Source organism: Oceanisphaera sp. IT1-181, from assembly GCF_033807535.1.
GTDB lineage: Bacteria > Pseudomonadota > Gammaproteobacteria > Enterobacterales > Aeromonadaceae > Oceanimonas.
Window position 1 is genome coordinate 1,190,523 of record NZ_CP136856.1, and the last position, 230,686, is coordinate 1,421,208.

The 230,686-nt window shown below is 49.7% G+C and carries 190 protein-coding genes, 3 tRNA genes, 1 pseudogene, 1 CRISPR repeat array and 1 riboswitch (1 of these 196 running past the window's edge); of the genes and pseudogenes, 98 read left to right on the forward strand and 96 right to left on the reverse strand.

Annotated elements, in window-relative coordinates; genetic code table 11:
• The 5 genes from R0134_RS05505 to R0134_RS05525 all read right to left on the reverse strand — a co-directional run.
• On the reverse strand, positions 1 to 386 hold the 5' end (the start) of the coding sequence (locus R0134_RS05505; RefSeq protein WP_319783822.1) for a L,D-transpeptidase family protein. Its footprint begins 520 nt before the window's first position; only the first 386 of its 906 coding nucleotides appear in the window; the start codon lies at positions 384 to 386; the stop codon falls past the left edge of the window.
• Between the two features lie 154 nt (positions 387 to 540).
• Entirely contained in the window at positions 541 to 1,068 is a 528-nt protein-coding gene (gene fldA / locus R0134_RS05510; RefSeq protein ID WP_319783823.1) for a flavodoxin FldA, read from the reverse strand.
• Positions 1,069 to 1,114: 46 nt separating this feature from the next.
• Positions 1,115 to 1,399: a LexA regulated protein gene (gene ybfE / locus R0134_RS05515; RefSeq protein ID WP_319783824.1), complete on the reverse strand. Its 285-nt coding sequence runs from the start codon at positions 1,397 to 1,399 to the stop codon at positions 1,115 to 1,117.
• Positions 1,400 to 1,401: 2 nt separating this feature from the next.
• On the reverse strand, positions 1,402 to 1,623 hold the full coding sequence (locus R0134_RS05520) for a DUF2788 domain-containing protein (RefSeq protein ID WP_087034600.1): 222 nt from the start codon (positions 1,621 to 1,623) through the stop codon (positions 1,402 to 1,404).
• A 56-nt stretch (positions 1,624 to 1,679) separates the two neighbouring features.
• On the reverse strand, positions 1,680 to 2,462 hold the full coding sequence (locus R0134_RS05525) for an alpha/beta fold hydrolase (protein WP_319783825.1): 783 nt from the start codon (positions 2,460 to 2,462) through the stop codon (positions 1,680 to 1,682).
• A 133-nt stretch (positions 2,463 to 2,595) separates the two neighbouring features.
• On the opposite strand from R0134_RS05525, the gene seqA reads away from it, so the two are divergent.
• The 4 genes from seqA (at position 2,596) to R0134_RS05545 (ending at position 7,341) form a co-directional block, all read left to right on the forward strand.
• On the forward strand, positions 2,596 to 3,135 hold the full coding sequence (gene seqA / locus R0134_RS05530; RefSeq protein WP_319784308.1) for a replication initiation negative regulator SeqA: 540 nt from the start codon (positions 2,596 to 2,598) through the stop codon (positions 3,133 to 3,135).
• A gap of 69 nt (positions 3,136 to 3,204) precedes the next feature.
• On the forward strand, positions 3,205 to 4,848 hold the full coding sequence (gene pgm / locus R0134_RS05535) for a phosphoglucomutase (alpha-D-glucose-1,6-bisphosphate-dependent) (protein WP_319783826.1): 1,644 nt from the start codon (positions 3,205 to 3,207) through the stop codon (positions 4,846 to 4,848).
• 273 nt (positions 4,849 to 5,121) lie between these two features.
• Complete coding sequence (locus R0134_RS05540) at positions 5,122 to 6,252, forward strand: succinylglutamate desuccinylase (RefSeq protein ID WP_319783827.1); 1,131 nt, start codon at positions 5,122 to 5,124, stop codon at positions 6,250 to 6,252.
• A gap of 225 nt (positions 6,253 to 6,477) precedes the next feature.
• The gene (locus tag R0134_RS05545) at positions 6,478 to 7,341 is read left to right on the forward strand and encodes a hypothetical protein (protein WP_319783828.1); all 864 of its coding nucleotides are present in this window, start codon (positions 6,478 to 6,480) and stop codon (positions 7,339 to 7,341) included.
• Between the two features lie 334 nt (positions 7,342 to 7,675).
• Here the strand turns inward: R0134_RS05545 and R0134_RS05550 are convergent, their stop codons facing one another.
• Positions 7,676 to 8,260 (reverse strand): HPP family protein, encoded by a 585-nt coding sequence (locus R0134_RS05550; RefSeq protein ID WP_319783829.1) that lies wholly within the window; start codon positions 8,258 to 8,260, stop codon positions 7,676 to 7,678.
• A gap of 386 nt (positions 8,261 to 8,646) precedes the next feature.
• Here R0134_RS05550 and R0134_RS05555 point away from each other — a divergent pair.
• Positions 8,647 to 8,737, forward strand: a tRNA-Ser gene (locus tag R0134_RS05555).
• A gap of 245 nt (positions 8,738 to 8,982) precedes the next feature.
• On the opposite strand, the gene R0134_RS05560 is transcribed toward R0134_RS05555, so the two are convergent.
• From R0134_RS05560 to R0134_RS05570, 3 genes are all read right to left on the reverse strand, one after another.
• A complete protein-coding gene (locus tag R0134_RS05560; RefSeq protein ID WP_319784309.1) occupies positions 8,983 to 10,119 on the reverse strand; it encodes a MalY/PatB family protein in 1,137 nt (378 codons plus the stop codon).
• Positions 10,120 to 10,337: 218 nt separating this feature from the next.
• The gene (locus tag R0134_RS05565; RefSeq protein WP_319783830.1) at positions 10,338 to 11,216 is read right to left on the reverse strand and encodes a LysR family transcriptional regulator; all 879 of its coding nucleotides are present in this window, start codon (positions 11,214 to 11,216) and stop codon (positions 10,338 to 10,340) included.
• 73 nt (positions 11,217 to 11,289) lie between these two features.
• On the reverse strand, positions 11,290 to 12,051 hold the full coding sequence (locus R0134_RS05570; protein WP_319783831.1) for a YciK family oxidoreductase: 762 nt from the start codon (positions 12,049 to 12,051) through the stop codon (positions 11,290 to 11,292).
• A gap of 206 nt (positions 12,052 to 12,257) precedes the next feature.
• Here R0134_RS05570 and sohB point away from each other — a divergent pair, with 206 nt between their 5' ends.
• Positions 12,258 to 13,280, forward strand: coding sequence for a protease SohB (sohB, locus tag R0134_RS05575; RefSeq protein WP_319783832.1), 1,023 nt, complete (start codon positions 12,258 to 12,260; stop codon positions 13,278 to 13,280).
• Between the two features lie 127 nt (positions 13,281 to 13,407).
• Here the strand turns inward: sohB and astB are convergent, their stop codons facing one another.
• On the reverse strand, positions 13,408 to 14,805 hold the full coding sequence (gene astB / locus R0134_RS05580) for an N-succinylarginine dihydrolase (protein WP_319783833.1): 1,398 nt from the start codon (positions 14,803 to 14,805) through the stop codon (positions 13,408 to 13,410).
• 438 nt (positions 14,806 to 15,243) lie between these two features.
• Here astB and topA point away from each other — a divergent pair, with 438 nt between their 5' ends.
• A complete protein-coding gene (topA, locus tag R0134_RS05585) occupies positions 15,244 to 17,874 on the forward strand; it encodes a type I DNA topoisomerase (protein WP_319783834.1) in 2,631 nt (876 codons plus the stop codon).
• A gap of 135 nt (positions 17,875 to 18,009) precedes the next feature.
• A complete protein-coding gene (locus R0134_RS05590) occupies positions 18,010 to 18,186 on the forward strand; it encodes a hypothetical protein (protein WP_319783835.1) in 177 nt (58 codons plus the stop codon).
• A gap of 96 nt (positions 18,187 to 18,282) precedes the next feature.
• Here R0134_RS05590 and lysC read toward each other — a convergent pair whose 3' ends face one another.
• Together lysC and argA are read right to left on the reverse strand one after the other, a co-directional pair.
• Positions 18,283 to 19,620 carry a lysine-sensitive aspartokinase 3 gene (lysC, locus tag R0134_RS05595; protein ID WP_319783836.1) on the reverse strand — a complete coding sequence of 446 codons (1,338 nt, stop codon included), beginning with the start codon at positions 19,618 to 19,620 and terminating at the stop codon, positions 18,283 to 18,285.
• A gap of 63 nt (positions 19,621 to 19,683) precedes the next feature.
• A riboswitch (Lysine riboswitch) is annotated at positions 19,684 to 19,859 on the reverse strand.
• 77 nt (positions 19,860 to 19,936) lie between these two features.
• Positions 19,937 to 21,265, reverse strand: a complete 1,329-nt coding sequence (gene argA, locus R0134_RS05600; RefSeq protein ID WP_319783837.1) for an amino-acid N-acetyltransferase — start codon at positions 21,263 to 21,265, stop codon at positions 19,937 to 19,939.
• Positions 21,266 to 21,611: 346 nt separating this feature from the next.
• Here argA and nhaD point away from each other — a divergent pair, with 346 nt between their 5' ends.
• On the forward strand, positions 21,612 to 23,057 hold the full coding sequence (gene nhaD, locus R0134_RS05605) for a sodium:proton antiporter NhaD (RefSeq protein WP_413641427.1): 1,446 nt from the start codon (positions 21,612 to 21,614) through the stop codon (positions 23,055 to 23,057).
• A gap of 329 nt (positions 23,058 to 23,386) precedes the next feature.
• Here the strand turns inward: nhaD and R0134_RS05610 are convergent, their stop codons facing one another.
• The 3 genes from R0134_RS05610 to R0134_RS05620 form a co-directional block, all read right to left on the reverse strand.
• Positions 23,387 to 25,972: a TRAP transporter permease gene (locus R0134_RS05610; protein ID WP_319783838.1), complete on the reverse strand. Its 2,586-nt coding sequence runs from the start codon at positions 25,970 to 25,972 to the stop codon at positions 23,387 to 23,389.
• Positions 25,973 to 26,146: 174 nt separating this feature from the next.
• The gene (locus R0134_RS05615; protein ID WP_087034584.1) at positions 26,147 to 27,115 is read right to left on the reverse strand and encodes a TAXI family TRAP transporter solute-binding subunit; all 969 of its coding nucleotides are present in this window, start codon (positions 27,113 to 27,115) and stop codon (positions 26,147 to 26,149) included.
• Positions 27,116 to 27,275: 160 nt separating this feature from the next.
• Positions 27,276 to 28,541, reverse strand: a complete 1,266-nt coding sequence (locus R0134_RS05620; RefSeq protein WP_319783839.1) for a D-amino acid dehydrogenase — start codon at positions 28,539 to 28,541, stop codon at positions 27,276 to 27,278.
• Positions 28,542 to 28,683: 142 nt separating this feature from the next.
• Between R0134_RS05620 and R0134_RS05625 the strand changes: the two genes are divergently transcribed.
• Positions 28,684 to 29,598 (forward strand): LysR substrate-binding domain-containing protein, encoded by a 915-nt coding sequence (locus R0134_RS05625; protein WP_319783840.1) that lies wholly within the window; start codon positions 28,684 to 28,686, stop codon positions 29,596 to 29,598.
• A 34-nt stretch (positions 29,599 to 29,632) separates the two neighbouring features.
• Here the strand turns inward: R0134_RS05625 and R0134_RS05630 are convergent, their stop codons facing one another.
• The 4 genes from R0134_RS05630 to R0134_RS05645 form a co-directional block, all read right to left on the reverse strand.
• Entirely contained in the window at positions 29,633 to 29,950 is a 318-nt protein-coding gene (locus tag R0134_RS05630) for a translation initiation factor (RefSeq protein WP_087034581.1), read from the reverse strand.
• A gap of 10 nt (positions 29,951 to 29,960) precedes the next feature.
• Positions 29,961 to 31,139 (reverse strand): N-acetylglucosamine-6-phosphate deacetylase, encoded by a 1,179-nt coding sequence (gene nagA, locus R0134_RS05635; protein ID WP_319783841.1) that lies wholly within the window; start codon positions 31,137 to 31,139, stop codon positions 29,961 to 29,963.
• A gap of 14 nt (positions 31,140 to 31,153) precedes the next feature.
• On the reverse strand, positions 31,154 to 31,960 hold the full coding sequence (gene nagB / locus R0134_RS05640; RefSeq protein ID WP_319783842.1) for a glucosamine-6-phosphate deaminase: 807 nt from the start codon (positions 31,958 to 31,960) through the stop codon (positions 31,154 to 31,156).
• 601 nt (positions 31,961 to 32,561) lie between these two features.
• Positions 32,562 to 32,637, reverse strand: a tRNA-Asn gene (locus R0134_RS05645).
• A 155-nt stretch (positions 32,638 to 32,792) separates the two neighbouring features.
• On the opposite strand from R0134_RS05645, the gene uvrB reads away from it, so the two are divergent.
• Positions 32,793 to 34,793, forward strand: a complete 2,001-nt coding sequence (gene uvrB / locus R0134_RS05650) for an excinuclease ABC subunit UvrB (RefSeq protein WP_319783843.1) — start codon at positions 32,793 to 32,795, stop codon at positions 34,791 to 34,793.
• A gap of 531 nt (positions 34,794 to 35,324) precedes the next feature.
• Here the strand turns inward: uvrB and R0134_RS05655 are convergent.
• From R0134_RS05655 to corA, 3 genes are all read right to left on the reverse strand, one after another.
• Entirely contained in the window at positions 35,325 to 35,924 is a 600-nt protein-coding gene (locus R0134_RS05655) for a pentapeptide repeat-containing protein (RefSeq protein ID WP_319783844.1), read from the reverse strand.
• 301 nt (positions 35,925 to 36,225) lie between these two features.
• On the reverse strand, positions 36,226 to 36,690 hold the full coding sequence (locus R0134_RS05660) for a CreA family protein (RefSeq protein WP_319783845.1): 465 nt from the start codon (positions 36,688 to 36,690) through the stop codon (positions 36,226 to 36,228).
• 44 nt (positions 36,691 to 36,734) lie between these two features.
• Positions 36,735 to 37,682, reverse strand: coding sequence for a magnesium/cobalt transporter CorA (gene corA / locus R0134_RS05665; protein WP_319783846.1), 948 nt, complete (start codon positions 37,680 to 37,682; stop codon positions 36,735 to 36,737).
• Between the two features lie 208 nt (positions 37,683 to 37,890).
• Between corA and R0134_RS05670 the strand changes: the two genes are divergently transcribed.
• Positions 37,891 to 38,394 carry a DUF922 domain-containing protein gene (locus R0134_RS05670; protein ID WP_319783847.1) on the forward strand — a complete coding sequence of 168 codons (504 nt, stop codon included), beginning with the start codon at positions 37,891 to 37,893 and terminating at the stop codon, positions 38,392 to 38,394.
• 374 nt (positions 38,395 to 38,768) lie between these two features.
• On the opposite strand, the gene mnmC is transcribed toward R0134_RS05670, so the two are convergent.
• Positions 38,769 to 40,760 carry a bifunctional tRNA (5-methylaminomethyl-2-thiouridine)(34)-methyltransferase MnmD/FAD-dependent 5-carboxymethylaminomethyl-2-thiouridine(34) oxidoreductase MnmC gene (mnmC, locus tag R0134_RS05675; RefSeq protein WP_319783848.1) on the reverse strand — a complete coding sequence of 664 codons (1,992 nt, stop codon included), beginning with the start codon at positions 40,758 to 40,760 and terminating at the stop codon, positions 38,769 to 38,771.
• Positions 40,761 to 40,865: 105 nt separating this feature from the next.
• Here mnmC and fabB point away from each other — a divergent pair, with 105 nt between their 5' ends.
• Complete coding sequence (fabB, locus tag R0134_RS05680; protein WP_319783849.1) at positions 40,866 to 42,080, forward strand: beta-ketoacyl-ACP synthase I; 1,215 nt, start codon at positions 40,866 to 40,868, stop codon at positions 42,078 to 42,080.
• 283 nt (positions 42,081 to 42,363) lie between these two features.
• Here the strand turns inward: fabB and mobA are convergent, their stop codons facing one another.
• The gene (gene mobA / locus R0134_RS05685) at positions 42,364 to 43,017 is read right to left on the reverse strand and encodes a molybdenum cofactor guanylyltransferase MobA (RefSeq protein ID WP_319783850.1); all 654 of its coding nucleotides are present in this window, start codon (positions 43,015 to 43,017) and stop codon (positions 42,364 to 42,366) included.
• A 229-nt stretch (positions 43,018 to 43,246) separates the two neighbouring features.
• Here mobA and R0134_RS05690 point away from each other — a divergent pair, with 229 nt between their 5' ends.
• The 3 genes from R0134_RS05690 to R0134_RS05700 all read left to right on the forward strand — a co-directional run bounded on the left by R0134_RS05690 (position 43,247) and on the right by R0134_RS05700 (position 46,480).
• Entirely contained in the window at positions 43,247 to 44,455 is a 1,209-nt protein-coding gene (locus tag R0134_RS05690; protein ID WP_319783851.1) for an MFS transporter, read from the forward strand.
• A 147-nt stretch (positions 44,456 to 44,602) separates the two neighbouring features.
• Positions 44,603 to 45,442 carry a DNA ligase gene (locus R0134_RS05695; RefSeq protein ID WP_319783852.1) on the forward strand — a complete coding sequence of 280 codons (840 nt, stop codon included), beginning with the start codon at positions 44,603 to 44,605 and terminating at the stop codon, positions 45,440 to 45,442.
• Between the two features lie 264 nt (positions 45,443 to 45,706).
• Positions 45,707 to 46,480, forward strand: a complete 774-nt coding sequence (locus R0134_RS05700) for an NRDE family protein (RefSeq protein WP_319783853.1) — start codon at positions 45,707 to 45,709, stop codon at positions 46,478 to 46,480.
• 89 nt (positions 46,481 to 46,569) lie between these two features.
• Here R0134_RS05700 and R0134_RS05705 read toward each other — a convergent pair whose 3' ends face one another.
• Together R0134_RS05705 and R0134_RS05710 are read right to left on the reverse strand one after the other, a co-directional pair.
• Entirely contained in the window at positions 46,570 to 46,701 is a 132-nt protein-coding gene (locus R0134_RS05705; RefSeq protein ID WP_319783854.1) for a putative transporter small subunit, read from the reverse strand.
• Between the two features lie 19 nt (positions 46,702 to 46,720).
• Positions 46,721 to 48,430, reverse strand: coding sequence for a sodium:solute symporter family protein (locus R0134_RS05710; RefSeq protein ID WP_319783855.1), 1,710 nt, complete (start codon positions 48,428 to 48,430; stop codon positions 46,721 to 46,723).
• Between the two features lie 494 nt (positions 48,431 to 48,924).
• Here R0134_RS05710 and purE point away from each other — a divergent pair, with 494 nt between their 5' ends.
• Together purE and purK are read left to right on the forward strand one after the other, a co-directional pair.
• Positions 48,925 to 49,419, forward strand: coding sequence for a 5-(carboxyamino)imidazole ribonucleotide mutase (purE, locus tag R0134_RS05715; protein ID WP_319783856.1), 495 nt, complete (start codon positions 48,925 to 48,927; stop codon positions 49,417 to 49,419).
• Positions 49,416 to 50,483, forward strand: a complete 1,068-nt coding sequence (purK, locus tag R0134_RS05720) for a 5-(carboxyamino)imidazole ribonucleotide synthase (protein ID WP_319783857.1) — start codon at positions 49,416 to 49,418, stop codon at positions 50,481 to 50,483. Before purE ends, purK begins: the two co-directional genes overlap by 4 nt.
• Before the next feature lie 302 nt (positions 50,484 to 50,785).
• Here the strand turns inward: purK and R0134_RS05725 are convergent, their stop codons facing one another.
• The 3 genes from R0134_RS05725 to dctP all read right to left on the reverse strand — a co-directional run bounded on the left by R0134_RS05725 (position 50,786) and on the right by dctP (position 53,824).
• Positions 50,786 to 52,066, reverse strand: a complete 1,281-nt coding sequence (locus tag R0134_RS05725; protein WP_319783858.1) for a TRAP transporter large permease — start codon at positions 52,064 to 52,066, stop codon at positions 50,786 to 50,788.
• Positions 52,063 to 52,728 (reverse strand): TRAP transporter small permease, encoded by a 666-nt coding sequence (locus R0134_RS05730; RefSeq protein WP_319783859.1) that lies wholly within the window; start codon positions 52,726 to 52,728, stop codon positions 52,063 to 52,065. Before R0134_RS05730 ends, R0134_RS05725 begins: the two co-directional genes overlap by 4 nt.
• 73 nt (positions 52,729 to 52,801) lie before the next feature.
• A complete protein-coding gene (dctP, locus tag R0134_RS05735; protein WP_319783860.1) occupies positions 52,802 to 53,824 on the reverse strand; it encodes a TRAP transporter substrate-binding protein DctP in 1,023 nt (340 codons plus the stop codon).
• Positions 53,825 to 53,997: 173 nt separating this feature from the next.
• Here dctP and R0134_RS05740 point away from each other — a divergent pair, with 173 nt between their 5' ends.
• Positions 53,998 to 54,918, forward strand: coding sequence for a LysR family transcriptional regulator (locus tag R0134_RS05740; protein WP_319783861.1), 921 nt, complete (start codon positions 53,998 to 54,000; stop codon positions 54,916 to 54,918).
• A gap of 327 nt (positions 54,919 to 55,245) precedes the next feature.
• Positions 55,246 to 56,097: an agmatinase gene (locus R0134_RS05745; RefSeq protein WP_319784311.1), complete on the forward strand. Its 852-nt coding sequence runs from the start codon at positions 55,246 to 55,248 to the stop codon at positions 56,095 to 56,097.
• A 130-nt stretch (positions 56,098 to 56,227) separates the two neighbouring features.
• Here the strand turns inward: R0134_RS05745 and R0134_RS05750 are convergent, their stop codons facing one another.
• From R0134_RS05750 to R0134_RS05765, 4 genes are all read right to left on the reverse strand, one after another.
• Entirely contained in the window at positions 56,228 to 56,449 is a 222-nt protein-coding gene (locus R0134_RS05750) for a hypothetical protein (protein ID WP_319783862.1), read from the reverse strand.
• Positions 56,450 to 56,624: 175 nt separating this feature from the next.
• The gene (locus R0134_RS05755; RefSeq protein ID WP_319783863.1) at positions 56,625 to 57,665 is read right to left on the reverse strand and encodes a PLP-dependent cysteine synthase family protein; all 1,041 of its coding nucleotides are present in this window, start codon (positions 57,663 to 57,665) and stop codon (positions 56,625 to 56,627) included.
• A 378-nt stretch (positions 57,666 to 58,043) separates the two neighbouring features.
• A complete protein-coding gene (locus R0134_RS05760; protein WP_319783864.1) occupies positions 58,044 to 59,897 on the reverse strand; it encodes an amidohydrolase in 1,854 nt (617 codons plus the stop codon).
• Between the two features lie 200 nt (positions 59,898 to 60,097).
• Positions 60,098 to 60,895 carry a helix-turn-helix transcriptional regulator gene (locus R0134_RS05765; protein WP_319783865.1) on the reverse strand — a complete coding sequence of 266 codons (798 nt, stop codon included), beginning with the start codon at positions 60,893 to 60,895 and terminating at the stop codon, positions 60,098 to 60,100.
• A 640-nt stretch (positions 60,896 to 61,535) separates the two neighbouring features.
• Between R0134_RS05765 and R0134_RS05770 the strand changes: the two genes are divergently transcribed.
• The gene (locus R0134_RS05770; RefSeq protein ID WP_319784312.1) at positions 61,536 to 62,507 is read left to right on the forward strand and encodes a bile acid:sodium symporter family protein; all 972 of its coding nucleotides are present in this window, start codon (positions 61,536 to 61,538) and stop codon (positions 62,505 to 62,507) included.
• Here R0134_RS05770 and R0134_RS05775 read toward each other — a convergent pair.
• A complete protein-coding gene (locus R0134_RS05775) occupies positions 62,491 to 63,654 on the reverse strand; it encodes a Na/Pi symporter (RefSeq protein ID WP_319784313.1) in 1,164 nt (387 codons plus the stop codon). The genes R0134_RS05770 and R0134_RS05775 overlap by 17 nt on opposite strands.
• Before the next feature lie 934 nt (positions 63,655 to 64,588).
• Between R0134_RS05775 and osmY the strand changes: the two genes are divergently transcribed.
• From osmY to cobO, 4 genes are all read left to right on the forward strand, one after another.
• Positions 64,589 to 65,260, forward strand: coding sequence for a molecular chaperone OsmY (gene osmY, locus R0134_RS05780; protein ID WP_319783866.1), 672 nt, complete (start codon positions 64,589 to 64,591; stop codon positions 65,258 to 65,260).
• A 169-nt stretch (positions 65,261 to 65,429) separates the two neighbouring features.
• Positions 65,430 to 65,594, forward strand: coding sequence for a DUF1328 domain-containing protein (locus tag R0134_RS05785; protein WP_319783867.1), 165 nt, complete (start codon positions 65,430 to 65,432; stop codon positions 65,592 to 65,594).
• A 116-nt stretch (positions 65,595 to 65,710) separates the two neighbouring features.
• Positions 65,711 to 66,529 carry a CLCA_X family protein gene (locus R0134_RS05790; protein WP_319783868.1) on the forward strand — a complete coding sequence of 273 codons (819 nt, stop codon included), beginning with the start codon at positions 65,711 to 65,713 and terminating at the stop codon, positions 66,527 to 66,529.
• Positions 66,530 to 66,560: 31 nt separating this feature from the next.
• Positions 66,561 to 67,184, forward strand: a complete 624-nt coding sequence (gene cobO / locus R0134_RS05795) for a cob(I)yrinic acid a,c-diamide adenosyltransferase (protein WP_319783869.1) — start codon at positions 66,561 to 66,563, stop codon at positions 67,182 to 67,184.
• Between the two features lie 127 nt (positions 67,185 to 67,311).
• On the opposite strand, the gene R0134_RS05800 is transcribed toward cobO, so the two are convergent.
• Positions 67,312 to 67,575 (reverse strand): hypothetical protein, encoded by a 264-nt coding sequence (locus R0134_RS05800; protein ID WP_319783870.1) that lies wholly within the window; start codon positions 67,573 to 67,575, stop codon positions 67,312 to 67,314.
• 147 nt (positions 67,576 to 67,722) lie between these two features.
• On the opposite strand from R0134_RS05800, the gene R0134_RS05805 reads away from it, so the two are divergent.
• Positions 67,723 to 70,050, forward strand: a complete 2,328-nt coding sequence (locus R0134_RS05805; protein ID WP_319783871.1) for an AI-2E family transporter — start codon at positions 67,723 to 67,725, stop codon at positions 70,048 to 70,050.
• Between the two features lie 455 nt (positions 70,051 to 70,505).
• On the opposite strand, the gene R0134_RS05810 is transcribed toward R0134_RS05805, so the two are convergent.
• The 6 genes from R0134_RS05810 to R0134_RS05835 form a co-directional block, all read right to left on the reverse strand.
• Positions 70,506 to 71,369: a hypothetical protein gene (locus R0134_RS05810; RefSeq protein WP_319783872.1), complete on the reverse strand. Its 864-nt coding sequence runs from the start codon at positions 71,367 to 71,369 to the stop codon at positions 70,506 to 70,508.
• An 84-nt stretch (positions 71,370 to 71,453) separates the two neighbouring features.
• On the reverse strand, positions 71,454 to 71,855 hold the full coding sequence (locus R0134_RS05815) for a VOC family protein (RefSeq protein WP_319783873.1): 402 nt from the start codon (positions 71,853 to 71,855) through the stop codon (positions 71,454 to 71,456).
• 159 nt (positions 71,856 to 72,014) lie between these two features.
• Positions 72,015 to 72,956 carry a hypothetical protein gene (locus R0134_RS05820; protein ID WP_319783874.1) on the reverse strand — a complete coding sequence of 314 codons (942 nt, stop codon included), beginning with the start codon at positions 72,954 to 72,956 and terminating at the stop codon, positions 72,015 to 72,017.
• A 131-nt stretch (positions 72,957 to 73,087) separates the two neighbouring features.
• Positions 73,088 to 73,435, reverse strand: coding sequence for a hypothetical protein (locus R0134_RS05825; protein ID WP_319783875.1), 348 nt, complete (start codon positions 73,433 to 73,435; stop codon positions 73,088 to 73,090).
• 1,120 nt (positions 73,436 to 74,555) lie between these two features.
• Positions 74,556 to 75,230, reverse strand: a complete 675-nt coding sequence (locus R0134_RS05830) for a cytosine permease (protein ID WP_319783876.1) — start codon at positions 75,228 to 75,230, stop codon at positions 74,556 to 74,558.
• On the reverse strand, positions 75,211 to 75,453 hold the full coding sequence (locus R0134_RS05835) for an aspartate/glutamate racemase family protein (RefSeq protein WP_319783877.1): 243 nt from the start codon (positions 75,451 to 75,453) through the stop codon (positions 75,211 to 75,213). The genes R0134_RS05830 and R0134_RS05835 overlap by 20 nt, the downstream gene beginning before the upstream one ends.
• A 553-nt stretch (positions 75,454 to 76,006) precedes the next feature.
• Here R0134_RS05835 and R0134_RS05840 point away from each other — a divergent pair.
• On the forward strand, positions 76,007 to 76,357 hold the full coding sequence (locus R0134_RS05840) for a RidA family protein (protein ID WP_319783878.1): 351 nt from the start codon (positions 76,007 to 76,009) through the stop codon (positions 76,355 to 76,357).
• A gap of 280 nt (positions 76,358 to 76,637) precedes the next feature.
• Here the strand turns inward: R0134_RS05840 and R0134_RS05845 are convergent, their stop codons facing one another.
• Both R0134_RS05845 and R0134_RS05850 read right to left on the reverse strand, forming a co-directional pair.
• Positions 76,638 to 77,072, reverse strand: a complete 435-nt coding sequence (locus tag R0134_RS05845; RefSeq protein ID WP_319783879.1) for an IS1096 element passenger TnpR family protein — start codon at positions 77,070 to 77,072, stop codon at positions 76,638 to 76,640.
• A 97-nt stretch (positions 77,073 to 77,169) separates the two neighbouring features.
• Positions 77,170 to 77,736, reverse strand: a complete 567-nt coding sequence (locus R0134_RS05850; protein ID WP_319783880.1) for a hypothetical protein — start codon at positions 77,734 to 77,736, stop codon at positions 77,170 to 77,172.
• A gap of 257 nt (positions 77,737 to 77,993) precedes the next feature.
• On the opposite strand from R0134_RS05850, the gene R0134_RS05855 reads away from it, so the two are divergent.
• A complete protein-coding gene (locus R0134_RS05855) occupies positions 77,994 to 79,376 on the forward strand; it encodes an FAD-binding oxidoreductase (RefSeq protein WP_319783881.1) in 1,383 nt (460 codons plus the stop codon).
• An 83-nt stretch (positions 79,377 to 79,459) separates the two neighbouring features.
• On the opposite strand, the gene R0134_RS05860 is transcribed toward R0134_RS05855, so the two are convergent.
• Entirely contained in the window at positions 79,460 to 80,965 is a 1,506-nt protein-coding gene (locus tag R0134_RS05860; protein ID WP_319783882.1) for a Na+/H+ antiporter NhaC family protein, read from the reverse strand.
• On the opposite strand from R0134_RS05860, the gene R0134_RS05865 reads away from it, so the two are divergent.
• Both R0134_RS05865 and R0134_RS05870 read left to right on the forward strand, forming a co-directional pair.
• Entirely contained in the window at positions 80,964 to 81,092 is a 129-nt protein-coding gene (locus R0134_RS05865; protein ID WP_319783883.1) for a hypothetical protein, read from the forward strand. The genes R0134_RS05860 and R0134_RS05865 overlap by 2 nt on opposite strands.
• A 300-nt stretch (positions 81,093 to 81,392) precedes the next feature.
• Positions 81,393 to 83,120 carry a potassium/proton antiporter gene (locus tag R0134_RS05870; RefSeq protein ID WP_319783884.1) on the forward strand — a complete coding sequence of 576 codons (1,728 nt, stop codon included), beginning with the start codon at positions 81,393 to 81,395 and terminating at the stop codon, positions 83,118 to 83,120.
• 420 nt (positions 83,121 to 83,540) lie between these two features.
• Here the strand turns inward: R0134_RS05870 and R0134_RS05875 are convergent, their stop codons facing one another.
• The 4 genes from R0134_RS05875 to R0134_RS05890 all read right to left on the reverse strand — a co-directional run bounded on the left by R0134_RS05875 (position 83,541) and on the right by R0134_RS05890 (position 86,586).
• Positions 83,541 to 84,065, reverse strand: a complete 525-nt coding sequence (locus tag R0134_RS05875; protein WP_319783885.1) for a rhodanese-like domain-containing protein — start codon at positions 84,063 to 84,065, stop codon at positions 83,541 to 83,543.
• Between the two features lie 211 nt (positions 84,066 to 84,276).
• Entirely contained in the window at positions 84,277 to 84,726 is a 450-nt protein-coding gene (locus tag R0134_RS05880) for a YtoQ family protein (RefSeq protein WP_319783886.1), read from the reverse strand.
• A 378-nt stretch (positions 84,727 to 85,104) separates the two neighbouring features.
• On the reverse strand, positions 85,105 to 86,202 hold the full coding sequence (locus tag R0134_RS05885; protein ID WP_319783887.1) for a PQQ-dependent sugar dehydrogenase: 1,098 nt from the start codon (positions 86,200 to 86,202) through the stop codon (positions 85,105 to 85,107).
• Between the two features lie 69 nt (positions 86,203 to 86,271).
• Positions 86,272 to 86,586, reverse strand: coding sequence for a pyrimidine/purine nucleoside phosphorylase (locus tag R0134_RS05890; RefSeq protein WP_319783888.1), 315 nt, complete (start codon positions 86,584 to 86,586; stop codon positions 86,272 to 86,274).
• Between the two features lie 287 nt (positions 86,587 to 86,873).
• Between R0134_RS05890 and ovoA the strand changes: the two genes are divergently transcribed.
• On the forward strand, positions 86,874 to 88,988 hold the full coding sequence (gene ovoA, locus R0134_RS05895) for a 5-histidylcysteine sulfoxide synthase (RefSeq protein WP_319783889.1): 2,115 nt from the start codon (positions 86,874 to 86,876) through the stop codon (positions 88,986 to 88,988).
• 108 nt (positions 88,989 to 89,096) lie between these two features.
• Here ovoA and R0134_RS05900 read toward each other — a convergent pair whose 3' ends face one another.
• A complete protein-coding gene (locus R0134_RS05900; RefSeq protein WP_319783890.1) occupies positions 89,097 to 89,843 on the reverse strand; it encodes a DUF6969 family protein in 747 nt (248 codons plus the stop codon).
• A gap of 161 nt (positions 89,844 to 90,004) precedes the next feature.
• A complete protein-coding gene (locus R0134_RS05905) occupies positions 90,005 to 90,949 on the reverse strand; it encodes a c-type cytochrome (protein WP_319783891.1) in 945 nt (314 codons plus the stop codon).
• 261 nt (positions 90,950 to 91,210) lie between these two features.
• On the opposite strand from R0134_RS05905, the gene R0134_RS05910 reads away from it, so the two are divergent.
• Positions 91,211 to 93,361, forward strand: a complete 2,151-nt coding sequence (locus R0134_RS05910; protein WP_319783892.1) for an FAD-dependent oxidoreductase — start codon at positions 91,211 to 91,213, stop codon at positions 93,359 to 93,361.
• Between the two features lie 304 nt (positions 93,362 to 93,665).
• Here the strand turns inward: R0134_RS05910 and mtnK are convergent, their stop codons facing one another.
• Positions 93,666 to 94,838 carry an S-methyl-5-thioribose kinase gene (gene mtnK, locus R0134_RS05915; RefSeq protein WP_319783893.1) on the reverse strand — a complete coding sequence of 391 codons (1,173 nt, stop codon included), beginning with the start codon at positions 94,836 to 94,838 and terminating at the stop codon, positions 93,666 to 93,668.
• Positions 94,839 to 95,061: 223 nt separating this feature from the next.
• Here mtnK and R0134_RS05920 point away from each other — a divergent pair, with 223 nt between their 5' ends.
• Genes R0134_RS05920 through R0134_RS05945 form a run of 6 tightly spaced genes read left to right on the forward strand, consistent with a single transcriptional unit; the run spans position 95,062 to position 99,074 of the window.
• Positions 95,062 to 95,652 (forward strand): sigma-70 family RNA polymerase sigma factor, encoded by a 591-nt coding sequence (locus R0134_RS05920; protein ID WP_319783894.1) that lies wholly within the window; start codon positions 95,062 to 95,064, stop codon positions 95,650 to 95,652.
• Entirely contained in the window at positions 95,646 to 95,876 is a 231-nt protein-coding gene (locus R0134_RS05925; protein ID WP_319783895.1) for a zf-HC2 domain-containing protein, read from the forward strand. The genes R0134_RS05920 and R0134_RS05925 overlap by 7 nt, the downstream gene beginning before the upstream one ends.
• Before the next feature lie 46 nt (positions 95,877 to 95,922).
• On the forward strand, positions 95,923 to 96,927 hold the full coding sequence (gene arsS / locus R0134_RS05930; protein ID WP_319783896.1) for an arsenosugar biosynthesis radical SAM (seleno)protein ArsS: 1,005 nt from the start codon (positions 95,923 to 95,925) through the stop codon (positions 96,925 to 96,927).
• Entirely contained in the window at positions 96,927 to 97,589 is a 663-nt protein-coding gene (locus tag R0134_RS05935) for a TIGR04283 family arsenosugar biosynthesis glycosyltransferase (protein WP_319783897.1), read from the forward strand. The genes arsS and R0134_RS05935 overlap by 1 nt, the downstream gene beginning before the upstream one ends.
• The gene (locus R0134_RS05940) at positions 97,586 to 98,290 is read left to right on the forward strand and encodes a TIGR04282 family arsenosugar biosynthesis glycosyltransferase (protein ID WP_319783898.1); all 705 of its coding nucleotides are present in this window, start codon (positions 97,586 to 97,588) and stop codon (positions 98,288 to 98,290) included. Before R0134_RS05935 ends, R0134_RS05940 begins: the two co-directional genes overlap by 4 nt.
• Positions 98,283 to 99,074: a sterol desaturase family protein gene (locus tag R0134_RS05945; RefSeq protein ID WP_319783899.1), complete on the forward strand. Its 792-nt coding sequence runs from the start codon at positions 98,283 to 98,285 to the stop codon at positions 99,072 to 99,074. The genes R0134_RS05940 and R0134_RS05945 overlap by 8 nt, the downstream gene beginning before the upstream one ends.
• 348 nt (positions 99,075 to 99,422) lie before the next feature.
• Here R0134_RS05945 and R0134_RS05950 read toward each other — a convergent pair whose 3' ends face one another.
• A complete protein-coding gene (locus tag R0134_RS05950; protein ID WP_319783900.1) occupies positions 99,423 to 100,847 on the reverse strand; it encodes a nucleobase:cation symporter-2 family protein in 1,425 nt (474 codons plus the stop codon).
• A 349-nt stretch (positions 100,848 to 101,196) separates the two neighbouring features.
• The gene (locus tag R0134_RS05955; RefSeq protein ID WP_319783901.1) at positions 101,197 to 102,009 is read right to left on the reverse strand and encodes a pyruvate, water dikinase regulatory protein; all 813 of its coding nucleotides are present in this window, start codon (positions 102,007 to 102,009) and stop codon (positions 101,197 to 101,199) included.
• Between the two features lie 270 nt (positions 102,010 to 102,279).
• Here R0134_RS05955 and ppsA point away from each other — a divergent pair, with 270 nt between their 5' ends.
• The 4 genes from ppsA to queE all read left to right on the forward strand — a co-directional run bounded on the left by ppsA (position 102,280) and on the right by queE (position 106,688).
• Complete coding sequence (gene ppsA, locus R0134_RS05960; protein WP_413641451.1) at positions 102,280 to 104,619, forward strand: phosphoenolpyruvate synthase; 2,340 nt, start codon at positions 102,280 to 102,282, stop codon at positions 104,617 to 104,619.
• A gap of 184 nt (positions 104,620 to 104,803) precedes the next feature.
• Complete coding sequence (gene queC, locus R0134_RS05965) at positions 104,804 to 105,526, forward strand: 7-cyano-7-deazaguanine synthase QueC (protein WP_319783903.1); 723 nt, start codon at positions 104,804 to 104,806, stop codon at positions 105,524 to 105,526.
• Entirely contained in the window at positions 105,526 to 105,882 is a 357-nt protein-coding gene (gene queD / locus R0134_RS05970) for a 6-carboxytetrahydropterin synthase QueD (RefSeq protein WP_319783904.1), read from the forward strand. The genes queC and queD overlap by 1 nt, the downstream gene beginning before the upstream one ends.
• A complete protein-coding gene (gene queE / locus R0134_RS05975) occupies positions 105,879 to 106,688 on the forward strand; it encodes a 7-carboxy-7-deazaguanine synthase QueE (RefSeq protein ID WP_319783905.1) in 810 nt (269 codons plus the stop codon). The genes queD and queE overlap by 4 nt, the downstream gene beginning before the upstream one ends.
• A gap of 480 nt (positions 106,689 to 107,168) precedes the next feature.
• On the opposite strand, the gene glp is transcribed toward queE, so the two are convergent.
• Positions 107,169 to 108,410 carry a gephyrin-like molybdotransferase Glp gene (gene glp / locus R0134_RS05980; RefSeq protein ID WP_319783906.1) on the reverse strand — a complete coding sequence of 414 codons (1,242 nt, stop codon included), beginning with the start codon at positions 108,408 to 108,410 and terminating at the stop codon, positions 107,169 to 107,171.
• Between the two features lie 257 nt (positions 108,411 to 108,667).
• Between glp and folE the strand changes: the two genes are divergently transcribed.
• From folE to speA, 3 genes are all read left to right on the forward strand, one after another.
• On the forward strand, positions 108,668 to 109,324 hold the full coding sequence (gene folE / locus R0134_RS05985; RefSeq protein WP_319783907.1) for a GTP cyclohydrolase I FolE: 657 nt from the start codon (positions 108,668 to 108,670) through the stop codon (positions 109,322 to 109,324).
• 149 nt (positions 109,325 to 109,473) lie between these two features.
• On the forward strand, positions 109,474 to 109,752 hold the full coding sequence (locus tag R0134_RS05990) for a SelT/SelW/SelH family protein (RefSeq protein WP_319783908.1): 279 nt from the start codon (positions 109,474 to 109,476) through the stop codon (positions 109,750 to 109,752).
• Positions 109,753 to 110,124: 372 nt separating this feature from the next.
• Positions 110,125 to 112,029, forward strand: a complete 1,905-nt coding sequence (speA, locus tag R0134_RS05995) for a biosynthetic arginine decarboxylase (RefSeq protein ID WP_319783909.1) — start codon at positions 110,125 to 110,127, stop codon at positions 112,027 to 112,029.
• A 193-nt stretch (positions 112,030 to 112,222) separates the two neighbouring features.
• Here the strand turns inward: speA and R0134_RS06000 are convergent, their stop codons facing one another.
• The gene (locus R0134_RS06000) at positions 112,223 to 112,381 is read right to left on the reverse strand and encodes a DUF2496 domain-containing protein (protein WP_319783910.1); all 159 of its coding nucleotides are present in this window, start codon (positions 112,379 to 112,381) and stop codon (positions 112,223 to 112,225) included.
• A 301-nt stretch (positions 112,382 to 112,682) separates the two neighbouring features.
• Between R0134_RS06000 and R0134_RS06005 the strand changes: the two genes are divergently transcribed.
• Both R0134_RS06005 and R0134_RS06010 read left to right on the forward strand, forming a co-directional pair.
• A complete protein-coding gene (locus tag R0134_RS06005; protein ID WP_319783911.1) occupies positions 112,683 to 113,315 on the forward strand; it encodes a TetR/AcrR family transcriptional regulator in 633 nt (210 codons plus the stop codon).
• Positions 113,316 to 113,449: 134 nt separating this feature from the next.
• Positions 113,450 to 115,684 carry an acyl-CoA dehydrogenase gene (locus R0134_RS06010; protein ID WP_319783912.1) on the forward strand — a complete coding sequence of 745 codons (2,235 nt, stop codon included), beginning with the start codon at positions 113,450 to 113,452 and terminating at the stop codon, positions 115,682 to 115,684.
• 335 nt (positions 115,685 to 116,019) lie between these two features.
• On the opposite strand, the gene pyk is transcribed toward R0134_RS06010, so the two are convergent.
• Together pyk and sodB are read right to left on the reverse strand one after the other, a co-directional pair.
• Positions 116,020 to 117,459 carry a pyruvate kinase gene (gene pyk / locus R0134_RS06015; RefSeq protein WP_319783914.1) on the reverse strand — a complete coding sequence of 480 codons (1,440 nt, stop codon included), beginning with the start codon at positions 117,457 to 117,459 and terminating at the stop codon, positions 116,020 to 116,022.
• A 657-nt stretch (positions 117,460 to 118,116) separates the two neighbouring features.
• Positions 118,117 to 118,698 carry a superoxide dismutase [Fe] gene (sodB, locus tag R0134_RS06020; protein WP_087034524.1) on the reverse strand — a complete coding sequence of 194 codons (582 nt, stop codon included), beginning with the start codon at positions 118,696 to 118,698 and terminating at the stop codon, positions 118,117 to 118,119.
• A 370-nt stretch (positions 118,699 to 119,068) separates the two neighbouring features.
• On the opposite strand from sodB, the gene R0134_RS06025 reads away from it, so the two are divergent.
• Entirely contained in the window at positions 119,069 to 119,413 is a 345-nt protein-coding gene (locus R0134_RS06025) for a Grx4 family monothiol glutaredoxin (protein ID WP_319783915.1), read from the forward strand.
• Between the two features lie 78 nt (positions 119,414 to 119,491).
• Here R0134_RS06025 and R0134_RS06030 read toward each other — a convergent pair whose 3' ends face one another.
• From R0134_RS06030 to R0134_RS06040, 3 genes are all read right to left on the reverse strand, one after another.
• The gene (locus tag R0134_RS06030) at positions 119,492 to 119,821 is read right to left on the reverse strand and encodes a TusE/DsrC/DsvC family sulfur relay protein (RefSeq protein WP_087034522.1); all 330 of its coding nucleotides are present in this window, start codon (positions 119,819 to 119,821) and stop codon (positions 119,492 to 119,494) included.
• 64 nt (positions 119,822 to 119,885) lie between these two features.
• Positions 119,886 to 122,120 (reverse strand): YccS family putative transporter, encoded by a 2,235-nt coding sequence (gene yccS / locus R0134_RS06035; protein WP_319783916.1) that lies wholly within the window; start codon positions 122,118 to 122,120, stop codon positions 119,886 to 119,888.
• Between the two features lie 479 nt (positions 122,121 to 122,599).
• On the reverse strand, positions 122,600 to 123,259 hold the full coding sequence (locus tag R0134_RS06040) for a Bax inhibitor-1/YccA family protein (RefSeq protein ID WP_319783917.1): 660 nt from the start codon (positions 123,257 to 123,259) through the stop codon (positions 122,600 to 122,602).
• A gap of 298 nt (positions 123,260 to 123,557) precedes the next feature.
• On the opposite strand from R0134_RS06040, the gene R0134_RS06045 reads away from it, so the two are divergent.
• From R0134_RS06045 to R0134_RS06055, 3 genes are all read left to right on the forward strand, one after another.
• Positions 123,558 to 123,648: transfer RNA gene (locus tag R0134_RS06045), tRNA-Ser, on the forward strand.
• Positions 123,649 to 123,747: 99 nt separating this feature from the next.
• Positions 123,748 to 124,467 (forward strand): TIGR01621 family pseudouridine synthase, encoded by a 720-nt coding sequence (locus R0134_RS06050; protein WP_319783918.1) that lies wholly within the window; start codon positions 123,748 to 123,750, stop codon positions 124,465 to 124,467.
• An 89-nt stretch (positions 124,468 to 124,556) separates the two neighbouring features.
• Entirely contained in the window at positions 124,557 to 125,261 is a 705-nt protein-coding gene (locus R0134_RS06055; protein WP_319783919.1) for an SDR family NAD(P)-dependent oxidoreductase, read from the forward strand.
• A gap of 673 nt (positions 125,262 to 125,934) precedes the next feature.
• Here R0134_RS06055 and ribA read toward each other — a convergent pair.
• Positions 125,935 to 126,528 carry a GTP cyclohydrolase II gene (ribA, locus tag R0134_RS06060; protein ID WP_087034517.1) on the reverse strand — a complete coding sequence of 198 codons (594 nt, stop codon included), beginning with the start codon at positions 126,526 to 126,528 and terminating at the stop codon, positions 125,935 to 125,937.
• A gap of 239 nt (positions 126,529 to 126,767) precedes the next feature.
• On the opposite strand from ribA, the gene cmk reads away from it, so the two are divergent.
• From cmk to R0134_RS06095, 7 genes are all read left to right on the forward strand, one after another.
• Positions 126,768 to 127,463: a (d)CMP kinase gene (gene cmk / locus R0134_RS06065; protein WP_319783920.1), complete on the forward strand. Its 696-nt coding sequence runs from the start codon at positions 126,768 to 126,770 to the stop codon at positions 127,461 to 127,463.
• Positions 127,464 to 127,625: 162 nt separating this feature from the next.
• Complete coding sequence (rpsA, locus tag R0134_RS06070) at positions 127,626 to 129,296, forward strand: 30S ribosomal protein S1 (protein WP_087034516.1); 1,671 nt, start codon at positions 127,626 to 127,628, stop codon at positions 129,294 to 129,296.
• A gap of 68 nt (positions 129,297 to 129,364) precedes the next feature.
• Positions 129,365 to 129,646: an integration host factor subunit beta gene (gene ihfB, locus R0134_RS06075; protein ID WP_087034515.1), complete on the forward strand. Its 282-nt coding sequence runs from the start codon at positions 129,365 to 129,367 to the stop codon at positions 129,644 to 129,646.
• Between the two features lie 178 nt (positions 129,647 to 129,824).
• Positions 129,825 to 130,112 (forward strand): LapA family protein, encoded by a 288-nt coding sequence (locus R0134_RS06080; protein WP_087034514.1) that lies wholly within the window; start codon positions 129,825 to 129,827, stop codon positions 130,110 to 130,112.
• A gap of 8 nt (positions 130,113 to 130,120) precedes the next feature.
• Positions 130,121 to 131,290, forward strand: a complete 1,170-nt coding sequence (gene lapB / locus R0134_RS06085) for a lipopolysaccharide assembly protein LapB (RefSeq protein WP_319783921.1) — start codon at positions 130,121 to 130,123, stop codon at positions 131,288 to 131,290.
• Positions 131,291 to 131,526: 236 nt separating this feature from the next.
• Positions 131,527 to 132,252 (forward strand): orotidine-5'-phosphate decarboxylase, encoded by a 726-nt coding sequence (gene pyrF / locus R0134_RS06090; RefSeq protein WP_319783922.1) that lies wholly within the window; start codon positions 131,527 to 131,529, stop codon positions 132,250 to 132,252.
• 88 nt (positions 132,253 to 132,340) lie between these two features.
• Positions 132,341 to 132,562 (forward strand): putative quorum-sensing-regulated virulence factor, encoded by a 222-nt coding sequence (locus R0134_RS06095; RefSeq protein ID WP_227875089.1) that lies wholly within the window; start codon positions 132,341 to 132,343, stop codon positions 132,560 to 132,562.
• Between the two features lie 681 nt (positions 132,563 to 133,243).
• On the opposite strand, the gene R0134_RS06100 is transcribed toward R0134_RS06095, so the two are convergent.
• Positions 133,244 to 133,654: an H-NS family nucleoid-associated regulatory protein gene (locus R0134_RS06100; RefSeq protein ID WP_319783923.1), complete on the reverse strand. Its 411-nt coding sequence runs from the start codon at positions 133,652 to 133,654 to the stop codon at positions 133,244 to 133,246.
• A gap of 744 nt (positions 133,655 to 134,398) precedes the next feature.
• Between R0134_RS06100 and R0134_RS06105 the strand changes: the two genes are divergently transcribed.
• On the forward strand, positions 134,399 to 135,955 hold the full coding sequence (locus tag R0134_RS06105) for a Na+/H+ antiporter NhaC family protein (RefSeq protein WP_319783924.1): 1,557 nt from the start codon (positions 134,399 to 134,401) through the stop codon (positions 135,953 to 135,955).
• A gap of 108 nt (positions 135,956 to 136,063) precedes the next feature.
• On the opposite strand, the gene R0134_RS06110 is transcribed toward R0134_RS06105, so the two are convergent.
• The 5 genes from R0134_RS06110 to R0134_RS06130 all read right to left on the reverse strand — a co-directional run bounded on the left by R0134_RS06110 (position 136,064) and on the right by R0134_RS06130 (position 142,502).
• Positions 136,064 to 137,275: an EAL and HDOD domain-containing protein gene (locus R0134_RS06110; protein WP_319783925.1), complete on the reverse strand. Its 1,212-nt coding sequence runs from the start codon at positions 137,273 to 137,275 to the stop codon at positions 136,064 to 136,066.
• 204 nt (positions 137,276 to 137,479) lie between these two features.
• Entirely contained in the window at positions 137,480 to 138,817 is a 1,338-nt protein-coding gene (locus R0134_RS06115) for an outer membrane protein transport protein (RefSeq protein ID WP_319783926.1), read from the reverse strand.
• Positions 138,818 to 139,045: 228 nt separating this feature from the next.
• On the reverse strand, positions 139,046 to 140,518 hold the full coding sequence (gene putP / locus R0134_RS06120) for a sodium/proline symporter PutP (RefSeq protein ID WP_319783927.1): 1,473 nt from the start codon (positions 140,516 to 140,518) through the stop codon (positions 139,046 to 139,048).
• 579 nt (positions 140,519 to 141,097) lie between these two features.
• Complete coding sequence (locus R0134_RS06125) at positions 141,098 to 141,940, reverse strand: DUF3379 family protein (RefSeq protein WP_319783928.1); 843 nt, start codon at positions 141,938 to 141,940, stop codon at positions 141,098 to 141,100.
• Positions 141,933 to 142,502: a sigma-70 family RNA polymerase sigma factor gene (locus R0134_RS06130; protein ID WP_319783929.1), complete on the reverse strand. Its 570-nt coding sequence runs from the start codon at positions 142,500 to 142,502 to the stop codon at positions 141,933 to 141,935. The genes R0134_RS06125 and R0134_RS06130 overlap by 8 nt, the downstream gene beginning before the upstream one ends.
• 441 nt (positions 142,503 to 142,943) lie before the next feature.
• Between R0134_RS06130 and fadI the strand changes: the two genes are divergently transcribed.
• The 5 genes from fadI to hemH all read left to right on the forward strand — a co-directional run bounded on the left by fadI (position 142,944) and on the right by hemH (position 151,585).
• Positions 142,944 to 144,257, forward strand: coding sequence for an acetyl-CoA C-acyltransferase FadI (gene fadI / locus R0134_RS06135; RefSeq protein ID WP_319783930.1), 1,314 nt, complete (start codon positions 142,944 to 142,946; stop codon positions 144,255 to 144,257).
• A gap of 8 nt (positions 144,258 to 144,265) precedes the next feature.
• The gene (gene fadJ, locus R0134_RS06140) at positions 144,266 to 146,500 is read left to right on the forward strand and encodes a fatty acid oxidation complex subunit alpha FadJ (protein ID WP_319783931.1); all 2,235 of its coding nucleotides are present in this window, start codon (positions 144,266 to 144,268) and stop codon (positions 146,498 to 146,500) included.
• A 269-nt stretch (positions 146,501 to 146,769) separates the two neighbouring features.
• Positions 146,770 to 148,686, forward strand: a complete 1,917-nt coding sequence (htpG, locus tag R0134_RS06145; protein WP_319783932.1) for a molecular chaperone HtpG — start codon at positions 146,770 to 146,772, stop codon at positions 148,684 to 148,686.
• 858 nt (positions 148,687 to 149,544) lie between these two features.
• The gene (gene adk, locus R0134_RS06150) at positions 149,545 to 150,189 is read left to right on the forward strand and encodes an adenylate kinase (protein WP_319783933.1); all 645 of its coding nucleotides are present in this window, start codon (positions 149,545 to 149,547) and stop codon (positions 150,187 to 150,189) included.
• A 427-nt stretch (positions 150,190 to 150,616) separates the two neighbouring features.
• A complete protein-coding gene (gene hemH, locus R0134_RS06155; RefSeq protein ID WP_413641429.1) occupies positions 150,617 to 151,585 on the forward strand; it encodes a ferrochelatase in 969 nt (322 codons plus the stop codon).
• A 131-nt stretch (positions 151,586 to 151,716) separates the two neighbouring features.
• Here hemH and R0134_RS06160 read toward each other — a convergent pair whose 3' ends face one another.
• Complete coding sequence (locus tag R0134_RS06160) at positions 151,717 to 152,067, reverse strand: hypothetical protein (protein WP_319783935.1); 351 nt, start codon at positions 152,065 to 152,067, stop codon at positions 151,717 to 151,719.
• A 301-nt stretch (positions 152,068 to 152,368) separates the two neighbouring features.
• On the opposite strand from R0134_RS06160, the gene R0134_RS06165 reads away from it, so the two are divergent.
• The 4 genes from R0134_RS06165 to R0134_RS06180 all read left to right on the forward strand — a co-directional run bounded on the left by R0134_RS06165 (position 152,369) and on the right by R0134_RS06180 (position 155,944).
• The gene (locus R0134_RS06165) at positions 152,369 to 152,566 is read left to right on the forward strand and encodes a DUF4250 domain-containing protein (protein ID WP_319783936.1); all 198 of its coding nucleotides are present in this window, start codon (positions 152,369 to 152,371) and stop codon (positions 152,564 to 152,566) included.
• A gap of 77 nt (positions 152,567 to 152,643) precedes the next feature.
• Positions 152,644 to 153,327, forward strand: coding sequence for a thiopurine S-methyltransferase (locus R0134_RS06170; protein WP_319783937.1), 684 nt, complete (start codon positions 152,644 to 152,646; stop codon positions 153,325 to 153,327).
• A gap of 412 nt (positions 153,328 to 153,739) precedes the next feature.
• The gene (locus tag R0134_RS06175) at positions 153,740 to 155,107 is read left to right on the forward strand and encodes a YjiH family protein (protein ID WP_319783938.1); all 1,368 of its coding nucleotides are present in this window, start codon (positions 153,740 to 153,742) and stop codon (positions 155,105 to 155,107) included.
• Positions 155,108 to 155,371: 264 nt separating this feature from the next.
• On the forward strand, positions 155,372 to 155,944 hold the full coding sequence (locus R0134_RS06180) for a DUF924 family protein (RefSeq protein ID WP_319783939.1): 573 nt from the start codon (positions 155,372 to 155,374) through the stop codon (positions 155,942 to 155,944).
• Positions 155,945 to 156,054: 110 nt separating this feature from the next.
• Here the strand turns inward: R0134_RS06180 and R0134_RS06185 are convergent, their stop codons facing one another.
• The 3 genes from R0134_RS06185 to R0134_RS06195 form a co-directional block, all read right to left on the reverse strand.
• Positions 156,055 to 156,687, reverse strand: coding sequence for a DUF2057 domain-containing protein (locus tag R0134_RS06185; RefSeq protein ID WP_319783940.1), 633 nt, complete (start codon positions 156,685 to 156,687; stop codon positions 156,055 to 156,057).
• A gap of 239 nt (positions 156,688 to 156,926) precedes the next feature.
• Positions 156,927 to 157,880 carry an IS110 family transposase gene (locus R0134_RS06190; RefSeq protein ID WP_319782129.1) on the reverse strand — a complete coding sequence of 318 codons (954 nt, stop codon included), beginning with the start codon at positions 157,878 to 157,880 and terminating at the stop codon, positions 156,927 to 156,929.
• 351 nt (positions 157,881 to 158,231) lie between these two features.
• The gene (locus tag R0134_RS06195; protein ID WP_319783941.1) at positions 158,232 to 159,521 is read right to left on the reverse strand and encodes a lytic murein transglycosylase; all 1,290 of its coding nucleotides are present in this window, start codon (positions 159,519 to 159,521) and stop codon (positions 158,232 to 158,234) included.
• Positions 159,522 to 160,023: 502 nt separating this feature from the next.
• Here R0134_RS06195 and R0134_RS06200 point away from each other — a divergent pair.
• From R0134_RS06200 to R0134_RS06235, 8 genes are all read left to right on the forward strand, one after another.
• The gene (locus R0134_RS06200; RefSeq protein WP_319783942.1) at positions 160,024 to 160,494 is read left to right on the forward strand and encodes a GNAT family N-acetyltransferase; all 471 of its coding nucleotides are present in this window, start codon (positions 160,024 to 160,026) and stop codon (positions 160,492 to 160,494) included.
• A 91-nt stretch (positions 160,495 to 160,585) separates the two neighbouring features.
• Positions 160,586 to 161,455: a formyltetrahydrofolate deformylase gene (purU, locus tag R0134_RS06205; protein ID WP_319783943.1), complete on the forward strand. Its 870-nt coding sequence runs from the start codon at positions 160,586 to 160,588 to the stop codon at positions 161,453 to 161,455.
• Between the two features lie 67 nt (positions 161,456 to 161,522).
• Entirely contained in the window at positions 161,523 to 163,466 is a 1,944-nt protein-coding gene (locus tag R0134_RS06210) for a bifunctional metallophosphatase/5'-nucleotidase (RefSeq protein ID WP_319783944.1), read from the forward strand.
• A gap of 180 nt (positions 163,467 to 163,646) precedes the next feature.
• Positions 163,647 to 164,216, forward strand: a complete 570-nt coding sequence (locus tag R0134_RS06215) for a hypothetical protein (RefSeq protein WP_319783945.1) — start codon at positions 163,647 to 163,649, stop codon at positions 164,214 to 164,216.
• Positions 164,217 to 166,124 carry a bifunctional diguanylate cyclase/phosphodiesterase gene (locus tag R0134_RS06220; protein ID WP_319783946.1) on the forward strand — a complete coding sequence of 636 codons (1,908 nt, stop codon included), beginning with the start codon at positions 164,217 to 164,219 and terminating at the stop codon, positions 166,122 to 166,124.
• A 941-nt stretch (positions 166,125 to 167,065) separates the two neighbouring features.
• Positions 167,066 to 167,971, forward strand: coding sequence for a methylisocitrate lyase (gene prpB, locus R0134_RS06225; RefSeq protein ID WP_319784314.1), 906 nt, complete (start codon positions 167,066 to 167,068; stop codon positions 167,969 to 167,971).
• The gene (gene prpC / locus R0134_RS06230) at positions 167,964 to 169,076 is read left to right on the forward strand and encodes a 2-methylcitrate synthase (RefSeq protein WP_319783947.1); all 1,113 of its coding nucleotides are present in this window, start codon (positions 167,964 to 167,966) and stop codon (positions 169,074 to 169,076) included. Before prpB ends, prpC begins: the two co-directional genes overlap by 8 nt.
• Before the next feature lie 183 nt (positions 169,077 to 169,259).
• Positions 169,260 to 170,711, forward strand: a complete 1,452-nt coding sequence (locus R0134_RS06235) for a bifunctional 2-methylcitrate dehydratase/aconitate hydratase (RefSeq protein ID WP_319783948.1) — start codon at positions 169,260 to 169,262, stop codon at positions 170,709 to 170,711.
• Positions 170,712 to 170,842: 131 nt separating this feature from the next.
• Here the strand turns inward: R0134_RS06235 and torD are convergent, their stop codons facing one another.
• The 4 genes from torD to napE all read right to left on the reverse strand — a co-directional run bounded on the left by torD (position 170,843) and on the right by napE (position 175,542).
• Complete coding sequence (gene torD, locus R0134_RS06240; protein ID WP_319783949.1) at positions 170,843 to 171,508, reverse strand: molecular chaperone TorD; 666 nt, start codon at positions 171,506 to 171,508, stop codon at positions 170,843 to 170,845.
• A gap of 132 nt (positions 171,509 to 171,640) precedes the next feature.
• The gene (gene torA, locus R0134_RS06245; protein ID WP_319783950.1) at positions 171,641 to 174,124 is read right to left on the reverse strand and encodes a trimethylamine-N-oxide reductase TorA; all 2,484 of its coding nucleotides are present in this window, start codon (positions 174,122 to 174,124) and stop codon (positions 171,641 to 171,643) included.
• Between the two features lie 23 nt (positions 174,125 to 174,147).
• Positions 174,148 to 175,323, reverse strand: coding sequence for a pentaheme c-type cytochrome TorC (torC, locus tag R0134_RS06250; RefSeq protein WP_319783951.1), 1,176 nt, complete (start codon positions 175,321 to 175,323; stop codon positions 174,148 to 174,150).
• 57 nt (positions 175,324 to 175,380) lie between these two features.
• On the reverse strand, positions 175,381 to 175,542 hold the full coding sequence (napE, locus tag R0134_RS06255; protein WP_319783952.1) for a periplasmic nitrate reductase, NapE protein: 162 nt from the start codon (positions 175,540 to 175,542) through the stop codon (positions 175,381 to 175,383).
• 337 nt (positions 175,543 to 175,879) lie between these two features.
• Between napE and R0134_RS06260 the strand changes: the two genes are divergently transcribed.
• Entirely contained in the window at positions 175,880 to 177,172 is a 1,293-nt protein-coding gene (locus tag R0134_RS06260; RefSeq protein ID WP_319783953.1) for an NCS2 family permease, read from the forward strand.
• 234 nt (positions 177,173 to 177,406) lie between these two features.
• On the opposite strand, the gene asnS is transcribed toward R0134_RS06260, so the two are convergent.
• A complete protein-coding gene (gene asnS / locus R0134_RS06265) occupies positions 177,407 to 178,807 on the reverse strand; it encodes an asparagine--tRNA ligase (protein WP_319783954.1) in 1,401 nt (466 codons plus the stop codon).
• A gap of 121 nt (positions 178,808 to 178,928) precedes the next feature.
• Between asnS and R0134_RS06270 the strand changes: the two genes are divergently transcribed.
• The 3 genes from R0134_RS06270 to R0134_RS06280 all read left to right on the forward strand — a co-directional run bounded on the left by R0134_RS06270 (position 178,929) and on the right by R0134_RS06280 (position 182,878).
• Positions 178,929 to 179,273, forward strand: coding sequence for a hypothetical protein (locus R0134_RS06270; RefSeq protein WP_319783955.1), 345 nt, complete (start codon positions 178,929 to 178,931; stop codon positions 179,271 to 179,273).
• 208 nt (positions 179,274 to 179,481) lie between these two features.
• A complete protein-coding gene (locus R0134_RS06275) occupies positions 179,482 to 181,446 on the forward strand; it encodes a diguanylate cyclase (RefSeq protein WP_319783956.1) in 1,965 nt (654 codons plus the stop codon).
• A 388-nt stretch (positions 181,447 to 181,834) separates the two neighbouring features.
• Positions 181,835 to 182,878, forward strand: a complete 1,044-nt coding sequence (locus R0134_RS06280) for an IS110 family transposase (RefSeq protein WP_319782097.1) — start codon at positions 181,835 to 181,837, stop codon at positions 182,876 to 182,878.
• A gap of 611 nt (positions 182,879 to 183,489) precedes the next feature.
• Here the strand turns inward: R0134_RS06280 and bioA are convergent.
• Positions 183,490 to 184,770, reverse strand: coding sequence for an adenosylmethionine--8-amino-7-oxononanoate transaminase (gene bioA / locus R0134_RS06285; RefSeq protein ID WP_319784315.1), 1,281 nt, complete (start codon positions 184,768 to 184,770; stop codon positions 183,490 to 183,492).
• A 217-nt stretch (positions 184,771 to 184,987) separates the two neighbouring features.
• Here bioA and bioB point away from each other — a divergent pair, with 217 nt between their 5' ends.
• The 5 genes from bioB (at position 184,988) to htpX (ending at position 190,346) form a co-directional block, all read left to right on the forward strand.
• Entirely contained in the window at positions 184,988 to 186,040 is a 1,053-nt protein-coding gene (bioB, locus tag R0134_RS06290) for a biotin synthase BioB (protein ID WP_319783957.1), read from the forward strand.
• 170 nt (positions 186,041 to 186,210) lie between these two features.
• Complete coding sequence (gene bioF, locus R0134_RS06295; protein ID WP_319783958.1) at positions 186,211 to 187,374, forward strand: 8-amino-7-oxononanoate synthase; 1,164 nt, start codon at positions 186,211 to 186,213, stop codon at positions 187,372 to 187,374.
• Positions 187,375 to 187,800: 426 nt separating this feature from the next.
• On the forward strand, positions 187,801 to 188,595 hold the full coding sequence (gene bioC / locus R0134_RS06300) for a malonyl-ACP O-methyltransferase BioC (RefSeq protein ID WP_319783959.1): 795 nt from the start codon (positions 187,801 to 187,803) through the stop codon (positions 188,593 to 188,595).
• Positions 188,588 to 189,271, forward strand: a complete 684-nt coding sequence (gene bioD, locus R0134_RS06305; protein WP_319783960.1) for a dethiobiotin synthase — start codon at positions 188,588 to 188,590, stop codon at positions 189,269 to 189,271. The genes bioC and bioD overlap by 8 nt, the downstream gene beginning before the upstream one ends.
• 202 nt (positions 189,272 to 189,473) lie before the next feature.
• Complete coding sequence (gene htpX / locus R0134_RS06310) at positions 189,474 to 190,346, forward strand: protease HtpX (protein ID WP_319783961.1); 873 nt, start codon at positions 189,474 to 189,476, stop codon at positions 190,344 to 190,346.
• 255 nt (positions 190,347 to 190,601) lie between these two features.
• Here the strand turns inward: htpX and R0134_RS06315 are convergent, their stop codons facing one another.
• The 6 genes from R0134_RS06315 to hutC all read right to left on the reverse strand — a co-directional run bounded on the left by R0134_RS06315 (position 190,602) and on the right by hutC (position 198,572).
• The gene (locus tag R0134_RS06315) at positions 190,602 to 192,053 is read right to left on the reverse strand and encodes a Na+/H+ antiporter family protein (protein WP_319783962.1); all 1,452 of its coding nucleotides are present in this window, start codon (positions 192,051 to 192,053) and stop codon (positions 190,602 to 190,604) included.
• A gap of 140 nt (positions 192,054 to 192,193) precedes the next feature.
• A complete protein-coding gene (hutH, locus tag R0134_RS06320; RefSeq protein WP_319783963.1) occupies positions 192,194 to 193,726 on the reverse strand; it encodes a histidine ammonia-lyase in 1,533 nt (510 codons plus the stop codon).
• Positions 193,726 to 195,417 (reverse strand): urocanate hydratase, encoded by a 1,692-nt coding sequence (gene hutU / locus R0134_RS06325; protein ID WP_319783964.1) that lies wholly within the window; start codon positions 195,415 to 195,417, stop codon positions 193,726 to 193,728. Before hutU ends, hutH begins: the two co-directional genes overlap by 1 nt.
• 42 nt (positions 195,418 to 195,459) lie before the next feature.
• The gene (hutG, locus tag R0134_RS06330) at positions 195,460 to 196,401 is read right to left on the reverse strand and encodes a formimidoylglutamase (RefSeq protein WP_319783965.1); all 942 of its coding nucleotides are present in this window, start codon (positions 196,399 to 196,401) and stop codon (positions 195,460 to 195,462) included.
• The gene (gene hutI, locus R0134_RS06335) at positions 196,391 to 197,608 is read right to left on the reverse strand and encodes an imidazolonepropionase (RefSeq protein WP_319783966.1); all 1,218 of its coding nucleotides are present in this window, start codon (positions 197,606 to 197,608) and stop codon (positions 196,391 to 196,393) included. Before hutI ends, hutG begins: the two co-directional genes overlap by 11 nt.
• Before the next feature lie 250 nt (positions 197,609 to 197,858).
• Positions 197,859 to 198,572: a histidine utilization repressor gene (gene hutC, locus R0134_RS06340; protein WP_319783967.1), complete on the reverse strand. Its 714-nt coding sequence runs from the start codon at positions 198,570 to 198,572 to the stop codon at positions 197,859 to 197,861.
• 358 nt (positions 198,573 to 198,930) lie between these two features.
• Here hutC and R0134_RS06345 point away from each other — a divergent pair.
• Positions 198,931 to 199,119 (forward strand): annotated as a pseudogene (locus tag R0134_RS06345) (transposase); the annotation flags it as partial.
• Here R0134_RS06345 and R0134_RS06350 read toward each other — a convergent pair.
• Together R0134_RS06350 and R0134_RS06355 are read right to left on the reverse strand one after the other, a co-directional pair.
• Positions 199,107 to 199,256, reverse strand: coding sequence for an alpha/beta hydrolase-fold protein (locus tag R0134_RS06350; protein ID WP_413641430.1), 150 nt, complete (start codon positions 199,254 to 199,256; stop codon positions 199,107 to 199,109). The pseudogene R0134_RS06345 and the gene R0134_RS06350 sit on opposite strands and share 13 nt — an antisense overlap.
• 199 nt (positions 199,257 to 199,455) lie before the next feature.
• On the reverse strand, positions 199,456 to 200,289 hold the full coding sequence (locus tag R0134_RS06355; RefSeq protein ID WP_319783968.1) for a hypothetical protein: 834 nt from the start codon (positions 200,287 to 200,289) through the stop codon (positions 199,456 to 199,458).
• A 1,034-nt stretch (positions 200,290 to 201,323) separates the two neighbouring features.
• Between R0134_RS06355 and R0134_RS06360 the strand changes: the two genes are divergently transcribed.
• From R0134_RS06360 to R0134_RS06405, 10 genes are all read left to right on the forward strand, one after another.
• The gene (locus tag R0134_RS06360) at positions 201,324 to 202,163 is read left to right on the forward strand and encodes a WYL domain-containing protein (protein ID WP_319783969.1); all 840 of its coding nucleotides are present in this window, start codon (positions 201,324 to 201,326) and stop codon (positions 202,161 to 202,163) included.
• Positions 202,164 to 202,267: 104 nt separating this feature from the next.
• Positions 202,268 to 204,988, forward strand: coding sequence for a CRISPR-associated helicase Cas3' (gene cas3, locus R0134_RS06365; RefSeq protein ID WP_319783970.1), 2,721 nt, complete (start codon positions 202,268 to 202,270; stop codon positions 204,986 to 204,988).
• 354 nt (positions 204,989 to 205,342) lie between these two features.
• Positions 205,343 to 206,962: a type I-E CRISPR-associated protein Cse1/CasA gene (gene casA / locus R0134_RS06370; protein ID WP_319783971.1), complete on the forward strand. Its 1,620-nt coding sequence runs from the start codon at positions 205,343 to 205,345 to the stop codon at positions 206,960 to 206,962.
• A gap of 17 nt (positions 206,963 to 206,979) precedes the next feature.
• Positions 206,980 to 207,585, forward strand: coding sequence for a type I-E CRISPR-associated protein Cse2/CasB (gene casB / locus R0134_RS06375; protein WP_319783972.1), 606 nt, complete (start codon positions 206,980 to 206,982; stop codon positions 207,583 to 207,585).
• Between the two features lie 15 nt (positions 207,586 to 207,600).
• Complete coding sequence (gene cas7e / locus R0134_RS06380) at positions 207,601 to 208,635, forward strand: type I-E CRISPR-associated protein Cas7/Cse4/CasC (RefSeq protein WP_319783973.1); 1,035 nt, start codon at positions 207,601 to 207,603, stop codon at positions 208,633 to 208,635.
• A 9-nt stretch (positions 208,636 to 208,644) separates the two neighbouring features.
• Positions 208,645 to 209,379, forward strand: coding sequence for a type I-E CRISPR-associated protein Cas5/CasD (cas5e, locus tag R0134_RS06385; protein ID WP_319783974.1), 735 nt, complete (start codon positions 208,645 to 208,647; stop codon positions 209,377 to 209,379).
• Position 209,380: 1 nt separating this feature from the next.
• Entirely contained in the window at positions 209,381 to 210,208 is an 828-nt protein-coding gene (cas6e, locus tag R0134_RS06390) for a type I-E CRISPR-associated protein Cas6/Cse3/CasE (RefSeq protein ID WP_319783975.1), read from the forward strand.
• Between the two features lie 26 nt (positions 210,209 to 210,234).
• Entirely contained in the window at positions 210,235 to 211,152 is a 918-nt protein-coding gene (cas1e, locus tag R0134_RS06395) for a type I-E CRISPR-associated endonuclease Cas1e (protein WP_319783976.1), read from the forward strand.
• Positions 211,153 to 211,154: 2 nt separating this feature from the next.
• Positions 211,155 to 211,439, forward strand: a complete 285-nt coding sequence (cas2e, locus tag R0134_RS06400; RefSeq protein WP_319783977.1) for a type I-E CRISPR-associated endoribonuclease Cas2e — start codon at positions 211,155 to 211,157, stop codon at positions 211,437 to 211,439.
• Between the two features lie 93 nt (positions 211,440 to 211,532).
• A CRISPR array of direct repeats spans positions 211,533 to 215,540; the repeat unit is 29 nt; unit sequence GTGTTCCCCGTGCCCACGGGGATGAACCG.
• A 177-nt stretch (positions 215,541 to 215,717) separates the two neighbouring features.
• Positions 215,718 to 216,350 (forward strand): hypothetical protein, encoded by a 633-nt coding sequence (locus R0134_RS06405; RefSeq protein ID WP_319783978.1) that lies wholly within the window; start codon positions 215,718 to 215,720, stop codon positions 216,348 to 216,350.
• A 409-nt stretch (positions 216,351 to 216,759) separates the two neighbouring features.
• Here the strand turns inward: R0134_RS06405 and R0134_RS06410 are convergent, their stop codons facing one another.
• Positions 216,760 to 217,656, reverse strand: coding sequence for an aldo/keto reductase (locus R0134_RS06410; protein ID WP_319783979.1), 897 nt, complete (start codon positions 217,654 to 217,656; stop codon positions 216,760 to 216,762).
• A gap of 295 nt (positions 217,657 to 217,951) precedes the next feature.
• Positions 217,952 to 219,367, reverse strand: a complete 1,416-nt coding sequence (gene tnpC, locus R0134_RS06415; protein WP_319783980.1) for an IS66 family transposase — start codon at positions 219,365 to 219,367, stop codon at positions 217,952 to 217,954.
• Positions 219,368 to 219,717: 350 nt separating this feature from the next.
• Here tnpC and R0134_RS06420 point away from each other — a divergent pair, with 350 nt between their 5' ends.
• Together R0134_RS06420 and R0134_RS06425 are read left to right on the forward strand one after the other, a co-directional pair.
• The gene (locus tag R0134_RS06420) at positions 219,718 to 219,795 is read left to right on the forward strand and encodes a hypothetical protein (protein ID WP_319784316.1); all 78 of its coding nucleotides are present in this window, start codon (positions 219,718 to 219,720) and stop codon (positions 219,793 to 219,795) included.
• A 52-nt stretch (positions 219,796 to 219,847) separates the two neighbouring features.
• Positions 219,848 to 220,816 carry an IS1595 family transposase gene (locus R0134_RS06425; protein WP_319781742.1) on the forward strand — a complete coding sequence of 323 codons (969 nt, stop codon included), beginning with the start codon at positions 219,848 to 219,850 and terminating at the stop codon, positions 220,814 to 220,816.
• A gap of 326 nt (positions 220,817 to 221,142) precedes the next feature.
• Here R0134_RS06425 and R0134_RS06430 read toward each other — a convergent pair whose 3' ends face one another.
• The 9 genes from R0134_RS06430 to R0134_RS06470 form a co-directional block, all read right to left on the reverse strand.
• A complete protein-coding gene (locus R0134_RS06430) occupies positions 221,143 to 222,108 on the reverse strand; it encodes a hypothetical protein (protein ID WP_319783981.1) in 966 nt (321 codons plus the stop codon).
• A gap of 317 nt (positions 222,109 to 222,425) precedes the next feature.
• Positions 222,426 to 223,400 (reverse strand): hypothetical protein, encoded by a 975-nt coding sequence (locus R0134_RS06435; RefSeq protein WP_319783982.1) that lies wholly within the window; start codon positions 223,398 to 223,400, stop codon positions 222,426 to 222,428.
• 144 nt (positions 223,401 to 223,544) lie between these two features.
• Complete coding sequence (locus R0134_RS06440) at positions 223,545 to 224,462, reverse strand: DUF2971 domain-containing protein (RefSeq protein ID WP_319783983.1); 918 nt, start codon at positions 224,460 to 224,462, stop codon at positions 223,545 to 223,547.
• 94 nt (positions 224,463 to 224,556) lie between these two features.
• Positions 224,557 to 225,333, reverse strand: coding sequence for a hypothetical protein (locus R0134_RS06445; RefSeq protein ID WP_319783984.1), 777 nt, complete (start codon positions 225,331 to 225,333; stop codon positions 224,557 to 224,559).
• 80 nt (positions 225,334 to 225,413) lie between these two features.
• Positions 225,414 to 226,736: a hypothetical protein gene (locus R0134_RS06450; RefSeq protein ID WP_319783985.1), complete on the reverse strand. Its 1,323-nt coding sequence runs from the start codon at positions 226,734 to 226,736 to the stop codon at positions 225,414 to 225,416.
• A gap of 113 nt (positions 226,737 to 226,849) precedes the next feature.
• Positions 226,850 to 227,818: a PIN domain-containing protein gene (locus R0134_RS06455; RefSeq protein ID WP_319783986.1), complete on the reverse strand. Its 969-nt coding sequence runs from the start codon at positions 227,816 to 227,818 to the stop codon at positions 226,850 to 226,852.
• A 106-nt stretch (positions 227,819 to 227,924) separates the two neighbouring features.
• A complete protein-coding gene (locus R0134_RS06460; protein ID WP_319783987.1) occupies positions 227,925 to 228,341 on the reverse strand; it encodes a GFA family protein in 417 nt (138 codons plus the stop codon).
• Between the two features lie 770 nt (positions 228,342 to 229,111).
• Positions 229,112 to 229,531 (reverse strand): hypothetical protein, encoded by a 420-nt coding sequence (locus R0134_RS06465; protein WP_319783988.1) that lies wholly within the window; start codon positions 229,529 to 229,531, stop codon positions 229,112 to 229,114.
• Between the two features lie 56 nt (positions 229,532 to 229,587).
• Positions 229,588 to 230,622, reverse strand: coding sequence for a hypothetical protein (locus R0134_RS06470; RefSeq protein ID WP_319783989.1), 1,035 nt, complete (start codon positions 230,620 to 230,622; stop codon positions 229,588 to 229,590).
• Positions 230,623 to 230,686: the final 64 nt, after the last annotated feature.

Below are 230,686 nucleotides of genomic sequence, written 5' to 3' on the forward strand. Positions count from 1 at the left end.
GCACGTCCCACGCGGCCAATACCGATTGGGAACACATACACGGCTTGTTCATCTTCTGGGTAATAGTAGAGTCTTAGCTCGGCCAAGTTAATGACGATACCTTTGGTTGAGGCCTTAGGCAGCAGCATTTGGTTGGGGATCACCACTTGTTGGCCGGGTTTAATCAGTAACAAGTCTTGATCGGGGTTAGCCGCAATCATCAAAATAGGGCTAACACCATAATAGCGAGCCAAGCTTGTTAAAGTATCTTCTTCTTGGGCGGTGTGCAGTAGTAGCTGCCCAATAGGTTGGCCTTTATCTGCGGGTAAAGGCAAAGGGGTAATATTGGCCCACACCGAGGTGCAGGGCAGTAGCAATAGTAGCAGTGATATCGTTAACTTTTTCATATCTGGCTCTCAAATGCATCAATTGGGGGTTGTGGGTCTTTGTGGGTGCTAACTTACGTTTCAAATAGGTTTATTACAACAAGCTAGCACCTAACTAACACTTACTATAAAAAAGGGACGCGTCTTGCATCCCTATTAGACCGTGGCTGGTGAATTAAGCTTCCAGCTCTTTTAAGCACATTTCTTCATATATCTGCTTACACCAAGCTTTCACTCGGGCCTGCGTTTGCTCAGGCTGGCGGTCTTCGTCTATGCCTAAGCCGATAAAGTGCGCATCGTCGACTAAGGCACGAGAGGCTTCAAACTCATAGCCTTCGGTAGGCCAATGGCCAATGATAATGGCGCCTTTAGGCTCGATAATCTCACGCAACGTGCCCATGGCATCGAGAAAGTACTCGGCATAATCTTCTTGGTCGCCGCAACCAAATAAGGCCACTAGCTTATCGTTGAAGTCGATATCTTCCAGCTCAGGAAAGAAATCATCCCAATCCGCCTGAGACTCACCGTAGTACCAAGTTGGTATGCCTAGCAGCAGCAAATCAAAGCCTGCGATATCTTCTTTGGTGCTTTTTGCAATATCGTGTACTGCAATCAGACTCTTGCCCAGCTCTTTCTGGATCATCTTGGCGATAGCTTCGGTGTTACCGGTATCACTGCCAAAAAACAGACCTACACTTGCCATAATAATGTTGTACCTGTCGTAAATGTGAGTGGTTAGGCCGGTCGGCCTACTGACTGTCGTGCAGCTCGAGCTGTTGTGACAGTAAAGTTTGGATCAAATCGGCTCGGCTTAGCTGAAGCTCGGCGGCCAATACATTTAATTTATGTAGCATTGCCTGATCGACTTTTAGCTCGATACGGCTTAAACCCCGTGCTCGGTCGCGCTTAAGCTGATTACGCTTATTGAACTTGAGCTGAGCTTCGCGAGGCAGAGGATTGGTCTTGGGTCTACCCGGTCTGCGCTCATCGGCAAATAAGTCCAGCGTGGTTCTGTCAGCATCCTGTTTTGCCATGGCTAACCTACACCAGCCCCTTCCCAGAAGGCTTCGATGATGCCTTTGGCAATAAAGCCGGAACAGCCCAAAAACAGCACGGCCCAAACAATATAACGACCAAACTTAGGCACATTGCCGCGTTTGAGTACATCTTGAATTGCCAGGCCAATCAAGAGAAAGATGGCGATAAAGAAAAACTTGAGACCCCAAGTTTCCAAAAGCTCTATTTGTTCTAATGACATCATGCTGCCCGATCTTTTTAAATTGTCGGCACTATACCATAAAGCAAATGGCGCTGTTAACCGACCTTGCCTAAGAAATCCATCACCAAACGGTTAAACAATTGGGGCTGTTCCGCATGTAACCAATGGCCAGTATCTGGGATCACTTTCGCTGTTGCCCGTGGAAATTGCGCGACGACCTCTGCTTGATACTCAGGCAGTAAGTAATCGGACTCGCCACCCTTAATAAAGAGCACGGGCCCAAGATAGGCCGGCTCAACCCCAGGCCAGCTCATAACATGCGGATACTGCTCAAGCAGGGCGGGGACATTAAAGCGCCAGCTGCCTGATTCACCGGCATCTGTGGTCTTGGGCACAAATGATTTCAGCAAAAATTGCCGCACGCCCGGCAGCTGTATGTGTTGGGCTAATATTACATCCGCCTCTTTTCGATTGGCGCAATCTGCTGCTGCCACCGCCGTTAAACCGGCGAATACCTCGGTGTGGCGGGCTTGGGTATAAGCCACCGGCGCCATATCAGCAACCACAATGCCGGCGATCAGATCTGGGGCTAGGCCTGCGGTCATCATGGCTATTTTTCCGCCCATAGAATGACCGACAAGCCAAGGCTTGCTGAGTTCAAGTTGCTCAATTAACGCCAATATATCTTGGGCCATCACCTGATAATTCATCTGTGCACTGCGCGGCGAGAGTCCGTGATTACGTACATCGACGCTCACCACGTCATAGTGCTCAGCCAAGGCTTTGGCGAGGCCATTTAAGTTATCCAAGTTGCCAAATAAACCGTGGATAAGGATTACTGTTTGGCCTTGCCCTTGGCGACGAAAATTCAGTTGCATAAGAATATCCCAGTCAAAAATCAAGGCCGACATTGTTGCTTGCTCGCGCAAGCGGTGCAACCTACTTGGGCACTTAGCTCGCACCATGTATAATCAAAATCCGTCATTGGGAGTGGACATGCCAAAAAATATGATGAAAACCATAGAGGTAGATGAAGAGCTTTATCGTTACATTGCCAGTAATACACGCCATATTGGTGAAAGTGCTTCGGATATATTACGGCGCTTACTGAAAATAGAGCCGGTGGTGGCCCATCACCTGTTACCAACAGCTCAGCCACAAATAGGTGAGCCGCAAAAAGAGGTGGTTAAAGCCGAGCCTGAGCTCTTGCTGGGGCAGGGCATAGAGCAAATGTTAAAGGGTGAAGAGCTGAAGTCTCAAGAGTCGGCCATTGATCGCTTTATGCACATCTTATCGGTCTTGTATCAAGAAAACCCGACCGCGTTTGCACAGGCGAATGACATTAAAGGGCGCAAGCGAATTTATTTTGCCGACGACGAAGCGGCCTTGCTGGCCAGTGGCAATACCACCAAGCCTAAAGCCATCGCCGGTAGCCCTTATTGGGTGATCACTAACACCAATACCGGACGCAAGCGCAATATAGTGGCGCAGCTGATGGCGGCCATGGGGTATGCACACGGCTTAATTGAGCGGGTATCGCACAGTATTTAACTTGAATTTTTTAAATACGACAGTGCAAACACGCATGTGTAAACATGGATTTGTAAAATAAGGAAAGCAATGAGCACACACCCCAGAGCGGGCCTGCGCGCCAATCCGGACGAACTTATTAATGTGCCGCGCTTAATGGCGGCGTATTACCAATTAACGCCCGATGTCAGTCTTGCGGAGCAAAAGGTCGCCTTCGGCACCTCTGGTCATAGAGGCTGTGCGCTGGATGTGAGCTTTAACGAAGCCCATATTCACGCCATTTGCCAAGCCATCAGTGAGTATCGCCATTTACAAAAGCTGACTGGGCCCTTGTATTTAGGCATGGACACCCATGCTTTGTCTGAGGCCGCGTGGGGTTCGGCGCTGGAGGTGCTTACTGCTCATGGCATAGAGGTGAGAATTCAAACGGAGCGCGGCTATACGCCGACGCCGGTGATCTCCCACGCCATTTTAAATCATAATCGCGCCCATCCTCACGCCTTGGCCGACGGTATCGTGATCACGCCCTCGCATAATCCGCCCCGCGATGGTGGCATTAAATACAACGGTGCCGATGGCGGTCCTGCCTCCAGCGAGGCCACCGGTTGGATCCAAGACCGCGCTAACCAGCTGATTGCCGCCAAAGGCGAGGGCATTCGCCGCCAATCAATAAGCCAAGCTTTATCCCAAGCGGTGGAGTTTGATTATATCGAGCATTACGTGGCCGAATTAGGCGACGTTATCGATATGGCGGCCATCAAAAAAGCCGGCATTCGTATCGGTATCGATCCTTTAGGTGGCGCAGGCTTGGCCTATTGGCCGCATATCGCCGCGCGTTATGGGCTCGATATTACCGTGGTGAACCCCAGCCAAGATCCGACTTTTTCTTTTATGACCCTTGATCATGACGGTAAAATTCGCATGGATTGCTCAAGCCCTTATAGCATGGCTAATCTGTTGGCACTCAAAGATGACTTTGATATCAGTTGTGGCAATGACCCGGATTATGACCGTCACGGTATCGTTGATAGCCAAGGCTTAATGAACCCCAACCATTATTTGGCGGTGTGCATTCATTATTTGTTTACCCATAGATCTGAGTGGCCAGTAAGCCTGGCCGTGGGTAAGACGCTGGTTTCGTCTTCCATGATTGACAGAGTCGCCGCACAACTGGGCCGACGCTTAATGGAAGTGCCGGTGGGCTTTAAATGGTATGTGCAAGATTTACTGGCCGGCAAGCTAGGCTTTGTCGGTGAAGAAAGCGCCGGTGCTTCATTTTTGCGTAAAAATGGTGAAGTGTGGAGCACCGATAAAGACGGTTTTATTCCCTCTTTATTGGCCGCTGAGATCTTAGCCGTGACCGGTCTTACGCCTCATGCTTATTACGCCAACTTAGTTGAGCAATTAGGCGAGCCAGTATATAAGCGGGTTGACGCGCCTGCCAGCTTGGCGCAAAAGCAGGTCTTGGCCACGCTCAATCCGAACGTGATTGAGGCACAAACTTTAGCCGGCGACGCTATTATCGCGCGCTTAACCACGGCGCCGGGTAATGGAGCCTCCATTGGCGGTTTAAAAGTGGTGACCGAGCAAGGCTGGTTTGCCGCTCGTCCCAGTGGTACCGAGCAAGTATATAAAATTTACGCCGAAAGTTTTCGCGGTGCCGAGCATTTAGACTTGTTGATCGCCGAAGCCCAAGCGCTGGTTAATGCCGCCTTTGCCAAGGCCGGTGTGTAGTTAAATGCCGTGAGGGGAAAGGCGCAGAGAGTGAGGCGTAAGGGATAAGAAACACTTGTCCCCTCTATCTTTTCACTACGCCTTACGCTGTGCGCCGTACGTTAAAGATAAACACCGTCTTGTTATATACTGCGCACAGCTGACGACTTTCCGTTGGACTGAGATTTCGTGTTTTGGTCTGTTTAGCCTTTCCTCATTCATTCCCTAATCTTCGCTCCTTCTATATCTGTGTATTTCTTAGCGAGAGCACTTTTCTCTGCATACGGAGGCCTCATGACTACCAGCCCGCTTAATAATTTTTTAACACTTAGTCGCGCTAATCCCGATGGTTTAGCGCCGTTTAGCGTACCGCTCGCCAGTGGTGGGCGCATTGAAGTGTGGGACAGCGGCGTGCTCTGTGTGGAGCCCGCATCTGCAGTTAAGAAGGATGAGGCTAAGAATGATACGGCGAATAAAGATATCGTTATCTCTTGTGGCATTCACGGCAATGAAACCGCGCCTATCGAAATGTGCGAACGGCTGTTGGCCGAGATTGTCAGTGGCCGATTAGTCAGCGCGCAGCGCTTATTACTTATTTTTGGCAATTTAGAGGCCATGAATTTAGCGGTGCGGGAAGTGGAAGACAATCTCAATCGCCTTTTTTGTGGTCAGCATGGCCAAAAAATCGAGGTTGACGGGGCTGATATAAATAGAGCTGTCGTAAATAAATCGGTAGCAAATAAAGCTGTCATAAACAAACCAGCGGCGAATAAAGAACGAGAGCGAGCGGCCAAGCTCGAACATTATATGGCGCGTTTTTATCATGCCCGCAGCGGCGCTAAGCGGCTGCATTATGACTTACACACCGCGATCCGCCCTTCAAAGTATGAGCAGTTTGCTGTGTATCCTTATATGGCATCTCACACCTATTCCCGTGACTTGTTGGCTTTTCTAGCTGCGGCTGACATTAACACCTTATTACTGTCAAATGCGCCGGCGCCTACGTTCAGCTGCTTTAGTGCGCAGCAGTTTGGTGCGCAGTCCTTAACGATAGAGCTAGGCAAAGTGATGCCCTTTGGTCAGAACGAGGTGGGGCGCTTAGACAGATTGCAGCAATGCTTGAGCGCAGAGCTCAGTGAGCCCAGCTGGCAGCCACCTCTCTTAGCTTTGACAGATCTTCGCGTGTTTCAAGTGTGTCAAGAAATCACTAAGCACAGTACACAATTTTGTTTTCATTTTTCCGACGATGTAGCCAACTTTAGCCCTTTTTCGCCCGATACTTTGCTAGCGACCGACGGAGATCGGCAGTGGCGGGTGGCGGAACAAGATGAAGCAGTCGTCTTTCCCAATGCGCAGGTGGCACTCGGCCATAGAGCAGCGTTAATGGCAGTAGCCACTGAATTAACTGATAAAATGCTGTGTTAACGTATGATGAAATCAACTGAAAAATAGTTTGAAAAAGCTTGCTCTGGATCACGCTCTGCAGCTTTGTTGTCATTAGCATCAGGTTATTGTGAACAAAATGTAGCTTTTTGGTGTCGCTTTGTGGCATCATTTTTGTGTCTCAAGTTATAACTGAATGCACACTGCTGACGCCGTTTAAATATAAAAATCAGGACGTCGCACTTTGACTATGTAAGGGAATCACGAATGAAGCAAATTAGTAAGCGCATTTTAACCGTTTCTGCTCTGGCCATGGCCGTAGCTGCCCCTCATGTTAGCGCCGCTAACTGGTCTGATACTTTTGTTGGTTACCGCTACGGTACTGAATTTACCGAGCCTACAATCGATTCAAAAGTTAAAAAACATATTCTAAGCCTGACTCATGCTAGTGGTTATGACTATGGCCAAAACTTCTTCAACGTAGATTTGCTGCAGTCTAACAGCGCTGATCCTGCGAACGATACAACAGGGGGCAATGCTTTTGCTCCTAACGATAATAAAGGTGCGTTTGAAGCTTACGTGACTTATCGTCATCAGCTGCACTTGGGGAAAGTGTTTAATCAAGACTTTAGCTTTGGTCCAGTTAAAGAAGTAGCCGTAACGGCTGGCTTTGATGCCAATACCAAGAACACTCAGTTTGCTCCTCGCAAGCAAATGATCGTAGTGGGTCCTACTTTGAAGTTTGATGTGCCAAAAGGTTTCTTGGACTTCTCAGTACTTTACGCTCATGAGCGTAACCATAATGGCTTTAAGCCAGTTGGCCAAAGAGACATTACTTTCAACGATTACACCATCTATAATCTGACTTGGGGCCTGCCATTCGAACTAGGCGTAGTACCGATGAAGTTTCAAGGCTTTGGTAACTGGGCAACAGCTAAAGGTCAGGGCACTACTGATGAGCAGCTAGTACGTACTTCGTTGATGGTTGATGCCGGTAAACTGGCCTTTAACAAAGACAACACCGTTTGGGTGGGTGTGGGTTATGAATACTGGCGTAACAAGTTCGGCAACCAAGATGGCATTGGTACCGACACAGACGCAGCCACTGTTAACTTAGAATGGCATTTCTAAGCTAATAGGCTGAACAACTGTTAACCGTAATTAACGGTTAGTTTAAAAAGAGCGCTTAGGCGCTCTTTTTGCGTCTGCGCTCTAACGGATAAGGGCGTAACCTTAACTACCGAGCTCGTTCGTCGCATCGCTAATTGTTGTCGTTGTCATAATGATTTACGCCTGCGGCGTAGCGAGAACAAGTGTTCGCCTACACGTGGCTTAAAGGCAGGTAGGAAAGTTAAGCTAGTTGACAGTAAGTGCTTAAGAGTTAAGGGCGAGAGCAAAAGAAGGATGAGGCAAACGCCTCATCCTTCTCAAATTTAATGCTTGGTCGACTCATTAACCACAGAGCTTAATAAGAATCTTTAATGCGGCTTTCTGCTCTAGGGTCAACCGAGCTTGCGTTTGCAGTACTCGGCTCAGACGGACTTGCTGCTTCTTCTACCTTGCTGGCTTTGGGCACTTTGGAGCCAAAAGGGTAGCGTCTATGTGTAAAAATGTAATGGTAGACACTGGCAAAGCCGACCATAAATAAGGTGCCGAATAAGGTAGGCAAGATAAAGTCCAACGGCACTAAGTCAGGATCCGCTAAGTAAATCAAAATAGGGTTGGCACCAGCGGGCGGATGCAGGGTGTCAGTTAGCACCATTAAGGTAAAACTTAAGCCAAAGCAAACGGCTAAACCAATCATGGGATCGGGAATAAATTTTAAGCCAATCACAGACAACACTGTGGTTAACAGATGCCCTAAAATCACGTGTTTAGGTCGAGAAAGCGGCGCTGACGGCAGTAACAACAACAGTACTAAGGTGGCACCCAGGGGGGCACTGAGCACCATAAAGTGTGTCCAGTTTTTCAGATAGCTCAGCACGATTACGGCGGTGAACGCGGCGAGTCCGGCGAGCGTTGCATCGCGCAGTCGATGTTTAAAGTGCATAGAACCTCAATAAAAGAGTGATGCGGTAAGTGGATACAGCTAGGGTTAAAATTGTATTCAAAATGCAACTAAAATAAAAGCCGCGCCTACAACTCTATAGGCATAACTTAGTGCTGCCCCCGATACGGCCAATTTGCGCGAGTTTGAGCAGCGAGTCGAGCGTTAGCCATGCCAAGCCATAGTTAGCCATAAAGATCTTAAGGCGAAGGGTGCGGTTTTGGGAGGGTCTACTCTTTAATAAGAGACTTAACTAGGACTATATTCTAACAGAAAGTCTGTTTTTTGAGCGTTAAAACTTAAAAAGCCTCAAAACTGCTGTATTAGTCAGCAGTTAAACATTTAGCTATTTACAGTGCTCCTCGCTATCAGTATTATTCGTCTCGTTCGGAGGGGTGGCAGAGTGGTTGAATGCACCGGTCTTGAAAACCGGCATGGGTTTATAGCCCATCCAGGGTTCAAATCCCTGCTCCTCCGCCAAAAAAACGAAAAAGGCCTTGCTGCAAAGCAAGGTCTTTTTTGTGTCTGTTTTTTAAGTACCGGTAAGTACTGTGAGGGGCGAGGTGTAAAGGGTGAAGTAGACGAGATGAGCCAAACCAAACACACCCACCCTAAATCTTTAATGTTTCTGGCCGGCTCATCTAGATGCAAAACGCCGCTTAAGCTTTGTCTGTGACAGAGGTTAAGCGGCGTAGTTTATAAGCTAGTTTCAGCGCCGGTGCTACTTAGCGAGTTTCTATGGCGCTAATCATGCGATCCAAGGCTTCTTCTAACATGGCGCGGGTGCAGCCAAAGTTAAGGCGAATAAAGTCACTGCCACCAAATTGTCCGCCTGATGAAACGCCCACTCCCGCTTGTTCAAAAAAGCCAATCGGATCTTCAAGATCTAGACCACTGATATCAATCCACGCCAAGTAAGTGGCTTCTGGTGAGAGCACTTTAACACCTGGCACCTGATTAAGGCGCTCTACCAGCAGGTCGCGGTTTTGGCGTAAATATACTAACTGGGCGGCCAGCCAGTCGTCACCGTCTTGATAGGCGGCTTCGGCGGCCACAAATCCTAATAAGTTCACATCTGCCATAATGCCGCGCGCCGCGCGAGTGAAACGATTACGCAATTCAGGATTAGGGATAATGGCAAATGAGCAGCACAGTCCGGCAATGTTAAAAGTCTTGCTTGGTGCCATTAAAATCACACTGCGATTAGCCGCATCATCATTTAAGGCGGCATACGGAATATGCGGCTTACCTTCGTCGAGCAATAAGTCACAGTGAATTTCATCAGAGCACACAATCACATTGTGACGCGCGGCAATCTCATTGATGGCCAGTAATTCCGCTTCGCTATAAATAGTGCCGCCCGGATTATGGGGGTTACACAGCAGAAATAAGTCGCTGTGTTTGGCTTGCTCTTCTAACTGCGCTAAATCCAGCAACCAACGGCCATCAACCTCTACCATGTCTACATAAGCGGCTTTGCGCCCATGAAAGCCCGGCGCGTGTAAAAACGGATAGTAAATCGGCTTAACGGTAATGATATTACTGTTGGGCGCTGTAAAGGTTTCACACGCCAGATTCAGAGCTGGCACCACTCCTGGCATATAGACCAGCCAGTCAGCTTCAATTTTCCAGTTATAGCGATCGCTCATGCGCTGGATAATAAGCTCAGTTAATTGTGGGCTAGGGCGGCTATAACCAAAGATGCCATGCTCAACGCGCTTAGCGAGGGCTTCTATGACCGCCGGTGGTGCTTTAAATTCTGTATCCGCAACCCACATGGGCAAAATGTCTGTGCCTTCGTATTTAAGCCATTTTAAGGCGCGCGTTGGGCGACGGTCTATCTGCTGATCAAAATCAAACACTTGGGTTTTACACTCCGGACTGTTAAGCATGGGGGTTCCTTGGGCTAAAGTAGGAGCTTCAGCATAAGGAAGCCATTGGCCGCTGGCAAGACTATGCCTGAGCTGAGGCTTAGCTAGGAGGCAAGGTTAGGCTCAGGTTAGGGGGCCGTTAGGCTTAAAAGCTGGATAAGTTTGGGCAGAGATATAAGAGGCACTAGACTTTAATGTGGACCACCAGTTTAGGCGGCGGTGTAGTGCTGGCGGATCAAAGTTAGCAATAAGCTGGCTGCAGGACCAGGTGGGGTGGCGTGCGGTAAAATAAGGTGGGTAAAGCGCTTGCGCAACGCTTGGTTCGCCATCGGTAACCGCACCAGCAACCGAGCTTCCAATAACGGCGTGATCACTTCCAACGGTAGCCAAGCAAAGCCCACACCTCGACGTAATAAAGACAGCGTATCGTGTAAGTGATTGATCACCCAGCGCTGTTTAGCGCGCTCCCAGCCTTGTTCTGCCTCTTTGCCTTCGGCCAGTACTAGCTCCAGTTCCGAGTCTAGATCGTAGGCGGTAACCTCATTAAGCCCAGTCAGCGGGTGCTCAGGCGCACAGACCGGCACGTAAACCGTGGTCAATAAGGGTAAACAGGTCACGCCGGCATAAGTCTGGCTGGCAAATACCATGTCGGCGGCTTGCTTGGTGATCACCGCCTGACAACCAGCGGGTTGAGCTTCAATTAAATGAATACGACAACCGCGCGAGCGCTGGGAGAAGTCACTCAAGGCTTGATACAAAGGTTGGCGCGGCAGTGAGGCTTCCACCACTATGCGCAGCAAAGACTCCCAGCCGCTGGCTAGCACATCCGCAAGCAGCTCTAACTCTTCTATGCCTTGTGTTAATTGGCGTGAGCGGCGTAAAAACACCTCACCTTCTGGAGTGAGGTAGGCTTTACGCCCTTTTACTTCGAGCAGGGCAATGCCTAAGCCTTGTTGCAGCTTGGCCACCGCATGATTGAGCGAAGACTGGCTTTTGTTCAGTATCTCGGCGGCTTGGGCATAGCCGCCATGATCGACCACGGCTTGAAAAATGCGCCACTGCTCTAGCGTACTCTTAGGACGATACATACACTTTCCTTGTGTTATCAACATCCGCTCTCGCATCGGTAAGTAAATTTAAGACCTAGATCCTATGCCGATCTTAGACTTTACGTTGTACTTTATCAGGTTGGGCATCGAGGGATTGGCCGTTGACGGTCACGCTGTCTTTGCCCATCAAATACAAGTACAGCGGCATAATCTCAGCGGCGGTGCGCAAGCTCATCGGATCTTCACCTGGATAAGCACGAGATCGCATATCGGTACGGGTGGCGCCGGGGTTAATGCAGTTGGCGCGCACTGAGCTGTTGCTTAGCTCATCGGCCAGCACTTGCATCATGCCTTCGGTGGCAAATTTTGAAATTGCATAACTGCCCCAATAAGCACGGCCTTGTTTACCCACGCCTGAGCTGGTGTAAACAATGGATGAGTCGGGGGTGGCTTTTAACAAGGGCAATAACGCTTGAGTCAGTAAAAACTGTGACTTTAGGTTAACCTGCATCACCTGATCCCACTCATCTTCACCGATCATTTCAAACGGGCCCAATACGCTCAGATGACTGGCATTAAATAATACCCCATCTAAGCGGCCAAATTGCTGCTTTAGGGTTTCTGCCAAGTCTTGATAATGATTTTTAGTAGCGCCATTTAAATCCAGCGGAATAATGGCTGGCTCTGGGCTACCTTGAGCGAGCAGTTCATCGTAAACCGCTTCCAATTTTTTCACGGTTTTGCCGAGTAATATTACGGTGGCACCGTGGGCTCCATATTGGAGTGCGGCTTGGCGACCAATGCCATCGCCTGCGCCAGTAATCAAAATGACTTTATTTGCGAGTAAATCCGGGGCTGCGTGATAATCGAGCATCTGAGCTGAGTTCTCTTAATAACAGGTGATAGTGGGATCAAACCAGACTCTGGGCTGGGATGCTAGTGCTAACGAGCAAAAATGACGAGTCAATACTGCCTTATCAGCCGCTTAAGAGGCTGATAAGTAAAATGACCGTTGGTGTTCTGGGCCAAGGCTTTTACAATGAGCCTCATTAGGCTTTATGTCTGTCTCAAGGAAACCTCATGTTAGATTTTTTTTACCATTATGGCCTGTTTGCCGCTAAAACCCTGACCTTAGTACTGGCCATAGGGTTTGTTATAGCCCTAATTACTAATGCCGCGACCAAACAAAAGCGCGGCGCTAATCGGCTGGTGTTAGAGGATGTAAGTAGCGATTTACGTCAACAAAGCCAACAACTACAACTGGCTTGTGCGCTTAATGATCATGAGCGCAAGCAGTTAAAACAACAATTTAAAGCCGTGGCTAAGGCCGACAAAAAAGCCAGTGATGATAAAGCACGTCTTTATGTGTTGGATTTTAATGGCAGCATGGACGCTCATGAAGTGAGTGGCTTAAGCCGAGAGATCACCGGCTTATTGCAATTGGCTAAGGCGGGCGATGACGTACTGGTGCGTTTGGAGTCTGGCGGCGGCGTGGTGCACGGTTATGGCTTAGGCGCAGCCGAGCTGGCTCGCATTAAGGCACACGGTCTGCACTTAACGGTAGCGGTAGATAAAGTGGCCGCCAGTGGTGGTTATATGATGGCCTGTGTGGCCGAACGCATTATTGCCGCTCCTTTTGCTATCGTCGGCTCCATTGGCGTGGTGGCCCAAATGCCTAACTTTAATAAATTTTTGAAAAATAAAGACATAGACGTAGAGCTGCACACGGCGGGCGCCTACAAGCGTACCCTGACGTTATTTGGTGAAAATGACGATGCGGGTCGCGCTAAGTTTCAAGAAGAGCTGGAAGTGATCCATCATAGATTTAAAGACTTTATCGCCGCGAATCGCCCCGCACTGGCACTGGAAAAAGTCGCCACCGGCGAGCACTGGTTGGGCACAGATGCCCTTGAGTTAGGTTTGGTGGATGAATTGTCGACCAGCAGTGAGTATTTGTTAAGCCAAAGCGCCAATAAACGGGTGATCCGCCTGCATTATCAGCCGAAGAAAAACCTCAAAGAAAAGCTCACCCAAGCGGTAGAGCTCGGCATCAGCCGTGCGGTACTTAAATTCATCTCCGCCGCCCAACGCCCGTTTAGCTAAGCCCTTCGGGCCGCGATACGCTTTAAGCCTTATGCCGTCAGCTAACAACAGCTCCAAACCCTGTAGGCCAGCGCGCTCGCCGTTGGCCTTAACTTACAGCGCGTAGCATATGGCTTATAGCGTTCAGTTAGCGCTGAAACTCATACACACTGCCCAAGTTTAGAATTTGGCTGAGCTCATCCAGTGCGCTGCGTGATTCCTGCAACAAGTTGGGGTCGCGCAAATCACTCAGGCTTAACCGGTCGCGATAATGTGTCTCAACCCAGCGGTTGAGCCGCGTAAAGAGCGTCTCGTCCAGTAAGCAGGCGGGGTTAGTGGCCGCCAACTCTGCTTGATTTAACGCTACCCGCAAGCGCAAGCAAGCGGGGCCACCGCCATTGCGCATACTTTGTTTTACATCCATAAAGTACACGTCTTTAATGGGCGTATTAAGGCTGAGCAGCTTATCCAGATAAGCGCTGACGCTGGGCGTATGGGCGCATTCCAAAGGCGCAATAATCACCATGTGACCGGGGCTTATCGTTACAATTTGAGTGTTGAATAAATAGCTGCTGATGGCATCGGCCAGTGGCACATCTGCTTCACTGACTTCAATAAAGTAGAGTTCATTGTTTGCTAACTCAGTGTTCTTTACCCCAGAGCTTGGCAACTTGGCTTGAATGGCGGCCAGCGTAGCTTTACTGTCTAAAAACGCCGACTCATGAAAAAACAGCACATTTTGGTTGCCCACCGCAATCACATCATTATGAAATACCCCTTGGTCGATAATGGCCGGGTTTTGGGCAATAAATAGCGTGTTATGTTCACTTAAACCGTGCAATCGAGCTACGGCTCGCGAGGCCTCTAGCGTTTGGCGTGCCGGATAGCGCTGAGGCGCAGGTAAGTGTGGATTAAAGGCGCTGCGCCCGTATACAAATAGCTCAAGTCCAGGTGCGTGATAATCAGTACACAGCCGTGTGTGATTAGCCGCACCTTCGTCGCCAAATGCGTCTTGGCTGGGTAGCGCAGGATGATGACAAAAAAACTCATCATTATTAAATACCTGACTCAAGATACGACCGGTAACGGGATGTTCGATGGCGCGATGAAACTTATTATTAAGATTCGCGGGCGTAAAGTGCACCCGATTATCTTGAGTGTCGGCGCTGGGGGATACGGTGGCCGCATTAGCGGTCCACATGCTGGAGGCGGAGCTACAAGCGGCCAATAATGCTGGGTTTTCGCGATAGGCCTTGTCTAGCACTTGAGCGTCAGTGCCGCTAAAACCGAGCTGGCGCAGGGTATGCACATCGGGGCGTTCTTGAGGCGCTAATACCCCTTGAATTAAGCCTAAATCGCTTAAGCTCTTCATCTTTTGTAAGCCTTGTAGCGCGGCTTGTTTTGGATTTGAGCTCGCTTGTGCGCTACCTTGTGAGGCAATATTGCCGTAAGACAGGCCCGCGTAGTTGTGAGTGGGGCCCACTAGGCCATCAAAATTGGCTTCGAATGAGGTTGCTCTACCCCGATTATGCGCCGGCAAAGTCATTGGCTGGCTCCTTAGGTCTGTATGCAGGTTAAGTGTTTGCAGTGAGGGCTTATGTTAGGGCTTACCTTTTATAGAACGAAAATTATCGTGCGAGAATATCGTGCGAAAAAGTAGTACTAAAATGGCGGCTTTGAGCCTTTGCGCCATTATAGGTGGCTTTCTATATGAGTTGTAACTTAACATTAACAGCATAGGCTTGGCTTTTGGAGGCATCCGCAAAGCTCAAGCCACATAATGCATAAAAAGCGGACGAACAGTCAGCGTAACTAAAAAACCGGTTGATTCCTGTTGGTATCAAGGTGTTAATAAGTACATATAAATTCAATTCATTTTTTCCGGGCAAGTTTGCATTTCACGGCATTTTCACTTATACAGCCGTTATCACCTTGCCGCCGGACCCCATTTTGGGGCCAGACCTGAAGGATAGAAACGCGCTTTATGAGTAAATCGCTGGTAATAGTGGAATCGCCTGCTAAGGCAAAAACCATCAACAAATATCTGGGCAAAGACTTTATCGTTAAGTCCAGTGTCGGCCACGTGCGTGACTTGCCAACCTCTGGCTCGGCGCTGGCTAAAAAAGCGCCGGCTAAAAAAGTTGATACTAAATCTCTGAGCCCTGAGCAGAAAGCCAAGCTGAAAGCGCAAAAAGACCAAAAGGCCTTGATTGCGCGCATGGGCATAGACCCGAACAACGGCTGGCAGGCAAATTATCAAATTTTGCCGGGTAAAGAGAAGGTGGTCACCGAATTACAAGCATTGGCTGAAAAAGCCGACATCATCTATCTCGCAACGGATTTGGACCGCGAAGGGGAAGCCATTGCTTGGCACCTCAAAGAGCTGATCGGGGGGGACGATTCGCGCTTTAAGCGGGTAGTATTTAACGAGATCACCAAGTCTGCTATTCAAGAAGCTTTTAGCCAGCCCTCTGAGCTCAATCAATTTCGCGTGGACGCCCAGCAAGCACGCCGCTTTTTAGATCGCGTAGTTGGCTACATGGTGTCGCCACTGTTGTGGAAGAAAGTGGCCCGTGGCTTATCCGCAGGCCGCGTACAATCGGTAGCGGTGCGCTTACTCGTGGAAAAAGAGCGCGAGATTAAAGCGTTCGTCCCCGAAGAATATTGGGATATTCAAGCCCAGCTTAGCAACACCGAACAATTAGCGCTGTCGATGGCCGTAGCGAAATTTAAAGGTAAAGAATTTAAGCCCGATAATGAAACCGACGCCATGGCGGCGGTCGCCTCGCTTACAGCCAGCAGCTTTGAAGTGGTGTCGCGTGATGATAAGCCTACCCAAAGCAAACCGTCGGCGCCTTTTATTACCTCGACCTTGCAACAGGCAGCCAGCACCCGCTTAAGCTTTGGCGTAAAACGCACCATGATGTTGGCCCAGCGCCTGTATGAAGCCGGCTACATTACCTATATGCGTACCGACTCCACCAACTTAAGCCAAGAGGCGGTGGCCAGCGCTCGGGAATTTATCGAGCAGCAATACGGCACCGATTACCTGCCAGAAAATCCTGTTGTTTACAGTGCCAAGGCCAATGCTCAAGAAGCGCACGAAGCGATCCGCCCGTCCGATGTGACCTTAAGTGCCGAAGATCTCAATGGCATGGAAGCGGACGCCAAGCGTTTGTACGATTTAATTTTGCGCCAATTCTTGGCCTGCCAGATGACGCCGGCTTTGTATGACAGCACCACCATTACCGTGCGCGCCGGTGATTACGATTTAAAAGCCCGTGGTCGCATCTTACGCTTTGCCGGTTGGACCAAGGTTCAAGAAGCCGCTAAAGGCCGAAAAGGTGAAGATACGGTGCTGCCAGCGGTGCAAGCAGGCGAGACGCTTAAGCTTGAGCAGTTGGATCCTAAGCAGCACTTTACCAAGCCACCCGCACGTTTTAGTGAGGCGGCACTGGTGCGCGAGCTCGAGAAACGTGGCATCGGTCGTCCCTCGACTTACGCGGCTATTATTTCCACCATTCAAGACCGTGGCTATGTGAAGGTGGAAAGCCGCCGTTTCTATGCCGAAAAAATGGGCGAGATAGTCGCCGATCGTCTGCAAGAAAGTTTTGCCGAGCTGATGAACTATGACTTCACCGCGCAAATGGAAAGTAAGCTCGATGAAATCGCTCATGGCGAGCTGAACTGGACCACAGTTCTGGACGCCTTTTACGCGGAATTTACCGAAGAGTTAGCCAAAGCTGAGCGCCCCGCAGAAGAGGGCGGCATGCGTGCCAATGAAATGGTGATCACCGATATCAAGTGCCCCACTTGTGACCGAGATATGGGCATTCGTACCGCCAGCACCGGCGTGTTTTTGGGTTGCTCAGGCTATGCCTTACCGCCGAAAGAGCGCTGTAAGCAAACCATTAACTTGGTGCCCGGTGATGAGTTTGTACTGGCGAACGACGAAGAAGCCGAAACCGATGCGCTGCGTGCCAAGCACCGCTGTGAAAAGTGTGGCACCGCCATGGATGCCTACTTTATCGATGATAAGCGCAAGCTCCATGTGTGTGGCCAAAACCCCGACTGCGATGGTTATGAGCTGGAAGAAGGGCAATTTAAGCTTAAAGGCTACGACGGTCCTGTCATTGAGTGCGATCGCTGTACTGCTGAAATGCAGCTGAAAAATGGCCGCTTCGGTAAGTACATGGCCTGTACCAATGAAGAGTGTAAAAACACCCGCAAGATCTTAAAAAACGGCGACGTGGCACCGCCCAAAGAAGATCCGGTGCATTTACCCGAATTACCTTGTACTCAGTCTGACGCCTATTTTGTGTTGCGCGATGGCGCGGCCGGTATCTTTATGGCGGCCAGCAACTTTCCTAAATCGCGTGAAACCCGTGCGCCCTTAGTGGAAGAGCTGGTGCAGTTTAAAGACCGACTGTCGCCTAAGTTCACTTATTTGACCGAGGCGCCCGTTAAGGATCCCGAGGGTAACAAAGCAGTCGTGCGCTATAGCCGTAAGAATAAAGAGCAGTACGTGATGACGGAAATAGAGAAAAAAGCCACCGGCTGGACCGCCCATTATATAGATGGCAAGTGGGTACAAGCTCAGAAAAGTAAGAAGTAAACTCATTAGGCCAGCGCATTGCGCTGGCCTTTTACGTTCTGCGCTGTACGTTAAACGTTATGAACACCCTGTTTTGATGTTCTGCGTAAGGCGTACCGCGTACCGCTTTTTTAGCGTCACATAAAGGGAGTGGATATGGATATTCATCAGTTAACGCCCGGCATGCTGTGTTACACCACACTGGGCTCAGGCTATGTGCTGGAAGTGGATATACCAAACCAACAGGTATTGCTGCAGCGCGAAGATGAACCGGCTCCCTTCCAAGTGCACATCAGTGACGTGTTGGCAGAGAACCCGCACTTAAAGCGTTAAGCATCGAGTATCAGGCTCAATTATAAAAACTCGAAGATAAAAAAAGGCAGTTATCACCTGATAACTGCCTTTTTATTGGTCTCTTATTAGCCAGTGTTAAGCAGGCAGCAATTCTTGATGTAGGGTGTTTACGACCCGATCTGAGTCGGCTTCGGGTATCAAGAAGCACAAGTTATGGGAGCTGGCACCGTAGCAAATCATGCGTACGTTTACGTCGATTAAAGCCTTAAACACCTGACTGCTGGTGCCGCTGACTTCACTCATGCGATTACCAATTAAGGCGATCAGCGCCAAGTCGTGCTCTACCTGCAAATGACAATGCTTGTTTAGCTCTTCACGCACTTCGTCGGTTAACAGCTCGGCGCCTGAGTCTAGCGTCAGTGACACGCTGATCACCGACGTAGTGATTAAATCCACCGAGATTTTATGCTTGGCCAAGATGCCAAAGACTTCGGCCAGGAAGCCGTGTACTTGAAACATGCTCTGATTGGTGAGCGTCAGCAATACCTGATTGCGACGCAGAGCAATGGCGCGAAACAATGGCTGGCTGTCGGTTTCATTGCGGATCCAAGTGCCGCCGGATTCAGGCGCTCTGCTTGAACCGACAAACACCGGAATTTGCTGGCGTACTGCTGGCTGCAAGGTGGCAGGGTGCAAGACCTTAGCGCCAAAGGTCGCCATTTCAGAGGCTTCGCTAAAGCTGATTTCGCTAATCGGGCGCGCTGCTGTCACTAAGCGGGGGTCGGTCGTGTAAATACCCGGTACATCGGTCCAGATTTGTACGGCCACGGCGTTGAGGGCTTCCGCTAACAGTGCGGCGGAAAAATCACTGCCACCGCGGCCAAGCGTGGTGGTGCGGCCATCTTTGGCGGCGCCAATAAAGCCTTGTGTGACCACCAACTGATTGGCACACAGCGGCGCTAACTCTTTTTCCACTTCGGCCTGTAAATTCGCTAAATCTGGAGTAGCGCGGCTAAAGCGGTCATCGGTACGCATCACTTTTCGCACATCAAACCACACCGCGGGGGTGCCACGGCTGCGCAGCAGCTCCACAAACAAGCGCGTCGACATCAGCTCACCCTGCGCCACGATTTCATCGTGCAAGGCCTTGGTAGGGCTAATAGCGGCACTGTCGGACAACTCTTTAATGTGCACCAAGATATCTTCGATATGACGGGTGAGCATTTCAGGTTTATCGAGGCTATTCAGGATCCCTTGCTGGATCTCGGTGAGCTGCCCTAATAAAGCCGTGCGGGCATCGGGCAGTTGTTCACCAGATGCCAAGGCTACCAGAATATTGGTCACGCCTGAGCTCGCACTCAATACCGCTAAGCGAGTGTTAGGATTTTCTTCAAGAATAAGGGCACAACGACTCATGGCCTCAGCGTCAACGACACTGGTGCCACCAAATTTAGCAACGGTTAACTGGCTCAACTGCAGCTCCTTGATAGGTGCAAAATAATAAGTAATGGGAAACGGCTGCAGGGACGTGAAAGGTCACTTAGAAGCACGCCAGCCCTTGATTAGGCGACAGCCTGAAGGATTCAGCCCTCAAAGCCGCAGCGCAAAAGCTGTCTCTTGTGCGCCGCTCGGCGTTATCTCCCCTGGCCGAGCATTTTGGGAGTGGCAGCTCCTAGCATCGGTTACCTGAATAACGCACCTCTTCTGTCCGAAAAGTCTGCCCGTAAAACGGGCCACCACATAGTTACTAGGTGGTGCTTTATTGTCAATTGTTAACTGCTGAACAGACTTATATTAAGTCTTTCATCATGATTTTAGAGCGACGCTGATAATTATACAGCGCTTGCTTGCCCATCGGCAGCGCGCTTACGTCCACCGGCTCAAAGCCGCGTTCTCTAAACCAATGAATGGAGCGCGTGGTCAAAATAAACAGTCGGCTCATGCCGCGCTTTTTCGCCTGTTCTTCCACTTTGTACAACAGCATGTCGCCACGGCTGCCACGTCGGTAGTCCGGATGAATAGCCACACAGGCCATTTCGGCCATGGCTTCATCCGGGAACGGATATAAGGCCGCACAGCCGATAATAGCACCGTCTTTTTCGATGATAGTGAATTGGTCCACTTCCATTTCTAACTGCTCTCGAGAGCGGCGTACCAGTACGCCTTCTTCCTCGAGGGGGCGGATCAAATCCAAGATACCGCCAATATCATCGATGCGCGCCTGACGCGCTTGCTCGGCACTTTGGCTGACTAACTGGGTGCCTAAGCCATCGCGGGTAAACAACTCTTGAATAAGCGCACCATCTTCTTTGTAGCTCACCAAGTGGCTGCGCGGCACACCGGCACGGCAACTGGCAATGGCCGCGCGCAAGTAACGCGCCGTGCCCGATAAGGTATCGCCTTCGGCCATTAAGCGCTGTAAATGCTCTTCTGCCTGTTCAGGTAATAGCTCAGGAATGGCGTTGTCGTCTTCGTCGAGCACACCTAGCTGAGAGCAAAAGCCAATTAACTTGGTGGCTTTTAGCTCGATGGCGAGTCGGCGCGCCAGCTCTTCTGAGGATAAGTTAAAGCTCTCACCGGTCACCGAAAAACCAATCGGGGAAATAAGCACGGTGGCACCATTCACCAACTGATGATTGATGGTATCCGTATGAATGCGGCGCACGCGGCCCGAGTGTTGATAGTCGACGCCATCATCAATGCCCAGCGGTTGGGCGGTCACAAAGTTACCGGTGACCACGTTGATGCGGGCATTTTGCATGGGCGTATTAATGAGGCCCATCGACAAACGCGCCATTATGTCCATTTGCAAGCCGCCACAGACATCTTTGATGATGCGAAAGCTGTGCTCATCGGTAACGCGGGTGTGTTTATGAAACACATTGTCCAATTTAGCTTCGGCCAAGCCTTTGTCAATTTGCGGGCGCGCACCAAACACGATCACCAATCGAATGCCAAGGCTGGTCAAGAGCGCTATATCGCTGATGATATTGGGGAAGTTATCTTGATCAATGGCTTCGCCGCCTAACATAACCACAAAGGTCGAGCCTCTATGTAAATTCACATAGGGGCTAGATTGGCGAAACGCTTTTACTAATGCAGCATCGGTATCGCGCACAGAGCATCCTTGGCTTAACAACAGGGTAAAACAGCATGGTCGTGAAAATTCATGCAAAAAACAAGGGTAATTAATTACTTTTATTCGATAAAGCGTGGGCGGCGGCGCTAATGTGCGCCATTTTTTGCGATAGTTGGCTGGGCTTAAATGAGAGGACCGGCAGATGTTAGAGGGTAAGTTTGATCTAGCGCATTTTGATTTGAAAAATGCGAGCAAGCACCAAGAATGCAGCGCCCTTGTATGGGGCTTTATGTTAGGCTTCATCTGTAGAAAAGAGCGTCAAAAACACCTGCGAGACTATAGCTAAAACAACAACAGCCAAAATAACAAAAAAGCGAGAACACACATGCAAAGGAAGCTGTCCTTACTCACCATCGGAGGGCTGTTAGCACTGTTCAGCACCTCGGTATCTGCGGCCGAGTTGCCGCTTGATTTGACCCACACTAACATCGGCATTTTCGCGCTCGCCGTGTTCGTCTTCGCCTATATCCTAGTGATGGCCGAAGAATATCTGCATCTGAGAAAATCTAAGCCAGTGTTGGTTGCAGCCGGCATTATCTGGGTCGCTATCGGCTGGACCTATATGAACAGTGGCTTTGGCGACCTGCCCAAAGAAGCGTTTCGTCATAATTTATTAGAATACGCTGAGCTGCTGTTGTTCTTACTGGTGGCCATGACGTATATCAGCGCCATGGAAGACAGGGGCCTGTTTGATGCCTTGCGCTCTTGGATGATCCGCCGTGGCTTTAGTTATAAATCCTTATTCTGGTTAACCGGCATCTTGGCCTTCTTTATCTCGCCGGTGGCGGATAACTTAACGACAGCGCTGTTGATGAGTGCGGTGGTGATCAAGGTAGCCGAGGGCGATAAGAAATTTATCAATATTTGCTGCGTTAATATCGTGATTGCGGCCAACGCCGGCGGCGCCTTTAGTCCGTTTGGCGACATCACCACCTTGATGGTATGGCAAGCGGGCATTATTCAGTTCAATGAATTCTTCATTTTGTTTATCCCCGCCGTGCTTAACTACTTAGTCCCTGCCGTGATCATGAGCTTTTTTATCGAAAACCGCTGTCCAGTAGCGGTGTATGAAAAAGCGGTGTTAAAGCGCGGCGCGCTGCGCATCGTGTTTTTATTCTTATTAACAGTCGCCACTGCTGTGGCCTGCCAAAGCATACTTGACTTGCCACCGGTACTGGGCATGATGACGGGCTTAGGCTATTTGCAGTTTTTTGGTTATTACTTACGTCAAACCTTGGACAGTTCGGTGGCGCGGCAAAAAGTCATGGCCGTTAAGCGCGGTGATGAAGAAGCCTTGCAGCGCTTAGGCAGTGTGGTGCCATTTGATGTGTTCAGTAAGGTTGCCCGTGCTGAGTGGGACACCTTATTGTTCTTCTACGGCGTGGTAATGTGCGTGGGCGGGCTTGGTTTTATGGGCTATTTGGCGCTGGGCTCTGAGTTCTTATATGGCCAGTGGGATGCCATGTACGCCAATATTGCCATTGGGCTTATCTCGGCGGTGGTCGATAATATTCCGGTAATGTTTGCAGTTTTGAGCATGGAGCCGGACATGTCTCACGGTAACTGGCTATTAGTCACCTTAGCGGCCGGTGTGGGCGGCAGCTTGTTATCGGTAGGCTCGGCGGCGGGTGTGGCCTTAATGGGCCAAGCACGAGGCATGTATACCTTCTTCGGTCACCTGAAATGGGCGCCGGTTATTCTGCTCGGTTATGTGGCCAGTATCTTGGCGCACCTGTGGCTTAACGCCGATAGCTTTAATATATTTGGCTAAGCCTGATGGCTGAGTTGAGTGGCGGTTCTAAATCAGCCCTGACGTTATGCGTCAGGGCTTTTTGTTTAATGTAGCCCGGCAATTTATTCGCCGGCCAGCATAGCAGGCTATTTAAGACCCAGCGCAGTAGTGTTTTGTAGCCGCCAATTTATTCGGCGGTTCTGCGTAGCAGAATGCTTTAAGCCCCAAACAATAAACCGTGGCGAAGTCCTCTTCGCCGAAGAAACGGCCACCTACAAAAGATAAAATAAACCGGTGATTTATACACCTCACACGCCAAAAAAAGCCCCAACCTAGGTTGGGGCTTTTGATTTAGCTAAGCGGTGTGCTTATTGCAAGGTGTTAGTTAGCGGATGGCGCTCCTTAACCTTGGGTTGGCGGCGGCGCTGTAGCCACACTACTAATGCCAGTATCAAGAAGCCAGGGATCCATATCAGCTCTTTTAGCCAGCGCTCGGTGGGTGCGAGGACCAGCATAATTTGCTGATCAAAGTCTAAGCCGGCATCGGCCGCTGGACTGGCGAATGAGACGCTATCGATCAATACTTTGCCGTCTTGCTCATAGAGCATTAGGCCCAGCTTTTCGAGTCGCTCGGCACTGGTGTCACCCGAGGGCACAGGTAATAGCACGCTGAATTCCTTAATATCACCGACTGCATCTTGCCCTTGGATACGTAGGCGCATTTTACTGTCAGCTTGCAGATCACCCAGTGTCTGCTCAAACTGTGCCGGCGGCACTTCTCGATAAGGGTCGTGGAGCATGTCCATCCAAAAGCCCGGGCGGAACAGCGTAAAGGCCACCAGTAATAACAGTACACCTTCATACCAGCGGCTGCGCACCAAGAAATAGCCTTGGGTACCTGCGGCAAATATCAGCATGGCGGCGGTGGCGATAATAAAGACCAGCACCCCATGCCAAAAACTCACGTCAATCAACAGCAAGTCGGTATTAAAGATAAACAAGAACGGCAGGGCAGCGGTACGCAGGCTGTAATAGAAGGCCGTGATACCGGTTTTAATCGGGTCGCCTTTTGAAACAGCGGCGGCGGCAAAGGAAGCCAAGCCCACCGGCGGCGTTACGTCTGCCATAATGCCGAAGTAAAACACAAACATATGCACGGCAATCAGCGGTACTATCAGGCCATTTTGCTGACCCAAGGTAACCACGACTGGCGCTAGCAAGCTGGACACCACTATATAGTTGGCGGTGGTGGGTAACCCCATGCCCAGTACCAAGCTAAATACGGCGACTAATAACAGCATTAGCAGCAGGTTGCCCATGGACAACAGCTCGACCAAGTCTGCTAATACCAAGCCCACACCGGTTTGCGAGACGGCTCCCACAATTAAGCCCGCGGCGGCGGTGGCAATGCCGATACCAATCATGTTGCGTGCACCGGCAAGGAGTGCTTCACGTAAGTCCACCAAGCCATCCATAAAGTTGCCGTCATCATGATTGCGGTCGCGGCGCATCAAGCTAAGCAGTGGGCGCTGGGTGAGTAAGATAGTCACCAGCATCATGCTGCCCCAAAAAGCTGACAAGCCCGGGGATAAGCGCTCCACCATCAAGCACCACACCAAGACCACCACCGGTAATAAAAAGTGCAACCCGGATAACAGCACAGCACGGGTTTCCGGCAGTGTGTCTAGGGTAGCGTTCGGATCTTCTGGCGGCAAAGGCGCCACACTGGCGGCCACTTTTAGCAGACCCAAATAGGCGATGGCCAATAAGATCCCGACTCCAGGCAGCACATGCTGCCCCAGCACAGGTTTAAGCCAGCCTAAGCCATAATAAACAGCTAACGACAGACCGCTGATCAAGGCGGCACCAAAGGCAAAGCCAGTTAAGCGACGCAACCAAGGCTTAGGTACGCGGCCACCTATGGGCTGTAAGCCGAGCTTCATCGACTCTAAATGCACGATATAAAGCAGGGCAATATAAGAGATAGTAGCGGGTAAGAAGGCGTGTTTGATGATATCCACATAGGGCATACCAATGTATTCCACCATCAAGAAGGCGGCGGCACCCATTACCGGCGGCATAATTTGGCCATTCACCGAGGAAGCGACTTCTATCGCGCCGGCTTTTTCTGCCGAAAAACCGGTGCGCTTCATCATAGGAATTGTAAAGGTGCCTGTGGTAACCACGTTGGCAATGGAGGAGCCGGAGATCATGCCGGTTAACCCCGACGCCACGACCGCCGCTTTGGCAGGGCCGCCACGCATATGACCCAATAAGCTAAAGGCCAATTGAATAAAGTAATGGCCGGCCCCTGCACGTTCTAACAGGGCGCCAAATAACACGAATAAAAACACGAAGCTGGTCGACACACCCAGCGCGATACCAAATACACCCTCGGTGGTGATCCACTGATGGTTGGCCAACGCACTAAAGGTCACGCCTCTGTGGGCCAACAGGCTCGGCATATAAGGACCGGCTAAACTGTAAGCTAAAAATATCAGCGCAATAATGGCTAATGGCGGACCCAGCGCTCGGCGGGTGGCTTCTAATAATAGAACTATGCCTATACAAGAGGTCACTAAATCGGCGGTGGTTAAGGTACCGGGTCGTTGGGATAATTCTTGATAAAAGATAAACAAATAAGCTGCACTGGCCGCAGCAATCAGGCCAAGAGCAATATCGAGGAATGGCACTCTATCGCGCGGAGAAGATTTAAGCGCAGGAAAGACTAAAAACGTCAGTAGTAGGGCAAACGCCAAGTGGATGGAACGCTGTTCGGTACTGTTAAAAATGCCAACGCCGACGATAAACGGCAGCGGTGAGGCAATCCATAACTGGAACAGAGACCAGAGTAAGGCGAGTCCGGCACTCACTTTAGCCATCAGGCCTTTGGGCGAGCGGGCACCCACATCTTGGGCGATCAGCTCCTCTACGGACAATTGTTTTTCTGACATAGGTTTTTACCTATTTGAATTGGGCTATAGAGAAGAGCAAACCCCTGCTTAATCACTCAGCAGAGGTTTGACTTAAGGTAAGAATACGTCACTTAAGGCCTTAGCCTAGTACGTTTATCTTATTATGTGAAAAAAGCCCACCCAGTGCTGGGCGGGCTTTCAGTAGTGCTGAGTTTATAACCAGCCTTTCTCTTTATAATAACGCTGAGCACCTTCATGCAGCGGCGCGGTAATACCTGCTGAAATCATGTCTTCGGCTTTCAGATCCGCAAACGCTGGGTGTAAACGTTTGAAGCGATCTAAGTTATCAAATACTGATTTCACTAACTGATACACCACTTCTGGATCTGTTTCTTCGGTGGTGGCCAACACGGCTTTGCCGCCGATGGACGGAATAGGCTTATCTACACCTGGGTAGAGGCCAGCTGGAATATCGGCACGAGTAAAGTAGCTCGCTGTTTCAAGCAACTTATCAATGCCAGGGCCAGTCACGGGGATCAGCTTGGCATCTGCCGTAGTCAGGGCTTCTTGAATGGCACCACTCGGGTGACCCACTACATAGGTAATGGCGTCTAGGTTGTTATCACCTAACGCCGCGGCCATTTCGGCTGGCTTTAACTCAGCTGCCAGTGAAAAGGTGCTTTTATCCCAACCATTGGCGGTCATGACTTCATCAAAGGTATCGCGGCTACCTGAGCCCGGGACGCCAATGTTGACGCGCTTGCCTTTCAGATCGTCAAAATCATTAATTTTGCTGTCGTTACGTACCACTACGGTCAGGATTTCACTTTGCAGTGAGAACACGGCACGCAGGTTTTTAACCGGCTTTTTATCAAACGGAGCCTGGCCTTCTAGCGCCTTGTATTGGTGATCCGATTGAATAAAACCAAAGTCGTAGTCTTTGTTTTGTAACGCCACTATGTTGCTAACACTACCGGCAGAGGAAGGAGCATTACATTTAATGTCATGCTCATCGGCGCCACGGTTAAGAAAACGACATACAGACTGACCTGCGGTGTAATACACACCGGTTTGGCCACCTGTGCCTATGGTGACATAGCGCGCTTCGGCGCTGACTTGCGTGCTCAGTAAAAGCGCCGTCATGGCGCCCGTCACTAGCTTGATCATCGTATGATTCTCCATTCTCATTGACTCGGGTTATTTCCCAGTAACACTTACATGGCTTAAAGGTGAAAAGATCCCTTTATAATTAGCCACATATGTTAAATACGTTAATGTAAAGCCGCTGTTATTGCGAATTTATTATGCCTAAGCGAGAGCAAACGCATAAAAATTATAATTGTTAGCCTTGTAAACCGGTTAAAGGGATGGGGCTTACTTCATTATTAATCAAATTTGCCAACACTTGAGCACTGCCACAGGCCAGCGTAAAGCCTAAACTGCCGTGACCGAGATTAAGCCACAGATTCTTAATGGCACTGGCGCCAATAATAGGTGTGCCCTCGGGGGTGGCAGGTCTGAGACCGGCCCAAGGCGTGGCTTGTTGAAAGTCTCCCGCATCCGGAAAGCTGGCTTGGGCTTGTTGGCGCAATGAGGCAATACGCCCCGCATCCAGCTTGGCTTTATGATTGCCCGAATCGCTGGCGCCGATATCGACCATGGCGGCAACGCGCAGCTGCTGGTCGAGTCTGGCGTACACAATCTTGCGGTCATAATCGGTGACATTGGTGTTGGGTACGGTACTTATATCTGCCACTGGCAAGGTTAGGCTGTAGCCCTTTAGCGGATACAAAGGCACCTTAATGCCCACACTGTTTAATAGTCCTAAGCTACCCATGCCGGCGGCTACCACCAAATGATCTACATCGAACTGCTCGAACGCTCCTGAGCCAGCTTTTATTTTCAGGCTACGCACTTGGCCATTCTCTAGCTTGATCTCGGTAATCCGCTGACCCAGATGTAAGGTAAAGTTGGGATTTTGTTGTAAGCGCATTAATAGCCGCTGACAAAAGAGTTGGCAGTCGCCCACCTCATCACCGGCCGAAAAAATGCCGCCGGCTAACTGACTCGCGACATGTGCCAGCGAAGGCTCAGCGGCCAAACAGGCTTCGGGATCCAACACCTGTTGTAGTGGGTCTGCTTTTATCTTGTTAGCCGCGTGGCGAAAATTGGCGGGATTACGATAAATCACCATCTTGCCGTTGGCTCGCCACGAAAAGTCAGTTAAGCCATGGTGTTGCTGCCAGTCATGTAGTATCGACTGGCTATAGAGGGCGAGGCGTAATAAGTGCGCGCCGTTTTGCTGATTAACACTGTGCCGGCACGCTAATAAGAAGCGCCAGCACCAGTGCCATTGATGCAGGCTCATGCGTGGGCGAAAGCGCAGCGGCGCATCGGCTTTAAACATCCAGCCTAAGGCTTGCAGGGGCACTCCGGCATCCGCCAAGGGCGATACGTAGCGATAACTGAGCTGGCCGCCGTTGGCAAAGCTGGTGGCTTGGCCGACGTCCGATTCTTGTTCAAATAAATCGACGCTGTGGCCTTTATTAATCAACGCATAGGCGGTCGTTAAACCAATCACGCCACCGCCGATAATTGCAACGCGCATAAGTGAGTCCCTTAAAAAGCTGATGGCTTAAGCATAGGCATTGCGGGGAGGGGCGAATAATGAAAAAATTCACAGCAGCCATAACCTTTGGTTATGGACTGTTTTTAAGCTAGAAGCCAGAAATTAAAAGTGAGGAGTAAAGATGCAGTTAGGCCACATCGCCTTGTTTCAAGCGGTATTACAAACCGGTAGCTTAACTGCCGCCGCCGACTTGCTGCATATCTCACAGCCGGCAGCCAGCAAGCGCTTACAACAAGCGGAGCGAGCATTAGGTTTTGCGTTATTTCATCGGGAGCGGGGCCGCTTAGTGCCCACACGCCAAGGGCTGATCCTGCAAGGGCCCACCGAGCGCTTGGCCGCCGATTTACAGCGCCTTACCCAATTGGCGTACAGCCTGCGCCCACAGCAGCAAACCGGAGTGAGCGTGATCTGTACTCCTACCTTGGCGCACAGCGTATTACCGTTATCCTTAGTGGCGTGGCGCGCCTTATATCCGGATGTGGACTGTAGCTTGGCGACAGAGCATACCCACGCCTTGGCGGCGGCTTTGGTGGCAGGGCAGGCGGATCTGGGGCTAACGTTGCAACGTATTGCGCATCCTGGATTACAGTGTGAGGTATTAGCACAAGGTCAGATGCAGGCGATAGCCCCCGCCGGCTTTTGGAGTGTGAGTGAGGCAGGCTTACCGCTGCAGTTGGCCAGCCTTGGCGGGCTGAATATGATAGGGCTGGATGATAAAGACGGTTTAGGTGCCTTGTTAGAAAGCCACTTACGCACGCTGGAGCAGCCGGTAAAAATCAGCACTCGCGTGCAAACCTATCAACTGGCGCGCCACATGGTGGCGGCGGGGCAGGGCGTGGCCATCGTTGACCCTTTCACCGGCTTAGCGGGGTCGAGCGAGGTCATGCAAGCAAGTGCAGCCATACAAACGCGGCCCCTCAGCCCGCCTTTATTCGTAACCTTATATAGCGTAACCCGCACCGATCAGACGCTGACCGAGGCTCAACAGGCATTATTGAGTGAATTGCAGCGCACGGCGCAGACTCTGTTAGCCTAACTTTATTGGCCTAAGCCCCTAGCGTGGCCTTAAGCTAACCACCGACTTTTTTGACTTTAAAACCGCTTTTGAGCAAGAAGGCCTCAATTTGCGGCAGGCGATCCCCTTGAATCTCAATCACGCCTTTCTTGATGGCTCCCCCCGTACCTAGCTGCTTTTTAAGCTGCTTGGCCAAGTCTCCCACTTGGGCACTTGATGCGCCGTAAATGCAGACCACGCCGGCACCTTTGCGGCCTTTGGTTTCGCGACGCAGACGCAATACGCCGTCATCCGGAAATAAAGATTCAGCCTGATTGGCTTTATCTGCGGGGTCTTGCCAATTAGGATCTGTACTGTAAACCAAGTTATTCACGCCTCTTCCCTCATTCATTGTCCAGATGGCCGATAAGCGCATCGGGTAAGTTGGTAAACTGGCCATTCACCACTGTGTTTAATACCGACAGCTGCTCGCTAAGGATCACCAGATTGGCCACTTTGCCCACCGCAATAGCGCCTAAGTCGCGTTCACGGCCTATGGCTTTAGCGGGGTTTAAGCTTGCCATACACAAGGCCTCCTCCAAGGAAATTCCCACGGTATTTACCAAATAGCGCACACCTTCAATCATGGTCAGCGCCGAGCCGCCCAGCGTGCCCTGTTCATCTAGGCATTGGCCGTCTTTAATGCGCACTGTCGTGCTACAAAAATCAAACTCAGTAAGCGAAGCCGGCGCACCGGCGGCGGCAGTAGCATCGGTCACCAAACATAAGCGCGCACCCATTATTTTATGGGCCAAGCGGATATTAGCCCCGTGCACATGAAAGCCATCCGCAATAATACCGGCGTAAATAGAGTCATTATCGTAAATAGCACCCACCACACCCGGTGTGCGGCCGTTAGCCGTGGGCGTCATGGCGTTATACAGATGGGTGGCAAAGCTAATACCGGCAGCAAAGCTGGCTTTAGCTTGCTCAAAGCTGGCGGCAGTATGACCGATAGCCACTTTAATGCCCGCCGCCACCAATTGGCGGATATGCTGGGGCGAATGGCACTCCGGCGCCAAGGTGATTTTGGTGAGTACATCTGACTGCTGGCACAAAAAATCCAGCATGTCAGTGTCCAGTGCCCGCACTTGTGCAGCGGGGTGTATGCCCTTGCGCACCACATTCAGATAGGGACCTTCAAGGTGCAAGCCGAGCACTTGATGGGCATGGCCCCGCATATATTCACGAGTGACACTGAGCGCCGCCCGTATGTCTGAGTCTGGGCTGGTGATCAGGGTAGGCAAAAAGCTGGTGGTGCCCGAGGCTAAATTCGTGCGCTGCATGTGCGCCAAAGTGGCAGTGCTAATGTCACTGTTAAACATCACACCGCCACAACCATTAAGTTGCAGGTCAATAAAACCTGCACTTATCAGCGCTCCCTGCAGTGGGATGCGGGGCAGCGCGGGATCTAAAGTCTTCTCCGGCAGCAGCGCCTGAATGCGGCCGTTATTAATAATAATGGCCTGCTGCTCAAGCCAAGCTTCACCGGTAAAAATACGACACTCAGTCAGCGCAAACATAAGATTACCTAAAATTAAGGCGCGGTGATTGCAGACGAAACACTGTCGGCAAATGTGTCGGCAAACGTAGGTGTAACACTTAATAGACGAGATGCAGGCTCATCGCAAACAAGAATGCTGCGCTCGTGCAAGCGTAAACAAGAAATAGGCCACAGCGGGCTCACTTCGCCTTCCACGGCCGCTTGTAGTGCTTCGGCTTTATGCTCACCGGTGACCAGTAATAATACTTCTTCGGCGTCAAGCAGGGTGCCGATGCCAATGCTGATCGCGGTGTGGGGCATGTCCGCTAAATCGTTATCAAAAAATCGCGAATTATCTTGGCGGGTTTCTGCGGTAAGTTCGGTAATGCGAGTGCGTGAGTCAAAGGCGGAGTGCGGTTCGTTAAACGCAATATGGCCATTACTGCCCACGCCGCCCATAAATAAATGAATGCCGCCAAATTGGCGAATTGCCGTTTCATATTTTTGGCACTCGGCGTCTAGGTCATCCGCATTGCCATTAGGGATATGAATATGCTCAGGCAAGATATCAATATGTTGAAAAAAGTTTTCAAACATAAAGCTACGATAGCTTTGCGGATGATCCGCGGGCAACCCTATGTACTCATCCATGTTAAAGGTCACCACATGACGAAAGCTGACTTTACCCGCCTGATGCAAGCTGATCAGTTCTTTATAGGTGGCCAAGGGCGTGCTGCCGGTTGGTAGGCCCAACACAAATGGGCGCTCGGCAGTGGGGGCGAAAGCATTAATGCGGTCGCTAATATGATGAGCGGCCCAATGACAGACTTGTGCTGCGTGGGTAAAAGGTATCAAACGCATGAGTGAGTTCTTATGGATAACCGAACCTAAAGACTACCATATTTCAGCCCTAGATTAATTAAAGTGGCGCTTAAAAATTATCACCGCAGGCCACACCTGCCCCTCTTAATGATAGATAGTGTGACTTTTTCTGCGGTTGGTAATAAAAAAACCGTCAAGCAGTTAAAAGTAAGGCTTAACTTGACTTAATGAGGCGTGAAAGTCCGCAGTTAACCTTTTTAACACCGTAAAGTGGCGCAGGCTTTATTTGAGCTGTCAAGTCGCAGACTGGGGACTAAAAAGTAAAAAGGTTATGCACAAGGTCGCGTAAGTCACAGGGGCACTGGCTTAGACTGACTTATCCACTATTTCTGTGGATAAGGCTGTGGATTACCTCTGCAAATCTCAGTTAAGGCCAGTGGCAGCAGGCTTCTCAGATAAGATGAGAGTTTTTTAACCAAAAACAAAATACTTAAAAATCAAATACTTGACAACGGGAATGGTCAAATATCGTTCGTTATCTTAAGGATAACAACGAGATTAGAGCAAGAAAATAAAATGTGGATTTTTGAGGGGAAGTACAGACTAGCTAGTGGATAACTCTGAAATATTAGTGCGAATTTGGCTCCCCCTGCTGGACTTGAACCAGCGACATACGGATTAACAGTCCGGCGTTCTACCAACTGAACTAAGGGGGAATCTCACGAGGAGGCCGCAGATAATACGCAGGCTAGCGGCCAGCGTCAAGGCTAAACCGTATATTTTGTCATTCAGTGGCTCAAGCGGAGTTTTTGCTTAATTTTACTGCGCTATAAGGGGTAAACTGATGATTAATGTGTGAGGAGAGTGAAAAATGAGCAAAGACTTTCAACTGGTCAGCCCCTACCAGCCTGCCGGCGATCAGCCTACGGCCATTGCCCAGTTGCTAGGTGGGATTGAAGCGGGGCTTGCCCATCAAACTTTGCTCGGCGTTACCGGCTCTGGCAAAACCTTTACCATCGCTAACATGATTGCCACGCTCAATCGACCTACCATGATCTTAGCGCCCAACAAAACCTTGGCGGCCCAGTTGTATGGTGAAATGAAAGAATACTTCCCCCATAACTCGGTGGAGTATTTCGTTTCTTACTACGACTACTATCAGCCCGAAGCCTATGTGCCGACTACCGATACCTTTATCGAAAAAGACGCCTCTATTAACGATCACATAGAACAAATGCGTTTGTCGGCGACTAAAGCACTGATGGAGCGGCGCGACGTGATTATCGTGGCCTCGGTGTCGGCCATTTATGGTTTGGGTGATCCGCAGTCTTATTTAAGCATGATGCTGCATTTACGCGTCGGTGATGTGCTCAAGCAGCGCGATATGCTGCGTCGCTTAGCCGAGCTGCAATATAAGCGCAACGACGCGGGCTTTCAGCGCGGTACTTTTAGGGTGCGCGGTGAGGTGATTGATATTTTCCCCGCCGAGTCTGATAACCAAGCGGTACGGGTCGAGCTATTCGATGATGAGATAGAGCGTTTAAGCTTATTTGATCCCTTAACGGGTGGCGTGTCGCAAACGCTGGCGCGCTTTACTATTTATCCGAAAACTCACTATGTGACGCCGCGGGAAAAACTATTGGGTGCCATCGAACACATTAAGCTCGAGCTGCAAGAGCGCAAGACGCAATTGCTGTCGTCCAATAAGCTGATAGAAGAGCAGCGCATCAGCCAGCGCACTCAATTTGATATCGAAATGATCCAAGAGTTGGGTTATTGCTCAGGCATTGAAAACTACTCGCGTTATTTATCTGGGCGCGGCGAGGGCGAAGCACCGCCTACCTTATTTGATTATTTACCCGGTGATGGTCTGTTGATCATTGATGAGTCCCACGTGACGGTGCCGCAAATTGGTGGCATGTATAAAGGTGACCGATCCCGTAAAGAAACGCTGGTGGAATACGGCTTTCGTCTGCCCTCGGCGCTGGACAACCGACCGATGCGCTTTGATGAATTTGAAGCATTGATGCCGCAAACCGTGTTTGTCTCGGCCACACCGAGCGCCTATGAGCTGGAAAAATCCGGTGACGATGTAGCTCAGCAGGTAGTGAGGCCTACTGGTTTGTTGGATCCTGTGATAGAAGTGCGCCCAGTGGCCACTCAGGTTGATGACGTATTGTCGGAAGCTCGCTTGCGCATTGCCGTGAACGAGCGGGTACTAGTAACCACCTTAACCAAGCGCATGGCCGAAGATTTAGCGGAATATTTATCGGATCACGGTTTAAAGGTGCGCTACTTACACTCGGATATCGATACCGTGGAGCGCATGGAGATCATTCGTGACCTGCGGTTAGGCGTATTTGACGTGCTGGTGGGCATTAACTTACTGCGCGAAGGGCTGGATATGCCAGAAGTGTCCTTGGTGGCGATTTTGGATGCGGATAAAGAAGGCTTCTTACGCTCGGAGCGCTCGCTTATTCAGACCATAGGCCGGGCTGCGCGTAACTTAAACGGCAAGGCCATTCTCTACGGCGACAGAATTACCCGCTCTATGGGTGCTGCCATCAATGAAACCGAGCGCCGTCGCGAGCTGCAGCACGCCTTTAACCTAGAGCATGGCATTACGCCTAAAGGCCTAAACAAAGCGGTGACCGACGTGTTGGACTTAGACGGCACCAAGCGTATCGGCTCTAAGCGTGCCAAAGATAAGAGTCTCATGCCTGAGCATCTGCCTACCGCCAAAGAGCTGGATAAACAGATCACCGAGCTTGAAAAAGTCATGGTGACTCACGCGCAAAACCTGGAGTTTGAACAAGCCGCCGCGACCCGCGACCGCATTCACGCCCTGCGCGATCAACTAATTCGCAGCTAAGAGCAAATAAAGCGCCCAGCACGCAGCCAAAAGTTAAACACCTTCTTTTGTTGGCTTCGTGTCTTTTGCCGTCTTCCTGACGAAAGTCAGGATCTGCTTTTAGGTTTTAATGTTTCCTGATTACGTATGACTCTCAGCCATGATGTGCGCTGTTTTGGTTTGTTCTTTGTAGCTGCCCCGTCTCTTTAATAAAGAGGACTTCGGCAGGCCAGCTCTGCTGGCTGTTACTGAGGTTTAAATTTAAACCAAAACACCAAACCGGGCCGAATAAATTGGCCCCTACAAGGTCAAAATACCAAACTGAGCCTCATATTTTTACCGAATAGGCGGGCACATCTCTGTAACCTATTGAATTTATTGGTGCTGAATTCACTGAAACATGGCTGAACTTTGTGGGTAATCAGGTAATGTTTAAAAGCGAGATACCGGGGCCGTCATGCCGGGCTAGACCCGATACCAGTAAGACGGCAAGGGCCAAGAAAAGGTGCCGAGTCAGGGTTCTCTTTTAGCTGGGACCCGGGCGCTTGTATGTCAGTCTACTAACTCGATATTAAGGCTGAATAACAGATTGAGCGCGGCGAAGCGGGAGAAGGTGGCATTATCGATTTTGTTCTCTAACACATGGATATTAAAATTTTCTGACTCAGTAAAATCGACGCTTTGCAGGTTAGTGCGCATAAATACACTGTTGGTAAAATCACAGTGGGTCATGAAAGAGTTGGAAAAATCCCCTTCTCTAAAGTCCATTTCATGACACTTACATTCATCAAGCCGCAGCCCTTGTAAGGTAAGACCAAAAAATGAAGCGTCATTTAAGATGCAGTGTTTAAAACGCAGCTCTGAGTCTAAATGGAACACTGGCCAGTCGGCTTTGGTCCAATCCACACCCACCAATTTACACTCAATAAATTCCACGCCAAACCAGCGCGTGCTCGGCACCTTCATCAGGCTTAAATTGCAGTGCTTAAAGGTACAGTCAATAAACTTGCCACGAGCAAAAGTGCTACCAGAAAAGTCACAATGCTCAAAGGTACAGTCTTCAAATTCCACACCTGAAAAATCACCCTCAATGAAGGATAAACGGCTAAACGTTTGTTCTACATAGCACTCGCCGTCTTGAATTTTTTGCACTGGTGTCTCCTGTTGTTTTGTACTTATTATCGCCTTACCGATACTGAATTGAGTTCAGCATGGTTTAGGACAGTCTTTCAGAGAGTATTGTGTTTTGTAGTGTGGCCGCCTCTTAGGCAAAGAGACTTCGCCACGGTCTTGGTTAGTTTTTAATTGATGTTCTGGGCTATGCCCAACATAATTTACGCTCGGGTTGTAATGCGAGAACAAGTGTTCGCCTACAAAAAAACACCAAACTAGTTGGTGTTTTATATTTGTCAGCTTAGCGTAAAGCGTAAGACATCCCGCTTTCTGGTAAAGCTTAGGGCTGAGTTGGCGTTTGATAGGCTTTTGTGCCCCACAGGGGTACGGTCGACATGGCGTGTTTATAACTGCCAGTGGTTTCTTTGGTGCTGTAGGCCAAATACAGTAATGACTGGCTCTGTTCATCGTAAATACGGCGAATCTTCAGACTTTTCAAGAAAATGCTTTTTGATTTCTTGAACACAACGTCGCCACTTTTAGACTTGTCGATGGCCGCTATCATAGCCGAGGTGATTTCACCGGTTTGTCGACAGCTGATCGCCATATCGGACGGGTCGGCCAAGTTTAAATTGGCGACCACGTTCGACATATGGCAGGTGACGCCCGGTACTAAAGGGTCTGCCAATACTTCGATTTTAATGTCTTTGGTGGTGAACATGCCGAGCGACACATCCCCCACCTCATTGTTATCACAGCCGCTGAGCGTCAGCGCTGCCAGTACGATGGCAAGGCGTTTATACATACGATTCTCCTAACATGTTAACCAAGAGCCGAGGCTGAGAATACTCACAGCCAGCCTTTGCGTTTAAAGAAGTAATAAGTGCCGCACGCGGACATCAGCATCATCACCAGGGACATGGGGTAGCCATATTTCCAACCAAATTCCGGCATGATTTCAAAGTTCATGCCATAGATACTGGCGATCAGCGTAGGCGGTAAAAACACCACGGCCGCGACCGAGAATATCTTGATCACCTTGCTTTGCTCTAAGCTGGTAAAGCCCAGCGCCGCGTCCAGTTGGAAGTTGATTTTATCGAACAAAAACTGAGTATGGGGCAATAAAGATTCAATGTCGTAGAGCATTTCATCAATCCAACGGCGCTGTTCGTCGTCGGATTGCTGGCGCAAGGAGCGCTTCATAAAACGCAACGCCCGACGGGTATCATAGAGCGCCAAGCGAATATGGCCGTTGCCGTCTTCTTGCTGCATCAAGTCCGCCATTGTGCTGTGCAAGTTGGTGACGTGCAGCACTTGTTTGGCGGTTTGTTCAAGCGTTTTGTAGCCGTCTTCAATCAAGTCAGAAATATATTCGACTTTTAGCTCGAATATTTCCAAGAGCAGGTCAGTGGCATTGTCGGCTTCAACGCGGTCTTGGCGCATATAATGGCGTAATAGGCGGATCAGACCTAAGTCATCTTCACGAAAACTGATCAGCATGTTGTTGCGCAAGTTAAAGAGCACGTTGATGCCGTCTATCTCTTTGCCCAAGCGTTGCGGAAACAGCGAATGAATATGCAGGCCGTCTTTGTCGCGATAAAAACGCGCCGAGGCTTCAATGTCGTCAAGCTCGTCGAGCTCCGGCATTTCTTCCACAAATAACTGCTTCATCCAGTGCTGTTCGTCTTCACTGGGCTTTAAGATATCCAGCCACACGACATTAGGCGGTAACTCAGCTTCTAAGTCGAGGGGCTGAATATTGAAGGATGTGCCATTCAGGGTATAGGCTGTGATCATGCAGCGCTCCAACCAATTAACAATGTGCGCACTATAACGCAGCTGCTAGAGCCAATATAGAGGCAGGGGTGAGATGTCAGGGAGTTGCGACGGTTTTGTGCATTTTTTGTGTCTAAATCGAGTAAGATAGCACTAGACTCAAATGACTTGATTATACCGAGCGCCTATAATGAAGCTCTGCGCGCAGATAGTATTTTGGAGAGCGATATTGAAACCATTATCTTGGAGTTGGGGCCTGATATTATTGCTGGCGCTGCCGGCGTGGGCCAATAATATGGTATTGAAAGCCCGACAAACTGTGGATATTTATGGCTCGAGTGCGCTAGAGCCCAGTTTGGCGGATGTGGATTATCGCTTGTCTTGGCAATTGTCGGGCCAGCACACGGAAAAAGGCTGTTTGCCCTCCCAAGTGTTGGTCTCACTCACCGCGACCGTGACTGAGCCCTTGGAGTGGCCACAAACGCCCGCTTGGCAAAATTACCGGTTGGCGTTAACCAGTTATGAGCGTTTAGTGCGTGAGCGCGCCTTATTATCGGCGGAATGGTTAGAGCACTCTTTATTTCAAATTGCGCCGCAAGTCAACTGTGAGCAGCTGCATGAGGTGGCCGATCGCGTCGGCTATCATCAGCTGGACATCGCCCAAACCTTGCTGCGTGATTTTCAGCAGCAAAATGATTATGGCCGCCAGCTTGGCCTAATTAAACCGGAATAAGCCAAGCCTGAATAAGCTCCCGTAGAATTACATCGCTCATCATAAGTCCAGTCTAAATCAGCTGGGCTTATTGTATTATCTGATTACTCACAAAGCTCAGCCATATCTCAGTGAGTTCAGCATCAATGAATTCAATGAGTTACAGGAAGATGCCCGTCTCTTCGGCGAAGAGGACTTCGGCACGGTTTTGGTTTTATTCTTAAACTTCACACAGCCAGCGGAGCTGGCCAGCCGAATAAATTGGCTGCTACAAGTGCTAGACCCTTGGCCTTAGAGCCAACCGGGCAGTTAGAAAAAACAAACCGAAGTATCGGGCATAATGGCTGAGGCTCATAAGTAATCAGGTTGTATTAAGAGCTGCGCTAAAAGGCCGCTTAGCGCAGCGGCTGGCCTCTTAGTAACTTACGTGTCCAATGCCGATTGGGCGCTAGACTATCAAGAATAGGGCGCGAGACCGGATAAGGCTCGTCGCATAATTGTGCCGCTAACAGCTCAGCCAACAAAGGCGCCGAGCACACCCCCCGCGAACCCAAGCCCGATAATACATACAAGCCTGCATGATCCTCGGCTAATGGCACCGCTTGCGCTTGGCGTCGTTGTAACTTATCAAATTGCTTAAGTTGCGCGGCCTTGTTGGGTGCCGCACCTGCCATCGGAAAATGATCCCGAGAGGTGGCGCGTACGCCAACTCGGCCTGAACCGCTGATCAGGGGCAGATCATCCAAAGCGGGTAAGGTCTGCACCAATTTATGGTGATTTTCTTGCTCGTCTGTGGCGCTGTACTCAAGGTGCACTTGGTCGCGGCCATAACTGGCGCCAATGCAATGTAGCCCTTGCCAGGCTGGGGTCAGGTAGCCGTGATAACAAACCACGGTTTTTAATGAAGTTAAGGAGGGCGCACTGGCTTGGTAATTGACTTGGCCGCGCGCCGCCGACAGCGCCAAGCCTTGGGTTTGCACCAGATCCAACACGCCATGGCTGTTGGCCAAAAACACATTGTCTGCCTGCACCTCACCGGTACTTGTGGTTAGCAACCATTGGTCGTCCTGCTCCTGTAAGCTCTCTACCTGAGTGTGATAGCGGGTGTGCAGCAAGCCCGTTTGCTTGGCCTGAGCCAACAAAGCAGTAATCAGCTCAAAGGGGCAAATCCAGCCGCCCAGCGGATATTCTACCCCTGCTAAATTAGCGGCAATCCCGGTACGGGCATTAACTTGCTCCGCGTTAAGCTTGGCCAATAAAGTGTCGGGAAAATGATGGGCCAATAACTTGGTTATTTTAGCTGTACTTGTTTCGTCATACGCCAACTGCACCACGCCACACCAGTCGTGCGCCACTTGATGCTGCTCGGTAAAGGCGGAGAGGGTGCGGCGGGCATGTAAAAAAGCCTGTAAATAAAATTGACTTAAATTATCGTGCTCGCCGTTTAACAGCGGATAAATGGCCGCTTGGCGATTGCCCGATGCACCTTGTGCGGGTGCCGCATGTTGCTCTAGTAAAGTGACCTGCATACCGCGTCGCGTTAGCGCATGGGCGAGACAAGCGCCAGCAATGCCGGCACCCACGATAACGGTGTGGCCAATTCGGCCCGGGCGGCGCCAAAACCAGGGGGCGGCGTAAGGTTGGCGGTGATGACGCAGCAAAACGCCGGCTAACATTTCGCGTTTGTAGCGAAAGCCTTTTACCCGCTTAATCTCAAAGCCTGCCGCTGTTAAATCCTGCCTCACTAAGGTCGCGGCCGTGAAGGTGGCAAGCGTGGCACCATTGCGGGATAAACGCGCTAATTGAGTGAATAATTCAGGCGTCCACATCTCGGGGTTCTTACTGGGCGCAAAGCCATCTAAATACCAAGCATCTACCTTGCCGTTCAAGCCTGCTTCCATGCTGGGCAGCACTTGGGTGACATCTCCTAGCCACAAATCTAGGCTCACGTTCTCGTCTAATTGCAGTCGATGACAGCCGCTAATTGGCAGTGGATATTCAGCTAACAAACGTGCGCTTAAAGTGCTAAGCTCTGGCCATTGGGCCAGTGCTTGGCTTAGATCTGTGTGGTGAAGTGGAAATTTTTCCACGCTGATCAGGTGCAGTCGCTGGGCGTTACCTTGCGGATGTTGCCGACGATAGTCGATAAAAGCCTGCCAAGTAGCCAGTACGTTTAAACCGGTGCCAAAGCCGGTTTCGGCCACTACAAATAGTGGCCGGTCGTGATTGAGCCAACGGTTGGGTAGGTCATTTTGGCCGAGAAATACATAACGACTTTCGGCCAGACCATCGTCGTTAGAAAAGTAGACATCGTCGAACGCAGCAGCGACCGGCGTGCCTTGGTCATTCCAGTCCAGACACGCGGTTGTAATGAAGTGGGGTGACACTAAACCTCCGGGGCCGTAAAAGCGGCTATTTTATGTGAAAGCAGACCACTTTAACCTTTCTTTATGGTTAGAATTGGCGGCAAATCAAGACAGTAGGAAAGAGAGATGAGAAGAGCAGTCATTACCGGTATCGGTGTGGTGTCGAGCATTGGTAACAATCAAGAAGAGGTTTTGGCCTCACTCAAGGCGGGCCGCTCCGGTATCAGCTTCTCCCAGCAATTCGCCGATCATAACTTGCGCAGCCATGTTTGGGGAAACATAAACATGGTTCCATCAGAGCACATAGACCGCAAAGTGATGCGTTTTATGGGTGATGCAGCCGCCTTTGCCTATCTTTCTATGGAACAGGCAATTGCTGATTCGGGCCTTGATGAGTCAATGGTATCGAACGAGCGTACTGGCTTAGTGGCCGGTTCAGGTGGTGCTTCTTCTAAAAACCAGATTGAAGCGTGCGATATTCTGCGTACCAAGGGCGTGCGTCGCGTGGGTCCTTATATGGTGCCGCGTACCATGTCTTCGACCGTGTCTGCTTGCTTGGCGACGCCGTTTAAAATCAAAGGCATCAACTACACCATCAGTTCAGCCTGTGCGACTTCTGCACACTGTATTGGTCATGCATTAGAGCAAATTCAGTTAGGCAAACAAGACATCGTCTTCGCCGGTGGTGGTGAAGAAGTGGATTGGACGCTAGCACTGCAGTTTGATGCCATGGGTGCATTGTCGAGCAAATATAACGACACCCCTGAACTGGCTTCTCGTACCTATGATGCGGGCCGTGATGGCTTCGTAATCTCTGGCGGCGGCGGCATGGTAGTAGTAGAAGAATTAGAGCACGCGTTGAAGCGTGGCGCTAAAATCTACGCTGAAATTACCGGCTACGGTGCCACTTCTGACGGCTACGACATGGTTGCACCCTCAGGCGAGGGCGCGGTACGTTGCATGCAACAAGCCATGGCCACCGCACCAGCAGCTGTGCAATACATCAATACTCACGGCACTTCAACGCCGGTGGGCGATGTAAAAGAGTTGGAAGCCATCAATAATTTATTTGGTGATAATGCGCCTTTCATCTCTGCCACTAAAGCCATGACCGGTCATGCGCTGGGTGCGGCAGGCGTACACGAAGCTGTGTACTCCTTGCTGATGATGGAGCACGGTTTTATTGCGCCGAGCATCAACATTACCGAGCTGGACGAAAAGGCGAAAAATCTGCCTATCGTTACCGAGTACAAAGAAGTTGAATTAGACACTGTGATGTCAAACAGCTTTGGTTTTGGCGGCACTAACGCCAGCTTGGTATTCAGTAAGTACAAAGGTTAATCCTTTATACTGTGGCTTGAGTCAATACTAAAAAAGGACGCTTCGGTGTCCTTTTTTGATCCTGTGCAACAGAGTGACTTTAAAAATGAAAAACTTTTCTGCCACGGAATACACGGAAGAACACGGAAAAATAAAGATCATATCTGAAAAATATTTTACGGGGTAAGAGCTAACTCAAATAACCCCCTAAATTTAAAGAGAGCGAGCTTTTGTAAGCGAACGTTTACTCTTGCATTTCGTCGGAGCTAGACGTTATCTTTTGCCCCTCCATAACGTCTCTGTTTTAGGCTTTATTACTATTTTCCGTGGGTTTCGCGGATTCCGTTGCGAAATGGTCCTTCGGCTGTTCTTGCTCTAACTGCGCCAGTGCCTCTGGTGTATTGAGATTGGTAAAAGCGGCAACTTGGTCACTAAAGTCTACTTTTAATAATTCGTGCTGAGCAAACCACAGTTGTAATTTACGATCACCGACCGCTAAATAATGCTGTAGCGATGGCAATAACGACCGATGCAGTAGGGCGGTAGCGGCATGTAAGTGGATACCATCATCCACGATGGCTATTTGACCTGCATGAGTAACGGCACCGCACAGTCGCTCGGCTAAATCAGCGGGTACCAAGGGGCTGTCGCAGGGTACAAATAACACCCACTCGCTAAGGGCATGGCGAAGGCCGGCTTCAAATCCGGCTAACGGGCCAGCAAAACCGGTAAGGCTGTCAGTCACTCTGTCAGTAATGACGGGGGCATACTGTTGGTAGAGAGCTTGGTTACGATTGGCATTAATGATGACATTGGCCACTTGTGGGGTAAGGCGCGCTAATAAGTGCGCTATCAAAGGCTTGCCCCATAAGGTAATCAGCCCTTTATCCGCCTTTTTCATACGGCGACCTTCACCACCGGCCAAAATAACAGCCGTGATCTGCTTTGGATCTAACATCACATTCCCTATTGTTACCGCTTTAAGCCTGATATCCGCCGTATACCATAGTAAGAGGCGGGATCTGCGGCTAGACCATTTGCTCTATGAGCAGACAAATCCTAACATGGATGACTTTGATTTTGCTGCCAATACGCAATAGGTGATGCATCTTGACCGTTCAAGGTCTGTGTATGTTATCGCGCCTGCCCCTGACCATTCATTTAATTATGCACCTTAAGGAATAATAATGACGACAAGCACGCCCAACGGACCTTTTGTCGGTCGGCCCGTTATTGCCTTGCTGGCGATAGTCGCGCTAATGCTGGCGGCCGCCAACTTACGAGGTGGCTTGGTGGTGGTGGGGCCCTTGGTGACGGAAATTCGTGCCGCGCTGAATATCAGCGCCAGTGCCTTCAGTATGCTGACCACGCTGCCGTTACTCTGCTTTGGTATTGTGTCTATTTGCGTGCCTTGGCTAACGCGCAGGTGGGCGCCCCAGTGGTTATCGATTGTTGGGCTCATGGTGATCAGCCTGGGGGTGGGACTCAGGTTGGTGGATAATTATGCCCTGATCATTTTAGGTACCTTGTTACTGGGCTCGGCCATTGCGGTGCTGAATGTGTTAATCCCAGGCCTGGTAAAAGCCTTTTTTCCCCACCGAGTGGGTCTGATGACAGGCTTGTATTCGGTGACCTTGACGGCAGGTGCCGGCATGGGCGTATATCTTGCCATTCCCTTGCTGGAGCAGTTTGATAACTGGCGTGTGCCGGTAGCCATGTGGGCAATATTTCCGCTATTTTGTGTGCTGTTTTGGTTGCCGATGATCCGCGTAAAAGGGGTTGGCAGACCAGCTAACCCGGTACGAGTCAGCCTATGGCGAGATAAAATTGCTTGGTCGATTACCTTTTATATGGGCCTGCAGTCATTTTATTTTTACTCCATGGCCACTTGGTTGCCAAAAATTCTGCTCGAAAATGGCTTAGATGCCCATCAAGCGGGCACGGCCACAGCTTTTATTAACTTGGTGAGTATTCCATTTAACTTATTTGTACCGATTTTAGCGGCAAAAATGGCCAACCAGCGGCTGCTAGTAGTGGGCACTTTTATGGTGTCTTTCATCGGTATTGCAGGTCTTTGGTGGCAGCCCAACGCGGCACCTTTGTTGTGGGCGTCATTTATCGGCATGGGCTGTGGCAGTGCGTTAAGCTTGGCGTTGTCCTTCTTTGTGCTGCGTGCCGAGAACACGGCGCAGGCCACAGCGCTGTCGGCCATGGCACAAAGTATTGGCTATTTACTGGCCGCCTTAGGGCCGGTATCGTTAGGGTTAATGCGTGATATCAGCGGCCATTGGCAGTGGGCATTATTGTTGCTGCTGGTCTTACAGCTGGGCCAATTGGCCAGCGGTTGGTCGGCAGCACGACCCATTAAAGTTAAACCCGATCAAAGTAAGCTTTAAGAGCGCTGCACGCCTTACTTACGGCCTTAACTCAAGCCATCGAATGTCAGGCGGCTAGTGGCTGAAGAACTGCATACTGTGTTCTCTCCTATGCTTATGGGTGCTTGATGGTGTTAATCAAGCGCTCATAGGCCAAGGAGGGCTTATATGAATTATCTTCCCTTATTATTACCGCTGGCAGTGGTCACTATGGTGGTCACCGCTCAGCATCCTAATGCCCCACCGCTGCAATTAGCCGCCAATTATCAGCAACAAGATGCCAGTCGTTATTGGGTAAGTGAAAAACTCGATGGCGTGCGCGCCTACTGGGATGGAGAAGCGCTCTGGTCACGGGCTGGGCATCGCTTTGTGGTGCCCGATTGGTTTGTGGCAGACTTTCCCAGTACCCATTTAGACGGAGAACTCTGGCTGGGCCGTGGCCAGTTTGACGCGCTCTCGGCGGCGGTGCGCCGGTATCAGCCTCAAGAAGATGAATGGCGCCAAATTCGGTTTATGGTGTTTGATTTACCCCAAAGCAGCGCACTCTTTGAAGCCAGACTGAGTGAGCTGGAACAATTATTGACCCCAATAGATACGCCTTACTTACAGCTTATTGAGCAGCAGCGGCTCACGGATAATACGGCCCTCGCTAAGCTGTTAAAAGACGTAGAGTCGAGCGGCGGCGAGGGCTTAATGCTACGCCACAAACACAGCCGTTACCAAGCAGGGCGCAATCAAGGCTTACTCAAGCTCAAGCAGTTTCAAGATGCAGAAGCCAAGGTAGTGGCGCATTTGCCAGGGTTTGGTAAGTACCAAGGCATGTTAGGGGCTTTGTTAGTGGAAACGCCTGATGGCCGGCAGTTTCGCTTAGGCACCGGCTTTAGTGATGTGCAGCGCCAAACACCGCCCGCGGTGGGATCTACCGTGACCTATCGCTATCAAGGCGAAACCCAACAACGACAACCGCGCTTTGCCTACTTTATGCGTGAGCGCAAAGAAGATCCTTAGGCCCTTCGGGAGCTTTAAGCCGTAGCTGTCAGTTAAAGACAGACACCGTCTTTGGTAGAGGCCATCTTTAGTCGGCCAGTTTTGCGCAGCGAACGTCTTGCTAAAGATGAAGGGTGAGACACCGCTATACGCCGTACGCTGTCAGCCCAAGCAAGACATCGTCGTCCTCTTCACCCTTCACATCATTGCCACACAAAAAGCCTCAATTTCACGCTCATTAGTATAAAGTGGTTTTGTTACTTACCACCTTGAGGAAACTAATTCGTGTGCTTGATTGCGTTTTCGTGGCAGCCCCAAGCTAGGCAGCTGCACTTATTGGCCAACCGTGATGAATTTTATGCACGCCCCACGGCTGCTGCCGATTGGTGGCCAGACTCGCCCAATATTTGGGCTGGTCGGGATCAAGAAGCGGGCGGCACTTGGCTCGGGGTAAATCGCAGTGGCCGGTTTGCGGCACTGACCAATGTTCGAGAAGCACAGATGAGTGTGGGTAAACGCAGTCGTGGTGAGCTGGTGACAAATTTTTTAACCAGCTCATTAAGCCCAGAGATTTATTTAGAACAAATGCTTAGCCAAAGTGAGGAATACGCCGGTTTTAATCTGTTGCTGGGCGACCTTGCTATGGAGCAGGAACAGGGCGAGCTTTGGTATGGCGGCAACCGCCTCGGTGGTGAGGCAAGGCGTTTAAGCGCCGGCAGCTATGGTTTATCTAATGCCCAGCTCAATACGCCTTGGCCCAAATTGATCCGCCTTAAGCAGGGGTTAGCCCAGTTAGACGACACGGATGAAGCCTCCGCCTTTGCCTTATTAGACGACGCCACTCAGGCCGCACCTGAATGTTTACCTGATACCGGCGTGAGCCCTGAGCTGGAATTACTCTTGTCGTCGGCATTTATTCATAGCCCTACTTACGGCACCCGCGCTCAAACCTACTTGTGCATCAAGGATCAGCAACTCGATATTATCGAGCGCAGCCGTGGTGCTCAGGCAGAGCTTATCAGCACGCAGCGCCTGCAACTTATTCTGCCCAGCGCGTAACGCAAAGCTGTCACTTAGCCAAAAAATAAGGCGAGCCCTGGGCTCGCCTTATTGTTACTGCAGTTTGCGTTTTACACCTAAATCTAGGCTTACACTAAACCGCGCTTTTCTTTTTTCGCCAGTCGCAGGTCTTTTAATACCGCCCGACACAGCACCACCAATATCCAGAGTGACAGCGCAGGCCACACTAAAATATAGGCGCTTAAGGTTAATTCGTTCATTAGGACTCCTTATTAGCCATTAGCTTGAGTGAGAAGTATGAGCAGAGTGAGTCGACTTAGCATGTACTGGGCGCAGGCCTTTATTGGCCTTGGGCAGTACGTCGTTGCGATTATCGTAATGACCTACGCGCTTGGCGATTAAGTCAAAGTCAAAGCGCTCTTGATTAAACAAGCTGACCACCACGCACACTAAGGTACTGGAGCCGTAAGCCACCAGTGATGACAGCAATACCGTGTATTCACGTAAGAAGCCGGTCGCGAAATAGGTCATGACCAAGGCGGCAATGGTGCCTGCCACAAAGCCCGGCCACTTGCCGAAAAAGCCAAAGGTCATTAAGCCGATCACCACGCCAGCACCAATACAGGCCAGTAATTCAAAGCCCAGCGCTACTGTGCCCACCATGGGGAACAGCTCAGAGCGTGCCACCAAGAACAACACTAAGCCCACTATTACCGCACTGGTAAAGGCGAGGTTAGTGATCCTGTCCCAATAGCAGCTGGCAATTACTGGGAACACTATGGCTCCCCACAAGGCGCCCACAAACACCAGCATCACTAAGATATCGAACGAGTAACTGGCGAGAATGATACCGATCATAGTGGCGGCCACCATGGTCATGCGGCCAATAAACAGCATGCGTTTGGGGTCTACTTTGCCACGGGCAAGGTTTTTACCATAGACATCGGCCATCACGATGGCTGATAGCGCCGATAAGTCAGAGTCGGCGGTGGAAGACAAAGAGCCAATCACCAAGATAAAGAATAAGCCGATGAAAAACGGCGGCAAGTAGGACGACACCATTTGTGGGATCAGGTTATTTTCTTCCCCATTAAGCGGCTGTACGCCCAAGGTTAGCGCCATTAAACCTATCATACCCAAACCAATCACGATGGCGCCGTAGCCCAAAGTGGCAGTTAAGAAGGTCGATTTAATGTGTTTTTCATTCACTGCAAACAAGCGTTGAGAAATGGTTTGGTTACCGATGGCATAGGCCAGCACCGCAATAAAGAAGGGCGCTCCTTGGTTTAAGATGGCGTCCATCGAGAACAAGTCCACCTGTTCCGAGCTCATATTACTGAAGCCTTCGAGCATGACGCTCGGGCCACCCATGGCAAACAGCACCGCAGGGATAATAACGATGGCGATACCCATTAAGGCGATCAGTTGCGCGAAGTCAGTAAACACTGAGGCTCTAAAGCCCGACCACAGCGTATAACTGAGCACGCCAAATCCAGCAATCACGATGCCGGTTTGAAATGACAAGGGTGAGAGTACAGCCACCAAGGCACCGGCGGCGGTAAAGTTCACCATTAAGCTGATGATACTGCCCAAGATATTAGAGAAGGCTAAAATCAGCTGGCTGGATGAACCGTGGCGCGCATGAATCAGCTCGCCTAAGGTGTGCGCCTTAGGGGCCAGTGCCCGAAAGCGGCGACCAAACGGATAGATAAATAAAATCATCAGCGCACCCCACAGGCCGTAATGCAAAGGCCCAGAGATACCGTATTTATAGCCAGAAGTAGCCGCTGCGTAAAAAGACGCGGCCCAAATCCAAGTGGCGGTCATACTGGCCGCCCCCATGCCATAACCGATGCGTTGGTTAGCCACCATAAAGGAATCTGCATCTTCTTCATCTTTCTTGATGAGGGTGGTTAAAAAGTAGGTTCCGCCATAAAAGGCGCCCAGCAGCAGCAATACTGTGATGCTAGAGAATTGATAGAGTTCCAAGGTAGTCTCCATTACTCAATCGAGTTTACACTCGAGATCAATAGAAAAATGCCCGGCTACAGTGGCGGATTAAGCAACTGCAGTGGCATTTAAAAGACGACCAGGCTTGCGACAACGGACGCGAAAAAGCGCTAATAAAACGATATTAAAAATTAAAAGCTAGAGACGTTGGCGAGAGCCGGGTGATGTGTGGTCGACGACACAGAAGGTCGTGACTCAGGGCAAAGCTTCAATGGCACCAAACATGGCGGGGACACCTCCTGTGACGGTATTCAACTTCATTCAATTTCATTCAACTACAAAAACAAGCAGTTAACTTAACGCTAAACTCAGGTTTTGTCCAGCTTAGGCCAGAATCTGGCTTACTTCACTAGCCGACAAAGTCCCGTTTCGCTATAATTGCGCACCCCCCAGATCCACCGAAATGCTGAGCTGGTGTGCGTGTTATTAAAACAGCGCCACACCGCCGTAAACCTTGTTAACCAGGAGTAGTCATGCAAGCAAAAGTTGCCGTCATCATGGGCTCAAAAAGTGATTGGCCCACCATGGAAGGCGCCGCCGAAATTATGGATTTATTACAGGTGCCTTATGAAGTGGAAGTGGTGTCGGCGCACCGCACTCCCGACCGCCTGATGTCATTTAGCGCAGAGGCAGTCGGGCGCGGTTTTCAAGTGATTATTGCCGGCGCCGGTGGTGCTGCGCACTTACCCGGCATGGTGGCGTCTAAAACCCGCCTGCCCGTATTAGGGGTGCCGGTACAAAGCCGTGCCCTTAATGGCATGGACAGCCTGCTGTCTATCGCCCAAATGCCCAAAGGGGTGGCGGTGGGCACGCTGGCCATAGGTGAAGCGGGTGCCTTTAATGCGGGGCTATTGGCTTGCCAAATATTGGCCAATAACGACCCTGCACTGGCCGAGCGCCTAGACGCCTTTCGCCAGCAACAAACCGACACCGTATTGGCCAATCCTGATCCGAGGGCACAAGCATGAGCCGTATTTGGGTACTGGGTGCCGGCCAATTAGGCCAAATGCTCAAGCATGCCGGCATGCCGCTTAATTTAGACGTGCAACCGGTAGATATAGAATCAGAAGAAACGCTGCCCTTGCTGGCCCATGAGCAAGTGACCGCCGAGCGTGAGCAGTGGCCCGATACGGCAGCGACCCGCCAATTGGCCAGCCACGGCGCTTTCGTTAACTTGCAGACATTTCCGCGCTTAGCGGATCGCTTTACGCAAAAATCCCTGATTGATGAGCTGGGCTTAGCCACGGCGCCTTGGCAGTTGGTCGAGACCGGTACCACGGCCGAGAGCTTGCATGAGCGCTTAGGCGAGCGCGTATTACTTAAACAGCGCACCGGCGGTTACGACGGTCGTGGCCAACATTGGTTACGTGAGCCAGGGCGTGATGCGGTGCCAGAAGGCTGGCATCAAGTGTGTATCGCCGAGCAAGCCATCGACTTTGACGAAGAAATGTCGGTAGTGGGTATGCGTACCGCTGACGGCCAGTGTTTCTTTTATCCGCTGACCCTTAACTTGCACGTAGACGGTATCTTGCTGGGATCGGTGGCACCTTTGCCGCGCCTTGCGCACTTGCAAGAAAAAGCCGAGCAGATGCTGGGCAAGCTAATGAACCACTTAGACTACGTGGGCGTAATGGCCATGGAGTGCTTCCGCTTAGGCGATACGCTGCTGGTTAATGAGCTGGCACCCCGCGTGCACAACAGCGGCCACTGGACGCAAGCTGGCGCCAATATCAGCCAGTTTGAAGCGCATCTGCGTGCCGTGGCCAAGCTGCCATTGGTACAACCCACCGTTAAAAACACCAGCGTGATGGTGAATTTAGTGGGTACCGAGCGCAACGATGCCTGGTTGGCAGTACCCGGTGCCGAGCTGTACTGGTATGGCAAAGAAGTACGTGTGGGCCGCAAGGTAGGGCACATCAACTTCTGTCTCGACAACCATGCGAACACCAAGGCGGCGCTGGATATGCTGCAAACTATGCTACCCGTGACCTACGCGGAAGTACTTAACTGGTTGCGCAGCCAGCTGGATTAACTTCCGACGTAAGTTGTTGTAACGCGCACAAAAAAGCCCCGATCAGTCATGCTGCTCGGGGCTTTTTATTGAGATAAAGTGGGCGGGTAGTTTTTCACGCTTCACGCTACATTTAAAACTACCCAGCTAGGCTGGCCCACCGAAACTCTTCGTTCAGCAACAGTGGCGGCTACGGAGAACGTTTGACCTTGATTTTGACTTTGTAGGTGCAAATTTATTCTGCACGGTTTGCCCTTCGTATGGGTACTGGGCGCAATATCTTCATTGTCAACTTTAGTCGGCCACATTCCAGCCTCACACCTTTACCGGAAAGCGAGGTCCCTCAAGAACAAGGCTATCGGGGGGAAGGCGACTAGCAAGACAGCGACAACTAATAATATCAGCAAGAAGGGTGGCACGCCTCGGATAACATCAACAAACGGGCGCCGGAACACGGCGACAGCGGTGAAGATGTTGCAGCCGAAAGGGGGAGTGGCTGCGCCGATCGCTACCTGCAGGGTGATCACAACACCCACCAATACCGGGTCGAGCCCGGCCGCATTGACCAGAGGCGCAAAGATGGGGACCAATATCAGGATCACCACCACCGAATCGACGAACATGCAGCCGACGAAAAAGGCGATGTTGATGGCCACCATGGTCATGATGGGGCCTGCTTCATCCAGTCCTATCGCGGCGATGAGCTGCTGAGGGATCTGTGCGTAAGACAATACCCAGGAGAAAGCGGCACCGGCGGCGATCAGGATGAAAACCACAGAGGTTACGGCGCCGGTCGACAGTGCGATATCAAACACATCGCGGGCCTTTATTGAGCGGAAGATGACGAGTTCCAGAATCAAGGCATAGAGTACACATACGGCCGCGGCTTCGGTCGGGCTGAAAACACCGCCGTAGATGCCGCCGACGACGATCGCCGGAAACCCCAGCGGCCAGACTGCGCGACGGATGGAGGTCAGACGCTCTGCCCAACTGGCCCTGGGTTCAACGGGGATGTTGTGTCGTTTTGCATACCAGATGCAATAGAGTGAAAACAGCACAATGATCAGCAGCCCAGGTCCCAGACCGGCGATGAACAATTCGGAGATCGAGGTGCCAGAGATGACGCCATAGATAATCATACCGATGGAGGGGGGGATCAGATAAGCCAGATCGGCGGCATTGATGATCAGGCCGATCGAAAAGGAATCGTTGTAGCCAGCCTTCAGCATCCGCGGACGCATGGCGCCGCCAACTGCCACTACGGTTGCCTGGGTTGAGCCGCACACGGCACCGAACAGGGCGCAGGCGGCGGTAACCGAGACAGCCAGTCCTCCGCGTATGTGACCCATAAAGCGCATCACTACATCTACCAGCCGATCGGCCGAATGACCCCGGGTGATAATATCGGCGGCAAGAATAAACATGGGGACGGCAATCAGGGCGGCGGGTTTGACCCCGCCGATCATTTGTTGCACTACTACCTGCAGGCTCAGATCCGGCATGTAGACAATAAAGGCCAGCATGGCAGCCGCCAGCAGTGGCATCATCATCGGGAAACCGGCCAACAGCAGCAGGATCATTACTGCGAACATCATCATCGTCATGATTTATTCTCCTTGTAGACGGACTGTGTGCTCGTTATTTTTGCTGACTGCTCTTGCTCTGTGCTGTCAATATCATGGTCCTGTTGGTAGAGGTGCAGTACTTCGGCAATTTCGGGGTCCAGATATTCATCTACGGTACTGAAGGAGATATAAACATCTTCCTCGGACAAGTTCAGATTCCTGAATGCCGTTAACACATACTGGATGCCGGTCACGGCAAAACCGAGCACCACCCAGATATAGGTCAGGTAAAGGGGAAACTGTAGCGCAGGAGTTACCCGCCCCCGGCTGGCGAGCTTGGCGACGTACTCGAAGGCATACCAGGCCAGAGTGAACATTGCTACTGCGGTCAGGGAGGCGATGATGATCATTAGCAGTTTCTTGTAGCGTGTCGATAGTAGGTCATAGAGGGCGGACATTCGGATATGACGGCCCTTGCGGGTGACATAACCCAAGCCCATAAAGGTGATGATGACGATCAGAAACTCGTTGAGTTCCTCGGTGAAATAGATACTTTGCGAAAACAGGTAACGGCCAAACACATTGGCAATGGTATTAACGGCCATGATGATGATGCCCCAGCCAAGCACGTATATCTCGGCTTTGCCGATGAGCTTGTCGGTGAGGGTCAAAATTCTGGTTAGGGCGAGATATAAGGGCATCGGCTTGACCTCGGTTTGGGTAAGCGGGGTGAAAGGCCTGCCCTTTGTCAGGCATGGGGCAGGCTACAGTAGGTTAGCGCTTCACAGCTTCAACCTCGGCCAGCAGTGCATCGAGCAGTACTTGTCCCCGTTTGCCGGTGATGTCGATATAGGCCGAGTGAGTTGCTTTGCTGCGTTCACGGAAAGCTGAGCGTTCCTCCTCGGTCAGTTCAATCATCTTGATGTCGGGTCTGGCCGCCTTGATCTTGGCCAGCTTGTCTTCGTTGAATTCAGTGACCACGCCTTGTACAAAGTTCTGCATCTCGGCAGTAGTCTCGCCGATCAGTTGCTGGCGTTCGGCCGGCAGGCTGTCATACCAGTCGGTACCTGACATGACCGAGGTCACCAGCTCCTGTTCGCCGGCCCAAATCATATAGTCGGTTACTTCGTAAAACTTCATTTCTTCGATGGCCGGCACTGGGTTGATCTGGCCGTCTACCTGCTTGAGCTGCAGGGCACCATAGACTTCGCCGAAGGGCAGGGGAGTTGGGCTGGCACCCAGATCCTCGTAAGCTTTGAGCAGGATGGGAGAAACCATGACGCGCATCTTGAAGTTATCGAAGTCGGTGGGAGTACGAATTTCGCGGTTGGTGGTCCAAACCTGCGGACCTTCCGAGTACATGGTATGCAGTTTCAGACCCTTGGCTTCAAAGTCTTTGCCGAGTTCACCGTAAATCATCTGGCTAGAGGTCAGTAAGTCAGAGATGACGGCCGAGTCCGAGGGCAGTGTATAGGTCAGCAGAAATATCTGTGACTCGGGCACTATGGTGCCCAGGTTGCCCACCGAGACGTTGGCAAACTGTACTACACCGTCGGCGACCAGTTCGACCAACTCGGTAGGAGTGCCCAAAGTGCCGAGGGGATAGACTTTGATGGTGACATCACCCTTGGTCTTGTCTTCGATGCGCTTTTTGAACTCCTGGGCGTAAGCATCCATGATCGAGCCGGGAATTTCCTCGATGGCGAACTTCCATTCTTCGGCCATGGCGAGGGCGGGAGTCAGGGCGACGGAGGTTGAAAGCACCAGCGCTTTGAATTGTTTTTTAAATGTAGTCATGTTCATCATCTCCATTGATTGCCAAGTTCTACTTTTTTGTAAACAACATGTTAAATCTATTTGCGTGGCCGCAGTATTGCAAACCCAGATTCATTCAAGAATATAAATTTTGATATGTATACATTACGAAAAGTAATGTAACTTGGGTGCAGACAGTAAAATCCGGAGGACTAATGTCGCGTTACTCGATGAAACATATGCTTACTTTTTGCACCGTGGCGGAATATGGCGGCTTTGTCGGTGCCGAGTCGATACTGGGGATGAGCCAACCGGCGATCAGCACGCATATTCGTGACTTTGAGATCCGGCTCGGATTCCAGTTGTGCCATCGCGGGCGGAGCGGATTCAGCCTGACCGAGAAGGGGCAGGCTGTTTATCGCAAGTGTCGCGAGATGCTCAACAACATTTCGGACTTTGAAGCCGATCTTGGCGAACTGCGCGATAAACTGACCGGAACGCTGCGGCTGGGATTGATTGACAGCACCATTACCAATCACGACTTCCCGATCTCCGATGCGATCCATCGCTTCTACGCGCGCAAGAACGACGTCTCACTCAAGTTAGTGGTACTGCCTCCCGAAGAGCTGGAGCGAGAGCTGCTGAACGGCAACCTACACATTGCCTTGGGCTTGTTCCATAACCGACACAAAGGGTTGAGTTACCAGCATTTGTGTATGGAAGCACACGGTTTTTACTGTGGGCGCCGTCATCCGCTGTTTGGGCTGGCGGATGCCGAGGTAACTCTCGATACCCTCAGACACTATCCGGTGTCTTCTCGCACCTATTTGCAACATGCCGAGCTGCAGGGACTGATGAAAGCCCGGGATGTCGCCATGGTCTCCAATATGGAAGCCCAGGCGATTCTGATCACCAGCGGCAGCTTCCTCGGCTTTCTGCCGACGCATTACGCAAGGCAATGGGTCGAGCGTGGAGAGATGCGTGCTTTCGATCATCTTGGTCTGTCCTGGCAATCGGAGTTCAGCATGGCGATGCGGGCCTCTCCCGATCCGCAGGATATCGTCAGAATTTTTGCCGAAGACATAGAGGCCACTGTCAAAGCTGCCACCATCAGAAAGCCAAAGGCGTCGATCTAAGGCTGGCGCTAGATCATAAAAGAAACACTCCGTTCACAAGTTACATTATAAAATGTAATGTAAACATCATAAGTTTTATATTTTTAGATTCATTAGCTCCTGCAATACTGAGTCCATTATTAGACGTTCAGGCCTTTATCGGCATCCGGGCGTTTTATCAGACACAGCATCGGTCGGTCAGGCCGTTGGTCAAACAGGGGTAGATAAACCATGAGTGAAAATTCTTACGAAAAAGGTCGCTTGAACCTGCCGTTTGTTGGCTTTTGCACATTCGGAAAGAAGCGGATCTGCGAAGACTGGGATAACATCAAGGCGGACGTTGCCTTTATGGGCGCGCCCTTCGACTGTGGTACCCAGTGGCGATCTGGAGCTCGAATGGGGCCTAGATCGGTCCGTGAAGCATCCACACTGTTTTCCTTCGGCCACGGTGGTGCTTATTCTTATGAAGAGGATCTGATGTATCTGGATGGCGTCGATATCGTCGATATCGGCGATGCGGACATGATACATACCAACACTGAACAGTCCCATGCCAATATTGAATACGGTGTGCGCAAGATACTGGAATCTGGCGCTTTGCCGGTGATCGTCGGTGGTGACCATTCGGTCAATGCCCCTTGTATTCGCGCCTTCGAGGGCCGTGGCCCCATTCATATTATCCAGATTGATGCCCACCTCGACTTCGTCGATGAGCGCCATGGTGTTCGCTACGGTCACGGCAACCCGTTGCGTCGCGCCTCCGAGCAGGAATTCGTCACCGGCATGACGCAGCTTGGCATCCGCAATGTTTCCTCGTCCAACCGTGCGGATCACAAGGCTGCAGAAGATGCGGGTTCTACCATACTGTCCGTGCGCGATGTACGCCGGCTAGGTGTGGAAGGGGTGTTGGCGCTGATCCCCAAAGGAGTCAATTATTACATCACCATCGATATCGACGGTTTTGACCCCTCGATTGCCCCCGGTACCGGAACTCCGAGCCACGGTGGCTTCACTTACTATGAAGTGATGGAAATTCTGCAGGAAGTGGCGCTCAGTGGTGAGGTCGTGGGTATCGATTTGTGCGAAGTCGCCCCCGATTATGATCATACCGGCACCACCAGTGTGTTGGCGGCACAGGTATTGATGAACCTGATCGGCTATGTCTTCCACGGCCGCGAGTTGCGTAAACAAAGCGCATAAAGATGATAAAGAAACCATATGCCGGTGTTATGACCGGCATATTTTTATTGGCCAGTGGCTCTCTGAGCATCAAGTAACCGTCATTGCCAGACTCTGCAGTTCATCAGATTGAGAGTCGGACTGAACCGCCTCAAACCAGCGGTTGTCCCATTTTATCTTGGGCGATTAAACGTACTACATAGGCCAGCTTAAACAGCGCGGCACTGATCACCAAAGTGATGTGCATAAATACCGTCATGCCTAACGATACTTTCTCTTCTTGAAGGTAAGCAATGCTTAAGGCGCCACAGGCCACCACTAAAAATACCACCATAGCAATGTTCGCATAACGAAGTAGTTGGGTATGACTCATAATGTGCACTCCAGATGCTTGTTATGAGTTATCCTATGCCTACCTGACTAGTGAGTCAATAATAAATACTATAGCAAAATAGTTTTTTGCTTTGATCTAAATCAAAACATGCGTCGGTGCGTTTTGGACTTTGCGTATGGGCTTATGGCTGACTGCTTCCCGCTTAAGACTGTGTCTATCCAAACACCGCCAACTGCTCGCGATAAGGTGTTAAATCGCCAATGTGCTTGGCCACCCACTCTGGATTGTAATAGGTGTCCAGATAACGCTCGCCGCCGTCGCACATTAAGGTCACCAGAGAGCCGCGCTCGCCTTTTTCCTGCATGCGTTTGGCCAGCTGTAATACGCCCCACAGGTTGGTGCCCGTTGAGCCACCGGCCTTACGGCCCAGAATGTGCTCCAGCCAGTGAATGGTGGCAATGCTGGCGGCGTCCGGCACCTTGATCATCTCGTCGATCACCTCGGGCAGAAACGACGCTTCTACTCTTGGCCGGCCTATGCCTTCTATGCGACCTCCGGCCTGGCTCACCAGGCTGGCATCGCCGGTTTGATAACTGTCGTAAAACACCGAGTGCTCGGGATCCACCACCACTAATTTGGTATCTAACCCCAAATAACGGGTGTAACGGCCCAGCGTGGCCGAGGTGCCGCCGGTGCCGGCGCTCATCACAATAGCGTGGGGAATAGGGTGCGGCTCTTGGGCCAGTTGGTGAAAGATACTCTCGGCAATATTGTTGTTGCCCCGCCAGTCGGTGGCGCGCTCAGCAAAGGTAAACTGATCCATATAATGGCCATTATATTCCAGCGCTAACCGCTCAGCCTCGGCGTAAACTTGCGATCCGTGATCCACAAAATGACAATGGCCGCCGAGGCGCTTTACTTGCTCGACCTTCTTACAAGTGGTGTGACGCGGCATAACAGCGGTAAAGGGCAAGTCCAACAGTTTGGCAAAATAGGCTTCCGACACCGCAGTGCTGCCCGATGATGCTTCTACCACATGGGTGCCTTGTTGGACTTTTCCGCTGCAAATGGCGTGTAAAAATAAAGAGCGCGCCAATCTATGCTTGAGGCTGCCGGTGGGATGAGTACTTTCGTCCTTTAAATAAATATCTATGCCATGCAGGCTGGGAATATCGAGCCGATACAGATGGGTATCTGAGGTGCGCAGCTGATCGCTGGATAAGATTTTAAGGGCGGTGCGAGTCCAATTGTTCATGGCAAGAGTCCGAGGCTAGTGATGGGAAAGCATTAGCAAAATTATATCCTTAATATCGGCGTTATTTTTTACTATTTTTCCGTGAGCAGGGCTACGAGTAGTAAATTACGCTCTTTATGAGGCATTTAAGTCGTCCGTTATATCAGCTGTAGAACCGCGGCCGTCAGTGAAAGATCAAAATCTTCTTTGCCACGGAATCCACAAAATCCACGGAACAATAGAGATAAGATCGAAAAGTGCCAAATTATTCAGGGGTAAGATCTTAACCCTATACACTCGCTGTCGCGCTAAGCATTTGCTCGCACCATAAAAAAAGCACCCCGTCGCGAGACGGGGTGCTTTTTGCTTTCAGCTTAGATTTATCGCAGCAGCGAACGCTTAAAGCGCGGCTTTAACGACGGGCTTAGGATAAACAGTGCGACCTTGTTTAATGGTTTCTAGCACTTTTATATTTCGGATCTCGGCCACCGACACTTTAAGGGGGTTTTTATCCAAAATAACTAAGTCTGCCAGCAAGCCGGCTTTGAGTTTGCCTTTGCGTTCTTCTTCAAAAATTTGGTAGGCAGGGCCCGTGGTTAGGGCTTGCAAGGCGGTATAGGCATCTGCGCGTTCAGTGTCACCTAACACCACGCCGTCGCGGGTTTCTCGCGCCATGGCGGACCACAACACAAACAGCGGATCGAGCGGTGTCACGTTAAAGTCGGTGTGGTTTGAGGTCACTAACCCTTTGGCCTTAGCGGACATCAAGGGGCTGATAAAACTGGCTTTTTCTAAGCCGACGTTAGCAATGTGCACATCACCCCAAAAATAGGCGTGGTTGGTAAAATACGAAGGCGCTATGCCTAAGCGCACATAATCTTCTAGCTGCTCAGGGCGCTGAAACTGGGAATGTATCACTACCGTTCGTGCGTCGTCTTGAGCAGTAATGCCGGCGGCATCCACGGCCTTAATGGCTTCATCGATAGTGGCATCGCCATTGGCGTGAATAAAGACTTGTACTTTATTGTCTACCGCCGTTTTTACTGTGTCGGCAAAGCTTTGATAAGGCAGGGTGGTTTGGCCGCGCCAATCTGGCTCGCCGTTAGGGCCACCGGTGAGATAGGGCACACTCATATAAGCAGTTTTGCCTTGGGGTGAGCCGTCTTGGGTAATTTTAATGCCTTGTAACTTAACGCCATTTTGATAACTGCCGAGTTTGTACTTAGGGTTATTTAGCCAAGTATCCAGCTCGGTAAAACTGAGCAAAGAGGCGATATCCAGATACACCCGTTCTTGTGCCGCCGCCGTCATTAAAAAGTCCGCATCTGCCAGATGACTAAAGCCTTCTTGGGCATGGGTATACCCTTGGCTGGCATACATTTGCTGAGCCGAGTCCATAAGGGCCAATTGCTCCGTTTCACTGGCTTTGGGCAAATTGCTAAACACTGGCAGATAGGCGGTTTCCATTAACAAACCCGCCGGCTCATTGCTGTCTGGCAGGCGGGCAATAATGCCGCCATCGGGCGTGGGGGTGTCGGCGTCAATCTTGGCCCAGGCTAAGGCTTGCGAGTTCAGTACGGCGCCATGGCCAGACACATGAATCAACAGCACTTTATGGTTGGGGAAGCGTGCGTCTAAGTCTAACTTAGTGAGGTGGCGCTGTTCGGCTAACCCCATATGATCGTAACCCCAGCCGATCAGCCACTCTCCTTCTGGAATTTGCCTCTGTTCTTGAAACGCCACCAGCTCATCGAGCAAGCTATTTAAGTCGCTGACCTTGCCTACCGGCGGGTTCGCCACATTCACTTGGTTAACCATGTTCAGCGCAAACATAAAATGGCCATGGGCATCGATAAAACCGGGTAATAGTGTGCTACCTGATAAGTCGATCACTTGAGTGTCTGGGCCTTGTAGTGCTTCAAGCGCTAGGCGCGAGCCCGTTTGTTGTATGTTACCGGCGCGCACTGCGAGGGCTTCTACGTAGTTTGCTTGCTCGCCGTCCATGGTGAGAATGTCACCATTGGTATATAAGGTGTCCGCATAGGGCTGGGTGCTATTAGTGTCAGCGGGGGAGATGGAGTCTGCAAGGCTAAAGGCGTCAAGGTTGGGCGGCGTTGCCGCTACCGGCACGCCCGCCAATGCAGAGCTTGCAGCACTGAGTAACAAGCCACTGCATAGCATATTCAGCGAGAGGCTCAACAAGTTTCGAGGGTGAGATTTAGGTGAAATAGCCGCAGCAGAAATCAGCGTCATATCAGATCCTTTGATATTAGAGAGAAAATTAACGTCATGTGAGCGATCGCAGACACAGGGGCCAGCGGTGCAAAAATGAATTGATTAAGCTAATGCGCTTTATAGGGCGGTGCAAGTATTACCTGCGCACTTAATGGCTACTTAATGCCAAAATCCGTGAAATACCCTTAAGCTCGGCGTTAACGGCTCAAACTGCGAGTTTAAGACTTGGTTTTTAAGTACTCGCCTGGCGGGCTGCCGAGCAAGGCTTTAAAGGCGGCAATAAAGGCCGATAAGCTGTCGTAGCCACAAGCCAATGCGACATCGGTAATGCGCTCACCGGACTCTAATAAAGGCAAAGCCGCTAACAGCCGGCTGCGCTGGCGCCATTGACGAAAGCTCATGCCAGTATCGCGCTTAAAGGTTCGGCTGAGCGTTTTATCGCTCACGCCCAATTGCGCGCTAAAATGCGCCAAAGGCTGCCGACAATCAGCATGATCCGCTAAATAACGGCATAGCTCGATCAAGCGGTGGTCCTGTGGCCACGGTAGCATTAAATCACTGGGCTGAGCCTGAGCTAACCGATCCAGCAACACCGCCACCAAGCGACCCTCGGCGCCGTGCTCGTCGTACTCCACGGGTAACAGGCTAAACGCCACAATCAATTCTTTTAACAGCGGATCAATTTCCAGCACTTGGCAGTGCTGCTGGCCTAAACTGTCGGCGGCAACATACAGGCTGCGGATAACTGTATGTGGTGGGCAATGCACGCCATGCTCAATCCCGGGCGGTATCATAATGGCCCGCGTAGGCGGCGCTACAAACTGACCGGCGGGCGTGTTCACCGTTATCACGCCCCGTAAGGCATAGGACAATTGCGCCCACGGGTGGCGATGGGGCGTGGCAATGGCATGGTTTGGCAAAGACACCACGTGGCCCAGAACCGGACGGGGCAGGGTAGTTAAGGCGTCAAGTTGACTAAGTAACTGTTGTTGCTGAGGTGCGAGGTGTGTGTTCATGGCCAGATAATGCAGAATACGCCACCGATTAACAATAGCGCCAGCTCAACAGGTGGCCGTGGATAGTATTTTTAGTCTGTTACCAAACCAGATCCTGACGTGCGTCAGGAAGACTGCATAAACCCATACCTGATTACGTATGAACCTCAGCCATAATGCACCCTGTTTCGGTTTGTTCTTTGTAGCTGCCCAATTTATTCGGCAGGCCAGCTCTGCTGGCTGTTACTGAGGTTTAGATTTAAACCAAAACACCAAACCGGGCCGAATAAATTGGCCCCTACAAGGTCAAAATACCAAACTGAGCCTCATATTCTTTACCTAAGAGGCGGAACCTCCCTGTAACCTATTGAATTCATTGGTGCTGAGTTCACTGAAACATGGCTGAGCTTTGTGGGTAATCAGGAACCCATAAGACGCACTTCCGTCATACTGGGCTTGCCCCAGTATCTGCTCTAGTTACTAAAACCCGATCCTAACGTTCCTCAGGAACACAGCCGATCTTTAAGCCACACACTAAGCGTTTCGCTATGATTGTCTCTTCAGCGACACTAGTGCTCCTAATGGCGATAAACCGCGAGGTGGTTTTAGGGTAGAGTGCGGCATCTGTTGAGAGGAGAACCCCATGTTTGGCTACTTACGCCTGCTGTTTGATAATTTTACGCTGATCTTGTTAGCCGTAGTGGCCACCGCCACTTTGTTGCCTGCCCAAGGTCAAGGTGCGGTATTTTTTGATGGCCTAACTGTGGCGGCCATTGCGTTATTGTTTTTTATGCACGGGGCTAAGTTATCTCGCCAAGCCATTATTGCGGGCATAACGCACTGGCGACTGCACACCTTGGTTTTTGCCTGTACCTTTTTGATGTTTCCAATTATTGGCTTGCTGGCGAAACCTATGCTGCTTCCCTTAGTGGGCGACAAGCTTTATATGGGCATACTGTTTTTATGCGTCTTGCCCGGTACCGTGCAATCGGCCATTGCGTTTACTTCGCTGGCCGGGGGCAATGTGCCCGCCGCCGTGTGCAGTGCCTCTGCCTCTAGTATTATTGGCATTCTACTAACCCCGCTGTTGGTGGCGCTATTAATGCAAGTTGATGCCTCAGAGGGGGCGTCTCCCTTGCGTTCTATTGGCTCCATTAGTATGCAGTTGTTGCTGCCCTTTGTGCTCGGCCATGCCATGCGGCCCATTATTGGTGACTGGGTAGATAAACATAAAAAGAATCTGAGCCGCCTCGACCAAACCTCCATCTTGCTGGTGGTATACACGGCACTCAGCGCTTCTGTGGTGGAGGGGTTATGGAATACGGTCTTGCCCAAGACCTTGCTGGTGCTCACGCTGGTGTGCTGTGTGTTGTTAGCCGTGGTATTGTTTTTAACGGCTTGGCTGGGGGAGCGCTGTGGCTTTAGCAGAGAAGACCGGATCACTATCGTGTTTTGTGGCTCTAAAAAAAGCATGGCCACCGGTGTGCCCATGGCGCAGGTGTTGTTCGCTGGGCCTTTGCTGGGGCCGGCGTTATTACCCTTGATCATCTTTCATCAAATTCAACTGATGGTGTGCGCGGTAATGGCTCAACATTATGCCCGCCAGAGAGAAGCGCTTAGAACAACTGGCTAACACCGACCAACAGCAGCGGTAAGGCGAAGAATACACCGCCGATATAGGCGGCCACATAGGCCTTATTACGCTGGGCCAGGGTGGCCAGGGTTTCGGCCATGCGCACCGGCATCTGGCGCAGGAAGGGCAGCACATAGATAATCGCAATCGCCAGCAGGTTGAACAGCAGGTGTACTAAGGCAATTTGCAGCGCCACCATGGCCGAGGCGCCGCTGATGGCGGTGGCCGCCAGCAAGGCGGTGATGGTGGTGCCGATATTGCTGCCCAGCAGGAAGGGATAGACCTGCTTCAGAGAAAATACTCCGGTGCCAGCCAGAGGCACGATCAGCGAGCTGGTGGTGGAAGATGACTGCACCAGCACGGTGACCAGAGTGCCGGAGGCCATGCCCGAGATGGGGCCGCGACCCACGGCGGTGTGCAGTATGTTCATGGCACGGCCTACCATCAGGGTGCGCAGCACTTTGCCAATCTGGGTGACCACCATCAGGATCAGGCCGATGCCAATCAGGATCAGCGCCACACCGGACCAGATACCGGGCAGCCAAGCCACGCTGGCCTTCAACAGGTCGGAGGCAGGGGACAGCAGCACCTTCATGAAGTTCATGCCGCTCATGCTGACGCTGGCGTCGCTGACCAGCAGGCCGGCAAGATATTCGGAAGCCGTGGCCAGGGGGCGGAACAGCAGCTCCAGCGGTAGCAGTAGGGCCACGGCGAGGATATTGAAGCTGTCGTGTATGGTGGCGGCGGAAAAGGCCCGTTTGAACTCCTCGCCATCGCGAATATGGCCCAGACTGACCAGGGTACTGGTGAGCGAGGTGCCGATGTTGGCCCCCATGACCATGGGAATGGCGATGGCAATCGGCAGGCCGCCGGCGACCATGCCCACAATAATGGAAGTGACTGTGCTGGAACTTTGAATGAGCGCGGTGGCTACTACCCCGATGATCAGCGCAATAACCGGGTTGGAGGCGAAGGCAAACAGCTCTTGTGCATTGCTACCGGCGGCGGCCTTGAAGCCGGAACCGATAGCGCCCACGGCGGCCAGCAGCACATAAATCAGCAAGGAAACCAGCAGCCAGGATAACCAGTTGGACTGGACGTTATTATCGATTACGGGTTTTGGGATGGCGGTGGACTCAAGGCTCATCATGTTTCCTCATTTCAATGTTGGCGCCACTATGCCGACTCTTTGTGACGGTTTTATTACATTGCGACAGTTTCATTACAGCTGCGCCTCGTTTGGATCTTTTTAGGTCAAAATAGAGATACATTCGAGTCATAAACCCGCTGCTGACGGTTTTGTTAACCTTTTATACAACAACACCAACTGACCATGTCAGCGATCTATGCAGTTGCTCTATAAAGGCAGAACTAAGGTTCGACTCCACTGCCGCGCTGCAAGCAATTCCATCGGGCGAGCCTACCTTGGCGTCACCCATGGCTTAGGTCTTATCTAACACCCAGTAAATATTCGCCGCCAGTTGAACCGTGAGTGTCATTAATCCGCACCAGTTTGGTGGAGCTGGCTGTTGGTTCGACTTTTACATCGTATGACCACAGATCTGAGGTTATGAATTTGATATTAATATATCCGTAATTAATTTATGGTTATTTAGAAAAGATTATAGAGTGATACGATTTTCTTATCTGTTTTGCTTGTTGTGATATAACGCCACTGTACACCCAGAATATAGGTATGGTTATTAGGCTTAGTTATACTTTAAGGAATAAATATTGTTAACAGCAGACAAGTCCTGACGCTAAACTTTGATCTTAATGACGTGGTAATGCTTATTTAATAACGGCCAATGCCGCTTGTGTCAATTTGTTGACTCTTCGCTTTAAATATAAGTAATTGATCTTTATAGACTGTTTCGTTGGGTTTGTTGTTTTATGTACGCGAGGTGTTTGTTGGTGGAATTTTATTCTAGCGACGAAAGATAAAATATATTAATTTTACTACTTGAAGTGACTATCAAGCTAGGCTAGATATTAAAGGGCACGAAACGAGAGGCTCTTAATGTTCGTTTCAATTGCACTTTATAAAACAGTGTTCATATCGCAACTAGAGGAAAAGAACGATGAAAAACATAAAATTTTCACCTTCAATGATAGCTGTTGTGTTGAGCTCCGTTTTAGCAGGCGGCAGCGCCTTTGCAGCAGACGCCACTGACGATCATACCAGCATGATGTCGGCCAAAGCTGAAAACGCAGCAGAGCGTACCGGCGATAAACTCGATAGTGCAGCTGATCGTACCGGTGCCGCTCTGGAGCGTGCCGCTGACAGCGCCGAAAGTAATGTTAACGATGGTGTGATCACTACCAAAGTAAAAGCCGAGCTATTACAAAATGACACCATTAAGAGTGGTGACATTTCAGTAGAAACCGAAAACGGCGTAGTGACCTTATCTGGTTTTGTCGCCAGCCAAGAGCAAATTAAACAGGCAGTAGCGGTGACCGGTAAGGTAGAAGGCGTAGTATCGGTGAACGACAAGCTAAATGTAACAGACAATGCCGACCAGTCACTGAAAGAGTATGCAGATGACACCATGGTAACCAGCGCCGTTAAGGCCAAGTTTTTAGCCGATGATGTGGTGCCCGGTCTTTCGGTATCGGTAGAAACTCAAGACGGTGTAGTGCAGTTAACCGGTGATGTAGAAAGCCAAGCGCAAGCCACCCAAGCTGAAAATGTAGCTAAAGGTGTAGATGGGGTGGTGAGCGTTAAAAATGACCTCACCATTAAGCAAAAATAACGCGGCATCTAGCGCTCCATGCTGACCTTACTTGGTCAACTAACACTACATGCTTAACACAGCTCCCAAGTAAAATTGGGAGCTCAACAAATAAGTAGGATAAGTTATCGTCTGCTACATTTATAACTGAATAGACGACAGGCACTTCCACTCGAGTAAGGAGCAGTTTATGTTTCGTTGGGGAATTATATTTCTAGTGATAGCCCTCATCGCCGGTGCGTTAGGCTTTGGTGGCATGGCAGGTACGGCTGCATGGGCAGCAAAACTGGTCTTCGTAGTGGGTATTATCATCTTCATTGTGAGTTTGATAATGGGCCGTCGTGGCGCCCCCTGACCAATAAGAGGCGCACTTTAGTCTATGCCGCTGGGCTGTTAAACTAAGCCTTAATACCACGTCTTAATACAGCAAAAGCGGCATTAACTTAAGTGACGGTAGATGTGACTAGAAATGTGACAAAAGATAAACACACCGATAATAGCGAGACTCAGTCTCGCTATTATCGTAATGGGCCCAGCCACAGTCACGGCGAGCTCATTGATTTTGTGCAAGTACGTCGCCAGTTTGATTTTCGCAGCATTGAAATTGGCCGCTGGGTAACCCGTCCCGAGCGTGAACGCGCCGCGGGGTTATTTTATGATGCCCTGTGCGATTTGATGTTGATCTTACAAGGCCCAGAAGCCCTTATTTCATTACGCGGTAATCTTTCATTACAATATGGCATTGGCGGCCGCCCTGGTGTATCTGCCCATTACAATCCTGCCACCCGCACCTTTTCTCTCGCTAAAAATGCCGGCCCTGGCAGTATTGCCCATGAATGGTTCCATGCCTTTGATCACTACATAGCTGCTAAAAGCATCGATCCCAAAAGTCTGAACACCGCCAATAATCGCACCTTTGCCTCACGCGCTTGGTTAGATAATGCCCCCACCATTAAGCACCCCATCAACAGCCTGCTATTTGATTGCTTTAAGGTTATTTTACTTGATGAAGCGGGCACAGAGCCCAGCCCAATGTTTATGGCGTCGGCCGTGGCCGATAGCCAACTTAACACCCTTTATTACAGTCAACCCGAAGAGCTGTGCGCCCGTGCATTTGAAGCCTTCGTGCAAGATGCGATAATCAAAAACGGGTTTTTAGTGAAAGGCACCAAAGCCACCAAAGAAGCCGAGTTAGGTTTATACCCCCAAGGTGAGCAACGTCTGCACATTAATGCCGCTTTCAGCCGTTATTTTCGTACCTTAGGCGCGGCACTGAGCCAGCAACCTTAATCATATTTTTGCCACACGTATAAGGAATATCATGAGCGAAACTCAAGACGACAGTCGCGAACAAATCAAAGCCGAGCGCCACCAGCAACGCCAGCAAAAAGTAAAAGAAGCGGTGGATGCCAAAGTGGCCGAGGCCCAAGAAGAGCGGGGCGTGCTTATGGTGATCACCGGCAACGGCAAAGGTAAAAGCACCGCCGGTTTTGGTACTGTAGCCCGCGCCGTGGGCCACGGTAAAAGTGCCGCCGTGGTGCAATTTATTAAAGGCGGTTGGGAATGCGGCGAGCGCAACTTGCTGCAAAAAGTCGGCGTGCCTTTTGTGGTGATGAACACCGGCTTTACGTGGGACACCCAAGACCGTGAAAAAGACATGCAAGCCTGTGAAGAAACCTGGGCGCCCGCCGAGAAGATGCTTAGCAATCCCAGTATCGATCTGGTGTTGCTGGATGAGTTAACTTACATGGTGGCTTACCATTATCTGGACTTAGAGCGGGTAATAACTGCGCTAAAAAATCGCCCCCCACACCAGCACGTGATCATCACCGGCCGCAGCTGCCATCGCTCACTGATTGAATTAGCCGACACAGTCAGTGACATTGAGGCGGTAAAACATGCCTTCGATGCCGGCGTAAAAGCCCAAGTCGGCTTTGATTATTAAGCAGGGTTTTGCTTCCTAAGTAGGCTTTGATTACTGATGCAAAACAGCCTGAGCGCAGCATGTGGGCTCAGGCTGTTTTGTTTTTAAAGACTCAACAATGGGCTGAGCATCAGACCTCCAAGTCTGTTCAAACATAGCCCCCGAGTCCATGCTCATCAGTGTTCCAATCGGCAACATAGCTTGCGGCCATTGGTTCCCAAAGCGCCTGGCCCAGATACTCAGAAACCGTCATGTTGGCCGAGAGAGAAAGCGCCAAACCTATAAACTGCGGGTGGTACTTGTTGTATTGAAATTCTCTTGACGGGGACTCAATAAGGGAACGCTCAAGCAAAATGGTCTCGAGTTTTGGATAGCTGTTAACCTTATTTGTAAATCTATAACGGTGTACCATAATAAACTATCCATCCTCTAAGCTATGAGCGCAGAAGTACTCTTTCTAAGATCAAAATTTAACATGTGTCGTTAAATAAATAACTGATTTTTAAAGTAAAAATAGTACTAGAAAAGTACGGGCACACTTAAGATGGAGTATAGCGCCTTGATTGAAAATTCAAATATTAATCCAACGCCAAAAAATCAAAACTCCTTCCTCACATTAATTGGGGTGTCGGTAATAATTGCTATTCTGTACTTTGCTAAGGTGGTGATACTGCCTGTAGCGATGGCCATTATGCTGTCGTTCTTATTAGCGCCATTAATCATTCGATTGCAACGCTATGGCATACCTAGGTTAGCCGCTATCGTTTCAACTCTAGTTATTGCATTTAGCCTAATTGCGGTTATTGCTTGGAGTATTGGTATTCAAGTAATCAACTTAGCCGAACAATTGCCCCGCTACGAAATAACCCTTCTGGATAAAATACGTCAAATTAATAGTAAAAAACAGGTAGATAGTCCGTTATCGCGTGCCGGTGAGGTCGTAGATAAGCTGCGCAAAGAGCTAAATAACGAAGACCAAAATTTGACAACGGAAACAGCAGCAAAAAACAATAGCCAAGTCACGGCTGTAGAACCCGTTGCTGTAGAGATAAAGCCGACTAAAAAGAATATATTTGAGTCATTCGCCGAGATGGCAGGTCCTTTTATTGGCCCACTTGGAACCAGTGGCTTAGTGATTATTTTCGTAATAGCCATTTTATTTCAACGCGAAGACTTGCGTGAAAGATTAATAAGAATTATTGGCGGGAGTCATCTTAATGTGGCAACCGAAGCAATAGATGACGCCGCAAAACGTATTTCGCGTTATTTAACAATGCAACTTTTAGTAAACTCTAGCTATGGTATTCCAATCAGTGTAGGGCTTTACTTCATTGGCATCCCCAACGCCATTCTCTGGGGCTTTTTAGCAATATTACTTCGATTCATACCTTATATAGGTCCTTGGATAGCGGCTGCCTTCCCTATAGCTTTAGCGTTTGCTATCGACCCTGGTTGGTCTACGTTATTTTTAACTTTGGGATTGTTTATAACTCTAGAAATTATTAGTAATAATGTAGTTGAACCATGGTTATACGGGGTAAGTACCGGCATTTCTAACTTTGCACTAATGGTGGCAGCTGTTTTTTGGACATGGCTATGGGGGCCAGTAGGTCTTTTTTTATCAACACCATTAACGGTATGTGTGGTCGTGCTTGGCAATTATGTACCCAGCTTAAGTTTTATTAGTGTGCTGCTGGGTAGCGTTCCGGCTTTAAAACCTAACGAACGTTTATATCAACGTATGTTAGCCATGGATTATAATGAAATGTTATCCCTCTCTCGGGATTACGTTAAACAAAATTCAATGACCGACTATTATGATCAACTGCTTATTCCTGCTTTAAGTGCGGCTGAGGTTGATAGACAAACGGGGGGGTTGGCAGAAATTAGACAAACCTTTATTTTACAAAATATTCCTGAACTGATTGATGAGCTATACGAAAAAGATTCTAATCCCCCCTTTTCATTAACAAGATCAGCGCGTGTATTGATAGTGGCTGCCAAGGACGATATGGATGAGCTTGCCGGTAAAATTCTCGCTTGCGGCTTGGAAGAAATTGGCATAATAGCGAGACTCCACTCAGCAATCAGTGTGACTAGCGAGTGTGCAGAGCTTATTAAACAGGATCCAATTGAAGTGATATGTATATCTGCCTTACCGCCGGGTGCATTCGTACCTGCTCGCCAACTAAGTCGACGCTTGGCATCAGGATGTGCAGGAGTAAAGTCTATAGTGGGTGTTTGGAGCCACGGCGCACAAGCAAACGATTTACAAAGCCGAATCTCAACGGTATCCGATGCTATTGTTGTAACCACACTGCAAGACGCTATAGATAAAATACAAATTCTTTTAACCGTTCCTGAAGAAGTACAGCCAACCAGTGCACCCATTCCTGAAGATGAAGAAGAGCGCTTAAAAGACGTGCTGAGTTTGAATTTAACAAACGCGGATCCAGACGAAACATTTGACAGTATAACCCGCGCACTCGCTAAGGCGTTTAATGTGCCCATTTCATTAGTATCTATTATCGATACTGATCGACAATTTTGGAAATCCCATGTTGGATTGCCAGAAGATCTGGCATTAGCGGGCGAATCTCCCAGAGACACTTCCGTATGCGGTCACGTTGTTGCTCAAAATAAGGTGTTAATAATTGAAGATATTACACAAGATAAACGATTTGCTAATAACTCATTCTTAAAAAGCCGTGGGATCCGTTTTTATGCAGGGGTACCGTTACGAAGTCATTCCGGCCATGCCGTTGGTAGTTTATGCGTCATCGATACTAAACCTCGCAATGTTACAGAGAAAGAAATCGCATTAATTAGCAAATTAGCAGAGCAACTTATGGAGTCAGTGAATCGCAGTCAAGAAAATACAGCCTAACCAAAACAGGAGATTAATTGTCTGCTAGAAAATACTAAACTCTGGGGCATTGCTCCCCTGACACGGCCTAGATGAATGATGCTCACCGTTTCAGCCTGCTGCGAGCATGCACTGGATACTTGGTCTGGCTGAAACGATTCGTCACTTTGCCTTCCCGTCGGCAGCGCAGTGGCCTGTGTTTTGTAGGCGAACACTTGTTCTCGCATTACGCCGCAGGCGTAAAACTGAACACAGTTGTTGGGCCGAGCGATGCCATTACTTTTGCTCAAACCACTTTTCAGCGTGGATCACCTTATTTATATCCATTCTTTCAAGCCAGCTCTGCTTTTTAAAAAATCGGGCTTCTCAAGATCGGGCTGTTCACTAACGCCCTGTTAACAGGCAAAAAATAGTTGGTTAAAATTAGCGACGCAGGAGCAAAAACCAACTGTTTTTTGTCCTTGTTTAACAGCTTGTTATACCGCTGATTCACGCCTTTCTTGTTGATACGCCAAAATAGAGTTACTAATTGTTTCTTTAGATTTAAATTCAGGTATGCACGAAAACCTAAGCCACTCATTTATTAGCACGTGATTCCCTCGGAATTTTATAAAAGAGTGAATTTTGGCGTAACGTTGTAATTGCTTGGAGTCAGTGTAAATACGAACCAATGAAAAAGCTTTTTCATAAGATAGAAAGTAATAAAAACAATATGTATAAGGCAGTAAACCAACAGAAAGCAGCATTGGTACAAGAAAGTCTCTAAATGTATTAAGGCTATAAAATTTATCATTGTTCTCTACGGCATAAAAAATAGAATCCGCCACAAGGTAAAAACCTGTTATGCTAATAGTAATACCAACAAGTTTATGCACTTGTGCGTGTGATGGTTCTCTTTCTGACACAACGCTGATACAGGCCAAAAGTGTAAGAAAAGAAACTAATACAAGCTCTACAAAATAATTATAAGAATGGAATGCGACCAAGAACTGAACAAATACAATTAATTTTAGTTGGCTATTAAGGCTCGCTCTCAAATATTGTTTTTGATTATCTATATTTGTAGTATTCAGTAGTTGAGAACCACCAATAAAGAAAAGCCACATTAAAGTATTTTTTAGTTGTCCTTGATTCCAAATGCCACTCCACTCAAGAAGTAACACTAAGCCTATTGTATATATGGCAAATAGGCATAGATGAATAACTATACTTTTTTGGAAGAAAGCAGATAATACATTAACTAAAGACGATCTGACACTTTCACTACGCATTGAGAAAAGAATAAAAACACAAAAAAGTGTGGCTGAAGCAAGCTCTCTATTATTGAATACTGCTAGCATATTTGCTCCGAATCCTTTCTGCGGTATAACGCCCCAAACACGCGCAGCGTAAGCTGTCGCTGTGATTTGGCTTGTTAGCACTGTTTACTGGTTCGCGCTCTGATCCATAAACATGAGCTCCCATGTATGGCCATCAAGATCTTCAAAGCCGTGGCCGTACATAAAGCCATGATCTTGAGGCTCTCGCGGGACGCTAGCGCCTAATGATTTTGCTTTTGAAACCAAATTATCAATTTCTTCACGGCTTTCGCATGAAATACAAAGTAAAGACTCCGCGCTAGTTTGAGAATCACAAATAGATTTATCAGTGAAATTCTTGAAATGACTTTCAGAAAGCAACATAACTGATATGTTATCTGCAATTATTACGCAACATGCGTCTTCGTTGCTGTAATCAGCATTGAATTGAAAACCAAGCTCCCCAAAGAAAGTCTTGGCTTTGCTAAGATTCTTTGTGGCTAAATTGATGAATATTTGTCTGTTCATAATGAACCCCTTCGTTCAGTTGATGCTTATTTAGAGTGCTAACGCCGCATTAAGGTGTGAGCAACGCGACCACCCAACCTAAACCTTTGCGCCGTAAACACAAAACCTAACGATGGAATGAAAAATGCCAAGCGTTGGGAATCACTCTTAAATGCTTTGTTATGTTTTTTGGCGCTTATGGATAATATACTGCTCTACAATGAAAACACACTCTCGGGCATAATTTCTAAATGAGTAATTTATATGAGAAAGAGTAATATACCTACCTAGTTCTATTCTTTTCCTATATGAGGTAAAATTAACGCACTTGCCTTTTACAATCTTCTCACCTTCTAACGTTGTCACATAATCTTCTTCTAGCAAGTTTTCTTCGTCGCATTTACTAATAAAATAATTTGTCACCTTACCAAGATTATGGGTGTGTAGGTTTCTGAGTAAATAACAAAAAGTAAAGTAACCATATAAATTATTTGAAAGCTTATTAAGCAGCACATTTATATCGGGATCTATTTCATCCAGTGTTTTTTCTAAAATATTAGACAGTGAAGAGCGCTTAACAACATTTGAAGCCTCTTGCCTAGTTTTACATAGTTGTTCAACAAGAAGATTTTCAACATATGACTCTAAGAATGAAAATATCGAAAGAAATTCAAGTTTATGAAGATTGTTTTTAGCAAAGTTCTCGTCATTTGCAAAATTCGCTATTTCTTTAGACTTATTAACAACGGTAGAGATTTCATCTCTATCAGGTTGAGTCATTTCAGGCGTATAAATTCCATCAAAATTTCTTGGGTCATTCAATGCTGGATATCTAAAGTACTCTTCTGGTATCTCAATTTGAAACCAATCATGTCCAGCCTGTTCATGTCTGACATCCTCTAGCATTAGCAAGTTTTCAAATAAATGTGATGTCAACATAATTGAATTGAACTCGTGGGAAAATACTTTAAAAGCGTCGGTATTATCCTCTGAAACTTTGATAGGTGACTTATTCATATCATTTAATTCAACTACTCTGAAATGGTGCGCAGAGGACTCACACGAATAGTCAGTGTACTTGCCTTTTAGAATATCAGGCATTCCTAATGTTTCAATTTTCATCTTCTTTCTCTATATCTCCGTTGTCAAAACATAACGCCCTGCTAAGGGGCTGATAATAGTTGGCTAAAATGTGCGAGGAACGAAGCGCAGCCAACTGTTAGCAGTCCGTTTTGAGCAGTTTGTTATATTTACTAACGTCTACGCCTCTTATTAAATTGATACTCTAATGCTTCATCAGATATAAATCGCGTGACATTTCCTGTTTTTATTTTCTCATGTTCAAAGCGCTGCGCTCCTTGAATACTTAATCTACGTTTCCACCACTTAACGTCACACAACATCCGAGTTGCTTTGGCTCTTAACATATCTGCATTTTTAGACTCTGCAGTCAGAGAGCATTGAGGAGGGGCAACATGTTGACTTGAGCAATATTCTAAAGCTTCAGACAATCCTTTATCTTTAATTATTTCCGTACACTTTTTAGCATGAAACTCTGAATATGAAGACAACTCTTCTACTATGGAATCAATACTACTCATTTAATATAAAGCTCCATTTGGAGGGAAATATAACATTTTTAATACTGCGCATGCGCGTTTTTATTCATGACACATTTAGCAAGTTTCACCATAAACTACTGATTACATATAACTTTAACTTGCTATGGCATCCTTACTAAATGATCAAAACACGCATGCTCGAATTGTCCGCGTTTAATGCCTAGTATCAACACTACCGATTTTTCAACGCATTGATTTATCTAATGTTATTTTAAAATTCCATTGTAAACACGCATGTTCACTGTACTTTTTGAGCACAGTCATTCGCCTTAGTAAGCTTAATCGCGGCAAAGCAGACTACTGCTGAGGCCTTTTATTAAGTTTTTTACACTGAGAACAGAAACTAAAACTGAATTCAAATGAAGCTGGATCATTATAAGCAGTGAGTGGCTAAATGGAAGGTGATAAACGGTATCCGCTGCGATGCTTACAAGCGACTCGATCTTAGAGAGGACAGCGCAGATGACCTACCGCGATGAAATGACAAGGATGTCATTTCTGAGCCTCCATGGATGGATTCAAGGCGTGTCGTGGGAGGTGGCTGTGCTGCCTGCTGTGCATCGGAGTAAAATCGAGGTAGGGTGACGTTACCCTGTTGACTCTGTACAGGGCTTTGCTGACTGCATCTATGTATTCAGCAAATGTAGGAGGTAGGCAAGGCTAACAGACAACTCTAATGCTGAGGGGAGGGCAGAGGGATCTGCTCAGCCGACCACCACATGACATGGCCGAAAAGTGCTCCTGCCATTTCGGCACTCCCGCCATCCTTGGCGGTCGGATGTCATGTGTTTGAGCGTCCACAGGGTGCGTGCTTGAGCGAGTCGGCGGAGTGGACCCTTTGCCCGGTTATGTACGCTGTGTTCCTGCTTTCATCCTTTAGTTTTTGGGTAATCATGTAATTTTTAGATCCACCAGACGGCTCATAGATTAAGAAGAGGTTGCTGGGATAGCCATCGCCGCTCATCACATGACAAGGCCCAACAAAGGCTCCTGCAATGTTGACATTCCCGCCATCTCTGGCGGTCAGAGGTCATGTAATAGAAGGGGATTAAATGAGGCTTCCACATCAAATGAGGACGCCCCTATGTGCATTCCCCTATTATTGGCTGAAACGTTCACTACCCACCATTTTGTTCTTCATCAGCAGATAGTAAACGATAGCCGAAGGTAACAAGCTGGCGTAAAAAGAAACGTTAGAAAAGTAGAGGGCGACCGGCACCCCTGCGAAAACCGCGATATAAGCCGCCCAGTTGATACCCTTATAGGGGCCATCTGCATCGTAAAACTGACTGACGATTAACGTACGATTACGAATCAGGTAATAATCAACAATCAACACCGCCAGGATAGGTCCGATAAACGCCGAATAGGTTTTAATAAAGATGATCAAGCCATCCGCCGATTCAGCCGTCACTAACAACCAAGGGCATGTGGCGAATGCCAGCAGACCGGTAATGACTGAAGCCTTCTTGAAGGAAAAACCGAAAATATCCATCATCACGTAAGTGGGGGGTATACAGTTATTGAGGATATTGGTGGTGACCTGTGCGAAGGCAATGAATAATAACGTTGTGACCAGCAAGGGTTTGTTATCAACGGCACTGGTGAACACTTCGATGGGATCAACGACGCCTGTCGCAGTCGACACCATGACACCAATCAAACCCATAAATAACGTCGCAGGCAAGATGGATAAGGAGTAGATGGTGACTAATATCCCGCGTTTAGTGTCATGGTGTAATTCGCGCGAATAGTCACTGACATTGAGCATCATGGTGCTGTATATACCCAGGAACAACATAATCTGCCTTCTCGATCAGGCGCAGCGTATAATAAGCCGCAGCAATACCGTCGGCCCTGCCTTGAATACTTGCCACACCCTCTGTGGGGTTGACAACAGAGAGCTGTACGTCTGGACCAATCAGGCGTTTGCAGCTTTCTGCCATCTGCTGTGTCATTGAGGAGGTGGTGTTGGGGTTGATAACCATCAGTTTCATGGGAGTAGCCTCAGTTGGTTTAAGGTCAAGCCGTCAAGGGTGCAACGGATAACATGTCTCTTGCCCGATGATGGCGCAGGGCCTCATTAAAACGACCGCTATATTATTGACGTCAGTATAGTGCCAGGGTAACCATGGTTGCTCGGTTTTTCATCAGCGATGAGACTGCCTGCTATCAGCACTGAAATATGCTAACAGTTCACCGAGACTCATTTGACGGGCAACACAGTGTGCCGATGGGCTGATTGCTGCTGTCGGTAAGTGTCACAACATTGTGGGTAATGTGTGCCCATTGAATGCAGGTGCTGCGTGCCGGGATGTATCATCGCGGCCTGACGCTGAAGGTCACGCAATTGATAATATCTAACAAGGAAGTATTACCACCCGCTAACTTTGCCCGCGCGACGCATTTTTGCTCTGCACGACCCCTGAGCGCCATTTTCAGGGTATAAGCTTGCACCCCCAGTACCCCCCTGTATACTCGTTGGTTAATCCTTCGTCAGCAGAATATTAGCTCGGCTGTCTGCTGCTAACTAACTGGAAGAAAATTAACATGACTATCGAACGTGTACGCACCACTAAACGCTCTAGCCCAATACTGCGCCACAACGACACCGTCTACCTGACCGGACAGGTTGGCGAAGGCGCAACCGTTGCCGAACAGACTCGCAGCTGCCTGGCACGCATCGACGCTCTGCTGGCCGAAGTAGGCACCGATAAATCACACCTGTTGCAAGCAACCATCTGGCTGTCTGACATGGGCGATTACGACGTTTTCAACGAGGTGTGGGACAGCTGGGTTCCTGAGGGAACCGCCCCGGTCCGTTCCTGTGGCGAGGTGTCGGTGGCCAAGCCGGAATATCGCGTTGAAGTGATCATCATTGCCGCAATGCCCAACTCTTAATCAGAGTTCGCGCTGCTGACCTATCGAAGCGTCGGCAGCGCACCCTCCATTTAATATGAATCGCCCCGAGTCAATCGCAGTGCATCATGAACCAACCTGCCACAGTAAAAAGATCCGCAAATACGACATTCAATAACTCTTCCGGCCCCTTTATCCGACTGACGCGTAGCCTGCATTCCCGTAATCGCTAACAAGTTCGAGCCTGATGTATTGGCGCTTACGAAGGAGTTGGTCGACTGACGTCGACCCTACAAAAATCATGTAGCACAGGGTGCGATTGTTACCACTCGTCTTCATCTTCGGTATCGTAGCCTTTATATTGCACTGGCTTGCTGCCGGTTTCGGTGGTCACAAAAGGATAGTGGCGGCCTGGCTGGGGTTCTCTGGGTTTCTTGCGCGACTTGGCTACCTGAAAAATCCAGTCGTCGCCAAAATCAAACCAATAGAACAGCTTCTTGCCCTTGGGTAGGGGAAACAGCGACGCTATATCGTCATCCAGCGAAAATTCTTCGCCGTCAAAATGAATACGCTCCGAGCCGAACGCTTGGCGAGAGATAAAAAACGAATACATGTGGTCGTTCTCAAAACCGACCGCGTCTTGAATGGCGTGATGTAAATCATGCAACGACATGTTTTCTGCTACTTCTAGCTCACACGCCCACTCGTTTTCTGCATAGATACCCGAAACAAGCTTGATGGATAAGGTAATGATCATTGCGGCCTCATGTTGGCGGATGTAACGATGAGTATATTTTATAATGTTTTTTTGAGGCTATAAAGCCCCACGCAAGGGTGGGGCGGGTGTTATGTGCCTAGGGCTGATAAGCCGGCATGGGCGCCATAATATGCACATAGGGCGTACCTTGCCACATGACCCAAGGGCCACCATTGGTATGATCGGTGGGCAGACCTTCGAGCATAGCGGCATCGGGCACCAGTATCATCAGGTGCGGCAGTGGCTCGCTAATCCACTCGTTACTGGCGGTGGGCTCGGTGGCGTAAGGGTCGGTATTACTCTCGGGAGATCCACCCTGCAGCATATATCCAAAGCCCATGGCCTTGTTGGTGTGCGGCAGCTTGTTCATCCAAGCGTGAGCCCAATCCATCCAAACCGCGTCCAAGCACATAGGGTCATTGCCGGAGGTGGCCGGCATATCCGGCAGACAGGTCCAGCCGCTACTGCCTGGGCGAAGCTCGGCCATTTTGTCACCCATATTGGCCGGCCAGTCCATGATGGTGGCCGTGGCACTGATGGAAGGTGGGGCCGCACTCATGGCGCTGGCAATTTTTTCTTCCGAGGTAGCAGCCAGAGTCATGCTGCAGGTGGCACCGAGCATAAGCCCCAGCGCAATACGAGGAAGAGGAACCAGATTGTTCATGGTTTACTCCTTACTGGGGTACAGCTTGCATTGATCGGGACGATAAATGCTTATTCTCCACAGTGTTTTAGGCTTAGCAGGCCGACTATCCCTCGTCAACTGACCAAGCGGTTAAGGTGGCTGTGCTAGACTTTATATAGCGTCAAATACCATCGTGACGGCCGTTCTGCCGCCGATATCGGGTTAGCCATTATTTCCCGCTGATCTCGAATTCCAGACAGGTCTGTAATCTAAGAGCCTGTTCCGAGGACACCATTATGACCCCCTTTTCCCAACATTCCCTTACCGCCCTGAAAGAGACGGTAACAGGCAGCGTTGTGCTGCCTGAAGATGCCAGCTACAACGAAGTGCGCAAAATATGGAATGCCACCATCGACAAGCACCCCGCGATAATCGTGCAATGTGGTGCAGCAGAAGACGTGCCCAAAGCACTACACTTTGCCCGCGAACAGGGGCTGGAAGTCTCGGTTCGTGGCGCCGGCCACAACATTGCCGGTAATGCGGTCTGTGAAGGCGGCATTATGATCGACATGTCCAACATGACTCAGGTGCGGGTAGATGCGGCCAACAAGATAGCCTACGCAGAGCCGGGTGCCACGCTGGGCGATATTGACAAGGCGACCCAACAGCATGGTTTGGCAACGCCACTGGGCATTAACTCCACTACCGGTACTGCCGGCCTAACATTGGGTGGCGGCTTTGGCTGGCTGACTCGGCAATATGGCATGACGGTGGATAACCTGCTGGCGGTCGATTTGGTTACTGCCGATGGCCGTCAGCTAAGAGCCAGTGAACAGCAAAACTCCGATTTGTTCTGGGCCATCAGGGGCGCGGGGGGCAACTTTGGTATTGTTACCGCTTTTGAGTACCAGCTGCATCCGGTGGGTCCGGAGATTACTGCCGGGCTGATTGTGTTTCCCATTGCCCAGGCCAAGCGAGTGCTACAGCAATATCGAGCGTACATGGATAGCGCCCCCGAAGAGCTCAATATCTGGGTGGTGATGCGTAAGGCGCCGCCATTGCCCTTTTTACCCGAAGATGTGCACGGCAAAGAAGTGGCCGTGCTGGCGGTGTTTTATGCCGGAGATCCCACAGAAGCAGAGCGGCTGATCGCTCCGCTGCGTGATTTTGGTACGCCTTACGGCGAACATATTGGCGTGCAGCCCTATGTCGAGTGGCAGCAGGCGTTTGATCCGCTGTTGACGCCGGGCGCAAGAAATTACTGGAAGTCGCATAACTTTACCGAGCTCAACGACCCCGCGCTGGATATCATGATTGACTATACGCATAGCTTGCCCAGCCCACAGTGCGAAATTTTTATCGGTATGATTGGCGGTGCCGCCAATCGAGTCGATTCCAACGCCATGGCCTATGGCCACCGAGATGCTCGATTTGTGCTTAATGTGCACGCCCGTTGGGATGAAGCCGCAGAGGATAAAACCTGCATTGCTTGGGCGCGGGAATTCTTCAAGGCGTCCGCCCCTTATGCTTCTGCCGGCGTCTATATCAACTTTATGACCGAGGAAGAAGGCGACAGGGTCAAGGCGGCCTACGGCCCCAATTACGATCGCTTGGTACAGCTGAAACGCCAGTATGATCCCGGTAATCTGTTTCACCTGAATCAGAACATCAGCCCTTGATAGAGGAGGGCGGTTGGGTTGAAGAAAAGTAACCCCGAATGTTATGCAAAAAGAGGGCCGCACATGCAGCCCTCTTTATCACCTCAGGCGGTTGTTGCCTGCAGGCGGTGGTTTTGCCAGCGTGACAATGCAATAACCAGTACCAGCTGAGTGGCGATGGCCGCCAGCAGAATAAGCGGGCTTTCTGCCCAGCCAGCTACCAAAAAGCCAGCCAGTGCAATGCTGCCGTTAAGCAAGGCATAAGGCAACTGAGTACGGAAGTGCTCAAATTGATCACAGCCCGAGCCGGTAGACGACAGTATGGTGGTTTCTGAAATAGGCGAACAATGATCACCAAACAGGCCGCCCGACAGCACGGCACCAATGCAGGCATATAGCGGCGCGTCTATGGCGATGGCGGTGGGGATCACCAAGGGAAACATAATGGCGAAGGTACCCCAAGATGAGCCGGTGGCAAAAGAAATAATCGCCGACAGCAAAAAGGCCACTGCGGGCACCAGCCAAGCAGGAAAGCCCGATTGTGCCTGTTCGGCAATATAGGCGGCGGCGCCTAAGTCTTTACCGACACTGCTTAAGGTCCATGCCAGTATCAGCACTATCGCCACCTGCATCATGTTGCTCATGCCTTTAAGGTAGACGGCAATACCGTCGGTCACTCGGCGCACCCCGTAAGCAGCCATTAAGATAATCAGCGTCATGGCCGCCATAAAATAGGCGGTGGAGAGTGCAGCACGAAATACTGAGCCCGATACCTTTTCAAACGGAAAGCCCAATGGCCCCAGCATGGCGGCTAACACGCCAGCCATGACCAACAGCGGCGCCCAGACAAAAGAAGCTTGTGCATTGTCGTGGTGAAACAGGGTTTGCTGTTCAATAGGGCCACTGGCAATGTCACCGCGCTCGGCGGCGCGTTCGGCATCGGCCATGGGGCCAAAGTCTAATTTCTTAAAGGCAATTAAGGGCACTATGGCTACTGCCAGTACCGCGTAAAACTGGAATGGAATAGCTGAAATAAAAGCTTCCCAGTCAGTTAACGGCAGCTCAAGGGCATTAAATTCCTTTTGTAGCAGGCTCATGATGTACACGCCCCAGCCGATAAAAGGCACCAAAATGGCCACCGGTGAAGCAGTCGAGTCGATAATAAAAGCCAGCTTCTGGCGCGATATTTTAAGTTTATCGAACAGTGGGCGAAATACCGGGCCCACAATTAAGGGCGTACCCAAATCGGAAAAGAATATGACAATGCCACCCAGCCAAGCCGCAACTTGCGCACGGCATTTGGTGCTTACCCAGTGGGTTACCTTGCGAGCAAAGGCCTGACCACCGCCAGACTGCTCCATTAATGCCACAAAGCCACCGATAAATACCAGCAACACCAATACCCCAGCGTTATAGCTGTCGGTCAGCTGTCCGACCAAATGGTCTTTGACCAAAATACCAAAATTATCCAGCGGATGTTGCCAATCGTTCAGCATGACCACGCCACTGGCCACACCGGCAAAAAGGCCGATCACCACATTGCGGGTGCCAAGAGCGAGTAAAAGGGTGATCACGATGGGGATCAGTGAACTGATGTGGGTTGGTTCCATGTGGTTTTGCTTCCTGAACAAGATGGACACTAACGGGCAAGGGCCAGACAGCGAGCTTAAAAAAAGTAAACAGGCGCAGAACTTTAAAGAAGCAGAGCATGAGGCGCAACCGGATCGTGAATTTTAATAATAAAATATGCAGATTTGGAAAATAATTAAGCTTGAATGGACCTACATGGTGCCGTATTTAGCGATAATAAAGGCTGCTTTAGAATAGTTATGCAGTCAGATTTTAGTCATTTTGGCTAAAGAGAGGGTAAACGCCGTGACAGCGACCATAGCCGAGGAATCAAGCCACAAGATAAAACCTAAATAAGTCGCTTTTATTGCATAGATAGCTTTTTAATTTAATTAAAAATTCACTTTCATTAAATGGGTAAGGATATGATATAACTACAGTATCTAAAACCCTGTCGGAATGTATTCATTGGAAAATCTTGAACATCTCTTCTTACTGACTGGGATCTTGCTGTGTGTGAGTGTGCTGGCCACCTTGTTATCGGCGCGTTCCGGTATTCCTATTCTGCTTATCTTCCTTTTTGTGGGCATGTTAGCCGGCGAAAGTGGCCCAGGTGGCATTGAATTTGAAAGCTATACCTTGGCCTACAGCATAGGTAACTTGGCGTTGGCCATTATCTTGCTGGATGGCGGTATGCGCACCCGCATGGACACCTTTAGGGTGGGTCTAAAACCGGCGCTGAGCATGGCCACCTTAGGAGTGGTGGTAACCAGTGGCGTTACCGGCGTAATTGCGGTGTATATTCTCGACCTCAGCTGGCTACACGGCCTGTTGTTGGGGGCCATTGTGGGCTCAACGGACGCGGCGGCGGTGTTCTCTTTACTCAGCGGCAGAGGCATGCACCTTAACCAACGCGTTGGCGCTTCGCTGGAAATTGAGTCGGGCACCAACGACCCGATGGCGATCTTTTTAACGTTGACCTTGATTGGCCTGATCACCGGCGATATGAATGGCATCGGCGAAACTTTATTATTTTTACTAAGCCAGTTTGGCATTGGTAGCGTGGCCGGTATTTTGGGCGGCATGCTGTTAGTGCAAATGATCAAACGCTTTGAATTAGCCCCCGGTTTGTACCCCATATTAGTGATGGGCTTTGGCCTAACATTATTCGCCTTTACGGCGCTATTAGAGGGCAGTGGCTTCTTGGCGGTGTACTTGGCCGGCTTAGTATTGGGTAACTCTCGCCTGCGAGACATGGAGTCGATTTTACCGGTGCTGGATGGCTTGGCATGGCTGAGCCAAATCGGCCTGTTTTTAGTATTGGGTTTACTTATTTCGCCGGCAGATATGTGGGCCATGGCGTTTCCGGCTATCCTGATCTCCTTAGCGCTGATTTTTATTGCTCGGCCTTTTGCGGTGCTGGTGTCTTTGGTGCCGTTCTTTCGCTTTAATCGCCGAGAAATCGGCTTTATCTCTTGGGTGGGACTGCGCGGAGCCGTGCCGATTGTACTGGCCATATTCCCACTGATGGCCGGTTTACCAGAAGGCATGATGCTGTTTAACGTCGCTTTCTTCGTGGTATTGGTGTCTTTGTTGGTACAAGGCTCGACCATTCCGCAAATGGCAAGACTGTTAAGAGTGGAAGTGCCGCCGGAGTTAGCGCCGCGTCGCCGCTCTATGCTGGGCATCTTTCAAGAAGACGACTATGAAATGTTCCTCTATACGGTGAGCAGTGAGGCGATAGACGGCGTTGTGGTACGCAACCTTACCTTTCCGCCCCATTGCCGAGTAGCAGCGGTATTTAGAGGCGAAAATCTGTTGCCTGCTTCAGGCAGCACACGGCTCGCCATAGACGATGTGCTGTGCGTAATAGGGCGCAGCAATCACCTTAAAGTGCTGAACAATATGTTTGGTGGTGATTTGGATGCGGCTCGCAGCAAGGCCCGTGCCTTCTTTGGTGATTTTATTCTGGATGAAGATGCGCGCATGGGTGATATCGCACTTATGTATGGCGTAGATGTGGATAGCAGCGAAGAAGATCTGAGCCTGGGTGTGTTTATGCTAACGCACACCAATGGCCACCCGGTAGTGGGCGATAATTTTGTGCGCTACGAGATGATTTGGACCGTGGCCGATGTAGACGGCGATAAGGTCTTAAAAGTGGGCTTGCGTGAAGATGAAACCGAGCAGGTTTAGGCCTTTAAAACTTAGATTCTCCTGATTACCCACAAAGCTCAGCCATGTTTCAGTGAACTCAGCACCAATGAATTCAATAGGTTACAGGGAGGTGCCCGTCTCCTCTCTTGTAGGTGCCCGTCTCTTCGGCGAAGAGGACTTCGGCACGGTTTTGGTTTTATTCTTAAACCTCACAAACAGCCAGCGGAGCTGGCCAGCCGAATAAATTGGCTGCTACAAGTGCTAGACCCTTGGCCTTGGAGCCAACCGGGCAGTGAGAAAGAACAAACCGAAACAGGGTGCATTATGGCAGAGGTTCGTACGTAATCAGGTAGATTCTTAAATTTTAGGCATTAAACCTTCGGTTTTCAGTAAAAAAGCGGCTGATTGAGCGCGGCGTAAATGCCTACAATCAGCCGACATTAAGGCTTTGCTAAGTGTTCAGTCGGCTGTTTTGGCTAAGGCATCGAGCATTGGTTCAGTTAATGACGAGGTCGCCACAGCCTGACTGTATAAACTCGCCGCAGTTGGCAGGTTTTGGTCATATTGCTCATTTTGGCTAAATGCAGCACTTTCTCTAAAGGGTTCACCTTGATTAAGTGCTTCAGTGGGGAGCAGCTCATTTTGTGCAGTGGGGATACTTTGTACTGTGCTTTGGCCGTGTGCTTTTAGCCCTGCTAAATCACCGCTGTTGGTGACCTGTATATAGCCGAGCGTTTGCAGCGCTTCTTGGGCGCGTTGGGCTTTAACTTGGTCGCGGTCATAGAGCTTAAGCGGTGTGGTTTTATCGGGGAAGCGGGCACTCACGCCACGGGCAATATAGGTGTGTGGAATATGAATAGCTTCCACTAGGTGCTCAAGAGCATAGTCTTGCTGGCTGGCGACATCTACCCACACGGCGTCGTTGGCCAGTGTTGAGCCGCTAAAGGCGATTGTCGATGTTAATGCCAATGTCCAAAACTTCATGAGTGCCTACCCTACATACCAGTGAGCGGTGAGTGTAAAGCAGAAGGGAGCGGGTTGGGCCGGCAAAAGGACGGCAACCGACAGAAGTCGGCACAACAAAAAATCCCCCGAGCTGCGGGGGATTCTTTTGGTGCCAATTAGCGCACGTTGTACGCCAGTTCGGCAAACTTCACGTCATTTACGACAGCACGTCATTTATGACAACATTTATTTACGACAATAAGTAAGACAAAATCTCGACCACTTGCTCAGGCTGGCGACAAGTCGCTTTAGCGGCTTCGTCCACTTCTTTAAGCGGATGATCCAGCTCAGAGTCATGCAAAGTAATAATGGACTTGCCTAAGGCTGACGCAAAACCTGCATCAAAAGCCGCATTCCACTGCTTGTACTGAGGCCCAAAACGCACCACTACAATGTCGGCTGCTTTAATTTGGGTAGAAGTACGAATGCTGTTAATGCCAGACGCTTTACGGTCACGCCAGAAGTTATCTTCTTCGCTACCTAAAATATTCACGCCTACCATGTCACTGGCATCGTGGTTGGTTACCGCTGAGGTAAAGGTCACGGCCAAGCCTTTGGCTTTAGTACCTTCGATAATACGCTCACGCCAGTCACTGTGAATTTCACCTGACAGATACACGTTCCAAATTTTCTGCGTCATTATGTATTCCTTGTTGCTCACAAAAGTAATTAAAACAAAATACAGTTGTTAAATGTTAACGCATTATGAGCACAAGATCAGCCCCCAAGAAAGCGGTACGCCTTACGTCTTACGCTGTACGTTAAAAGCAAACACCGAAACAGCCGTGAAGGGTGAAGAGTGAAGGGGACGACTGGAAGGCCACCCTCAAACCAGCCAGCATATTCAGTCTCTGTTTCGCCTGTCATTTTTGCATTTGCCTAATCTCAGGTTTTACCATTAAAGATCCCTTTCAGATCTGATCTGTATTTTTCCGTGTATTCCGTGGCAAAAATAGCGTTTGGTGTGACTGTTTGCTCTTTTGTTTATCAGCCTCTTTCTTTGTCTTAACGGGCTTTATCAATCTTCGGCTGCAGGCAGTAGTTTAAGTAGCTGACCATTTGCTGCATCGGTTAACAGATAAATACCGCCGTCTTTCGCTTCTACTAAGGTGCGGATGCGCATCTTTAGCTCGCCAAGTAACGCTTGCTCATTCACGATCTTTTGGCCGTTGAGTGTTAGCCGTACCAGTTTTTGTCCCGCTAAGGCGCCAACCAATAATGAGCCCTGCCAGTGGGGAAATAATTCTCCGCGATAAAAAAGCATGCCAGAGGGCGCAATAGAAGGTACCCACACCCAAATCGGGTCTGCCATGCCTTTAAGATACGTGCCTTGGCCTATGCTACCGCCGCTGTATTCCCGGCCATGGGTCACTAAAGGCCAGCCATAATTGGCACCGGCCTTTATAATATTCACCTCGTCACCGCCGCGCGGGCCATGCTCGTGTACCCACAGCCCGCCACTGGGCGGATGAATGGCGGCCCCTTGAATATTACGATGCCCAAAGCTCCAAATTTCGGGCTTGGCGTGGGGAGTATTGATAAACGGATTATCAGCCGGCACTGTGCCATCGTCATACAGACGCAGGATTTTACCCAGATGATTATCCAACTGTTGTGCCAGGTCTCGGGCGTGATAACGCTCGCCGGTGGTAATAAACAGATAACCTTGAGCGTCAAACACTAGGCGTGAACCAAAGTGGGCACTGCCCGTGGTTTTAGGCTGTTGGACAAAGATGATTTCTAGACTGCTTAAGTGGGTATCATTTAGCTTGGCCCGTGCCACGGCCGTGCCAGCACCGCCTTTGCCTGGCTGGCTGTAACTGAAATACAGCCAGCGGTTTTCTGTAAAATTAGGATGCAGGGCTAAATCCAGTAAGCCGCCTTGGCCGGCGCTCACCATCTTGGGCAGACCTTCAATGAGGGTACGGCTACCATCGGTATTTAAGCGCAGCAAGCGACCACGCCGCTCGCCCACTAATAGCTCGCCAGTAGGCAGTTCAACCAAGCCCCACGGGTGGTGCAGCCCTGCTGCCACCGTTTGAATACGATATTCGGCAGCCAGCGGCGTGGCAAGTGGGGCGGCCAGCAAGGCTAACAACAGCAATAGGTTTTGCATCACAGGCTCTCTTACAGATAAGTGGGCTTTTGCTAACTATAGCTATCGCATCAGGCTGGCCGGAGTACCTTAATCGAAGTATGAACAGCAGTAATCCACTAGGGTGTGGATTTTTAACTTGAAAACAGCGTTGGCTGGCACATTGAATGACTCGCCGCCTTTAATGGCCAGCCAAAGCACTGAGCCTGGCAATTGTACTTCCAGCTCGCCGGCCAAAATTTCCATCAGCTCGGCGGCGGCGGTGTCAAAGGTATACTCGCCTGGCAGCATAATGCCTAAGGTTTTACGGCTGCCATCAGCAAACTGAACCACGCGGCTGGTGACCTTGCCACCGTCGTACACATTGGCCTGCTTAATTACGGTAACATTGCTAAATTGTGTCATGATACTTCCTAGTGAAAGATGAACAGAACAGGATTAAAGGCCGAGGTAAAAACCAAGGATAAAGAACAGCGTTATAGCACAGCTGCGGCGGCTTTAAACCGAATTTTTAACGTCGAGCGATGTCAACGTGGTGTTGCCGTAGTCGTACCCTAGTTGCTGCCATAGTGAGGTAAGAGTGCCGCTACGAAAGAGAGCTGCCACTTTACGGGTCTGATGTGCATTGTGTAATGCGCGCTGAATACTCTCTCATTTATATCGTTGAAAATTAATAAGCATCAAGGAAGAACATGGAAAAACTAACTGAGGTGGTGAGTAAAACGCCGTTATTAACCGGCAGTTCAGTGGCCGCCAAGCGCGTTGAAATTCGCAACTACTTTCACCACACCTTTAGCCAGTACGAAAGCCTGTTTGACTGTATTAACAGTAATGAAGCCTATTATTTACGCGCCGAACCACTGCGCCACCCATTGATCTTCTATTTTGGCCACACGGCCGTATTCTTTATCAACAAGCTCTTACTAGGTAAATACCAACATCAACGGGTTAACGAACGCTTAGAGTCCATGTTTGCCATTGGCGTGGATGAAATGTCCTGGGACGATCTCAATAGCGCCCACTACGACTGGCCAAGCGTGGCCGACACCCGCCAATATCGTGACCAAGTACGCCATATTGTGGATGCGCTTATCACAGATATGCCGCTTAGCTTACCCATTATCCAAGACTCACCGGCTTGGCTTATTTTAATGGGCATAGAGCATGAGCGCATTCACCTGGAAACTTCCTCGGTGATCATGCGCATGCTGCCACTTGAATATCTCAACGCCCATCCTCAGTGGGCGGCGTGTAGCCAGACGGGCGCGGCACCCACAAACCGCTTGTTACCCATAGCCGGGAAGACGGTCACGCTTGGCAAGCCCAGCTCGGTCGCCACTTATGGTTGGGACAATGAATACGGCCATAAAACCGTGGATGTGGCGCCCTTTAAGGTGGCGAAATTTCTGGTGTCTAACGGTGAGTTTTTAGACTTTGTGAAGGCAGGGGGCTATCAAGCCGCTAAGTGGTGGACGAGTGAGGGGCAAGGTTGGCTGCAATTTACCGGCGCCACCATGCCGCGTTTTTGGCGCCGTCACGACGGCGAATATTTGCAACGCAACTTATTACAAGAAATGCCGCTGCCGCTGGATTGGCCGGTAGAAGTGAATTACCTCGAAGCCAAGGCCTTTTGTAATTGGAAAGCGAATCAGACCGGCCGCCATATTCGCCTGCCCACCGAAGCCGAATGGACGGTGCTGCGCAACCAGCTCGATACGGATCAACCGCATTGGGAGCAAGCGCCCGGCAATCTTAACCTTGAGTATTATGCTTCCTCTTGCCCAGTTAACTGCTTTGAATACCAAGGATTGTGCGATGTAGTGGGCAATGTGTGGCAGTGGACAGAGTCGCCCATAGACGGTTTTCCCGGCTTTGAGGTGCATCCTTTATACGATGACTTCTCCACGCCTACCTTTGATGGCCAACACAACTTATTTAAAGGCGGCTCTTGGGCATCAACCGGTAACGAAGCCACTCGTTACGCGCGTTATGCCTTTCGCCGTCACTTTTTTCAACATGCAGGCTTTAGATACCTAGAGTCCGACAGCCCCGAGGTGCCAGTGGAACCGGTTAATACTTACGAAACAGACGAGCTCGTTGCCCAATATTTAGAATTTCACTACGGTGATACTTATTTTAACGTGCCCAATTACCCTCAGGCATGTGTGCAGGCCTTGCTTAAGCACACCCCTGAATTAAAACACGCAAGGGCGCTGGATTTGGGGTGCTCCGTGGGTCGCGCCAGTTTTGAGCTGGCACGCCACTTTGGGCACGTAGATGGTATCGACTTTTCGGCGCGCTTTATTCAGCATGGCTTTCAGTTAAAAGAAACCGGCCACACCCGCTTTGCTATTCCGACCGAGGGCGAGCTAGTCGAGTTTAAAGAAGTCAGCTTAAGTGATTTAGGCTACAGCACACTGGCTGATAAAATTGACTTTGTGCAAGGTGATGCCTGTAACTTAAAGGTCCGTTTTAGCGGTTATGACCTGATATTTTGCGGCAATCTGATCGACCGTTTATACGATCCTAGCTTGTTCTTAAATTACATCCATGAGCGTTTAACCGCTGGCGGTTACTTGGTATTAACTTCACCCTACACTTGGCTTGAGCAGTACACGCCGAAAGACAAATGGCTGGGCGGCATTAAGGTGAATGGCGAAAACGTCATTACCCTAGACGGCTTAAGCCGCTTATTAGGCGAGCGCTTTAACTTAGTGGCGCAACAAGATGTGCCCTTTGTGATCCGCGAAACCCGCCGCAAATATCAACATACCCTAGCCGATATGACGGTGTGGCAGTTGAAGTAACGGCAGAAGCAATAGCCGTTAGCGGTCAGCTTTCAGTCTAAAACAGCGCTGCGGGTAAAGACCAAACAGTCTTTACCCGCAGCGTTTTTAATTATGACGTTGTTGTCATTAAACCAACACCGCCTCCAGTTCGGCCAGCCAGTCATCCACCGAAATAGCGAGCTGGCCGGTGATCTCCAGCTGCCTATCTTCAAAGATGTCCTGCTCTGGATATTGCGCCTGCCACTGGTCGATCACCGCATCTCGGTGCACCAATAGCGCTTCTATATGGGGTCGGAATAACACCAGCATGTTGCTCAGCCAAATATTTACCGGCCAAGATGGATTAGCATGATCGATAACGAAGCTGTCCAGCATTGAGATCACCGCCTCTGCCGGATACCAGCTTTCATCGGTCACCCAACGATTACAGGCGAACAAGCTTGAGGGATATCCCCAAGCATCCATAGCAATAGCAACCAAATGCGCAATCGCTTGCTCTTTTTGGGGCCAAGGCTCACTGGCCTGCGGATAATCCAGCATACAGAGCTCGGCGGGAATGGCGGGCGCACGCAAAAAGGTGTGGAAGTGGCCATGCTCCTGCTCACCACCACGATGAGCGTGGTAGTAATATTGGCTGTGGCTGTCTTTATCCAATACATCGTCGAGAGGATAGTGGGTCATCTCAAAAAAAGTCCCTTGCCCTTTGAGTACTTCCCCTACGATATTAACCCCACCTTTGCTCATCACCCGATAGCATTCCCGAATTCGGGCGCCAGCTTCACGCAACCGACGTATATCTGCGGTTGCCAGGCTGGCCGCCACCGGTACTACCAGTTTGGGCAAGGGTTGCAGCGGGGTAGTTGTCATGGACATTGTTGAAATAGTCATCCTTGAGATAGCCCTCCTTGAAGTCGTTATTATCGCCGACAGTAAGCAAGCCGCCGGCACCATTACACAAATGGACTAAGCGGTATTCGCCGTCAATGGGCGAAGTGTCTGCCAGTTTCTCCCGGCAGACCACCATTGCCCCTTTATTAATACTTGGGCGCGCAAGGACTCTTTGTCGCGCAAGGATTTTTTACGGCACAGGGATTAGCCTTACACGGGCTTTTCACCGCACAAGGGTTCTTCATCGCGCAGGGGTTAGCCTTACACGGGCTTTTCATTGCACAAGGGTTCTTCACAGCGCAGGGATTAGTCTTGCAGGGGCTTTTCATTGCACAAGGGTTCTTCATCGCACAGGGATTTTTTGCCGCACAAGGGTGGGGACCACTGGGTGAATAGCTTGATTGCTCGGTTTGGACATAGGCGACCAAGGCCGCTAGCTCTTTTGAATCCCACGCTAAGGGCTGCGTCGCCATGGGAGACATCATACAAATCTGGATCATTTCATCCAAATGCACCTGACTCAGACCAAACTGATCTTGCGCCATGGCCACCGGATGGGGGTAGGGCAGGGCAAAACTGGCCTGATACATCATCTGACCTTGGTGGCAACTGCTACAAGCAAGGCCATTGCTACTTAGGCTGGTATCGTTAAATAGCGCTTTGCCTAGCGTGACTAACTCGGCGTTATCGCCTTGGTAAGGCTGATAATTAGCAGGGCGCTGCACGGCCTTGGCGGCACAGGGGTTGACTTTCGCCGGCTTAGTGGCGCAGGGGTTGGCTGAACAGGGGCTTTTCATGGCGCAAGGGTTTTTGGTCGCCCAGGGATTTTTATTGGCGCTAGGGTTGGCAGAGCAGGGACTCTTCACTGCGCAAGGGTTTTTAGTCGCACAAGGACTCTTGGTAGCAGACTCGGCGGCACTGCAGGGATTAGCCGCACAAGGATTCTTGCTCATGGCTACCTGTATATGCCCGCCCGACTCAACGGCTTGCACTGGGCCTGATAACGCAAGCGCCAACAAGGATGCCGACACCAAGACAGCAACGGGGGTAATACGAAAGTGAGACTCTAAGTACAAATGACATGGACGCATGTACATACTCCTTAAGATAAGGTCTGCCATGAAAGGCACCGCATAAAAAATGCCTTGCGTACTAATAAGACGTGGCTAACAGTCTAGTTATTACAAAAGCCGCTTATTTTTATTGGCCATCTTATGCCCGCGGCCAATCTCACTGTAAGAATCGTGCGCTCGGTGACGACTTTGTTCTTAAGCTTAACGCTAATGATAGTCGGTACTAACTGGCTTCAATGCCATAAAGGCCAGCCTCATCGCCATAAAAAGGATTTTCTTATGCGCAAACCCCTACTGCTTATCCTGCTAGTGCTGCTCATGGCGCTGTTTTTTATCTTCAACCTAGGTGACTGGTTTACTCTGGACGCCCTCAAACAACAACAGGCGCACATTGCCACGATGCGCGCCGAGTCGCCTTGGTTGATGGCGGGCGGTTTTTTTGTGCTGTATGTGCTGCTGGCTGCGTTGTCATTGCCTGGGGCGGCCATTATGACCTTGGCCGCGGGCGCCTTTTTCGGCGTCTGGCAAGGGTTGGTGTTGGTGTCATTTGCCTCGAGTATCGGTGCCACATTGGCGTTCTTGGTATCGCGGTTTCTGCTTCGAAATCAGGTACAACACCGCTTCGGTGACCGACTTAAGGCCATCGATAAGGGCATTAACCGAGACGGCGCCTTCTATCTGTTTACCCTACGCTTGGTGCCGGTGTTTCCGTTTTTTATTATTAATTTGCTGATGGGGCTGACCGCGCTGCCCATTCGCACCTTTTATTGGGTAAGCCAGCTCGGTATGTTGCCCGGTACTCTGGTATATGTGAACGCCGGCACCCAGCTGGCGGCCATCAATAGCGTAAGCGGCATACTGTCGCCGACTTTGTTAGCCTCGTTTGCCTTGCTCGGTATTTTTCCGCTGCTGGCGCGTGCCGTGCTGCGTTTTGTACAGCGGCGTAAGGTGTATCGTGGTTTTAATAAACCCGCTCACTTTGACTGCAACCTGATCGTGATCGGCGCCGGTGCCGCAGGCTTAGTCAGCGCCTATATTGCCGCGGCGGTTAAGGCCAAGGTTACGCTTATTGAGGGCGGCAATATGGGCGGGGACTGTCTTAATACCGGTTGTGTACCCAGCAAGGCATTGCTGCGCAGTGCCAAACTGGCTCACCAGATGCGCCATGCCGCGCATTATGGCCTCACCAGCACGGCACCTGAATTCAGCTTTAAACGCGTGATGCAGCGAGTACAGGCCGTGATCAATAAGATAGCCCCTCACGACAGCGTGGAGCGCTATACCAAACTCGGCGTAAACGTCTTGCAAGGCCACGGCAAACTGGTCGACCCTTGGACGGTAGAAGTGACCTTGAGCAACGGTGATGTGCAGCGGCTGACGGCGCGCAGTATTATTATTGCCACGGGCGCCAGTGCTGCGGTGCCGCCATTGCCTGGGCTGGATAAAGTGGACTACCTGACCAGTGACACTTTGTGGCAGGCCATGGCCCAACGAGAGTCGCCACCGACTCGATTATTAATACTGGGTGGGGGGCCGATTGGTTGCGAGCTGGCTCAAGCCTTTGCGCGCTTGGGCTCTAGCGTCACCTTGGTGCAACGCAATGCCCGTCTCATGCCCAAAGAAGATACCGAAGTTAGTGAATGGGTTAAACAAGCGTTGGTCGCAGACGGGGTGCGGGTGCTCACCGATTGTGACACTACGCAATTAGCGCCTATTTCTGCAGGCATACGACTAGAAGTAAACCAAGGCGACACACCGCTTATCCTTGAGGCCGACACCCTATTGCTGGCGCTAGGTCGGCGCGCACGACTGCAAGGCTTTGGGTTAACGGAGCTCGGCATCACCACAGAGCGCACCGTGACCACCAATGAGTATCTAGAAACCTTGTACCCTAATATTTATGCGGCCGGTGACGTGGCCGGACCCTATCAATTTACCCACACCGCAGCTCACATGGCGTGGTATGCGAGCGTGAATGCGCTATTTGGCCAGTTTAAACGCTTTAAGGTCGATTACTCCATCGTACCTTGGTGTACCTTTGTCGATCCCGAGGTAGCCCGAGTGGGCTTAAACGAGCAAGAAGCCACCGCACAAAATATCGACTATGAAGTCACGCGGTTTAATCTGAGCGAGCTCGACCGAGCCATTACCGACGGCTCAGATCAGGGCTTTATTAAGGTGTTAACCCCGCCGGGTAAAGACCGAATACTGGGGGTGACCATAGTAGGTGAGCATGCGGGTGATGTGCTGGTAGAATATGTGCTGGCCATGAAACATAAGCTCGGCCTTAACAAGATATTGGGTACCATGCATGTGTATCCTACGCTGGCAGAAGCCAATAAATACGTGGCCGGAGAGTGGAAGCGCGCCCATGCGCCCAAACGCATATTGGCATGCTTAAGCCGTTATCACAGCTGGCGACGGGGGTAGGAGTTTCACCAGAGCGAGGGCGCTTGTTTCTTCAAGAAAAATCTTACACCCATAATTTTTTGCAACGAAATCTACGAAAAAACACAGAAAAAACACAGAAAAATAAAGATAAGCTCGGAAAGCTTTAAGTTTTCTGTAGGGGCCCGTCTCTTCGGCGAAGAGGACTTCGGCCCGGTTTGGTGTTTTGGTTTAAATCTAAACCTCAGTAACAGCCAGCAGAGCTGGCCTGCCGAAGTCCTCTTTATTAAAGAGACGGGGGCAGCTACAAAGAACAAACCGAAACAGGGTGCATTATGGCTGAGGTTCATACGTAATCAGGTAACGCTATCTTCTCCAGCTGGGCGTCATCAAGTTGGTCGGCGTGCATGATAAGAGCGGGGCCCAGTGCTAAGGCGTGCCGTTGGCTGGCGATTTTTTGGTTTGGGTCGGCAATGTTTTCAATATCTGCCACATGGGCTACGCCTAGGGTGCGGCGTATCATTTCACAACCGGCATACCCTAAGGCGTCTTGCCACACCTGACGTAAAAAGACGGCTATATAGTCAGGCTCGGCTAGGGCTGGATCCGCGGTTTGGCTGGCTAATAAAAAGAACTGGGCGTGAAAGCTTTGCCAAAAGGCTTGTACGTCCTTAATGCGCTGCCGCTGTGGAGACGAAGACGGTTGGCTACATAAATTAAGCAACAAGTTGGCTATCAGTACGCCCACATCAAAGCCCATGGGGCCATAGCCGCCAAATTCCGCATCAATCACTTTAAGCTTGCCGGCGCCCACCATCACGGATCCGGTATGCAAGTCCCCATGCAATAACGCTTGGCCCTTGCAGCGAAAGTCATGCTTTAGTTTGGCTACTCGTATTTTTAATGCCTGATCGGCCCAAAGCTGCTCGGCATCGTGGCGAATGCCTGCGGCCACATTATTTCGTTCATGATCACAAAAGGGATCGACAAAATATACCGCTTCGCTGATCGACATTAACTCGGGGTTGGCAAACTGTATATGTGCCGCCCGCTGTGCTTGATAATCCAAGCGGAAGTCACTGCTGTGCACATGCACCTGTGCTAAATATTCCCCTAGCTGCACAGGAGCATCAGGGAAATGCTGGCCGTTCAACAAGGCTTGGCGCCACACTTGCAGCTCCGATAAATCTTCTAACAGCATCGCCGACAAAGACGCATCGTGATGCAATACCGCCACCGTAAACTTGGGGCAACACTGCCCATGTTGCAGCAATATTTCCGCTTCTATGCGCGCGCGGTGGCGCGTTAGGGGCCAAGACTCACCAATGCAGCGAATATAGGGCAGCGCCTGTTTTACAATCCATCCTGTTGCCTCACCAGGCTGGCACACCTTAAACACCTGATTGAGGTTGCCATCTCCAATTTCTGCTCCGTGCAAGACCATCTCTGGCCCAAGCTGGGCCGCCTCACGGGCATAGGCAATGGCATCTTCAGGATTAAATATTCGATATTGGCGCATCAGGGCTCCCTGCACTTGGCCTAGGTGAGTAGAAAAAAGTAATTAAAATCGCACGTACTGTAATAAAGCCGAGCCTGCTCACGACTTAAGTTAAGACTCAAGCATAACAACACAAACAAGACACCCAGCACAACATCGGCAACATTAGAGTCCTAAATGAGTGCGCAGACGCTAAGCTGCATATACTCTGATTATCCGCTGCCACCACTACATAAGAGTCATGATGGATCATAGACATAATGTTGCACACCCTTTGTTGTCCGAGGAATTACGTCGACAAATGCTGCGTTTTGCCACCTTACAGTTAAAAGATGCGCAATTGGCAGAAGACGCAGTGCAGGAGGCCATGTTGGGTGCATTTAAATACGCTGATAGCTTTAAAGGTCGTGCCGCCTATAAAAACTGGGTGTTTGCCATTCTTAAGCACAAAATTGTGGATGTGATCCGCAAAAACCAGCGCTTGGTTACGCTCACCAGTTTAGGTGCCGATGACGACAATCATTTAGAAGAGCAGCTATTTAACCGGTTTGGCATGTGGCACAAAGTAGAGCGTCCCGTGGAATGGAGCGAGCCAGAAAGCAGCCAAGAAGATCAGGAGTTTTGGACCTTGTTTGAATTGTGTTTAGACAAGCTGCCATCTAATCAGGGCCGTACTTTTATGATGCGCGAATTTATTGGTTTAGAAAGCCGTGAAATCTGCTTAGAGCTGGATTTAACGGTCAGTAACCTTAATGTGTTGCTCTATCGAGCACGGTTACGGTTGCGCGAATGCCTAGAAAATACCTGGCAACAACAAGGAGACTGCCCATGTTGAGTTGTCACAAAGCCACTCGGCTAATGTCTGAGAGTCAAGAACGCCCCTTAAGCCAATTTGAGCAGCTCTCTTTGGCGCTGCACACTGTGATGTGTAACGGTTGTCGTCAATTTGAACGGCAGTTACCGATCATTCGCTCATTGGCGCATCGCTTTGCTCACCGACCCGAGACCACAGCGACCGTGCAGGAACCACAAGATAGGGTTGAGAAAGACGGCGGCTAACATCGGTGATGTTGCGCCAACCGCGATTCGCCTAAAGAAAGGAATCATGATGCGAGACACTTTACCTCTACTCGACTTAACGGGCTTTCCGGCCCTCAAACGTAATGCGCTGGACACATTGCAGGTGAATTTGGGCTATATGTGCAACATGAAATGTGTGCATTGTCATGTGGCCGCCGGCCCTCATCGCACCGAAATGATGGATGACGCCAACCTCAATTTAATTCCCCGTGTGTTGCAGGCTCGCAAGCTGACCACCCTTGATTTAACCGGCGGCGCCCCCGAGATGCACCCGCGCTTTCGCGAGGTAGTGATTGCCGCGCGCAAGCTGGGTGTGCATGTAATAGACAGGTGTAACCTCACTATTTTATATGAGCCAGGCCACGAAACCTTGGCCGACTTTTTAGCCGAGCACCAAGTAGAAGTGGTGGCGTCATTGCCGTGCTATGAGCTGGAGAATGTGGATAAACAGCGCGGTAAGGGCACCTTTAATAAAAGTATTGCCGCATTACAACAACTTAATCAGCTGGGTTATGGTCAGCCCGATTCTGGCTTGATATTAAATTTGGTTTATAACCCACAAGGGGCGACCCTGCCGCCAGAGCAGCAAGGCTTGGAGGCGGCATATCGCCGTGAGCTGCTGGCGCATTTTGATATTCGGTTTAATCATCTGTTTGCCTTGGCCAATATGCCCATTAAACGCTTTGGTGATTACCTGATCACCAAGGGGCAGTTTCATGATTATCTGCGGTTATTAAAAGACAATTATTCAGCCGATAATCTAGCGAACTTGATGTGTCGAAATCTTGTTAGTGTGGACTGGCAAGGCTACTTATATGACTGCGACTTTAATCAGCAATTAGGGCTGCGGCTGCCCGATGCAAACGATCAAGAACACCGACCTCATCTGCGCGATCTGCTGCATCGTGAGCTAAACGGCCAGCCGATAAGGGTCGCCGAGCATTGCTATGGCTGTACCGCGGGCCAAGGCAGCAGCTGCAGTGGTGCTTTAGATAGTAGCCCGCTACACGATGCACCTAAGGCCTCATAGTGTTGTCCATTATTATTCCCATGCTCAATGAGGCCAAGGCGCTGCCTAGCACCTTGGCAGCTTTGGCGGATCAGACGTCTAATATCGAGCTGGTTTTGGTGGATGGCGGCAGTAGTGACCAGTCGGTGGCTATTGCACTGCAAGAGGACGTTAAAGTGTTAAGTAGTACTGCGGGGCGCGCTCGGCAAATGAACGTAGGCGCCGCATATGCCAACGGTGAGTACCTGTTATTTTTGCATGCGGACACTCGGTTGCCTGCGCATTTTGAGTCGCTGATCAGTACGGCATTGGCGCAGCATCAGTGGGGGCGATTTGATGTGGCCATTAGTGGCCAGCACCCTATGCTAAAAATCATCAGTTTTATGATGAACTGGCGGTCTCGTTGGTCAGGCATTGCTACCGGCGATCAAGCGCTGTTTATGCGCCGCACCGCGTTTAAGGCCGTTGGTGGTTTTCCCGAACAAGACTTAATGGAAGATATCGCCCTTAGCCAGCGCCTAAAGTGCGTGGGCCAGCCGGCTTGTTTACGGCAAAAAGTGCAGACCTCGGGGCGGCGTTGGGAACAAAACGGCGTATGGCGCACCATTTGGCTCATGTGGCGATTGCGCTTTGCTTACTGGTGCGGCGAGTGCCCGAGTCAATTAGCCAGGAGGTATCGTTGAGCACCCGTATTATTGTGTTTGCCAAGGCACCCATAGCAGGCATGGCTAAAACTCGACTCGCGGGTGCGCTGGGTTTCGAGAGGGCGGCAATGCTTGCCCGTCACATGTTGTCCAGTACGCTAGAGGCGTGCCTAACCGCCGATATAGGCCCCGTTGAGCTGTGCATGAGCCCAGCCGCTGATGCTCCCGAGTGGGCTCAGGTGTTACTGCCACCGCAGCTTATACTCAGCAGCCAAGGCGAGGGAGATCTAGGATCTCGCATGGCCCGCGCCGCTCGCCGAGCCTTATCTGGCAATGCTTTATCTGGCTATTCCTTAACAAATAGGGCCGAGCTCGAACCTCAAGCTCAGCAGCAGGTATTGCTAGTGGGTACCGACTGTCCGCAATTATCCCCCGAGTTATTACGTCGTGCCGCCCAGCGTCTGAGCACGCAAGATGCCTTGCTGCATCCTACTTGGGATGGCGGTTATGCGCTGCTGGGTTTGCGCCAGTTTAGTGACTACTTATTTACAGACATACCTTGGAGCACCCCTGAAGTGGCGGCGCTCACTCAAGCGCGGCTAACGCAACTGGGCAGGCGCTATACATTGGCCGAGCGGCTGCAAGACATTGACGAACCTGCCGATCTCTTTTGGCTTACTTCTGCTTGGCGACAGACGATAGCTTATCGCCACTCCCTACAGGCGACGCAAGATGTTTAATTTTGAACTCTGGATCCGACTGGGCTTTTTTGCCGGTGTATTACTGATGATGATGTTGTGGGAGTGGCGATCACCGCGTCGGCCACAGCTTCAAACTCGCGGCCAGCGCTGGCCGCATAATCTGTTACTGCTGGTGATTAACACGCTGCTGGTGCGTTGGTTCTTTCCGCTAGCGGCAGTGGGGGCAGCCCTAGTGGCTAGCGAACGCGGCTGGGGGCTGTTTAATGTCTGGCCTGTGCCTGTGTGGCTAAGCGTGGTGTTGTCGTTACTGGCTCTCGACTTACTGATCTACTTGCAACACCGGTTGCTGCATGCGCAGCCCTTGCTGTGGCGGTTGCACCGAGTGCACCATGCGGACGTAGAGCTTGATGTTACTACTGGCTTGCGTTTTCATCCGCTAGAAATATTATTGTCCATGCTGCTCAAGCTGGCAGCCGTCACCTTATTGGGCGCACCGGCACTGGCTGTTTTATTGTTTGAAGTCTTGCTCAATGCCTCCTCCATGTTTAACCACGCTAATGTAAACCTGCCACAGCGACAGGATAGATGGCTGCGACTCATACTCGTGACCCCTGATATGCATCGTGTACATCATTCGGTCATTCCCAATGAGACCAACAGCAACTTTGGTTTCAACTTACCTTGGTGGGATCGATTATTCGGCACCTATCAGAGTCAGCCCAAAGCTGGCCAGCTGGGTATGACCATTGGCTTAACACAGTTTCGCGCCCCCGCAGAGCAGCGCCTACTCCAACTGTTACTACAGCCTTTTCGGCGTAAATAAAGTGGGATTCCTGATGAAGGATGAAAGGGAACAATCTTCTAATACCAATCTGGAAATCTAACGGGTCACGGTTTGGAATTTGGCTTTAGGTTTAGATCTAAAATCATCCAGCTACGCTGGACCGGCGAATAAATTGCCGGCTACTGGCATGGTGCCTTTCGTAGGTGGCAGGTGTTTTAGGTGAAAGGTATTGAGCCAGAGTTTTATTTTTTGGTCTTAAAACAAGCTGCAAAGCTGATCTGCCAAAGTCTTCTGTATCGTCTTTAGAGCAATTGCAGGCATAAAAAAGCCGGTCATATGACCGGCTTTTAAAGTGTTGAGTGTTAATTAAGCTAAAAGATACCTTTTTTAGCGAACATCCTCAGTCGTTACTTTTTTTTGAGCATTTGCGGTATCGGTAGAAGTACCGTTCATGTCTTTTTCAATTTGCTCACGCTCACGCTGTTCGTCTTGCAATGATTTCTTAGGCAGAATCATGTTCAAGATGAAAGAGGTCAGTGCGGCGATGATCACAGGGTTAGTCAGTGATTTCATCATCGCTGGTAACTGAGCAACGGCGTTAGGAGCAGCAGCTACACCCATGGCCAGAGCAACAGATAAAGCAGCGATAGTCACGTTACGTGAAGACAGCTCGTCTTTAACCAGCAACTGGATACCTGTCATGGTGATCATACCGAATACGATAATAGTCGCACCACCAATTACAGGAGCCGGGATAGTCAGCATGATGGCAGAGAACTTAGGCAGCAAACCGGCCAATACCATGAACACTGCAGCAACACCCAGTACGTAACGGCTGATTACTTTGGTCATGGCTACGATACCCACGTTCTGACTGAACGAAGAAGTAGGCAGTGAACCGAAGAAAGAACCAATCAGGGTAGTGATACCGTTACCTACTAAGCCACCAGACATTTCTTTGTCTTGTAGCTCGCGGTTCATACCACCAACGGCAGTTGCAGACAAATCACCAATGGTTTGTACCGAGTTAACGATACAGATAATCACCATAGGGATGATGGCACCGATTGGGAAGCTAATACCGAATGCTAATGGCATAGGTACAGAAGCCCACTGAGCGTTTGCCACTCTGTCTAAGCTCACCATGCCAAAGAACGCACCCAGTGCATAACCTGCAAGAATACCGATGATGATAGCGGCGAGGCGGAAATAGCCTTTACCAAACTGCGAGCAGACTAATACCACTACCAGCGTCAAGCCTGCTACTAACCAGTTTTCACCACTGCCGTAGCCTGGAGAGCCGAAGCCACCGGCCATGTAGTTAATAGCAACGTGGTACAGAGACAAACCAATTACCAATACTACGGTACCGGCCACTACTGGTGGGAACAAATGGCGAATATGCTTAATGAACAGACCCACGATGATCATGGCGACACCCCCAATGACCTGGGCGCCCATGATGGCATCTACGCCATACATCTTATCGCCGTTAGCATCAACAGTGTTAGCAATCGCTAACAATGTCGGCATATAGGCGAAGCCTACACCGAAGATAACCGGCATACGTGCGCCAATAGAACCGATAGGGTAAAGCTGTAACAAAGTTGATAGACCAGAGAAGAACAAAGCTACTTGGATTAGCAATGCTGCATCTGGTGCACTCAAACCTACAGCTTTAGCAACGATAATAGGCGGCGTAACGGCACCCATGATCATGGCTAAGATGTGCTGCAGTGACAGTGGCAGTGCTTTGCCAAAACCTGGCTTGCCGTAAAAATCAAATATTGACTTGCTTTGACTATGTTTCATTGCGTTAAGTCCCTGAGTTTTGCTCAAGTGGGGGTGAAGCTTGTTGTGCACGAATGCGACAACGTAACAACAACCACCAGTAATGACATTGGTAACCGGAATCCCTAGTGAACCAGTTAACTTTGTATGCACTGCCACAGTGAAGAAACAGTAAATACAAAGAAAACACACCAAATCCGGCAGAATTCAGACGCACAACTGTGATGCGACTTGCGTTGTGTTCGATTGCTTGGTTAAACACTAGGTGTAATGTATACATATTTGTAAACATCAAAGCAATATTTTGTTTGTTTTTGTGTGCAATGTTTCGAGGTGGATCGCAAACTTTGTGCGTTTTTCTTGTGTGCAATTAATAGATGCGACGGCGGATGCCGGCGCGTTCCAAAATCTTTACCGAGATTTCTTCGACCGAATGATAAGTGGTGTCGATAAAAGGAATGGCTTCCATGCGAAACAGTCGTTCTACTTGGTTAAGCTCGTAGCGGCATTGGGCAGCGGCGGAGTAGCGGCTGTCGGCCATGCGTCGTTGGCGTATTTCTTGTAGGCGCTGCGGGTCTATAGTGAGGCCAAATAGCTTGTGTCTATTAGCCTTCAGCGCTTTGGGTAGCGCCATTTGCTCCATATCTTGATCAATAAACGGATAGTTCGCGACCCGGATCCCAAACTGCAAAGCAAGATACAAACTGGTGGGCGTTTTGCCACAGCGGGACACGCCAACCAAAATAATATCCGCTTCATCATAAGCTTTGGTGGTCATGCCATCGTCGTTTTCTAGTGCATAGTTCACCGCGTCAATGCGGGTATCATAGTGTTTTTTATTGTCCATGCCGTGGGTGCGATGCACCCGCGGGTCGGCTTTTATACCCAGTTGTTGTTCTATCGGCGCTACAAAAGTGTTAAGAAAATCGTAACATTTGGCCTCGCTACTGGTGATAATGTTACGTAATTGTGTGTCCACTATAGTGTGAAACACTAATGGACGCTTACCACTTTCTGTAAAGCAGGCATCAATTTTGGCTTTCACCGCTTGTGCTTTGTCTGTATCACCGACAAAAGGCATGGTGACTTGCTCAAAGGGCAGCGGAAACTGACTGAGTACCGCATGACCAAAAACTTCGGCTGTGATCGCCGTCCCATCAGAAACATAAAAAACTGTGTGCATTAGGCCTCCAGGTCTCATTTTTGTAGTTTGCCAAAGGATAGGCGTTTACCTGCATTTCACAGCCATTGTAGAATCATTCCAAGGTGAGGCCTAGCCAGTCATGCAACTAGTTATGTAACTAGTGATGCAAGAAGACAGGTAACTGTCATGTAACTTAAGGTACTCAATCAACACTATTACCCGCATACTTAATAACTTTCATAACTCAAGTACATTTTTGTTGGAGACGTAACCGTGGTGGAATATGTAATTTGGTACGAACAGCTCGGAATGCACGATGTGGACCGAGTGGGAGGCAAGAATGCCTCATTAGGCGAGATGATCAGTCAATTAGCCGGTGCCGGTGTTTCTGTTCCAGGTGGCTTTGCAACCACCGCTTACGCCTTTAACGAGTTTTTAGAGCAAAGTGGCCTTAACGCTAAAATTCATGACCTGCTCGATACCCTAGATGTGGACAATATCGCCGCTCTTGGTCAGGCGGGGCAAAGTATTCGCCAATGGATCATCGACACTCCATTTCAACCCGCACTTGAGCAAGCGATTGCCGAGGCTTACTCTAAGCTGACCGGCAAGGCGGGCGACGAAGCTTCGTTTGCAGTGCGCTCTTCAGCCACGGCCGAAGACATGCCGGACGCCTCCTTTGCCGGCCAACAAGAAACCTTCTTAAACGTACGCGGCTTAGACTCAGTCATGGAGTCCATTAAGCACGTGTTTGCTTCACTGTTTAATGACCGTGCTATTTCTTATCGCGTGCATCAAGGCTACGAGCATAAAGGGGTGGCCTTATCTGCCGGTGTGCAGCGCATGGTGCGCTCAGACATAGCAGCGTCCGGTGTGATGTTTACTATTGATACCGAGTCGGGCTTCGATCAAGTGGTGTTTATCACTTCATCTACCGGTTTGGGCGAAATGATAGTGCAGGGTGCGGTAAACCCCGATGAATTTTACGTGCACAAACCTACCCTTAAAGCTGGTCGCCCCGCTGTAGTGCGCAAAACCTTGGGCTCTAAGCTGCAAAAAATGATTTATGCAGACGGCAAAGACTTAGGCCAGCAAGTGGACATTAAAGAAACTAGCAAAGAAGAGCGCAATCAGTTCTCCTTAACCGATTTTGAAGTGATGGAGTTGGCCAAGCAAGCGGTGATCATTGAGCAGCATTACGGTCGACCTATGGACATCGAATGGGCGAAAGACGGCCTAGATGGCCAGTTGTACATAGTACAAGCGCGTCCCGAAACCGTACGCAGCCGCCAAGATAGCAATGTATTAGAGCGCTTTGCGCTGAGTGAGCAAGGCGAAGTCATCGTCGAAGGCCGTGCCATTGGTCATAAAATTGGTGCCGGTCCGGCCAAGGTGATTTCGTCACTGGCACAGATGGATGAAGTGAAGCCCGGTGACGTATTAGTTACCGACATGACGGACCCAGATTGGGAGCCCATCATGAAGCGCGCCTCGGCCATCGTCACCAATAGAGGCGGGCGCACTTGTCACGCGGCCATTATTGCTCGTGAGTTAGGTATTCCTGCGGTAGTGGGTTGTGGTGATGCCACTAAGCGCATTGCCGAGGGCCAAGAGATTACCGTGTCCTGTGCCGAGGGCGATACCGGCTTTGTGTATCAGGGCCAGCTTGATTTCAAGGTTAACATCTCAGAAGTCGGCGCTATGCCACCGTCACCGGTAAAGGTGATGATGAACGTGGGTAATCCAGACCGCGCCTTTGACTTTGCGCAATTGCCTAATGCGGGCGTGGGCTTGGCGCGGTTGGAATTTATTATTAACCGCATGATAGGCGTGCATCCTAAGGCGTTGCTTAATTACGAGCAAGAAAGCCCGAAACTGCAGCAGCAGATTGACGATATTATTGCCGGTTACGATAATCCCCGTGAGTTCTTCGTCGCCAAACTGACCGAAGGCATTGCCACTTTGGCCTCAGCCTTTTGGCCGGAGCGGGTGATAGTGCGCATGTCGGACTTTAAGTCTAACGAATACGCCAACCTGTTGGGCGGTGATGCCTACGAACCGGATGAAGAAAACCCTATGTTGGGCTTTCGCGGTGCGTCGCGCTATATCTCTGAAGATTTTCGTGACTGCTTTGCCATGGAATGCGAAGCCATGAAACGGGTGCGCAACGACATGGGCTTAACCAACGTAGAGATCATGATCCCCTTCGTGCGCACCTTAAGCGAAGCGGCCTCTGTGATTGATATTTTGGCGGAGAACGGCCTCAAGCGTGGTGAAGCGGGTCTTAAAGTCATTATGATGTGCGAATTGCCGTCTAACGCGCTGTTAGCTGATAAGTTTTTGGCGTATTTCGATGGTTTCTCGATTGGCTCCAACGACATGACACAGCTGGCGCTGGGCTTAGACAGAGACTCTGGACTCGTAGCGGCATCCTTTGATGAGCGCGACGAAGCGGTTAAAGCGCTGTTGTCGATGGCGATTAAAGCGGCGCACAAGGCCGGAAAATACGTAGGTATTTGTGGCCAAGGACCGTCAGATCATAAAGATTTTGCCGCTTGGCTGGTGGAGCAGGGTATAGACTCTGTCTCGCTGAACCCAGATACGGTGATCGATACTTGGTTGTATTTGGCCGAGCACGCCAACAAGTAAGCTCCTAATACTGTATTAAAATGCAACAAAGGGCGCCCAGTGCGCCCTTTTTATTTGCGCTGGCGCGCCTGAGCGCTAGAATAGCCTCGCTTTAATAGCACTGATTTCAAAGAACACTCGTTAAAAACACTGATTTTATGTATGCCGGTCGCAGCCTACCCGGAAAAAACAAGGACACAATTTGATGAATACACTACTGATCTGCTCCGGCGGATTTGACTCCGTCACGCTTGCCTATCGTTTGGCCAGTGAAGGCGCCTTAAGTGCCTTACTGACCTTCGATTATGGCCAGCGCCATAAAAAAGAAATTGATGCCGCACGCCTGTGTGCCCAACAATTAAAAGTGCCCCATTTGGTGATGGATATCGGTCATATTGGCCGCCAATTATCCTCCGCACTCACCGACGACATTGATGTTCCGCACGGTCACTACAGCGAAGAAAACATGAAGCTGACCGTGGTGCCCAATCGTAATGCCATTATGTTGACCATCGCCTTTGGCGTGGCGGCCAGCCGTGGCTTAGATACAGTAGCGCTGGCGGTGCACGGCGGCGATCACTTTATCTATCCGGATTGTCGACCCGACTTTATTCGTCTGTTTGCGAAGATGCAGGCCCAAGCGCTGGACGGCGTGGCCGAGGTGGGCTTGTTTGCCCCTTATGTACACAGCGATAAAACCGAAATTGCCCGAGATGCGGCGCGTTTTAATGTGCCGATTGCCGATACTTGGTCTTGCTACGAAGGCGGCGAGCTGCATTGTGGCCGTTGTGGCACTTGTGTGGAGCGCATTGAGGCCATGACCTTGGCCGGTATTATAGATCCCACGCCTTATCTCGACACCCAATTTTGGCAAAGTGCCGTGGCTAACGTGGCTAACGTGGCTAACGTGGCTAAGGCGGATGACTAATGTATCGCATTAAAAAAGAGTTTCACTTTTCGGCTTCCCATCAGCTTAAGCAGATGCCAGACGGTCACCCTTGTGCGCGCCTGCACGGCCATAACTATATAGTGGTGATTGAACTTTGCAGTGAGACGCTCAATGAGTTTGGTTTTGTGCGTGATTATCATGAGCTAAAAGCCTTTAAAGACTACCTCGATGACACTTTTGATCACCGCCACCTGAACGAGGTATTAGGTGACGAGTGCACCACGGCCGAGCGCTTGGCTCGCCACTTGTTTGATTGGGCGCGTGGCTGTTGGCCCGAGGTGAGTGCGGTACTGGTATCGGAAACGCCCAAAACCTGGGCGGAGTATCGACCATGAGCAAGGTGACCAGTCTAACGACCACTATCAATCAAGATAGCAGTACCGACCAAGACAGCTATACCGGCCAAGATAGCGGCACGCCGCCGTTAATTGCCATCAGCGAAATATTTGGGCCCACTATTCAAGGCGAGGGCGCCTTAATCGGCGTACCTACGGTATTTGTACGTACCGGCGGCTGTGATTTTCGCTGTAGTTGGTGCGACACCTTATATGCAGTAGAGCCGCGTTTTAAGGCCGATTGGGCACTGATGAGCGCGCAAGCGGTGATGGCAGAGATTGCACGTTTGAGTGGCAATCAGCCGCTATTAGTGACGCTGTCAGGCGGTAATCCAGCGTTGCAACCCTTAGGCGAGCTTATCCAGCTTGGCCAACAGCAAGGCTATACCTTTGCCATTGAAACCCAAGGCAGCAAGGCGCAGCACTGGTTTGGGTTGTTGGATAACTTAACATTGAGCCCTAAACCGCCTTCCTCAGGCATGTCATTTAACCGTGCACGCTTTGCCGAGTGCTTGGCTGCTGCGGGTGAGCGCACCCAAGTAAGCTTAAAGTTGGTGATTAGCGATGACGCAGATTATCAGTGGGCTAAAGAGTTCGCCGCTCGCTATCCGCAACTGTCGCTGACCTTGCAGCCCTGTAATTTAGCACCGGCCACGCCTGAGCAACCGGACATGGAAACCGATATTGAAAGCTTAAACGCCCGCTTACGCTGGCTGGTAGACAAGGTAACGGCAGACCGCTGGTTTAACGCCCGCGTGTTGCCGCAATTGCATGTGTTGATCTGGAATAACGAGCGGGGGGTTTAACGATAGCGCCAAGCTAAGCAAGAAGCCGGTGTTTTGTAGTGTGGCCACTTGTTCCGCCACGGTTTGGCTTTTGAGTAACACTATCTTGTTACCGATAACACCAAACCGCGCCGAATAAATTGGCGCCTACAATATAGCGTCGAGCTAAGCAAGAAGCCGGTTTTTTGTAGTGTGGCCACTTGTTTCGCCACGGTTTGGCTTTTGAGTAACACTATCTTGTGACCGATAACACCAAACCGCGCCGAATAAATTGGCGCCTACAATATAGCGTCGAGCACCCAGCGCCGAGCTTACAAGAGGCAGGTGTTTTGTAGTGTGGCAACTTGTTCGCCACGGTTTGGCTTTTGAATAACACTATCTTGTTGCCGATAACACCAAACCGCGCCGAATAAATTGGCGCCTACAATATAGCGTCGAGCACCGAGCGCCAAACTTAATAAATAGTTGTATTTATTTGTGGTTTGGCGCTCGGCACTGCTTTTACCAATACAAACCATCAATCAGCTCTAGGGTGACGAGTTCGCCCTCGGCTACGTCGCCGCGGTCTTGTTCAAGGCGCAATAAGCAGTTGGCCTGGGCCATGGCGCTAAATACCCCTGAGCTTTGGGCGCCGGCGGCGATCACGCCTAAGCTGCCATCGGCTTGAGTGCTGACAATGGCGCGTTGAAAGTCCATACGGCCCGGGCTTTTCTTAAACGCCATCAGTGTCTTGGCTTGCAAGGTTACAGGTGCGGCCAAGGTTTCACCGGCAAGCTTTGCCAGAGCTGGGCGCACTAATAAATGAAAGGTGACGGCGGCAGAGACCGGATTGCCCGGTAAACCAAAGAAGGGGCAGTCGTTAATGTGGCCAAATGCAAAGGGTTTGCCAGGCTTTATGGCCAGCTTCCAAAAGCCAATACGACCTACTTCTTCTAATATCTGCTTGATGTAGTCAGCATCCCCCACAGATACGCCGCCTGAGGTAATAATGGCGTCCGCTTCAGTTGCGGCTTTTACCAGCGCTTGGCGAATAAGCTCAGGATCGTCTTTGATAATGCCGTAATCGATGACCTTAATGTCTAAGCTCTTCAGCATGGCACGCAGGGCGATGCGATTGGAGTCGTAAATATCACCCGGACCAAGTAATTGCCCAGGGGTTTTTAGCTCATCGCCGGTAGAGAGCAAGGCCACGGTTAATGGGCGATAGACATATAACTGCTCAAGTCCCAGCGACGACAATACCGCCAATACGCGGGCGTTAATGCGCGTGCCGGCGCTAAATACCAGTTCGCCTTGGGCTAAGTCTTCAGCCGGAAAACGCACGTTTTGCCCCGGCGTGACAGTGCCAGACACAGACACTAAATGTGCATCAAGGTCGCAATTTTCTTGCATCACCACAGAGTCAGCCCCCAGTGGCAGTGCGGCTCCAGTCATGATGCGCACGCATTCACCCGCGGCCACGCGGCCGGTAAAAGGATGACCCGCAAGGCTGGTGCCAATCAGGGTTAAAGGTGTGTCAGCGACTACAGTGTTGGCGCTAAGGGCATAACCGTCCATGGCCGAGTTGGCAAAGGAGGGCACATCAATAGGGGAGTGAATATCGTCAGCTAAAATACGATTTAATAGCTGTTCAAGACCGACCAGTTCGCACTTGCTCACCTTATCTAACTGATTGAGCATCTCTTGCTTGGCATCAAGGTAGGGGCGCAAACCCGGTTGATTACAGTGATCGATAGTTGTCATATAAAGCTTCCCTTTAGTAAGGACATGCGGCAAACAGGAGATAAAACATTAAGGCCATTAAATGGGGTAAAGTAAGCCCTTATTTGGTCTGTAAAATAGACGCTTGTTTTGGATTTCAATAGGGCATTGTTTCAGTTTAAAATAATTTGTCACGCCCTTAGCGCCATTGCGCCCAAAATCAAGCATTCACTCTGAGCGGTAAATGCACTACCATTCTGCCAGCCTAACTCTTAATTGATTGCTCCCCGGAGACTACCATGACTGCTTTGAGCGATGCCGCTATTCGGGTGCGATCCGCCCTCGAAGAACGTGGTTTAGAAACACCGATGAAAGGTAATAACCTGACCGCGGACGATAAACAAGCCCGTATTACGGAATTAATGACCGAAATGATGGACGTGCTGGGGTTAGATTTAGCTGATGACAGTCTAGCCGACACTCCACAGCGCATCGCTAAGATGTATGTGCGCGAAATCTTTTCTGGTTTAGATTATAGCTACTTCCCTAAAATCACCATGATCGACAATAAGATGAAAGTCGATGAAATGGTGCAGGTGCGCGACATTACCTTGACCAGCACCTGTGAACATCATTTTGTAACTATAGATGGCAAGGCCACCGTGGCCTATATCCCGCGCAGCAAGGTGATCGGCTTGTCGAAGATCAACCGCATCGTGCAGTTTTTTGCTCGCCGGCCGCAGGTACAAGAGCGCCTGACGCAACAGATATTAGTGGCGCTGCAAACCTTGCTTGAGTCTGATGATGTAGCCGTGAGCATTAGCGCCACCCACTATTGTGTGAAGGCGCGCGGCGTAATGGACGCTACCAGTAGCACTACTACCACCTCGCTGGGCGGTATTTTTAAGAGCCGCGCCGAAACTCGCCACGAGTTTTTGAGTGGCATAGTGCGCTAACCCCTTGGGGAAGCGGTAAGCTATACGCTGTACGCCGTAAGTCAAAAAGAACACCGTCTTTAAGCCGTCTTCCTGACGAAAGTCAGGATCTCGCAGTTAATGTTGAACTTACAGCGTAAGGCGCACGGCCGTTTTCAAAGGGAAACATCATGAAGCCAAGAGTTGAAATTCGCTATTGCTCTTTATGCCGTTGGCTACTGCGCTCGGCGTGGCTGGCACAAGAAATATTGTCGACCTTTACTGATGAAGTTGGCGAGGTGGCCTTAATACCCGGTGAAAAAGGCCAGTTTCAAATCTTAGTGGATGGCCAGCTGATTTGGTGTCGTGTGCTTGATGAAGGCTTTCCGGAAGCGAAAGAAATTAAGCAGCGACTGCGCGACCACATAGCACCCCAGCGCGATTTAGGGCACAGCGAGCGCAAGCTTTAATCCGACCCTTTTGGGGAGCGGTCTGTGGTAGAGGCCGCTTTAGCCGGCCGGTTTTGCAGAGCAAAATACCTTTCAAAATTGATATATCAGCCCCTTTGGGAGTGAACAGCAAATACCGCTCAATGAATGGCGGCTTTGCGAACCGGACTGTAAAATCACGTCATCAATAAGCGCATGACTGGTCAGCGTCCTTGGCGATGTGTAAACTTTACTGTCTCTGTTTGCCGCATGGCCTTGAGTGGTGAGTGCTCGTTACCACCCTGCGGCTGTTAAACGGAACGCTTGCTGTTGTTAAGCGTCACAATCTTATCGTACCGGATCACTCCAAGATCCGGTTCACTATACCCTGACCCAAAAAAGGGGACAAAGAATATGGCCGACTGGTCCGCAAATGACGCGCTAAAAGTGTACAACCTGCCTTATTGGGGTGATGGTTTCTTTCATCTTGATGAGCAAGGCCAGGTGGTGGTTACCCCTGATAAGTCTCGTCCAGATGCCAAAGTCGTGCTGGCCGATGTGATAGCTGAGCTCAAGGCTGAAGGTTACGCCACGCCTGTGCTATTACGCTTTCCCGATATTATTAAAAGCCGCATCGATGCGCTGTTTAATGCCTTTAATGCCGCCATCGCCGATTACGGTTATGAGGGCGATTACCTCACCGTATATCCGATTAAGGTTAACCAACAGCGCGGCGTGCTGGATGCGGTGACCAAGGCCTACAAAGACAAGCCGCGCTTAGGATTAGAAGCCGGATCTAAGCCAGAATTGTTGGCAGTACTGGCGCACAGTCACGAGACTGAGTCGGTGATTGTCTGTAATGGCTATAAAGACAAAGAATATATTCGCTTGGCGCTGCTTGGCACCAAAATGGGCCATCAGGTCTATATCGTGATCGAGAAGTTGTCTGAGCTCGCCATGGTGATCGAAGAAGCCAAGCGTATCGATGTGGAACCTCGCTTGGGTGTGCGCGCGCGCTTAGCGTCACAAAGTGCCGGTAAGTGGCAGTCGAGCGGCGGTGAAAAGTCGAAGTTTGGCTTAAGTGCTGCACACGTGCTGGGTTTGGTCAAGCAGCTTCGTGATGCAGATTGTTTACATTGGCTGCAATTGTTGCACTTCCACTTGGGCTCACAAATCGCCAATATTCGTGATATTCAAAAAGGCGTGCGCGAATGCGGCCGCTTTTACGGTGAATTGCGTCGCTTAAACGTGCCCATTCATATCGTGGATGTGGGCGGTGGCTTGGGCGTGGACTATGAAGGCACGCGTTCACAAAGCTCCTGCTCAGCGAACTACAGTATGCGTGAATATGCCAACAACGTGGTGTGGGGCATTGGCGATGTGTGTCGTGAATATGACTTGCCTCACCCGTTGATCATCAGTGAGTCTGGGCGCGCCATTACCGCGCACCATGCGGTGTTAATCTCGGATGTGATCAGTATAGAGTCCGCCAAGCCGCAAACGCCTAAGGCGCCGGATGCGGATGCGGCCATGCTGTTGCATAATATTTGGGAAACCTGGGAAGGCTTATGTCGAGTCGACCCGCCTTTGCTGGAAATTTACCACGATACGGTGGCTGAGCTTGCGGATGTGCATCAGCAATACAATATGGGCCTGATCACGCTAGAAGACAGAGCCTGGGCCGAAGAGATGCATTTAAATATTTGCCTTGGCATTAAGACGGAGCTGAGCCCTGCGAACCGTTCGCACCGTCCGATTATTGATGAGCTGAATGAGAAGCTCGCTGATAAATGTTTCGTCAACTTCTCTTTGTTTCAATCCTTGCCGGATGCCTGGGGTATTGACCAAATATTCCCAGTATTGCCGCTCGATGGCTTAGATAGAGAGCCGACGCGTCGTGTGGTAGTGTTAGATATCACCTGTGATTCAGACGGTGCCATCGATCAATACGTAGACGGCCAAGGCGTAGAAACTACACTGCCGATGCCTGAGTTTGTGCCGGGTCAGCCGCAATATTTGGGCTTTTTCTTAGTGGGAGCCTATCAAGAAATTTTGGGCGATATGCATAACTTATTTGGCGATACTCACAGCGCAGAAGTGTCCGTAGATGCCCATGGCAAGACCATCATCAGTGATGTGAAAGCCGGCAGTACCGTGGCCGATATGCTGCGTTACGTGGACATAGACCCCTCTGTGATCACCGCCCGCTACGAAACCTTGCTGAGCCAGCCGCATCTGGATGAAGAAACACGCACCATGATGCTGGCCGAACTCACCGCCGGTCTTGAAGGTTATACCTACCTTGAAGAAGAGCGCTAAGATCTGGCCCTTTAGGCCGCGGTAAATAATAAGTACCGTGAGGTGTGAGGCGTAAATGGTGAGGCGTTAAATACGGCTTTGCGTTAACAATAAACCCCCGAGTTGCATGCAGCTCGGGGGTTTTTAGATCTAGCGATCTAACTAATAGCGACAACCGGCACGGAGCTGTGTCTTGCCCCTCACGCCTTACCATTCACCCTTCACTTGGTTTAGCCGCCAACTTACGCTCAAAATCAGCGGTCACTAGCCGTAGCGCTTTCACTGCCAGCTCAGGTGCCACCTGATTTACTTCTAATAGTTCAATCAAGTCTACGGCCAGCGTGACCTCCTCCGGTGCCTCATTCAAGCTCATTGTTCATTCCCATTTTAAATAGCGTGAAGTGTAAGGGGTAAAGAGTGAAGCGGACAAGCTAGTCTTCCCTTCATCCTTCACTGGCTATTAAATTTAGGCAAAAAAAGGCCCAGCTGAGCTGGGCGAAGACTTTAGTACTTAATTACAGTGGCATTACATTGGAGGCAACAATAGGGAAAAGGTTCCCGCCTTCACACTATTAATCTTAACTTTCTCTCAATGAGGCACAAAACGGCTTTTTACTTGACAGTAATGGGTGTTGAAACGTAAATTTTAAACAGATGTTTAATACGAGGTGCCTGTGGCCAAACTTGAGACCAAACAAAAAATTCTGAACACCGCCGAGCTGCTGTTTGCCGAGCTGGGATTTAACGACACTTCGTTGCGCCAAATTACCAGCACGGCAGGGGTAAACTTGGCGTCGGTTAATTATCACTTCGGCTCAAAAAAAGACTTGATCAAAGCCGTGATGAATCGCTACTTGGCGCTGTTTATGCCCAAGGTGGATGCAGAATTAAGTCAGCTGTTAAGTCAGCCGACGTTAACCTTACCGCAAGTGTTTGAGTGTTTTGTAGCACCCTTGTTAAGCTTGAGCAGTGTGAGACGTCAAGGGCCCGAGCTTTTCTTACAGCTGCTAGGCCGCGGTTATATTGATAACCAAGGCTTTTTACGCTGGTTTATCGTTAATCATTATGGCGAAGTATTAGCGCACTTTACCCAAGCTATTCAAAAGGCCGCGCCTCATCTCTCTAAAGCTGAAGTTTTTTGGCGACTGCATTTTACCTTAGGCACAGTGGTATTCACCATGGCCTCGAGTGAGGCGCTGCGCGACATTGCGAAAAATGATTTTAATGAAGAGATAGACGTGGAAGGACTGGTACGCCGATTGATCCCGTATCTGGCCAGTGGTGTGGGCGCCGAAACTCTGGTTTAGTAGATAAATTGCCTAGCAGATAACTTTTTTAGTTGCCAAGTTGCCAAGTTGCCTAGCAGCCAAATTACATAACTGACTGTCTGACCTAATTGAATGTCCACTTGCACAGCTGAGTGGGCAATAAGGAGTGGAACATGAGTTTACGTAAAAAGTGGATCAGTGGCCCGGCCTTTGCCACCTTTAAAAAAATCTTACCGCCGCTGTCAGTGACGGAGCAAGAAGCCATGGAAGCGGGCTCGGTATGGTGGGACGGTCAGTTATTTAGTGGTAAGCCGAATTGGTCTCAGCTATTGGCCTACGGCCCCTCACGCTTAAGTGATGAAGAGCAGCACTTTCTCGATAATGAGGTGGCAACCCTGCTTGGCATGCTCGATGATCATAAAATCGTTAATGAGGATCGTGAGTTACCAGAGCCGGTGTGGGATTACATTAAACACCACGGCTTCTTTTCGCTGATTATCCCTAAAGAATACGGCGGCCGTGATTTTTCCGCCTATGCCAATTCCACCATAGTGGCGCGCATTGCCTCGCGCAGTGTGAGTGCGGCCGTAACTGTGATGGTGCCTAACTCTTTGGGCCCCGGCGAGCTACTGATGCACTACGGTACCCAGGCGCAAAAAGACCGCTGGCTGCCGGGCTTAGCCAAGGGCGAAGAAGTGCCGTGTTTTGCACTAACCGGGCCTGAAGCGGGCTCAGATGCCGGCGCGATCCCTGATTCAGGCGTGGTGTGTAAAGGCGAGTTTGACGGCCAAGAAGTGCTCGGCGTGCGCCTTAATTGGGATAAACGCTACATTACGCTGGCGCCCAGAGCCACGGTATTAGGCTTGGCGTTTAAGCTCTTTGATCCAGACCGCCTACTCAGCGATAACCCAGCGCCCGGCATTACTTGTGCGCTAATCCCCACCAGTCATGGGGGCGTGGAGCTTGGCGACCGCCATTTTCCGATGGGCTTGGCCTTTTTAAATGGCACCACCCACGGGAAAAATGTGTTTATTCCGTTGGATTGGATCATTGGCGGGCCTGAGTTTGCCGGCCGAGGTTGGCGCATGTTGGTGGAGTGTTTATCCGCAGGTCGCGGTATTTCGTTGCCTGCACTGGGCACCGCCAGTGGTCATTTATCGGTACTCAGTACCAGTGCTTATGCCTATGTGCGCAAGCAGTTTGGACTTTCTATTGGCAAGTTCGAAGGGGTACAAGAAGCACTGGGCAGCATTGGCGGGCTAACCTATCAGTTAGAAGCCACGCGTCGTCTCACGGCTAAAGCATTGGATTTAAAAGAAAGCCCGGCCATTATTACCGCTATCTCTAAGTATCATATGACGGAAATGGCGCGCACCGTGCTCGATCACGCCATGGATGTGCACGCGGGAAAAGGCATTCAGATGGGGCCTAAAAACTACTTGGCGCACAACTATATGGGCATTCCGGTGGCCATTACCGTGGAAGGGGCCAATATTTTAACTCGTAATTTGATGATTTTTGGACAAGGGGCCACTCGCTGTCACCCTTATGTGCTGCAAGAATTACAAGCGGCGGCCAATCCTGATGAGCAAGCGGGCTTGGATGAGTTCGACAAGTTATTGTTTAAGCACATTGGTTTTGCTATGGGTAACGTATTCGGTGCGTTGGGGCAGGGCTTAACGGGCGGGCGCTTAAATCGCTCACCGGTAACGGGTGCCACGGCGGTCTATTATCGTCAGCTGTCGCGCATGAGTAAGGCTTTGGCTTTGTGTGCGGATATGTCGATGCTGATCTTGGGCGGAGACCTCAAGCGTAAAGAGATGATCTCGGCGCGCCTTGGGGATGTGTTAAGTCATTTGTACTTGGGCAGCGCCACTTTGAAGTTTTTTGAAGACAATGGCCGCCCCAGTGACGAGCTGCCCTTCGTACATTATGCGCTCAGTCGTAATTTACATTTGATCGGCGAAGCGCTAGACGGCTTCTTTGATAACTTCCCCAATCGTGTGGTGGCTGGCACACTTAAAGCCTTGATTTTCCCGTTTGGTAATCATTATAAAAAGCCCCTGGATAAGTACGCTCAAGCCATTAGCGAGCTGTTAATGACGCCGAACTCCAGTGTTCGCCAGCGCTTAACCTCGCTTTGTTATGTGCCTGATGGTGACACGCCTGGACTCGGTGAAGTAGAAGCGGCATTTTTAGCCATGGTCGGTGTGCAAGATCTTGAGAAAAAACTGCGCGCCGCCCAAAAAGCCGGCACTTTGGCCCGTAAGCTACCGTTTAACGCGTTACTGGCCCAAGCGAAAGAACACAATCTTATCGATGATGCCGATATTGCTCTCTTGCAGCACGCAGACGCACTGCGCCAAGTCGCCATCGCCGTAGACAGCTTTAAGCCGGGGGAGTTGTAAGCTGATTGTGAGGGGTGAAGCGTGAGGAGAAAGGCGTAAGGCGTTAATTTCAGCGAACCGTTTTACGCTGCGCGTTAAAGACTCAGAACGAGATCCTGACGTGCGTCAGGAAGACGGCTTAGAGATAAACGCAGAGCATCAAGCTAAACAAGTCCCGAACGGTCAGGTTCGGGGTTTCATTTTTTGTAGGCGAACACTTGTTCTCGCATTACGCCGAAGGCGTAAATCACGTTGAAAACAGATGAAGCACACGAATAAGTTTTCTAGCACGATCAAAAAAGCCGCTCTATATGGAGCGGCTTTTTACTAACTATTGATTCGCTTAAAGTTTACGCTTACTCAACAGTCAGAATTTTACAGGTATTGGTGCTACCAATCACTTCCATGGTATCGCCATGGGTCAGCAGCACTAAGTCACCGCTGTTCACGTAACCGGCTTTCTTCAAGGTGGCCAGCGCTTCACGGCTCACTTGGGCGTTGTTTAAAGCAACGTCATGCTTGAAGTACACAGGTGTTACGCCGCGGTACATGCTGCTCCACGCCAGTGTCTTGTCTTCGCCAGACATGGAGAAGATTGGCAGGCCAGAACTGATGCGAGACAGCAGTAACGGAGTAGTACCTGAATGAGTTAAGGCAACGATGGCTTTAACGCCTTGCAAGTGGTTAGCCGCATACATGGTAGACATAGCAATGGTTTCTTCAACCGAGGTGAACGTGAAGTTCATGCGGTGATTAGAAACGTTGATGCTTGGGTGCTTCTCAGCGCCTAAACATACTTCAGCCATGGCTTTAACGGTTTCAATTGGGAAGTCACCGGCTGCAGTTTCAGCAGACAGCATTACCGCATCGGTACCATCCAGTACCGCGTTGGCCACGTCCATGACTTCGGCACGCGTTGGCAATGGCGCTGAAATCATAGATTCCATCATCTGAGTTGCAGTAATCACGACGCGGTTTAAGCGACGTGAAGCACGGATCAACTTCTTCTGTACACCAACCAGCTCAGAGTCACCAATTTCCACACCCAAGTCACCACGAGCAACCATGACTACGTCTGATGCTAAGATTACATCTTCCATAGCAGCGTCAGAGGCAACGGCTTCAGCACGCTCAACTTTAGCGACCATTTTAGCGTTACTGCCAGCGGCGCGAGCCAATTCACGGGCAATGCGCATGTCTTCGCCAGTACGTGGGAAAGACACGGCTAAGTAATCTACGCCGATTTTAGCCGCAGTAATGATGTCTTCGCGGTCTTTATCAGTCAGCGCAGGAGCAGATAAACCGCCGCCTTTCTTGTTGATGCCTTTGTTGTTAGACAGCGGGCCAGCAACGGTCACGATCGTAAATACTTTGTTGCCTTCTACGCTGTCAACGCGCAGTTGTACGCGGCCATCGTCCAGCAATAACACGTCGTCAATTTTAACGTCGCGTGGCAGGTCTTTATAATCGATACCAACTTGAGTCTCATCGCCTAAGCCTAAGCCAAGGTCTGCGTCCAAAATAAACTTGTCGCCCAGATTTAAGTGGATTTTTTTATCTTTAAAGGTAGAAACGCGGATCTTAGGGCCTTGCAGGTCACCCAGAATCGCCACGTGCACGCCCAGTCTCTTGGCGATTTCACGTACTTGATTAGCGCGGTTCATATGATCTTCGGCGGTGCCGTGAGAAAAGTTCATACGCACCACGTTGGCGCCGGCTTTAATAATGCCTTCGAGATTATTGTCGCGATCAGTCGCCGGGCCCAGGGTAGTAACTATCTTGGTACGTCTTAACATAAGAGACTCCAGTGTAGAGGTAGATCACATAAAGAAGAGAAGTGGCGGTCGCGTTTAAAACGCGAATAATTTAATACGCCAATATAAAGCGGCTTCGTTATCAATGAGCAACTCAATGCCATGGCGTTAGCCTTGGTTTGAGATAGGTCCTTTGCTTCGCTCACGATTAAATGCAGCATCCTTGGTTTATAAATTGTTATCGATAATAGCGTAAGGGAATTGAAAAGTGTAGACCGCGTCACACAAATGATTGTTTTTGTGCGACTGTTTGATTGAAATTAAGGCTAAGGGTTAAAAGTTGGCTATTTTGTAGCCTTTTTGTAACCTTTTAAGCGCGGCTAGCTGAACGCGCGTCCACAACCCCCATAAAAATCAGACTCAGTACAGCAATAACCCACAACAAGATCAACTTTGGCAGGATAGTCGGTGTGCGTTTGTTTAATTATTAGTCCAGCTTTAGCTGCATTGTGGTGACAGTTACGGAGAAAGTTACGGTGATAATTACGGTCGCAGTTGAGGTTAGCTAGGGGGTTAATGAGGCTCAGGCTGACGCGTTTTCTGCAGGCGGTGTGATAAAACCGCTGAATAAGATTAAGGGGAGGCTGTTTAACAGGCATAAAAAAACCCCGGCAAGCCGGGGTTTTTTACTCTGAAAATTTACTTGGCGAAGTTTTCTGCCGCAAATTCCCAGTTAACCAGAGACCAGAAGGCCTTTACATAGTCAGGACGCACGTTGCGATAGTCGATGTAGTAGGCATGTTCCCACACATCACAGGTCAGCAACGGAGTCGCGTCGCCAGTCAGCGGGCAACCGGCGTTAGAAGTGTTAGCGATAGCCACGGTACCGTCGGCATTCTTCACTAACCACGTCCAGCCTGAACCGAAGTTAGTCACGCAAGACTTGGTGAACTCTTCTTTGAAGGCATCAAATGAACCGAACGCGGCTTTGATGGCGTCAGCCAACGCACCGGTAGGCTCGCCGCCACCGTTTGGCGCCAAGCAATGCCAATAGAAGGTGTGGTTCCAGATTTGTGCTGCGTTGTTGAAGATACCGCCAGCAGAAGTTTTGATGATTTCTTCCAGAGACTTGCCTTCAAACTCAGTACCCGGTACCAAGTTGTTCAGGTTAACAACGTAAGAGTTGTGGTGCTTACCGTAGTGATACTCCAGAGTTTCCTCAGAAATATGTGGCAGCAGGGCGTTTTTTGCGTACGGCAGGGCGGGAAGTTCAAATGCCATTATTATATTCTCCATTTTTTGATGGTGCCAACCTTCAGGTTGGTCTCGACATTGCTACTTGCTTTTATCCGGCGGGCACGACCAACAACAAGAATAGCCGTACACCGCTAATTTGCTACAGCCATTGTAGCAGCTAGCTAGACGGCTAAACAACTATACCTTTTGTAAGGGTAAGGTATTGTCGCTACAGGAGTATTTTTTACTCAGCAATCTAGGTCTAACGGCCAGTGAGTTGTGAGGGATGGGTCGATTTTATGCGTGCGCACTTGTGACCGGTGAGGGATAACGTAGAATAGGCAGTTGAATTGTCATCTTGATGACTTGCCGTTTTTAATAGGTTGCTAACAAGTAGCCGTCTGCTGAGGTGTGCATGGAAACAATTGAGAAAATCAAAACCCAAATCAGTGAGAACCCAATTCTGCTTTATATGAAAGGATCGCCTAAGTTCCCCAGCTGTGGTTTCTCCGCTCAAGCGTCACAAGCGCTGATGAATTGTGGCGAACCTTTTGCGTTTGTGGATATTTTGCAAAATCCAGAAATCCGTGCCGAATTGCCTAAGTACGCCGATTGGCCGACCTTCCCACAGTTGTGGGTTGACGGTGAGCTGGTAGGCGGTTGCGACATCATCATGGAAATGTTTCAACAGGGCGAACTTAAGTCCCTGATCGCCGAAACTGCCGCTAAATACCCGAAAGAAGAAGCAGATAAAAAATAGCGGTAAGCCTTACGTCGTACGCGATACGTTAAGACAAACACCGTCTTTTTACGGATAGCGTACGGCGTATAGCTGCCGTTATAGACACTTTGCAGGCTTAGGCAAGCCGGCCAATTTGGTGGCTTGCTTGGCGGGGCCTTTAGGAAATAAGCGAAACAAATAACGGCTGTTACCTTTATCTGCCCCTAGCTCGTTGGCCATGGCTTTTACCAGCGCACGCATGGCGGGTGAGGTGTTGTACTTAAGATAAAAATCCCGCACAAACTGCACCACTTCCCAGTGCTCACTACTTAAAGTTATGCCTTCTTGCTCGGCTAATAACGGCACCATTTCGGGTTGCCACTCTTGATGCTGCTTAAGGTAGCCTTGGGCGTCGGTTTCTATGGTGCGACCTGCAAATTCAAACATCTTCTTTCCTTCAAACCCGCTTATGTCCGGCGTAATATCAGCTCGGCGTTATATTCGCACCATATTACCTAACTCTGACATCGGGCGCAGCTGTGTCGGAATGCGTGTGCGGAAAATTCTCTGCCAGCTGATACAAGTCGTCAACCAATAGGCCAATGTGGGTGATCAACTGTTGGCTGACGCATTGCCATTCTTGTTGTGCGGTTGCTGGCGTGTCTGCACAGACGGCTGCCGTGCTGGATGCAGCCAAGGGCAGTTCGGTGCACTTGGCACTTTCGCCACTTAAGTGCTGCGGTAAGGGTAGAGGGACATTACAGCGCAATGCGCGGGCTGAGGCGTGTAATTGTTGCACCAAGTAGTGTATTTGTTGTTCTTGGTCGGCTAATAACTGTACGTTTTGACTGCGGTTTGCACCCAAGGCCGATAAATACGACAACAGCGCATGGTTGCGATAGGCAATATCAAAGCACACATTTAGCCAGTATTTAGCCACCGGTTCGACGCGAATATGCTGCCATGCTAACGCCAGTTGATTGTCGGCAAGGTGCGCGTGTTTGCGGGGTAATCGATAGTCGAGGTGGTCAACGCGGCCCTCCGTAAACTGCTTGGCAATGGCGGCCAAATAGTCGGCATTAGCGTCCATGGCCTCGGCCATGAGGCGGGGCAAATGGCGTTGCTGCCAGTCTGGCCAAATACACCACACCGCCACAAAGGCCAGCGCACAGCCCAGTAGTGTGTCAAATAACCTCGGCTGCCAAACAAGCTGACTTGCACCGCCTTGTAAGTTAAACGCTAATAATACAAACAGGGTAACAAAGCCCACCGCCCAGCTGTAATGCACCTTGGTTTGGGTGAAAAATACGAAGGCACACAGTAATAAAATAACGACTTGTGCGCCAACACTGGGAAACACGGCCAATAACGGCACCGCCACCAGTATGCCGCCTAGGGTGCCTAAGGTGCGCTGCACCAGCCGTTGGCGGGTGGCACTAAAGCTGGGCTGGCAGACAAACAGTATGGTTAATAATATCCAATAACCGCGCGTTAGCTCAAAATAACTGATCACCCCATAGCCGAGGGCAAAACAGGCGCACAAGCGAATGCAGTGGCGAAATAATAATGCGTCTGGGTGCAATAGCGCCTTGAGCTTGGGCCAGAATGCTTGGCGTGGCACTTGTGCCAATTCTACCGGGGCATCGCTAAGCGCCGGCTCTGGCAGTGTGAGGGCTTCGCCGCGCAGCAAGGCTTGATGCAGATGGCCGATATTGCGCCCTAAATAGCGCATTGAGCTGACTAATGAGGGGGAATAATGCTGCTGAAGATGACGGTAATCGATTTGATTTTGTAAGGCGCTTAGCTCCCAGCTGATGCGCTTACTGTGCTGATAACGGGAATGACTCAAAATAGCGTAGCCCAAGGTGGCACAAGACTGGCCAAGCTCAGTTAATAGCACTTGATAGCCTTGTAATACGGGGTCTTGATGTAAGTCGTGATTTAATTGCTGATAAGAATAATGACTGGAAGCGGCGCGCTCGTGCATATCTTGTACTAACAAATACAAGGCTAATAAGCGATTGAGCTCAAGATCTGTGTTGGTGCCTTTAAGCCGGCGATTAAGCATGCGCTTGGTGTGCTCCAGCGCGCTGACTAAACTGATGTTTACTTGCGCTAACTGATGGCGTAATGCTTGATGCTGCTCTTCTGGGCTATCGAAGAAGCGGGCTTTTTCGACTAAATAACGCGATAAAGCAAAGTAGCACTGAGCCAATTGCTCATGCACTTGCTTGTAAGGCCAAAATACCAAGATTAACCAAGACAATAAGCCGTACCAAGCCGCGCCCAGCGTTAATAACAGCGGTTGATACCAAAATGAGGGGCTATCTGCATGACCTTGCATGGCATACAAAGACACCAGCAAAATGCCAAAGCCTAAGGTGCCTTTGGTATTGCCCCACGCGGCCATTAGCATCAACACCAAGGTACCTAATACTAACAGCGGGCCAAATGCCCAAGGGTAGGGGATCAGCAGTGTGACCAAGGTGATGGCGATAAAAAAGCAACACAAGCTGACTAATAGATGCCGCAGTCGGCCTTTAGGATTTTGATCCACCTCACTTAACGCGCCGGCCATCACTCCCAGCACCAACGTCACTGCCGCTGACGTGTGATCTACGCTTAAGCCGACCAGCAAGATACTGGCCATGGCCAACAACACTTTCAGGGCCAAAAAGACGTGGCTGTTAGTGACGAATGATTTAAGTCCGCGTATTAAGGCAGATCGGGAGGGAACGCTAGGCATCTTTTGGTGCAACCCTTATGGTCAAACGTGGTGTGGTAAATGCTCTTAGAGCTAACAAAAAATAGCAGTCGCCTTTGATAATACGTTACTTATCAATCATAAACAGTGATGTGCCTTACGCGTTATACTAATCTGGAAAACTAACTGATCAGATTTCTATGTCTTCTGTAGGGTCGATTTCAATCGACCAAAAACCATAGCACGGCCTAAAGAGGTCGAATACTCTTGCAACGATAGCGACCCCACGTCTGTGGTAGGTTGGTATTTACATTTTTTGTGCTTTTTACTCAGGTAAATATTAGCTATTAAAAGCTGACCTTTGCGCCTCTAGCGCTCAATTTCAAAACTGATCACATACTTACTTAGATTGGTATTACGCCATAAATGGAAGATGTAAACCTTAATCAGGACGGGACAAAGCCATAAAAAAAGCCCCTTGCGGGGCTTTGTCGTTAGCTTACTCTTCGCCGGGTGGCGGCTTAGTCACGGCTGAGACCGATCAGGCTCAGCAAGCTTAAGAAGATATTAAAGATAGAGACATACAAGGTCACGGCGGCCGAGATGTAGTTGCGCTCACCGCCATGAATTATGGCGCTGGTCTGCATCAAGATGGCACCGGATGAGAACAAAATAAACAGTGCACTCAAGGCTTGGCTTAAGGCGGGCAGCTGGAAGAAAATATTAGCCACTATCCCTACCAGCAACACCACAAAACCCGCCATCATCATGCCGCCTAAGAAAGACATGTCTTTCTTAGTGGTTAATACATAAGCGGACAAAGATAAGAAGGTAAGCGCGGTGCCGCCTAAGGCCAACATCACGGTTTCGGTACCACTGCTACTACTGAGGTAGTGATTAATGATGGGACCTATGGTGTAACCCGTAAAAGCGGTAAAGGCGAAAATAAACAATAAGCCTAAGCTGCTATCACGATTTTTTTCGGTTAAGTACATCAGGCCATAAAAGCCGACCAAGGTAATAATCAGTCCTGGGCGGGGCAGGCCGAACATGGCACTGATACCGGCCGCTAAAGAGGCCACTACTAGCGTCATGCCGAGCAGCATATAAGTGTTACGTAGTACCTTATTAGTGGCCAACTCACTTGTTTGAGTGTGGGGTATCGAATTTTGGTAGCGCATAAAAGCTCCTTAAGCTCTAACTGACTTATCGGTATGGTTAGCAGTGTAGACCTAATCTACGGCTGTTAAACAAAACCCATAATTATAAAAAAACATGAAAAAAGATATGTAATAAAACCATGAAAGTATATTACTCTATTTGGACATAAGACGAGCGGCTTGTCGAGCCTTCTATATGAACGTTTGATACTGCATTGGCTGCGTACGCAGCAATTTGCGTGCTTTATGCGCACTTACTAATAAATTGTGATTTAGTGGTTTACAAGCGCCGTCTGCTTTGAGTAATATGCACGGCGTCGGAGGGGTGGCAGAGTGGTTGAATGCACCGGTCTTGAAAACCGGCATGGGTTTATAGCCCATCCAGGGTTCAAATCCCTGCTCCTCCGCCATACAACTTAAAAGCCCGCTGCGTTAACACGCAGCGGGCTTTTTGCATTAATAGGTTTTTGAATTTTCTAATTTCAATCGACCCTTTTAGAGACTTAAGCATGGATATACTGCTCAGCACACCGGATTATGTGGTGATCAATAAACCCGCCGGCATTGGCATGCACCAAGAAGCGGATGAGCCCGGTATAGTGCGCTTGCTGAGCGAACAATTGGGTGAGGCTGTGTATCCCGTGCATCGCCTAGATAAAGTCACCACTGGCGTGTTATTGCTGGCGCGCCAACCCCAAGCCAATCGAGAGCTCAGCTTGCAGTTTGCCGAGCGTAAGGTTGGCAAGTGTTACTTGGCGCTCTCGGCGAGTAAGCCCAGTAAAAAGCAGGGCCTGATCAAAGGCGACATGGAAAAAGCCCGCGGTGGCAGCTGGAAGCTCAGCCGTAGCCTGCTTAATCCGGCCATTACTCGTTTTAATAGCTGTTTATTAGGCGATGCTTTGTTGGGTGATCGTTTATTGGCCACTCCCTTGCGCGGTTTCTTACTGCAACCCCTCACCGGTAAGACTCATCAATTGCGCGTGGCACTTAAAAGCCAAGCCAGTCCGATATTAGGCGATGCCCGCTATGGTGGCATGGCCTCTGACCGTGTTTATTTGCATGCTTGGCAGCTACGTTTTAGTTATCAAGGTGAGCAAATCTGCGTACGTGCCCCTTTAAACGTTGGCGAGCATTTTTTGCGCCACGCAGATCAATTAACCCAATGGGCAGAAAGTATGCTCGATACTCCCCGCCCTAGCAGCACTCCCAGCCCTACGATTGCCGCCTAATACTGCTCGCCATCTTTAAGCTAATAGAAACGGCTCAGTCTATGTTTGTTGATGGGCTTACTTATATAGTTATGCGAGGAGAGTAGGGCATGCAGTACTGGATAATGGGTGCGGGTGGTATTGGATGTGCGCTAACCGAAGCGCTTGCAGCGCGGGGCGATGATGTGCTGCTGCTTAGCCGCACGCGGCCCAAGTTGTCGGATTTGGCTTGGCCACAAACGAAGTGGCACGCGGTAGATAATACTAACGCCAGCGCCTTGGCGGAGATCTGCAATCAATATCCTTTGCCCGATACGGTGATCAATACGTTAGGCATGCTGCAGCAAGCAGACCAAACGCCGGAAAAACGCCTCGAGCAAGTGACTGAAACCGCATTCAATAACAGCCTACACATTAATACTTGGCCTACGCTGGCCATGGCGCAATACCTTTCCACGCGTTTAACCCGTACCCATGCGCTGCACTTTGCTGCCTTATCAGCACGGGTGGGCAGTATCAGTGATAATCGTGCCGGCGGATGGTATAGCTATCGCATCAGTAAGGCGGCGCTGAACATGGCCATTAAAACCATCAGCATCGAGTGGCAACGCCGTTTCCCTCACGCTTATATAGTGGGATTGCATCCGGGTACGGTCGCCACCGAGTTATCCGCTCCGTTCAGAGCAGGCTTGAGCGAGGGGCAATTGCACACACCTTTGCAGGCGGCGGCACATTTACTGCAGGTGTTAGATGGCTTAACGGCTGAACAGTCGGGGCGAATATGGGCGTGGGATGGCCAAGAAGTGCTGCCTTAAACAGTACGTCATGGCGAATAAAGATTAAAGAATTTTTGCCACGGAAGAACACGGAACGCACGGAAAAATAGAGATAAGAGCGAAAAAGTTTTGATCGGTGAGTGTAAGGCAATATCGACCTCAGTCGTGATCCTGGCTAAAACCTAATCGGCACGGTTTGATACCGGCCTTAAATTTTTCGACTCAGGCCACCAAATAACGGGGTGGGCTATAACTCTAATATATGTCCAAGGCCGAGTTAACGATACCTTATTACCCACAAAGCTCAGCTATGTTTCAGTAAATTCAGCATCAATGAATTCAATAGGTTACAGAGAGGTGCCGCATCTTCGGCAAGAATATGAGGCTCAGTTTGGTATTTTGACCTTGTAGGGGCCCGTCTCTTCGGCGAAGAGGACTTCGGCCCGGTCTGGTGTTTTGGTTTAAATCTAAACCTCAGTAACAGCCAGCAGAGCTGGCCTGCCGAAGTCCTCTTTATTAAAGAGACGGGGCAGCTACGAAGAACAAACCGAAACAGGGTGCATTATGGCTGAGGTTCATACGTAATCAGGTAACGATATAACTTTCAAAAAAGGCGCAACACCCAAAACTGTGGGTGTTGCGCCTTTTTTAACTTAAGGTCGTTAGTGCCTAATGACTAACTTAATCAGGCTTAACGCTTAACGGCGAACCATTAGTCTTTAAACATATGACCCAGCTTGCCGGCCTTAGTATCTAAATAGTGCTCATTGAAGGGGTTGCGACCTTCTTCTAATGGCACGCGCTCGGTAACCTCAATGCCAAAGCTTTCCAGCGCGGTGACTTTGCGCGGATTATTGGTCATTAATTGCATCTGTTTAACACCTAAATCGTGCAGCATGTCGGCACAAATGGTGTAGTCACGCATGTCCGCGTCAAAGCCAAGCTCAACGTTGGCTTCTACGGTGTCTTTACCTTGGTCTTGCAGATTATAGGCGCTGATTTTATTGAGTAAACCAATACCGCGGCCTTCTTGGCGTACATATAGCAGTACACCACGGCCTTCTTTAGCAATGCGCTCCATGGCAGCTTGCAGCTGAAAGCCACAGTCGCAACGCAGGCTAAACAGCGCATCACCGGTTAAGCATTCTGAATGAATGCGACCCAATACCGGCAGGTTGTCGTCTAGGGTCCCCATAACGAGGGCGGCATGATCTTTACCTGTGCCTTTTTCTTCAAAACCGATCAGGGTAAAGGTGCCCCAGCGGGTCGGCAGCTTTGAGTTTGCCATCCGGGTAACACTGCTCATGGCGTTCCTCTTTAGTTATTAAGATGAAGTTAGTTATCAAGTAACAAAAAAATGGCGTTCATTGTAAAGCGGAAGTGCAGACAGGTATAGGCGCAATGTAGGGCAAGTGCTTGAGCGTATAGATTTTGTGCGGTAAAAAATGGTAATTGCTGCATTTTAACTATCGATTTAGGTATACTGCCGCCCATATAGCACCAGATTAAACGCGTGCTCAAGCCGATGATTTACTGGAGAAAGCCATGACAGAACAAGCACCCGTCATTACCGTGGATGGCCCCGGAGGGGCGGGTAAAGGCACGCTTTGCCAATTGCTGGCTGAAAAAATGCAATGGCAACTGCTCGACTCGGGCGCCATTTATCGGGTGTTGGCATTGGCTGCCCTGCACCATAATGTGGCGCTTGAGGATGAAGCGGGATTAGTACCGCTTGCGGCCTACTTAGATGTGCAATTTCCGGTGTTAGATGGTCATGTAAAAACGATTTTAGAAGGCGAGGACGTGTCTCATGCGATCCGCACCGAACAAATGGGCAGCGCGGCCAGCAAAGTAGCGGCTTTTCCTCGCGTACGTGAGGCTTTACTGCGCCGTCAGCGTGCTTTTCGGGTGGCGCCTGGCTTGATTGCCGATGGCCGAGACATGGGCACTGTGGTTTTTCCTGATGCACAGGTGAAAATTTTTCTTGATGCCAGCGCCGAAGAAAGGGCCCAACGCCGTCTTCTACAGTTGCAAGATAAGGGCTTTGATGTTAGTTTTGACCGTCTTTTAAGCGAAATTCAAGCGCGTGACGATCGAGACCGTAATCGGGCCACTGCGCCTTTGAAAGCGGCAGATGATGCCTTAGTGATTGATTCAACAAATTTATCTATCACGCAAGTGCTGGATAAAGTGCTGAGTCATACTAAAGTTAATATCGTAGGTCTTCAGGTAACGGATTAAACCGTATCGGTTTACTCGCTTAAAATAGATTTGAAAACAATACGTTAAGTCAAGATGGTCTTGACTCTGCCCGTGCCAAGGATGGAACGGGTCTATGCTAATCACCCCTAAGGTGCGGGATTGCCCTTTGGATGTTCAACCTAAAAAGTGTATTCATTAAATATGATTGAATCTTTTGCTCAACTCTTTGAAGAGTCTCTGAAAGAATTGGAAACCCGTCCGGGTTCCATTGTTAAAGGTACTGTAATTGCTATCGAGAACGGTATCGTTCTGGTAGATGCAGGCCTGAAGTCTGAATCCGCTATCCCTGTAGATCAGTTCAAAAACGCTCAGGGCGAGTTGGAAGTCAGCGTTGGTGACGTCGTAGACGTAGCACTGGACGCGGTAGAAGACGGTTTCGGTGAGACTCTGCTTTCCCGCGAAAAGGCAAAACGCCACGAATCTTGGATCCAATTGGAAAAAGCCTACGAAGATCAGGAAACCGTTATCGGTGTGATCAACGGCAAGGTAAAAGGTGGTTTCACCGTAGAAGTGAACACTATCCGTGCTTTCCTGCCAGGTTCATTGGTTGACGTACGTCCAGTACGCGATACCTTGCATTTGGAAGGTAAAGAGCTTGAGTTCAAAGTCATCAAGTTGGATCAAAAGCGCAACAACGTAGTTGTTTCTCGTCGTGCTGTTATCGAAACTGAAAACAGTGTTGAACGTGAGCAGTTGCTTGAGAACCTGCAAGAAGGTCAAGAAGTTAAGGGTATCGTTAAGAACCTGACCGATTACGGTGCTTTCGTTGACTTGGGTGGCGTAGATGGTCTGCTGCACATCACTGATATGGCTTGGAAGCGCGTTAAGCACCCAAGCGAGATCGTGAACGTGGGTGACGAAATCAACGTTAAAGTATTGAAGTTCGACCGTGAGCGCACTCGTGTGTCTCTGGGCCTGAAGCAGTTAGGTGCCGATCCTTGGGTTGATATCGCTAACCGTTACCCAGAAAGCACTCGTCTGTCTGGCCGTGTAACTAACCTGACTGACTACGGCTGCTTCGTGGAAATCGAAGAAGGCGTTGAAGGCCTGGTACACGTGTCTGAAATGGACTGGACCAACAAGAACATCCACCCATCTAAAGTGGTTTCTGTTGGCGACAGCGTAGACGTGATGGTGTTGGATATCGACGAAGAACGTCGTCGTATCTCTCTGGGTCTGAAGCAGTGCAAATCTAACCCATGGCAGCTGTTTGCGGAAACCCACAACAAGGGTGACCGTGTTTCCGGTAAGATCAAGTCAATCACTGACTTCGGTATCTTCATCGGTCTGGACGGCGGCATCGACGGTCTGGTTCACTTGTCAGACATCTCTTGGAGCGCCGGCGAAGAAGCCGTTCGTGAATTCAAGAAAGGCGACGAAATTGACGCCGTGGTTCTGCAAGTTGATCCAGAGCGCGAGCGCATCAGCCTGGGCGTGAAGCAAATCGACGAAGACCCATTTAACAAGTACTTAGCTGATGTTAAGAAAGGTGCTATCGTTAAGGGTACTATCACCGCCGTTGATGCTAAAGGCGCAGTAGTAGAGATGGAAGAAGGCGTGGAAGGTTATGTCCGCGTTGCTGATATCTCTCGCGACCGTATCGAAGACGCATCTACTGTATTAACAGTGGGTGAAGAAATCGAAGCACGCTTTATGGGTGTGGATCGCAAGAACCGTACTTTAAGCTTGTCTATCCGTGCGAAAGACGAAGCTGAAGATAAAGTCGTTCTGGATAACATTAACCAACAACAGCCAGAAGATGTTGGTTTAAGTGCAATGGCTGAAGCCTTCAAGGCAGCCAAAGGCGAATAAGCCTATCCGAATGTAAAAGGGGGCCTTCGCGGCCCCTTTTTGTTGTGTGCTGATCAGGAGAACAGAGAATGACTAAATCCGATCTTATTGAAAGACTGTCTGAGCAATACAGCCATCTTGCTGCTAAAGACGTAGAAAGCGCCATTAAAGAAATTCTTGAACAAATGTCTGCCAGCCTTGAGGGCGGGGATCGCATTGAAATCCGTGGCTTTGGTAGTTTTTCATTACATTACCGAGCACCGCGCCAAGGCCGTAATCCTAAAACCGGCGAAAAGGTGGAGTTAACCGGTAAACATGTGCCGCATTTCAAACCCGGTAAAGAATTACGCGAGCGTGTTAACCCTAGCTAATCGTTGTTTGTTATTTTGGTCGGACGATTGAGTCTGACGGCTTAGCCTATATCAGGCAAGCTTGCTCATTTAACGGTTAAGACAGAGCGCTGTATCACTTTTACAGTAACTCGACTGGCAGGCATACGGTTTTTCCGTGATAATGCGGGTACTAAAATCATAAAGTTGAGAGGGTTACGTGAAGATAATTATTGGCCTCATTATTTTAGCCATATTGTTTGCCGTGGGCATTACACTCGGTACCCAAAACGATCAGCTGGTTCAGGTTAACTACCTGCTAGCACAAGGCGAATATCGTCTTTCTTCATTATTGGCAGTTATTTTTGTTGCGGGCTTTGTTATTGGCTGGCTGGTATTTAGTTTGGTGTTACTGCGCCTTAAGATGAACAACAAAGGTTTGCATAAAAAAGTTGAGCGCCAACAAAGAGAGTTAGCGGAGCTTAGGGCCTTGCCCATTAAGGATTAACAAGCTTTATGCTGGAACTGTTATTTCTGCTTCTACCCGTCGCGGCGGCTTATGGCTGGTACATGGGGCGCAGAGGAGTTCGGCAGGATGCTCAAAAAAAATCCAATCATTTTTCCCGGCAATACGTTGCCGGGTTAAATTTCTTGCTGTCTGATGAACCGGACAAAGCCGTTGACCTTTTTATTCAGCTGTTGCAAGTTGACAGTGAAACCATAGAAACCCACCTTGCCCTCGGTAACCTGTTTCGGTCCCGAGGTGAAGTTGATCGCGCAATTCGCATTCATCAAAACTTAGTGGCACGGCCTAATCTTTTGTGGGAGCAACGCCATTTAGCGATGCTGGAATTAGCGCGCGACTTCTTAGCCGCCGGTTTGTTAGACAGAGCCGAGCATATTTTATTAGAGCTAAAAAGCGACCCAGATTATCAAGAAGAAGCCTTAGACTTGCTGTTAGTTATCTATCAGCAGCTTAAAGATTGGGAACACGCCATTGTCATTGCAGAGCGTTTAAAAAAGCGCCAAGGATTAAAAGCGCTTACGCTGATTGGTCATTTTCATTGTGAACTTGCAGAGCTGCAATGGCGCAAACAAGACGCTAAAGGTGCCATTAGTCAGTTAAAAAAAGCGCTCAAGGCCGACTCCGGATGCGTAAGAGCCAACATACGGCTAGGCGCGCTTTATATGCAGCAGCAACTTTGGTCTCAGGCTCTTGTGCACCTGCTACAAGTCACCGAGCAAGATGCGGGCTTTATGAGTGAGGTATTGCGCCCATTGCAGCAGTGTTATCAGCAATTAGATAATGAAGCCGAGTTTGTGCGCCAGTTGCATTTGTGGGTTGGCGAAGACAGTGGTGCCAGTGCGGTATTAATGCTGTCCGATTATGTAGCAGAGGGCCAAGGCTCCCTCGCGGCGGAGCAAATGGTGTTATCGCAATTACAACGCCATCCGACCATGAAAGGCTTTCATCGCTTAATGTCTTATCAAACCCATAATGCGGAGCAAGGGCGGGCGCGTGAAAGCTTAAATATGCTCAGTAATTTGGTCGCAGAACAAATGAAATTAAAACCCAGCCATCAATGTAGCCAGTGCGGATTTTCAACGCGCTCTTTATTTTGGCAATGCCCATCTTGTAAACAATGGGGCAGCATTAGACCCGTACGTGGTTTAGATGGGGAGTAAGCTGCTAGCTGTAAGCTGTAAGCTGGAAGCTAAAAGAAAACCGATGTTTTTCGTAGTGTCGAATTTATTCGACCGCTGTAGAAAGAGTAGCTGGAAGCGTAAAACACCGTTTTTTGCCGTCTTATCGGACTTGCTCCGGTATCTTTATTCTGTGTTAGCAGTGGCTAAACGCTTATAGCTGATGGTTTACCGCTGCTCGTAGGACTTAATACTTAAAAACTGAAAGGTAACTTGGTATGCAAACTTCCACCCACAACGATCCTAAAATTCTGATTGCCCTCGATTATGCGGATCAATCATCAGCATTAGCGCTAGTTGCACAATTGGATCCTGCTTATTGTCGCCTAAAAGTAGGTAAAGAAATGTTTACCTTATTTGGGCCTGAGTTTGTGCGCACCTTAGTACAGTCAGGGTTTGATGTATTTTTGGATCTTAAATTTCATGATATTCCTAATACAGTCGCAAAAGCCGTAGCGGCGGCGGCTGAGTTAGGCGTGTGGATGGTAAACGTGCATGCCAGTGGCGGTGCGCGCATGATGAGCGCGGCGCGTGACGCCTTATTGCCTTATGGCGATAAGGCTCCTTTGTTAATCGCAGTGACCGTGCTGACCAGCATGACGGATGATGAGCTGACTCAAATAGGCATATTGCGCTCGCCAGCAGAGCAGGTATTGGCCTTGGCACGTTTAACGCGAGATGCCGGCTTAGATGGGGTAGTGTGCTCTGCTCAAGAAGCCAGCTTATTAAAAGCTGAGCTTGGCTCAGACTTTAAGTTGATCACACCCGGTATTCGCCCCGCCGGCAGTGCTGCAGGCGATCAACACCGTATTATGACGCCAGAGCAAGCCTTAGCGGCAGGCAGTGATTATTTGGTGATAGGACGGCCTATTACGCAAGCGGCCGATCCTGCTCAGGTGTTGGCGGCAATAAACGATGCATGTAATTACGGCCAGTCAGAATAAATAGAGTCGTGAACATTGGTTTTAGCATCAGGCGCATATAACGTATGCGCCTTTTTTATGATTAACATGCATAAAGGAATATACGTAGGTGAGCCTGAGCACAACCGAACTATTAACAATTATTAACAAACCCATGCCGTTTGGTAAGCATAGCGGGCAGGCCTTGCTGACCTTACCACTGGGCTATTTATGCTGGCTAGAGCGCCAAGGCTGGCCCAGTGGTGAGATAGGCGCTGAGTTAGCGCTGATCTATGAGTTAAAGCACAATGGTGTGGCTGAGCCTTTGTATCGCTTGTTAGCGCGCCGTTAAACTCAGTCTTTGAGGCTGGTGTATGCTTCACGCGAGTAACTAAGTAATGCTACGGAACTAACGTGGACTTTGTCATTACAGGCTCTTAAAGACTCACCTGATTACCCATAATGTTCAGCCATATCTCAATAATTTTTCATAAATAAATTCAATTGGTTACAGGGTGGTGCATGTCTATTCTCTTGTAGGAGCCAATTTATTCGGCTCGGTTTGATGTTTTGCTTTAAATCTAAACCTCAGTAACAGCCAGCAAAGCTGGCCAGCCGAATGAATTGGCTGCTACAAAACCCTGACCATTTGACCTTGGAGCTAGACTGGCAGCTACAAAAGAACAAACCGAAACAGGGCGCATAATGGCTGAGGTTCATAAGTAGTCAGGAAGACTCAAGGCTTCTTCGCCACTGTATTTGCGCTGGGTTTTGACTTTGTAGGTGCAAATTTATTCAGCACGGTTTGTAATTTGGCTTTAGGTTTGGCTTTAGAACTAACCAGCTACGCTGGCTCGGCGAAGTCCTCTTCGCCGCAGTTTGGAGCTTGGCTATCCACAGCAGTTATGGCGTACTGCTTATGCGTTACGCGCCTAGATTAGGCATTGAGCACCTGTCATCTATTTAATCGAGTCAGATTTTAGATACAAAAAAGGGCCGTAAGGCCCTTTTTAAAACTTAGTAAACAGTCTTATTAGTTTTTAATAAGAAAATCTTCTAATGTTTTGCTGCCATTATCCATGGCGTTTTTAATTGGTGAAGGCTTGCGGCCTTGACCAGTCCACGTTCTGTATTGACCGCTTTCGTCAGTGTATTCGTACTTAGCAGGACGCTTGCTACGCGGTGCACTTACTTTCTTAGCAGGCTCAGCTAATTGTAATAGATCGCTTAAATCAATACCGTCAGCGGCCATTTGTTCCATGTACTCTTTAAGCTTACGATCGCGCTCTTGAGCTGCTGCTTGTTCAGCCGCTTTAGTTTCACGTTGCTCTTCAATAACACTAGACAGTTTAGCTAACGCTTCTTCCATCTGATCCAGAGTCAGTTCACGAGTTGCTGCACGTAAACTACGAATGTTCAGTAGTGTTTTCAAAAATTCAGTCATTGCATCCACCTAATCGGTTATATATTTTTATGGGTTAAATTTACAGCTTAGTTTTAAATGAAGCAAGTTAATTACTAAAATACTTTTTTGTCTTGTTAATAGTAAGCCATTTTCTGCCGCAGTGCGCTTAATATGGCCTTGCATTTTGCGAATGGCATTTGCTAATTAAAATAAACAGTCTACCGTTCGCTTTTATAGAGAAGGTTAGTCCTGTTTTATTGTAGAACCTTATGGCTGTTTTATGCAGACTCAGCTGAGTTAAAAAGTAAAATATATATATCTTTAATAATCCCAATGAAGCAATAGCTGAGCATACTTAAACCTAGATTTAGCGTAACTCAGCCATGCGCAAGGAATAGATAAGCCATGTTTAGACCATGTTATAATATAGTTAAACTTTGCTTATAATAGCGACAAATTTGCGCATTTAATGGCGTAAATTTAGCCTAAAGCGGCTTTTAGGCTAAAAATATTGATTTTTAGCTATCAGCCAGTAAGATCCGCTGGCTGAGTTGCGCTTAGCTGCATAACTCGCCACTAAAATCAGTCCTGCGTTATGCATGGATAAGTTGTGGGTTGACCGAATCAGTGTCGAAAGAACAAGTACTACCATGAATAGTATTAATGGTGCGCTATTGCTGGGAAAAGTAGCTGACACTGGGCTCAGACTTGTGCTGTTGGTCGCTCTGCTAATCCTAGCGGTTATGTTGGTTGTTATATTAAAAATTTAGTTCAGGTGCTGTTGTGGAATCTTCTTTTATTCAAAATTACTGGTCATTATTACCGCCGCTACTTGCTATAGTGTTAGCTGTGCTTACCCGTCGCGTGCTGTTATCTCTGGGGTTAGGGATTATATTGGCCGCGCTATTACTGCAGCATTTTAACCCAGTAGCGACCCTGCAGTTACTGATAAGCAGCGCCGCCTCCCTTTTTTGGTCTGATAACACAGTCAATGAATGGAACGTTAATATCCTGATATTCTTGCTGCTGTTAGGTTGTATTATCAGTATGTTAAGTCGTATTGGTGCTACGCTGGCCTTTGCCGAATGGGCCCAAGTTCGTATTAAAAATAGACGCCAAGCTAAGATGATGACCGGGCTTTTGGTGTTTATATTCTTCATTGACGATTACTTTCATAGTTTATCGGTGGGCACCATTTGCCGCCCAGTCACGGATCGTTTTAATATCTCTCGTGCCAAATTGGCCTATCTATTGGACTCAACCGCAGCGCCTGTTTGTGTGTTAATGCCGGTGTCTTCTTGGGGCGCATATATTATCGCCTTAGTGGGCGGTATTTTAGTCAGCCATGGCATTACCGGTCACAGCGCATTAGGCGCCTTCTTAATGATGGGCAGCATGAACTATTATGCGATATTCACGCTCATTATGGTGTTACTGGTGATCCGTGGCGGCTGGGATCTTGGCCCTATGGCACGCCATGAGGAAGCCGCCCTGGCGGGTGTTTTGTTTGATAGTGCGAAAGGCAAACCACCCGGGGTGGAGGATAACAGCGAGCAAATAGGGCGCGTAATAGACTTATTATTGGCCATTGCTACCTTAACCTTAGTTACCGTGGCCGGCTTGTTGTTCACCGGCGCGCAGGCACTCAGCGAAAGCGGTATTGAGTTTAGCGTGTTAGGCGCATTAGAAAACACCAATGTAGGTCGCTCCTTGGTGGTTGGCGGCTTAGCTGGCTTAGGCGTGTGTGCGGTGGGAATGGTACAACAAAAGGTCTCTGCCGCTAATTGGCTGCAGACCTTGGCGCTGGGTATTAAGGGCATGTTGCCGGCAATTTATATTTTGTTATTGGCGTGGACTATTGCCAGCTTGATCAGCCAATTAGAAACCGGCCAATATCTGGCTTCTTTAGTGCAACAGAGCCTGCCACTCTTTTTATTACCGGCGGTATTATTTTTACTGGCCGGTATGATGGCATTTGCGACCGGCACCAGTTGGGGCACCTTTGGCATTATGCTGCCGATTGCCGCAGATATGACCATGGCCATTGATGTCGCGTTATTGTTACCGGCGATGTCAGCGGTAATGGCAGGCGCGGTATTTGGCGATCACTGCTCACCTATCTCAGACACCACTATTTTGTCGTCTACGGGAGCGGCTTGTCATCACATCGACCATGTATTGACTCAGCTGCCATACGCATTGTCGATAGCATTGGTGAGCCTCGTTGGCTATGTGGCACTGGGTTACAGTGCTTCTGTGATGGTTGGGTTAATAGCCGCAACGATGGCGTTTATCTTGGTATTGGTTTTTTGGCATTGGCAGCAACGCCAACAGGGATAAAAACACAATATTGACTGAAACAAAAAAGCTCAGTGACTTAGTCACTGAGCTTTTTTGTTGATGTTGGTTCTCGCTAAATGGAGCTTAATAAGTGGCGTAGCGCTATTACTAATCGTTAATAATTTGGCTCCATATGATGGCGCTTTCATAAAAACGGCTGCTGTCTTGCTCAGTTAAATTAATAAAATCTAAGCGCTGTTGCAGCATAGACCAGTTAGCTTGCTCGTGATCTTGCATCAAGCCCATTAAGAAGCCTAATTTTCCCTTTTGTTCTAACAAGGCTTGCCGTATGGGATCAGTCACCGAGAGATGGGGCAAGATGTCAGCCATGGGTCTTTCTAATAAGACATCCAGTAAGGAGAATAAGCCACAGAGAAACGCATCTTCTTGTAGGTTAGGGCATACCTTATTGGCGAGTAGCTCACACCACTTAGCTCTTATCATCGACAAACGATACAGCTCAACATTTTTATCTTTGCTGATATAGGCGGCCATCATTATGGCTGCAAAACGCCTCAGTTGTTTTTCACCTAAAAATACGATGGCATTACGCAAATTATCGATACTTTGCAGCCTGTAGCCGGAATTTACGTTGTTTACATAGCGTAATAAATAGTAAGAGAGGGTGAGGTCGCGAGTAAATAGCTCGGTTAATCGATCATAATCAATGATTTCTTCGTTGATAAAAGACAGTAACTCAAAGCCAGCCATTTCGTCTGTGGTGAGCACACGGCGACTGAACACCTGCGGCTGTTGAAAGTAGTAACCCTGAAAAAAGTGAAAGCCGGCGTCTTTGGAATCAGCAAATTCTTGTTGGGTTTCTACTTTCTCAGCAATAAAACGAATGTGCGGATACACGAGACAACGTTCAATCAAGCGACGACAATCGGGCATGGAAACTTGGCGTAGATCCAGTTTGATAAAATCTATATAGGGGAAAAATATATCCCATATTTTATTAGGGATATGGTCATCTAACGCTACTTGCAGACCAAGTTTTTTTATGGATTTAATGCTGTTTAACAACGCTTGGTCTGGGATAGCTGTTTCTAACACTTCAATGACTAGCTGCTGTTGCTGAAAAGATTCAGCTAAACCTTCGCGCAATAACGCATCAGGAAAATTCACAAAGCACAATGAATGAGCCACTAAATCTTCAATTTTTTGACTTAAAAATTGTTCGGCCAGTAGCCTACGAGTAGCCAGCTCCGCATCCACATCGGGAAAACGATTTTCAAGGCTGGTGCGAAATAGCAGCTCATATCCCAGCGGCTTACCATCACTATCTAAGATAGCTTGTTTGGCTACAAAACAATGCATAAGGAATCCAAAAAAGAGAATAACCGACTAAATATACAGTATTGTATTCGGATAAACAAAGCCATGAAAAAGCGCCCACTGCGGGGCGCTAATTATATAATAACCAACAACTTAAATAAGGCCTTAGGCTTAGTGAGCCTACTCAGTTAGCCGGTAACTCTTAAACGTATTGCCTTAAAATACTTGGCCTTGGAAGACCTGAACTTAGAAAGTATAATTCATTTGTACGCCAAATAGATAGGCGTCGCCCCCTGATATAAATTCATAAGGAGTGTTAGGAATCCCACTGTCTTCTCTAACCGTCACCTTTTTACCATCCAGGAAGGCAAAGGAAGCATCCATGCTCAAGTTCTCATTCAGCGCATAAGTAGCGCCTACTGTGTACCAAATGCGGTCTACGTCTGGAATAGAGATAGAACGCGCATTTTCTGGCACCGGTGATTTATCATAGGCAAGGCCGCCACGCAGAGTTAATTGGTCGTTGAGCTGGTGAGTCGCGCCCATGCTCATACGCCAGCTATTTTCAAAGCCTTCTGGCTTGGCAAAGTAAGAGCCACCTTGATTATCTAAGGCGCGCAGCTCTTCAAAGGTACTCCATTCCGTCCACATCAGGCCGTAATGCAATGCCCAATCAGGTTGTACTTGGTGAAAGCCTGATATTTCAGCGATGGCGGGCAAACTTAAATCTAAACTGCCTGGCTTGCTTATGCTACTAGTGCCTACCGGTAATCCAGCGCTTATAGAAGCATTATTAGGCTGTTGAGGCAAGGCGCTGGAGTATTCGCCTTCTAAGGTTAAATCCACTTTAGAGCGGTAGGTTAGTGCCCATCGGTTATATTCATCAGCTTCCAATAACAGACCTATATTCCAGCCGTAGCCCCAGTCATCGCCTTTCAGGCGGACAAATTCAGAGGTTGGCACAAGTGAAGTCGCTCCACCTGTGGCAGCGTTAACATTTCCTGCTGCTATGCCTGAGTGTCTAATTAATTCTGCATCCGCATACACGGCATTAAAACCGGCACCGAGTGACAGATGCTGATTGGCTTTAAACGCAATATTAGGGTTTAAATTTAGCGTTTTGAGTGAGGTGCTGCCCGCCACCGAGCCTGCATAATGATTATTTTGATAGCTAGTTGATAGGCCATAATTGGTAAAAGCGCCAAATCCCATCGCCCATTGTTCGTTAAGTGGTTGTACATAATAGAAGAAGGGTACTACCGCATCATCAGCAATATCTTGGGAACTGGTGGGCAGTCCGTTTGCTTGACCTGCAGTCGCTAGTGCACCTTTACCCTCTACATCTACGTCGGGATTAATGTATATAGCACCGGCTGATAGCGCTGGGCGATCAAACAATGTCATGGCGGCAGGGTTTCGCCCGAGTACGGAAGCATTATCGCCAATGGCACCTTCACCGGCATAGGCGCGACCTAAGCCGGTGGCGTTTTGTTCAGCCAGCTGAAACGCGGCAGAGTGAGCTTGCCCTGTAGCCATGGCCATGGCTGCAGCAACAAGGGACAACTTGAGTATTTGTTTGCTCATGAAGGACTCTCTCATCATTGTGGTATTAGTTAATAACGCACGCTTGGTGCTCTATCCTTTTTTACTTTTACCAAAACTCACTACCTTACCTTTACTAAAATCCAGCATAAGAAAGTGTTAACGAGAAGTAAAACGTTTGTTTAAAAAAAGGAGCCCTTAGGCTCCTTTTGTGAGGCGGCGCAGCTATTTAAGCTTCGAACGCCATTTGGATTAGAGTTCGAACTCCACTTAAAGCTCAGACTCCATGCGTCTAAAATCTAAGACTACCTTTTGACTGGGGGGTGTACCTAAGCGACTAATAAAGATACAAGCCAAAGTGGCAATCACAAAGCCGGGTACGATTTCATACAAGTCAAAAATGCCCAGCGGGCCACCGGTGAGCTGCTTCCAACCAATCACCGTTAAGGCGCCCAACACAATGCCCGCTAAGGCACCATTACGGGTGAGACGCGGCCAATACAGGCTCAAGATAATCACTGGGCCAAAGGCTGCACCAAAGCCTGCCCATGCGTAACTGACTAAATCTAATACGGACGATTTAGGGTTAAGCGCAATAAACATGGCAAAGAGCGCCACCGCTACCACAGCGAATCGACCCACCCACACTAATTCATTATCTTGTGCATGGGGGCGAAACCAGCGTTTATAAAAGTCCTCGGTAATGGCCGACGAACACACCAACAACTGTGAGTCTATGGTACTCATGATGGCGGACAAAATAGCGGCAACCAAAAAGCCTGCTACCCAAGGATTAAACACCGCTTGAGACAGCGCCAAGAACACAGTCTCTGCGTTCTCAAGCGGCACGCCTGCAAAATATACCGCCCCCGCTAGGCCTACGGCCACGGCACCTATTAGTGATAATATCATCCAGCTCATGGCAATACGTCGCGAGAGCGGCACTGATGCTGGCGAGTCTATGGCCATAAAGCGGGCCAAGATATGTGGCTGACCAAAGTAACCTAAGCCCCAGGCCAGTAAGCTTAAACCGCCCAACAAGGAGAAGTCGTGGAAGAAGTCTAACTTAGTGCTGTCCATCTCCTTGAGCGTGCTTAAGGTTTGATCGATGCCACCCAGCTCGTTCATTACCGCCCACGGTAAGATGATTAAGGCTAACAGCATTAAGATACCTTGAAAAAAGTCCGTCCAAGACACGGCCAAAAAGCCGCCCATAAAGGTGTACGCCATGATCACGCCGCCACCCAACAGCAGGGCGGTGACATAAGGCAGGCCAAATACTTTTTCAAATAAAATAGCGCCGCCCACTAGACCGGAGGCGGTATAAAAAATAAAGAATACCAAGATGGTGATGGCAGAAACCACACGGATTAAACCGCTATGATCCGCCAGTCTATTTTCTAAAAAGTCTGGGATGGTCAGTGAGTCATTGGCTTGCTCCGTATACACGCGCAGCCGTTTGGCAACAAATAGCCAATTAAGCCAAGCGCCGATCACTAAGCCAATGCCAATCCATGCTTGGCTAATACCGGATAAGTACACAGCACCGGGCAGGCCTAATAGTAACCAGCCACTCATGTCGGACGCACCGACACTTAAGGCGGCCACACCTGGGCCTAAACGGCGGCCACCCAAAATATAATCACTGAGTGAGCGGGTGGCGCGGTAGGCGATAACACCAATCAGCATGGTGAGGACTAAATAACCGACGAAGGTAATTAGAATGGGATATTCTATGGTCATAGCGTATTCCTGTGGTTCCGAACAGCGTGTTCGCTTCCATGAAAAGGTAAGAGGTCGCCAGTCAAATAGACTCGCTAAACAAGATCTTACCCCATAAAGTCGAATAACTCTCGATTACTCTAACCTTATGCCGCAATTGTATATTTGTCCGTTTATTTTTTAATCGCTCTCGTTTGTTAAGCTGATGAGAGGCGCAAGTTGAACCACAAGTTGAGCAATTAATCGCCCCCACAAAAATAATAGCCTAGGGTCTGTTGACCTTTCGAGATGATTTTTGCAGCTGTTTGTGGCGTCTTTATACAAGGCATCGCTTGTGCCATGGAGTCATTCTCCATCAATAAGCGATAACGCCGTAGAAAGGCGCCACAAATGCTGCCCTTCGGGTTCGGCTAAACGCGTTTTTCTCTTTGTTGAGTGGGCGTTTGCTTAGAATGACTAGGCTACACCCCACTCGCCGCGATAAAAACGTGTTTAACTCGAACAAAACTTAACCGCGAAAGGTCAACAGACCCTAGTCCCCGCGGGCTGATAGCAGCAGCGCTATTCAGTTTTGCTAAATAGCCGACTTGTTAGCGCGGTTTAAATCTGTCTGTCTAATGAAGCTTGAATTTTACGGGCCATGGCATCGAGGTCTTCGTTTTTCTCGCTCACCACCACCAGTTTATTAAACGCCGTGGACAGGATTTCGCCATGATACTGTTGATCAGAAAAGTACTGTTTATCTGAAAAATACTGTTTGTCCGAAAAATCCTGTGCATCCGCAAAGCGATGGGCATCGGCTAACTCGTGATCCGGTGGCAGCACAAACACATGCACTCTTTGGTGCTCACCCTGAATCACCAAATGCGCCGCCGGACCATTGCCAAACAAACAATGATTGGCGTAATACACCTGTCCTACCTCGCTTAAGCTTTGCAGCTGTGTGCCATAAGGCTGCAACTTGGCATTGACGGCGGTGAGAGTGACGTTTTCATTCACAGTTTGAGTGAGCGCCGACTCCGCATGCACATGCGCCATGGCTATTTGACCCATGCTAGTCACGCCTGTGGTGCTGGACTCAGAAAAAGAGATAAAACGCGTCGAAAATCCCAACACAAAGGTAATAGAGGCGGCTATGGCCAAATGGCGCCATCCCAAAGCGGTACTCGGCTGTTGTCTAAGGGGTACTCTTGCCTGAGCCGCTTCGCCGTTCAGCCCCGCTTCGCCAGTGCGCTGCGCGTGCAACTGAGCGGTCTGCAATAAGGTGGCAGCCAAATGTTCGGGTACCGGCTCTTGCAGCGCACGGTTGAGCTTGGCGTCAAAGTGTTGCAGTTGCGCGACTAACGCACCATTACGGTCAGAGCTATGCTGAGCCTGTGAAAATTCAGCGCTAGTGTCGTTGGGGTTGGCATACGCTCGACGCCTAAACTCTAACTCATCCATTGTGTTGGCCTCGTGTTTGCGTGTCTTTATCGAGCGCATCTTTCAATTTATTACGAGCGCGAAAGAGGCGGGTCATGACGGTGTTTTTATTCAAATCTAATATCTCAGCTATTTCTTCACCACTAAAACCACCCAGCACCTGTAGCAGTATAGGCTCGCGGTATTCTTCGGCTAACTCGCTAATGTGGCGGCGCAGCCATTCGTTTTCCATGGCTTGCTCGAGCCCTAAACTCTGTTGATCGGGTACCTGAACTGTGTCTAGGTCCACCAAGTTAAATTGTTTACGCTCAAAACGACGGGCATTTTCCCGGCGTAAGATAGTGATCAGCCAAGCTTTGGCTGCTTTGTCGTCTTTTAAGCTGTCCAGTGACTTCCAGGCGCGCAAAAATGTTTCCTGCACTAAGTCTTCGGCCACCTGACGGTCGTGACACAACCAAAACGCATAGCGAAATAAATCCCCATGCACCGCATAAACCAGCGTTTCATAGCGCTGTTGTTTGATGGCCACAGTGTTAGAGACCGAGTCAGGCCCAGCCCGCTTTCGCCCAAATAAAGAAATCATCTACTCACCGTTGAAATAGGTTGGCTGCTTGAGTTTACGCACTCTTAAAGTTCCATGCGAGTATATAAAAGGCGTGCACCGCAGTATGGCTCAGACTTAGATGGTCCTCGAGCAACAGGCCAGCCTAGAGCGCTGCATTGTTAATAATATGTGACGCAAGGAGTGTGTGGCTGGTTTTATCGCGCTATTTTCTTTGCTAGCATGGCTGGAGGTCAGACCTGTTATTTATATGATGCTCACCATACGGCAGCCGTTATCTAATCTTGTTAGCAATCAATGTGACTAACTAATGTAAGCAGCACTGTCAGCCGCTAATGTTAGTAACTAAGGTTAGTACCTAGGGTTAGTCAATAAGGTTAGTAAACAAGATGAGTGTCGTTTCACTCGCCCGTATTTAGGTAGGGCATCAGTTTCATTATTTACGCTCAACAAGGAGCCTGCATGTCGGCGACAAACCCATTAACGACCCACAAGGGCGATCGTATCGCCATTGTGTCGGGATTAAGAACGCCCTTTGCCCGTCAAGCGAGTGCCTTTCGCGGTATTCCCGCCCTTGAACTGGGCACCATGGTGGTCAATGAACTGTTGGCCCGCACGGCCATGCCTGCCTCTGAGGTGCAGCAACTGGTTTTTGGTCAGGTAGTACAAATGCCCAAGGCGCCCAATATTGCGCGAGAAATTGTGCTGGCCAGCACCTTGCCCGTTAGCACAGATGCTTACAGTGTTACCCGCGCCTGTGCCACTAGCTTTCAAGCGGTGTCGAGCATGGCTGAGTCTATGTTGGCTGGCCAAATTCAAGTAGGCATAGCCGGCGGCGCTGACTCCACTTCAGTGTTGCCGATTGGGGTGTCGGCGCGGTTAGCAGAGGCGTTGCTGGACTTGAGTAAGGCCAAAACTTTTGGCGCAAAGTTTGCCATAGTGCGGCGCCTAACACTTGCCGACTTAGCCCCCGAGCCACCGGCCATCGCCGAATATTCTACTGGGTTAACCATGGGTCAAACCGCAGAGCAAATGGCTAAGAGTCATGGAATTAGCCGTGAAGCGCAAGATGAATTGGCCCATCGCTCTCATCAATTAGCCACTCAAGCTTGGCAAGAAGGCCGACTTAACGATCAAGTGATGGCCACTTATGTGCCGCCTTTTAAAGCCGCCTTTGAGCAAGATAACAATATTCGCACTGATTCTAAATTAGCCGATTACGCCAAATTGAAACCCGCGTTTGACAGGCGTCACGGCACCGTTACTGCCGCCACCAGCACGCCACTTACAGATGGTGCGGCCGCCATTTTGATGATGACCGAAAGCCGCGCCAAAGAGCTAGGCCTTAAGCCATTAGGCTATTTACGCAGTTATGCTTATTCGGCCATTAGTGTGCAACACGACATGCTACTTGGCCCCTCATACGCCACGCCGTTGGCGCTCGATATAGCCGGCTGCACGCTTGCGGACATGGATTTAATTGATATGCATGAAGCCTTTGCCGCACAAACCTTGGCCAACTTAAAGATGTTCGCCAGTCAGCAATTTGCCGAGCAACATCTTAATCGTAGCCAGGCCATTGGTGAGGTAGACATGGCGAAATTTAACGTACTGGGTGGTTCTTTGGCTTATGGCCATCCCTTTGCCGCCACTGGCGCGCGCATGATCACGCAAACCTTGACCGAGCTTAATCGCCGTGGTGGCGGTTTGGCGTTAACCACAGCGTGCGCGGCCGGTGGCCTAGGCGTAGCCATGGTATTGGAGGCAGCTCAATGAATGATGTAATGAACCAAGTTCAACCTGATCTCGCTCTTGATCAAGTTAATATTGATAACACAAGTCAGTCTGCCTTTAGCCTGCAGCTGCAAGACGATATCGGCATTATTACGCTGGACGTACCTGGGCAGCGCATGAACACACTGCGCGAAAGCTTTGTAGACGATATTCGCGCCCTTTTGGCAGAGATTGCCGAAAACCGCCAGATCAAAGGCTTGGTGTTGCGCTCCGGCAAACCGGACTCTTTTATTGCCGGCGCCGACGTTAATATGCTGGCTGCCTGCAGCAGTGTGGAGCAAGCCAAGACACTGTCTGAGGCGGGGCAAAATGTGTTTAATGAACTCGCCGCCTTAGACTTACCCATTATTGCCGCCATTCACGGTGCCTGCTTAGGCGGCGGCCTAGAGCTGGCGCTGGCTTGCCATGGCCGAGTGTGCAGTGACGATACTAAAACTCGCCTTGGGTTACCCGAAGTGCAGTTAGGCTTAATACCCGGCTCTGGCGGTACTCAGCGCTTGCCACAACTGGTGGGCTTAACCACGGCGCTGGACATGATGTTGACCGGTAAACAACTGCGGGCCAAACAAGCGCTTAAATGCGGCTTAGTGGATGATATGGTGCCTGCGAGCATCTTGCTCGACACCGCCATTGCCTTGGCACGTAAAAGCATGGCACGCAAAGGCATGGCGGGTAACGGCAAAACGCGTACTGGTAAATCACCTAGCGGTAAGTCAAATCATGGCAGTAAAAATACACTCAGTCAGTGGGCGCTAGAGGGTAATCCTGTAGGTCGCAAACTGGTGTTTGATAAGGCACAAAGTACCGTTAAAGCTAAAACCGGAGGCCATTATCCGGCGCCATTTAAGTTACTTGAGGTAGTAAAAGTCGGGCTAGAGCAGGGCATAAGCCAAGGCTTAGCCGCCGAAGCGCAAGCCTTTGGTGAATTAGTGATGAGCCCAGAATCAGCAGCACTGCGCCAGCTCTTCTTTGCCACCACCGACATGAAAAAAGAAACCTACTGGCAAGGTGCCGAGCCAGGCGTACTCAGCCACATCGGCGTGCTGGGCGGCGGTTTAATGGGCGGCGGCATTGCTTTTGTTACTGCCACTAAAGCCGAGTTGCCGGTGCGCATTAAAGACATTTCTCATCACGGCATTAATCAGGCCATGCAGAGTGCGCACCGCTTATTAGCGACCAAAGTGCGCAAGAAACATCTGCGCGCCCCCGAGATGCATCAACAATTAAGCCGTATTACTGGCACTCTTAATTACAGCGGCTTTGAGCGCGTTGAGATGGTAGTAGAAGCGGTGTTTGAAGACTTAGAGGTGAAGCGCCAGATGGTGGCAGAGGTCGAAGCGCACTGCGCGCCAAGCACCGTATTTGCCACCAACACCTCTTCTTTGCCGATCCATCAAATTGCTGAAGGTGCAGCGCGCCCCGAGCAAATATTAGGGCTGCACTATTTCAGTCCGGTCGATAAAATGCCATTAGCTGAGATAATTCCCCATGCGGGTACCAGTGCCACGGCGGTGGCCACGGCGCTGAAACTGGCCAGAGCACAGGGCAAAACGCCGATCGTGGTACAAGACAAAGCCGGCTTTTATGTGAACCGCATTTTAGCGCCTTACTTAAATGAAGCGGCGCGGCTGTTGCTGGGCGGCGAGCCGGTGGATGCCATTGACCGCGCGTTGGTAGAGTATGGCTTTCCGGTCGGGCCCATGACCTTGCTGGATGAAGTGGGCATAGATGTAGCCGCCAAAATTTCGCCTATTTTAGCCCGTGAACTGGGTGAGCGTTTTGTGGCGCCCGAGGCCTTTAACAAACTGCTGGAAGATAACCGTAAGGGTAAGAAGAATGGCCGTGGTTTTTATCGCTATGAAGCGAAAAAGCGCACTAAGAAGCACAAGCCGGTGGATGAAAGCGTCTATAAGTTGCTGAAAGTGAAGCCGCTCAGTCAATTACCGGCTCAAGAGTTAGCCGAGCGTTGCGTGTTACTGATGCTTAACGAAGCGGCGCTGGCGCTGGATGAAGGTGTGATTGCCTCGGCACGGGACGGCGATATTGGTGCCATTTTTGGCATCGGTTATCCGCCTTTTACCGGCGGGCCTTTCTTTTATATGCATCAGCTCGGTATTCAAGCAGTGATAGATAAAATGCAAGAATACGTGCGTAAATACGGCGCGCGCTTTACGCCCAGCGAGCCTTTGCTTCGTATGGCGGCAGAGGGCAAGAGTTATTATTGAAATACCGCTTTAAGCGAACAGCTATAAATTAACGACAAATAAGCGCCGAATATCAGCTCGGCGCTTTCTATTATCTGACCGAACCTGCATCGGTATCTCACACTGTAGATACAAATCCTAAAGCGAGATCCTGACGTGCGTCAGGAAGACAGCCAAGTACGTTCTGCGCTTTACTTTTTTATCCCCCCCTTGAAATCCTCCGCACCACCCCCATCTTTTAGCTATAAGCCAAACCCTTACGCATTAACACTTAAGCGAGGAACATCTAGATGTCAGAAGCTGTGCAAACCGAAACTCATGGTTTTCAAACTGAAGTTAAACAACTGCTCAACCTGATGGCCCATAGCCTGTATTCCAATAAAGAAGTCTTCTTGCGCGAGTTGGTCTCTAACGCCGCCGACGCCGCTGACAAGTTGCGATTTAAAGCCTTGTCTAACGGTGAGCTGTACGAAAATGACGGTGAATTGCGAGTTCGGTTAATTCTCGACCAAGAAAAGAAAACGCTGACCATTTCTGATAATGGCATCGGTATGAACCGCGAAGAGATTATCGACCATTTGGGTACCATTGCTAAGTCTGGTACCAAGGCTTTCTTTGGTCAGCTGTCTGGCGATCAAGCCAAAGACTCCCAGCTGATTGGTCAGTTTGGTGTGGGCTTTTATTCTGCCTTTATCGTGGCCGACAAAGTGACGGTATTAAGCCGCGCCGCCGGTCAACCAGCAGAGCAAGGTGTGCAGTGGGAGTCTGACGGTGATGGTAGCTTTACCGTAGCCGAGGTGATAAAGCCTGGCCGTGGTACCGACGTTATCTTGCATCTGCGTGACGCCGAGCAGGAGTTTTTAGACGACTGGCGCCTGCGCAGCATTATCGGTAAATACTCGGATCACATCAGTGTGGCCGTGGAAATGTGGAAAGAAGGCGAAGCTGAGCAAACCGCCGAAGATGGTACTGTGACGGCCGCTGCGACAGAGGGCGAGTGGGAGCAAGTCAACAAAGCCACCGCACTGTGGACACGCTCTAAAAATGACGTGAGTGATGAAGAGTATCAAGAGTTCTACAAGCATATCTCCCACGATTGGCAAGATGCGCTGAGCTGGAGCCACAACAAGGTTGAAGGCAACCAAGAATACACCAGCTTGTTGTACGTACCGGCCAAAGCGCCGTTTGATATGTATAACCGTGAGCAAAGCCACGGCTTAAAGCTGTATGTGCAGCGCGTCTTCATCATGGATGATGCGGAACAATTTATGCCAACATACTTACGTTTCGTGAAAGGTGTGCTCGATACCAACGACTTACCGTTGAACGTATCCCGTGAAATCTTGCAAGACAACAAGATCACTGCGCAACTGCGCAAAGCGTGCAGCAAGCGCGTATTGTCGATGCTGGAAAAAATCGCTAAAGACGACGCCGAGAAGTATCAAGGTTTCTGGTCTGAGTTCGGTAACGTGCTGAAAGAAGGCCCGGCAGAAGATTATAGCAATCGCGAGCAAATCGCCGGTCTGCTGCGCTTTGCCAGCACTCACAATGACTCTGAGGCGCAAACCGTGTCGCTGGCCGATTACGTGGCGCGCATGCCAGAAGGTCAAGATAAGATTTACTATATTACTGCAGATAGCTTTGCCGCCGCTAACCACAGCCCGCACTTAGAAATCTTTCGCAAGAAGGGCATAGAAGTGCTGTTAATGTGGGAGCGCGTTGACGAATGGCTGATGAGCCACCTCAATGAGTTTGACGGCAAGCAATTTGAGTCTGTCACCAAAGGTGAGCTGGACTTAGGCGATCTGGATGACGAAGAAACTAAAAAAGCACAAGAAGAAGCCAAAGAAGCCTTGGCTCCTTTGCTGGAACGCGTAAAAGCCGCTCTGGGTGAAGATATTAAAGAAGTGCGTCTGACACACCGTTTAACCAACACCCCTTCTTGTGTAGTAGCCGGTGAGCACGACATGAGCACCCAGATGATCAAACTGATGCGTTCAGCCGGCCAAGCGGTGCCAGAGCAAAAGTACATTCTGGAGCTTAACCCGGAGCATACGCTGGTGAAGAAGTTAGAAACACTGGAAGCCGGCGAGCAGTTCAACGAATGGTCACAGCTGCTGCTAGAACAAGCACAACTGGCCGAGCAGGGTGGCTTAAAAGACCCCGCCGCCTTCGTCGCCCGCGTTAACCGTCTGTTGTTAGGTTAATCACCGATACAACCTACTAAGCAAGCTAATACCAAACCCGGCCCCGCGCCGGGTTTTTTAATTCACCGGATGCGTATAAGGGTACGGTTTGGGGTTTGTAGGCGACTTATCGTAAATAAAGAGTGTTCTCGCATTACAACCCAGACGTAAATCTTCAAACCCGCCAGCTACGCTGGCCCGCCGAAGTCCTCTTTACCAAAGAGACGGGCGGCTATGGGGTATGGTGTCTTTCGTAGATACTCTGTTGGGGGTCAATAATTTATATCCAGCTACGCTGGTCCGGCAAATAAATTGCCGGCTACTACCTGATTACCCACAAAGCTCAGCTATGTTTCAGTGAACTCAGCACCAAGGAATTCAATAGGTTACAGGGAGGTGCCCGTCTCCTCTCTTGTAGGTGCCAATTTATTCGGCACGGTTTTGGTTTTATTCTTAAACCTCACAAACAGCCAGCGGAGCTGGCCAGCCGAAGTCCTCTTTACCAAAGAGACGGGCTGCTACAAAACCCAGACCATTTGACCTTGGAGCCAACCGGGCAGTGAGAAAGAACAAACCGAAACAGGGTGCATTATGGCTGAGGTTCATACGTAATCAGGGGCTACGAAATGCCTATCTTTTGTCGGTGGCCAAAGAGACGGGCGGCTACAAGTTCAGAAGTCTTTTGTAGGTACCCGTGTCGTAGAGAGAGTATTCAGTCCGGTTTGATTTTGTGGTTTTGGCTCTTAGAGCAGGGCGCTCGGCGTTGATTTATCATCAATAAGTCTAACTTAAGGGCGCTGTTACTTGTCCCGATGACGGTGTCATGACACAATTGTGACCCAAATTTTGAAATTAACTAATCGAGAAGAGGACGCTGTTATGCGCATCGTTTTGTTGGGTGCTCCCGGCGCGGGCAAAGGAACGCAGGCTCAGTTCATCATGGAGAAGTTCGGGATTCCACAAATCTCCACCGGTGACATGCTGCGTGCGGCCATTAAAGCAGGCACTCCGCTTGGTTTAAAAGCGAAAGAAGTGATGGATCAAGGCCAATTGGTATCTGATGATCTCATTATTGGGTTAGTTAAAGAACGTATCGCGCAAGATGACTGCAGCAAAGGCTTTTTGCTCGATGGCTTTCCGCGCACTATTCCTCAGGCTGATGCTATGAAGGAAGCAGGCGTAGTCATTGATAACGTGTTGGAATTTGCCGTGCCAGACGAAGAAATCGTCAAGCGCATGAGCGGTCGTCGCGTGCACTCAGGTTCGGGTCGTGTGTACCACTTGGTATATAACCCACCCAAGGTTGAAGGCAAAGACGACGTTACCGGTGAAGACTTGAGCATTCGGGTGGACGATGAAGAGAGCACGGTACGCAAGCGCTTAAACATCTATCACGAGCAAACAGAGCCCTTGGTCGCGTATTATCAAGCCGCTGCTGCAGCGGGCGAGACCCAGTATAATGCGATAGACGGCACTCAGTCTGTGGACGCTATCGGTAAAGAGTTGGCCAACATTCTTTCTTAATTGGCCAACAAAGCCGAGTGCGATGTGCACTCGGCTTTTTTATAAATTTTGTGCATGTAAGCGTAATAAACGCGTATTTTTAGCTGGCTTTTGATTAGGGTCTGTTGACCTTTCGAGATGATTTTTGCAGCAGTTTGTGGCGACTTTATACAAGGCACTGATTATGCCATGTAGTCACTCTCCACTCTTTCAATAAATACGAGCGATAACGCTGTAGAAAGTCACCACAAGCGATGTCCTTTGGGTTCGGCTAAACGTGTTTTTCTCTTTGTTGAGAGATGCTTGCTTAGAATGACTAAGCTACACACCATACGCTCGATAAAAACGCGTTTAACTCGAACAAAATTTAACCGCGAAAGGTCAACAGACCCTAGCAAACCCTCTATATATTCATCTCTCACGTATTTTACAAATAATGGGTAACAAAGTGAAAACAGGTGTTTTACTGGTTAACCTGGGTACGCCCACGGCACCTACAGCTAAAGCAGTTCGTACCTTTCTTGCGCAATTTTTGCATGATAAGCGCGTCGTTGATTTACCACGTATGCTCTGGTGTCCCATCTTGCACGGCGTTATTTTGCCGTTTCGCTCCCCCAAAGTTGCCAAACTGTATGCTTCTGTATGGTGGGAAGAAGGCTCGCCCTTGATGGTGATCAGTCGTCGCCAGCAAGCGGCGCTAAGCCAGATGTTGCAAGATGCGGGTATCGACATGCCGGTGGCATTAGGCATGAGCTATGGTGAGCCTTCTATTAATACCGCTTGGCAAGAATTGAAAGCCGCGGGCGTAGACAGAGTCATTATACTGCCGCTGTATCCCCAGTATTCAGTGAGCACCTCAGCTTCGGTATTTGATACTTGGGCAAGGTTGATGAAAAAAGAGCGTCGTTTGCCGGCATTTCGTTTTATTCGCGATTATCACGATAACCACGGCTATATTCACGCCTTGGCGGAGTCGGTGCGCGCCAGCTGGCAAGAGCACGGTAAAACGGAATTATTACTGCTTTCGTATCACGGTATTCCAAAGCGCTTTGAAGACCAAGGCGACCCGTATGGTCAGCAGTGTCACCGCACTTCAGAATTGCTTGCCGCCGAACTGGGGCTTGCGCCTCATCAATGGCGCACCACTTTTCAGTCGCGTTTTGGCCGTGAAGAATGGCTGCAGCCTTACACAGATGCAGTAATGGCGAAATTACCGAGCGAAGGTATTAAAAATATCAGTGTCATTTGCCCGGCATTTTCTGCGGACTGCTTAGAAACACTTGAAGAGATCTCCAGTGAAAACAAGGAGTATTTCATGGAGGCAGGCGGCGAGCAGTATCATTATATTCCCGCACTTAACGATAATCCTGCCCATATCCGCATGATGATGGACTTGGTGTGTCGGGAAATAGCTTAAAACGTAGCCGTAAGCTTTAAGCCGTAAGAAAAAGATTATTTAAACATACACACAGCGCTTGAGCCTCCAGCGCTGTGTTTTTAAGAAAAATCCCCCTGTATGCTCTTGAGCGGTATGCTTCTAGCTTCTAGTTAATGCTTCATATCTTCATCTGTAGTTGCATAGCGCTGATGCGACTTATATAAGCTTAAAGTACTGCTGACCACTTGAGATCCTTTCCAGCACACTACGGCGGCAATACTGCTGCTACTCATGGCTTGCGCGAGCAATGTCGCGGAGGCTTTCTTGGCTTCAATAACGCGAGCTGGGTTGATCCCTGCATTGATTAAGGCTTGGCGAGACAAAGGTGCGGGGGCGTTAGCGACCAAGATCCAGCCCTTATTGTCTTGGCTGATCAGCGCTAAATTAATCAGTAAACGAGCTTGTTGCACAGGGCTCCAGTGGTTGATGCTGACTTGAGGAGTTTGCATTTGAGTGGTCATAGCAAGTGATCCCCAAGCCGTAAATGAGCAAGTCTTAGATGGACAAGGCTTTGGACGAGATAGCAGTAAAGTGGCCATAGCAATGTGTGTTCCCTGTGATTAACTACTGTGTATACATACAGTAATGATCCTTTCATCAGAGATCAAGTAAACACTGGTTAAATTCACAGTATTACCATGCAAGCAGTGGGTTGAGTACAGCGTAAAGATTGCATACAGTCAGGGCGATTAATTACGACGTTCAATGCCGCTACTCAAGGTTTATTTGATGATTTTCTTTACAGAGAAGGAGGATTAAAGCATGGATAAATCAGTACTGGAGAGCATGGATAGCCACATGGTGCTCAGCATTTTAAATGAAAAACTGCGCTTAGAATGTGACAGCCTCACCACACTTATCTCACGCTATGATTTGAATACTAACTGGCTAATATCGAGCATGAATCAGATCGGCTTTCACTATGATGCCGTCAGCAATCAATTTAAGCCGATTATCTGACCGCGGGCCTGAGCTCGATAGGCAGGCAGACGCAGTGCTAGTTTACTGTTATTTATTACGGAATAGGTCACGATATTATGGACGCAGAATTTTGGCATCAACGCTGGCAAACCGCGCGCATTGGATTTCATCGCGAGCAGATTAACGCGCAACTTATCGAAGTTTGGCCAACGCTTAAGCTGGCCAAACAGAGCCAAGTGCTAGTGCCCTTATGCGGTAAAAGCAAAGATATGTTGTGGCTCGCCGAGGGGGGCCATGAAGTGAGCGGCTTTGAGTTATCGCCCTTGGCGATAGCGGACTTTTTTGCTGAGGCAAGTCTTACGCCCACCCAAAGCGCCGTCGGCCCTTACCAATGTTGGCAAGCTGAGCAGCTACAAATTTATCAGGGTGACTTTTTTCAGGTAGATAAGTTTCAGGCGCATCAGCTGGGGCAACAGTTTGATGCCGCCTACGATAGGGCAGCCTTGATCGCCTTGCCCAAAGAGATGCGAGCGCAATATGTCGAACTATTAGCGCGCCTACTCAAACCTGGGGCCAGCTTATTGTTAGTCACGGTACATTATGCGCCGGAGCAACAGCAAGTTCCGCCATTTTCCGTTGATGAACAAGCGGTACGGACCTTGTTTACCCCTTACTTCAGCGTAGAAACCCGTGGCCGCACGGTAGAGGGCCAAGCTAACCCCAGAGTGGCCAGCGGTGAACTGAGCTTTTTCGATGAGTTGTGTTTTGTGTTGGTTAGAAATAGTGAAGAGTTTAAATGACCACCCCTTTGTCATTGCGAGGAGCGTAGCGACGCGGCAATCCATGTTTTGGTACTGTGCAGGCGTGCAGAATGGATTGCCGCGCTACGCTCGCAAAGACCACACTACAAATGACACCTGTGACCCGGAAAAATAAACCTGAGCTATAGAGGGCTAAGTTGGGCTTGGCTTAGCGCTGCCTTTTTCCTTGCTTGCTAGGGATTAATGTCGGTTTAACCTTTAGCTTGAGTTTTTTTCGCTGTAAAATAACTATTCATTAAGTTTATCCTTTGGTGGTGATTTATTCACTTCCAAGGTTTTTTATGCTGTCGTGCTTTTCAGAGTGCATCACTCAGCTTTATTATTTTTATTGATGCAAGTGGTACCTGAGTCTTAATTTGGCCTCAATTAGGTACTACTGGCAGGAGTCACCATGGAAAAAACATTGGCTACACCGGCTAAGACCAAACCCCGCAATTTATTGATGTTTGTGCTGCCTTCCCTGCTGGGGGTATTGCTGTTTATGACGCCTGTCAGCTATCAAGGTGATTTCACTATCATGATTGCGGTATTGGCCAAAAGTCTGCAAGCCGCGCTGGCGGATACGCTGCCTTTGATGGCGACAGTGCTGATCAGCCTTTCTGCCATGCTCACCCTGTTGGCGACGCTATTTAAACCAAAAGTAGTGACGCAAAGTTTGTTTTTAAACACCTTATTTAACGTTAGCCCCGTGTGGTTGCTGAGCCGGTTGATTGGTGCGACTTTTGTGTTATTGGTCTACACCCAAACGGGGCCAGAGATCCTCTATAGCGGCGATACGGGTGGCTTGGTGTTGCACGACTTGCTACCAGTGCTGTTTTCGGTGTTTATCTTTGCCGGTTTATTGTTGCCGTTATTGCTGGATTTTGGCTTGTTGGAGTTTGTGGGCACCTTGCTGACCGGTATTATGCGGCCGATTTTTCGCCTACCCGGCCGTTCGGCAGTAGACTGCATGGCCTCTTGGCTGGGGGATGGCAGTGTAGGTATCTTGCTCACCAGCAAACAGTATGAAGGTCATCATTATACCCAGCGCGAAGCCGCCATTATTGGCACTACCTTTTCGGCGGTGTCTATTACTTTTAGTCTGGTGGTATTGGCACAAGTCAAACTTGAGCACATGTTTTTGCCGTTTTACGGTGCCGTGTGTTTAGCAGGCATAGTGGCGGCAATAATAGTGCCGCGTTTGCCACCCTTGTGTTGGAAAAAAGACACCTTTATTAATGGCCAAGCCAGATCTGCTGCTGATGAAGCCACCCCAATAGGTTATTCGCGGTTAAGCCACGGCTATCAGCTGGCGCTGCACCGTGCCAGTCAAGTGACGAGCTTAAAACTAGTGGCGCGCACCGGTGTGCATAATGCACTTGATATGTTGCTTGGTGTGTTGCCGGTGGTGATGGCGTTTGGCACCTTGGCGCTGATCATTGCCGAAACCACGCCGCTGTTTAGCTGGTTAGGGCTGCCCTTTGTGCCTTTGTTGGAATGGTTACAAATACCGGAAGCCGCCGCCGCCTCACAAACCGTGATGGTGGGCTTTGCTGACATGTTTATTCCGGCGATTTTAGCCAGCTCCATTGAAAGCGATCTCACGCGCTTCGTGATTGCCGCCTTGTCGGTGACCCAGCTCATTTATATGTCCGAAGTGGGTGCCTTGCTGCTCGGCAGTAAGATACCGGTCAACGTGCTAGAGTTATTTGTGATCTTTATCCTGCGCACCCTAGTCACCCTGCCGGTGATTGCCCTAGTAGCCCACTGGGTGTTTTAAGCCATAGCGTCCAACTAAAGACAGGCAGTAAAGATTTTTCGCCACGGAAGAACACGGAATCCACGGAAAAATAGTAATAGATACTAAAAGTACCGGTACCGAGCGCTTTTATTAGTAAAAATAAGCACTTCGCACAGCAGCTAGATCTTACTATTAATATTTTTCAGGTTTTATCTCTATTTTTCCGTGTTCTTCCGTGGATTTTGTGGCAAATAAGGGTTTGATCTTAACTGATGGCTGACGGCCAATCTGAAGGGGAATCGTATGGTTGATTCGGTACTGACATTTTGGTTTGAAGAGCTGAAACCTGCTCAGTGGTGGCAAAAAAATACGTCGCTGGATAACAAGATTAGTCGCCGCTTTGGTGAATTTCATGCAGCTGCTGTGGCGGGTGAGTTGTTTGAATGGCGTGACACGCCAGAAGGGCGATTAGCCGAAATTATCGTCTTGGACCAATTTTCACGCAATATTTATCGGGACAAGCCCGAGGCTTTTGCCGCCGATGGCATGGCGTTAATTTTGGCGCAAGAAGCCATCACAGCCGGCGCCGAGCAAGCGCTCAGCCCACAGCAGCGGGTATTTATGTATATGCCGTTTATGCACAGCGAGTCGGCTAAGATCCACGAAGTAGCACAAGTGCTGTTTACCAAAAACACTGACCCAAGTCAGGGCAGCAACAGCGAATTAGTAGGAGCGGTAAGCAGCTTAAAGTACCAAACGGCGCATCGAAAGATTATCCAACGCTTTGGCCGTTACCCACACCGTAATGCGATACTGGGCCGAGCGTCGAGTGAAGAAGAAAAAGCCTTTCTGAAACAGCCGGGTTCGTCGTTTTAATGGTCATAATGTGAGGCGTGAAGGGTGAGGTGTTAGGGAGTAGGACTAACACCAAATCTTCAAATTCGGTGTTAGTCTAATCCTCTTCACACTTTACCCCTCACAGAAACTTATTGCTGCTGAATAGCCCAGATCTGAAAGGCACGCTGGGTGTCTTTATCTGCGGTATTCCACCAGTGCTTTAACATTTCAAGTGAGTCTGCATCTACGGGCGCTGCGCCAAATTTAGCTTCTGCTGCCGCTACGGCTGCGTCGGTGCGGCCACTAAAAGTCTGATTATTTTCTTTTAAATGATCTTGAATGCCACGGGTTAAATCCAAGCCTGCAGGGCGATGAATGGTATAAATTTCCGCTGCTACTGGCTGACCAGTACGCTTATCTATCACAGATATTTGTGAGGTTTGGTCACGTAAAAACTCTCGCGCCTGCTGATAGTTAATCGGCTTTTGGTATTCGAGCGTTAACTCGGCATCAGCTGAGGTATCGACATTAATGACCACAGGGTCACCTTCCATAACTCGAATATTCTGTTTGGTCGAGTAATCTTCCACGTATTCCAGCACAAATTGATGCTTGCCGGCACCCACTTCTGCTGAGTGTACTGAGTTCAGCACGCTGTGCTTGGTCTTTTCACCGTCCACCAATAATAACTGATAAGGCTTAGGCGCATTTATAGTGGCGGCTTGAGCGCCAAAAGACAGACCGGCCAGCGCAAGGGCGGCAAGAGTTAAGCGTGTGTTCATCAAATTGGGCTCCTGAGCCGTGAATATGTTCTTCGTTAAGTAACCGCATTATGCACAAAATAAGATACTAAGTATTTGAGGTTACACCAAGTTAATCGCATAAGTGTGACAATAGCTATATACAAAAGACCCAGACCTCGTCATTGCGAGGAGTGGAACGACGCGGCAATCCATGGTTATGTATCGCGCCGTGGTAGCATAGATTGCCGCGCTACGCTCGCAATGAACTGTGCTTTTTTTCAAGCAAATTCTGGTGAATAGGCTGTTTTTTTAGTTGCCACTGCAAATGCTTGTCTAAGCAGTTTATGTGCGATGGCGATGCTAATGACTTTAGCTGGCTTGCCTAATGCTTGAAGTCGTTCATACAGAGCCACGCAGGATGGATTGCATTTTCTGGCTGTCCAGCTGCATAGATACAGGAGTTGACGTAGCCGGCCTTGCCCCATTTTGGCTATACCACCTCGCCCTCTAACAGAGCTGCCTGATTCGTAAGTCGTTGGGCTTACGCCTACATAAGCGCTGAGCTGTTTAATACTAATAAACTTAGTAAATCCACCCGTAGATATAATCAACTGAGTCGCTGTTTTACTACCGATTGAGGGAATACTGTTGAGTAGCTTATACAACTCAGCAAAATGCTTTTTTACTTGTTTTTCCAAGTGCGCTTCGCACTCAATAATGTCCTGTTTAAGTTGCTCTTTGCGCCTTAAAAACTGCCTGTCTACCATTGCACTTCTGACCACTAAGTAGCTCTGTGCATGCCCACGATTAGACAAGCGTGTCATGTCTTCAGTGAGATCATCTAGCCAGCCTTGCGCGACTTTCAGCTCTTGTAAGTGGTGAGGCTCTGGCTCCCAAAGCATAAATTCTACGTTTTCGCCGTAGCTCAAAATCAAGCTGGCATCAGCGGTGTCTGTTTTAACGCGAGACAGCCTCATTTGCCCATAGCGTTTAATCACTAACGGGTTTATCACCGCCACGTTACGCTGGGTTTCAAAGAGCATGACAGCCAAGCGAGCATGATAAACGCCCGTGGCTTCCATCACGTAAATTGCGTCTGCTGGCGTGGCCTTTATAAGCTGATTTATTCCACTAGCAGTGGAGTCAAAGCGTTGAGTTTTGATACGGCCGTTTTCTTTCCAAGCAATATCAAACCAGTCTTTGCTCACATCTATACCTACAACCACTTTCATTCTGGTTTCTCCTGTTGTAAATACCGGTGCTTAAGCAGTTTCAGCAATCCTAAATACGAGGTCTTGGCCTCAATGAACTGTTCGAAATTTACTTAAACAAGAGAGGGCGGCTATCATTGCGAACAGTCTTCAAAGACTAAAGACAAATAGAGCCTCAGCCCCTCTCTTTTGGTTGTTGGATTATACGTCTATAACCAACAGGGAAAGCATAGGAAGACGAAATAAGGGCGCATACCAACAGAGCGCAGAGCGGCGTAAAGCTAACGCGAAATATTGACGTCCCACAGAATCTCTACACTCGTGGTAGGCTGGTATTTACCATCTTTTTTTGTGCTTTTATGTGGATAAAAATTAGCGTTTCAGTTGCTCCAGCAAGCTGGCGCTGGCATAGCCGTCTGCCACTTGTTGTTTAGACTGCTGATAAGCGCGAATGGCGTTAATGGAGTTAGGGCCAATCACGCCGTCTGAACCTTTGGTATCAAAGCCTTTAGCAGTGAGTATTTTTTGCAATGTCACTTTTTCACTGCGACTTAAGGCGCGCTCTTCTCTTGGCCAACTGGCGACGAATTCACCAGCTCCGTCTAATTTATCAGCTAAATGTCCTACTGCCATCGCATAGGAGGTGGCGTTGTTATAACGACGGATCACCTTAAAGTTCTTAAAGATAGCAAATACCGGGCCATGGGCACCGGCGGGCACTAAAATGGCAGCTTCACCAAAGTCCGGTAACGGCTGGCCGTTAATGGTTTTTACGCCGCGCTCGCGCCAGTATGCTACGGGTTTAAGGTTGCCTTGGTCGGCGGTGGTGTAATCAAATCCTTGGGGCAGTGTAATTTCTACACCCCAAGGTGCCTTATGTTGCCAGCCAAAACGGGCCAAGTAAGCAGCGGTAGAGGCCAGCGCATCTGTGGGATCTTCTGACCAAATGTCCCGTTTGCCATCACCGTTAAAGTCTTGGGCATACTGTAAATAGCTGGTGGGCATAAACTGGGTGTGGCCCATGGCACCGGCCCAAGATCCGCGCATGCGCTCGGGCGTTACATCACCCGCTTGCAAAATTTTCAGTGCGCCTATTAACTCGGCTTCGGCAAAAGTGCGACGTCGGCCTTCAAACGCCAAGGTCGCCAAACCGGCGATGGTGCTGGTATTGCCGCGATAAGAGCCGTAGTTGGTTTCCATGCCCCACACCGATACCACGACTTTAGCGTCCACGTTATAGCGGGCTTCGATGGCGCTTAAGGTTTTTTCTAGTGATTTCCACTTCTCACGACCAGTAGTGACGCGCGTAGTGGAGGTGGCCGTATCCAGATATTCCCAAATTTGACGGGTAAACTCCGCCTGACTGCTATCAAGCTTGATGACTTGGTTGTCCAGTTTCACGCCTTTAAAGGCGGCGTCAAAAGTGGCAGGAGTAATGCCTTTATTGAGTGCTTGTACCCGAAACTGTTGGCGCCAAGTATTAAAGTCAGCCAGCTCAGTGGCGGTAGGCGGGCGAGTATTAGCAGCAGGCGTTGGCGTGCTGGTTTTGTTGGTGCCGTCTTTGGTCGACTCAGGCGTGGTAGGCGCTGTATTGGCATGGCTGGTACAGCCGGTGAGGATAACGCCCAGCACCAAGGCACTGATATAAGATGGTTTTAGCATGAGGTCTCTTTGATCACTCTTTATAGGAAAGTTGGGGTTCGTAAAGTATGTCTGCAGCATATCCCAACGCGATAAAAAGGAAAGAGCTGGCGCGGTTCGCCCCTAAGATATTCAGGCTCTTATTAAAGATGTTTATGTTTAACCCGCACAATTAAGCGTGGCGCTGTTAGTCACTCACCATAAAGCCAACAAAATTAGGTTATGGTTGCAGCCAGTGCGGTCAGGCTTTGTTATGATCACAGAAGGTTATAAGCGCCAAAGTTATGTTAGATAAAACGTAATTCGTCTCTCAAGTTTGTGGTGGTTAGGCCGATAGCGTGACCTAGCCTAAGAAAGTCATCGAACTGAGCTCAAGGTGCCAAGCCATCGCCATTTTTGCCAGCGGGTAAATAATGCGAAATTGCAGCCGCCACCATGGTGCGGGTTGGCAGGTAGAACGAACGCGTGTGACAGCGGCTTACCGCTAACCGTTAAGCAAGGTTGATTTTCTTTCGGAGTGGTTATGTACCTGATTAGGGATTTTAGAGACACCGACCTTAGCAGTCTGGAGTTGATTTTTCATGACGCCGTCATGGCCCAAGGGCGACGTGGCTATAGTGATGAACAGGTTGAATTTTGGGCCGCCTTTCCTTATTTATACGCGGCAGACTTTAGAACCTTAGTGCTCACCGGCTACACCCGCGTGATGGCGTGCAATCAGATCCCCGTGGCCTTTGCTACTTTGCATCCCGACGATCATCTGGCCTTGTTATATGTGCTGGGTGATCACGCCGGGCGTGGCATTGCCGGGCGCCTGTGTGCAGACATTGAACAAGAGGCGAGCCGCCGTGGTGTGGCGTGTCTGCGTACCGATGCCAGCTTGTTATCGCAACCGGTATTTGAACAAAGAGGTTACCAGTTAGTGCAGCAAGAGCGGATTGAAAAAGAAGATATTGAGTTTACGCGTTTTATTATGGAAAAAACCCTGCGCTAGTGTGCTGCGGCGCTGGTATCGAGTGAGGCTTTGCCGCAAAATAGCGCCCCCTGAACAGGGTATTTGATGAATTAGGGGTAGGAGTACCGCTGTGGCCAAGCCGAAGAACACCTATTATCTCACCGCTCATTGTCCTAGTGCCTTAGGCACCATGGATGTGCTGACTCGTTATTTATGCGAGCAGCAATGTTACGTGGTAGAAATGCAGACTTTTGATGATATTGAAAGCGCGCATTTTTTTATTCGCATGGAGTTTCGCCCCCCTGCGGACCACGCTTTTGATGTGGAGCAGTTTCGCCAAGGCCTCACACCCAGAGCTGCTGAGTTTGGCATGCAATGGGAGCTGACGGCGGCGAGTCTGAGGCCGAATGTGGTGGTCATGGTGTCGCGTTTGGATCATTGCTTAAACGACTTATTGTATCGTTATCGCACCGGTCAATTAGCCATTGAAATTCCGGCCATTATTTCTAATCATCCGGACTTACAACGTCTGGCCGATTGGCACCATATTCCGTTTTACTATTTGCCAGTTGACGACAGCAATCGCGGCCTGCAAGAAGCGCAGGTGCTGCAACTGATCAATGAGTGCCAAGCGGATTTAGTGGTGCTGGCGCGTTATATGCAGATGCTGAGCCCTGAGCTGAGTACGGCACTCACAGGTAAAGCCATTAATATTCATCATTCGTTATTACCCGGCTTTAAAGGTGAGCTTCCTTATCATCAGGCTTATGACAAAGGCGTCAAGCTGGTGGGGGCCACAGCGCATTACATTGATAACCACTTGGATGATGGGCCTATTATTAGCCAAGGGGTAGAGGTGGTGGATCACAGTCACTATCCTGAGCAGTTAATTGCCAAGGGGCGCGATATTGAATGTCGAACCTTGGCCCGTGCCGTGCAAGCGCACATTGAAGGGCGCGTATTTCTACACCAGGGTAAAACCGTGGTTTTTAGCAGCTAGTCGGTTATGTGTGCTCTTTATTAGATTTTTAATCTCATTGTATTTTCTTTGCGGAGTGTCTAGTTACATGAATAAAACCCTGATGGCGAGCTTGTTGGCCTTAGCGCTAACCGGTTGTGCCAGCTCACAATCGGATCAGCCTTTTAGCCTGACCTTGGCGCACATTAACGATACCCAATCACATTTTGATGCCAGCGATGTGCGACTCAGCTTTGCTAACAAAGCGGTTTACACCAGAGCGGGTGGCAGTGCACGCGTCTTCAACTACGTTAATCAATTGCGCGAGCAAGCCGACATTAACAATCAGGCGTTTTTATTTTTACACGCCGGTGATGCGTGGCAGGGCAGCGGCTATTTTACTCAGCATAAAGGTGCCATGAATGCGGATATTCTCAGCCGGATGCAGCTTGATGCCATGACCCTTGGCGAGCGTGAATTTGCCCTCGACAACCGCCATCTGGCGGCTTTTATTGAGCAAGTCGACTTTCCAGTGTTGGCGGCCAACATAGATGCCCGCCAAGACGCGGATTTACAAGCGGCAAAAAACCTTCAGCCCTATGTCCTGTATGCCTTTAAAGGCAATAAGAAAAAGCGTGTGGCAAACGTGAAAGACGCGGGCAAATCTCCGGTGGTAGCTGTGCTGGGCTTGGTAAGAGCAGACATGGCGACGGCGGGCAAGCAAGTGGGCCAGCTTAGCTTTGATCAAGAAGTGAGTCGCGCTCAAAGCACGGTTAACGCACTTAAAGAGCAAGGCGTGAGCCACATAGTGGCCCTGACGCACTTAGGGTTGGAACGCGATAATCAGCTGGCGCAAAAAGTGAATGGCATCGACGTGATAGTCGGTGGCCATGCCCAAGGTTTATTGGGTGACTTTACGGCGCTGGGTGGCACTAAAAATGAACCCTATGCCCGCCGCTTTACCAATCCCGATGGCCGTGGCAGCACCTGTGTGGTGCAATCGGGCCAGTTTGGCCAAGCCATGGGCAAGGTAACGGTGACCTTTACCTATGATGGCCGTGTGAGCCAGTGTGAAGGCGGCAATACCTTATTAGTCGACCAGCAGTTTTACTCTGATGTGCGCCGTAATGATAACCAGCGGGTGAGTGAGCAACAGCAAGAAAGCATCCTAGCTGCCATTGCCGATGCCGATAACATTGCCGTAGTAGCAGAAGATAAATCCTTGCAGCAATACATTGCCAAAGAATATCAGCCAGCCTTGCGAGAAGCTTACGGTAAAGTGATTGGCGTTGTGCCCCAGACCTTGGCGCACGCCCAGTTACCGGTAACTGGCAAAGGCTCACAAGTTGCACCTTTGGTGGCGGCCAGCCAGCTGTATTGGCTGAATACACAGGGCGTACAATCTGTGACCGGCCGTCAGGCCGATTTTTCCTTGGTCGCTGCCAGCGCCATTAATCAACGTATCGAAATAGGGGCGATCAAAGCCGGCCAAATTAGCATGGAATTGTTGCCTGGCAATAATCCCATCAGCTTGGTGTCTTTAACCGGTCATCAGGTAGCAGGCTTATTGCTTGAAGCCATTAATGGTGCCATCGCGCCTAACGCCGATGGCGGTAGCTTCCCTTATGTGGCGGGTTTGCGTTATCAATTTAATGAAACCAGTCGTGGCCGTGGTTACTTGAGCCGCATTGAATATGCACGCAATGGTCAGTGGGCGCGTATTGAGCCCAATACCCAGTATCAAGTGGCGCTCACGGGTTTTCACGCTTTGGCTAACGGCGGTGGGCAGACCTTATTTGATGCTCAGCAAGTGCTCACAGATCGTCTCGATCTTGCCTATGTAAACGGCAACTTGGCCGCGTTCCCCGTGGCAAGATTGAGTAAAAGCGCCCAAGGCGCAATTGAGGTGCACTATATTAACCAGCCCCTTAATTGCCAGCAGGCGCAGGTGAGCTGCAATACCTCGGCGTACGCTTTTACTGATTATGTGCGAGATAATAGGCCGGCACTCACGGCCTTAGCGGAGCCAGGCATTAGCTTGAATCGCTTGTAAATAATAAAGAGGCCCGAACTGTTCGGGCCTCTTTATTTGGTGTTATGAGTGGGACTTTTTTGGAGCTTATTTTAACGCCATCACGGCGACGCGTAATCACGGTCACGAATATAGACAAGGTCCTCGATAATAAACCTGCTATGTTTTATATACTCTATCGAGTCTTATTTAGGGGGATCCATGCGAACTAAAAAAACACCGTTGTTGAGGCCAGCGCAATGGCTGTTGGGAGCCGTCTTATGTGGCGTAACGCTCAGCTCTACAGCGGACGATGCACTGGCGGCTGAACCTTTGTCGGCCCCCGAAGGGCGGGTGTTGTTAACCCTTACCGGTAATATTGGGGTGACGAATTCGGGGACTAATAGCGCCATGGGCCAAGCCGATCAGGCCGAGTTTGACTTAGCGCTGCTGGACAGTTTACCCCAGCATGAATTTGATACTGAAACCCCTTGGACTAATGGCGTGCATCGTTTTAGTGGCGTGTTATTACGCGACTTATTACAACGTGTGGACGCGAAAGGCGTGGTGATTAAGGCGGTGGCGTTTAATGAATATTTTTCTATCATTGACACTTCACGCATTGAGCTGAGCGGATTATTATTGGCCACCCGTATGGATGGCGAGCCGATGAGAATTCGCGATAAAGGCCCTTCTTGGTTGATGTTACCCTTGTCAGAGTCGAAACAACTGGATAATAAACGCTTTCACGAACTGCTGATCTGGCAACTAAGAACATTGGATGTGCAATAGGTGAAAAAATTTAAATTGTTGGTCATGACCGCCATAGTGGTGTTGTTCAGTGCCAGCTCCCTTTATAGCTATTACCGCGACTTTGAAGTTGTGCGCTATGTCTCAGCCACCGTTAAGGCGGTGGGCTGGAGCAGCTCAGAGTTAGAAATGGAAGTGGTGAAGTTTGACCAAGCCCTCACCGCGTTAGCGGCCGGCCTAGAAGACAATGAATATTTAGAGCTGCGCTTTGAGGTACTCTGGAGTCGGGTTAATAGCTTATTAGCAGGCAAAGAAAATCGCCCACTGCGTGAGCAGCCCGGCGTGTTGCCCTTGCTTGGCAGCTTATCAGAGCAATTAAGATTGTGGGAAGACGACGTTTATGAGCTTAACGCCGGTGACGTGGTGGCCATAATGACGTTGCGCGAAGAGCTGGCGCACTTTCATCAATTAACCCGAGAAATTAACGTAGAAAACTTTTCTGGCGATAATATTTGGCGCCAGCTAGATGTGCTGCAAGACACGCGGCTACATTCCACGCTATCTTTAGCGGGATTGCTCATCAGTGGTGGCTTAATGCTGCTGCTGTTAGTGCGCGAAAACCGCCGTAATCGACAATTAGCCTATCACGACATTCTGACCGGTTTGCCGAATCGCATGCATTTTTACCAGCTCATTGATCAGGCGATGCAATGGGCGGATCGCCATGACCGAGCCTTGGCGGTGCACATGGTCGATCTTGATGGCTTTAAGGCCATTAATGACAGCTTGGGTCATAAAGTCGGCGATAAAGTATTAAAAGTAGTGGCAGAACGCTTGCAGGCGGCTCTCGGCGAACAAGGCCAAGTGGCGCGTTTGGGCGGCGATGAGTTTGTGATCATTCAGCGTTTACAGGATCCCGATGAGGCGAGCCCTATGGCCACCGCGCTTTGGCAGGCTATCGTGCGAGATGTGGCGTTTACGGATGGCTGTTTGTCCCCGCAAGCCAGCATAGGCACCAGTTTATATCCAGCGCAAGCGGCGAGCGTGACCGAGCTACTCAGTCATGCAGATACGGCCATGTATTACGCCAAGCACAGCCGCACATTCGCCACTCAGTTGTACGAAAGTGGCATGGATGAACGGCGTTTGCGTTGTCAAAAGTTAGCGGTGGCTTTGCAAGCGGCCATTGAGCAAGACGCATTAACGCTGCATTATCAGCCTATCTATAGCTTAGCCACCGGTGAAATTGAGTCTATTGAAGCTCTGTTGCGCTGGCAATCCGTGGAGCACGGCACTGTGAGTCCGCTGGAAATTATAGCCGTAGCCGAGCAACACGGCTTGGCTCATCGCCTTAATGAGTGGGTGTTGCACAGTGCCTGCAGCCAGATGCATTTCTGGCATCAGCGAGGGCATAAGCCGCTGAAAGTGAACGTCAATATTAGCCCTAGCATCTTTATGGACGGTGAGCTGGCCAATACGGTGCGCCGGGTATTGCAGCAAACTCAACTCAGTGCTGCGGCTTTAGTATTAGAAATTACCGAAGACACCAGTGTGTGGGATACAGCGGGCTCTGCCGAGATCCTAGGTCAACTGCGTGCGCTGGGCATTGAGATTGCGCTCGATGACTTTGGTACTGGCTATTCGTCTTTTAGCCATTTGCGCCAATTGCCGCTCAATAAGCTTAAAATTGATAAGTCGTTTGTCGCCGATATGGTGACCGACGTGCGCGCCCTTAATCTGGTTAAAACTATTATCTCACTGGCGCACAGCCTAGACATGAGGGTGGTGGCCGAGGGCATAGAAGATGCAGCACAACAGGCTAAGCTTGCGCAATTAGGCTGCGATCTAGGCCAAGGTTACTGGCTCGCCAGACCTATGCCTGCTGCCGCCATGAGCGAAGAGTTAATGGCCAAAGCGGCGCGCAACCTCAGCGTACTTAAAGCTCAGTGATGTTAAGCGGGCCAGCGTAGCTGGCGGATTTTAAGATTTACACCTGCGGTGTAATGCGCGAATAAATTTACGCCTACAAAAACAAAATGCCTCTTGTTAATGTAAACAGGCCACATACTTACTTAGAATGGTATAAGAAAGAGTCGGTGTTTGTTGTTAGCCGTCTTCCTGACGCACGTCAGGATCTCGTTCTGGGTTTTAAACAAAAGCGAGATACCGAGGCCGTCATGCTGAACTTGATTCAGTATCGGTAGGACGGATGAGGATGAGCAGTGTTTGTTGTGTGCCGTCATCCTGACGCACGTCAGGATCTCGCTATTTTTGTAGCCCGCAACTTGTTCGCGGGTCCTGCGCAGCAGGATAGTTTAAAGATTTACACCTGCGGTATAATGCGCGAATACTCTTACCTAAAAATAAGACGCCTACAAAAGCCAGAGGTCTCTTGTAGCCCGCCGTCTCTTTGGTAAAGAGGACTTCGCGGGGCCAGCGTAGCTGGCGTTTTGTTTAAAACCAAAACATAAGACCGAGCTTAGCCCTTACCCATTAAAAGTCCCTTTTAGATCTGATCTCTATTTTTCTGTGGGTTCCGTGGATTCCGTTGCAAAAATAGCTTTGTGGTGTTTTCAATCGTTCCGCCTGCGGCGTAATGTAAGAGCAAGCGTTCGCCTACAACAGATTTTAAACTCCTCGTCCGACCCCTGTTTTGATACAAAACGTGCTCGACCGTAGCAGATATTTTCCGCGATTTTCCCTCCAGACTTTCCTAACTGTTCTAGTATCTAAACGACTCTATTAGCAAAATGAGGCTGCCTAGCAGCTGCGCTTGCTGTTAGGTGAAACCTTGTATTTAGGTAAACCTTGTCGCTTATGAGAATCGAAGGAGAGGGGCCATGAAGCACAGTTTATTAGCTCGCTTAGCGGCAGTTTCTGCTGGCTCGACGATGCACTCTTCACCATCTGGCCCATTAGTGATAGTGGGTGCCATTAATGCCTATAGCGCCATGCAGGCGGAGCTTGCAGGGCATCAAGCGCTGTATTTATCCGGTGCTGGGGTGGCCAATGCTTCTTATGGCGTGCCCGACTTAGGCATTACCAGCCTCAATGACGTATTAGAAGATGCACGCCGTATTACCGCTGCCAGCGATTTGCCCTTATTAGTGGATGTAGACACCGGCTTTGGCGGCGCTTTTAATATTGCACGTACGGTACGAGAAATGGAGCGCGCCGGTGTCAGTGCCATTCATATTGAAGATCAAGTGGCGCAAAAGCGCTGCGGCCATCGACCTCACAAAGCCATCGTCTCCCTTGATGAAATGGTGGATCGCATTAAAGCGGCGGTGGATGCGCGCACCGATAGCAATTTCACCATAATGGCGCGCACCGATGCGCTAGCTGTAGAAGGGCTAAACGGGGCCATGGAGCGGGCTCAGGCCTGTGTGGCGGCCGGTGCCGATATGATTTTTCCCGAAGCTGTGACCCGCTTGGTGGATTATCAGGCATTTTGTGCCGCCGTGTGTGTGCCGGTGCTGGCCAATATTACCGAGTTTGGTCAAACGCCATTATTTACTCAAGCCCAGCTGGGCGCGGTGGGGGTGGCCATGGTGTTGTATCCGTTGTCGGCCTTTCGTGCCATGAGTCAGGCAGCGGAGCGGGTATATAAAGAGCTGCTTAGCGCCGGCCATCAGCGTGATGTGCTGGATTTAATGCAAACCCGAGAGCAACTTTATCACACCCTTGGCTATCATGAATACGAAGCCAAGTTAGATGCTTTATTTAACGCTGCATCTTCACCTTCAGTTACAGAACACCCTTCGGTCTTAGCTAAAAAAGGAACTCAGCATGACTAACACGCAAGGCTTGCGCGGCCAAAGTGCCGGCGACACTGCCATTAGTTCGGTGCAAGCGACGGGCACGGGTCTGGCTTATCGCGGCTATAACGTGGTGGACTTGGCCAGTAAGGCTCAATTTGAAGAAGTGGCGTTTTTGCTGCTCAAAGGTTATTTGCCCAATAAAGGCGAGCTTGCCGCCTTTCACAGTCGCTTGGCGGCGAATCGAGGCTTACCGGCGGCACTGCGCACGGTGCTGGAGTTAATACCGGCGTCGGCACACCCCATGGACGTATTGCGCACCGGCTGCTCTGTGCTGGGTAACCTAGAAACCGAAACCCACTTTAGTGAACAGCAAGCGGCAGCGGAGCGCATCATTGCTTTGCTGCCCGCCATTATTTGCTATTGGTATCGCTATACCCACGATGGCGTACGCATCGACACCCTACTGGACGATACCAGTGTGGCGGGTCATTTCTTACATATGCTGCGCGGCAGTGCGCCGAACGATCTCGATACCAAAGTGATGAACTGCTCGTTAATTTTGTACGCGGAGCATGAGTTTAATGCCTCTACCTTTACCGCCCGCGTGTGCGCTTCCACGCTCACCGATATGCACTCCGCCGTTACCGCCGCCATCGGCACCTTGCGCGGCCCTTTGCACGGCGGCGCCAACGAGGCAGCCATGGCCATGATTGCCCAGTGGAATACCCCAGATGAAGCCGAACAAGGGCTGTTGGAGATGCTGGCGCAAAAGCAGAAGGTGATGGGCTTTGGTCATGCGGTGTATAAAACTCAAGATCCGCGTAACGCCATTATTAAAACTTGGGCGAAAAAACTCAGTGAGTCGGTCGGCGACCGGCAGATATATCAGATTTCTGAGCGGGTGGAGGACGTGATGGCGCGCGAGAAAAAGCTGTTTGCTAATGCGGATTTTTATCATGCCAGCGCTTATCACTTTATGGGCATTCCAACCCAGATGTTTACGCCTATTTTTGTGCTCAGTCGCGTAACCGGCTGGGCGGCGCACATTATGGAGCAGCGGTCGCATAATCGTATTATCCGACCCACCGCCGACTACATAGGGCCCGAGCCTCAAGCCTGGAAGCCCATCTCTAAGCGTTAACTTGCCACTGAACAAGCCGAAACGTTCAGGCGGCAGGGCTTGGTCTTACCCATTAAAAGTCTGTTGGCTGTTGGTTTGTTTTCCGTGTATTCCGTGGCAAAGAATCCCTTAATCTTTAGGGGCAAACACAACACTGCTTAAGCAAGATGCAAGCACGACTTACGCACGAATCTAGGAGCGCTAATGAGCAAGCATGTGGAACACAATCACCGGCCAGCACCGGATGCCTTGTTAGTCAGCATTGCCGATTATGTGATGGATTATCAGATAACCTCAGATGAGGCATATAACACGGCGCGTCTGTGTTTGATGGACACCTTGGGTTGTGGCTTGTTGGCGCTGCGATTTCCAGAATGCACCAAGCATTTAGGCCCCATAGTGCCGGGCACCACAGTGGCGCACGGAGCGCGGGTGCCCGGCACCTCCCATGTGCTGGATCCAATCACGGCGGCCTTTAATATTGGTTGTATGATCCGTTGGCTGGACTTTAACGACACCTGGCTGGCCGCCGAATGGGGGCATCCCTCTGATAATCTGGGCGCTATCTTGGCGGTGGCGGATTACGTGAGTCGGGTGGCGTTGGCTGAGGGCAGGGCGGGGCTCACCATGCACGCTGTGCTCACCGCCATGATCAAAGCCCATGAAATTCAAGGGGTGCTGGCGCTGGAAAATAGCTTTAACCGCGTAGGGCTGGATCATGTGTTATTAGTGCGCGTGGCCTCCACCGCCGTGGTCACACAGCTATTGGGTGGCACTAAGGCACAGGTGATAGATGCGTTATCCCAAGCGTGGGTTGATGGCTGTGCGCTGCGCACCTATCGCCATGCGCCCAATGCCGGCTCGCGCAAATCCTGGGCGGCAGGGGATGCCACAGCGCGCGCCGTGCGCCTGGCCATGATCACCCTTAAAGGCGAAATGGGCTTGCCGTCTGTGCTCAGTGCGCCGCTATGGGGGTTCAATAAGGTGTTATTTAACGGCCAATCCATCCGCCTAAGCCAGCCCTTTGCCAGCTATGTGATGGAGAATATCTTATTTAAGCTCAGTTTTCCCGCCGAGTTTCACGCCCAAACGGCGGTGGAGTGCGCACTGCAGTTGCACCCACAGCTTAAAGGTCGCATCGAGGACATCGCCCGTATCGAGATCAGCACTCATGAGTCGGCGATCCGCATTATTTCTAAGCGCGGTGAGCTGAATAATCCTGCCGACCGCGATCACTGCCTGCAATACATGGTGGCGGTGCCCTTGTTGTTCGGCGAGCTAGTTGCCGAGCATTACGAAGATGACTTTCACCACGCCCATCCGGCCATCGATGTGCTGCGCGAAAAAATGCAGGTCACGGAAGAGGCCAGCTACAGTGCTGATTATTTGCAAGCGGACAAGCGCGCCATCGCCAATGCCATACAGGTGTTTTTTAAGGACGGCAGCCACACCGCCAAAGTCGAAGTGATGTATCCCATCGGTCACAAACGCCGCCGCACAGAAGGCATGCCAGTATTAGAGCAGAAGTTTGTGCGCAATTTGCAGACCCGCTTTCCGCCAATCCAATGCCAAGCCATTATCGAGGCCTGCCAAAACCAAGCACAGTTAGCTAAGCTGTCGGTTGCCGATTTTATGGGGCTCTGGCTGATAAATTAATACGGCATCATGTGTGCTTTGTACCGCAAGGGTGCAGCATAATAGCGAACACTTGATACTAAAAAGGCCCCGTAATCACGGGGCCTTTTTGTTTTTTGGCGAGTACTTTTTTCCTCACGCCTCACTTTTTACTAATCCGCAAAATACGCCGCGATTAAGCTCAATAGGGCAGGATAAAACTGACTGGCGGTGTCTATTTTTTGGCCTCGGTTAGCCCATTCAGGTAACCAGCTGGCCAGTTCGTCCTGCACAAAGTTGGCGACGGTGGCTTCTGCTGCTGGCGTGGGGTGTTCCGCTAACTGGCGATAACCTTCGGCTAAATAATCCAGCATTATGCTGACATGATCTGCCGGTTCGGTTAACTGTGCACTCACTACCATGCCAATGGCGGCTAAGCGGGCTTGCATGCGCTGCAGGCTGGGGCCACTAAAGCGCCCCTCATCCAGATATAGTGAGGCATAAGGGGCAGGGCTGTGGCGGGCATCGCTTAAAAATAAGCTGGCAAAGTCGGCTGCCAGCTCTAATTTGGGCTGCTCGAGTAGGTGTAGCGTGCTGATGGCTTGGCTTAATTGCTGTACCGGTTTGGCCAGCTCAGAAATACCTTCCAGATCTTCCAGTAAAGGGGCGGCTTCTCCGCTCATATAAGCCTTGAGTGCGGTCTCATCCAGCTCTTTGGCCAGCAGAGTGGCAAACCATTGGCAGATCAGCGCTTGATGTTGGTAATACTCACCCGCCAACTGCTGCTCGGGGCTAAGCTGTGGGGCCGCAGTGGTGTCTGTTGCGTCTTGTAGCGTCATGGGATCCTCAATTTAACTGCTCGAGTCTATCAGTGTGCGGGCGCCATCATGTTGGCGCCCGCTACTCTGCTGCTGTGTTAGCTCTCTGTTTAGCTCATGCCTAGACGATAACTGTTTTAGACAGCAATTGCTTTAAGCTGTAACCACAGTTGGGCCACCAAAAGAGGTCACAGGCGGCACTGTACCGCTAAAGACTTCAATTTCTACCAAGCAAGTATTGGCGCTGGGTGCCTGCGCCAAGCGCGAGGTGCCAATATCCAGCGTCAGTGTATTCGGATCGCCGTAAGTATCGAGCGCACCTATGCTGGCGTCAGTGGGGCCATACCAAGCGCCTTCTTGAATACGAATAACGCCGCTTGGAAACAAGTCCGACACCACGGCACCGGCTAACAGCTGGCCGCGATCATTAAACACCCGCACCAAGTCGCCGTCCTTAATGTTGCGCGCACTGGCGTCTGCTGGGCTTAAGTAAACCGGCTCACGGCCTTGTATCGCGTAGGTAGCGCGATATTCGTCTGACTCGCACATTTGCGAGTGCAGGCGTTTATCTGGATGCACGGATTGTAGCCATAACGGAAACTTATCTGAACCCGGGCCACCGTGAGAACGCTCGGCTTTTTCCATCCAAATCGGGTGCTGCTGGCAGTCGTCATAGCCGTAGCTGCCAATTTTTCGGCTGCTGATTTCAATAAAGCCCGACGGCGTGCCCACGGCATTTACTTCTGGATCTTCTCTGAAGCTTGCATGGCGCACCCAGTTTTTACCCTCGCCAAAGTGCACGTAACCGTCTTCCCAAAACTGGTCAAACTCCGGCATCGGATACTTGTCTTTGTTGGCGTCACGGCAATCGTTATACAGCTCTCTTAGCCACTGAAATTCATCTTTATTTTGCGTGTATTCTTTATGGCGACCATAACGGCGACATAAGTCGGTGAAAATATTAAAATCCGATCGGGAGTGGAATAGCGGATCCACTAATTTGTGCATGGCCAGAATGCCGGTTTTTGAATAGCCGCCGTAAATGTCGATGTCGTTACGCTCAAACTGCGTACAGGCTGGCAGCACTAGGTCTGAGAAGCGACAGGTAGCATTCCAGGAATAATCGATAGTAACCACGGTTTCTAGCTCATAGAAAGCGCGCTTCATGCGGTTGTGATCCTGATGGTGGTGCCACGGATTACAGCCACTGAAAATACACATCTTAATGTCTGGGTAGGTCACCTCACTGCCGTTATATTGCAGCTTGCCACCGGGCTCAAGAATACAGTCAATCCAGCGTGCCACCGGAATAATGGAACTGGCGCCTTTAAAGTCGGTGCTGGGGTGCTCAGGAAATTTACCCGGCTCAAGGTTACGCGGAAAGCCACCGGGCACACTGGCGTCAGTGGGAGGAATGCCAATGCCACTGTAGTGGTGCGCATAGCTGATGCCACCACCGGGCAGGCCAATTTGCCCGAGCATGGCCGCCAATACCGCACCCGCCCAATAAGGTTGCTCGCCATGTTGCTGGCGCTGAATGGCCCAACCAAAAATTAACTGAGTACGACCACCGGCCAACAGTCGCGCAAATTCGCGGGTGCGCTCAGCGTCTACGCCACTGATGGTGGCCGCCCATTCTGGCGTCTTTTCTGTCTTGTCGTCAGCCTTGCCCATTACATAATCAATAAAGGGCTCAAAGCCTAAGGTATAGGTATTGAGAAAGTCTTTGTCGTGCAAGTCTTCCGTATATAAGGTGTGCGCCAAGGCCAGCATAAAGGCCACGTCACTTTGCGGGTTAATATACTGTTGCTCGCAGCCTAAATACTGCTGGGTTTTGCTTTGCACCGGGTCCACGCTAATAACTTTAATGTTACCGGCTGCAATCTTCTCTTTTAACTCGGCCAGATATGCATAAGAGTCGTGGGTTTCACAGTTCCAGCCTACCTGTAGGTTTTTATACAGATCATTGGCCCACAGCACTATGGTGTCGGAATGCTCCAAAATCAGTGGCCAAGAAGTGCCTTGGTCATAAACCTCGGTAGAGCCCATAACGTAGGGCAAGATCACTTGGCCTGCACCGGTGGAGTAGTCACCGACTTTATTCACGAAATTACCGTGCAAGTTAACCGCGCGCTGCATATGGCTACCGCAGCTGTGAAACTGACCGGTTTGGCGCCAACCCGTGGCTCCCGCATACAGGCCTGATGGCCCATAGGTGGTTTGTACGCGCTCTAACTCTTCATGAAACACGTCCAGCGCTTCGTCCCAGGTTAGGCGCACAAAGCGGTTATCGCCGCGCTGTTTGCGGTCACTGTTTTCGCGGTTTTTTAGCCAATCTAGGCGTGCCATGGGGTAGCGAATGCGTGACGGATTATAAATTAAGCCCTTGATACCTTTGAGCATATCGGTGGGGTATTTATCCAGTTTAAAGGGTTTAATTTCTTCGACCACGCCGCCTTTTACCAGCGCATGCATGGCGCCCCAGTGGGAGCCGGCAGTGCGCCACGCGCCTTCAGCGGAAACGCCAGCAGCTTGGCTTGCTGAGTGAGCACTGCGTACTAATAAGCTCTGGCCTATGAGTGCGGCGGCCGAACTGGCCGCTAAGCCTTTTAGAAAATGTCTGCGTGAAATTGTCATATCTTGCCTCGTCAACGTCGTGATCAGTGCGCGCCGCCGGCGTAGTCTGATGAATGTTTTTGTAGGTACTTAAGTACCAGCGCTTGGGTGTCGGCATCCATATTGGTAAAGCCCACCATACCGGCAAACATGCCCGGCCACGTATTGGCATCAAAGTGGCCTTCTGCCGGTTGCGAATGGCACACACTGCAGCCGCTGCGATAGGTATCGCGTGCATAGCTCCACAAGTCATCAGCATCCGGTAGCAGGGCGCCCGACTCGGCCCATAACGCAATATTCACTTGCTCCCAGGGCAGTCCGGTCATGGGGTCTTCTTTTGCCTCACTCGTTACTTCTACTAACTGTTCGTTTTGTGCCACGGCTTTATCCAGCACCATATTGGGAATATTCATGCCGAAGTCTTCATACCACACCCGCCCAAAGCCGCGGGTTTTGCGCCACGATGGCACCGCAACTTGCACGGCTCCGCCTTTGCGTTGCACCAGCGTTACTGGGGCTGCCGCTTCTAGCTCACCGGCTTCTTGAGTGAGGCCTTCGTCTAAGTACAAGGTGATGGCTTTCACCGCGTAATAATGTTCGCCGTCTTTTACTTTTAAACTGTGTGCTCGTTGCTCTAGTTGATCCAGGGCTGGGTCTTTAAACACCATGGTCTCGGGCAGTTGGTGCGCAATACCTTTATGACAGTCCACACAACTTTGGTCGCGCTCGGCGGCGGGCTTCATAAAACGTTGAGCGGTATCGGACATTTTGTCCCAGTCCATGCTGTTGTAGTCATGGCAATTTCGACATTCCAAAGAGCCGTTGGCGGCAAAGCGCGCCCATTCGTGTTGTGCCAGCTCTAAGCGCTTATCGAGAAATTTTTCACGGGTGTCGATAGTGCCAAACACCGTGCCCCACACTTCTTTACTGGCTTGCATCTTGCGGGCAATTTTATTGGTCCAATTGTGTGGCACATGGCAGTCGGGGCAGGTGGCGCGCACGCCTGAGCGGTTAGACCAATGAATGGTGTCTTGTAGCTCTTGGTAAACGTTATTTTCCATCTCGTGGCAACTGATACAAAACTGCTCGGTGTTGGTGACTTCGAGTGCGGTATTAAAGCCGCCCCAAAAGATAACACCGGCCACAAAGCCGCCTATGGTCAGCGCGCCCAAGCTAATGTGTACCGAGGGCCGGCGCAGCGTAGTCCAGAATTTTTTCATAAATGTCAGCATGAGTTCTCGCATCAAGGATTCATAAGTCAGTTGTTATTGTTATTTTTAACCGTGGCCGGGTGGGCCAAACAGCATTTGCAAGAACCAGACACTAAAGCCGTAGCCGGCCACAATAAGTACGCTGAGCAGGGGAATAAGCACCACTGTCAGTAATAAGAAAGTGCGCCACTCTTGGCGACGAGAAGCGGGGGCAGTTGCTGGTTTCATGGCGTTATCCTTGCGGTTTAGGTGTCGCATCCTAGTCGGGTATAGGGGGCATGGCAGTGCATTAAGCGCTGACCGTTAGCCTAATAACCCAGTCCGTTAACTTAATAACCACAATATTGACATGGTTTTATATGGTGAGCATGATGCAATAAAGGATGGCCTAAGGCTAATATATAATACTGTTCAGCAGCTTGATCTCAGTCAATCTAATGTCAAAAAACAAATATTTAGAAATATTCATCTAGGGTGCAACTTCAACAAGGGGCTAATTATTGCCAACGGAGCCTTTTGAGACGATACTTTGCGACAACTTCTATCGTCAGAGTAGGCACTTGCTATGCTAGATAAATATTTTAAGTTACAACAAAAGGGCACTAACGTGCGCCAAGAGGTCGTCGCCGGTATTACGACTTTCTTGACCATGGCCTACATTATTTTTGTGAACCCGTCTATTTTGTCCGAGGCGGGTATGGATTACGGCGCCGTGTTTGTGGCCACCTGTTTGGCCGCTGCTATTGGCTGTTTTATTATGGGATTGTGGGCCAATTACCCCATCGCTTTAGCGCCAGGCATGGGCTTAAACGCCTTTTTCACCTATACCGTCGTGCTGTCTGAGGGCTACAGCTGGGAAAGCGCCTTAGGGGCGGTGTTCTTTTCAGGCTGTATTTTTGTGCTGTTAAGTTTATTTAAAGTGCGCGAGTGGATTATTAACTCCATTCCCGGACCACTAAAAATTGGTATCGCCGCCGGTATTGGTATGTTTTTGGCATTAGTGGGCTTAAAAAACGCCGGCATCATTGTTGATAACCCCGCCACCCTAGTGGGCTTAGGTGACATGGGCAGCTTGCCAGTATTATTGGGCACGTTAGGTTTCTTCTTGATCATTGGCTTGGCGGCGCGCGGCATGCGCGGTGCAGTTATGATTGGCATTCTGATCATTACTGCCTTGGCGGTTATCTTGGGAGATGTGGAGTATCAAGGCTTGGTGTCAACGCCGCCGTCCATCTTGCCGACCTTTATGCAGCTCGATATTGCCGGTGCGTTTAATATCGGCATGCTGTCGGTGATTTTTGCTTTCCTGTTTGTCGACTTATTTGATACCTCCGGCACCCTGATTGCGGTGGCCCAACGCGGCAAGATGCTCGACGAACAAGGTCGCTTACCGCGCCTCGGTCGAGCCTTATTGGCGGACAGTACCGCGTCTATTGCCGGCTCTTTGTTGGGTACTTCTACCACTACGTCTTATGTAGAAAGTACCGCTGGTGTGGCCGCCGGTGGTCGTACCGGCTTAACTGCCGTGGTGACTGGCCTGCTATTTATTGCCGCGCTGTTATTCTCGCCGTTAGCCGGCATGGTGCCCGCCTATGCGACTGCCGGTGCGCTGGTTTATGTTGCCGTGTTAATGATGGGTCAGCTTAGTCATCTGCATTGGGACGACATCACCGAAGCCGTACCCGCGGTAGTGGTGTTAGTGATGATGCCATTCTCGTTTTCAATAGCAAACGGCATCGCCTTTGGCTTTATTAGCTTCGTGGCGGTGAAAGTGTTGGCCGGTCGCCATAAAGAAGTGAGCCCTGTGGTATGGGGACTCGGCGCATTATTCGTGCTGAAGTTTGCGGTAGGGATTTAACTAAAAGCAGCGCCGAGCACCAAGCGAAACTCAATGTCCCTTGTAGCCCGCCGTCTCTTCGGCGAAGAGGACTTCGCGGGGCCAGCGTAGCTGGATGGATTTAAAGATTTACGCCTACGGCGTAATGCGCGAATAAATTTACGCCTACAAAACACATTTAATAACGCTGCTATTTAACCCATAAAAAAACCCCGCGATTGCGGGGTTTTTGCTTGCTAACGCGGGGCCGTTTAATTAAAAATCGGCGTGGCGTGGGGTACGTGGGAAGGGGATAACGTCACGTACGTTGCCCATGCCCGTTACGTACGCCACCAAGCGCTCAAAGCCTAAGCCAAAGCCTGCGTGCGGCACGGTGCCGTAACGGCGCAGATCACGGTACCAACCGTAGTCTGCTGGGTTTAAGCCCATTTCGATCATGCGCGCGTCCAGCACTTCCAGTACTTCTTCACGCTGAGAGCCACCAATAATCTCACCGATGCCAGGCGCTAACACGTCCATGGCGGCCACGGTCTTGCCGTCTGCATTCAGCTTCATATAGAACGACTTAATGTCTTTCGGATAGTTTTTAACGACCACCGGTGCTTTAAAGTGCTCTTCCGCCAAATAACGCTCGTGCTCAGACGACAAGTCGATGCCCCATTCCACGGCAAACTCAAACTTCTTACCGCAGTTAATTAAGATCTCAACGGCTTCGGTGTACTCCACCTGAGCAAAGTCTTTTGCAACAAAATCGTGCAGACGGGTAATGGCATCTTTATCTACGCGCTGGGCGAAGAAGTTCATGTCATCCATACGTTCGGTTAACACGGCATTAAACACATATTTCAGCATATCTTCGGCAAGGCTTGCCGCATCGTCCAAATCGGCAAAAGCCAGTTCTGGCTCAACCATCCAAAACTCGGCCAAGTGGCGGCTGGTATTGGAGTTTTCGGCCCTAAAAGTAGGGCCAAAGGTGTATATCTTGCTCATGGCACAGGCATAGGCTTCGGCGTTTAGCTGGCCAGATACCGTTAAAAAGGTTTCTTTGCCAAAAAAGTCTTCAGAAAAATCCACGCCGCCTTGTTCTGTGCGCGGTAAGTTTTCTAAGTCCAGCGTAGACACGCGGAACATTTCACCGGCGCCTTCGCAGTCTGATGCAGTGATCAAAGGTGTGGCCACCCAAGCATAACCGTTTTCGTGAAAGAAACGGTGTAGAGCTTGTGCCAAGCAGTTGCGTACCCGCGTGACGGCACCCATCATGTTAGTGCGAGGGCGCAAATGGGCATATTCGCGCAAATATTCAATGGAATGGCGTTTGGCAGCCATTGGGTAGCTGTCTGGATCTTCTACCCAACCAATCACCTTAACGTTGGTGGCTTGTAATTCAAAATCTTGGCCTTGGCCTTGAGATGCGTCTACCGTGCCTGTGATTTCAACTGAACAGCCCGTCGTTAAACGCACCACTTCAGACTGATAATTTTCGACGCTATTGGGCACCACGGCCTGCACCGGATTAAAGCAGCTACCATCGTGAATGGCCAAAAACGAAATACCCGCCTTAGAATCACGGCGGGTACGAATCCACCCCTTAACGGTGACGGTGGTGCCAACAGGGTATTTACCCGCTAGCACATCAGTAATAGATGCGTGGGTCATGTGAAATCGCTCTCCAGCGTTAACTAATATCGGCAACCGCCGATAAACTATATAGATAAGACAGCCAATGTTACCCGTGTACACTCAGGACTCAAGCAAAAAATTGCAGCAGGAGGCAAACATGGCAACACCGCCTTTTAATTGGCTGAACAAGCTATTAATAGCAATGACAGTCGGGGGGTGGGCGCTGTATGTGTTGTTATTGCTGATATTTCATTACGGTCGGCCCGAGCAAAACTTTGGCTACCTGAAACATCAACAAATACCGGTACGCGCCGAGTGGCTAAGCTTACATCATTTTTGGTTTCATGCGGGAGTTTGGGGCGCCTTAGGCTTGGCGGTCACCGCTTTTACCTTGGTGCATTTAAAGGGGCGCGCCCATTTACAATATCTAAAAATATACCTAGTACTGCTGGGTGCGGCCGCCATCTTTACCCTGTTGTTGGCCACCTTTTCGCCGCGTTAACCGCCAATATATAGCCTAATGAATCTGTGGCGCATTGTGTTATTCTGGTCGCCCATATTATTGAATGGCCGCCTCTGGCTACAGCAAGGTTTGTTTACTTACATTTATGACGCACACATGGTTATTCAATCACACTAAGCCTCTTCAATCTGCCCTCGCTGATACAGCGACAGATTTACCCATAAAGCGTTTGATCTTTAAGCGATTTTTGCTGTTTTTCTTGTTGTTTTGCAGCTTGGTAGTGGCGTTAGCCGGGCCTATCTATTGGCAATATGCACAAGAGCAGCAAGAGCGCTTATTGGCCCAAGAAGAAACCTCCGTGGTGGCCACCACTCAGATGATTCAAAAAGAGATGTATGAGCAGTTACATCTGTTGGAGCTCTTAAAAAATTCACCCGCCATGGTGGAATACTTAAGCAGTGGTAGTACAAGTGATCGCGCTCGCCTTGAACTGCTGTTCAAAAATGCCGCCACCACTTATAACCGCTTTGACCAAATTCGCCTGCTGGATAATTCCGGACACGAATTAGTGCGCGTCAATATGCCTCAAGGTGCCGCGCAAGCTATCTCTACCGAGCAGCTGCAAGATAAATCACACCGTTATTACTTTAGCGAAGCCCAAACGCTGGCCGCTGATCAGGTATTTGTGTCGCGCATGGACTTAAACGTAGAGCAGGGCGTAATTGAACAACCACACAAGCCCATGCTGCGCTTTGTGACTCCAGTGCTGGATGCGGACGGCGACAGGGCGGGTGTGCTGATACTTAATTTTATGGCGCAAGACATGTTGGAGCGTTTTCGCTTACAAATGTCTCGCCGTATCGATCAGCAAGGTATGTTGCTTGACCCGCAAGGCTTTTGGCTTAGCAACCATAAGCGCAGCAATGAATGGGGCGCTGACTTAGGTAAACCCAGCCATAATTTTGCCACTCTGTATCCCGATGCCTGGCCGAGCGTGGCCGCTCAAGACTCAGGCGTGGTGGAAACCGCACAAGGTCTGTTTCGGTTTCAAAGTATTTACCCTTTTGCGTTTACGCTTCGTCAACACGCGGATTTTCGGGAGCGGCACGGAGCACTATTATCAGACGCAGCCCTTGCCAATACTGCTTGGAAGCTGGTGATATTTTTACCTAAAGAAGTGATCCAAGCGCAGTCTGTGTTGTATCAGCCTTTGGGGCGCGCCGTATTGGCGTTAATACTGCTGAGCTTGGCGGTGGCGGCGTGGTTATTGGCCTATAACAAAGTGCAAAAACAGCTTCGCCGGCGCTATCACCAAGCGGTAACGGCGGAATTGAGCGATCTTTACGAGCATGCGCCCTGTGGTTATCACAGCCTAGATGCTCAGGGTCACTTTATTCGTATCAATCAAACCGAGCTGGAATGGCTGGGTTATGAGCGGGAAGAAGTGGTGGGCCAGCCGTTTGTGGACTTTTTAACGGCCGACAGTCAGCTGCGTTTTACTGAATTTTTTGACTTACTTAAAACCGAGCAAGAAATCGACAATATAGTGCTAGAGATGCAGTGCAAAAATGGCTCGACTTTTTATGTGTCTACCTCTGCGACCTCACTTAAAGACCAAGCTGGGCATTTTGCCATTGCCCGCACCAGTGTGTTTGATATTACCGACCGCATACAGCTAGAAAGAAAGTTAGAACAGTTAGCCAATATTGATGCCCTGACCCATATCAGTAATCGCCGCCACTTTTATGAACGCGGTGAGCTGGAATTTAAACGGGCGGTGCGTTATCAACATGCGCTAGCAATACTGATGTTTGATATTGACTACTTTAAACGGGTTAACGACACCTACGGCCATGACGGCGGCGATGTAGTGCTTAAGCAGCTGGCAAAAACCGTACACGAAAGCTTGCGAGACCTAGATGTATTTGCCCGCTTTGGCGGTGAAGAATTTATTGCCTTGTTGCCGGAATTGTCCGCCGAGCAAGCCACCTTGGTGGCGGAGCGCCTACGCCAAGAAATCGCCGACATGCCAGTAGTCATGCCCTCAGGTGAGACCATGAACATCACAGTGTCTATCGGTTTTGCCATGTTAACGGCACAAGATAAACAACTCGACGCCTTCATTAAAAAAGCCGACTTGGCGTTATATCAAGCCAAAGAACAAGGCCGTAATCGGGTGATTGAATACCAAGGCACAGTGACGACTGAGTAAAAGTCGGTGTTTGTTGTTTGCCGTCATCCTGACGCACGTCAGGATCTCGTTCTAGGTATTAGAAACAAAAGCGAGATACCGGGGCACGCTCGGTATGACGGCTGAGGAAGAATCGGTGTTTGTTGTTTGCCGTCATCCTGACGCACGTCAGGATCTCGCTTTGGGTATTAGAAACAAAAGCGAGATACCGAGGCACGCTCGGTATGACGGCTGAGGAAGAGTCGGTGTTTGTTGTTTGCCGTCATCCTGACGCACGTCAGAATCTTGCTCTAAGTATTAAAAACAAAGCGAGATACCGGGGCAAGCCCGATGTATGGACTCCTTCACCCTCAGAGGAGTACGGTAAGTTTACCACAACCCCGAGTCCTCAATCGGAAGGAGTCCATACATGAAACACGATACTGTCATTGCCCTCGATTTGGCAAAACATTCGTTCCAAGCGTGCACCCTTAAGAATAATAAAACGCAGCGTAACCGCGCTTATACCCGTGCTCAGCTTACTGCCATGCTCAGTAAGCATCCTGCTTGCGTCGTGGCGATGGAGGCGTGTGGCTCTGCACATTATTGGGCTCGCACTGTCGAAGCGATGGGCCATAAGCCGGTGATTATCGCCCCTAAAATCGTGGCTGCATTTCGGCTCGGACATAAAACCGATCATAACGATGCGGAAGCTATCGGTGCGGCACTATCACATCCAGGATTAAAAACCGTCACCCCCAAGTCAACGGAGCAACAAGGGCTGCAAAGCATAGAGCGTATCCGGGAGCACATGCAAGATCAGCGCACGGCGACCAGTAACCTAATCAGAGCCCTGATATTTGAGTTTGGTATCACCATTACTAAAGGTTTCGCGGGTTTGCGTGCGGCGATACCCCTTATTCTGGAAGACGCGGAGAACGAGATCCCGATGCCATTACGCGATGAGCTATCAGAGCTGTGGCAAGCTTACTTATCCTTGACTCAGCGCTTTCAAGCGTTAGAAGCGAGGCGTGATAAGTTAATCAAACAACATCCAAGTTGCGCAAAGTTGATGAAGTTAGAAGGCGTGGGCCCGGTCAATGCGTTGCATCTCTATCTGATGTTAGGTACTAACGGTGGCAACTTCGCCTCCGGTCGGGAAGCGGCGGCCTGCGTGGGTGTCACACCCAAACAGTTTAGTACGGGTGGCAAGGTCGTGATGGGAGGTATTGGTAAACGCCACGGCAAAAGGCAGCAGCGTTCGAACCTTATTCAGGGCGCGCGTTCCGTTTTGCAAAAATTACAGAAAAGAGAACCGGTTAATCAGAAAGAGGCCTGGCTGAAAGCCATGATGCAGCGACGTGGCTTTGGCATCGCTTCAGTGGGGCTGGCCAACAAAACAGTCCGTACCGCCTGGGCAATGTTGCGTCATGGCGAAGAGTATCATCAGCCCACATTATTAGTCAGCGCGTAGCTGAGTCAATCCGTCAACTGAACGAACAACCAAGTTAAATGATAACCAGAAACGAGCGAAGATACAGTTAAGAGGTGAGACCAACCTTCAGAAAGCCTGTTCATGCCAGTGTGCAAACCATGCCGTAAGTCCGCAGAGGCCTGAAGGTGCGAATACATCAAGGGACAGGGGTAGCTCCCCAATGAGAGTCCGAATATACGCCAGCTCCTTACCCATGCTGCTTATTTTATGTTCAAAGACGGTTGTCATACAGAAGGAGTCCATATACGGCATGACGGCTGAGGAAGAATCGGTGTTTGTTGTTTGCAGTCATCCTGACGCACGTCAGGATCTCGCTTTGGGTATTAGAAACAAAAGCGAGATACCGTGGCACGCTCGGCATGACGGGTGAGGAAGAATCGGTGTTTGTTGTTTGCCGTCATCCTGACGCACGTCAGGATCTTGCTCTAGGTATTAAAAACAAAGCGAGATACCGGAGCAAATCCGGTATCACGAAAAAGGGCGGTGTGTGACCTTAACGTATGACGTATAGCGCTAAACGCACCGCTATTTTCTAAGCCTTTTGTCCGTGTATTCCGTGGCAAATAGGGTTTTGGTGTGATGCTTTTCTTTTAGCTCGTCGCTGTTGCACCCTCACACACCACCAACATCGCCCTTGTTAATTGGCTCAGCTGTTTCGGGGTAATAATATAGGGCGGCATAATATACAGCAGCTTACCAAAAGGGCGGATCCATACGCCTAATTCCACCAATTGCGCTTGCACCTTAGCCACATTCAAGGGCTCAAGCAGCTCTATCACACCAATGCCCCCTAATACGCGCACATCTGCCACCGCAGCTAACTCTTTTGCTGCTGCCAGCTCAGTTTTTAGCTGCGCTTCAATAGCGCCAATGCGTGCCTGCCAGGTTGAGCTTAACAGTAATTCAAGACTGGCCAAGGCCACGGCACAGGCCAGCGGATTCGCCATAAAAGTGGGCCCGTGCATCAAGACACCTGCAGGGCCATTACAAATGGTCTCGGCCACATGTTGGGTTGTGATGGTGGCGGCCATCGTCATATAGCCGCCGGTCAGTGCCTTACCAATACACAGTATATCTGGCGTAATGTCCGCCCATTCACAGGCGAATAGTCTTCCGGTGCGGCCAAAGCCGGTGGCTATTTCATCCACAATCAGCAGTACATCATATTGTCTGCACAATTTGCGCGCGCCTTTTAAAAACTCCGGGTGATAAAAGCACATGCCACCGGCACCTTGGACTATGGGCTCTAACACCAGTGCTGCTAATTCATGATGGCGCTCGGCCAACAGCAGCGCTAATGGCGCTAAGTCTTGGGGATCCCAGTCGCCATCAAAGCGGCTGCGCGGGCTTTCGATAAACACATGCTCGGGCAAAAAACCTTGATACAAACTGTGCATGCCGCCATTAGGGTCGCACACGCTCATGGCGCCAAAGGTGTCCCCGTGATAGCCCTTGTTCAGCGCGGCGAACAGGGTTTTGGGTGTGCCTTTGCCGTGCCAGTATTGAATGGCCATTTTTAACGCCACTTCAACCGACACAGATCCTGAGTCTGCTAAGAAAAAGCGATCCAGTCCGCTGGGTAATATCTCGCTTAAGGCGCGACACAGTTTTATCGCCGGTTCATGGGTTAAACCGCCAAACATCACATGAGACATCTTGGCTAATTGTGCGGTGGCGGCGGCATTAAGCTCGGGCACATTATAACCGTGCAAACAGGCCCACCAAGACGACATGCCATCAATCAAACGGCGACCATCGCTGAGTTGCAAATGCACGCCCTCGGCGCTGGCCACTTCATAACAGGGCAGCGGACGGGTGAGCGAGGTATAGGGGTGCCAGATATGTTGGCGGTCAAAATCGCTGTTGCTCAGGTTAGAGATTGAGTCTGAGAGGGAAGCGATGAGCGGAGCGGGGGCGAGCGGGTTATCAAAAACTGGTTTGTTCATAAATTAGCCAAACGTCAACTTGATCAGGTGTTTATGATTGACAGGCTAACATTGGCGCTTACACTAGCCAACCAAAATACTGCTGAATAAAGCAGTGAGCCCTCAGTGTTATCACCATTTTGAACAGATAAGGAACCCGGCCATGAGCCTACCCCAATCGAGCCGTGAGCAAGTTAGCCGTGAGCAGGTGCTTGCCTTGTTTGAGCGTCCGCTGTTTGATCTCTTGTTTGAAGCCCAGCAAGTGCACAGGGCGAACTTTGATGCCAACGAAGTACAAGTCAGCACTCTGTTATCCATTAAAACCGGCGCCTGCCCAGAAGACTGCAAATACTGCCCGCAAAGTGCCCGCTATAACACCGGCCTAGAAGTAGAGCGCTTAATGGAAATGGAAAACGTGTTAGCACGGGCCCAAGAAGCCAAAGCCAATGGCTCTAGCCGTTTTTGCATGGGTGCGGCGTGGCGTAATCCCAAAGAGCGCGATATGCCGTATTTGGTACAGATGGTGCAAGAGGTGAAATCGTTAGGCCTAGAAACCTGCATGACGCTGGGCATGCTCGATGACAGTCAAGCGGGCCGCTTGGCTGATGCAGGGCTCGATTATTACAACCATAACCTAGACACCAGCCCCGAATTCTACGGCGATATTATTACCACACGCACCTATGCGGACCGCTTAGATACGCTGGAAAATGTGCGCAACTCCGGCATGAAAGTCTGCTCCGGTGGCATAGTGGGCTTAGGCGAAAGTGCAGAAGATAGAGCCGGTCTGTTACAAGCCTTAGCGAACCTGCCGCGCCAGCCAGAAAGTGTGCCCATTAATATGTTGGTCAAAGTAAAAGGCACGCCGATGGAAAATCAAGCAGATTTAGACGACTTTGATTTTATTCGCACCATCGCCGTGGCGCGCATCTTAATGCCCCAAAGCCATGTGCGCTTATCTGCGGGGCGCGAAAAAATGAACGACCAAATGCAAGCCATGTGCTTTATGGCCGGCGCTAACTCGATTTTTTACGGCTGCAAATTGCTGACGACGCCCAACCCCGATGAAAGCAGCGACATGCAGTTATTTAAACGCTTAGGCATACGCCCCAGCGGTGTGAGTCAAGTCAGCCAAAAGCCGGACGAGATGACCGAAATTGAGCTGCATGAACAACTCGCCGCCCAAGCCGAGCCGGTTTTGTATTACGAAGCTTAAGGGCAGCGCCCAGCGCCCAGTGCCCAGCACCCAGCTAAAAACAAACACCGATTGGTGTTGGTTTTTGCCGTCATCCTGATGACCATCAGGATGACGGGTTGGTGTTTTAACGCTTTAACTCGGCGCTTGGTGCTGGGCGCAGGGCGCTATTAATTAAATAAGGTTCAAATATGCCCTTTAATCTTTGCCTTGCCGAGCGGGAAGCGTTGGGCTTGCGGCGCCGGTTACCGGCTATCGATAAGGTGACGGGCCGCCAGTTATTTAGTGCAGGTAAGTGCTATTTAAACTTTGCCGGTAACGATTATTTAGGCTTTAGCCAAGCACCCGAATTAATCAAGGCCGCCGATGCGGCGGCCCGCGAATTTGGCGTGGGTGCCGTGGCTTCACCCTTAGTAGTGGGCCATCAGGCCATTCATCGGCAATTAGAAAGCGAGTTGGCCGACTGGCTAGGATTAGACGCTGTGTTGCTGTTTAGCTCGGGCTTTTCCGCCAATCAAGCGTTAATCAAAGCTTTGCTCACTAAAGAGCACCTGCTTTGGCAAGACCGGCTCAATCATGCCTCCTTGCAAGAGGCGGGCATGCTGAGCCCAGCGCGCATGCGCCGCTTCGCCCATAACGACATGGGTGCGCTGGCCAAGCAGCTTAAACCCAAAGCGGGGCTGATTGTCTCCGAGGGCGTGTTTAGCATGGATGGCGACCAAGGCGATTGGCGTGGTTTAAGCGCGCTTGCCGATCAAACCGGTAACTGGCTGATGATAGATGACGCTCATGGCTTGGGCGTGCTGGGTAAACAAGGGCGCGGCACCTTAAGCGAGCAGGACGTAGCACCCGATAAAGTGCACATTCACATGGGCACCTTTGGCAAAGCGCTGGGCGTGAGTGGTGCTTTTATTGGCGGCAGTCAGGCGTTAGTGGATTACTTGCATAATCATGCGCGCAGCTATGTGTACAGCACCCACTTACCGCCCCCCCAAGCGGCGGCCATTTTGGCGGCGGTGCGCTTAGCTCAAACGGCAGACGAGCCACGTGAACAACTGCAAGCGCGCATCCAGCAATTTCGTGACGGGGCGGCAAATCTGCCATTACAGCTGTTGCCCTCTAACACCGCCATTCAGCCCTTATTACTAGGTAAAGAGTTGGTGGGCGATGAGCAAGCGACCTTGAATTTGTCCAACCGCTTGCGCGAACAAGGCTTTTGGGTTGGCGCCATACGCCCACCCACAGTGCCCAAAGGATCATCACGGCTGCGCATTACCCTCAGCGCCGCCCACAGCCAAGCGGATATCGCGGCTTTGTTGGCCGCACTGCAAGAGAGTGTGAAGGGTGAAATCTAAGGCCAACGCTTTTTTGCCACGGAATACACGGACCAATACGGACGAAGAACGAGATCGAGGGGGTTTGTAGGCGAACACTTGTTCTCGCATTACAACTCGGGCGCAACCATTTAGGTCACAACATAAAAAAACTAAAGACTCTTTTGCAACGAAATCCACGGAACCCACAGAAAATAGAGATCAGATCTAAAAGGGACTTTTAATGGGTAAGGGCTAAGGTTTTGTAGGCGTAAATTTATTCGCGCATTACACCGCAGGTGTAAATCTTAAAACCATCCTGCTGCGCAGGACCCGCGAACAAGTTGCGGGCTACAAGTTCGATGTCTTTTGTAGGGTGGCAATTTATTCGCCACGGTCTTGATATTATTTTTAACTGGCAGTAAGCCATTTTGCCACAGAGTCCACATTAATTATGCAATATTACCTATGACCACCCATTTGATGTTGAAAAGTGACTCAATCATAAACAAACAAAAAGTCGCCAGCGCCTTTGGCCGTGCCGCGCACAGCTATGAACAGCATAACGAGCTGCAACGCCGCTCTGGCAATGCTTTGCTGGCACTATTAAACGCCGAGCGGCCACGGTTTGCCAAAGTGGGTCTGGATCTCGGCTGTGGCAGTGGTTGGTTTGTGCCTGCGCTTAAAGCTAAAACCGAGCAGCTGCTGGCGCTGGATTTATCACCGGCCATGCTGCAACAAGCGCGCCTTAAGGCCGATATTATGGCGCTGCGTGCGGACATGGACACGCAACCGCTAGCCGCACACAGCCTCGATTTTATTTTTGCTAATCTGTGCCTGCAATGGAGCAGTGATCCGGCCGCTTGGCTAGCGGGCTGGAGCCAACGGCTAAAGCCCGGCGGCGTGCTGGTGTTTTCCACCTTAATCGAGGGCAGCCTGCAAGCGTTAGCCGACTGTTGGCAGCAACAAAGCCTGCCCAGTCCTATCAATCGCTTTATCAGCACCGCCCAACTGGAGCAGCACTTAGCGAATACAGGCCAGCACTGGCGGTGTGATTACGCCACCGAGCAGCTGAGCTTTGCGGATTTAAAGTCATTATTGCTGTCACTAAAGGGCATAGGTGCTAATCGGGTTAATGCACAACGCCGTACCGGCCTAATGGGCAAACACACTTGGCAGCAGCTTAATCTTACCTATCCTATTAGTACTCAAGGCCACAGCGTGGCCACCTATCAGCTGGCATACGGAGTAATTTATGGCTAACACCTTTTTTGTTACCGGCACCGATACCGAAGTCGGAAAAACCTTTGTCACTCGGGCCTTGATGCAAGCCGCTATTGAGTCTGGCAGAAAAGTACTGGGCTATAAACCCGTGGCCTCGGGCTGTGAACTGCAAAACGGCGAGCTAAAAAACAGTGACGCGCTCACGCTGCAGGCCTGCTCCTCCATTGCCTTGCCCTATGCCATGCATAACCCTTACGCCTTTGCGCCGGCCATAGCGCCGCACATTGCCGCAGCTCAGGCTAATGAGTCCATTAAGGTGGCTCACTTAAGTGAGGGCTTAGCACGGCTTAAGGCCACCGCCGCCGATGTGATTTTTGTAGAGGGCGCGGGGGGCTGGCGTTTACCCATTAACGACCGCCAATATTTGTCCGATTGGGTCAAGACCGAGCATTTGCCGGTTATCTTGGTGGTGGGCGCGCGTTTAGGCTGCATTAACCATGCGCTGCTTACCTTAGAGGCGATCCGCCACGATGGCTTAGTGGTAGCGGGCTGGGTGCTGAATCAAATAGACCCCACCATGAGCCAGTATCAAGCTAACGTCGACACTCTTAAACAGCGCATTAAAACACCATTTTTAGGGGAGATCCCCTGGCTGGCTGAGCAGGCCAATGACAGCGTGCATAACTTTATTGATATTGCACCGTTACTTAAATAAGTAAAATAATACATAATCAGTGACTTGAATTTGGCGTAATCAGCCCGATTATATTGGGTGGTGAAGGGTGAGGCGTAAAGAGTGAAGGGGAACCCGATACTTTGTGCTGACCTTGTTTTGTAGCCTAGGTTTTGCAGCCTAGCAGGTACGCAACACCACTTTTATCGTAATTATTTAAGTACACTTTGATCAAAGGGAACGTATGAAGCGCATTATATTGTTTATCGCTACCAACTTGGCCGTGGTTTTGGTGTTGGGCGTGGTGCTAAACATAGTGTTTTCTATGCTAGGTATCGACCGCAGCAGCATCACAGGCTTGTTGGTATTCTGTGCCGTGTTCGGTTTTGGCGGTGCATTTATCTCACTGCTGATTTCAAAGTGGATGGCTAAGCGCGCCTATAACGTGCAAATTATCGAGCAGCCACGTAACGAAATTGAGCATTGGTTGCTGAGCACTGTTACTCGCCAAGCACAACAAGCGGGCATTGGCATGCCAGAAGTGGGTATTTATGACTCACCGGATATGAACGCCTTTGCCACGGGCGCGAGCCGCAACAGCTCCTTGGTGGCAGTATCCACCGGCCTGATGCGCAGCATGAGCCGCGATGAAGCCGAAGCCGTATTGGCTCACGAAGTTAGCCACATCGCCAATGGCGACATGGTGACCATGACCTTATTGCAAGGTGTGGTGAATACCTTCGTGATGTTCTTCGCGCGCATAGTGGCCAACCTTATCAGTAGCGCCATGAACAAAAACAACGAAGAAGGCGGCGGCTTAGGCGGCATGGCTTACTTTGGCGTGGTGATGGTACTGGAATTAGTGTTTGGCATGTTGGCTTCCATTATCGTGATGTGGTTTAGTCGTTACCGCGAATACCGTGCCGACGAAGGCTCGGCGCGCTTGGTCGGTAAAGACAAAATGATTGCCGCCCTGCAGCGTTTAGGCCAAGGCTCACAAGCCGAACTAGACGGTTCACTGGCCGCCTTTGGTATTAACGGCCGAGGCAAGAGCGAACTGTTTATGAGCCACCCACCGCTCGAAAAACGCATTCAAAGCCTGCGTAACCTTAATTAATAGAAGTGTAAAGGGTGAAGAGCAACACAGCCCTTTGAACTGCGATAAGCTGACGCTATAAGTAAAAAACACCGCCTATCAAGGCGGTGTTTTTATTGGCGCTTACAAAAACATTAAAATATCCCAAGAGGTCCAATGAATTGGACCCTACAAAACACTCGCGTAGATGAACGCGTAGAAGCCGCTTTAGCCGGCTGGTTTAGCGCAGCTAAACGTCTCTGCTTCGTAGCGCAACAAACCAAAAACTAATTGGTATTACAGCACCATTGCGGCTATCCAGCCGAAAATAATTAACGGGATATTAAAGTGAATGAACGTCGGCACCACTGTGTCCCAGATATGGTCGTGTTGTCGGTCAACGGCGAGGCCGGCGGTTGGCCCCAGTGTGGAGTCAGAAACAGGGGAACCGGCATCACCAAGCGCACCCGCAGTGCCGATGAGGGCAATAATAGCCATGGGTGAGAAGTCATAGGCCAGGCCCATAGGTACAAAAATGGCGGCGATAATCGGCACCGTTGAGAACGAAGAGCCAATACCCATGGTGATAATAAGGCCGACGAGCAGCATGGACAAAGCTGCCAGTGCACGGCTTTCACCGATTAACGCAACGGCCTGCTCGACCAGCAAGGGCACATCGCCGGTTGCGCGCATCACCGCTGCAAAGCCCGCTGCAGCCACCATAATGAAGCCCACCATGGCCATCATGCGCATGCCGCTGTCGAAGATTGTATCCTGCTCACTCCACTTCATAACACCACTCAATGCCAGCAGTGAGAAGCCGACCATGCCGCCAAATACCATGGAGCCCGTCATCACCTGCACCACCAACGTGGAAACAATGGCCAGAATAACCAGTGCCTTTTGTATAGGCAACAAGGGCTTTTTTTCAGTTCCCAGATCTTCTGTTTGCAGTGGCACATCGGCATAGACCCGCTTTTTGCGGTAGGTGATAAAAATGGCCACTAACAGCCCAACCAGCATACCAAAGGCCGGAATCAGCAGCGCTTGGGGGGCCATGTCGCGAGTGACGTTAAGGCCCAGACCGACACCGGACTCGTTGATGCTGTGAATCAGAATGTCATTCAAATAGATGGCACCATAACCCACCGGAAAAATCATGTATTTGACGACGATTCCGAAGCAGATAACGCAGCCGATAATGCGACGGTCTAACTGCATTTTGTTAAAAACAAGCAGCAGTGGCGGTACTAGCAGGGGGATAAAAGCAATATGAACAGGAACTATGGTGCCCGAGGCTACACTGATCAGCAGTAACAAAATGTAAATGCCCCACTTGGTTTTCTCGATGTTGCGGTCACTGTCAGACCGGCCCACAAGGGCCAGCATGCGCGCGGAGATATAAGCGGCAACGCCAGTGCGGGACAGGGCAACGGCAAAGGCCCCCAAAGTTGCGAGTGCCAGCGCGATGGGGGCGCCATCACCAAGGCCGTTATTAAACTCGGAAACCACCGTTTCTATGGACAATCCGGAGAAAGCACCGCCGACAATGGCGGATAGAATCAGGGCCAGTACCACAGACACCCTTAACATACTCAGGGTTACCATGAGCCCTACAGACAAAACAATGGAGTTGGTATCGGTGAGAAAAAGCAGGCTAAAAAATATCAATACAGTGACCAGAACGACCAGTGTTGATGTCAGATTCTTCGAGCTAAAAGTGTAGTTTTTCAACGTTATTGTATTCATATCGCTACCTTTTTTGCGTTGTCCCGCAATGTAATTGTTGTGAAAGGTTGAGGATATTCAGTTTGTGATAATGCTTAATTTTGATTTATTGAAATCCCCCACGCCACAATGGCGCGGGGAACGGAAATGTTCTTTTGCACTCAATAACTCGGCAACAGCGTATTGGGCACCAAGCCACTGAGGGTGCGGTTAGACAACAATTCAATGGCCGCCTCTATATCTGGGGAGAAGTACCGGTCCTTGTCGTAGTAAGCGACTCGTTCGCGCAATATCCGACGCGCGGTCTCCAGTAACTCCGTAGTGGACAGGCCCTTGCGATAGTCCAGTCCCTGACAGGCTGCCAGCCATTCGATAGCCACAATACCGCGGACATTTTCGGCCATTTCCCAAAGGCGTTTGCCAGCGGCAGGTGCCATAGAGACATGATCTTCCTGATTGGCAGAAGTCGGTATACTGTCAACGCTGTGTGGATGGGCCAGCGCTTTATTCTCGCTGGCCAGTGCCGCGGCTGATACCTGAGCGATCATGAAACCGGAATTAACGCCGCCCTTGTCGACCAGAAAGGGTGGTAGCTGGGACATGTTCTTGTCCATCATCAACGATATGCGCCGTTCGGCCAGCGAGCCGATTTCGGCGATGGCCAGCGCCAGGTTGTCGGCGGCCATGGCGACAGGCTCGGCGTGAAAGTTACCGCCGGATAGAATGTCACCCTCGTCGGCAAATACCAAGGGGTTATCAGACACCGCATTGGCTTCGACTTCCAGTACGCTTGCGACCTGACGAATCTGGTACAGGCAAGCACCCATAACCTGAGGCTGACAGCGCAAGGAATAGGGATCTTGCACCCGGTCACAGTTAGCGTGAGAAGCACCGATTTCACTACCGTTGCCGAGGAGGTGACGGTAGGTAGCGGCGGCATCAATCTGGCCACGCTGGCCCCGGGCCTCATGAATACGGGCGTCAAAGGGCGAGCGTGAGCCCAGCGTTGCCTCGACCGTCAGCGCGCCACAGACGGTGGCGGCGGCATACAGGTCTTCGGCTTCAAACAGCCCACGCAAGGCATAGGCGGTGGAAACCTGGGTACCGTTAAGCAACGCCAAGCCTTCTTTGGGTGCCAGCGCCATCTGAGTCAAACCGGCTATTTCCAGTGCGTCACGCGCCGGTATCCATTCTCCTTTATAACGGGCGTGACCTTCCCCTAACAGTACCGCGCTCATGTGCGCCAGTGGAGCCAGGTCGCCGGAGGCACCCACGGAGCCTTTTAATGGAATGCGCGGGTAAACTTCGGCATTGATCAGTGAGATCAGTGCGTCCAGCACTTCGCGGCGAATGCCCGAGAAGCCGCGAGCGAGGGCATTGACCTTGAGCACCATAATCAAGCGCACCAGGGCATCGTCCATGGGCGCGCCGATACCGGTGGAGTGGGACAGTACCAGCGAACGCTGCAAATCTTCCAGCTCGTGGTTGGCGATGCGGGTTTGTGCCAGCAGACCGAAACCGGTGTTGATACCGTAAGCCGTGCGCCCCTCTTCCACCACCCGATTCACACAGTCGACGCTGCGCTGAATGGCGGCGTTGGCACTGTCTGGCAGGCTGATCTGAATGGGTGCTGCGAACACCCGACGCATTTGCGCTAGGGTCATGTTACCGGGAGAAATTTCCAAATGAGTCATTATTTGCTCTCTTGTGTAGTGATCATGGGAAGGTCGAGCTCATTTTCTTTGGCAGACTTGATGGCGATGTCGTAACCGGCGTCCGCATGGCGCATCACGCCGGTACCGGGGTCGTTACGCAGTACCCGGCCCAGTCTGACGTGGGCATCATCGGTGCCGTCGGCCACAATGACAACACCGGCGTGCTGAGAGAAGCCCATACCGACACCGCCGCCATGGTGGAGGGAAACCCAGGTTGCTCCGCCGGCGGTGTTCAGCAGGGCGTTGAGCAGCGGCCAGTCAGACACGGCGTCAGAACCGTCTTGCATGGCTTCAGTTTCGCGGTTGGGGCTGGCGACTGAGCCGGAATCCAAATGGTCGCGGCCGATAACGATCGGTGCCTTGAGCTCGCCATTGGCGACCATTTCATTGAAGGCCTGACCAAGGCGGGCGCGGTCTTTGAGACCGACCCAGCAAATACGTGCCGGCAAACCCTGAAATGCGATGCGCTCACGGGCCATGTCGAGCCAGTTGTGCAGGTGCGGGTCGTCTGGGATCAGTTCCTTAACCTTCTGATCCGTTTTGTAGATGTCTTCGGGATCACCAGACAGTGCCACCCAGCGGAACGGACCTATGCCTTGGCAGAATAGTGGACGGATATAGGCCGGCACAAATCCAGGGAAGTCGAACGCGTTGTCGACACCTTCTTCTTTAGCCATCTGGCGAATGTTGTTGCCGTAATCGAAGGTGGGAATGCCCATCTTCTGGAATTCGAGCATGGCACGCACGTGCACTGCCATGGATTTTTTGGCCGCCTTAACCGTCACTCCTGGCTCGGATTTACCGCGCGCCACGTACTCTTCCCAGGTCCAGCCGGACGGCAGATAGCCGTGCAAGGGGTCGTGGGCGCTGGTTTGGTCGGTCACCATATCTGGGCGTACGCCGCGCTTCACCAGTTCCGGTAGAATGTCGGCGGCGTTGCCACACAAGCCAATAGACACAGCGTGGCCTGCAGCGGTGTGACGCTCAATCCTTGCCAGTGCATCGTCGAGATCGGTCGCTTGCTCGTCGAGATAGCGGGTACGCAGGCGGAAATCGATGCTGGATTGCTGACACTCAATGTTCAGCGAGCAAGCACCGGCCAAGGTTGCGGCCAACGGCTGAGCACCGCCCATGCCGCCAAGACCGGCGGTGAGCACCCAGCGGCCTTTAAGGCTACCGCCAAAATGCTGGCGCCCGGCTTCAACAAAGGTTTCGTAGGTGCCTTGAACGATGCCCTGAGAACCGATGTAAATCCACGAGCCCGCGGTCATCTGGCCGTACATCATCAGGCCCTTTTTATCCAACTCGTTGAAATGCTCCCAGTTGGCCCAAGACGGCACCAGGTTGGAGTTGGCGATCAGCACCCGGGGCGCGTCCTTGTGTGTTTCAAACACTCCCACCGGTTTACCGGACTGGACCAGCAGCGTTTGCGTGTCTTCGAGGCGCTGCAGAGTCTCGATAATTTTGTCATAGCACTCCCAATCTCGCGCGGCCCGGCCGATGCCGCCGTAAACCACTAGATCTTCGGGGCGTTCGGCGACGTCTGGGTGCAGGTTGTTCATCAGCATCCGCATCGGTGCTTCCGTCAGCCAGCTTTTGCAGCTGAGTGTGGTGCCGGTAGGTGCGGCGATGTTGCGACTGGAGTCGTGACGCTTGTCTATATTGGACATGTGATTGATTCCTTTTTGTTGACGTTGGCTAGTGATTAATCGTTAACCGTTCAGTGTTAGCAGGTGCACGAGTCGGGCGGCGACTCGTGCTGTCCGATGATCAATATCAAATTTGGGGTTCAGCTCAGCCAGATCAGCCAGTTTGAGCTTGCCGCTGTCACGTATGGTCTCGATTAAGGGTTCCAGCAAAGCAAGGGAGACGCCACGGGCAGCCGGAGCGCTTACGCCAGGGGCTTCTGCCGCAGGCAACACGTCAAGATCAATGGTCAGGTACAGGTAGTCGCACTGTGCCATAAACGCTTTCACGTCTCGCTGCAGTTCAGGGAGCGCGGCCATGTGCATGTCGCGGTCTTCACGAATCATAACGTTCAGGGTTTCGGCACGCTGATACAGCGCCGGTGTGTTGGCACCTCGGCTCACACCGAGACAGGCATAGTGGAAAGGCCAGCCCCGTGTCTGACAGTCCTCTGCAATTTGCGAGAAGGGCGTGCCCGAGGAGCGCACGTGAGCGTGGTCACGCAAATCAAAATGGGCATCAAGGTTGATGATGCCAACTCGCGGGCAGGACTCTTCGCGCGCTAGGTGCGATGCCAGACCACACCAGCTGGCGTAGGCCACTTCGTGCCCACCGCCTAAAACAATGGGTAGATGCCCCGCATTGAGCAGCGGGACGAGGCGCTCTGCTAGGGTTTGTTGTGCGGCTTCGAGTGCATCGCCGTCACAACTGACGTTGCCAGCGTCATAGGCAGGGCTTTGGCGATGCCAGGCTAATGGAGCCAAAGCCTTGCGAATGGCAGTGGGCCCTTCGGCGGCACCGATCCGGCCGCGGTTACGGGCGACGCCGGCATCGCTGGCGAAGCCGATTAGGGCGCAACCAGGAACGGCGTTGTCCGTTAGTGGTTCGATGCGCTGGTGCCAGCGATCACTATTGGGTTCCGGGTCGATGCGCCCTTGCCAGACGGTCCGATCCATTTCAGTGCTCATGGGTCAGCTCCCCGCGAAACAGGCGCTGGATGAGGCGGCCGGATTGTACGGCGTAGGCCAATTCCGCCGGAGTTTCGATGTTCCAGTAGCACAGGTCGGCTGACAGACCCGCTGCGAGGCGACCTGTGTGGGTCAGGCCCAGTGCACGAGCGCCATGGGCGGTCATGCCGGCTAATGCCTCAGTTGGGGTCATGCGAAACAAGGTGCAGGCCAGGTTGAGCATCAGCGTGGGCTGATACAGCGGCGAGGTGCCGGGGTTGGCATCGGTGGCGACCGCCATTGGCACTCCAGCCTGACGCAGAGCCTCGATAGGCGGCTGCTGGGTTTCGCGCAGAGTGTGAAAGGCGCCGGGCAAAATCACCGCGACTGTGCCCGCCTGACGCATGGCTTCGATACCAGCGGCATCGAGATACTCAATGTGGTCCGCGGACAGCGCACCATGGCGGGCAGCCGAAGCGGTACCACCAAGGTTGGACAGTTGTTCAGAATGGGTTTTGACCGGCAGGCCATGGGCCTTGGCAGCCTCGAAGACACGCTCACACTGCGCCACGGAGAAGGCAATTTTTTCGCAGAATACGTCGACCGCATCGGCCAGCCCTTGACGTGCGGCCTCGGGAATCATTTCGCGACAAACCAAATCAATGTAGCCGTCGCTGTTGCCGCTGAATTCCGGTGGCAGGGCATGAGCACCCAGTAAGGTGGTGACAACTCTCACCGGGCGCAATTCACCGAGCCGACGCGCCACACGCAGCATTTTCATTTCATGCTCGACGCTCAGGCCATAGCCGGATTTAATTTCGATGGTGCAAACACCATCGGCAATCATGGCATCCAGTCGTGGCAGCGCGCTTTCAATCAGCGCTTCTTCGCTGGCCTGACGGGTGGCATGGACGGTACTCAAAATACCGCCGCCACGACGGGCTATCTCTTCGTAACTGACACCTTCTAGGCGAGCTTCGAATTCCTCCGCGCGGTGGCCGCCAAATACTAGGTGCGTATGGCAATCCACCAGCCCGGGAGTAATCACACCGCCTGACCCCATGTTCTGGTAGTCGTTGTAGTGCGTGCCCCCTAGCTTTTCCATTGGCAGAATTTCAACAATAGTCTCACCTTCGATGATAACGGCCTGAGGTCCCTTAAGGGTCTGCAGGCCATCGAAGACCACAACGTCGCGCCAAATGCGACAATTTTGAACATGGCTGGCCATAATGACTTTTCCTTGCTCGCCTCAATGTATATACAATTGAGGTTAGCGAAGAAGTTCTGAACGCGCCAGCCCTAATTTCATCTAAATCGATGGGTTGAGGTGAGTAAGTAAGGTGTTTGTGTAGTAACTAGCTGTTTTAAATTATTAATTTGGTTTATATATAATTGAGTTCGATTAAAAATAATTAGACTAAAGTCTAATTATGGGGTCGGTTTTAAAAATCTTTATGTATATACAGGAAGGCGGGTCGTTAGCCTGCAGTACGCAGTGACGAGCGCAGTTTATAGCGATCGCCAGGATGGGTCAGGCGTGCGTAGCTGATCAGCTGGTCTCCGGACCAGGTGCGCCGAATCAGTAGCAGGCAAGGGTCTTGGGTGGTGATGTCCAGAAGCGTTGCGATTGCGCTCTCCGCCAATATCGCTTCGACAACATGTTCAATATCAGTAATCGGGCAGGCGGATACCAAGACTTCATTGGGGGTGTGTTGGTGAAAATCTGTGGTCAGATAATGCGGCACGTGCCGGGGGTTGACGTAGCGGTCTTCGAGCTGAATGGGAATGCCATTTTCGCGGTGTAGAATCAGCGTGTGAAAGATCGGAGTACCCAGTCTCACGCCCAAGCGCATGGAGATTTCATCGTCGGCATTGCGGGCTTCCGCAACCACCACCACGCAATCGTGTTCGTGCCCTCGGCTGCGGATTTCGTCGGCAATGTTGTGTACTTCGACCAGTGACGATTCCGCTTTATGATCCGTCACAAAAGTGCCAACGCCCGCTTGGCGGATCAGATAGCCCTGCTGAACCAGGTCGTGAATCGCCTTGTTGGCGGTCATACGACTAACGCCGAAGTCGCGAGCTAACTGCTCTTCAGGCGGGATTTTATGTTGAGGTAACCACTCACCATTCTGGATTTTCTCCAGCAGGTGCTGTTGAATCTGAAGATAGAGGGGGAGTGTGCTGCTCATGTTGTGTTCGCATCCGTTCTAATTGGTGACCCTTCCAGTTTACGCGTTATGCTGAAAAAGTCACATTTGTCTATACATCTGCTTTGGTTAATTGGTTTCTCTAGCGGCTCTATCTTTGGTTACTTTATGTTTAAAGTCGTCGCGTTCTGCTGATCATACAGTGTGGTGTTCGCACCATTGGGAGAATTACTCACACCAGCCAAGGAGGGGAAATCTTCGACGCGCAAGACAATGATGAGGCGCGGGTGTTTGGCAATAAGAAGGATTAGGGGCTGTTGACGTTTGGGTACAAGTGATTGAATAAAAAGAGCAAGCTCGTAATATTCAGCTTCCGACACCAAAACAAAACGAGCTTGCTATGCCTCGACGTATGCTCACTGATGAACACTGGTCGAAGCTTAAAGGAGTGAGACTTCAAGAAAATATTTATAACAAGCGCGACTTGCGGATGATGATCGAAGGTATGTTTTACTGACTGCGAGTGGGCTGTCCATGGCGGGATTTTCCCCCGTGCTTCGGCCGGTGGAACTCGATTTACAGGAGGTTCACCGAGTTGCCAATCGGGCTGAAGGCCGAGACGGGCTTGAAGCGTTCCAGATTATGCAGCGTCAGGACGAGAGCACAGTGACCACCCGTCGAATGGCCAGAGATAGAACGCTTGTCGCAAGTGGGCTTCTGGGCCATCCCCGGACAGAGTAAAGGCGTCGGTATGGCAGACGCCGGAAGCGATGATACGGACGCGCACTTCGCCTTTCTACGGCGGCATCACGACAATCTCTTATCGAGAGTGGTTAATTGATCGTTGAGAGTTTATACCACTTCCTATTTGGGGTGGCAATCCAGATAAGTAGTTGATTGTTAATAAAAAAACAACAATCACTCCTCAGGGCGCATCTGATGAAGTCCGACCGTAGAACAGCTCCGAAGTAAGGTCGCTCAGGCGCATATTGTCATGCTCTCCGTAGGTAAGTACGGAGTTGATACGCGGTGTTTTACCCTCTACCAGCGTGACCCGGTGCATGGCGCAATTGCCGTGAAAGAAGGCGAGGGTGCCGGGGGCGCTGGACTGGACCTTAATCCGCGAGCGATCGCCCTGAAGCACTTCGCGCACATCGCTATAGCATTCGTCGCTCTTGGTGCGCAGCCCTGGCACGTATTCGAAGTCTCCGCCTTGGTCGGCCTTCTGGTACATCACGGTGATCGAGAATTCGCTGTTGTCGAAGTGCCAACCCAGCTCTTCACCTGGATGGAAGCGAGTGATTTGCAGAGCATCCAAAGGGTCAGCGCTGCGGTAGAGCACCGGTTTTTCCAGCACCGCAGCAATGAAGCGCGTCAGGTCATCGGATTCGTACAACCGCCGTAGCGGGGCGTCTTCTGGGATGCAATCGTAGGCGATGCCATGCTTGGCCGAACGCTCGTGATGGGCCAGAGGGTGATCCGCATCGACCGTTTCATCGAAGGGCGTGAAGTAGACGTTGTGGGTCTTATCGCTGACCCAGGCCTTTTCTTTCAGCTGGCCAGCCAGTTCCACCATTTTGGTGACCGCTGCAGGCTTAATAAAGCGTGCAAGCGTACAGCAGCCATCTTTGGCCAGCTCCTTGCGGCAGCTATCAATCAATGCCTTGCCTTTGTCGCTATCCAGCTCATGAATCGGATACCTGTCTAGATCGACGACATCGGCGTAGACAGGAAGAGTTAAATCAGTTGTGTGAGACATGGTTTTTATCCTTTTTATTGATACCGGGAGATAGTAAATGGTTTATAACTTGTCCTCTTGAGCCATACACAGGGGCCATGCCCTTGAATTGACGTTATGTATATACAATTAAAGTAGCCTAAATTCTCTTTAATGCCAATCCAAGAAAGTGAATTTTTCTGTCAGGCATAGAATTAAAATATAAAACCTTATAAGCAGCTGAATTTATGCTGTTTTCCAGCTTTTCGGAAATGGTTTATCAAGGGATCTTGTACTCAGTTCTAGTCTCTAAGGTAGAGAAGAGCCTACGAGTGGCGCAATGTATGTCTATACATATATTGGCGGGTAGGCTCTATTCTGCGACACAGGGCAGCCACTCGCATGATACAAGGCGGTGTCCCGCTCAAGGAAGTGGCCGATTCACCGCAACATCGACACGCTGAAATTCACAGTGTGATGGCGACGGCACCCAGTCTTGGTGTATGACTATTTATGCCAATATCCTTAAGCATTAGACGGCTCACTGGCCGTCTTTGGCTTTAATGACCAAGGCAAGAGCGAGCTGTTTATGAGCCACCCACCGCTCGAAAAACGCATCCAAAGCCTGCGTAATCTGAATTAATAGCGTGAGGGATAAAGTGTAAAGGGTGAAGAGTGAAGAGCAGCACAGCCCTTTGAACTGCGATAAGTCTGACGCTATAAAAATAAAAACATTAAAATATCCCAAGAGGTCCAATGAATTGGACCCTACAAAACACTCGCACAGATGCACGCGTAGAAGCCGCTTTAGCCGGCTGGTTTAGCGTAGCTAAACGTCTCTGCTTCGTAGCGCAACAAACCAAAAACTAATCCTGATCGTGCCGAAGTCCTCTTACCTAAGAGACGGGCACACTACAAAGATGCCGCCGCCCGAAAGCTAATTTTTCTTTAGCTAGGGGCTGCACCGCTTGTTTACCATTCTTGATTGTGGAGTCATCGGCAAAAAATTAAATAAGTTTGAAATAAAGATCAATTCTTGCTTTAAATGGCGCTCATAAAAAATAAAGCAGCGCACCATGATAAAAACCACACTCGAACGTCGCTTTTGGTTAATTGAATTATTAGCCAATTGGGAAGGCCGTATCACCTGTGGCCACTTGCAGTATTATTTTCGGCTAGGCAGACAACAAGCCAGCAAAGTGATTAACCAATATCAGGATACATACCCTGAGCAATTAATCTATTGCGCCTCAGCAAAAAGTTTTTTGCCCACCCCAGAATTTAAGCCCAAGCACATCAGTTTTGATGTAGCGGAATATCTTAATTGGATAAGCGGCCAAAGTGCGCATCTGCCATTGGCGGATGATAAATATCAGCTGGCGCATGCCATTCTTACCCCTCCTGCGCGTAATGTTAGCCCGCATATTATGCGGCCCTTAGTGCACGCCATGCGCCAGAAAGAGCGGCTAGAAGTTGACTATGGCGCCGTCAGTAATCCTGATAACAGCGGGCGCATTATTGTGCCGATTAACTTCGTGAACACCGGCCGTCGCTGGCACCTGCGTGCCTGGTGCGAAAAAGCTCTAGGTTATCGCGATTTTGTACTGAGCCGCCTGCATGGCATACCCAGCCCTGAGGGTAAAAGCCTGAGTGTCTTGCCACCCGACACTGCGTGGAACACGAACATCGTACTGCGCATTAAGCCTGACCCCCGATTAACTGAGGCACAGCAAGCGGCGCTTATTCACGACTACGGCATGCATAATGGTGAGTTACAGCTGCCCACTCGCGCTGCACTCGCCCATTATTTATTACAAGAAATGCAGATAAATATAAAAATGCTCGACGGTAATCCCGCCGCCCAGCAATTAATTTTAGTCAATCAAGATGAAATAAAGTCCTGGCTGTTTACTTGATCCTCGATAACCTGTCGCATCAGACGACATGTTTATATGTACAGTGTTGGCCAGAGTGCAAGAAAAGAGGAGAGTAGGGCAATGATAAGAGGTAGGAGCCAAACGTGAACGCGAGTTATTTTAATTATTGGGGTAAGGCAAGCCAAAGCAGTGATACGGCCAACGCAGATTATCATCTACTTCCTTACCACGGCTTGGATGTAGCCGCTGTCGGCTGGTTGTTATTGGATGAAGATAAGCCATTAGCTAAAAACTTAGCCGAGTTTTTAGGCATAACTCCTAGCCAGCTAAGGAACATATTCACTTTTACTCTGATGCTGCATGATTTAGGTAAATTTGCTTCGGCATTTCAGCGGCTAGCAAATTTTCCTGACAGCCCTTTAAGCCGTCATCAGCCAAGAAAAAAGTATGACAGCCGCGAAGCTCGCCATGATCGATTAGGTTATTTCTTCTGGCTCCATGCCAGCAGAGGCAAGCGATTGACCGGAACAGATCTCGGACTCATGCAAACGGAAATTGGTCAACCCAGCCGAGCATTAGATGGTCTGAATTGCTTGTTGGATGTGGTGTTTGGTCATCATGGCTACCCAATAAATTGGGGTAGCCAACCTAAAATGATGAAAGACTATTGTCATGAGGAAGATCAAGTCGCCGCCTATGCGTTTATGACCGATTGCGCGACACTGCTTGAAGTGACATGGCCCGAAGCACAGATGGCCGATAAAGACTGGGTCATCCGTTTGCGTCAAGTGAGTTGGCACTTGTCTGGGTTGGCCATTCTCAGTGACTGGATAGGCTCCGATACCGATTATTTTACTTATCACGCCGGCGGTTTAACGCTGGCAGAATATTGGCCACAAGCCAAAGAAAAAGCCCAGCGCGCGCTAGCGGCTGCAGAGCTGAATAAGCCTATTCAGGTACAACCGTTTTTATCAGTTAAGGAGCACTTTGGCTTTTCTCCCACGCCACTCCAAGCGTGGGCCGAATCGGTGCCTCTTACTCCTGGGCCGCAACTGTTTATTCTGGAAGATGTCACGGGGGCGGGGAAAACCGAAGCCGCCTTAGCCTTAACGCACCGATTATTACAGCAGGGTGACGCGGACGGTTTCTATTTTGGTTTACCCACCATGGCTACCTCTAATGCGATGTTTGCGCGCGTTGCGGATCATTATCAACAGATGCTGACGGTGGATGGTAGCCGCCCGAGTATTGTACTGGCGCACGGTGCCAGAGACATGAATGAGCGGTTTCGCGAAGCGTTGTCACCTAAGGAAAAAACAGACAGTGCCTATGCCAGCGGTGATGAGACGGCAAGCTTGTATTGTAACCAGTGGCTCGCAGATTCGCGTAAAAAAGCACTATTAGCTTCCGTGGGCGTAGGCACTATTGATCAGGCGCTGATGGCCGTATTACCGCGCAAGCACCAGCCATTGCGGTTATTAGGCCTGCATCGCAAAATCCTGATTTTTGATGAAGTGCATGCGGCCGACAGCTTTATGTTTGAGTTGTTGGATGACCTATTAAAAGTACACCTTCGCCAAGGTGGTAGCGTTATTTTGCTCACCGCCACACTAGCGCAAAATCAGCGGCAACGCTTATGCCGAGTATGGCAAGAGGCGGCGGGGCAGGAAGTGATCCAGCTACCAGAAAAAATGGACTTTCCGCTGGCAACGAAAGTTAGTTTTGATCGCGGGCTAGAGGAAATACCGTTAGCGAGCCGAGCAGCAGTGAGTCGTCAGTTGGAGGTTGCCTTTGTTCACGCTGAGCAAGATTGCGTGACGCGTATTCTCGCCGCTTATGAGCGAGGCGAGTGTGTGGTGTGGATCCGCAACTCAGTTGATGATGCTATTGCAGCCTACCAATTGCTGGCCGAGCAGTTAGGGTCTACCGCAAAATTAACGCTCTTTCATAGTCGCTTTACGCTGCAAGACCGAAAAGCGATAGAGGATAAGGTGTTAGCTATCTTTGGTAAGTCGAGCGGCCAAGCAGAGCGCGCTGGGCAGATTTTAATATCGACGCAAGTCTTCCAAGAAAGTTTGGATGCAGATGCGGATTTGATGATCTCCGATCTTTGCCCGATTGATGATCTCATTCAACGCGCGGGCCGTTTACACCGCCATATTCGAGATAGAGCAGGTAATCGAATAGATACCGAGCAAGACCAACGACCGGCACCTTTATTGTTAATTCATGCACCCGTTTGGCAGGATGAACCCAGTGAAAACTGGTTATCTGACCATCTTTTAAATACGGAGTATGTTTATCGCTCACCTGGGCGCTTATGGCTAGGCATGCAAGTGCTCAGACAATTGGGAGCTATTCGCATGCCAGCAGAAGCCAGAACACTGATAGAGGCCGTTTATGGTGAAGACGTATATGAACGGATGCCAGAAACCTTAAAGAAAAAAGAAGACGCCCATTATGGTGAATTGCGCAGTCAAGTCGCTAAAGCCAAGAGCCAATTAATTACCTGGCATAAGGGCTACAACCAAACCAGCGCCGACGCTTGGCACGATGACAACATCGAAATTAGCACTCGTTATGTAGACAGAGAAAGCATTCAGGTGCTGGTCTTAAAATGTGATGAACAAGGGCAGCTATGCCTGTGGGCTGACGGTACAGCTCATGCCTTACCAAACAGCGTCGTTAAGCTTGCTAAACACTGCTTTGCTGACCAGCTTGTGCCACTTCCTAGCCGTTTAGAAAGCGCATTTTCCAGTATCTTACAGCGTTACCCTCAGGCCAAGTATTTGCAGCCTTGGTTACCGGAAGAGGACGCTCAGTTTAGTTATTGTTCAGAAAAAGGTGCGATTCAGAATGAATAAATCCCCGCCAAGGCGGGGAACGTGTGCCACTTAACATCGTAGCTTTGCTACATAGTGGTTCATCTCCGAACACCGGAGAACGCTGCATAGAATACGACAGCGTTTGCATGAGCTCCACTTTATATTGACTTGATAATAAGAAGCTTTGCTTCATAGCTTCTTGATTGTTGAAATTAATAGTTTGCTGTGCTTTACTTGAGTCTGACATCGAGGCTTGGTGGGTGGGCGTAGTTGAAGCAGCGTACTGCTAGGCAGTACGGTAAAAAGCCTAGCCAATAAAAGTTTCGGTTAAAAAGTAAGTGCTGGAGGCAGTGCGCTGCCTCCTGTTTACCCTTAATACAAGGAATCAAGATAATGAATTTGATAACCGATCCTTGGCTAAACTATCTCTTTAAAGATGGCAGTGAACAGCAACTGCCATTTTCAGCCATTGTTGACCCGAATATTGTGGACTTTGCCTTACCGAGGGCTGACTTTTATGGTGCTGCTTATCAGTTTGCGATCGGCGTGCTACAAACAGCGATGGCACCCGAAGATACTCATGACTGGCACACACTTTATCAGCAACCACCGAGTAAAGACGCGTTATCAAGCTACACACAACAGGTTGCACACGCCTTTGAATTAACCGGCGATGGGCCGCGCTTTATGCAAGATAGCGACCCTTTAGACGCTGCTAGTCCTAACCCAGTGTCAGGATTGTTAATAGAAGCACCGGGCGCTAATGGCCTTAAGCTGAATACCGATCATTTTATTAAACGGGGTATTGCTGAAGAGTTATCTCAAGAAATGGCTGCGTTGGCATTATTCACCTTACAAGTTAATGCGCCCTCTGGTGGGCAAGGGCACAGAACCGGACTGCGTGGCGGCGGCCCCTTAACCACGCTAGTGCTACCTCATGAAGCTGATTCCAGTCTGTGGAAAAAGCTGTGGCTCAATGTACAAAGCCTTGAGTCTTGGGATTACCCGACGCCGGATTACCACAGTGCAGAGGTGTTTCCTTGGTTGGGGCCTACCCGCATTAGTAACAACAAGGGCAGCGAAATTTATGCTCATGATGTGCATCCACTGGCTATGTTTTGGGCGATGCCGCGTCGTATTCGCTTAATCTTTGAGGAGCAAGCGGGTACTTGCCAACTGAGTATGACGACTTGCTCTCGGCTTTGTCGACAATATCGCGCCAGTAATTACGGTAATAATTATGACGGCACTTGGTCACACCCTTTAACCCATTATCGCTTTAATCCTAAAAATCCGAATGAAGCTTACCTCTCTACCAAAGGTCAGCCCGGTGGTATTCAATATCGGCAGTGGCACAGCTTGAGTTTCGTCGATATTGATGAGGGAAGCTTGCCGGCGAAGGTAGTCCAAGATTTTATGCGGGAAAAATCTCATTTTTTCGACTTTGAGTGGGGAGAAGCGCCCAGATTATGGGCTTTTGGTTTTGATATGGACAATATGAAAGCCAGAGGCTGGTATAATAGCGAGTTTCCATTAATTAGGCTTGAGCCTGAAATAAGAGACACCTTACTGAGCGAAATAAAAGTGCTACAAAACTTGGCTCAGGAAGTGCTCTGGCATTGTCGTACGCAAATTAAAGCGGCGTGGTTTGATAAACCCAAAGACGCCAAAGGCGACACCAGCTTTATTGACTTACAGTTTTGGCAACGCACTCAAGATTTATTTTTCAGCTCGGTACAGGAATTAGTTAGCACCGATGATGGACGATTAACGCCTAACATGGCTAAACGCTGGCTTAACAAGTTGTCTGCACAAGCGATAGATCTCTTCGATGAGCAAGTATTAACTAATTTTCATCCCGATAGAGACATGTATAAAAAAATGCAGGCTCGACAGCATTTAACGGGCTGGTTATTCGGTGGTAAGCAGACTAAAAAATTTAGAAGTGATTATAACGTTGATAGCTTAACTGCTAGTAGTTTAGCTGTTGATAATTCAACCGTTAACAATTAAATCAGGGAGCAAACACTATGACCCAGACCGAACAAGCGTCGGTGACGGCTAATTTTGCCGGAGAAGTCGTGTTAATGCGCTGGTGGCAGGCCATGATGTTATCCGAACAAGAATTAGCCAAGTTAAAAATAAGGCCAGCGCCTACGGTCTTTAGAGCCGAGCTAAAGCGTGCACAAACACCCGAAGCGGTACTCATGACTCAAGGCTTTAGAGCCTTATGGTTAAGTCTGCCCGACTCGGCTCGTGAACGCCGCGAGTCGATGCTGGCTTGGGCTGCATTAGCAGGCATTTTGAGCCACGTTAAACAGCAGGATAATAGCCGTAACTTTGCTGCTGGCTTAGGTCAAGTAGATGATAAGACAGGTAAGCCGAAAGTCAGTGAATTACGTTTTCAGCAGTTACAAGGTGCCAGGACGCCCGAAGAATTTTATCGACGACTGCACCGCTTAATAAAACAAGTTAATGGCCAAAGCCGTGTGTCTTCTTTAGCCAAAGGCGTATTAGATTGGTTTGATGAACATTATGGGCGCGCACCACTGCGGGCAGATAAAAAAGTTGCGGTGCGTTGGGCTATGGATTATTACCAAGCGGCAGCAAAGGGCTTGGTAAAAAATAATAATTAATTTAGGAGATAACTCATGAGTAAATTTATTCAACTGCACTTATTAACATCTTATGCTCCCTCTAACTTAAATCGCGATGATCTGGGTCGGCCCAAAACCGCGCGTATGGGTGGCAGTGAGCGATTGAGAGTGAGCTCACAAAGTCTGAAGCGTAACTGGCGTGTTTCTGACTTATTTGAACAGTCATTAGGCGAAAACATTGGTACACGTACCAAGCGATTAGGTACACAAGTATTTAATCAATTAACCGAGCTGGGCACGGCAGAAAAGCAAGCTAAGGCATGGGCAATAGAAATAGCTGGTGTCTTTGGCAAGGGGAAAAAAGACAGTTTAGACATTGAGCAGCTAGCTCATATCAGCCCAGAAGAAATGCAAGCTGTTACGTCACTGGCGACTACCTTGGCAACAGAGAATCGCGGACCAGATAAGGAAGAGTTGGCTTTGCTACGTCGTAATGCCAGCGCGGTTGATATTGCACTGTTCGGTCGTATGCTCGCATCCTCTCCTGAATTTAATTGCGAGGCGGCCTGCCAAGTGGCTCATGCGATTAGTGTGCATGGCGTCGCGGTAGAGGAAGATTACTTCACGGCCGTTGATGATCTTAATAATGCAGATAGTGATTTAGGTGCCGCTCACATCGGCGAGGCCGCCTTTGCTGCTGCCTTATTTTATAGCTATGTCTGCATCGATAAAGAGCTGTTAGTGAATAACCTAGGTGGCGATTTGGAATTAGCCAACAAGGCAATTGCCGCCTTGGTTGAAGCCGCCGTTAAAGTGTCGCCTAAGGGTAAGCAAAACAGCTTTGCGTCTCGTGCCTATGCGTCGTTTGTGTTGGCCGAGAAGGGTGATCAACAGCCTCGCTCGTTATCGGTCGCTTTTTTAAAACCAATTAGCGGCGAGAATCAAGCAGAAGATGCGGTGCAGGTGTTACAACGTCAGGCGGATAACTTCGATAAAGTCTACGGTGCTTGCGCCGACGGTCGTTACTCCGTGAATGCCACCACCGGTGAAGGCAGCTTCGAACAGCTAAAGACATTTATTGCTGATTAAGGGGGCCGTATGGAATATCTGGTATTTCGCTTATATGGACCATTAGCCAGTTGGGGAGAAGCGGCGGTAGGGGGAGACAGGCCTTCGGGTCTGACTCCCACCCGATCCGCGGTGCTGGGAATGATAGCCGCCGGGCTTGGCATCAAGCGTGAAAATACAGAGCGTTTAAATGCGCTGCGTCTAAGCATCGGCGTCGCCATAAAGTCTTACTCAACGGGTAGCTTAGTCAGGGATTATCATACGGCTCAGGTGCCCTCTCAAGATAAAAAACGTCGTTTTTATACCCGTAAAGATGAGCTTAGTATCGCGAAAGAAAAGTTGAACACGGTATTGTCTAGCCGTGATTATCGTAGTGATGGCTACTGGGTGGTCGCCATTTGGCAACAACCAGACAAAGCGTTCTCTTTAGCTGAGATTAAGAAAGGGCTCGTTAAACCGGCATTTACTCCCTACTTAGGGAGGAAAGCTTGTCCTTTAGCAGCTCCTCTATTTCCTCAATTCATTGAGTCTGATCTGAAGTCTGCTCTAGATTGTGAGTTTCCACCGATATTACAGACAGATGAGCAAGATAAACGCTGGTTAGGAATAGGATCTTATGTGACCTACTTATGGCAAGGACAGGCCGATGCCTTGGGTTGTTATGAAGGAGTGCAAAGCCGTAACGTATGGGATGAACCCATTAGTCGAATGCCGTGGCAGTTTGGTATGCGCCAAGAGCATCAACTGACGATGGTGGAGGAATAACATGTATTTATCCCGTATCAGACTGGGTGACAGCCCAACCGCCAGTAGTGAATTAGTGAGAGCCATGAGCAAAGGGGTGTATGGCAATCATCAATTACTGTGGCGGTTATTTACACAAGCAGAGCAACGTAATTTTTTATTTCGCCATGAACAAAGTGATGGTCGGTTATCCCCTGCGGGCGAACCTATTTTCTACGTGCTCTCCCGTGAAGAGCCGAATAATAGCGAACGGCTGTTCCAGGTAGAAAGCCGTCCCTTCACTCCACAACTGATGGCAGGGCAGCGATTAGAATTTAAAATCCGAGTAAATCCCACCGTATGTCGGCAAGGAAAACGCCATGATGTGCTTATGAATGCACAGCAACAGTGGTTGAATGAGGAGTTAAAGCGCTTATCCGTTGCCGTTTCAGGACCTAAGAAAGACTTGAAGCATCAACTGCTCGACTTAGCCAATGATACTGATGTTGAGCGTTGGCAGACGGTTATCGAAAACGGCGCTTATCGCGATGAGCTAGCCACTCGATTGGGCAGAAAAGCGACGTTAGAGCTGGCAATAAAAACCACATCAGAACAGGCACTAATGGAATGGTGGCAAGCGCGTTGTCAAAAAATAGGCGTTAAAGCCCCAACGGATGCTGAACCATTACAAATAGATGCTTATCTACAACATCGCATTAAAGGAAAACAAGCGGGTGCCGTATTTAGCTCTATTGATCTCAGTGGCACCTTAGAGGTTGACGATCCCGAGTTGTTTTTAAATAACCTCCATCAGGGTATAGGCAGGGCGAAGGCATTTGGCTGCGGCATGATGATGATCCGTCGTATCTAGTCTTTGTTTATTGCAAAGGAGTAGTCATGGCATTTATTCCGCTTAAGCCGATACCGATGAAAGATCGGGTATCCATGATTTTTCTGAGGTATGGGCAAATAGATGTACTCGATGGCGCTTTTGTTTTAATCGATAAAACGGGGGTTCGCACCCATATCCCTGTGGGCTCGGTGGCGTGCATTATGCTTGAGCCCGGCACGCGAGTATCCCATGCGGCAGCCAAGTTGGCAGCAACGGTCGGCACCTTATTGGTCTGGGTGGGCGAAGCTGGAGTTCGGCTTTATGCCTCAGGCCAACCTGGCGGGGCGCGATCCGATAAATTGCTATACCAAGCTAAGTTGGCTTTGGATGATGACTTGCGTTTAAAGGTCGTCCGTAAAATGTTTGAGCTGCGCTTTGGTGAACCCGCACCCAGTCGACGTTCCGTCGACCAGCTTAGAGGAATAGAGGGCAGCCGGGTACGTACGACGTATGGCATATTAGCTAAAGAGTACGGGGTTAAATGGCAAGGGCGGCGCTACGATCCAAAGGATTGGAGTAAAAGCGATAAAATTAATCAATGCATCAGCGCCGCCACCTCTTGCCTCTACGGGATTACCGAAGCCGCAATTTTAGCGGCAGGCTATGCACCGGCCATTGGCTTTCTCCATACCGGAAAACCACTGTCATTTGTTTATGATATTGCCGATATTATTAAGTTTGACACTGTGGTGCCTAAGGCATTTGAAATCGCCAGCAAAAATCCTGCTGAACCAGATAAAGCGGTTCGTATTGCCTGTCGAGATGCATTTCGCAGCGGTAATACGTTAGCGAAACTCATCCCTTTAATAGAAGAAGTGTTAGCCGCAGGTGAGATAACCCCACCACTGCCACCGAAAGATGCACAACCTATCGCCATACCCGAACCTAAGTCATTAGGTGAAGATGGCCACAGGAGTAGCTAAAGATGAGCATGTTAGTTGTGGTGACTGAAAATGTTCCGCCGAGATTAAGGGGGCGGTTAGCGATCTGGTTATTAGAAGTGCGGGCCGGTGTTTATGTGGGCGATGTATCACGCCGGGTTCGTGAAATGATCTGGCTGCAAGTGAGCAAACAAGCAGAGCAGGGTAACGTGGTGATGGCTTGGGCTACTAATACGGAGTCAGGTTTTGAGTTTCAAACTTATGGAGAGAATCGACGCATGCCGGTGGACCTAGATGGCTTACGGCTAGTGTCTTTTTATCCCGTTTAAAATCAACAAGTTAGCGATCTTTAAAAACATGGAAAAGTTGGTGCCTTTTTTAATGCTGGAAAAGGCTAGTTAAATCAGTAATATACGTTTGGTGTGTTCCCCGTGCCCACGGGGATGAACCGCGTTAACACGCTGGCTGGTGTCGCTCGGGGCTGTGTTCCCCGTGCCCACGGGGATGAACCGTTTGGTTATAGCGGCTCGCGTTCTGGTGTGATGTGTTCCCCGTGCCCACGGGGATGAACCGCATTGAACGCCGCGACGTGGGCGTAATCCTTGGTGTTCCCCGTGCCCACGGGGATGAACCGTACCAGCATTAGAATCGACAACCGAGTTAAGCGTGTTCCCCGTGCCCACGGGGATGAACCGTCTTCCTCTGCTCGCTGGGCCATGAGCTTACGTGTGTTCCCCGTGCCCACGGGGATGAACCGGACGTTACAGCCCTTTGTTTGTGCTCGATATGGTGTTCCCCGTGCCCACGGGGATGAACCGTGCTCAACGGTGCGCCCGCCCGTTACTGGCTTGTGTTCCCCGTGCCCACGGGGATGAACCGGTTAGGTCTTCCAGTGGCGGCACTGGGGTGTAGTGTTCCCCGTGCCCACGGGGATGAACCGTTCGACATTAAGGCGGTGATGTCAGCTAAGTCGTGTTCCCCGTGCCCACGGGGATGAACCGCCCAAGCAGAGCAAGCCCAGCGCCAAGCTTTAGTGTTCCCCGTGCCCACGGGGATGAACCGTACACCAACAGTCTTGGCAATCGCTGCCATTGGGTGTTCCCCGTGCCCACGGGGATGAACCGTTTCCCGAGAGCTTCAAATTGAGGCTCTCGGTGTGTTCCCCGTGCCCACGGGGATGAACCGGTGTGGTGGCTGACTTGTACGCCGAGGACACCGGCGTGTTCCCCGTGCCCACGGGGATGAACCGCGACTGTTGTCACTGGGCATTGATATAGCTATGTGTTCCCCGTGCCCACGGGGATGAACCGTTAGACCCTGATAACAAACGTGTTTATTTAGAGTGTTCCCCGTGCCCACGGGGATGAACCGCGCTAGTTCGCCCACCTGAAAAGCTGACAACAGTGTTCCCCGTGCCCACGGGGATGAACCGAGGTGAAGCAAGCAGCTGAGCAAGACGAAAAGGTGTTCCCCGTGCCCACGGGGATGAACCCTCAACGCAAAGCAAGAGCTGTTTTGCCGAGAGGTGTTCCCCGTGCCCACGGGGATGAACCGGAATACCGTACCTACGGTCGATACCGCTCTTAGTGTTCCCCGTGCCCACGGGGATGAACCGCTTGATACAGCGCGGTGCGACTGATGATTTGTTGTGTTCCCCGTGCCCACGGGGATGAACCGTCCACGATTTCGCCAATGTCGGTGTATGTAATGTGTTCCCCGTGCCCACGGGGATGAACCGCTGTCGACCTCGGTGGTTTGTGCATCAAAAGTGTGTTCCCCGTGCCCACGGGGATGAACCGGCTTAAATCAGAACGAGGATGGTAGCTATGAATGTGTTCCCCGTGCCCACGGGGATGAACCGTAACGCCGTCATAGTCGCTACCAACTTCCATTGTGTTCCCCGTGCCCACGGGGATGAACCGGTCCATCAATAACGCATCGGTATCCATTGCCTGTGTTCCCCGTGCCCACGGGGATGAACCGCCGAGTTGCGCGAGTTTGTGCGCTCGATGGATGTGTTCCCCGTGCCCACGGGGATGAACCGTTTAAAGACGGTATCTTGCAGAAGAGCCGCCGGTGTTCCCCGTGCCCACGGGGATGAACCGTAACGCGCCTTGTTCGCAAAGCGTTTATTGACGTGTTCCCCGTGCCCACGGGGATGAACCGGCCACTGGCGTGTGGTTAGTGCGCTTCAACAAGTGTTCCCCGTGCCCACGGGGATGAACCGCTGATATGGGTTGAGTTGCCAAGGACTTAAATGTGTTCCCCGTGCCCACGGGGATGAACCGATGGCAGCAACGCATCAGATCAGATAATTAATGTGTTCCCCGTGCCCACGGGGATGAACCGGCTTGGCGCTTCAATATCATTTCTTCCTGCAACGTGTTCCCCGTGCCCACGGGGATGAACCGCACCGCACAAAGCCAAGGTGAACTGAGCGCTGGTGTTCCCCGTGCCCACGGGGATGAACCGTAGCCGCCCGTCTCGTTACTGCCGTTAATGGCGTGTTCCCCGTGCCCACGGGGATGAACCGCTTACGAGCGCCGCATGCAGGCTGTAATGACCGTGTTCCCCGTGCCCACGGGGATGAACCGGACTATCGGTAATGTTATTAGCTGATCTGGTTGTGTTCCCCGTGCCCACGGGGATGAACCGTCTCATAGACAACTGGGTTAATCTTGGCGCGCGTGTTCCCCGTGCCCACGGGGATGAACCGGTGGCAAACCCATCATGGAGCGCATTCGCCATGTGTTCCCCGTGCCCACGGGGATGAACCGTTCCCCGCCTTCGTTGCAGGCTTCGGATCTGGGTGTTCCCCGTGCCCACGGGGATGAACCGTTACCCAGCCAGGTATCGATACTGCCAAAGGCGTGTTCCCCGTGCCCACGGGGATGAACCGGTGGCTTCGCGGGTCGCGGTCGTCCGCCAAAAGTGTTCCCCGTGCCCACGGGGATGAACCGCACATGACCGGTATTGAGAGGCTGATTAAAGGGTGTTCCCCGTGCCCACGGGGATGAACCGACTCGATCATCTTGATTGAGGGGGCCGAGCAGGTGTTCCCCGTGCCCACGGGGATGAACCGGCAGCTAACGACACGCTGCTGGCACTCGGCAAGTGTTCCCCGTGCCCACGGGGATGAACCGCGAGGATGACGCTAGGGGTATGATTAACAGCGGGTGTTCCCCGTGCCCACGGGGATGAACCGTTATTGTCACCGAGTCGGCCGCCCTGCTTAAAGTGTTCCCCGTGCCCACGGGGATGAACCGCATCAGGTGGCAGACCTACGCCACCTGTCCACGTGTTCCCCGTGCCCACGGGGATGAACCGGTGCGTTAGATTTCGCGGACGCTTGGTTATACGTGTTCCCCGTGCCCACGGGGATGAACCGTCTTCGCCTGGCAAAGAGACTGATATCAAGCGAGTGTTCCCCGTGCCCACGGGGATGAACCGTATAATTAAATAACCTGAACTCGGCATAAGGAAGTGTTCCCCGTGCCCACGGGGATGAACCGTGTCGGATGCGCTAGATCGCTTCGCGGCGGCAGTGTTCCCCGTGCCCACGGGGATGAACCGTCTTCGCCTATACCCGATGCATCAGGCGCTAATGTGTTCCCCGTGCCCACGGGGATGAACCGTGACCAAAGGCCGCGCCCTGCTCTACATGCACGTGTTCCCCGTGCCCACGGGGATGAACCGCCAACACTGACGACTCGCTGAACGTGGTGCTCGTGTTCCCCGTGCCCACGGGGATGAACCGAACACAGCATAGCGCCGATCATTCTCACCAATGTGTTCCCCGTGCCCACGGGGATGAACCGCGGTCGATGCGGCTGGGGTTGCCCGACACTTCGTGTTCCCCGTGCCCACGGGGATGAACCGTAACACCTCCCCTTTGTTCGGACTTCCGAACAGTGTTCCCCGTGCCCACGGGGATGAACCGTTGCTTGCGAACCTAACCGCCGAGGACGGTGAGTGTTCCCCGTGCCCACGGGGATGAACCGCTACTCGCCCCACTGGGGTTAGAGCTACCAGAGTGTTCCCCGTGCCCACGGGGATGAACCGGTTATTTGGCGAGAGCTTGTAGCTCGTCTTCAGTGTTCCCCGTGCCCACGGGGATGAACCGCAATGCCTGTAATATATTTGTCTAGCCTGATGGTGTTCCCCGTGCCCACGGGGATGAACCGCGCTTATCGAGCAAGCTAATCACCTCGCCCTGAGTGTTCCCCGTGCCCACGGGGATGAACCGGCTGGCAGCGCAACGGCAGGCTACGCACTAAGCGTGTTCCCCGTGCCCACGGGGATGAACCGGTGTGATTCTATCCTTGGCATATCCGAGAGCGGTGTTCCCCGTGCCCACGGGGATGAACCGTTTGCTAATTCACGCTTAAGGTTTGGGCACACGTGTTCCCCGTGCCCACGGGGATGAACCGAAATCACGGTGTCACCCGTTTATTAAACGGCTCTGCCTCTATACTCATTTTACGGTGAATGAAATGTGTGGAGCAAGCCGGTAGGGGAATGATCAAGCGGGGTGGCTTGGCAGTTATTCAGCAACTTTTCTCGCAAGGATATTTCGCTACTTTTTAAAGTCGAAAAGGAGAATACCCATGAAAACTACCACTCTATTGTTAGCGGCTACTATGGCGGCATTTACTGCCGGTCCTGTGTTGGCGGCGGATGCGGAGCACGCAATGGATGTTCAACAACAGCAGTCTGCGATGAATATGTTTGGTGGCCCGGTTTACATGGGCGAGCCGGCATTGGACGTAACGGCGGCCTTGGTTAAGGCAGGTGGCGGCGCTGAAAAGTTTAGCTTTGCTACGGCGCTGGTAGCCATGTTGGGTGAGGACACTGTGAATGCTGAGGTGGTGAAACTGACCAAGCAATACGGTGAAGGCGAGGTAAACACTTTCCTGAGTGGCATGGATGCAGCCATAGGCTTTGGTCTTAAGCGCGCGACGGAGGCCGGTATTAGTTTGCCTGAACCTGCCGACCTTTCAGGAACTGAGCTTGCCAAAACACTGGTCAATGCTGGTACTGCGCCAGATAGTACCTTTTGGAGCGGTTACCTGTTTGATAAGGCGCTTTCTAACAAGCTGCATAACCAAGTGATGGCCGATATTAATGCTAAAGCGAGTTATGAAGCAGATAAAGTGACCCATAAGATCTTAAATCAGGCCATGTACGACGTGGCCCAAGCATTGGGCATGAAAGATGTAAAATTGGCTGATTTGCACTAATAAAGTAGATTGCTCGGTATTTACAAGCTAAAGGGCTGCTTGGTCATTCAACGCTAGGCAGCCTTGATGTTTCCTGATTACCCACAAAGTTCAGCTATGTTTCAGTGAATTCAGCACCAATAAATTCAATAGGTTACAGGGAGATGCCCACCTCTTCGGTAAAAATATGAGGCTCAGTTTGGTATTTTGACCTTGTAGGGGCCAATTTATTCGGCCCGGTTTGGTGTTTTGGTTTAAATCTAAACCTCAGTAACAGCCAGCAGAGCTGGCCTGCCGAATAAATTGGGCAGCTACGAAGAACAAACCGAAACAGGGTGCATTTTGGTTGAGGTTCATACGTAATCAGGAATGATTAAGTCTTTCATTCAACATTAAGCATTTAAAATTCAACATTAGTGCAGTAAGCGCTTTATACCGCTGGATTGGGCATGGCTTGGTGTAGTTCTTCTATGGCGGTGCGCAGCACTGGGCTTAGATTGATGTTTACGCTGTCGATGTTTTCTTTGAGCTGTGCAAGCGTGGTGGCGCCAATTAAGTTGCTGGCGACAAAGGGGCGGGTGTTGACGAACGCTTGTGCCAGTTGTGCAGGGCTTAAGCCGTGCTCTTGGGCCAAGTTAGCGTAAGCGGCGCTGGCGCGTTGGGCTTGGGGGTTTAAATAGCGCTTAAAGCGGCTATATAAGCTTAAACGAGCGCCGGCTGGGCGGGCGCCATCTTGGTATTTTCCGGTGAGCATGCCAAAAGCCAAGGGTGAGTAAGCCAGTAAGCCCACTTGCTCGCGTAGGCTAAATTCCGACAAGCCCACTTCAAAGCTGCGATTAAGCAGGTTGTAGGGGTTTTGAATGCTTTGAATGCGCGGCAGCTTGGCTTGCTCGGCCAGCGTTAAATATTGATGCAGGCCCCATGGGGTTTCGTTAGACACGCCAATATGGCGTATTTTTCCGCTGGCCACTATTTCTGCCAGTGCCTGCAGGGTTTCAATAATGGGCACGGCTTCTTCTTCGGGTAGCTCGGTGAGGCCCAGTTTGCCAAAGTAGTTGGCGCTGCGATCGGGCCAGTGCAGTTGATACAGGTCTATATAATCGGTTTGTAAACGGCGCAAGCTGTCGTCTACCGCTTGTATTAGATTGGCGCGATCCAGCTTAGCGTGGCCGTTTCTAAAATAAGAAGGGCGCACCGCATCGCGAGAGGGGCCAACGGCTTTGCTGGCAATAATCAGTTGCTCACGCTGGCCGCGCAGTTTTAGCCAGCGGCCAAGCATGCGCTCGGTATCGCCTTGGGTGTGCTCCCGTGGCGGAATTGGATACACTCGGATGACGGTAAAAAAGTTATATACTCAGCAGAAATATCAGTTTAACTAATTGTATTTTAAAGTGTTATATATATTTTTTTCTTTATATGACATTACATCTTAGCTGGTTTTTGTACTTTTTTTGATGATTTTCCATCAAATATGACCTTTTTTTTACATTTTATAAAGTGAGTACAAAGCAGTTAGACGCAAGTGTGGAGTACGCGGATGAGCCCAAGTCACTCTAGTGCTGCTCCAGGTCTTAGAAACCCCCTCATTTTCATAGCAGGTCACACGTAAGTGTTCACCGATACTACCTTGACGGGGACAATTCTGCCGGAATGGGGTAATCCGTCTTCTCGATACAAGCTCGGATCACGGCGCGCAACCATGTTTGAGGACAGCGGCCCAATCGTTTGGCTGTTTCTACTAAGGAAAGAATTCGCTGACGGAACTGCTCTCCCCGCTGTGACCAGACGCCATAGCTACCTTTACGCCACAATACATAACCGCGTAGCGCACGTTCGGCCTCGTTATTCGTCAGCGCCACTTGGTCGTCTTCCAGAAATCGCCACAGCATGTCGTCATCTTTGAGTAGCCAACGGCATCGACCCCGATAACGCGAGGAGCATAATAGTGTGCCGCGTGTCAGCTGGGCCCGCCAATGTTCTCGACATCGCCGCAACCGCCGTTGGTACTGTGCATGATCTAGCTCGCCATTTTCCCAACGGTGCCGAGTACGGAACACCATACTTGCCAGCAAGACTAACCGTGCGCCAATGGGATGATTAGTCCGTTCGCTGCTGTCGGCAATGGCAGCCACGTTACGGGCCACGTGAGCCCAACATATCTGTCGTTGGGCACTATCAACAAAGCAATACCCCGCATACTGGTCGGTCACCAGTACTGAGGTTTCTGGCACGTCACCCAATAACCGTTTTGCTGCATCTTTCCCACGGCCGTACGCGGTCATGAAGCAGGCTGCCACTTTGCTTAGGGCTAGCCACATCCAGCGCCGTTCTCCTCCGCGTTGGTGGCGGGTCTCATCGGCATGGATATATGAGGCAGTTTGTACCTGCTGTTTAATGGCTTGATAGGTGGGCGTCAGCATGGTGCTGACTCGGCCTTGCGCCTCGCTGATAGCCCCTCGGCTAAAGCGCAGCCCAAAGTGCTGGTGAAGTTGGCTCTGTATTTGGCTGATGCTTTGATGATACTGGCCACTTTGCAGCGCGATATAACTGAGTAGGTTAGTGCCCATCTGGGTATGGCTCACCGTTTCAGGCAAGCAGGCTTCATCGCTGTGAAGGCAACGGGTGCACGTCGCCCGAAACAGCTGATGCTCGGTCATAACATAGCTGACTTCGGGCAAGTCAAAGACTTGGTGTACTCGATGTGGCTTGGCATGAGCCAACATGTCGCCACCACAGCAGGTACAGGTTTCTGCCGGATAATACGGCGAAAGCGTTACCCGTTCATCCTGTGGATGCCGCTCTCGACGGTGCCCCTTATGGCCAGGCTGAGCGCCGCGCTGCTTGCCGGATCGTTGACGTGGGCGAGCCGGCGGTGCGCCTCCCGGTCCATTGCTGGAAGGGGGCTTTGAAGAGTTACCGCTGTTCTGCTTGAGGCGGTCTTCCAGCTCGGAAATACGTTCCAACAGCTTGAAGATGAGCTCGTTTTCCTGTTCCAGCGTCAGTGACGGCACTGTCGGTGTGGTGTTTTTTTTACTCATATTGATAAGCGTGTCTGAACCGAGAGATCGTGCAAGTAGCAAAAGCGGATCAAGAGACGATCATCCCATTATTGAGTGTCAAGGCGGTGCGGGTGAACTGTTACGGTCACACCATGTTAGTTGGCGTTGTTTCCTAAATCAGGGAACTATCCGCTTCTCCCGTGCTCCGATCTTCTGACGAACGGACTCAGGAGCAGAACGATGGATAAAGCACGACAGTTGTTAAAACGAATGAAAGAAAGTTCTTGGGCTTTACGTTCAAGACTAGCCGCATTCATTGGCATCCGAAAACGCTGCTGAAGTTTAAGCAGCAAGTTCGGAAACTCACGAACCGCAACTGGGGTGTGTCGATGAAATACCAATTGTTTAAGGTCAGCCAGTATCTACGTGGTTGGATAAATTACTTTGGTATCGCCGGCTATGTTTGAGTTAATCGTTGAAAGCTATACTTGAATCAGTCACCTCGTGGGAGGCAAAAAGATGAAAAGTACAGGTTTCGCCAAACTTAAACGCCAACTGACTGAACTCCAGCCTCGGCAGCGGCATGAACTGCTGATACTGCTTCAGCAACCAGACTCGTTTCCCGAGCTCATTGCTCGACTAGAAGAACTCACTGCTTCACACCCAACATGCCCTCATTGCCGCGATGATGCTCCCTATAAGTGGGGAAGCATGAATGGTAGACAGCGTTACCGCTGCCGGGCTTGCAAGAAGACATTTACCTCTCTGACCGGCACGCCACTTGCTGGGCTTCGAATGGCTGAGCGGTGGTTGGAATATGCGGAGCAGATGATGGAATCCACAACACTTCGCAAAGCCGCCAAAAAGTGTCAGATAAACTTAGGTACATCATTCAGGTGGCGACACCGCTTTCTGCAACTGGTTGATTATACTAAGTCTTCTGAGCTGGGCGGTATCGTCGAAGCCGATGAAACGTTTATACGTGAATCCTTCAAAGGCAAGCGGGATCTCAGTAAGAGAAAACCTCGCCGCCGTGGTAGCGATAAGAAAAACATTAAGTGGGTCAAAGTGATGGTACTGCGCGACCGCAACCACAACGAAGCCGACTTTGTAATGAAACGCTTTACGCTCAGAAAGCTGGAACGCTGCCTGCTGCCGCGATTACGGTCTGGCGCTGTGCTCTGTAGCGATGGCCATCTTAACTACGAGGCGTTGGCAGCCAAACATCACTTGCTTCACAAGCCGGTTAACAGCAGTGTCGGTCAGCGGGTACGTGAAGAGATATTCCATATCCAGGGTGTGAATGCTTATCACAGTCGACTAAAGCAATGGATAATGCGTTTTCATGGTGTCGCCACCAAGTACCTTCATCGTTACCTTGGTTGGTTCAGGTGGTTTGAGCATACTAGGAAAGCTGATGCTCAACCTATTGATTTTATATGGCAATGTGCGGTTCAGCCGCGTTTTCAACAACTAAAGCGAACATAGCCGTATCGCCAGTGGTTATCAGCACTGTGTTGAACTGGATCATTGGATCCGGCGCATAGTCCGAATGGCCTACTGGCGATAGCCACGCACTAAAGTAAGAAATTTGATGAGATTGGGCGTTCACGTACAAGCCGCAGTTGCCTGCGGTATAACCAGCAAAGACCCATAGCGCAGCTCTAAAACACCGGTAATTAATCAGGCATTATCGAATGCGTATTTAAAATATCAGGGACTGTATGAGTTACGCGATGGTTGGATTAAGCTTCACCATTCTTAGTGAAACGGCCTGTGCGGACCCACATGCAGTGTGTTGTGGGGGCTGAGGGCTAGAAACCCTCGGCTACCCGATTAGGTTCATCTTGCTCAGGATATTGAACACTTACTTTAATAATTGAAATATACGGCAAAGTGCCGAAATCAATTAGATCATCATTTGAGCCATAGGTTTCTGCATTGACCTGGGCGTCTTGCGAAAAGCGCTTGTGAACAGTGAAGGAGAAAATATCTGAAGAATAATGGCGTTTTTGTCTGTCATAACCTTTCATTTCTACGCCTTTATATCTGTTCTCTAGATCTAACACCATTCTTGACCATTCGCACTTAGCCGGTGCAATGATTTCTTTTCCAAGGCTAGAACCGCTATACATCTCTAAGAGCGCTTCCGTTAAGCCTTGCCCAACAACCATCTCATTGGATGTTTCTCTTTTTGGCCACGTTACATGAAAAGGTGAGCAGTTAAAAATAAAGACATGAAACCAGCAGCGCTTCTTTGGCATCAACAAAAATCGAGCACAATCTGAAAGGCCTTCTTTTACGCTTGAGTCTAATAAATATTTTCCAATTATTTTGGAAGTCTTACTCACGCCAACATTTAAAGTTAACTCATCTCTCCTATCAAGCTTCTCAAATAATTCTCGCTCTTTTTTTGTAGAATTACCACTATCAATCTTCCTAGGGTGAATTGTGTTCTTTCCTTGTAGTAATATGCCTTTTCTACAAATTTTATCCCCCTTATAATTTAGCTCTTCAACTATATAAAGTAAGTCTGCCAATTCACACTTGACTTTCTTAGTTCTAGCTTTTGCAGTCGCCTGAGGTGTACCATCAATCCAGATAGAATTTACTTGTACGGAGCATGGTCGACGATGAAGTCTATTAAATTCAACGACTCTTTCGGCGAGCAAATTTAAATAGTCTCTGTGATGCAGATGGCGTAAAGCCCAACGCTCTAAAGAGCGACCTTTCTGTAGTCTTTTAATCCAAAACCAATACTGCCAATCAGAATATTGCACATACTCTCCAGTGAACCTAACGCCACGTTAAGCGGCAAAAAATTGTTGGCTAAAATTTTGAATGAAGCACACCGAATGTTCGACTGGATGCCCAGCTGAGATCTCAAAGATTGAGATTCAGAGCCAAGTACCCTGTTCCGGCTCTCCGACAGACGATGCTGATGTTGCCCGTTTGCACCGCTACTTCGGCTTTCAAAGAACTATGTTAATTGACTCCGAAACTGGCTGACTGCTACTCATAACGCCGCCAACACAGGCGAGCGTAGCGAGTCCAGCCAGCCAGCCAGCCAGCTTGCTGGCGTTTGTGATTGGCCTTGTTAGCTTACTTTTTCCAATGTATAAATAATTCCTTGACGAGGTAATACTCCACCTTCCACTTTGAAATTTTTATGAGTATCACCCTCAGAAATTATTTTTAACTCATTGGATAAAGATGGATAGACAGTAAATCTATAGCCTTTTGGAAATACAGCATTTATATTCAAATCAATTATTGGATACTTGGTGTGTTGACAATCATATACTGTACCAGGGAAGATTGTCGAATACTCAAAAGTTGATTCTATATAATCATTAGATGGAACTGTTACAGTATAATTAACCAACTTCCCACCATTTTCTGTATCTCCAATTGTGATGTTTTTATTATTATCGGTATTCAATGGATCATATTCAATTAAAGCGGTGCCGTCACTCGATAGACACCTAGCCATATTTATAGTTTGATCCCCTGAAGATAGAGGTTCCATAACTATTTTCACAGGATCAGTAACAGGCTCTTTACTAACATTATGTAATTCATAATGTGTTGTAGCCGTCATTTTAATCCCCCCATCAACCTCTTCAAAAACATGCGTCCAATGAGCTTTTTTTCGTATTGCTTTGTTTTCTATTATTTCAGTTTTTACTATTTGGAATATTTCTTTCGGGATAAGGGTTTTGAAAAGAGCATCAAATACATTTACATTTACTGCTTCCCTTAACTTCTCTAACTCCTCTTCATGCTTTTCTTTTTGGTCTTGCTCTAACTTCCTTGCCACAAATATTGTAGCGAACAGAGCTACAGCTAAACCATAGAAAAAATTTGCAATCAACTTATAGCTCTGAACAATAGTTGGAACAACAACTATTGTTTTAGTTTCTGTCTGATTCGGACCCGTAGCCACATTTACACTTTGATAAGTTACAGGGTAGTTGTTCGCTTGGAAGTCAATGGCAACACCAACTATTACTACAGATAAAATGAATAATATCCACCCAAATAATTTTGCATAATATTTTTTTTGACTCATTATCACCTCGGTGGTTATCAAATAGACAATCGGCGAACGCCTCGTTAAGAGGCAAAAAAATTGTTGGCTAAAATGTTGAGGAACGAAAACAGCCAACTGTTTTTTTGTCCTTTTAAACGACTTGTTAGTTTTTGTTTAGCAAAACTATTTTCCTATTTTACCCATAGATTTCATATAACTGTCCAGTTGCCCCATTGAACTTAACATTCTAAATGGGTTACTTCGAGCAGCGTCATCCTCATGAGCTTCAGTTATGCTACACCAAGGACATAAATCGCTCTCTGCTATTAATGGTTCTGAGCAACTATCGCAAGTATTGGACGCAATTAAAATATCGCTATCAGAGAAGGTGAAAACATCATTAGACTCATTTTTCATATATGGTTTCGGGTGGCTTTTACCGATTACTAACTCATACCAAGTCAATTCATTTTCTTTAGCTATTTCCTGCGCTAAGCCAACGCTTTCCTTAGGGTATTTTGAACCAATAATAATACCAGTCACCAAATCACAGGGAATGTATAAAATATAATTCCCTGCTACTTTCTCCGTTACCTTTTTCATATCAACAAACCGGCATTCTTGCTCATATTTCCAGTCATCGTATTTAGCAAAATATGATTCAACAAAAATATATTCTTGTAAGGCATACGAGTGACGTGGTTTTTTTAAAACAGCGGCTCTTTGAAGGATAGGTTGAAGATGCTCACTTGGCGCATCTCTATAAGTAACATCCCAAAGAGGGTTACCTTTAAAATGTTCTTGCAACTTCTCTAACTCAAACTCTAATACGAAACCTGTATGGTTATTTGCATAATGCGCCCACATAGGGGCAACAATCGGAGACTTAGAAAAACATGTTGTAGGACTTTGTGGAATATCAGAAATAATATCATTGTAAAAAGCAAGTTGATCCGCAGGAGTGTTTAAATCCATACCAAGAAAAAGCTCATAGGGATCATTATAATCCTGTGGTAAAGAGCATTTTACACCACAAAATCCTTCTTTTTGGAAAACGAGTTGGATTACATCATTTGAAAAGTATTTATATATTTTTGACATTTGAATCGATCATCCATGTACGAGAAAAACTAACGCCTCATTAAGAGGCTAAATATAGTGGGCTATAATTGAGCGGAGCGAGAGCCCACTGTATTTAGTCCAGCTTGAATGATTTGTTATGTACTCCATTGATAACACCATGTGCCAGCTTATCTAGATACCCTTTTGCTATGCTCGCTACGAATGAATGCGCTTCTGACAGCTCCATACTTGGGGTTTTATTTTCTTTGACTGCTTGCTTAAATCCATGCCTAGAATCCAAACCTGATAAGGTATAGTTGTTAGCCGTATTCGTAAAAGCTTTCCTTAACTTCTTATCTACCGTAATTTCCACACCTGATTTTTTTGACAACACTTCTAGCGTCTCAAGAGTTTTATAATAGTTTATATAACTACCTTCAACAGCGAAGTATTTTAATATCAAATAAGCGTCTTCGCGCTCGGTGGCTAAGTTCATCATAAAAAAACGAACATCTAATTCTTTTACTTTTTCAAACTCTTTTTTATATAGATAGTCTGAAATATTTGGTTTCCCTAAAAGAGCTACTATATTTCTTTTGGGAGGTTTACCAACCCTAACTCCATCATGCAATAGCTCGGCTAATTCAAGCTTTCGCACATATTTAGATAATATTGACGAAATCCCATTGTATAAACTAGCCAACTCGTATCCTACTTGCCATACAACTTCAGGATCGTCTTCGTCATTAAAATATACAGATGAAAGGCGAAAATCATCATTCATGCAGTCATTGTGGTGGTCAACCCCACCAGAAATATCAAAGTATAAATTCTGACGCCCTTCAGAGTAACCTCTAAAATATCGAGAGTCCCCGTCTAAATAGAACTCCCATTTTATCGCATCGGTCAAAACTATCTCCTAATATATAACGCCGCGCTCTGCGGCAAATTTGGAGCGCAGCGGAAAATTTGTCCGGCAGCAGCGCTTTGTTAAACGTTTGATATGACGAATTTGATACCATATCCATTAAATCTATGGTTAGGCCAATACTCTACAATCAATGAGATTTTTTTATCCTCAAATTTTTCAGAATAAGGCTCACAACTTGAAATAGCATTTTTCATTTCTTCAGACAAAGGCTGACTTAAGCTAGAGATGCTTAACGCTTCTGCCTTCTCCTTTAACATGTCACACGCCTGCTGAGATCTCGCAGCATCATTCACGTTAACTTCAAGCTTTAGTACGTTTGAAACTTCTTCAGAACCTTCAACATAGTAAGCGATATTGTCCGCAAAAAAGCCCTCGCCAAACTCTTTCATTGGAGATAATGCAGACCATTCCTCTTCGAACAGCCTATTATAGAAACCTGTATTAATTCCTTCGCTTACAAGGAAGTCTTTCGCCTGATAAGGACTCCAGCCTTGATCTTTCGAAACTTCCTTTGGGTTTCTCTCAGATGATCTCACTTTAAATATATGTTTAAAGGTGCCCACCAAATCAGAGTGTGTGGCTATATTTTCTCTGGCGACTTGATATGACCATCGCTCGAGCAGGCTTACACGAACATTGAACAATACAAAAGCGTAGAGCTTGGCAGCATACCTAAGAAATCTATCTTTTATCGAGAATTTAAGACGAATAAAGGCCTGCTCATATGTTGAATAAACCAACATAAAAAACAAAAAAGGCAAGTAAGAAAAAGTCAACAAAGGAGGAACAAAGAAGTCATACGTGGTTTTTTCTTTGCCAAACTCACCAAAATTGGTCGTCAGCATGTACAAAGTATATGCAATTATGACTACCCCGAAAAAAGATAAGAAATATTCTAGCAGAACCTTTACTTGATGATATTTCTTGTCAGACTCAGCTATTGCTAGCATTGTGCCGATTAATGCCAAAACCGGGACTAGAAGAACCTCGACCAAAAGAGGGAATGTATATACGCCAACGACAAATTGAAGAATTGCCAGTAGTTTCAAACTATCTATAACTGAGTGTTTAAAGAAGCTGTTATCTTCTTTGATCTGTTCAAGCTTAAATAGCGACATAAACCCAACAGAAACACACCAAAAAACAGTGTTTTTTAATTGTTCAGCATTCCATAGCTCTAACTCGGAAAGCCAATAAATGACAACCGCCATGTAGGCAATCATCAAACAAAGGGCGAACATTATTTGTCTTGCAAAGAAAGCTGTCAAAACGCCTTTAAAGGCTTTTCTGACCTCAGCCATTTTTGAGGATGAAAGAATATAAAACGAAATTGCCAGCAGCCACAACGCAATTGCAATTTCTCGATTATTTAAAATATCCACGAGCTTCCTTGTGCATTTAACGCCTTGCTAAGAGGCAAAAAATTGTTTGCTAAAATGTTTGAGGAACGAAAAACAGCAAACTGTTTTTTGTCCTTTTGAGCAACTTGTTAGGGCTACTCTTCTGCACACTCTGCAATCATTTTTTCCATAATTTCAAGCAAGTCACTTGAAATTAGTTTTTTATTCTTTTTTACAAGATCTGTATAGAAGTCAAACACGTCATCATCACTAAAAATCCATTTAACCTGATCGTTTTCTAAACATGCTTCTATTAACTGCTTCACCTGTGTTGTACTAAAGTCATCAAATTTTGAAAGTCTATCGATTACACCATGTGTACGTACAAAGTTTGAACTTTGATATAATGCTTTTATTTCAATTTCTTTTTCAAATTCACTAGCCAATTTAATATCTGGATAATTTGCTTTAAAAAACTGTGACAAACGGCGATAAAAAATAATCTCAGATTCTTTTTTATGAGACCACTCTTTTACTAAAAAATCTTTTGGCAAGTTTTCATCCAACACCGAATAATAATCTTTATCATCGGCAACGAAGTGTAATTCTTCTTTTTCTGGAAGAGTTAAGATTAAAGCGTCCCAATTGATAGCATCCCCAATAGAACCATTTTTTCCTGGAGGGTTACCAACATCTAATCTCAATCTTGCATATTTCAATACCTCTTTCGAAGTCTCAATGCGCTTTGCAGCGTTGAATAACTCGGTAATTTTTTCATCTGCTTTGAACTTGCTAGATAAAGCATCTTTTGTAATTTTTTTTAATAACTTTGAATGTACCTTTCCATATGCTGACTGTAATTCTTTCAACACACCGTATTCATCATAATCTTTACAGAATTGGGGAAATGCCCCTTTAATTTTATGTTCTTTTAGTTTTTTAATTGCATCATGGACTTTTACTTCTCTATTTCTAGAAAACTCATCTACCACTTGCTCTGTGAGCCAAAGTCTAATCTCTTTCTGTTTGATTAAGACTGCAAGTTTATGAATCTCTTCAAGATCATCGTTACTCAAATGGTAAAAAGATAAAAATACATTTGTATCAATAAATAAATTTTTCAACGATAACTCCTATAGTTATGAATGTAGCCCTAACGCTTGGCTTTGCGGCGTGCCGGAGCGCAGCGTAGGTTCGTCCGCCAACAGCCACTGGTTATGTGATGGTAGCTCAATCTAGTAGCCCCTCGAACGCTGGCACTTTCTCTAACTCCCCATCCCAGACAGCTTTGCTGGATGAAAAGATATGGGCTGTTGGCGCCATAGATATTTCAGTGTCCAAGCATCCTGCGGGAACGACGAGCAAGCCTGGGATCTGAGTGTTTGGCAATGCTGAGCCACACAGTTTACAAAAGCTTTTGGTATGACGAGTGCCTGGAAGCGTAAAGGAAGTCACAGCACCTGCACCCGACCGCCAGAGCAATTTAGCTGACTGTGAGAATAGGCTTGCCGCATGAGCCGAACCCGTATCTTTTTGGCAATGCTGACAATGACACAGGTAAAAGCTATCGAAGTCACCTTTTACCTCAAAGCTCACAGTGCCACACAGACAAGAACCGAAGTAATCAGTCATCAAAATCCCTACCATGGCCTGTGGATGAAATACACATAACAGCTAATTCAACGACAAATGACATCTATACAAAAAGCACTTATTTCGCTGAGGCATAAATCTCATCATAAAAATTTTATTTTCTATCAAAAGCTTAAGACACAATAAAGTGATGCCTCGGGGAATAAGCGTCAAATGTCGTTTTCCACGTAAGTTGTCTGTTTGCTTATCCATTTTACACTCACACCAACTATTCTATATTTTTCAGTGCTTTGTAAGCTTTGTAGATCCAAAATCATACCGTTCTGCGACAACTGTCGTATAGTTCCGCTTTCATCAAAATGTAATTATCACAGCCAGGCTCGAAAATACTATTTTTTCACCAGGCCACAATCAGCAGCATTTTCCTGTAACAGGCACGATACCGCGCGAGCCTTGTGGGCGACCTTGCCTCTTATCTTCTCTGTTTTGAGGCTAATCTATGTCATCCAACTAGAATCATATGAAACCGCTCTATTATGACGCTGTAGGCTGCCTAATGGAAGAAGAGCCCCAGTGTGAACAACTAAATGCCGCAGCTGAAATATGTAAATAAAGGCAAGGTCAGTGGAGATAAGGCCGATTTTTATCTCATTTAACGAGAGTGTTGTGGGAGAGTAATAAAGCTGCATACTCGAACCGCTCAGTGCGTTAAGCTTGGCGGAACTTGCCCCGTATAATTAAGCGTCGAGCGAGGTGCGCCTATAGCTCGAACTATCTCAAAGCTCAATCGTATATTGGGGACTAGTAACCCTAGATGACACCTCTCATTCTGACTTCCCGATTTTTTTTACATTAGAGGAGGGGAGGGAAGCTTCTTCAGCAAAGCTCTCAACCATCAACCGGATGTCACGTGGTGTATTCAAGAATACATCAAGTTCATCAATCTGTTGTGCTCGAACTTCTTCTAACTCTTCCCTTAATGCCATGTTTTTGGCCTCAAGCTCAGCAATCCGCTTCCGTAGTAACGAACGGTGGGCATTACTATACTTAGGTAAAGAATCATTACTTAACCGTTTTTGAACGCTCTTTGCCTCTTTAAAGGCTTCTGCAATGATCTTTCTACCATTCCACTCTTTTTGACTAAGCATTTGTCTGTTAAACCCGTGACCAAAACGTTTCTTACTGTGAGCCATAACACTAGCCCAAGTAACGGGAATATCAGAGTCTGGAAATAATTCGATCATTTTGGCAACCTTTCGTGCAAGTTGCTCTGTTAAAATTTCTTTCCTTCCCAACATTGTCAGAAATTTTCCTCGTCTTCATCTGATTCAATCAGATGTCTCTCGTCCTTGAGCTCTTCAGCTACAGGAGCAAATATTGGATGCTTAGCAATCAGTGTGGCCTCGTCTTCCAGGATTTTAGTACGTCCGCCGTGTTTTTCTAGTGCGATCTCCGTTAAGGGTTGAGAGTGCCTTGCTGGATTATGGTATTTGATGAGGGCTCCGTTTGCGATATCTTGATCATCCAATCGTTGTACAACCCCGCGCGCCACGAAAGCTTGTTCCAGTCGGTTGGCTAGCTGGCGGTCTTTGAGAAGGTCTTTGATCTCGTGAAAGTTGTTGATGAGGTGACCGGCCAGTTGCTCCAGTTGACTACGGTTGAGCCCTTTTTCGACAAGCATGACCATATGTTCACCAAGTGCCGCAGGATCGTCTGCCACATTCCTGTTGTGGGTTCGTGCCAGGTTCTCTAAGTGGCTAATGATGCTTGCAAAGAGCTTCTGGGCAAGATTACGGGTCTCATCGTTGGTCGGTATGTGCCCTTTGACGTGCACTGCCTCATTGCAGGTCATGCATGAGGCAGATAGATCATTACTGTAGTTACGGCATGGTGTCTCGTGGTGCTGATGTAGGCACGCTCCAAAACGTTGGGGATAGATGATAATGATTCCACGGCTGGACTTTGCAATGGGTCTGTCCTCTATGGCTTGGCTAATTGCCTCCATTGAAGTTACGGCAATTCCCGCATTCTGAGCAGTAACAATTGCAGTCTGAAGTCCGAATTTTTCCTCTAGCTTTTCAATATCATCAAGCCCATTCGATAAGTCAGAAAGCTGTGTTAATTGCTGTGACTCCGGCATAGATGATGCCTCAGCCATCACTTCAGCCGTTCTGAAATCGTAAGCCTTGAGTTGTGTGAGGCTACAGCGGTTTGCCCATTTATTGATTAATACATCAGACAGGTTCTCTCCATGCTTTAGTGCTTGGGTGGATAGCCATCGACGCGGGTCGTGAAGAGATAAATGTGCGAATTCAACCTTACCATTAACTGGCATAGTGATATTTAGTTTTTCAAAAATTGTAGCTGGGCTTTCGTAGCCCGCTATGCTGCTGGTCGTG

Excerpts from the sequence above, each read along its gene's own strand:
- fldA (WP_319783823.1), bottom strand. The coding sequence starts at position 1,068 with ATGGCAAGTGTAGGTCTGTTTTTTGGCAGTGATACCGGTAACACCGAA.
- ybfE (WP_319783824.1), bottom strand. The coding sequence starts at position 1,399 with ATGGCAAAACAGGATGCTGACAGAACCACGCTGGACTTATTTGCCGAT.
- R0134_RS05520 (WP_087034600.1), bottom strand. The coding sequence starts at position 1,623 with ATGTCATTAGAACAAATAGAGCTTTTGGAAACTTGGGGTCTCAAGTTT.
- R0134_RS05525 (WP_319783825.1), bottom strand. The coding sequence starts at position 2,462 with ATGCAACTGAATTTTCGTCGCCAAGGGCAAGGCCAAACAGTAATCCTT.
- seqA (WP_319784308.1), top strand. The coding sequence starts at position 2,596 with ATGAAAACCATAGAGGTAGATGAAGAGCTTTATCGTTACATTGCCAGT.
- pgm (WP_319783826.1), top strand. The coding sequence starts at position 3,205 with ATGAGCACACACCCCAGAGCGGGCCTGCGCGCCAATCCGGACGAACTT.
- R0134_RS05540 (WP_319783827.1), top strand. The coding sequence starts at position 5,122 with ATGACTACCAGCCCGCTTAATAATTTTTTAACACTTAGTCGCGCTAAT.
- R0134_RS05545 (WP_319783828.1), top strand. The coding sequence starts at position 6,478 with ATGAAGCAAATTAGTAAGCGCATTTTAACCGTTTCTGCTCTGGCCATG.
- R0134_RS05550 (WP_319783829.1), bottom strand. The coding sequence starts at position 8,260 with ATGCACTTTAAACATCGACTGCGCGATGCAACGCTCGCCGGACTCGCC.
- R0134_RS05565 (WP_319783830.1), bottom strand. The coding sequence starts at position 11,216 with ATGTATCGTCCTAAGAGTACGCTAGAGCAGTGGCGCATTTTTCAAGCC.
- R0134_RS05570 (WP_319783831.1), bottom strand. The coding sequence starts at position 12,051 with ATGCTCGATTATCACGCAGCCCCGGATTTACTCGCAAATAAAGTCATT.
- sohB (WP_319783832.1), top strand. The coding sequence starts at position 12,258 with ATGTTAGATTTTTTTTACCATTATGGCCTGTTTGCCGCTAAAACCCTG.
- astB (WP_319783833.1), bottom strand. The coding sequence starts at position 14,805 with ATGACTTTGCCGGCGCATAATCGGGGTAGAGCAACCTCATTCGAAGCC.
- topA (WP_319783834.1), top strand. The coding sequence starts at position 15,244 with ATGAGTAAATCGCTGGTAATAGTGGAATCGCCTGCTAAGGCAAAAACC.
- R0134_RS05590 (WP_319783835.1), top strand. The coding sequence starts at position 18,010 with ATGGATATTCATCAGTTAACGCCCGGCATGCTGTGTTACACCACACTG.
- nhaD (WP_413641427.1), top strand. The coding sequence starts at position 21,612 with ATGCAAAGGAAGCTGTCCTTACTCACCATCGGAGGGCTGTTAGCACTG.
- R0134_RS05610 (WP_319783838.1), bottom strand. The coding sequence starts at position 25,972 with ATGTCAGAAAAACAATTGTCCGTAGAGGAGCTGATCGCCCAAGATGTG.
- R0134_RS05615 (WP_087034584.1), bottom strand. The coding sequence starts at position 27,115 with ATGGAGAATCATACGATGATCAAGCTAGTGACGGGCGCCATGACGGCG.
- R0134_RS05620 (WP_319783839.1), bottom strand. The coding sequence starts at position 28,541 with ATGCGCGTTGCAATTATCGGCGGTGGCGTGATTGGTTTAACGACCGCC.
- R0134_RS05625 (WP_319783840.1), top strand. The coding sequence starts at position 28,684 with ATGCAGTTAGGCCACATCGCCTTGTTTCAAGCGGTATTACAAACCGGT.
- nagA (WP_319783841.1), bottom strand. The coding sequence starts at position 31,139 with ATGTTTGCGCTGACTGAGTGTCGTATTTTTACCGGTGAAGCTTGGCTT.
- nagB (WP_319783842.1), bottom strand. The coding sequence starts at position 31,960 with ATGCGTTTGATACCTTTTACCCACGCAGCACAAGTCTGTCATTGGGCC.
- uvrB (WP_319783843.1), top strand. The coding sequence starts at position 32,793 with ATGAGCAAAGACTTTCAACTGGTCAGCCCCTACCAGCCTGCCGGCGAT.
- R0134_RS05660 (WP_319783845.1), bottom strand. The coding sequence starts at position 36,690 with ATGTATAAACGCCTTGCCATCGTACTGGCAGCGCTGACGCTCAGCGGC.
- corA (WP_319783846.1), bottom strand. The coding sequence starts at position 37,682 with ATGATCACAGCCTATACCCTGAATGGCACATCCTTCAATATTCAGCCC.
- fabB (WP_319783849.1), top strand. The coding sequence starts at position 40,866 with ATGAGAAGAGCAGTCATTACCGGTATCGGTGTGGTGTCGAGCATTGGT.
- mobA (WP_319783850.1), bottom strand. The coding sequence starts at position 43,017 with ATGTTAGATCCAAAGCAGATCACGGCTGTTATTTTGGCCGGTGGTGAA.
- R0134_RS05690 (WP_319783851.1), top strand. The coding sequence starts at position 43,247 with ATGACGACAAGCACGCCCAACGGACCTTTTGTCGGTCGGCCCGTTATT.
- R0134_RS05695 (WP_319783852.1), top strand. The coding sequence starts at position 44,603 with ATGAATTATCTTCCCTTATTATTACCGCTGGCAGTGGTCACTATGGTG.
- R0134_RS05705 (WP_319783854.1), bottom strand. The coding sequence starts at position 46,701 with ATGAACGAATTAACCTTAAGCGCCTATATTTTAGTGTGGCCTGCGCTG.
- purE (WP_319783856.1), top strand. The coding sequence starts at position 48,925 with ATGCAAGCAAAAGTTGCCGTCATCATGGGCTCAAAAAGTGATTGGCCC.
- purK (WP_319783857.1), top strand. The coding sequence starts at position 49,416 with ATGAGCCGTATTTGGGTACTGGGTGCCGGCCAATTAGGCCAAATGCTC.
- R0134_RS05725 (WP_319783858.1), bottom strand. The coding sequence starts at position 52,066 with ATGACGATGATGATGTTCGCAGTAATGATCCTGCTGCTGTTGGCCGGT.
- R0134_RS05730 (WP_319783859.1), bottom strand. The coding sequence starts at position 52,728 with ATGCCCTTATATCTCGCCCTAACCAGAATTTTGACCCTCACCGACAAG.
- dctP (WP_319783860.1), bottom strand. The coding sequence starts at position 53,824 with ATGACTACATTTAAAAAACAATTCAAAGCGCTGGTGCTTTCAACCTCC.
- R0134_RS05740 (WP_319783861.1), top strand. The coding sequence starts at position 53,998 with ATGTCGCGTTACTCGATGAAACATATGCTTACTTTTTGCACCGTGGCG.
- R0134_RS05745 (WP_319784311.1), top strand. The coding sequence starts at position 55,246 with ATGGGCGCGCCCTTCGACTGTGGTACCCAGTGGCGATCTGGAGCTCGA.
- R0134_RS05750 (WP_319783862.1), bottom strand. The coding sequence starts at position 56,449 with ATGAGTCATACCCAACTACTTCGTTATGCGAACATTGCTATGGTGGTA.
- R0134_RS05755 (WP_319783863.1), bottom strand. The coding sequence starts at position 57,665 with ATGAACAATTGGACTCGCACCGCCCTTAAAATCTTATCCAGCGATCAG.
- R0134_RS05760 (WP_319783864.1), bottom strand. The coding sequence starts at position 59,897 with ATGACGCTGATTTCTGCTGCGGCTATTTCACCTAAATCTCACCCTCGA.
- R0134_RS05765 (WP_319783865.1), bottom strand. The coding sequence starts at position 60,895 with ATGAACACACACCTCGCACCTCAGCAACAACAGTTACTTAGTCAACTT.
- R0134_RS05775 (WP_319784313.1), bottom strand. The coding sequence starts at position 63,654 with ATGAGCCTTGAGTCCACCGCCATCCCAAAACCCGTAATCGATAATAAC.
- osmY (WP_319783866.1), top strand. The coding sequence starts at position 64,589 with ATGAAAAACATAAAATTTTCACCTTCAATGATAGCTGTTGTGTTGAGC.
- R0134_RS05785 (WP_319783867.1), top strand. The coding sequence starts at position 65,430 with ATGTTTCGTTGGGGAATTATATTTCTAGTGATAGCCCTCATCGCCGGT.
- cobO (WP_319783869.1), top strand. The coding sequence starts at position 66,561 with ATGAGCGAAACTCAAGACGACAGTCGCGAACAAATCAAAGCCGAGCGC.
- R0134_RS05800 (WP_319783870.1), bottom strand. The coding sequence starts at position 67,575 with ATGGTACACCGTTATAGATTTACAAATAAGGTTAACAGCTATCCAAAA.
- R0134_RS05810 (WP_319783872.1), bottom strand. The coding sequence starts at position 71,369 with ATGCTAGCAGTATTCAATAATAGAGAGCTTGCTTCAGCCACACTTTTT.
- R0134_RS05815 (WP_319783873.1), bottom strand. The coding sequence starts at position 71,855 with ATGAACAGACAAATATTCATCAATTTAGCCACAAAGAATCTTAGCAAA.
- R0134_RS05820 (WP_319783874.1), bottom strand. The coding sequence starts at position 72,956 with ATGAAAATTGAAACATTAGGAATGCCTGATATTCTAAAAGGCAAGTAC.
- R0134_RS05825 (WP_319783875.1), bottom strand. The coding sequence starts at position 73,435 with ATGAGTAGTATTGATTCCATAGTAGAAGAGTTGTCTTCATATTCAGAG.
- R0134_RS05830 (WP_319783876.1), bottom strand. The coding sequence starts at position 75,230 with ATGATGCTCAATGTCAGTGACTATTCGCGCGAATTACACCATGACACT.
- R0134_RS05835 (WP_319783877.1), bottom strand. The coding sequence starts at position 75,453 with ATGAAACTGATGGTTATCAACCCCAACACCACCTCCTCAATGACACAG.
- R0134_RS05840 (WP_319783878.1), top strand. The coding sequence starts at position 76,007 with ATGACTATCGAACGTGTACGCACCACTAAACGCTCTAGCCCAATACTG.
- R0134_RS05845 (WP_319783879.1), bottom strand. The coding sequence starts at position 77,072 with ATGATCATTACCTTATCCATCAAGCTTGTTTCGGGTATCTATGCAGAA.
- R0134_RS05850 (WP_319783880.1), bottom strand. The coding sequence starts at position 77,736 with ATGAACAATCTGGTTCCTCTTCCTCGTATTGCGCTGGGGCTTATGCTC.
- R0134_RS05855 (WP_319783881.1), top strand. The coding sequence starts at position 77,994 with ATGACCCCCTTTTCCCAACATTCCCTTACCGCCCTGAAAGAGACGGTA.
- R0134_RS05865 (WP_319783883.1), top strand. The coding sequence starts at position 80,964 with ATGTGGTTTTGCTTCCTGAACAAGATGGACACTAACGGGCAAGGGCCA.
- R0134_RS05860 (WP_319783882.1), bottom strand. The coding sequence starts at position 80,965 with ATGGAACCAACCCACATCAGTTCACTGATCCCCATCGTGATCACCCTT.
- R0134_RS05875 (WP_319783885.1), bottom strand. The coding sequence starts at position 84,065 with ATGAAGTTTTGGACATTGGCATTAACATCGACAATCGCCTTTAGCGGC.
- R0134_RS05880 (WP_319783886.1), bottom strand. The coding sequence starts at position 84,726 with ATGACGCAGAAAATTTGGAACGTGTATCTGTCAGGTGAAATTCACAGT.
- R0134_RS05885 (WP_319783887.1), bottom strand. The coding sequence starts at position 86,202 with ATGCAAAACCTATTGCTGTTGTTAGCCTTGCTGGCCGCCCCACTTGCC.
- R0134_RS05890 (WP_319783888.1), bottom strand. The coding sequence starts at position 86,586 with ATGACACAATTTAGCAATGTTACCGTAATTAAGCAGGCCAATGTGTAC.
- ovoA (WP_319783889.1), top strand. The coding sequence starts at position 86,874 with ATGGAAAAACTAACTGAGGTGGTGAGTAAAACGCCGTTATTAACCGGC.
- R0134_RS05900 (WP_319783890.1), bottom strand. The coding sequence starts at position 89,843 with ATGTCCATGACAACTACCCCGCTGCAACCCTTGCCCAAACTGGTAGTA.
- R0134_RS05905 (WP_319783891.1), bottom strand. The coding sequence starts at position 90,949 with ATGCGTCCATGTCATTTGTACTTAGAGTCTCACTTTCGTATTACCCCC.
- R0134_RS05910 (WP_319783892.1), top strand. The coding sequence starts at position 91,211 with ATGCGCAAACCCCTACTGCTTATCCTGCTAGTGCTGCTCATGGCGCTG.
- mtnK (WP_319783893.1), bottom strand. The coding sequence starts at position 94,838 with ATGCGCCAATATCGAATATTTAATCCTGAAGATGCCATTGCCTATGCC.
- R0134_RS05920 (WP_319783894.1), top strand. The coding sequence starts at position 95,062 with ATGGATCATAGACATAATGTTGCACACCCTTTGTTGTCCGAGGAATTA.
- R0134_RS05925 (WP_319783895.1), top strand. The coding sequence starts at position 95,646 with ATGTTGAGTTGTCACAAAGCCACTCGGCTAATGTCTGAGAGTCAAGAA.
- arsS (WP_319783896.1), top strand. The coding sequence starts at position 95,923 with ATGATGCGAGACACTTTACCTCTACTCGACTTAACGGGCTTTCCGGCC.
- R0134_RS05945 (WP_319783899.1), top strand. The coding sequence starts at position 98,283 with ATGTTTAATTTTGAACTCTGGATCCGACTGGGCTTTTTTGCCGGTGTA.
- R0134_RS05950 (WP_319783900.1), bottom strand. The coding sequence starts at position 100,847 with ATGAAACATAGTCAAAGCAAGTCAATATTTGATTTTTACGGCAAGCCA.
- R0134_RS05955 (WP_319783901.1), bottom strand. The coding sequence starts at position 102,009 with ATGCACACAGTTTTTTATGTTTCTGATGGGACGGCGATCACAGCCGAA.
- ppsA (WP_413641451.1), top strand. The coding sequence starts at position 102,280 with ATGCACGATGTGGACCGAGTGGGAGGCAAGAATGCCTCATTAGGCGAG.
- queC (WP_319783903.1), top strand. The coding sequence starts at position 104,804 with ATGAATACACTACTGATCTGCTCCGGCGGATTTGACTCCGTCACGCTT.
- queD (WP_319783904.1), top strand. The coding sequence starts at position 105,526 with ATGTATCGCATTAAAAAAGAGTTTCACTTTTCGGCTTCCCATCAGCTT.
- queE (WP_319783905.1), top strand. The coding sequence starts at position 105,879 with ATGAGCAAGGTGACCAGTCTAACGACCACTATCAATCAAGATAGCAGT.
- glp (WP_319783906.1), bottom strand. The coding sequence starts at position 108,410 with ATGACAACTATCGATCACTGTAATCAACCGGGTTTGCGCCCCTACCTT.
- folE (WP_319783907.1), top strand. The coding sequence starts at position 108,668 with ATGACTGCTTTGAGCGATGCCGCTATTCGGGTGCGATCCGCCCTCGAA.
- R0134_RS05990 (WP_319783908.1), top strand. The coding sequence starts at position 109,474 with ATGAAGCCAAGAGTTGAAATTCGCTATTGCTCTTTATGCCGTTGGCTA.
- speA (WP_319783909.1), top strand. The coding sequence starts at position 110,125 with ATGGCCGACTGGTCCGCAAATGACGCGCTAAAAGTGTACAACCTGCCT.
- R0134_RS06000 (WP_319783910.1), bottom strand. The coding sequence starts at position 112,381 with ATGAGCTTGAATGAGGCACCGGAGGAGGTCACGCTGGCCGTAGACTTG.
- R0134_RS06010 (WP_319783912.1), top strand. The coding sequence starts at position 113,450 with ATGAGTTTACGTAAAAAGTGGATCAGTGGCCCGGCCTTTGCCACCTTT.
- pyk (WP_319783914.1), bottom strand. The coding sequence starts at position 117,459 with ATGTTAAGACGTACCAAGATAGTTACTACCCTGGGCCCGGCGACTGAT.
- sodB (WP_087034524.1), bottom strand. The coding sequence starts at position 118,698 with ATGGCATTTGAACTTCCCGCCCTGCCGTACGCAAAAAACGCCCTGCTG.
- R0134_RS06025 (WP_319783915.1), top strand. The coding sequence starts at position 119,069 with ATGGAAACAATTGAGAAAATCAAAACCCAAATCAGTGAGAACCCAATT.
- R0134_RS06030 (WP_087034522.1), bottom strand. The coding sequence starts at position 119,821 with ATGTTTGAATTTGCAGGTCGCACCATAGAAACCGACGCCCAAGGCTAC.
- yccS (WP_319783916.1), bottom strand. The coding sequence starts at position 122,120 with ATGCCTAGCGTTCCCTCCCGATCTGCCTTAATACGCGGACTTAAATCA.
- R0134_RS06040 (WP_319783917.1), bottom strand. The coding sequence starts at position 123,259 with ATGCGCTACCAAAATTCGATACCCCACACTCAAACAAGTGAGTTGGCC.
- R0134_RS06050 (WP_319783918.1), top strand. The coding sequence starts at position 123,748 with ATGGATATACTGCTCAGCACACCGGATTATGTGGTGATCAATAAACCC.
- R0134_RS06055 (WP_319783919.1), top strand. The coding sequence starts at position 124,557 with ATGCAGTACTGGATAATGGGTGCGGGTGGTATTGGATGTGCGCTAACC.
- ribA (WP_087034517.1), bottom strand. The coding sequence starts at position 126,528 with ATGAGCAGTGTTACCCGGATGGCAAACTCAAAGCTGCCGACCCGCTGG.
- cmk (WP_319783920.1), top strand. The coding sequence starts at position 126,768 with ATGACAGAACAAGCACCCGTCATTACCGTGGATGGCCCCGGAGGGGCG.
- rpsA (WP_087034516.1), top strand. The coding sequence starts at position 127,626 with ATGATTGAATCTTTTGCTCAACTCTTTGAAGAGTCTCTGAAAGAATTG.
- ihfB (WP_087034515.1), top strand. The coding sequence starts at position 129,365 with ATGACTAAATCCGATCTTATTGAAAGACTGTCTGAGCAATACAGCCAT.
- lapB (WP_319783921.1), top strand. The coding sequence starts at position 130,121 with ATGCTGGAACTGTTATTTCTGCTTCTACCCGTCGCGGCGGCTTATGGC.
- pyrF (WP_319783922.1), top strand. The coding sequence starts at position 131,527 with ATGCAAACTTCCACCCACAACGATCCTAAAATTCTGATTGCCCTCGAT.
- R0134_RS06100 (WP_319783923.1), bottom strand. The coding sequence starts at position 133,654 with ATGACTGAATTTTTGAAAACACTACTGAACATTCGTAGTTTACGTGCA.
- R0134_RS06110 (WP_319783925.1), bottom strand. The coding sequence starts at position 137,275 with ATGCATTGTTTTGTAGCCAAACAAGCTATCTTAGATAGTGATGGTAAG.
- R0134_RS06115 (WP_319783926.1), bottom strand. The coding sequence starts at position 138,817 with ATGAGCAAACAAATACTCAAGTTGTCCCTTGTTGCTGCAGCCATGGCC.
- putP (WP_319783927.1), bottom strand. The coding sequence starts at position 140,518 with ATGACCATAGAATATCCCATTCTAATTACCTTCGTCGGTTATTTAGTC.
- R0134_RS06125 (WP_319783928.1), bottom strand. The coding sequence starts at position 141,940 with ATGGATGAGTTAGAGTTTAGGCGTCGAGCGTATGCCAACCCCAACGAC.
- R0134_RS06130 (WP_319783929.1), bottom strand. The coding sequence starts at position 142,502 with ATGATTTCTTTATTTGGGCGAAAGCGGGCTGGGCCTGACTCGGTCTCT.
- fadI (WP_319783930.1), top strand. The coding sequence starts at position 142,944 with ATGTCGGCGACAAACCCATTAACGACCCACAAGGGCGATCGTATCGCC.
- fadJ (WP_319783931.1), top strand. The coding sequence starts at position 144,266 with ATGAACCAAGTTCAACCTGATCTCGCTCTTGATCAAGTTAATATTGAT.
- htpG (WP_319783932.1), top strand. The coding sequence starts at position 146,770 with ATGTCAGAAGCTGTGCAAACCGAAACTCATGGTTTTCAAACTGAAGTT.
- adk (WP_319783933.1), top strand. The coding sequence starts at position 149,545 with ATGCGCATCGTTTTGTTGGGTGCTCCCGGCGCGGGCAAAGGAACGCAG.
- R0134_RS06160 (WP_319783935.1), bottom strand. The coding sequence starts at position 152,067 with ATGACCACTCAAATGCAAACTCCTCAAGTCAGCATCAACCACTGGAGC.
- R0134_RS06165 (WP_319783936.1), top strand. The coding sequence starts at position 152,369 with ATGGATAAATCAGTACTGGAGAGCATGGATAGCCACATGGTGCTCAGC.
- R0134_RS06170 (WP_319783937.1), top strand. The coding sequence starts at position 152,644 with ATGGACGCAGAATTTTGGCATCAACGCTGGCAAACCGCGCGCATTGGA.
- R0134_RS06175 (WP_319783938.1), top strand. The coding sequence starts at position 153,740 with ATGGAAAAAACATTGGCTACACCGGCTAAGACCAAACCCCGCAATTTA.
- R0134_RS06180 (WP_319783939.1), top strand. The coding sequence starts at position 155,372 with ATGGTTGATTCGGTACTGACATTTTGGTTTGAAGAGCTGAAACCTGCT.
- R0134_RS06185 (WP_319783940.1), bottom strand. The coding sequence starts at position 156,687 with ATGAACACACGCTTAACTCTTGCCGCCCTTGCGCTGGCCGGTCTGTCT.
- R0134_RS06190 (WP_319782129.1), bottom strand. The coding sequence starts at position 157,880 with ATGAAAGTGGTTGTAGGTATAGATGTGAGCAAAGACTGGTTTGATATT.
- R0134_RS06195 (WP_319783941.1), bottom strand. The coding sequence starts at position 159,521 with ATGCTAAAACCATCTTATATCAGTGCCTTGGTGCTGGGCGTTATCCTC.
- R0134_RS06200 (WP_319783942.1), top strand. The coding sequence starts at position 160,024 with ATGTACCTGATTAGGGATTTTAGAGACACCGACCTTAGCAGTCTGGAG.
- R0134_RS06210 (WP_319783944.1), top strand. The coding sequence starts at position 161,523 with ATGAATAAAACCCTGATGGCGAGCTTGTTGGCCTTAGCGCTAACCGGT.
- R0134_RS06215 (WP_319783945.1), top strand. The coding sequence starts at position 163,647 with ATGCGAACTAAAAAAACACCGTTGTTGAGGCCAGCGCAATGGCTGTTG.
- prpB (WP_319784314.1), top strand. The coding sequence starts at position 167,066 with ATGCACTCTTCACCATCTGGCCCATTAGTGATAGTGGGTGCCATTAAT.
- prpC (WP_319783947.1), top strand. The coding sequence starts at position 167,964 with ATGACTAACACGCAAGGCTTGCGCGGCCAAAGTGCCGGCGACACTGCC.
- R0134_RS06235 (WP_319783948.1), top strand. The coding sequence starts at position 169,260 with ATGAGCAAGCATGTGGAACACAATCACCGGCCAGCACCGGATGCCTTG.
- torD (WP_319783949.1), bottom strand. The coding sequence starts at position 171,508 with ATGACGCTACAAGACGCAACAGACACCACTGCGGCCCCACAGCTTAGC.
- torA (WP_319783950.1), bottom strand. The coding sequence starts at position 174,124 with ATGACAATTTCACGCAGACATTTTCTAAAAGGCTTAGCGGCCAGTTCG.
- torC (WP_319783951.1), bottom strand. The coding sequence starts at position 175,323 with ATGAAAAAATTCTGGACTACGCTGCGCCGGCCCTCGGTACACATTAGC.
- napE (WP_319783952.1), bottom strand. The coding sequence starts at position 175,542 with ATGAAACCAGCAACTGCCCCCGCTTCTCGTCGCCAAGAGTGGCGCACT.
- R0134_RS06260 (WP_319783953.1), top strand. The coding sequence starts at position 175,880 with ATGCTAGATAAATATTTTAAGTTACAACAAAAGGGCACTAACGTGCGC.
- asnS (WP_319783954.1), bottom strand. The coding sequence starts at position 178,807 with ATGACCCACGCATCTATTACTGATGTGCTAGCGGGTAAATACCCTGTT.
- R0134_RS06270 (WP_319783955.1), top strand. The coding sequence starts at position 178,929 with ATGGCAACACCGCCTTTTAATTGGCTGAACAAGCTATTAATAGCAATG.
- R0134_RS06280 (WP_319782097.1), top strand. The coding sequence starts at position 181,835 with ATGAAACACGATACTGTCATTGCCCTCGATTTGGCAAAACATTCGTTC.
- bioB (WP_319783957.1), top strand. The coding sequence starts at position 184,988 with ATGAGCCTACCCCAATCGAGCCGTGAGCAAGTTAGCCGTGAGCAGGTG.
- bioF (WP_319783958.1), top strand. The coding sequence starts at position 186,211 with ATGCCCTTTAATCTTTGCCTTGCCGAGCGGGAAGCGTTGGGCTTGCGG.
- bioC (WP_319783959.1), top strand. The coding sequence starts at position 187,801 with ATGACCACCCATTTGATGTTGAAAAGTGACTCAATCATAAACAAACAA.
- bioD (WP_319783960.1), top strand. The coding sequence starts at position 188,588 with ATGGCTAACACCTTTTTTGTTACCGGCACCGATACCGAAGTCGGAAAA.
- htpX (WP_319783961.1), top strand. The coding sequence starts at position 189,474 with ATGAAGCGCATTATATTGTTTATCGCTACCAACTTGGCCGTGGTTTTG.
- R0134_RS06315 (WP_319783962.1), bottom strand. The coding sequence starts at position 192,053 with ATGAATACAATAACGTTGAAAAACTACACTTTTAGCTCGAAGAATCTG.
- hutH (WP_319783963.1), bottom strand. The coding sequence starts at position 193,726 with ATGACTCATTTGGAAATTTCTCCCGGTAACATGACCCTAGCGCAAATG.
- hutU (WP_319783964.1), bottom strand. The coding sequence starts at position 195,417 with ATGTCCAATATAGACAAGCGTCACGACTCCAGTCGCAACATCGCCGCA.
- hutG (WP_319783965.1), bottom strand. The coding sequence starts at position 196,401 with ATGAGCACTGAAATGGATCGGACCGTCTGGCAAGGGCGCATCGACCCG.
- hutI (WP_319783966.1), bottom strand. The coding sequence starts at position 197,608 with ATGGCCAGCCATGTTCAAAATTGTCGCATTTGGCGCGACGTTGTGGTC.
- hutC (WP_319783967.1), bottom strand. The coding sequence starts at position 198,572 with ATGAGCAGCACACTCCCCCTCTATCTTCAGATTCAACAGCACCTGCTG.
- R0134_RS06350 (WP_413641430.1), bottom strand. The coding sequence starts at position 199,256 with ATGGCCCAGAAGCCCACTTGCGACAAGCGTTCTATCTCTGGCCATTCG.
- R0134_RS06355 (WP_319783968.1), bottom strand. The coding sequence starts at position 200,289 with ATGTCTCACACAACTGATTTAACTCTTCCTGTCTACGCCGATGTCGTC.
- R0134_RS06360 (WP_319783969.1), top strand. The coding sequence starts at position 201,324 with ATGATAAAAACCACACTCGAACGTCGCTTTTGGTTAATTGAATTATTA.
- casA (WP_319783971.1), top strand. The coding sequence starts at position 205,343 with ATGAATTTGATAACCGATCCTTGGCTAAACTATCTCTTTAAAGATGGC.
- casB (WP_319783972.1), top strand. The coding sequence starts at position 206,980 with ATGACCCAGACCGAACAAGCGTCGGTGACGGCTAATTTTGCCGGAGAA.
- cas7e (WP_319783973.1), top strand. The coding sequence starts at position 207,601 with ATGAGTAAATTTATTCAACTGCACTTATTAACATCTTATGCTCCCTCT.
- cas5e (WP_319783974.1), top strand. The coding sequence starts at position 208,645 with ATGGAATATCTGGTATTTCGCTTATATGGACCATTAGCCAGTTGGGGA.
- cas6e (WP_319783975.1), top strand. The coding sequence starts at position 209,381 with ATGTATTTATCCCGTATCAGACTGGGTGACAGCCCAACCGCCAGTAGT.
- cas1e (WP_319783976.1), top strand. The coding sequence starts at position 210,235 with ATGGCATTTATTCCGCTTAAGCCGATACCGATGAAAGATCGGGTATCC.
- cas2e (WP_319783977.1), top strand. The coding sequence starts at position 211,155 with ATGAGCATGTTAGTTGTGGTGACTGAAAATGTTCCGCCGAGATTAAGG.
- R0134_RS06405 (WP_319783978.1), top strand. The coding sequence starts at position 215,718 with ATGAAAACTACCACTCTATTGTTAGCGGCTACTATGGCGGCATTTACT.
- tnpC (WP_319783980.1), bottom strand. The coding sequence starts at position 219,367 with ATGAGTAAAAAAAACACCACACCGACAGTGCCGTCACTGACGCTGGAA.
- R0134_RS06420 (WP_319784316.1), top strand. The coding sequence starts at position 219,718 with ATGAAATACCAATTGTTTAAGGTCAGCCAGTATCTACGTGGTTGGATA.
- R0134_RS06425 (WP_319781742.1), top strand. The coding sequence starts at position 219,848 with ATGAAAAGTACAGGTTTCGCCAAACTTAAACGCCAACTGACTGAACTC.
- R0134_RS06435 (WP_319783982.1), bottom strand. The coding sequence starts at position 223,400 with ATGAGTCAAAAAAAATATTATGCAAAATTATTTGGGTGGATATTATTC.
- R0134_RS06440 (WP_319783983.1), bottom strand. The coding sequence starts at position 224,462 with ATGTCAAAAATATATAAATACTTTTCAAATGATGTAATCCAACTCGTT.
- R0134_RS06460 (WP_319783987.1), bottom strand. The coding sequence starts at position 228,341 with ATGGTAGGGATTTTGATGACTGATTACTTCGGTTCTTGTCTGTGTGGC.
- R0134_RS06465 (WP_319783988.1), bottom strand. The coding sequence starts at position 229,531 with ATGATCGAATTATTTCCAGACTCTGATATTCCCGTTACTTGGGCTAGT.
- R0134_RS06470 (WP_319783989.1), bottom strand. The coding sequence starts at position 230,622 with ATGCCAGTTAATGGTAAGGTTGAATTCGCACATTTATCTCTTCACGAC.